Consider the following 230,686-nt stretch of genomic DNA (forward strand, 5'->3'; position numbering starts at 1 on the left):
ACGTACCATAAATACTCCAGATAGTAATGATAATTATCAATTACATTTAGCAATTAAAAATAATGATAAAGAACTTTTTAAAGAACTATTGCAAAAAGGGGCAGATATTAGCCTTAAAGACACAGATGATAATAATGCTTTACACTTGATTGTTAAACCTGAAACAAAACAAAAACTTAAACTTCTCCATATATTGCTAGAAGCAAGCCAAAAAGAACAATTTATAAAAGCTGTAAATGATAAAAAAGAAGGGCAAACACCGCTCCACCAGGTACTCCAGCGCATACAAGAGAAGAGTGAGAACCGATCACTTAAGAAATTTGAGAAAACTAAGAGATATAAAACCCTAGAGCTATTACTACAAAACGGTGCAGATATTACTGTGCAAGATAAAGATGAAAAAAATGCTCTGCACTATATTGCTTCATTCAAAGGAGAACAAAAAGTTGCATGTTTGAAGTTGATTTCAGATAAAGATAGATTTAGTAATGCTGTAAATACTACTAACAAGGAAGAACAAACACCTCTTCATCAGTTGCTTCAGCATATAAAAGAAAAGAATGAGGATCGATCATGTACAGATAGAAAATTTGAAAAAACAAATAGATATAAAGCCTTAGAGTTATTTTTACAAAATGGTGCAGATATTACTGTGCAAGATAAAGATGAAAAAAATGCTCTGCACTATATTGCTTCATTCAAAGGAGAACAAAAAGTTACATGTTTAGAGTTGATTTTAAATTCGGTGGAAAAAGAGAAATTTAGTAAAGCTGCAAACGCCACTAACGAAAAAGAACGCACACCACTACAAGTAGCGCTAATTACTAAGACGACAAAAGATAAACATAATTTGGTCAATCCTAAGAGCCGTGATAACACGATCAAGTTTTGTGTAAAATTAGTGCAAAATGGTGTTGACCCAAAGCAGTTAATACTACCCGAAAGATTATGGAGCAAAGAGTATTATAAAATTATAAAAGGAATAGAGAAATCAATGGGTAGAGCGCTTATTCCAGATTATATGAGAACTGAACTGAAGTGCAATTTTGGCAAGAAGTTAAAAGCACGCGATATTGTGAAGTATGTCAATAATGTTGTTTGTAAAGTAGTGACAACGCTTGTATTTACTGCTTTAGCCTGTGCGGTAATATTCAGCGCTTCTCAAGGAAGTATTACAATTGCAACTGCCTCATCTATTATAGCAGTTATTGGAGTTTGTTATCTTATTTACTTGAATTTAGAAAATATTTATGAAGGATTTGGAAAAATTAAAGGAAAGTTTACTGAAGAAAAGCAACTTACACTTCAAGATAACGCACCAAAAAATGATACACAATGCAATAACTCTGTTAAGGATATAGAAAATAAGTCCAACGATTTAGAAGAGCAAGAGGTACAAAAATCATCAAGTCAATCAGAATATACAGAAAACCCAGCTACTAAAATGAGCGATGTATCAATACTACGTCAATTCATGAATAAGCTAGTAGGGAACGTTCTATAGCTAGCTACAATTTGATATGCCGTCATTCCGCTACTCGTTAGCGCCGCGGTATAGCACATTTTGCACCTGTTCACTTTAGCTATATACCAATATTTATCCTTTCTTAAAACTAAACATTTAAAATAGTAGATAATCGTTGAAGTGAGGTTTAACTATGATACTAGCAGAAACGCTCTTCTGCCTGTATTTCAATTACATATACAACATTTTAAAATTTAAATCTAGCTTTTTAGTTGTTAGTTCTCAATCTCAAATTGTTGACACTTACAACTACAAAGATACACAAATAGTTAGTTTTTAGTGAGGCTTTGGTATGACAAAAGAAAATTCTACATCTAGTGAGTTAGTACACAACAATGAATTATTGAGCATTATAACGAAAAAAGTAACAAAAGGAAAGCACAAACACCTACACCCAGAAGTTGGGAAAGACAAGACTCTCAACAAATGCAAGGGATTGTTCAAGGAAGGGGCTAGTCCTAAGATATTAACCGAAGTATTAACCAAATTAGGAGAATCACCTGAAGAACAAGAAAAATATTATAAGTATTATACTCAACACTTCCTTCCAGCATTGAAAAAAGAAATCAAACAGTCAAAAAAACTAGACCCAACAAAAAAAGAGGAAATAGAACAAGTAATTTCAGAAGCTATTAACAAGAGCAGCAAAAAAGATCATCCTGATAACGTTGATCAAAATGAAATTGGTCGTAGAGGGAGTAGGGAGAGTGAAACCGAAAGCGGCAACAGTGGCGAAGCTGAAGATAATCATGACGCTAGTAAGAAGCATTCAATCAGTAGTGCTAACACAATAAGTGAAGATCAAGAAGTAGAGAACGGGATAACGGGTAAAAGTGAAGACAGTGGAATTGAAAGCGGCAACAGTAGCGAAGCTGAAGATGATCATGCTGACGAGAAAGACCACATTTCGGGTATACCAATTTTCCACACAGCAAATGAAAACCAAGAAGTGGAGAAAACCAACGGGATAACGAACAGCAATGTTCAATATACTGATGAGGAATAGCCAATATTCAAAGTAATCAAAAATGGAGATCAAGGGAAATTTAGAGAATATCTGAAAGGTTGCACGGATATTAGCAGTGTAAAAGATAAAAAGGAAAATAATATTTTACACCTAATAGTTACACAATTAGAGAAAAAACAAAAGTTTGATTTTTTAAATACAGTACTAGATGTGAGTAAGAAGGAAGGAAAAGAGCAACTTAAAGCACAACTTGAAAAAGCTGTAAACGATAAAAATGGCAACGGTCAAACACCACTGCAAGCATTGTTACTTAGTAAAGTAACAAAAGAAAAACATAGTTTTGAGACTACACCTAGAAAAACTTTAACACCTTTTAAAAAACTTATACCACACTACGACAATACAATAGTATCTGCTATACAATTGCTCAAATTAGGAGCAAATATTGATGATTTGCAGTTGTCTAAAGAAGAATTACAGGAGTTAAGCGAAAAACAAAAAATATATTATCTTAACTTCTTAGAAAAATTGGCAGAGTCAGTAAAGAAGTCTGAATTAGAACCAGAAATAAAAACCAATACAGAAACAAAAATTAAAGAAATTATAGGGTATACCATAAATACTCCAGATAGTAATCCATTACATTCAGCAATTGAAAATAATGATAAAAAACTTTTTGAGGAGTTACTACAGAAAGGGGCGGATATTAGCCTGAAAGACACAAATGGCAACAATGCTTTACATCATATTGCTTTACTTAAAGGAGAGCAAAAAGTTGCATATTTGGAGTTAATTTTGAATTTAGTAGAAAAAGAAGTGATATCTCAAGATAAATTGAGAGAAGCTGTAGATCCTACCAACCAGAAAGAAGACACGCCTCTACAAGCGGTGCTAAAAACAAAAGCAAGGAAAGAAAAAATTGAATATCTAAAGCAAGGAACAATTTTTGATTCAACAGTTAGTTGTAGCAATACAACAAAGTTTTGTGCAATGCTGCTAGAAATGGGCGCTGATCCCTGTTCTCTAGAGTTGGAAGGTCAAACATTTGATACTAAAAAGTATTATCTAACTTTACTTAATTTAAAAGAATATCCAAGAATTACACAAGAAGCACAAAAAAAGGTTAGAGAGCTAAAGGAGAAACTCGAGGAAAAATACCACTGTAAAACTGCTTCAAAAAAATGTCAGTCTGGCATTGAAAAAGCAGGTTCTTTTATAGAAAAAACAGCATCTACTACAGGAAAAGCAGTATCTGCTGCTGGAAAGTACATAGATCCAGCAAAGAGAACCCGTCAAACATTAATATCCATAACAACGGTTATTTTCATTTCAGCTGTAGCATATGGTGTCTCTCAGGGTTACATTGGTGCCCTTGCCGCTTTATTCCTCGCAGCTATTGCTATAGCTACATGTCTTGCTCTCACTTTAGGGTTTAGTGGTGTTAAGAAATGTTTTGAAAAACTAACTAATAAAACAAAGAACTCTACTGACAATGACCGACAGACAAAGCGTGCAAGAAATCCAAAAAGTGAAGTAAAAGATACATCTATTAAAGAGCAACGCACAAATGTGTTGAAGGTTTCCTAGTTATAAGCTAGTATACCCTCTTTTCCGGAGCGATGAAGTCAATTTCATCGCTCAGAGTTTTTTCAGCCACTTTTTTATAATCAATTTTTACGTTAATTTGACCTTTCTTTTCTTCAAGCCACGCTATGGTGTGTTTCATCCAGTTTTTATCATCACGCTCAGGAAAATCTTCACGAGCATGAGCACCTCTACTCTCCTCTCGATTGGCTGCGCATTCCATGGTAATAACCGCTTGTGGGATCATGTTAGCAAGCTCCAGTGCTTCAACTAAATCACTGTTCCATATCATACTGCGATCCTCAAGTGAAACATCAGGCATCATTTTTGCTACCTTTTTTATAGCTTTTTTACCTTCTTCTAAAACTTCAGCAACACGGAACACTGATGCGTACTTTTGCATAGTGTTCTGCATTTCGCTGCGTATTTTTGCTACTTTGAGCTTCCCAGAAGCAAATCGCATTTTATTAAACCTATCTATTATCCAATCTGTACAATCTGAGCTCAATTTTTTATGTGGTGTACCGGATTTTAGTTTCTCTTTTGCTCTGAGCGCTGCAGCTCTACCAAAAACCACAAGATCAAGAAGTGAGTTAGAACCAAGTCGATTTGCACCGTGCACAGAGACACATGCAGCTTCTCCAATTGCAAATAGTCCATCTACCACTTCTTCCTTACCTTGCTTCAGCGTGATCACTTCTCCATGATAATTGGTTGGAATGCCGCCCATGTTGTAGTGAACAGTTGGAATAACAGGTATTGGATCTTTAGTGACATCAACTCCAGCAAAAGTTCTTGCGGTTTCGCTGATGCCCGGCAATCTGAGTTTTATTACTTCCGGATCAAGATGCGCTATAGTTAAATACATGTGATCTTTTTTCGGTCCAACTCCCCTTCCCTCTCTAATTTCAATTGTTATTGCACGACTTACCACATCACGGGAAGCTAAATCTTTTGCTTTTGGTGCGTAACGTTCCATAAACTTTTCGCCCTGAGAATTAACGAGGTACCCCCCTTCTCCACGGCACCCTTCTGTCATCAAGCACCCTGAGCCATATATTCCTGTTGGATGAAATTGTACAAATTCCATATCTTCAAGTGGTAATCCAGCCCTTACTACCATGCCATTACCATCACCTGTGCAGGTATGCGCACTTGTTGCAGAGAAATAAACACGTCCATATCCACCTGTTGCTAGCACCACCGAATGTGCGCGAAATCTATGTAATGTACCGTCGCATAGCGACCAAGCAAGAACTCCACAGCATGCTCCGGTTTCGCTATCCATAATTAAATCAATCACAAAGTATTCAACAAAAAATTCAGCGTTGAATTTAAGACACTGCTGATATAGAGTGTGAAGGATTGCGTGCCCAGTTTTGTCTGCTGCCGCACAAGTGCGCTGCGCTGATTTTCCTTTACCAAAGTGAGTTGTCATTCCACCAAAGGAACGCTGGTATATTTTGCCATTTTCTGTACGAGAAAAAGGTACGCCAAAATTTTCAAGTTCAATAACAGCTTTAGCAGCGTTTTTACACATATATTCTATTGCATCTTGATCACCAAGCCAGTCTGAACCTTTTATTGTGTCATATGCATGCCAGCGCCAATCGTCTTCACCAATATTACCTAAAGCTGCACTAATTCCGCCTTGTGCTGCAACTGTATGACTTCGTGTAGGGAAAATTTTAGAAATGCAGGCAACTGAAAAATTAGTTGCAGCCATCCCAAGCGTTGCTCTGAGCCCTGCTCCACCTGCACCCACTACTACCACATCATACTCATGTTCTATGATCTCATACGCTGACTTATCCATATTTGCTTATTTTATCATTACAGGCTTATGATATCACAGAAGTAGAAAAAATCTATACAAGTTTTCTATAGCTAATACCAATTCTCATTATTAGTGAACCACTTTTTCATCCAATAATTTTGATCTTAATGCCATTTAAACCTCGCTATTTTACTTACTTCAGGTGGAACATACAATAAAATGGTTGAGTCTTTATCTGGCTTGCATCCATCGGTAGTTATTACACTAAATAAACAGGAAGTTGGTGGAATGATAAAAGAAACGATTACTCAAAAATTTTCTGAAATGGCCAGGGAAAACCTTGCCAATTTCTCTGAGGAAGAGCAGGAAAAGATTCGTAATGAGTTGCCGGAATTATTGTCTGAAACAGTAAGATAGCTACACGCTTAGCTCTTGAGAAAAAGTGTCAGGGGTTTAGCAGTGGACTAGATAATGATAAAAAGGAGGAAATATTAGGAGAATGTATGAGTAATTTATCCTATGTTGAACTGGAGAATCAAAACGAAGTGGTAAGGTAAATTATATTTCATTAAAGTCATTTATCTTGAAACATAAGCAGGATTTTGTATAGTTGTTTCAATTTGGGTCTGTATATTGAAACAATGCGTGAAAATGACAGGTCATTGTACAAGAGGTACCTAATTTGCCGACAAGAATGCTAGATAAAGAAACTTACATTTCAATTATTTCATAATTTCTGTATAATCTTACAAGCTCAATTGGTATATTATGAAGATAATAATAGGTAATGCTAGTAAAGAATTAGGGGAATCAGTAGTTAACCGGCTAGATGTTCAACCATCCTCTGCTTGGATATCAAAGTTTACCGATGGCGAGGTAAATGTAGAAGTAGCAAATGATCTATATAATCAAGAAGTATACATAGTACAATCTCTTTCTCCCCCTGTGAATGATAACCTTATGGAGCTTCTGCTTATAATTGATGCAGTAAATAGATTAGGAGCCAAAAGGATAGTAGTAATTATTCCTTATTATGGATATAGCAGACAAGATAGAATTATCAAGAACAATAATATGCAATCTGCTTTAAATGCCAAATTAGTTGCAAATCTTATTCAAACTGCAGGTGCAAGTAGTGTTGCAGTGATTGATTTGCACTCAAGTCAAATTGAAGGATTCTTTGATGTACCGATAACTAATTTGAACTGCTTTGAAGCATTTGTTGACTGTATACACAAGGAAAATTTGGCAATTGTTGCACCTGATGTTGGAGCAATTGGCAGAGCACGTGCTTTTGCAAAGACTTTAGAGGAAAAGTACAAGATAGGGTTAAGTGATAAGATTATTGTAGTAGATAAATATAGGGAGAAAGCAGGCACATCTCAAGTAATGAACATAATAGGAGAAGTTGCGAATAAAAATTGTGTCATTGTTGATGATATAGTTGACTCTGGTGGAACATTGTGTAATGCAGCCCTTGCTTTAAAAAATTGCGGAGCAAAGTCCGTAATTTCATGCATCACACATGGCGTGCTTTCAGGAAGTGCAGTTGAAAAAATTTCTTCCTCTTCTTTAGATAAATTAGTGATTACGGATACTATACTTCACAAACTTGAAAAAACTGGTAAAATAGAAGTTGTTTCGGTCGTAGATATTTTAACTCACTTCATCCAAGGAGGTAAAGATGCCAGCTAAGTCAACAGAAGACGTTATTACTTCACTAATAGAATTTGCAAATAAGAGAAAAATAACAATTACCAAGGAAGAAATGCTTAAAATTGCACAGCTTGTAAGGATTAAGTTATCAAATGACGAGATTGATCACTACTCCAAAGAACTGACAATGCTGGATTGGATACATGATACTTTATTACAAGTTAATACTGAAGGTGTTTCTCCTATGCGTTATGGCAGTATAGACAAGGACATTCATGTATGCGATGATGTTATAAATTCTCAAAACATTAAAGAAGAGATATTGTCCAATACAAAACCTGAGCATGGGTATTTCGTAGTGCCAAAGGTTATAAACGATTAGGGTAAAATAAGGCTCATATCAATTCTATAATAGATCTACTTTCAAAGTATCCGTTCAGCAGAGTGGCAAAACAGATATAGCTAACCCAAGAAGGTTTCCCTACGTCATACCGCCGCGGCGCTAACAAGTAGCGGAATAACGAATTTGTTGTTTTTCAAATTGTAGGTAAACCTAAGCCACTTTAGCTATAGGTTACTTGCCCCATGATTTTCTTTATTATCAGATATTGCTTTAAATAATATGAAGGGGTAAGTTGTCAGCAATTGCCATCATTGATTTTGGTTCACGTACGATATCGGTAGTTAACATTAGCTACCTGAGGGTCAGAGTCGCCTTTCTTAAAGATATTTTAAGTATACTAGATGTATTATTGATACGTGATAATAAAACTGGGGGTTTTTATGGAAACATCTGAATTAACTTTACTCGACTTACAGGATTTGCTTGAAAGTTTGAAAAGGCATGTGCGTAGTGAAGTAGAAAAATATGTAGATAAAAGGGTAGAAGAAGTCAAAGATGAGGCAGTAACATATATAATAAATAAAGTATTAAACAATATGGTGGGTAATGAGCCACTAAATGAGCTCAAAATAGATAAACCTAAAGAAATTGTGCAAGTTGATGATGGCTTGACGCAAAATCAAAAAGTTATTAAAGCTCTTTTTATAGGTAGAACACTTGTTGGAGAATATAAAAAGAAAATGTATGAAGTTACAGTCAGTAATGAGGGAAAGTTTATTTACAATGGGGAAGAATATAGTGCTCCTTCTACGGCTGGCACAAGAATTACCGGTAAAATTTGCAACGGTTGGGATTTTTTTAAAGTATGACTTGACCCCAAAGAAAAACTGAGGACTCTGAGTCACCACCGTGCAAAGTTTCTGTCAACTCAAAATAAATCATAGCTAACGTTTAAGTCATACATCAAAGCTTTTAAGAGGTCTTAGTTTACTTACTTCTTTATTTTCTTTATTATCAGATATCACTTTTAAATAATATGGAGGAGCAAATTGTCAGCAATTGCCATTATTGATTTTGGTTCACAATTTACACAGCTTATCGCAAGACAAGTCAGGGAAATGGGTGTGTATTGCGAAATATTTCCAAGCAACATCAGTTTTGAAACAATATCAAAATTCAATGGGTTTATTCTCTCTGGAGGACCACAATCTGTAAATGATGATTGTTCTGAAAAAAGTAGAGTAGTACATGAAATTATAAAACTTAATAAGGCAACAAACGTTCCTATACTTGGAATATGCTATGGACAGCAACTCATTTGTCATTATTTTGGAGCAAAAGTAAAAGAGAGTTTCAAACAGGAGTTTGGCAGAACTAAAATCAAGATACTAAAAGAATCCCCCATTATAAAGGATACCTGGGATGTTAATTCTGAAGTGGATGTATTAATGAACCATGCGGACAGTGTTGATACTATACCACAGGGATTTACTGTTATCGCATCAAGTGTGATAAATCAAACAATTGCAATAATTGTCAACGAACAGCGGAAGATTTACTGTACTCAGTTCCATCCTGAAGTGAGGCCCACAACAAATGGCAGTAAATTGCTCTCTAACTTCTTGGATATTGCAAATTGCGAGAGAGACTGGACAATGAAATCGTTTATTGAAAAGCAGAAGGAAAAAATCAAAAATGTAGTAGGAGAGAAAAAAGTAATCGCTGCAGTAAGTGGTGGGGTTGATTCAAGTGTTGCAGCGGCTCTCACACATAAAGCTATAGGAAAACAATTGAACTGTATTTTTATCGATACTGGGTTGTTACGCAAGAACCAGACCATTGCTATGTTGAAAGAAATTCCGATAAACTACGTTGATAAATCAAATTTATTTTTGAGTAGGTTAAAGGGAATAACTGATCCAGAAAAAAAGCGAAAAATTATCGGTAACGCTTTCATTGAAGTGTTTGAAGAAGAAGCAAAAAAAATAGGTGATGTGGATTTTTTGATGCAAGGTACCATCTACTCTGATGTAGTTGAGTCAGGGCATGCCTCAGACAACACTAGTATAATTAAGTCTCACCATAATGTTGGTGGGTTGCCAGAAAAGATGAACCTGAAGCTAGTAGAGCCTTTACGCTACCTATTTAAAGATGAGGTAAGGCTACTTGGAAAAGAAATTGGGCTTTCAGACGAGATAATATTTCAACATCCATTTCCTGGACCCGGACTTGCAGTGAGGATTATAAGTGAAGTCGATGAAGAAAAGGTGCGAATATTGCAAGAAGTAGATGAAATATATATTAATACGATGAAAAATTACGATCTATACGATAAGATATGGCAAGCTTTTGCTGTATTATTACCAATAAAAACTGTAGGCGTCATGGGAGATGGTCGTACATACGGATATGTTTGTGCTTTAAGGGCTGTAACATCGTCCGATGGTATGACGGCTGATGCATTTCCATTTGAAGATAAGGATCAGCATTCGCTAGTGTTTTGGGACTTTTTACAGAATGTTGGCAGTATAATTGTTAATAACGTTTCCGGAGTAAATAGAGTTGTCTATGACTTAACTTCTAAACCACCAGCAACCATTGAGTGGGAGTAAATCAAAAAGTCTAGTCATTCCGCTTTGTTAGCGGTTGAGATACCGTGAATAAATCACGGTATGACGTTAAGTAACTCGTCATCCCGCTACGTGTTAGCGGGATCTAGAGATACTGCGGCGGAATGACGAATTTGTTGTTTTTCAAATTGTAGGTAAACCTAAAGCTATAGAAAAAAAGAAGAACCAGTTTCTTAGTTCTTCATTAACATAATCCACTTCATATGCCATAATAAAATTTTATATCTTGGAGAAGGAAATGACATTAAGGTTAATACTACAAGAAGTCAACAGTAGTCCAGATCTGAGTAAGGAAAATTTAATTGATAGAATTAAAGATAAGCTGCAGCAGGAAAATCAACTTATATATGATGAGTGGAAAAAAAGCGAATTTGATATAAATTACACGTTTATAATACTCAAGTGCAATTTATTACTTATAGCAGCTGAAAATGGCTATGAAAAAGTAGTAAGATACTTAACAAAAAACGGAGCTAATGTTAATGTACAAGATGAATGGGAAAAAACCTCCTTACATTATTCTGCTTAGCATGGGCATACACAAGTAGTAGAAGTTTTGCTAGAAGAAGGAGCAGGCGTTAATGCACAAGATGAAGATAAAGGGACTCCTTTGCATTATGCTGCTGAGCACGGGCATATAAAGACAGTGAAACTTCTACTAAAAAATGGAGCTAATATCAATCTACAAGATGAAGGTGGAAGAACTCCTTTGCATTATGCTGCTGAGCACGGGCATATAAAGACAGTGAAACTTCTACTAAAAAATGGAGCTAATATCAATCTACAAAATAAAAATAGATATACCCCTTTGAGTTGTGCTTGGCATAGTAAATATCCAGAAATGGCAAAACTTCTGCTAAATTATGGTGCAGACCCATCATGTATACATAGGCCTAAAGCTACAAAAGCAGGAGCCGTTGGGGTTGTTATATCTGCTGTTGTAGTTCCATTAGGACTCGTTTACGCTACTGCATTACCTGCACTAGCAATAGTTGGAATTACTGTGGCATCTGCACTGATCGTTGGTGGAATTTCCTATGGGGTTGCATATAAGTCATCAGAGCATTCATTAAACAGTAAGCTAAGTGAGGTTAGCTGCAGTAATGTTGATGGAAATAAACAAACTGTACAACCATAGTTACTAATTTACCACAGTAACTGCGCCGTGGCAGTGTTTGTACTTCTTCCCAGAATTACAAGGGCACTTGTCGTTTCTTGAGACTTTGGGAAGTCTGCTATTTCTCGCAGAATGTAACCTATTGCCTATCTCTTGGTTGTCTGCCAACTTAAAGTGTGCTAAGCGATGAATGGTGAGTTCCTTCCATTTTTCAAGCATTGACTCAAACATCAAGAAAGCTTCGCGTTTAAATTCATTCAGTGGATCTTTCTGCCCCATGGCACGTAAGCTTATGCTTTGTCTTAAGCTTTCTAAAGTTGAAAGGTGCTCCCTCCATAAATGATCAAGTGTCATTATCATTACTTGCTTCACGATCGTATTCCACAAATCTGTAGTGTGCTGACTGTTGAAATATTTTTCTTTCTCAGTAAAAAATTCTTGTATCTTATCATTTATATAATTCAAAGCTTCTTGTTTGTTTAAAAACTTTGCTAAATCTTCTTTATCAAGCGTTATTCCATACCTTGTATGGAATTCTTTGACTATATCTTCAATATAATCCTCATAATAGCCACTTTGGATTATACCTTCTACTATGCTCTCATTTACTTCGCTATATACTTCAAGTAAATCATTAATTTCGTTGCCTAAGATATTGTTTCTCTGCTTAAAAATAACTTTACGTTGGTTGTTGATTACGTCATCAAACTTAAGCAAAGACTTCCGCACATCATAGTTTCTAGCTTCAACTTTCTTCTGCGCCTTCTCAAGTGCCTTATTGATCCATGGATGATGAATAGCTTCGTTATTCTTTAACCCTACTTTTTGTAAAAAGCTTCTCATTCTATCAGAACCAAATATTCTCATTAGATCATCTTCAAGCGATAAAAAGAACTTAGAAAGTCCAGGATCCCCCTGACGACCAGAACGGCCGCGTAATTGATCATCTATTCTCCTGCTTTCATGTCTTTCGGTTCCAACCACGCATAAACCACCAGCTTTTATAGCAATTTCCTTATCTTTTTTTACTCTTTCGACTATTTCTTGGTATTTTTTTTCTCTTTCATCAGCATTTTTTATCTTCTTTAGCTCTACCTTTGCAATCATTTCAGCGTTTCCACCGAGTTGAATATCAGTTCCACGTCCTGCCATGTTAGTTGCTATAGTGATACTACCTGGCACTCCAGCTTGTGCTATTATGTACGCCTCTTGTTCATGATAACGAGCATTCAATACTGAATGCTTAAGAGAATGGCTTTGCAAAAGCGCAGAAAGCTTCTCAGAGTTTTCGATGCTTACCGTGCCAACAAGGACCGGTTGAAGGCGTTTGTGGCATTCTTCTATAAACTTCAACACAGCATTAAATTTTTCTTTTCCTGTGCCATAAATTTCATCATCAATATCAACTCTTTTTACAGGTACATTGGTTGGAATTTTTACTACATTTAGTCTGTATATATCACGAAACTCTTCTGCCTCTGTTGCTGCTGTTCCAGTCATTCCGGAAAGTTTATTGTACATACGAAAGTAATTCTGAAATGTGACCGATGCTAAAGTTTGGTTTTCATGCTGAATTTCAAGATTCTCCTTCGCTTCAAGTGCCTGATGAAGACCATCGGAATATCTCCTGCCCTCCATCATACGTCCAGTAAATTCATCAATAATCACTACCTTGCCATCCTTTACTATATAATCTTTATCAGCAGTAAACAGCTTATGTGCACGTAATGCTTGGTCTATATAATGAGTCATTATCATGCTGTCAGTATCATAGAGCGAGGAATTTTCAGGAATGAGATTGTATGACCTGAGTAGTTCTTCCACTCGTGAAATACCATCTTCAGTAAGGAACACTGCCCTACCCTTTTCATCCACCTCATAATCAGAGTCAACTAATTTGGTTACTATTTTATTGATATGCTTATATATCTGATTGTTTTCCTCAATCTGGCCAGAAATAATAAGCGGAGTGCGAGCTTCATCAATGAGTATTGAGTCTACTTCATCAACTATTCCGTAGTGAAAGCCTCTCTGAACCATGTCTTCTTGAGAAAATTTCATATTGTCTCGCAGGTAATCAAAGGCAAGCTCGTTATTTGTGGAATACACGATATCTGCACTGTAAGCCTCTTTTCTCTCTTCGTCTGTCAAGTTATTCGTGATAAACGCAACAGAAACCCCAAGAGAATTATATAATTTGCTCATCCACTCTGTGTCTCGTTTCGCAAGGTAGTCGTTAACAGTTACGACGTGCACGCCTTTCCCTTCTAAGGAATTTAGATATGCTGCTAAAGTTGCAACGAGTGTCTTTCCCTCTCCTGTTTTCATTTCTGATATCATGCCGTTATGGAGCACCATTCCACCGATCAGTTGAACATCGAAGTGTCTCATGTTAAGAAACCTTCGAGAGGCTTCACGCACAACTGCAAATGCAGGTACGAGAAGATCATTTAACGTTTTCCCATTTTTCAATTCCTGTTTGAATTCTTGAGTTTTACCAGCAAGCTCCTCATCAGATAAGCTCTGCATTTCTGTTTCTAATGCATTTATTTGCTGAACAATTTTCCTAAAGGATTTTATTATCTTCTTGTTTGTTGACCCAAATATCTTTCTTATAAAAAAGAATGACAACGTAAAAATGAAAAATATAAGAATGGCTGTCAAAATTAGCGGAGAATCTAGCATAAACTTAAGTAAAGTCTTATTTAATATGAGATTATATTACTAAATGCAGCCTACAGCAATGACATATTAGATTCGGGGAGTCTTTATACTTAAGATAGAAAACAAAATCAACCCTGTTCGGCACTGTTATCGAAATATTAAAGAATCTGTTGCATTATCTTAGGCACTTGGTGACTTTAATTTTTTATAGAAAGAAGTTATTCGTAGGTTTAGTAGGGTATGAATGTAGAAAATAAGCAGTCTGAAGAACTTGGTAATCCTAAATTTAAGAAGAGAGATGGCACATCAACAGGTGATCAAGGTCGTAAGTATGAAGTAAAATTATTAATGCTGTATCTACTTCATGGGTTAAGTAGTAAAATTGACTTTTGGTTAGCATCAAACATAGAAGGCTTTGGAGCCTTTGATGATATTTTTTTTAAATGTAAAGATCAGGAAAACAAATCGAGAGTTGTCTTGGCTCAAGCTAAGCACTGCAATACATATCGCCCTTCGAAGAATATTACTTTTGAAGATTTGTTTATTGATGGAAATGATAGAAAGCAACAGAAAGAAGATTTCGGGTTAAACAAATATTTTGAATCTCATCCTGAGATTAAGCAAAACCCTGAGTGTAAGGACAGTGATATCACACTTGTCATTCATACTAATGTTAATGTGAACTTAAAAAAAGGTGCAGAAAAACAAGGTAGCATAGAGACATTAGAGAAGTATTTGGAAGAGTCAAAGTTAACAAATGATAACATTTTAAGTATTTATGAAGGTCAAAAAGGAACGTGCTATAAAATAAAAAATCATATTGAACTGAAAAAATACTTCAGTTGCGGCAGTGAAGATGAAATAGAAGATTTTTTACTTAGAATAAGGTTTGTAGTTAATCAACCTAATCATTCAAAATCAGATGATATTATTAAGAAAGAAATAGGAAATGTATACAAAATATCAGGGGAAGAAGATATTGATACAGTTTTTGTCCGTGTATATGACAAGGTAGAGAAATGGTGGGCACAACAGGGTAGCAAAGTTTCTTATCTAACAAGAAAAGACGATTATTTTAGGGAAGTTATAGAACATCTTTATAGTCTCAAACCTAGAGAAGATTTATTTGAACGGTGGAACATTCCACCTAAAATAGCTAGTGGAAATTTCATTGAACGAGAATATCTCAATGAAGAAATAGTAAATCATCTAAAGACAAAAAATGAGCCAATTATATTAACTGCTTTGTACGGGTTAGGTGGAGTAGGTAAAACACAGTCAGTGCTAGATTTTATTCAAAAACATGGGAAAGAATACAAGGCAATATGTTGGTTTAATGCAAAAGATGAAGATCAACTACTCAGTGAATATGTTAATTTAGGAAGAAAATTAAATATTATTCACGATGAAGACAACATTTCTATTGCACAGCGAGCTTATTATGTGAAAAACTGGCTAGAAGATTCTAAACGTGAAGGCTGGTTGTTGATTTATGATAATGTATCAAATTATGAAGTCATTTCTAAGCTCAGACCTACAAAAGGCGGCAAAATAATAGTTACGTCTCGTAATACTGAATGGCCACAAGGGAGTATAGGTGTAGACGTTTTTACTCCCCCAGAATCAGAATTATATGTTAAGAAAATTCTAGGCCAGGTTTCAGAAAGCGATAGGCCAAATATAGATATATTGGCAGAAAAGTTAGGTAGATTACCTTTGGCCTTAGCTCAGGCTTGCGCTTACATCAAAGAAAACAAAATGACTATCTCACGTTACTTAGAAATTTATGCAGAAAGGAAGCTTTATTTATTATCTCATAAAACACTACCTAAGGATTCTAACCATGAGCCTGTGTTTATTACTTGGGATATTACAATGGACGCAATTCGTAATGAGTCTAAACTAGCAAGCAAGTTGTTAGTAGCTTGTGCATATTTAGACAATGATATTCCTAAAGATTTGTTAAGAATATTTCCTGAGATTGTAGAGAACAATTCTGAAGAAAAACCTTTTGAAGAAGTATTAGGTATATTATTGAGATATTCGATGCTAGTGTCCAATGAGCAGAGTAGTAGTGTTTCTATTCACTGTTTAGTACAAGATGTAATTAGGCTAAAGTCAGAGGAAAGTGGAAAAATTAAAAAAGATATAAAAACCGTTTTTCAATTATTAAAAGAAAGTTCCCCTGATGACAGTAACAAATTAAAAAATTATGCTAAGGAACAACAATTATTACCACATTTAGAGGCGTTCTCATCATATATAGATGATTGGCTAGAAAACAATCCTTTGGAAAAACAAATACTAGAGGAGAATTATCTTGCAGATTTGTTAATATGGATAGGTAATAGACACATTAGCTTAGGTAATGTTCAGAAAGGCAAAGAGTTGCTTGAATGGTCTTCACCTGTTTTTGAGAAACACTATGGCTCTAATCATTTCATAGTTGCTAAATTACTGAAAAGCTTAGGTGCCGCTTATAGGTTTTTAGGTCATCCTAAGAAAGCAAAAGAGTTGCTTGAACGGGCTTTACCTATCTTTAAAAGACATTATGGACCTGATCATCCTGAAGTTGCTAAACTACTGATAAACCTAAGCGATGCCCATGGTGCTCTAGGTAACCACAAGAAACAAAAGGAGTTGTTTGAACGGGCTTCATCCATCTTTAAGAAACATTACGGCCCTGATCACCCGGAAGTTGTGAAACTACTGGCAGAGCTAGATGATATTTAGGTTTTTAGCAATACTAGATTAACAATCACTTATTTTATAATCACACTTCCAAAACTAATCTATTTGGATCTTCTATATAATTTTTTATTTTAACGAGGAAAGTCACTGCTCCTTTGCCATCCACTATTCTGTGGTCGTAAGAGAGGGCAATGTACATCATAGGTCTGATTTCTACTGCATTGCCCACGGCAACTGGCCTATTTTGTATTGAGTGCATTCCAAGTATTCCAGATTGCGGAGGATTTATTATCGGAGTAGAAAGGAGTGAACCGTATACTCCGCCGTTTGAGATAGTGAATGTTGCGCCTTCCATTTCTGATACTTGTAATTTACCCTCGCGAGCTTTTTTGCCAAGAGCAACTAAAGTCAACTCAATTTCTGCAAATGACATCTGATCAGCATTTCGAATAACTGGTACAACAAGACCTTTATCGGTGCCAACAGCAACACCTATGTCATAGTAATGTTTATATATGATCTCATCGCCTGAGATCTCAGCGTTAATTTCAGGGATCTCTTTCAGTGCTTGCACCGCTGCCTTTATAAAAAACGACATAAAACCAAGTTTTATTCCATATTTTTTTTCAAAAGTGTCCTTATATTTTGCTCTTAGATCCATGACATTTTTCATGTCAATTTCATTGAACGTGGTCAGTATTGCAGCAGTATTTTGCGATGCCTTCAAACGAGCAGCAATTACTTGTCTTATTTTGCTCATTTTTACTCGTTCCTCTCTTTGCTCTCCACTCACTACACTTTTTGGCAATTCATATTGTTTTATTGCAGGCTGTTCAGCTTTGTTCATGTGGCCTATCACATCTGCCTTTGTTACTCTGCCTCCCATGCCAGTTCCTTTGACACTTTCTGCATTAATTGCATTTTCTTCCATAATTTTGCGAGCTGATGGAGCATCTTTTTTAGCAGAACTTTCGCTTTTATCTTCTTTTCTCGCTTCCTCTTTTACTTCTCCCACAGAAAGCTTCGCTAACAATTGATCAGGACTTATCACATCATCTTCCTTTACGAGAAATTCAGTTATTTGCCCTGAAGCTTCTGCAGTTAATTCGAGTGCTGTTTTGTCAGTCTCAATTTCAAAGATCAAGTCATCTACTTTTACTGCTTCTCCAATATTTTTCTTTATTTTTACTATACCTTCCGTAACTGACTCACCACCAAGAGTTTTTGGCGCTCTGATTTCTATAATTTTGCTCATAAAACAACTTCCGTATAAAACTTTCTATAGATTTATACATGAAAAGAGACATGTAATAAACTAATAAATTCATTGAGGCTTTTATCATTTAGAAGTGACAAACGGATAATATACTCCCAAATGTCATTCCAGCGCGTGATGCTAGGCCATCTTGACACATTTCGCCAACCCCGTCTCTCGGCTATGGTATTGCTAATCAAACAATGACTATGCAAAAGACCTAATAACATGTATAATCCATAAATAATTTTTGAGGTAGATTGTGAAACTAGGTGTTAATATTGATCACGTTGCAACCCTCCGCAACGCACGCGGAACTTCCTACCCAGATCTATTGAAAGCAGCAGAAATAGCCATTGACGCTGGAGCAGACTTTATTACTGTACACTTACGAGAAGATAGAAGGCATATTAGAGATGAAGACGTATTTAACCTAAAAAAAAGCATTAGCACTGAGCTAAATCTTGAAATTGCAGCCACGGAAGAAATGCTTAAAATAGCAAAAAAGGTAAAACCCTATTCGATTAGTATAGTACCAGAAAAAAGAGAAGAATTAACAACCGAAGGTGGCCTGGATATCATTAATATGCACAGCAAACTTTCTAGTATAATAGAGGAAATGCATAGCTCTAGCATAAAAGTCTCACTGTTTATCGATCCAAATATTAATCAACTAAAATATCTTGAGAAGCTAGAGATAAAACCTGACATAATAGAAATTCACACAGGGGATTACTGTGATAATCCATCAGAGAAAAAGTTACAGTTAATTACTAATGCTGCAGAGTACGTCAATAAATTAGGAATAGAATGCCACGCAGGACATGGCATAACTTATAAACACGCTAAGAAGATGACAAGAATACCTCACATCTCAGCTCTTAACATAGGCCACTATTTAATTAGCGAAGCTGTATTTTATGGCTTACACAGCGTAGTAAAAACAATGAAAATGATAATGTCTAACTAACTGCTGCTTTTTCCTTCTCATTTAAAATACTTAAAAGAGTTTGGCTTGCTTTAAATTTTACCCTTGTCTTTTCAGGAACAGTCATGATCTCACCATTTTGGGGGTTACGACATTGTTTCTCCTGACTTATAGCAGTAGAAAATGTTCCTATTCCATGCAAACGTATTTCACCTTTCCCATGCAGCTCATCCTTTATTATTTTAATAAACGCATCATGAATCTTGCTCAAATCAGATTTTGTTATATCTATATTCTGACCAGAACAATCTTCCTTTAATTGTTTTATTATATCTTCTTTACTCATAAATTACCTTAATATTGAAAAATCACACAAATAGCATATTATGTTGACACCGATAGTCAACTAAATTCATCACAAAAATAGAGGATATTATACACTTTTGCAAATATTTGTATAATACTTACAAAAAAACACCACTATGAAATAACTATCTCTTAGAAAATTGACACTTTTTCCGAGCTTTATGTTGACCATATTTCTTACGTTCAACAACACGCGAATCTCTAGTTAAGAACTCACCATTACGTAATATAGAATGCAAATCTTGGCTTACACTACTTAAAGCTCTGCTTATTCCATGAGCTAGAGCACCTGCTTGACCAGATAGCCCTCCACCTTTTACAGTTGCGAATACATCATATTTGTCTAACGTAGAAGTTGCTACAAATGGCATTTTCACTATTTGGCACACTGACTCTCTTTTAAAATAAGAAATTAGATCGCCTTTTTTGTTAACACTAAATTTTCCACTTCCCGGCTTTATCCATACTCTTGCTGCAGATTCTTTTCTTCGGCCTGTAGCATATAAACGACCAAGCGAATCAACTGCTGATTTAATTGTCTTTTCTGACCAATCATTATTATTTATTGTAGAACTCTTCATTTTTACTCCATTACTTTTTATTTTTACGATTCAAAGAGGCAAAATCTATCTTTTCAGGTTGCTGCCCTTGATGCTTATGCTCTGAACCAGAATAAACATACAAATTTTCAAAGCGTCTACGCGCCATAGGGCCATCATCAAGCATCCTTTTCACTGCCATTTTTATTACACGCTCAGGAAATTTGCCATTTAAAATATTATCTGGAGTAGTTTTCTTCAAACCACCAGAATAACCTGTATGCTTATAGTAAATTTTATCTTTAAGCTTCTTCCCGGTAAAATGCACCTTTTCTGCGTTGATAATAATTACATTATCGCCACAATCCATATGAGGTGTATACTCAGGTTTATGCTTTCCACGCAATAGTGTCGCTACAAATGCTGCAAGCCTTCCTACCACTAATCCTTCTGCATCTATGACAAACCATTTTTTGTCGATTTGTTTCTCTTTTAAGAAAAAAGTTTTCATTGTAATTTAACTAAACAATAGTAAGCTACTATATACTTAATTTCTCAATAGTGTCAACAATATTAGTTATTGATTATTAAAGTAATTTATGTTAGTAATTGAGCTGCGCAACCAATATGCACAGGAAGTAGAATGTTTCGATTGATTATTACACTTGCGATCATTTTTAGTACTATAAGTTGCTATGCAACCGATGTGGGAGAAGTTATAAGCAAAGCGATCAAAAATAGCTCAAAAATAAAGTCTCAATTTTACCAATATAAAAGCGCAGAAAAACAGCTTAAGTCTTCTGGGTTAGCTGGATTTTTACCTGACATTAGTTTGCAGTACAATTTTGATAGTAATTTTAATCTTTATAATCAACCTAATTTACCTGGAAAACGTCTGATATTAAGCCAAAGGATAATAGATGGAGGTGGCACCTTTGCCACATTCAGTCGATCAAGTCATCTTCTCAAAGCAGAAAAAATGCGATTTCAGCAATTAAAACAAGAGGTTGCACTTAATGCTGTGAAAGCATATGTTGGTGTTTTACAAAAGACAGAAATATTAAAGCTCAGAGAACATAAAGAACGCGTTTCTTTGGAACATTTGTCAGCTATGAAAAAACGCTTTTCCCTTGGAGAAGTTACTAACGCTGAAGTTTTGCTAGCAAAAGCAAAATTTTCGTCTTCTATATCCGAAAGAGTTGATGCTGAAGGTAAATTAAAATTGGCAAATATTGCTTATTATCATTTGATTGGCGAAGATGCTGATGACCTTTCTGAAGCTAATGATAAACTACCTTCTGTCCCAGAGCTAAATGAATGTTTACAATTAGCAAAAACCAATAATTTATCTCTAAAAGCAGCAGTTTATCAAAAAAGAGCAGCCGGAATGGAAGTGATCGCTGAAAGCTCCAAGTGGCTTCCTTCTTTAAATCTAAGCGCAAGCAAAAATTTTGGGAATGATGGTGTAAAATTAGACAAGCTATTAGAAAATGTTCATATAGTTTTTACTCTTGATGTTCCAATCTTTAAAAAAGGAGCGAATGCTTTTGGTGTCAGTAAAGCTAAAATGGATGCAAAAAAATCTACCTACGATTATTATGAAACGGTAAAAAATATAGAACAAGCAGTTGTAAATGCTTGGAATAATGTGCTAACAGCAAAAGCCATTATTAAAGCAAGTCAAGAAGCGGAAAAAGCAGCAGCTTTAGCATTGGAAGGAGTTGAGCAAGAGGTAAACTTAAGTTTAAAGAGTACATCTGACCTTTTGGACACTGAAGATGCATTATTTAAAGCACGTTCAGACTTAGTTGAAGCAAAAAGCAATTATGTAACTAGTGTTTATAATTTGCTTTTTATAATAAATAGTATAAATCTCTAAATTTAATGGTATTAGCACTATGCATGATGAACAAGGCAATCAATCTGTAAAGGATATTCTAGAAGATATAAAAAAAGCTATATCGGGTAAAAACGCAAGTAACGATAAAGCAGAAATAAAGGATGAAAATGATGATGTGCTATGCCTTGAAGAAGAGTATCCAGAAGACATGGAAGAAGATGGCAAAAAAGAAAATGGTAAAGAAGAGAACATTGATAATGATGACCAAAGTGAGGAAATGGCTTGCAACAACAACCAATTTAATGGCCATAGCTACAATTCAGAAGAAAAAAAAGACATTGATTTGTACGATAATATCCAAATGAGTAATAACAAAGCGAGTAATAGCGGCTTACAAGCGCAAAATAATGATCATCTAGTTTTAAAAGAGAATATGGAAGAGATCAAAGCGCTGCTTGGAAAAATGCAAAACGAATTGCAGCATAAACAACAAAAAAGAGCGAATCTTACTGTTGAAGAATTAGTTACATCTCTTTTAAAACCTCAGCTCTCAGAATGGCTGAATAAATATCTACATGCACTGGTAAAAGAAGTAGTTGAAAAAGAGCTCAAAGATATAATCAATAATAAGTAGGGTATTAGCAATAAAAACTAGAGTAAAGACGGCTAGAGGCAGAAAACTATCTTCAACAAGGTGGCTACATCGTCATTTGAATGATCAGTATGTGCGAAAAACTAGCAAGGATGGTTATAGGTCACGCTCAGCATATAAGCTGGTAGAAATGGATAATAAATTTAAATTATTCCAAGAAGGGCAAAAAATTATTGATCTTGGTGCTTCTCCTGGTGGATGGTCACAAGTCGCGTCTCAGAAAGGTGCAAATGTAGTTGCTCTTGACATGAAACCAATGAACGCAATTAATGGAGTGGAGTTTATACAATGTGATATTATCAATGGGCTTGAAATTTTAAGAGAAAAATTCAAGGATCAAAAATTTGATGTAATTTTATCTGACATGGCGCCCGAATCTTGTGGTTTAAAATCGTTGGATCATATCAGAATTATGCTTTTATGTGAGGCAGCGCTCAATTTTGCAAAGCATTTCTTGAGCCATGGTGGCACGTTTGTAGTAAAAATTTTCCAAGGAGAATCTGATAAAGATTTTTTTAACGAGCTAAAAAAAATGTTTAAAACAGTAAAATATTTTAAACCAAAGTCAAGTAGATCTGAATCTACAGAAATGTATTTGGTAAGTTTAGGCTTTATTGGCAGCAGACCTCCTATATAATATTAACCCAGGTAGCCCGCAGAAGTGAAAAAACTTCCTTGACAAACTCCGCCAGCCCCCTTATCATGAAACTGAAGCTATTTATTTATCTTCTCTGTACAGATTAAATGACAAAAAAACTCACGTATCTGGCGTCTCATGTTTAATTTTTTGCACTATGTGCACTCTATGTCTTTATCAAATTTCTAGGTTTTTACCTACACAAGCTGAAATACGCTATTTAAAACATTAAAAAACGCCAACTTAAAAAATGGATAGTGAATAATTAGCTACCCTAGGGTTTCTTTTGACTTTTTTTCTGTTTAGTAAATTTCTTAATGTTTATAATTTAGATTAGTTGCGGCTTAAAAGCAACTGAATCGCGGTTATTAAACGTTTAGAATAAAAAAACGCCATACTTGAAAGTATAATGTAAGTAATTAGCCAACCATGGGGCTTCTTTTGCCTTTTTTTCTACTTGGTAAATTTCTTAATGTTTGTAGCTAAACGACAATCGTCATCCCGCTGCTTGTTAGCGGGATCTATGCTAAGGAGATACCGCGGCGGTATGACGGGTTAAGTAGGGTGTCATTCCAGTGCTCCTTTTTTTGTCATCCCAGTGCGTGATACTGGGATCTAGCCTTTATTATTTGGTTGTCTTCTGGATTCCAGTGTCAGCTACTTTCATGACATCATCATAAAGTAAAATGAGATCCCAGTGTCACGCACTGGGATGACACCCCACTGGTGGCCCAAACTACAACGTTCGTACAGTTGTGTGCTTGACACTGGGATGGCTTTGTTGCATCGCTCAAGTGAAAAGAACTGGCAGTTACTGACAAAATTCATTATAAATAGCCATTTAACTGTTGAAGAAAAAATATGCCACAAAAAATGAGAGTCAGTAACTGCCATGAATATAACAAATTTCTCCAAGAAAGAGGAAGCATTTTTTGTTATATCAATGACGCCATAGAAAATTGGTACGAGAATTGTCCAAAAATGCAGGGCGGCAACTATATTTATAGTGATAAAGTTGTGATTTTGGTGCATATAATCGTCAGTTTCTTTAGAATTGGTTTAAGACAAACAGTCGGGTTTATAAAAGGGTATTTGCAACAAATAGGAAGAGATTTGGCAGTTATCAGCTATTCACAAGCATCAAAAGAAACTTAATATTAAGATAAATGATTGCAGAATTGATAAAAATAATATGGAAGATATCGAAATTGCTATAGACAGTACAGGAATTAGTATATACAACAACACACAGCAAGGAAAATAGCACTGACAGAAAATATCGTGGCTATGAGCAAACGAGAAAATTGCACGTAATGTTGAATATAAACAACAAAAAAGCCATAGCTGTAAAATACAGTAACGGTGTCTACTCTGATCACTATGGAGCTTGTGATTTGCTAAAAGAAGTTGATTTTCAGCATGCCATAAAAGTACTATATGCAGATAGGGCATGTGATAGGCACAAGTTTTATAAGTTGTGTAACGAATATGATATAAAGACAAAAATTCCACCAATAAACAATGCGGCAGAACATCCAGAAATAGATTATATGTCTGACAGGAATGCTGCTATTAGGTTAATAAAATTATACGGTGAAGATGGCATGAAAGAATGGAAAAAAGAAGTAAATTATGGGAAAAGATCTTATATTGAAGGGTTTTTCTCAAGATTAAAGCAAATATTCGGATTTAGTTTTAGGAATAAATCTGAGATAAATCGAGAAAAAGAACTGCTAATCAAATGCTATTTGCTTAATAAATTCACTGATATTGGTATGGCTAAATTTGAGATAGTTACATGAATTTACCATAAATCACCATCTCATAAAGTGTGATGCAACAAAGCCCACTGGGATCCAGGAAAATTGATTGTAAACGAGCAAACATTTTCGGTAAAATTACCAAAAAGCTGGATCCCAGACTGGGATGACAAGAAGAGGGTACTTGGATAAAAGGCATTGCCCTCCTGGTAGGCCGAAATTGCAATGTTCGTACAGTTATGAGTTACACAGTAGTGTGAATTTTTTACTTCGGTAGTTTTTCATTATCATTATAATCATAATAGTAGTTGAGTTTAATTGATATGAAAACTTTTACGAAAAATTTTAAAAATAACGAAAAAAAGCTAGAGAAGTTTAATAAGGAAATTGAAGATATAACAACTATAGCTCAAGATAAATTTGCACATGAACTTGAAAATATCGCATATGACAGTGTGCAAAAATTTCGCGGTCTGCTTGCTAAAGAGTTAAACTCCATCTTCAATAATATTCATTCTCAAAATGTTAATCTACTAAAATCCAGCCTAGTTGAATATGCTATAAGTTCAAATTTTATCAATAAAAAAGGAGAAACAGCTTTAATACGTTCTCTTCTTAATATATTCATACGATAAAGAATTTATAGCATAATCGTGGTGTCATGAAAGTAGCTCTGTACGAACATTTGTTTGCGAAGAAATATTATAGCCGGTTTTGCCTCAAACACAAAGATGTCATCCCAGTGCCCTGACTACTTGGATCCAGAAATTTTGATTAGAGATTAAGTTGGTGAGCACGAAAGTGACTAACCTTATATTAAAAATAACATCTTTGACAGTGAAAGGCTGGATTCCAGTGTCAAGCACTGCCATCATAAAGAAACCAGTGTCAGCCACTTGGATGACACCGTCATAAAGGAACCAGTGCTCCTTTTTTTGTCATCCCAGTGCGTGACACTGGGATGACAGAAGAAGGTGCTGGGATGACAAAATAAGGAGCGTTAGAATGACAAAAATATATTTATAAGGAGGGTTATCATGTCAACAAGATCTACTTCACCAAGAATACATGTGCAACGTAAATCTAAGCCTGAATCTTTTCCAGTTACTTTAGAAGAGGTTAAATCTTTTTTACGCATTGAGAACGACCAGGATGATAAATTGATTTCAAGTTTAATTTTTATGGCAACTGATTACGCTGAATGGCATATGGAAAAGTCACTAGTAAAGCAAACATGGCAAGTTTCATATGAAGATTATGTACCTCGTAGGATCTATTTAAGCTATGGCCCTGTGAGTAAGATAGTATTGGCTACTGCAATGATGTCTAAAGGTCAAGAGAAGAGAACACTTAAGTATTATTTTAGTGATGCAGGGGGCTACGTTGAGTTTTTCAATTATTTGAATGCAATAAGAGTTGATGTTGTATACGAGGCTGGCTATGACAATGTTCCTGAGCAGATAAAACTAGGTATTATGCGGCATGTTTCTGCTATTTACTAAGATCGTGAATCGGGGGTAAGTAGCCATTTGTCTGAAGTGAAGAAGGTGTATTCTCCATTTCGCGAACCAAAGGTTGTTTTGTAGCTCTTTCTTGTCATCCAAACTGGGCTACCTACGTCATACCGTCACGGTATCTCACATAGATCCCGCTAACAAGTAGCGGAATGACAGCAGTCCTACGTCATACCGTCACGGTATCTCACATAGATCCCGCTAACAAGCAGCGGGATGACGAGATAAATACCGTCATACCGCCGCGGTATCTCAGCCGCTAACAAGTAGCGGAATGACAGCAGTCCTACGTCATACCGTCACGGTATCTCGGCTGCTAACAAGCAGCGGGATGACGAGTTTGTATCGGGAAACGCTGCTTATGTTTTAGCTATATATCTTTCGAGGATTAATCATGGAAAAAATTCAAGCTATAAACGAGTTGTACAATAGTATTTATGCAGCACTAAAAGCAAACTCTGATTTAAGGAAATATGTTACTAACATTTATGACTACTTACCTAAACAGGTCACCATTCCTTACCTGAGATTGCATGTAGTGAATTATAATAATCTGCACATGCTGTCCAATTTTGCTACAAAGGCAAGATTTTCATGCGACATATATACCCATCATATAGGCAGTATGTTTGCCATTATAAGGCATATTAACTTGATACTTAAGAGTATTAAATATTCTGATAATGAAACTATTTTGGAAAGTAATTGTGCTATGAGTCAGCACGATGAAATTTTACATTCAACAATTAATTTTGATATTTTAATGAAAGGAGGCGATAATGAGCAAATTACAGCTAAAAATTAAAGATCATGACAATAATTTTATTGTGTTAAATAATATACGAAACCTAAGGTTTACTTTGCGTAATAACAGAGAAGAGGTGAAAGATATTTCTTCTTTTGGCTGGAGAAAAGTGCTCGATTGTGCTGGAAGCAGACACATTACGATAAAAATTAATGGAATTTTAGACTCTGTATTAGCTGATGAATTATTACGTAATTCTGCTATATTAAACTCTAATAATGATTATGAAATTAATTTTAACACTAAGGAAAAGATCAGATTAAGGTGTTCAGTTGAACTGTATGAGAGATATTATGACCCCGCTGCTTTTGACAGTTTTACTGTAATTTTAGCGAGTGCTGAAGTTGTAAACGCTTTTCATTAATGTTAATTTAATTTTTTCATATACAATAGTAACTGGTGAGAATTTTAACTAAATTAAAAAAAATCATGAACGACGAAAACCTTTTCGAGGAAGACGGTGGTAATATTGAAGAAAATAACAATGACAGAAGAGAGAGAAGTTTAGAAAATGAAAATCAAGAAGAACAATACAAAGAGGAAGATAAGCAATACATCATACAGTATATTCAAGACTATTTAAAAGTTTTTGAGGATATTCTAAATCAGATCGACGAAGGAATTGATAATTTGGATAGTTACGAAAGGACTATGCAAATAAAGCGAAGCATAGACAGGCTCATAGAGACTTTATATAGTCAGGCTGCGTCTGAAGATATTGATGCAGAATTTGAAACCACAAAGCATACTCGCGATAAATCAGAATCTATGAAAAGGGTTAGAGAGAAAAGAAGGAAGCAAGCAATAGAAGAAGTATTAAGTAGCATGTTTGCCCAGCAAAAAAAGGAGCTAATGAACGCTAAACACTTAAGTCATGGACATGAAACAGCACATGATGATGAAGCAAAAAAACGAGTGAAGTCTTCAATCAGGGGAGTGTTGTTTTCGGTGATTGCTCATAGGATGGATCCAAGAAGGAGAGCAGGGGAAACTGCTGACGATAACGAAAAGCAAGCTCATATATATGGCAGGGAAGCAGTTGGTGGAGCTTTAGGTGCATTGTTAAAAACATTTTTAACAGCAGTTACTGCCGTTGTGCGCGAAATTGCTAAGCCACTTCAGCATATCAGCAAACAGGAAACATCTTTTGCAAAACAAGTTGAAGAAAGCAGAAACGCAGATTCACAAAAAGGTCGATCTGTGTAGACTTTTCCTTGTAATAATCTTTCGATTCTACTGTCTGTTAATTCATAAGATAAGGTAGAATGATGCCAAAGTGAGGATCTGAGGGAACGTGTTTTGAAAGTAGTAGACGAGAAAAAAATGACTATGGAGAAGATAAGCAAGAGAAAAGATAATTGAAAAATTTGGCAATATGTGCAAAGACAAAGATACTCGCCGGATTTAAATCCAATTGAAAAGTTATGGTTTGCCATCAAGCATGCCATAAGAAAAGCTCTGCAGAACTTTTGGCCCGATATCAATTCAGCTATTGATTTTAGCACTCGGGGAAACCTTACTTGGGTTAGCTATAGTTTGCTTGCTCACAAGCAAACTTTCCTGGATCCAAGTAGTCAAGCTACTCGGATGACATCATCCCTAGTGAATATTGCTCTTAATTTGTAACTAACCTAAGCTATAAATGTTAAGAAATTTACCAGGCAGAAAAAAAAGGCAAAAGAAGCCCCGGTTACTATCTATTTTCAGTATTAACGAAAAATAAAAAGGGTAAGTTAGTAAATCAAGAAGGAAGGGAAAGTAGAATAAAAGAGCTAGGAAAAGTTTTGCTTTGCAGAGAACGTGGAGCAAAGAGATCTAACGTATTATATTTTCAATAACAGGGCAGATTTTCAACAGTATAATGACATTCTGGGTGCTAACAGCGATGGGTCAGAGGGGGTGATCGTAAACAATCGTAATATTGTAACATTCAGATCACGTGCTATGGATAATATCTTAGCTCATGAGATAACTCATTTATTGCAAGCTAAATTTGCACCACAAGCAATTCGAAGTTTCGCTAGTCAAACACCTGAGGTAATACCTTTTTTTATTGGAGAAAAGGTAGAGAAATTGAACAACGAAAAAATGCAAGCAGCAAAATCTTCAAGTGAAGCAGAGAATGGGCGACGCAGCCGTCGTTCTATAGATCAATCCCACATAGAACCACCTTTCTCAACTAATTCTGACAATCAGGCTTTAGCTCCTAATACAACAAGAGCGTTACCTTCACTAAATCTTGAATCAAAGATAAAGAACAATCAGGCTACAAGTGGAGCAAGTAAGCCATCTTCATGGGTAAATGTTTTTGCTAATACTATAGTAGATGCTGTTAAAGGTATTTCTCAGTTTATCTCTTCTCCTTTTAAGCCAGCTATAGATATGAAGCATTCCCAACCTTCTAAAGCTATTACAGCTCAAGGTATTGATACAAATGGTACACTTCTTTTATTAGATGTATTTATAAGAAAAGTTACAGGCCAAAAGTATATTTCTAACAATATAAGAAGTATTTCTGAACAGGAAGCGCAAATTCATGCATTACCTATTGCAAAAGAATTTGAACAAGCATTAGAGGGTGCTGCTATTGAGTCAGGAATACCAGTTACAAATCTAAAATTTAATCCTGTAGAAGTATTCTTAAAGGTGGCTGGGCAAATAAGAAGTGGTAAATTCTCTGAAATATCAAAAACCTTATACTCATCTGCAAAAGAAGCTTGTCCAGAGTTTGAACAAACTGGTGAGTTTCTAGTTCATGTGAAAAGCCATCTAGAAGAGTTTTTGGCTAAAAAGGAAACTGTATTTCTACAACAAAAGCAGACTGCAGATCAGCCAACATCTAGTGTTTCAAGGAAAGTAGTTGCAATGGAGCCATCTAAAAAGCCTGATACCTTCTTAAGCGATACATCAGTAGTTAAAGGCATAAAGCATGTTTTAGGGCTATGAAATCCCTCTTTTGTGAAGAGCTTAACAAAAATGGTTAAAAAGTATTTTCTTCCTGAAGTTGTTTTATTTCAGCTTTAGGAAGACCGGTTGTTTGGGAAATGACGTCAATCGAGATACCAGCCTTAAGTAGGTTTTTTGCGACTTCAATATCCCTATCTTTTCGACCTTCCGCTCTGCCTTTTTCATGTCCGATTAGGATGCCTTCATTAAGTTTTTCTTCAAGGGTAGATAAATAATCATCGGTACGTTTCTTAGCTTGATCATATGCAAGACGTTCTTCTTTACTCCAATTATATTGGTTTAACTCATCATAAGCCCTACCAATAATTACATCACTACCTATTATTTTTTTTAGATCCTCTTCGCTCGTTTCATCTGCGTGCTTAAAAAAATAGATCCATTTTTCAACAATATTTTCTAATTGATCTTCTTTTGTTTTGTTAAACTTTGGTAGCTCTATGAAAGTGAAACTAAAGTCTTTGAGATCATGTTCAAAGGTCATCTTATCAAAAGTCACGTGATCAGACTTATAAGCCAGCTTATTAGGAAATAGGATAAAATCAGCAATAGCAATAAAGATAACCCCTTTAAGGTCATGATACTGGTCACCTACATCAGCTTGACTTGAATAAGCTTTGGCAGCGTAATATTGGGCACGTTTTTCAAAACCTCTTGTTTTAGCGACTTGCATCTCAATTATGGTTTTGACCCCTGTAGAATCAACACAGAGAACATCAACAATACTTTGCTTTTGAGAGGCAATAACAGGGTCTTGAATGGGACTGAGAAAGGAGACATCTTTAATCTGGTTGTCATCAGTAAGATCTAATATATCATTAAGAAAGTGAATAAGAATGTCTTTGTTCTTTTCAGTACCAAATATTCTCTTAAATGCATAATCATTTCGCACATTGAGAAATTTCGAAAAAGCCATGAGAAAGTAAGTTAAAAAGCATTAATAATTATACACAATTCTGAAGAAATATTCAACGTTTTTATGCTGAGGTCTATTAAAGTGGTAAATTTAGCTAAATTTCAAGAGTTGGCAAAAAAACTACCTTCATAGATGACCCTAGAATGCTACTACGCACCTTAGATCTCCTTTTGTACATCTTTTTATAACCCCCTCATAAAGTGCCTAAAACCCCCAGCAAATGAATCTCATGAGTTTAGTGGTCTTAAACATACCTATTTAAAGTGTGAACTTCTCATTTTAGCTTGTCACAGCATAGGCATTTAATATACTAGTTTTCAGCAAAGGTGCCAATATGCTAGCAAAATTTCTATCTAAAACTTCTAAAGGAGATTTATGGCAGGCTACGAAAAAGAATGACTGCTAGCATACTAGACCACAAAGTAGGACAGAAAGTAAGAAGTTGTAGGCTAGCAAAGAGGTATACTCAAAAGGATTTAGCGGAGAAAATCGGGGTAAAATACTGGGTAATACTTCATTACGAAAAAGGAAAGCGTAAAATTTCAATCAGAAGGTTATATAGCATCGCAGAAGCACTATCAGTTAGCATTATAGATCTTATTCCTGAACACACAATATCAAATGAAGAAAGTTATCTCGAGAATGAGATATTAGATCTAGTAGAAAAGTATGAGAAAATTGAGAATCAAGAATTACGTAATGTAGTTTATTCATTAATTACATCTGCACAAGCTAGCAAGGAAAATAGTAGAAAAGTGGCAAGAATAGAGGTGGCAAAGAATCTAGTTAAAGCAGGAGTTTCTGTTGAAATAATTTTCCAAGCAACGGGCTTATCAACTGAAGAATATAGTAATACAGAAGAAAAAACTGATTCTGCAGACTATAGCTACTATCGTTGTAATGCGCGTGTTATGATTAATAGTCACGATAAATGTAGCAATAAATATATCCGTGCAGATATGTTAGAAATGGTTATATGGGAAGAAGTAAAAAGTTTGTTAAAGAACCCAGAGAGGATTAAAAAGGAGTACCAAAGTAGAGCTTCAGAAAAGAAAAATGATGAATCATCAGATGAAGAATTTGCAAGAAGGGAAAATCAAATAAAAGAAGGTATCGAAAAACTTATGGAAGATTATTATAGTCAAGAAAATGCAGGAGAAAAAAAATATATAAGTGAGGGAGAATTTAAGCGGACAAAAGAAAAACTTAATGAACGTTTGAAAGTGGTAGAAAAAGAGAAGAAAAAAGTTATTGATCAAAAGACACTACAGGAGAGAATGAGCATTATTATCAATAGCATAAAGGGTTTTTATTCTAGTGTTAAATCGAACCTAGACTACCTAGATTGGCAAACTAAACGTGGTATTGTTAGGACATTGATAAAGCAAATTAACATTGGTCTTGATAAGGTGGAAGTAGCATTTCGGATCAAAGAACTAGCGCAGGAGGAGAATTTGCAACATTGTATTAAACGCGTTGGCGTTTTTTAAGTCTTAAATACTACAATTTAGCTGCTTTTAAATGCAACTAACCTTAGCTTTAATATTTAAGAAATTTACCAGGCAGAAAAAAAAGGCAAAGAACTCCCGTGGTGCGAGTTTTGACCCTATAATAATTTAAACTGGCGCTGTAATAATGTGCTAACGCTTAAAATAAGCGCGATTTGGCTGAATGTAGAAAAAATTTAAAAGACATGCAGCCGCTATAATTTTATTTAATCCGCCAAAAAATACCCTAAGTTTTTTACTGAATTTTGTCATTGAGCCTGCAGGTCAAAAACAAGTTTTGAGTCATAAATACCCTTATTGTCATAATAAGGGGGCTGGCGGAGTTTGTCAAGGAAGTTTTTTGTTTCCACTGAATGACAGTTGTGGCTTGGGAGGTAGTACAAGAAATCTGTTATTTTAATTGTGTGAAATTTAGTTTTGTGTTTCATAATATTATACAATCAAATTGATAAAAGCTGTATTATCTCCTTGCAGCATTAAGTGTATATTTTTTGCTATTTTTTCCACTAAGGGAGTAACGTTATCAAAATTTGAAAATTTTGATAATACATAATCTGCTAAGCTTTTTTCATCTTCAGGTCTACCCACTCCAAATCTCAAGCGCCAATAATCATTACCAATAAAACTATCTATGGATTTAAGTCCATTATGTCCAGCAGAGCTACCACCTTTCTTTATTTTTATTCTTCCAATTTCCAAATCAGCGTCATCGTGTATGACAACGATATTATCTAGCGATAATTTGTAAAAGTTTCGTATTTTTGCAACAGGGATGCCTGAATTATTCATAAATGAATAAGGCTTTATTAACATGATTTTATTATCATTAATTATGCCAGAGGTTATTAGATAATCGGCTTTTTTAGAAAACGACTGGAAATTCCAATATTTGTAAATTTTATCAACTACGATGAAGCCGATATTATGATGAGTTAACTCATATTGACCACCAGGGTTACCAAGTCCAACTATCAGATGCACTATTACTCTGTTTCTGCTTGAGGTTCTTCAACGTCACTATCGGCAGCAGAAATTGTAACAATAGTAAAATTTTCTTCTTCATGAGCTACAAACTTAACACCTTCTGGTAATTTTACATCATTAATATGTATAGACTGGCCAATCATTTTACCGGATAAATCAACTTCAATAACCTGAGGTATTTTATCAGGAGAGCATTTAACAGCAATAGAACGACACAAAACATTAAGCACTCCACCTAACTTGATCCCTGGAGCTTTACTTTCATTCACAAATGATAGAGGTATGTCTATTTTAATTTCGCTGCCTTTATCAACAAATTGAAAATCAACATGTTGCACAGTATCCTTTACTACATGCAATTGGATATCGCGAACAAGAGCATATTCCTTTTTGCCCGAAATATTCAGCTCTATCAAATGTGCAGAAAGAGAGCCTGATTTATATTGCTTCGTGAATTCCTTTGCAGACAATGTTAAATTTACATTATCATGACCCTTTCCATATATGATTCCAGGGATGTTTCCTTTCTTCCTTAGAGAATGCATCGCTTTTGTTTTTGTTATATCACGTAGCTCTGCATTAATTGTTACTATTTCTTGTTGCGTCATCGATTACTCCTATTCAGCTAATCCTTTTAATATAATTTAATAATAATATAACATAAAAATATTTATTTCAAACTTCATTCTTTCATACTAATTGTTTGTGAAAGGATTTATTTAGATGTATATTTAAGCTTATTTAACAAGAACTATGGGCATTGATGATAAAGTAGTTTTTAGGATTTATAAACCAACAAAAACTGCAACACAATCTGGTTTAGGTAATACAAATCTCTGGCACCTAAAAATTGAATCTGGTTCTTACTACATTGAACCTTTAATGGGGTGGGTTGGCTCAAAAGATCCAAAAAAACAGATTGTATTAAAGTTTGATTCTCTTGAAAAAGCAGTATTCTACGCAAAAAAACGCAACGTTAAATACGTAATTGAAATGCCAAAAAATGTTAAGAGGCTGCCAAAATCTTACGCAAGCAATTTCATACTAAAGTAAGGTTTATTGTGGTGTGCTTATCTGTAAAAGATAAAGCTTAGTATAACCAATTTAACTCTGGGTTTTAAGTTGTGCTAACACACTGCGGCCATTTAAAGAGTCAAGATTTTTAACCTGGCTAGCCAGTATTAAAGAGTTATTTTTTAGGTATTTCTTTACAAGGCTTGCAAGTCTTTTTGGATTATTCAAATAGCTCCACTCTGCTTGTAAAACTTTTATATCACTTTGTACTAAACTAATTTCACTTTTTATTTTTATTAGCTCTCTATTTAATGACTGAACATGTAGTTTTATCTTAAATAGTCCTACAATGCTAAGAAAAAACATAACTATTGAGATGATGCAGAAAGTTCTCATGACAACTTCTGTATAGCTCTTAGTTTTGCTGAGCGTGAACGCGGATTTGCACTTACTTCTTCTATACTTGCTTTGATCATTTTTTTATTTAGAAGAGAGAATGTCTTACAATCAGTAGATCTTGGCTCACATAGATCTTTAAAAAAAGTTTTGACTATACGATCTTCCAAAGAATGAAAGGTGACAACAATTAATTTGCCATTCTCATTTAAAATTTCAGATGCAGCTTTAATGCCCCTCTCAAGTTCTCCCAGCTCATCGTTTACCCATATTCTGATTGCCTGAAATGTTCTGGTTGCAGGATCAATTTTGCTTTTTCCACGGAACACCACAGAACGTACAATGTTCGCAAGCTCAAATGTAGTTTTGATAGTTTTCTTCTTCCGTGCACTTACTATTGCTCTTGCGATTTTGCGAGAATGATGCTCTCCTCCGTAGTTATATATAGTATTTGCAATTTCTTCTTCGCGTAAAGCGTTAACAAACGTTGAAGCGTTTATATAAGAAGAGTTATCCATGCTCATATCGAGTGGACCATCATGTAAAAATGAGAACCCTCTATCTCCGTTATCAAGCTGCATAGATGAAACTCCGATGTCAAAAACCACCCCATCCACTCCGTTTGATTTCATTCCAGCGCGTGACCAGTGATTTTTTCCAGTATCAAGTACTGGGATGACAGGAGATGGCTCAACGCTGCTTAGTATACTTTTAATATTACTAAACTTCTCAATGAATAGTTTTATTCTATCGGGATATCTAACGCTTAAATCATCATAAAACTTAGTTACCGTTTCATCTCTATCAATTGCATATACCTTGCAATCAGCTGACTCCAATATTGCTTTGCTATACCCTCCAGCTCCAAATGTGGCGTCCACGTATATACCACCATCCTGCGGTGATAGTAGTGATAGCATCTCTTTTAACAAAACTGGAGTGTGTGTCATAGTGCTCCATCAAAAGACTCTGTGCATACAAATAAAAATAGCTTCCCACTAAAACATATGGAAATATATAGGCAATAATATAAAAATACTTGAATATAGTCAATGATATAAAAATATTAAGATTTAATAAGATACTATTATTGATATAATGTTCAAATTTTTCTATTATATAAAAAAAAGTAATGTATATTACTAAATACTAAACAAACTATAGAAAATTATGCAGCAAATAACAAAAGTAATATTTTCAAGTTTGATTTGTAACACTTTATTGTGGTATGACCACATGCTTTTTGGCCACTTAATAAACATAATAGGTGGTGTGTTTTTTCCATCGGATGATCAACTAACCAGCGTATTGAAGGCTTTTGGAGTGTTTGCAGTGGGTTTCTTAATGAGACCAGTCGGCGCTGCTATATTTGGTCACATTGGTGATAAGCATGGCAGAAGAGTTGCCTTATTGCTCTCGATTATATTAATGACTTTATCAACTGTATTAATTGCTTTTGTTCCAGGTTATCAAAGCATTGGAATACTAGCGTCAATGCTGGTAGTTTGTTTAAGATTATTGCAGGGTATATCCCTTGGAGGAGAAGCAGGAAATGCACCATTTTTAATAGAACACGCTCCTAAAAACAAAAAAGGATTTTTTGGCAGCATTGAAGTATTAAGCGCAATTTTTGGTTCAGTATTAAGCCTGATAGCAGTACTCATATGCAAAAAAGTATCTGATTTTGAATCTTGGGGGTGGAGATTACCTTTCATTTTCAGTTTAGCAATGGGATTAATCAGCATATATATGAGATATATACTTGATGAAAGCCCAGAGTATAAAAGACAGAAAAATCCATCTAAACTGCCATTAAAAGAGTTATTGAATAGCTATAAAAAACCTTTTCTGATATCAGTTGGGGTTGATATAGTTGAAAACTCATCTCTTTACATATATCTGGTATTTTTCAATGTGCTTACATCAACAATAAATACTCATTTTAACCATATGGTAGAAATACTGAGTCAAATTGCGCTTGGAGGATTGACAATATTGTTTGCAATACTTTCTGATAAGGTAGGAAGAGAAAAAGTTATGAAATTTTCATTTATAGCTTTTGTAATAGTGAGTTATCCAGTTTTCTCAATGTTATGTAGTGGCAATTACTTACTCACTTTTACGGCACATATTCTTTTTATAATTCCAATAGCTGCATCGCTTGGTCCTGTCAGTGCATTTATGTGTGAATTATTTCCAACAAAGGTTCGGTACAGCGGATTTGGCTTGTCAAGAAATATAGCTGCTGGATTTTTTGGTGGCCTTGCACCATTTATATGCACAACAATTATCAAAGTTACAGGACAAGAGACTTCAGCTAGTTTTTACATGATTTTCTGTGCATTAATTGGGCTAGTTGCTATATCGCAAATTAAGGATTAGCTTTCTTCAAGATCCAAGTATAGTTGCAGTATAGCAGAGTTTAAAAAAATCTAATTATATGGTGGGAAGTGCCAATTTTTAGGTGATAATGTGAATATTTCAGCACCATCTTTAGTTACTCCGAGCGTATGTTCAAATTGAGCAGAAAGTGAAAGATCGCGTGTTGTCACTGTCCAGTCATCGAGTTTACTGAGCAGAGTCTCATGTTTTCCAGCATTAATCATTGGCTCTATTGTAAAAAACATACCTTCCTTCAAGATGAGATTTTCATCTTGATCATAGAAATGCACTACATTTGGTGGAGCATGAAAGACTTTTCCTATACCATGTCCGCAGTAGCTGCGTACGATAGAATATCCAAAATCTCTAATATATTTCTCTATAGCAAGCCCTATTTCATTTAACTTATTGCCGGGTTTAACTTGTTTAATTGCTTCCATCAATGCATGATAAGTAGCGTCACACAAACGTTTTGCTTTTATTGATGGCTTGCCAACCCAAAACATGCGACTTGTATCACCATGCCAACCATTTAAAATCACCGTGACATCAATATTTAAAATATCTCCATCTTTAAGCGTTTTATCATCGGGAACACCATGGCACACAACTGCATTTTTTGAAGTGCAAATCGATTTTGGATACCCCCTATAGTTTAGTGGTGCTGGAATTGCACCTGCATTAATTATAAAATCATGACATAGATCATTTAACTCATTAGTTGTCACCCCTACCTTTACGTACGGTGCAATGAAATCAAGAGTTTCAGCAGCAAGCCTGCCAGCCTTGCGCATAAATTCAAAATCTTCTTGTGAGTGTATAGTTATGTTCATATTTTCCATGTCTTATTGTAATTGATACGCTTACTTGCAAGTATATAAATGTAATAACTTTACGTATTATGAAAATAAGCCCTATGGATCCTAGTGTCAAGTCATTTGTATGAAAGGTGGTCAAGCAAGAAGTCTATTTAATAATCTGAACTATACAACTACTATCTCAGGATAATCTGAAGGTTTTTTGTGATAGTAATCGATGCTATTAGAATTCACCTCAATGTAAGTATTGTAGATACGATTCTCAAAACCACCTCTCTCTTGTTTTTTAGAGATACGCTTTTCTTCAATTTGTTCTATAGATAGTCCACTTTCTTTGCCTAATGCATGTATGACCTCAAGTAAATCAGCTAACTCTTCAAGGTTTTCATCTGAGGTTTTAGAGGCAATAACTTCCTTTGCTTCTTCTAAAAGTTTATCTTTGAGACGTTCAATGTATTCATCTTTTTCCATCACCCTCTCATAAACAATAATTCCATGGGAACGTATAATTTCAGTTGTATGATCACGAACAAGTTTATTAATTTTGAAACAATGTTTTTTATTCATAATGTTTCCTTTGACAGATATAAGAATTTCATTCAGTAAAATTAAACTGTAACTTTTGATTTAACCCAATGGTACAACTTACTTATTTTACCATCTTGACCGAGCATTCCAGAGTTATTCTTATAAAAAGTGTCAACTATTAGCTTTATAGAACCTATAGCAGCAGAAAATACAGGATTTTTATCATATTCGCCATCAAGACCGCTACAAGACTCAGGGCACCCAATTCGAACTTGCTTATTGAATATATAGCCTGCAATTTCCTTCATGCTTGTGAGTTGACTAGTTCCACCTGTGATCACTACTTTATTAATTGGATCTTTCTGCTCTTGAAATTGCTCTCTTACCATTTCAAGTATTTCTTCAACTCTTGGTCTTATGATGTTAATAAGCTCAGATTTGAATACTTGAGTAGGTTCATCATTTTCACTATTTTGGACTGTAATATATTCGTTCTCATCTATTGAAGTTACGATAGTGCTACCATACAGTATTTTTATATACTCTGCACGTTCTATGCTTGTGCATAGCCCGTAAGCAATATCTCGAGTGATATGAACGCCACCAATTGGAACGCTGCTTGCATACACAAGTTTCCCTCTTTTGAAAATTCCAATTGCAGTGCACCCACCGCCTATATCAACAATAGCAGTCCCGAGCTCTTTTTCATCTTCACTCAGACAGGCAAGACCTGCAGAATATGCAGAAGCAATACAACCTGCCATATTTAATCCACCATTATTGGTAATACAGTTTTCAATATTGGTAAGCGCTGGACGCGAAGCAGTGACAACATTAACATCAGCAGATAGTCTTTTTCCGTACAATCCACCAACTTCTTTTATGTCAGTCATGTCATCTAAGTGATATTTCAGTGGTATATTGTGAATGATAACATTTTCTTCAATATATTTCTCAAACGTCTGAAAAACTACACGTTTTATATCCCGGTCAGAAATTTCATGATTAGCTGCAATAATTTCATTATGTACATTAAAAGATGAGATGCCACATCCAGCAATGTTCACATATATCTGGTCTATAGTTTCCTCTGACACTTGCTCAGCTAAACCTATAGTTGATGAGATGGAGTAATTTGCGTGTTTTACATTAGTTATCGACCCACCGTTTACACCTTCTGCAATCTTATAGCCCGTTCCTGTCACTTTATAGCTGAAGTTGCCATTTATTTTAACGATTAGACAAATAATCTTTGTTGTACCTATGTCTAAAACAGCAAAAACGTTTCTCTTTGGTTTTGCTATTACTGCAGAGTACATTAGTTAACCTTATTACGCAATTTCATTTAAATTGTAGCTTTCTTTAATAATTTATATTTCTATTATAGATATAGCAACATTTTAATATACACTAAATTCTGGACAAAAGGAAAAGCAAAACATAGAATTATAATTTTTATGTCCATATTACCAATTGTAATTGCCCCTGATGAAAGACTAATCACACGTGCCAGTGAAGTAACAGATATAAACGATAAAATTAAAGAATTAGTAAACGACATGTTCGAAACTGTGTACGATGCAGAAGGTCTTGGCCTTGCTGCAGTGCAAGTTGGAGTGCTGAGGAGAGTTTTTGTTATGGACATTCAGCTCTCTCGAGCTGAAGACGAGCCAGTAGGGTATGAATCGACTGGCAAATTTTACATGATTAACCCTGAAATTACGGAATTATCCGATGAACAAGTAATTCTCAAAGAAGGGTGCCTTTCAATTCCAGAGCAAAGCTATGAAATTAAGCGTCCAAAATATTTGACTGTGAAATATAAGGATTTAAATAATGAGGAACAGACGCTAAAAGCTTGCGGCTGGCTCGCAAGGTGTATTCAGCATGAGCTAGATCACTTAAATGGCATATTATATATTAGACATTTATCTAAATTAAAGTATGATATGGCCATGAAAAAAGCACAAAAGGTTAAAAAGCATTATGAGCAATGAAGACCTAGAATTATTAAAATTTTACCATGAAGTGGGCGTTGATTGCACACTAACAGAGGGTGAAGAGGAAAAAAAGTTGGAGAGCAAAGAGGGTGTGCAACCCTCTGTTATCCAAACTGGGAACCAGAAGAAAGATGTAGATACGCGCTGGGGTGACACTAAAGATGGAAAAGACATGTTTCCAAGTGATTGGATAATTGAAGCAAGGAAACTTGCAAGTAAATGTAGTAGTGTGGATGAACTAAGAAGTGCAGTTGAATCATTTGAAGGTTGTGAGATAAAAAAAACTGCAACTAATACTGTTTTTTCCGATGGTAATCCAAACGCAAAAATTATGCTCGTTGGTGAAGCTCCAGGAGCAAATGAAGACCTTCAAGGCATACCATTTTGTGGTGCAAGTGGAATGTTGCTCGATAAAATGTTAAATGCAATCAATCTTGATCGCACTAAGGTATACATAAGCAATACCGTATTTTGGCGCCCACCTGGCAATAGAAAGCCAACCGACCTAGAGCTTGATATGTGCAGACCATTTGTTGAGAAGCATGTTGCACTGGTTTCACCGCAAATTCTAATTTTGGTCGGGGGAATTGCGTGTTATAGCCTTCTTGACAGCACAAAAACTATATCGAATTTGCGTGGTAGATTTCATACGTACACTAACCAATATTTATCTCACTCAATCACTACAGCTGCTATATTTCACCCAGCTTACCTACTGCGTCAGCCAATGCAAAAACGTTTAGCCTGGGAGGATTTAAAGAAGATTAGGGAGTATCTTAATAATACCAATAACTGTACGAATACTTAACACCACTGGTGTCAAGAAGTAGCCCGCAGAAACGAAAAAACTTACTTGACAAGTTTCGCCAGCCCCCTTATCATGAAACTGAAGCTATTTCATTTAACTTCACAATCTGTGCAGATTAAAACGACAAGAAAACTTGTATTTGTCGTACTATGCTTAATTTTTTGCACGATGACACTCTCGCATATAAACTCACTACTTTCATTTGTTTCTTTCTCTCTATTTTCTTTTTTTCTCTTTATCAATCTCTCTATCAGTTGCCCGTATACATCCGATAAGCGTTTATCTGCTAACTCATCAGGCTCATATCGACAGGTAACAGTTAATGTTCTTTTTCTCATAGTTTCTCCTGTAAATGTTTTCATAGTTCAGGCACTCCTTTTTTCCATAAATCCATTTATCAGCTATTCTTGCGAAAAAGACGCAACTGTTAACCTTCGTTTTGTTTTACTTTTATGCACAATTTTGGAAACACATAGCGCTATCTTTCATCAATTAAGCTCTCTTCCAAATCATCAAGCTCCTCTTTTCCCTCTAATGATCTTCTTTAGCTGAAGGTAATCTTAAAAATCTTGAAAGGCTTCACTTAAATGGTAACAATATTGGTAATGAAGGTGCAAAAGGGTTAGCTGAAGGTAATTTTACAAATCTTACTACACTTGATTTGGCACATAACAATATTGGTGATGAAGGTGCGAAAGCTTTAGCTAATGGTAAGCTTACAAGTTTTACTTCACTTAACTTGGGAAAAAATAATATTAGTGATGAAGGTGTAAAAGAATTATCTAAGCTTACAAATCTTACTTCACTTGATTTGACATATAACAATATTGGTGATGAAGGTGCAAAAGAATTATCTAAGCTTACAAATCTTACTTCACTTAATTTATCGTTTTCATGTATTTTCCCATGAAATCGTACGTCTCTTGCGCCTTATCTTTATCAAAACAACTGTCTTCTCTTGGTGGAGAAAGTAGATTACTAATAGGAACTGACAATGCCTTTGCTATACGTTTTAACTTTTCAGTTGGAATGCCACATTTTCCTTTTACATACCTTGGCAGCGTATAGTATTTTATACCTGTTTCATTTGCCAAATCTTTTGCGGTATATTTCCGCTTTAATATCCAGCTTCTTACATTCTGCGCTATTTCGTATCTTATGGAGATAGTAGTACGTTTTGTCATGCCGCTAACAGAAATAAACTACACATTATTACACAGGTGAGCATAAATTTACCATGAAAATGTTGACTTCAAGCTCTTTATTATGAAAGGTGTGAGAGCTCGATGACGCTCGCGCTTTTGTTAGGCTCTTGCACCAAAAATAAGTGTTTTTAAAGCTCTTTATAGCTCATGAATTCATTTGCTGGGGTTTTTAGGCACTTTATGAGGGGGTTATAAAAAGATCTACCTTAAAAACCTCTAAGGTGCGTAGTAGCATTCTAAAGCCATCTATGGGAGACATTTTTTTTTCATCAACGCATTCAAAACTTAAAAAAATAAACTAAAAATAAAGAAGTTGAATATTTTTTCAGAATTATGTATAATTATTAACGCTTTTTAGGTTAGTTCGTTATGGCTCTTTCTAAGTTTCTCGATCCCAAAAATGATGTCGCCTTTCGCCGTATCTTTGGTACTGAAAAGAATAAAGATATCCTCATTCACTTCCTCAATGATATTCTTGGCTTCACTGGTAAAAATGAAATAAAGGATATAGAGTTTTTAAGTACTATTCAAGACCCTGATATCGCCGCTAAAAAGCAAAGTATTGTTGATGTTCTCTGTAGAGATTCTACAGGTGCTCAATACATTTGCGAGATGCAGGTCGCTAAAACTAAAGGCTTTGAAAAACGCGCCCAATACTATGCAGCTAAAGCTTATTCAAGACAAGCTGATAAGGGCGATCAATACCATAACCTTAAGGAAATTATCTTCATTGCTATAGCAGATTGTGTACTGTTTCCTAATAAATCTGAGTACAAATCAAAGCATACTATTCGAGATGAAGACACTAATGAACACGATCTAAAAGATTTTTATTTTATATTTATTGAATTGCCAAAATTTCCGAAAACAAAAGAAGATCAGTTAGAAAATATAGTTGAAAAATGGATATACTTCTTTAAATATGCAGATGAGACTAGTGAAGAAGAGCTGGAAAAAATAATAGGTAGTGATGTAATAATTAAAAAGGCCTATGAAGAGCTAAATAGATTCAATTGGTCAGAGAAAGAATTTATTGCCTACGAACAGGAAATAAAACGTATTCTTGATGAACAGGCTGTACTCGCTCAAAAACTCGATGATGCTAAACAAGAAGGTAGACAAGAAGGTAGACAAGAAGGCATCCAAATCGGTCATGAAAAAGGCAGAAAAGAGGGTGAAAAGCAAGCTAAAATAGCAGTTGCAAAGAATCTACTTAAAGCAGGGGTTTCTATTGATATTATAGCTCAAACTACTGGTCTTACAGTTAACGAAGTCAAAGACTTAAGCTAATTCTATCTTTGGGTGTATAGATGAACATCTTTATACTAGATGAAAACCCAGCAATTGCAGCTCAAATGTTATGTGATAAGCATATAGTAAAAATGCCATTAGAAACTGCTCAATTATTGAGTAATGTTTTTTCAACAGCATTGAAAGTGCCAAATCCTTTTGTCAGTATCATAAATCAGAATATAGAAGTCCCATATAAACTGACTCACAACAATCATCCTTGTTCTTTGTGGGCTAGGCAATCGAAAGGGAATTTTTGTTGGTTGATAGAGTACGGAAGAGAATTATGTAAAGAGTACACTTGGCGATACAAAAGAAAGCATAAATCAGAGGAAGTAATAAATTGGTGTGATAGTAATAAGGATTTACTCATTTTTCGATCAACTGATATGCAAGCTTTTATACAAGCACTGCCGGATCAGTATAAATGCAGCAGTTCTGTGGAAGCTTATAGGAGATATTATCTCAAGGAAAAGATGAGATTTGCTAAGTGGGAAAATGGCAGAGGAGCACCAGATTGGATAATAGGAAATCCTGCTACGTAATACCACAGCTAATACAGCTCATAAATAGAGAAGCCATCCAAATCGGACATGAAAAAGGCATCCTAATCGGCGAAGAAAAAGGTGAAATGAAAGCTAAAATAGCAGTGGCAAAAAATTCACTTAAGGCCGTTGTCTCTATAGATGTTATAGCTGAAATCACCGGACTTTCCCTTGACGAAATCAAACAGACTTTCTGATCAATCAACATTAGTTAGAGAAACAGTAGGAGCAAGTAGCCACAAAAAATGCAAACACCTGCTCCTTCCTTCACTCAGGCTCTATCTGATCAATTCAGTAGAATTAGTTGTAATTGATACGTTATTTAAATTGGTTCTAGGACCAGATAGAGCTACAGCTTTATTAGTACTTACTGATGAAGGATCAACATTTGCTTTGTCCAGTAAAGGCATCATTTCTTTCTGCAACATTTGCTCGATTTTACCTTTAAAAGACATTGAGAATTTCTCCTTTTGCTCTAATGCTGGACAAGCTTTTTCTGCATATGAGTACAGCATACCTGAGATTTCATGATAGTTTCCCGCTATGACTTTCTTAAGTACACTTAATTGTACTTCTTGAAAATTAATTTTTAATTGTTGTACCGATATACCACAACGAAAAGCTGCTTGTTTTAGTTCTGCTTCAAACTTATCTACGATATTTAATGAATAGCCTTGTGCCTCTTGCAAAGAAATCTGTTTATCTGCTGAAGAAGTATACATTTGTCTTTTACCTCTCTTGGCCAGCAACATATCAGCTAATAGTATTCTTCCATTTATATCAGATTGTGCTGAAATGCTTCTAATGTCTGGCACCACTTTAGTTTTATCGTCAATTCCTTTTACAAATTCTTTATTTACTAAAGGCGCTGATAATAGAGTCTGCTTGTTGGAAACGCTTTGAAAAGATAATCGACTCATTATGTTTACAAATCAACCTCGGATCTGGAACAAAAGTGGTTTTAAATAAGGTTGATCGATAGAACGACGGCTACGGTTCCCATTCTCTACTTCCATCGAAGAGTTTGCTACTTGAATTGTTTTGTAGTTTCTTTCCTTTACCAAACAACCTGTGCGAACTTTTATTTATAGTAACTTTGCTATACGCTAAAACTACCTATATTAGCCTACTTTAACTAAATTTATATATGAACTAGTTTGCTTAGCTTCGTTGCAACAATTTTACGTTTTTATTTTCACAACGCTGCTTTTATTTAAATTGTTCTCACAAAGGTAGGTACTTTTTTGTGATTTTTGGAAAAGTAAATGAACAAACTTTTTGTGACGCTAAAGGGACTTGTGTTTTTATAAAAGTAATACTTTTTATGATAAAAAGAGCATACAAAATAATAGCCACAAATCCAAGTTTTTCACAAACTTTAAAACTCTTATCTCCTACAAGAAGGTCCTGCAATTGGTTCATTAGTTACATTGTTAAATACAGAGCTTGGCGCCTGCATATCTTGCAAAACAGTACTGTTATCAACTTCTATTACTACCTTCTCTACCATTTCTTCAACTATTTCATTAATAGTCAAAAAGTTTCTTATAACTACTTCTATCAATTCATCACTAACAGCGCCTTCTCTTACAACTCGTTCTTCATTAAACTTTATTCCTTCCATTATTGCACCTAGCACCTGCTCTAGAGAAAAGTTGTACTCCATAATACACTTCACAATCTTCCGTTTAATCTTTCTTTGATCTTTCAATATTGCTTTCCCTAATTTACTATCCATGTTGAAGTCAGATAACCTTTCCGCAAAAAGATCCTCCACTTCCTCAATAAGTTCTGCTTTGTGTTTTGTTTGTCTTAATCCTTCTTCTGCTTCCTCTCGTATTTCTTTAAATTGCTCAGATTCTTCTCTTTGCCTTTGGAAAGCTGTTTTCTTGCTTTGAAATCTATTACTCAATAATTCCTCTAAGCGTTTTAACATGAATACTATTACATTTCCTATTTCTTCTTTAGTCGGTACTTTACCTACCTTCGATTCCTTATATGATCTCTTTACCTCTTCATTTAATTCATTATCATCATTCTTAACATAGGAATTTACCATAGCTCTTGTATGAAATAGTAATTCTCTGTAGGATAACTTATCCTCCTTTATGTTATCTTTATAAGATAATTGATTTTTCTTCTCTATTCTCTCTTCATGCGATGATTCACCCTCTACCTCTTCTTTGCTTTTTTCTTTCAAAACTTCCTTGCTATCTTTACTTTCTTTCAGTATGGAACTTATCTTATCAAGAGCATCTGAGTCGGAACGATAACCCTGAAGACTATAGCAATTCTTTTTGTCCTTAAGTAGTTTAGTAGCAAACTTATAGTATGCTTCCATCAAAGTAAAATAGTCTAACATAGGTAGTACAAAATTCTCATCTGGATTCACGCCATAAGATTGCCCTACTAGCATTTCATATTGTTCCTTGCTCTCTTTAACAACTTTTCTACTGCTTCCTTTATTACCTCAAGCAACTCAGATTTTTCACAACGAGCATTCAAAGACTCTAAGTAACTTACCCAATGTTTATAATATTCCTCCACATACCCATTATAAGCACTATCAAACTCCTTCCATCTTACTTCTATAACGTTGCTTAAAGACTCAATTTCTTTATATGTTATGTTCTTTATTGCCAACAACTTTTCACAAAGGAATTCAACAGATGCCTTTGCATCTTTTAAGTACCTATTTCTTGCCCTCATCAAAAATTCTTCTTCCTGATCAGCCAAGCTACTCAACTCAGACAAAGCAGACTTTCCATCTATGGACGACACCTTTATGGTCCTGACTAATTTATCAATCCTACTTGCCTCTTCTAACCTATTTTCTTCCCTATATGCTTCCTGTGCAGTTTCAGGTACTTTTTCATCACTAGAAATAAGATTGTTGCTTTGTAGTAATTTTTTACATGAACCTATTATATCAAACCCTAATACCATTTTCCCTCCAAGTTTATGATAACTATAAAGATAACTTAGCCTTGCAACGTAAAGTTGATGCAACGCAACGTTAGTAAATAAGGAATAGATTAAGCGTGAAGCAATCGAGTAATCATTGTAGTTCACTGCTCTATTTATTTGTTCTTCAGTGATCGTAATATCCTCTATCTGTTTACTCCATGGCCACCACCAATACTGCGGCATTCTCTCTAGTGCTTTCAGCAATTTAACACAAATCCTCTTGGCTTACCACCCCAGCCTTTCTTTTTGTCATTTGATAGTCAACGGCAAGTGTAGTTATAATCCCTAGTACTATTAGGCTAGAAGTTACTACTGCAGCAAGATATACCCTGCGTGTTGATACAAATGAAACAAGCCCAGCAGAAAAAGCAACTATAGGAGTGAAAAAAGCTCCAACTCTTATATAGTCTGTGCGATAATCCCTTATCCCATATAACTCATCAAGTAAAATTGGACCAAACTCCCATCCAAATAACCGATACTTTCTATGACTAGATAAGAACTCAACAACATTTTTTTGCCACTCAGGCAAACTGGATGCATGTTTCATCAATTTCTCCCCATTCCTATATTTGCACCATCCGAAACAATGAAGCTCTATCAAACCCACGTCCATATTTAATCTGAAGTTCTTTTGCAAGTTGGGAGATGATTCGTTTGCCATAGTCTGCACGTTTGTGCTTTAAGATATCTTGACCAATTCTGAAGCCAATTTCCCAATTTAACAATACTAGAGTAGAATTGAAATGTGTAGCAAGATGATTCTTTGCTCTATCTATTAAATTACTAATATCCCCTAATAAGCTAGTAGTGATATCCATCAACGCTATTTTCAATAAAGAACCATTATAGCACAAAAACTAACTTTCCTAGATTTTAATATGTATGCAAGAGGTTACTTTCACCCCGAAAAAACATTACTACTTCCTCTTATTACCTTAAATCCACAGGAAAATCTCGCTTGAGTGAGGCTATATCTACACACTACGTTTTCTTTATTTTGCTTATAACTTCCACAAGCAGTGCAAACATAAATGAAGAATACAAATATCCTTTTGGTAATTCTATATGAAATCCATGAAGTATGAGGTACACACCGACAAGTAAAATAAATAAGATAGCAATTACTTTTAAGCCTGGGTTAGATTTGATTAACTGGGCGGTATAACTTGATAAAAACAGCATTGCTAGCATGGAAAATGTAAACGCTGTGGCAATTATTATCATGTTATAAGTTAGTGCTATAGAAGTTAATATCGAATCAACTGAAAAAACTAAATCTATTAATATAATTTGTAGCACAACTAAAAAAAATTTTGATTTAACGTTTGCTTTCTTTTTATTTTTCTTACACACAAAGATGTCATCCCATAACTCCATAGAGCTTTTAACAATAAGGAATAATCCCCCTGCGATCATAAGTAAATCCCTTGCTGAAATATTTAGCGATGCAGTGTGAAATATAGGTTTTTGCATTGACAATATAGATGATGTAAAAAATAGTATTACAAAACGCATTAATAGCGCTAATCCAAGGCCCATAAGGCGCACTCTTTCTCTCAGCGCATTTGGTACCTTATCTATTGCTAGAGAAATAAAGATTAAATTGTCTACACTAAGTATAGTTTCAAGTAGTGTAAGTGTCAGTAAAGTCCAAGCATCAGCTAGCATTTTTGTCCCAAATTCGGCTCTTCTTACTCTACAATAAATGTGTAAAAATTAAGTGACTTCACTCAGAAGTTAGCTCTCCAGAAAAACAGGATAACTGAAGCAAACGTAATATAAAGTTCAGCAGCTTCTTCTATTTTTGTTTTTGAGCAAAATCGACAATAAGAGAGTTTCTTATTTTCATGCACGCAAATAAGATAAAGCCTTATTTTCATTTTTGACTTTATTTGAAAATAATATATACTATAAAAATAGTGTGCTAGGTTGAATGAATGTATATTAAAGGATCACCATCAGGCAAAGTATTCGCTGGTTATCAGGCATTTATACCTAACCCCTTGCCACCAAAATTTGAATGGGACAATTATTTAGTTAATAGTCTTTCCAGAGCAGATCATATTTTGGGTATGTTATCCAGGGAAGGAGCTAAATTGCCTAACCCTCATCTTCTCATACGACCCTTTATAGCACGTGAAGCAGTTCTTTCAAGTAGAATCGAGGGAACTCAAGCAACTCTTGGTGAAATTTTGGCTCAAGAAGCAGGTGCTAATGTAGATCGCAATCCCGATGATTTACAAGAAGTACGCAATTATATATCAGCGCTCGATTATGGACTAAAACGTTTACAATCTTTTCCACTGTCGCTTCAGTTAGTTAAAGAAATTCACGGAAAACTTATGCAAGGTGTAAGAGGTTCTCACGCAACTCCAGGAGAATTTCGCCGAGTGCAAAATTGGATTGGAAGCCCAGGATGTACAATAGACACAGCAAAATATGTGCCACCAATGCCAGGTGAATTGATGGGTTGCTTGGACTCTTTTGAAAAGTTTCTACATGATAGAACATTACCCCCACTTATACATATAGCTCTATGTCATTATCAATTTGAAGCGATTCACCCATTCTTGGACGGCAATGGACGTATTGGACGTTTATTAATAACATTACTTCTGATCGAAAGAAAATTATTACCATTACCTCTGTTATACTTAAGTGCATTTTTTGAAGCTACAAAAAGTGAGTATTATGACCAACTTTACAATATAAGCAACAGAGGCACGTGGCATGATTGGTTCTCTTATTTCTTAAATGGTGTAGTACTGCAATCATTGGATGCATTGTCAAGAGCAGAACGAATTAACATTTTGATTGCAAATTGGCAAACTGAAGTTAGTTCTAAAACTGAAGGAGTTGCGAGTGGTATTGTAAGGTATCTCGCTGTAAACCCTTACTTTACTATAAGGAAAGTGGTTGAAAACTTAGGTGTCGTATTTACAACAGCCCAAAGAGCAATCGTAAAGCTTGAAGATTTAGGCATCGTTTCACAAACTTCTCAAGGAAAGAGAGATCGGGTTTATTGTGCAACTGATATTTTGAATATTCTAGAAGAACCAACTAAGATTACAGAGAACTTCGATAGCACATTGTAGCTATTGTGATGAATAAATTCAGCAAACAGCAAGCTTAAAGAGTCTGATCCAATGGACATGCTGAACAAAAAGTAAGGAGCTCCTTTTGGAGAATTATATTAACTTATTAATTAATTGCTTGACTTTTAGCAGGATTTATTATATTATTTATTAATGAGTAATGCAATCAAATCAAGGAGGATAGCATGACTGGTGACGATAACAGAAAAACTTTACAATCGATAATTGCTAGCGAAAATCACAGTATAAATAGAGTTGGAAAGTTAAAAGATTTCCTTAAACAAAACAAAGAAATAACTATTAATAAAGACACATTTGCATGTGCTTTACGATACCAAAAAACTACAAAGGAAGCAATAGTACACGAAATTCTGCTTCATTTTATACAAAATCCTGGCGAGCAATCACTAGAACAAGTGATACAATGCTTAGATAGAGCAATAAAACCTAGGATATATGCAAAAAACAACCCAATAAGAAATCTAGATGAGGAACTTCGTACTCATATAAACTTTAAAGATGAAAAGGGAAATACATTACTACATCATGCAGTTATAGGTAAGAAAACTGAAGAAATAATCACCCTTCTTGTTACATATAGTGCAAATCCTTTGATACAAAACGCGGATAATAAAATTCCTTTAGATTTAGCTCAAGGAGAAACAAAAAAAGTGCTTATTAAAAGTATGAAAGAACAAGCTAATACGAAAAAAGAAAGCGCTATGATAGGCAGTTTGGTGCCTGGCGTAATAATTGGTGGTTTTCTTGGTGTTGTACTTGGAGCTGGTGTGTGTGTTGCAGTAAGTCTTTCTGGTGGTATGATACTAGGTGTAATGATAGCACCTGTTCTTGTTGCTAGTATAGCTGTTGGGCTGGCCATGTATTTTTTGAGTCAAGACTATGAACAGGCTAAAGCGATAGAAAAAACTATTAGCACTGTTAGCTCTGAAATATCTGTTGATGGTGCAAAAAGAAGGGCCACAACCTACGTATAGCTGACCCAAGCAACACGTCATACCGCGATTCATTCGCGGTATAGATTCCGCTAACTAGTAGCGGAATGACGAATGTGTCGTTTTTCAAATTGTCGTAAGTCACTTTAGCTATAATACACACAAGGAGGGTGTCATCCCAGCGCCCCTATGATGTCATCCCAGTGCTTGACACTGGGATCCAGAAAAGTTTGCTTGTTCACAAGCAAACTAGCATGGAAAGTAGCTGATCTTACACTAAATGAATGTTTTTGATGAGGTTGCATAGAAGCTGGATTCCAGTGTCAAGCACTGGAATGACACCATTTGCTGTGCAATTTACCTTCAAAAATGAATGTTCGTACAGCTATGGATTCATTCGCGGTATAGATTCCGCTAACTAGTAGCGGAATGACGAATTTTTGTTTTTCAAATTGTCGTAAGTCACTTTAGCTATAATACATACAAGGAGGGTGTCATCCAAGTGTCCTGACTACTTGGATCCAAGAAATTTAATTGTTTTAAATTTTCCCCTCTATACACCTATCTAAAATTTATGTTATTCACATGTGCAATATAATCTATAATAACATTGAATTTATTACCAATACAATATATTAAAAAATATTATGAGCTTTGTGAAAGAAAGAAACACTCCTGTGATGGAGCAATATTTGAACCTGAAAGCTCAATACAAGGATCATCTGCTATTTTATAGGCTAGGAGATTTTTATGAGTTGTTTTTCGATGATGCTATTAAAGCTGCGAAATTGCTGAATATAGTGCTAACCAAGAGGGGCAATTCAAATGGGCAAGAAATACCAATGTGTGGAGTGCCAGCACACAGTAGCGAATCTTACCTACACAAGCTAATAGATTTAGGATTCAAAGTAGCAATCTGTGACCAATTAGAAACTGCTGATGAAGCAAAAAAGAGGGGCTATAAATCCATAGTAAAACGTGATGTAGTACGAGTTGTAACTCCAGGTACAATTATAGAAGATTCGCTACTGGAGGATAAAAGCAATAATTATCTCGCATCCATAGTTGAACAAAATGACGAATATGCTATTAGTTGGCTTGAATTATCAACGGGAAAATTTTTTCACACTTTAACGAATTTGAAAGCTCTAGATAGTGATTTATTGCGTATATCACCAAGAGAATTATTAATTTCTGAAAAATTCACTGAGGACGAAAAAATTAGATCGATTTTAAAAAATTATAAAATATCAATTACACAACACGCACAGAGTTTTTTTGAGTATAGTAAATCTCACAGAACGTTATGCGAGTTTTATAAAATCAGGGAACTTGGGAGTATAGGAAATTTCAGCAAAGTAGAAATCATGGCGTGCGGTGCACTGCTTGAATATGTCAGAGTAACACAAAGGGGCTCCATTCCAAGGCTTGAATTCCCAAAAACCTATAAGCAACAAAATTTCATGCTTATTGATGCTTCAGCAAGGAGAAATCTTGAGTTGTTTTCAACTCAATTTGGTGAAAAGAAAGGTTCACTAATTTCAGTTATTGATCACACAGTTACAGCCTCTGGTGGACGCCTGCTCAAACAAATGCTCGCTTCACCACTTGCTTGCTCCAAGGCAATCAATTTGAGGCTCAGCACCGCTCAATTTTTTGTAAATAATCATGAGCCACGCAGAAAAATACGAGAGATATTATCTAACATTCCGGATATTGAGAGGTCTTTATCGCGCTTAATACTAGGACGTGGTTCACCAAAGGATATGAACCTATTAAAAATAGGCCTAGGAAAAACTTTAGAGTTATCTGAGTTCTTATGTAAAATTGAATCAGGTGAAAATGGATCTCTCCCACAACAATATGTCATCCAAGTAGCTGACACTGGAATCCAGATGCAGATTCCAGCGTCACGCGCTGGAATGACAGTAAAATCAGACGAGAGTGAACTAAGCACAATACATAAAAGTCTTGGTAATCATAAAGATCTATTCGAGCTTCTAAACAGCGCTATACTTGATAATAACCTCAGTTCCGTGAAAGAAGGAGGATTTATCAATCCAAAATACAACTCAGAATTATCTGAGTTATCTTATATATTGAACAACAGTAACAAGTTGGTAACTAAGCTCCGTGAGTCTTATCGCGACCTAACTGGCATTGCCGCACTCAAAATATTACACAACAATATACTTGGTTATTACGTTGAAGTGTCAGCAAATCACAAAATAACTTCGGACATATTTATTCATAGGCAAAGCTTAGCAAATAGCATGCGCTACACTACTAATGAATTGAAAGAACTAGAAAATAAAATTCTTACGGCACGTGATGCTGCAATCGGCTTAGAAGTGAAAATTTTTAGTGAACTGTGTAGTGAAGTCGCTAAAGAATCTGAAAAAATTGCTCTTGCTGCAAATGCTTTGGCAAAACTTGATATTAGAGCCACTTTTGCGGAGCTTGCAGTGCAAAATAATTACGTAAAACCCATTATCGATGACAGTAAAGAGTTCAATATTCGCAATGGAAGACATCCAGTGGTTGAAGTTAACGATAAATTCATTGCAAATAGCATCAATTTAGCTGGTATACATCTAATTACTGGTCCTAATATGGCTGGAAAAAGCACTTTCTTGAGGCAAAACGCTCTCATTGCAGTTTTAGCTCACATGGGGTCATTTGTGCCAGCAGAGAGTGCGCATATTGGAGTGATTGACAAGATATTTAGCAGGGTTGGTGCAACAGATAATATAGCAGCTGGTTATTCTACCTTCATGGTAGAGATGATCGAAACAGCAACGATAGTAAATCAGGCAACAGATCGTTCCTTGGTGATACTTGATGAAATTGGTAGGGGCACAGGAGTGTATGATGGATTATCTATTGCACAGGCAGTGATTGAACATATTCACAATGTAAATAAGTGCCGCGCCATTTTTGCAACTCATTATCATGAATTAACTAAAGTAAGCAAATACTTGAAGAACGTGAAATGTTTTTGTGTAAAAATAAGAGAGTGGAACGGAGAGGTTATCTTTCTACATGAAGTAATTGAAGGCATTGCAGATGAGTCATATGGAATACATGTAGCAAAACTTGCTGGTTTTCCTGATTCTGTTTTAAATAGAGCAAGTGAAGTATTTGAGGAGCTAAAGGCTTAAGAGGAAATTCTGATCTTACCCAGAAAAAGTAGAGAGAACCCTATGATATTATTTTTTGTAACATTGTTATACACGTCATGATAAGGGGGCTGGCAAAATGTGTCAAGTAAGTTTTTCGTTTCTATGTTATCCGCTACTTGGATGACAGAAAAGAGTGCTGGGATGACAGGAGGCAATGTAACCTCATTAAAAACTTAATTTCAGTCCAGTCAAGAGCACATAACCAGAGTTGCTATTTTCTACTTCAGGCTCTTTGGTACTAAATTTTACAATATCGAAATAGTATGAAGTGCCCATAAAAAATGGATATTCAAGGCTTAAAGCATATGATGTTAACTCGTTTGCTGCAATATCCCTACCACTATTGAAATATGTTAAGCTCAATTTACGAGAATCAGAATGGTAAGCAATACCTGCATTCATATAATACGTATTATTTATTTCAGGATTACGCTTCTCACCAGATTTACCGCCATTACCATACGAAAAAATGCAATCAAGATCGAACAATTTTAGCTTCAAACCAAAATTCCAGTGCAGTAATTGATTACGACATTCATAATTTTTAGAAGTTCCATCTGAGCAATCAGTTAAATTTTCTCTTGCAAATTCACCAGTTAAGGCAGTAGTAAAATTTATATCATCTGATAGGCCATTTTTATAGGAAAGGCCAGCAGCAATTAAATTGCTGTACTGTAAGTTATTTTTTCCTGGGACATAACTGAACCCGAGTTGAAAGTTATAGATTTCAGGGGAGATGTAGTTAATTGATGATTGTTTTAACCCTAGTTCGAGTCCATTATAATTACTGTAAATGTTGGGTTTTACCCAAAATACCTTGTCTTTATCATATCCAGGGCCATTATCTCTGTTTTCGTTACCACGCAAATTTGCATAGTTTGTCCAATGACCATTTACTCCTCCAGCAGCTGTATAAATTTTTGAAGTGTTAATTAACATGCCCTGACTAACTAAACTTCTTTTACCATATTCAATTGATCCAAGCACCTGATTTTTAATGATGAAATACCATTCCTCCATGTCTAACTTTTCTATGTCTAACGCTTTTAGGTTTGCAATACCAGAAACTCCTGCCTTAACATTAAACCCCATTTGAGTATTTGGATAAACTTGCTGTAAATAAAGAAAGCGCAAGTATGAATAACTTGAAGTTTTATCCTTAGCCTTAGCATTGAAAGAACCTCTGTTGAAGGCGTAGCCGAATCTCAAATCTACTTTTCCATCTAGTTCTGCATAAAATATTTCCTTATCCAGAATTGTTCTAGAGCTAGCACTATTCTGCAAAAATAATGATGAAAGCAATGCTACCAGGTAGTACCTTAACTTCATAAATAAACTTAAATTTTTATAAAAATTTAAGTTTAAACTCAATATAAATAAAAAACAACTTTTCAGAAGGCGCCGCTGGTAGATTTTGCTGCCCGTTTTTGAGCTATATTCCCATAAATTATTGATACACTTGGTAATTTTCGCTTTAATAACTGCTTATTAATGGCAGAATGTATACGATTAATTATTTTAGACGTACTTTTTACATCGCAGTTAATCAAAACAAAAAGCACTTTATTCTCATCAATATACCCTAGAAAATCATCACTACGGCAATTTTTACAAAAATGTTCTATGATAACTTTCAGTGCATCATTTGTCTCACTACAGCTACTATTTAAGCCAATCACTCCTATAGCTGCATTAATTTGATGTTGAAAGGCAAAATTTAATATAACGTATAACTCTAGAATAGTAGACTCATTGTTTGGTATATCGAATAAGTCATGGTTTTTATATTTTTTACCCATTAGATATTCATCTCTAAAGATTCCTAATTTATGAGACAAGCTGATATCACGTATCAATAGCTCATAATTTATTTTATTACTAGCAAATTGTGCAGTGCGGAAAACTTTTACTTTTGTCTTTATATCTTCTCCTTTAGCATCAGTTAAGGAAAAACCTATCACTTTAGGTAATACATCAAGTAAATCGTGCCATTTTCGGTATACTCTAAATAATTCTTCATGTCGTCAGCTGCTCTTGCACGTAAAATATTGATTAACGGCTTATTAAGTAAATTCCCTTCCTCGTATTTTAACAAATTCCTTGCGGCTTGATTGAGCCCTAAAATTAATACGTTTTTTTTCTTATTATCCTGACAAACAGATACCACAGCATCATCTTTCCTTCTTGCAGTTATGAAATCATCCATACTTTCATTCTATACAGCATATTTATAAGTATAATAAGATTATATTAAAATTTACTTACTTATTAATATGCTTGATTAGATATAGATAAAATGTCATACGGAATGGCTTTGTTAGCTATTTTAGGTGGTAATAAATGGATAGTCAAGCAAAGTTACAAATGTAACTTTGCTTGACTTATCCGTTTTTTTTATATCTTTATTACAATCATAACCTCTAGCTCTGAGTTATACCCCTTTGTTACATTGTATTAGATGGAAGTAGAACAAGTCACGTTTAGTTGTTCTGAAAGATCTACTATAGCTAACTGAAAAAAGGTTACCCCAGAAGGGATAAAAAGGTATAAAATGGCTTTAGATAAGGTAGAATGATGCCAAAGTGAGAATCTGAGGGAACGTGTTTTGAAAGTAGGTAGCTTGTGCTGTTTACCCAGTCTTACCAGTGTGGGGTTTAGCTATCCTTGGCGTTAATTCTCTCGTATGTTTTGCTGGTGGTTTAGCTTTTCATATGAAGCATGAGAAAGAATCAGACAATGTTGAGGAGGCTGAAGAAGCAGTTAGGAATTATGGACCACCTCCTCCTTACTCTCCTCCTTATAGTGAATTTAATAATTCTAATGCGGAACAGCAGTTTGGGAATTGTGAGGGGTTCTAAACCCACAACTATACGAACATTGCAATTTCAGATCCAGTGCCTTGACTACAAATGTTCGTATAGTTGTGAGCTTGACCATAAAATGATTCTTAAGAAAACAAATGCAATTTTTTGCAGGTTTCACGTATGATAAAAATTAACAGTTTTATTTTTAGCCAAATTAATTGAATCAAGCTACAAAACCTGCTAAAGTTAACTTTATGAAAGCACCCTTAGCTCAGTTGGATTAGAGCATTTGACTACGGATCAAAAGGTCGGGCGTTCAAGTCGCTCAGGGTGCACCACATTTTATAGGAAACAGAAGTCACACTTGAAATTAATATATGCAATACCTATCTTTAAAGGTTAAACACTAAACTATTATATATGAGCAAAAAAGACTACTATGATCTGCTGGAAGTAGGAAGAAATGCCAGTATTGATGAGATAAAAAAAGCGTATAAAAAATTAGCGTTAAAATATCATCCTGATAGAAATCCTGGCAATCAAGAAGCAGAGGAAAAATTTAAAGAAGTAACAGCTGCATATGAAGTTCTATCTGACTCTGAGAAAAGGGCAAGCTATGACCGTTATGGCCACGAAGGTGCTTCTGGTGGGTTTCAAGGCTTTAGCTCTGCAGGAGATTTTAGCGACATATTCAATGACTTCTTTGGTGGAGGATTCGGTGGTGGTGCAAGTAGATCAAGAGCAAAGAGGAGCACAACAGGAGTGTCTGGAGCAGACCTACGTTATGATCTTGAAATTACCTTAGAAGATGCATTTAAAGGAATACAAGCGCCTATACATTATGTGACAAATGTAAAATGTGACACATGCCAAGGCACAGGTAGCGAAGGAGCAATTAAACCAGTTCAGTGCCCCACATGCCAGGGAAGCGGTAGGATTAGAACTCAACAAGGCTTTTTTACCATCGAAAGAACATGTACTACATGCTATGGGGAAGGAGAAATAATACAAAATAAATGTAAGAAATGTGGTGGAAGTGGACGTAGAAGAGATGAAGTAAATATATCCGTTTCAATTCCAAAGGGCATAGAAGAAGGAGCTAAGGTAAGGATAAGTGGTAAAGGAGAAGCTGGAGCAAGAGGTGGAAAAAGTGGAGATTTATACGTATACGTGAAAATAGCTCCCCATAAAATCTTTACTCGAAATAAGGCAGATTTACACTGTAAAGTACCTATAAGAATGACACTAGCTGTGCTTGGTGGTGAAATTGATGTTCAGTCAATTGATGGAGCTAAAACAAAAGTAAAAGTTCCAGAGAGCACTCAAACTGGTACCAAGTTACGTTGTAAGGAGAAGGGTATGCCGCATATGAGTTCACATGTTCGCGGTGATTTGTATGTACAGGTAATAGTTGAAACCTTAAATCTAAAAAGTTTAACCAAAAAGCAAATTGAGCTATTAAAAGCGTTTGAAGAAGAGGAAAATGCAAATGTACAACAACGATCTGAAGGGTTTTTTAGTAAAGTAAAAAAAAAATAAGAAATCTGCTAAATGACATGAAGGAGTAACTGTTTACGGGTTTTCATTTAATCCTGCAATTCTTTGACCTTATTAATGGAAAACTTAACAATAGTGTTGATATCAACATTATTAGCCAACAGAAACTTCTTAGTTCCTTAAAATTATGTAAAAGCAATAAATTTCTTTATTTAAGGTCGAAGTTTTGCTATTCTCAGGTTTTAATAATTTAAATTTAATGAATATAAACAAAAATGAGTTTTTATTTCTTCCGCTTGGGGGAGTAGGAAGAATCGGGATGAATGTTAGCCTATATCATTATCAAGGTAAGTGGATTATGATCGACCTTGGTGTTGGTTTTGCAGATGAAACTATGCCAGGTGTTGAGCTGCTCATTGCTGATGTAGATTTTATTGCTCAAAGAAAAAAAGATTTGCTTGGAATAATAATTACACATGCACATGAGGACCACTGCGGTGCAGTGCCCCACTTGTGGGAAGAGTTGCAGTGCCCCATATATACAACAAAGTTTACGGTTAATTTTCTTAGGGAGAAACTAAAGGAGTTTCGATTAGAAGATACAGTACCTGTGAAAGAGGTGGACATAAATGGCAGCACAAATTTGGGTCCTTTTACCGTCGAGTTTATAAATATAACTCATTCAATTCCTGAGGCAAATTCAATATTAATTAGCACTGAAATGGGTAGTGCACTCCATACCGGAGACTGGAAATTTGATCCAAAACCTGTTGTTGGATTAACTTCTAATATAGAGCGTCTAAAAGAAATTGGCGATAAAGGTGACCTGCTTGCAGCAATTTGCGATTCAACCAATATATTAAGCAAGCATCACCCTGAGTCAGAAGGTGAAATTTATAATAACATTTATAACATAATAAAGCGGTCTAAAAAATTAGTTGCTGTTTCGCTATTTGCTTCAAATGTGGCACGAATTGAAACGATAAGCCAAGCTGCAAAAGCACTAAATAGAAAAGTAGTTTTACTTGGTAGATCTTTATGGAGAATAGTGAAGGTTGCGCAAGATAGTGGTTATTTAACTGATTCTCCTCAGTTTCTTGAAGCAAAGGAAGCAGTAAATTTTCCAAGGGAAAAACTGGTGCTACTTTGCACAGGTTGTCAAGGTGAGCCACTGGCAGCAACTTCAAGGCTTGCTAATAAGAGTCATCAAGCATTTAAAATGCAGCAAGGTGATACCATGATCTTTTCGTCAAAAATCATTCCTGGAAATGAAACTCGTGCGCACAACATGCTCAATGCCTTTATTGAGATGGGGGTAGAAGTTGTTACTGAAAAAACAGAGCATGTTCATGCTTCTGGGCATCCAACAAGAGAAGAGTTAAAGGAAATGTATTCTTTAATAAAACCGAAGATGTCTATTCCAGTTCACGGCGAATATATTCACACGCATGCACATGTAAAATTTGCTAAAGAGTGCGGTGTGGCAAAAGCAATAATGATTGCACCAGGTGATATTGTTAATTTGGAGAGCGGAGAAAAAGTTGATTCAATCGATGTTGACTACTTTGGTATTGATGGTATGCTGCTACGTCATCCGGAGAGCAGTGTTATAAAAATGCGTAAAAGAATGAGAGATGCCGGAGTTATTGTGGTAATAGCAGTTGTAAACAAGAAAAATAAATTGCTTACTAAACCGAAAGTATTTGTACCTGGTGTTTTTGAAGTGCTAGAAGATGCAGCTATTATACAGAAAATTGTCAAGAAAGTTGAGTCGTTGTTTAGTTTGCAGCCAACAAAAAAAATTAAAAATAAGATTGAAAGTTCAATATTGAGTATCTTAAAGGAATATTTACTAAAAAGACCTATAATTGAAGTCCAGATAGAACAGGTATGAAATGAAAGAATGAAGTTATTCGTTCAATTAATATTGCTTGTTTCGTTATTTATTCCTTATTTTACAAAAGCTGCTTTATATGTTGATATAAAAAAAAGCAGTGTTGGTAACATTGGTCTTGTTGTATCTAAATGTACATGTAAAACAGCGCTGGAAAGCGAATTAAGCGAAAATATTGCAAAGGTAATAGGAACAAATTTATCTAATTGTGGCTTATTTAATGTAAAACGTGGCGCGGAAGCTGAATTTAAATCTTGGAAAAGCGATACTGTAGTCACAGTAAGTTTAAGCGAAGTATCTGGTAGTGCATTAGAGCTATCATTTCGTTTATTTGACACTTTTACAAAAAGAGAATTACTTACTCAGTCAGTTGTTTTTCCAGCAAAAGACTGGAGAAAAATTGGTCACCTCGTTTCGGATGTGATACATGATAGATTGATTGGTGAGAAAGGGCACTTCAACACAAAAATCACGTATATTGCTGAAGAAAAAGATAGCAATTATAAATCCGTACGTAAAATTGCTGTGATGAATCAAGATGGAAGTAATATAAAATACTTAACAAATGGCGATAGATTTGTGTCAACACCGAGATTCTCACCAAATGGAAAGGGTATTGTTTATATCTCATACGCAAATGGTAAAAGTTATATAGTATTAAAAAATTTAAAAGACCACACTGAATCAATAATCAGCGCATTTGAAGGAGTTATTTCTGCACCAAGATTTTCTCCTGATGGTAAATCTCTTTTAATTTCCCACTCATTGGGTGGTGAAACGAATATATTATCTTTGGATTTAAGTAGTAAACGGACAAAAAAAATTACTAAAGGTTCAGCTATAAGCACTTCTCCCTCTTTTTCTCCAGATCAAAAGTATATGGTTTTTAGTTCCGATATGAGTGGGAGTCAGCAGCTGTATGTTATCGATTTTACTAACAAAAGTAAAAAACCTAAAAGAATTAGTTTTGGAAGTGGAAGATATGCTACGCCTGTTTGGTCGCCAAAAGGAGATCTGATAGCTTTCACAAAGATTCAGTCAGGAAAATTTTACATAGGAGTTATGAAGCCAGATGGCAAAGAAGAACGTCTACTTTCAGAAGGGCATAAAATTGAATCTCCGGCATGGCTACCAAATGGTAGAGAAATCATTTTCACAAGAACAGAATCACCAAGCAACTCTAAACTATATTTAGTAGACTTAGTAAAGAAAAATCAAAAAATGGTTTCCACTCCCACAAATGCTTCTTTACCGGATTGGTCTTATTCTTGAACTACTGAGCTGCTTGCTCCACAGCATTGATTTATTGCCACATTAACAAGATATCCCGCTACACCACCTACTATAGTACCAGCGATTCCTGACAACACAACAGTTGCAATTACTCCAATAGCAGCAATTTCAGGTATAATTCCCATTGTAGCCAGTGTGGCTCCTATAGCGCCAAACAATAATGCTGAGCTTATAATTATCCAGCTCCTCCCTGAAGATTGTTTTTGTGGAGAATTATGTATTAAGATGTATATGAACAAGTAGAGAGAGCAAGCAAAGTTTTGCATATTGATGAAACTAGCCATTATTCTAAAGGTAAACTTGGCTGGTGCTGGGTGTTTGCTAATAATGAAGCAAGCCTTATTAAATTAGCAGACACAAGAGGAGTTAAGTTTCTAGAGAGTAGTACATTTTCTAGTTATAAGAATTTGGTTGTTACCGATAGGTATGCGGTTTACAACTACTTCAGTGACGAAAAAAGACAGATTTGTTGGGCACACTTGTTAAGGGATTTCGAAAGGCTATCTACCCACTTTAAATGGTGCTATATTGGGCCTTAACTTGACGCGTATGGTTTATTTAACACTCCCGGTTAAAATAATTACTTAGCAAACAATAGGTTTCATGTAATGGTAACCCTATAACGGAAGAGTAGGAGCCGCGTAAGAACAATACGAACATCCCAGCTAGGCCTTGTATATTGCATCCCCCTGCCCTATTTTTCCACTCTTCTGATGCTAAATAATACTTAATTTCTTGTTCACTGAGACGTTTAAATTTCACTATTGTAACCACAGTTCTAATATGTTGTTTAGATTGATCGGGAGTTAATAGACACACACTGGTATATACTCTATGCCTTCTTCCTGATAACAAGCGGATGCATTTTTCTGCTTGCTCAACGTTTTCAGCTTTAAGCAATATCCTTCTACCACAAGCAACAACTGTATCAACACCAAGCACAAAGTAATTTGGATTTGAACTTTGTATTTTCTCAGCTTTACTTTTTGCCATACGGATTGAGTAATCCTTCGGAAGTTCCTTTTTTAAAGGGGCTTCATCTATGTCTGCTGGCAAAATTAAACCTGGCTCAATATTTATTTGTTTTAGTAAAGCTATACGCCTTTTCGATGATGAAGCAAGAATAAGATTATTTAGAGATCGTTCTGTCACTTGTACCTTTAAGCCTTCTAATGATCCGACCTTTTTTCGCATTCCTATCGTAAATGCTCATCTCAACTAACACCCTATCCCCGATAATGATGCGTATTTTACTTCTTCTCACTTTCCCTGATACATGACAGATAATCTCATGTTCATTGTCCAGTTTCACTCTAAATTCTGCTGCAGGTAGTAAAGCAGTTACTGCCCCTTCCACTTCAAAAATTGTTTTCGATTTCTCGTCTTTTATCATATGTTATATTATAATTTAATAATCTTTTTCAGTCTACTATAGATTTTAAATTATTATCAACACAAAAGACTTTTTGCACCCCACTTAAGTATTTCTCTTGCAACTTAATCCCAACCATCTTCACAATAATGCTTTCGAAGTGCAGCCCTGCATTTTTCACTTTCTCCAACCTAACCGAGCTTTATGGCAACCAATTCCTAACAGAGAGAAGGCGAGCTACCTACGTTTCTACTCTCTGCCACCTTCTCAATAGAACTTATAGGACTTATGTTGGAAGATAAATCATTATCACAATTCTCCTTATTGCTATCATATCCTTCATCAAAGCTTGAAGATCTGGATAATTTTCTCTCCTCTTCTGGTGGAACGCTTGAAGGTCTGGATAACTCTATCTTCTTTCGTGGAGCATTGTCAGGCTCACTAGAAATGTCTCCTGTTAGAGTATAAAATTGATCGTTGAGGCTCCTTTGTCCATCAGCACGAATTTTTTCTTCCAGTCCATTAAGCATTTCTACAACTTTATCATCCCATTCATTCTCACGCTCTAGCTCGTTTCTTAACTCTTCAACTCTCCATGCTAGGTTGCATATCTCTTGTTTAGAAGATTCCTGTTGTGCTTTATACTCATCTTCCAACTCTTGCATTTGACGTTTTAAATTGCTTATAAACCACTCCTTTTCCTCCATTATGTGTGCTGCTTGGTCTATCTCTTTTTCAAATTCTTTTAATTTGTCTTCTAATTCCTTCTTTTCTGTATTAACACCTTTCAGCTTGTCCTCTAGCTTTCTTTTTTCTTCATGCACACTTTTAAATTCTTCCTCATTCCTCTTCAGGTTTTCTTTAAGCTGCGTTAACTCCTTGCGCATTGCATCTATTTCTGCCTTTGATCCTCGCTCCTTTTTTTCAAGTTTATCTTGTAAATCGCTAGTCCATTTTTTTAATGTTTCAATTCTTTGCCCAGCTTCTGCAAGTTTCTGATTCACTTCTTTTTTTTCTGCTTCAGCACTTTTTAACTTATTGATTAATTCTTGGGTTACCTCTTCCGAGCATGATAATTCTTTTTGCAGATCTAATACTTGTTTTGAAAACCGTTCTTTATCTTCCTCTATATCCTTATTAGAGCGTTCTAACTGATCAAACTTGTCCTCTAAATCAGACTTTCCTTTCTGCACATGACATAGTTCTTCTTGCGATTTCTTTAATTTACTTTTTAACTCCTCCTTTTTTGCATTAGCAACTTCCAGCTCTTGCCTTAGCTTTCCTTTTTCTTCACATACACTTTCAAGTTCTTGTGCTTTCCCTTGTAGCTCTGCTAACGCACTTGCTAACTTTTTATCTTTTTGTGCCAGTTCAGTTTGCAATTCTGTGTTTTTTTGCTCTTGCTCAATTTCTACAGGTCTCTGATCCGATACATAATGCTCATCACCAAGTCCACTATCAACGCTTGAAAATCTGCGTAATTTTTTCTTCTCTGGTGTAACATTAACGTTATCTTCATCTTCAGTGAGTTTAAGTATAAGCATTGTATCTCCTGGAAATTCCTCGTACTCGTTTTCTGGAATGTCGAATTCTGGTCTCTCTTCTCCAAGTTTATCTTGTAAATCGCTATTCTGCCTCTCTTTTACAATTGTTTGATTATCTTCTGCTTGGGTTGTTTCTAGTTTCTCCTGTAGTTGCTGATTTTCTTGTGTTAATTCATGGTGCTTTTTATTTATCACTTGCAACTCTGCTTCTTCTTGCTTCAATTCAACGTTTTCTTCGGACAGCATCTGATTATTTAAAATCAATTCATCCATTTGTTGTGAAGCAACTTCTGGTTGAGTTTCAGTGTGCTGTAAATTGACTTCTGTTTGAATTAATGCATTACTATTAATAGAAGGAGAAGAAGGAAGGCTATTGTCATCATCAACTTTAGGGTCTGGACCTTTCGATTCCCCCCCTGGTTCCTTATCTTGATAGGCCACTATAGATTCATTTTGAAAATTATTATTAGCAGTAGGTACAACATCAGCAGCCTTACCCTTTTCTAGTGATTTCATTACAGCATCATGTAAGACGAGGCCTTGAATATATAATTCATCATTTTGCTTTATTAATTCTAGGATCTCCTCCGATGACACAAAATCTTCACCATCAAATTTTAGTACTTCAGTTATGCCGCTACTACTCACATTCATAATCATGGTACACATTCTGGATCCATTCTCTACAGGCCAAGTGCTTGTCATTTCATAATATGCGCCTTCTTTAAATTCATAATATCTTTTCTTATCTTCTTGATGAGCGTGTATTTCATGTTTTTTATTGCAATAGATATTCAATTCTTTAATATCTTTCTCTTGCTGTAAAATGTCACTAATTCTTGTTGGCTCACTTCTATTGTAATTAATAAGGTTAACATTCAAAACTCTATCAGCGTTATCAGTTTCTGTGTAATAAGCTCGAAGCTCTACGTCTTTCCTCTCAAAATATTTACTTGCAGCTTTTTTTCCCTGCTCTGCCAACTCTATGCATTTATTTATATCTTCCTTAAAGCTCTTATTAGCAGACTCTGTTACTGCTTTATCTATGTACGTTTGTTTAAAATCTCTATCGTTTATTAGGTCATAAAAACTCTACTCATCCCTATAAGCCTTTTGTATAGCAGTGAAGTCACTTTCTTCTTTCAAAAGTACTAAGAAGCCTACCTTGTCTTCTTTTAGTTTAAAACCTGTTATTATCTTCTCTAATTGAGAATCAAATTCTTTATTGGCAAAATTTTCAGCAAGATTATTTAAATTTCTTAATTCTTTGCATAATTTATCATTTTCTGCAATTGAGCGGCAGAACTTTATTGTAGCAGAGTCCTTAGTGGAAGGATTTTCTTTTTCCACTTCATTGATACGGTTCTTGAGAGATATAAAAGGTAGTGTAAACCGTGATGAATAACATAATTTTTCTTTTTCTTCTCCATACAACACCAGTAGGCGATGTATTGCATACCAGGTACATGATGCTGCCCTTATAACTGATTCAACATCATAATTCTCTGACTGATCACTTGTTTTTCCCGCCTCTGCTGCTTTGTCTCCCTTAGTCAAACCTCCAATCATAACACACCTCCTTTGACTATATTTATATTATACTAATTAACATATATTCAAAAAAATCAAACCACGTTCTACACTAACTTTTATTATTAACTTAATTGTGTTGAAAATAACTGCAAGTGTTAAACTTAAGCTTTTGTCTTTCATTGTACACTACTCACTATAAGTTTATAATATATCTTATATAATAGACTTAATATTTTGAGTTATGCAAGTATTTTTTTTATTGGATAAAAGTTAAAAGACGTTTTCAGAAATCTTTAAGCTCAATAACATCCTCTCTTTTTGGACTAGTTGAAATTAGATGAATTGGTACACCTATTAATTTTTCTAACTTGTCTATATATTTTATTAAATTGATAGGCAATGCTTCAATCGACCTTTTACCTTGAGTATTTTCTTTCCAGCCAGGAAACTCTTCATATATTGGCTCTAATTCCTCCTGTATTGAATGCGATGCGGGTAAATAATCATACATTTTCCCGCTATACTTGTAACCAGTGCATATTTTAATTGTATCAAAAGAATCAAGCACATCTAATTTGGTTAATACAATGCTTGAAACTCCAGAAAGTTGCACAGCCTGGCGCACTAAAACTGCGTCAAACCATCCGCAGCGCCTTCTTCTATTGCTCACTGTTCCAAGCTCCTTGCCTATAGTAAATAAGCTATCTCCAATCTCGTTCTTTTGCTCAGTAGGGAATGGACCATTGCCCACTCTTGTTGTATAAGCTTTTACCACACCAATAATGTAAGCATTGGAGGCTAATCCTGAGCCTGTTATTGCTTGCGACGCTACAGTATTACTTGAAGTAACAAAAGGGTAAGTTCCGTGGTCGATATCTAAAAATGTGCCTTGGGCGCCTTCAAATATTATTTTCTTACCTTCTTTCACAAAGTCATTTAATATCCTCCACACAGGTTTTTTATATGAAAGAATTTTTTTTGAAATCCCTTGAATTTCTTTTAATATTTCTTCTTTTTTAACCACCTGGTAGTTAAGGCCTTTTCTGATAGCATTGTGGTAATTCAGAAGAGTATCCACTCTTTTATTGAGCTCATCTGCGTTTTCTAAATCACAAAGGCGTATAGCTCTCCTTCCAACTTTATCTTCATAACATGGCCCTATCCCTTTGTTTGTTGTACCAATTTTGTGATTTCCGTTTAAATCTTCAAATAGCTTTTCCTTGTCCTTATGTACGCTAAGTATTAATGGACAGCTCTCGGATACCATCAAGTTGTTATAGTTTACGTCCACTCCTTTAACTTTCAATGACTCTATTTCTGAGATTAGAGCATGTGAATCAAGAGCAACACCGTTTCCTATGATGGATATTTTGCCCGTTCTCAAAACAGCAGAGGGCAGTAAATTTAATTTATAAACCTCATCATCTATTACTATAGTGTGCCCTGCATTATTTCCTCCCTGAAATCTCACAACTACATCTGCATTCCCAGAAAGATAATCTACTATTTTACCCTTGCCTTCGTCACCCCATTGCAGACCAACAATTACAATGTTATTCATCATTATTTTCTAAATTAATACATAAATATTAATGCAGTACGCTACAAATGGAAAGAGAAATCTGCGCCTTTCCTGCACCTCTTAAATAAAGAAATATACTGTCGATTTTCTTAATATATTACCAAATTATTCATCATTATATGATATAACTTACAGCATATTTACAGTAAGGTGTTATTTATGAAAGAGGCAAAAGGAAAAAATAATAAGAGTCCAGTAGTTAGATTAAAGGCCACAGCTAAAGAGTTCAATTTTAGTAAATTAAGAGCAGGTCAAGATAATGAATTAGCAAATTCTGGTGAAACAATGTTCTTAGATTTTCAAAGGATGAATTTTATTATTAACGGAAAAGAAATAGATAAAAATCTTATTATTGCATTTAAGGAAGGAGCTAAGCACCACAAAAGCGAACTTTTTAATAGTGATGATATATATAATGACGAAATATTTAACAAAAAAGGAACAAGAGAAATAGATACGGATCATGGCAAAGCTTTTGTTGCTTCAGTACTCGAAGATATTGAGAAAGAGCTTGTAAGTAATGCATTGGGTGAGCTATGGAAAAATCACTGTGAAAATCCCAAAACTGCCAATCATCAAAAAACCGATTCATATAAGAAAGAATTTGAAGAATTTTACAATGCTGGCCAACATCTATTACCAACAGAGAAAGATGAAAACAAAGACTACCGTTCCTTTGCAAAAGAAGTTTTCAAGAAAATGTTCAGATACGCTGGGGCAGAAGTTCCAAGTAATGCTATTTTAGAAGAGCTAGTCACCAATTGTAATCAAGCAGGGTATGAGGCTGCTCCATTTATACAAACCCAACTTGCACTTGGACAGTCGTTCATAGTAGAAAATCCTAAAAAAGTAATAAATATTGATTGTGCTAACCAAAATAATGTAAGAATTAGATCTGACATGAGGCTACCAATACTCTCTGTTAAAAATCAAGTTATGCATGGTGATAAGATATGTGATCTGTCTAACTCATTAGAATTTACACTTGAGTCTCAAGATGGTAAAGACTTTGTAACATACAGAGATGGTAAATTGTCACTTACTATTCCTAAAGAGTTAAAAAATTATAAAGATAATGGCAAGAGCTTGTTTGACATTATTAAAGAATATTTTCAGAAATTCTGTGCAAAATTAGGATTTAAACCTGAGACAAAAATACAAATAGAGCATAGCTTAGGTACTCAAAGTAACTATTTAGATGGTACAATATCTGCTACAGGATCGGATGCAAATAAAGAGTTTATCAATCTTTTAAGCAAAAATCTCAGAGGGAGGTTATTGGAATCAGGAGTTGCTTTAGGAAATGAAGATGTTGATGGTATTGTTGAAGTCAGAGTATCTACAGTTATGGATCTGTTGAGTAATTATGCTAAATTGGAAGATAATAAAGAAAACAGAAAGTTATTAACAAGTGAAGTAGCAGATAATTTAGGGCTTTCCACTCAAGATAAAACAGCATCAGAAGTATTGAAAGAATTTGATGATGAAATAATAAAGTTAATGCATACAGAAGGTATAAAGAATAACATAGGTCAACATATAATGGAATTAGGATCTTTACCTTCTTTGATAAAAGGTCAGGTTAATCATAATCAAGTGCAGTCTGTTGTAAATACTTTTATTAAGTTAATTATTGAAGGGAAAAGCGAAGTATACAAAGAAAAAAATGCAATTAATGCAATTGATGCAATTTATCAGAAGGTAGATAAGGCAATTGTTGAGCAAGAAAAAAGAGCAACCAACAAACAAGATATAGAAAATGATAAATGGACAGATAGAATCAAAAAACAGAAATTATCTGTGGAATCACATGAACATTTACTTTAAAGATACTGGTAGGCTCCTTGAATATTTTAGAGTTCATGGTTGCAACGGTTGCTATTTTACAATGCACCTAATCGTAAAAACTACGTGCCGTTGCATCATATGTTTCAAGAACGTTGGTAAAATGTTCAAGTTGATCTCGATTCAATACCTGATCTATTCTAGTTAGTTGGTCATTGCTGCTTTTAAAATTAGTTAGATCACATAACATAGCACGTTCTTCAGTTTCAGCAGGCAAGTATTTAAAGTGACCAAAGATATTTTACCTAATTTTCTCTAGCATATTTACCTGTATACTTACAAAGCTACCTAATACCGCATACTGATTTCTCTCTTTATTTTGTACAAATTAATTAAGTGAAGTGAGTATAGTATCCACACTACTAAAAAAAATGTGGCACAAAACATAAACATTACAATGAGTGGCAACAGCAAAGAACTTTCTATTGCTACTCCACCTCTTCTCAAAATGCTTGCTGGCTGATGGAGAGTAGACCATAAATTCACAGAAAATTTTACTACGGGAATATTTATAGCACTAAAAATGGCAAATACTGCTGCTGATTTTTCTGCCCTCGCTTCATTATCAAAAGCGCTCCACAATGAAAGGTAGCCAACATATAGGAAAAATAAAATTAGCATTGAAGTAAGCCTTGCATCCCATACCCACCAAGTGCCCCAGGTTCCTTTTCCCCAGATGCTACCTGTGATTAAGCATATTGCAGAAAAGACTGTCCCTGCAGGAGCAGCAGCATGTGCCAAGACACTAGCAATGCTATTGTTCCACACCAATGAAATGAAACTAAGTGATGCAATGAGTCCATATATTCCAAGAGCAAGCCATGCAGAAGGCACATGAATGTACATAATTCGTACAATTTCTCCTTGTTTATAATCCTCTGGGGAGAAGAGTAACGCCAAAAACATTCCAATTAAAAAACATGCGAAACAAATAACCCCAAGCCAAGGTAGTGCTTTTTTAGAAAAAGAAGTGAAATTTGTAGGCTTTAATAAAAACATTCGTTTTGAGAATAATTGCGTTAAGAATTTACCAATTAGTTTGAGTTTTATCAACAGGATAGTTTTTCTGCATTGACATAGATTAACAAATTAGCACAATTTCAGTAGCCGATTGCTTGCTATTATTTTAGTATAACACTATATAAAACATGACCCTTAAAAAGCTTAATTTACACTTAGTATCAGATTCAAGTGGTGAAACTGTTATATCAGTTGCAAAATCAGCTCTGAAACACTTTCGTTCTGTAGAAACAATCGAATATGTTTGGTCTTTTGTAAAAGGAGAAGAGCAGATTGACAAAATTCTGGAGGAAATTAATAGGAAAAGTGATGAGCATAATTTTGTTATATGCACTATTACTGATGATGAGCTAAGAAAATATCTAAAAGATAACTGTATAAAGTTGAAAATTCCCTATAGAGCAATATTATCACATATTATTAGAGAAATTTCGTCCTATCTTGAAATTGAAAAAGACGAAAAGCTTGACTTGCATACTGAGATAAATAACGAATATTTTCAGCGCATTGAGGCAATAAACTACACTATTAATCATGATGATGGGCAAAATATTCAAGATATTGATAAAGCAGATATAATTTTGGTTGGAGTTTCACGTACATCAAAATCTCCCACCAGTACGTATTTAGCTTACCGAGGCTATAAGGTTGCAAATATTCCTTTTGTTAGTGGAGTAACCTTTTATGTCGACTTGGCAAAATTAAAAAATAAACTAACAATAGGGGTAACAATAGACGTAAGTAGGCTAATAGAAATACGCAAAAATAGACTTACTTCAATTAACAACGAAGATAATAATATATATGCTAATCCTAGAAAAGTAGAAAAGGAAATTAAAGAAGCAGAGGAACTATTTAAGCAGAATAACTGGCCAATTATTGATGTCACGCAAAAGTCAATCGAAGAAGTATCAGCAACAATTATACAGTATTTTAATAAAATGTGAAAAATTTATCAATTGACTAACTCTCTGTAAGTGATCATAATGTAAGGTAATTTAATTCTTACTATAGATATGAAAGTCAAAGGGTCGCTAAAATCTCATCGTAACAGAGATAAAAATTGTAAAGTTGTGAAAAGGGGTGGTAAGATTTACATTATAAACAAGGTAAAGCCAAGGTGTAAAGCGCGTCAAGGTTCTTAGCTTTTTGTTCACCTTTTCATGTTATACATTTCTTGTATGTGAAAGTACGGTGTTTATACCTAAAAAGAAGCAAAAGTTACTGTGTTTAAGCGCAGCCTTATTCATTTCTTCTCTTACATTATATTTTAGCATTAGCACAATTACAGGTAAACGTGGCTTATTGACGTTAATCGACTTAAAAAAAGAGATTGAGTACAATAAGCTTTTGCTAAAGGATGTCTCTTCTGAAAAGGAAAAGTTGGACAATAAAGTATTTGGCTTATATGAAAAAAGCTTAGATTTAGATCTGCTTGATGAGCAAGCAAAAAATGCTTTAGGTTATGTGAACCCTAATGAACTTATGGTTGTTCTTGACATGGAATAGCAGTAGACTTCTTGCGTTACCTCCTGTCATTCAAGCCCCTTTCTTGTCATCCCAGTGCCCCTATGATGTCATTCCAGTGCTTGACACTGGAATGACATCATTATAGAGTGAACCAGTGTCAGCTACTTTCATGACACCATTCTTTTTTCTGGATTCCAGTGGGCTTTGTTGCATCGCTCAAGTGAAAAGAACTGGCAGTTACTGACAAAATTCATTATAAATAGCCATTTAACTGTTGAAGAAAAAATATGCCACAAAAAATGAGAGTCAGTAACTGCCATGAATATAACAAATTTCTCCAAGAAAGAGGAAGCATTTTTTGTTATATCAATGACGCCATAGAAAATTGGTACGAGAATTGTCCAAAAATGCAGGGCGGCAACTATATTTATAGTGATAAAGTTGTGATTTTGGTGCATATAATCGTCAGTTTCTTTAGAATTGGTTTAAGACAAACAGTCGGGTTTATAAAAGGGTATTTGCAACAAATAGGAAGAGATTTGGCAGTTATCAGCTATTCACAAGCATCAAAAGAAACTTAATATTAAGATAAATGATTGCAGAATTGATAAAAATAATATGGAAGATATCGAAATTGCTATAGACAGTACAGGAATTAGTATATACAACAACACACAGCAAGGAAAATAGCACTGACAGAAAATATCGTGGCTATGAGCAAACGAGAAAATTGCACGTAATGTTGAATATAAACAACAAAAAAGCCATAGCTGTAAAATACAGTAACGGTGTCTACTCTGATCACTATGGAGCTTGTGATTTGCTAAAAGAAGTTGATTTTCAGCATGCCATAAAAGTACTATATGCAGATAGGGCATGTGATAGGCACAAGTTTTATAAGTTGTGTAACGAATATGATATAAAGACAAAAATTCCACCAATAAACAATGCGGCAGAACATCCAGAAATAGATTATATGTCTGACAGGAATGCTGCTATTAGGTTAATAAAATTATACGGTGAAGATGGCATGAAAGAATGGAAAAAAGAAGTAAATTATGGGAAAAGATCTTATATTGAAGGGTTTTTCTCAAGATTAAAGCAAATATTCGGATTTAGTTTTAGGAATAAATCTGAGATAAATCGAGAAAAAGAACTGCTAATCAAATGCTATTTGCTTAATAAATTCACTGATATTGGTATGGCTAAATTTGAGATAGTTACATGAATTTACCATAAATCACCATCTCATAAAGTGTGATGCAACAAAGCCATTCCAGTGCCAGTTACTTTCATGACACCATCATAAAGTGAAACTAGATTCCAGCGTCACGCGCTGGAATGACAAAAAAGAGTAGGTTTTTTATGTGATTATGCAAGAAGCTAGTGTAAATTTAAGTTTTATCTACCGCTTGATCAAAAAAGAATAAGTTTAGTAAAAAATAATGATATTATTAGTGGAACATAAAATAGTCCCACTGCAGTACTAATTAGAAGCAACAGAGTAGCTTTATCTGGTTGATAATTCAAAATATTAGCAAGTATTATACTGGACCCAGAAACTGGAATAATAGCCAGCAACATCAGTGCTTTATATATACTCTCGTCGTATACACCTATAACATGTTTGTCTAGAAGGACAATTCCTAAAACAAACAGTGGCCAGAATACGTACTTTGCTGTAATAGTGATCAAAGCAAGCTTCCAATCTACTTTAAAGCTTGTAATATTTGCAATGCTCACTCCAAGTAGCATCATCCCTAATGTGACAAATGTACTTCTAATATTCATCATAACATCTGTTAAAAAAGTAGGTATTTGTATATCATATATACTTAAAAAGAAGCCCAGAACCATCGCATAAAGCGAAGGAAGTTTGAACAACTTTAATATGCATTCTTTTGCGGTATAAATACCATTTGCAGCTATGTAAAATCCTAAGCTATTTTCAAACAACGCCATTCCTATATAACAAACAACATATACAGATACTGAATCTTCATCAAACAAAGCCATGGCAATCGGCAGGCCAAAATACCCCATACTTGTGCTGCCCGAGCTAAACGCTAATATGTTTCTCGTGTTATCCTTAAATAAAAAAGAAGAAAGATAATACACTGATAAGGACATAGTGCTACCTATAAACCATATCAAAATCGGCAGAGAAATTACTTTTAAATTAACTTCTGTATGAGAGACTCCATATAAAATCACTATTGGATTAGCTATATAAAAGAGTATTTGAGATATAGTGTTTCTGTCAATTTTAAGACATTTTCCTGATAAATAACCAATAAATATTGTAATATAAATAGGTAATATTTTTAGGAAAAGAGTAAGGAACATACTAGCCTATTGTGATACTTTTGACTGATAAAGTGATATTAGATCTTAAGGTATTATAAAAGTAAACAAAATTTATTTTCCAATTTATCCAGCTCATAGTTAATTAAAAAAGATTCACTTAGTGTCAAAATTTGTTTTTACATAAGACTTAAGAATGACATTTTTATGATAAAATTATGTTAAGTTTCTATAAAGCTCCTTGCATATTTTTGAATAATGATGAAAAATTAAACTGCTTGTGGTAATTTAGACGGACTGTTGAAAAAGTAAGAGGAAATAAGTAAAGTTAGGACAGAGAGTAAGGGCTTTAACATAGTTGTCATATTTTTCTTTAATTAACCCTAGTGTCCAATTTACCCACCATAGCTTCACATGAGGTGTTTCTAACCATTTTAATAACAGTAAAAAATGTTCTTCTTTCAACGCTTTAAATGTGATATTTTTATTCATTAATTAAAAATTTCAAATGTTACTACCCTTTCTATTAATCCTGTCTCTAATTGCTAAGTTCATTGAAATTGACATTTCCGTACCTAGTTTTCCTGATATGGTGCACTATTTTAACGTATCAGAAAGCACAATTCAATTAACTATTGCTTATAATTTCCTAGGCTTTTGCATAGGAGGGTTGTTTTTTGGTCCATTGTCTGAATGCTATGGCAGAAGAAGGATTATGATCATAGGTAACACTTTGTTATTAATCGGCGCTGTTGGTTGTGTTTTTGCACCGTCGATTTTTTGGCTTTTAATTTCTCGCTTTGTTCAGGGCATTGGTGTTAGCACATCTGTAGTTGTGTTTGCAATCGTTGCAGACAGCTACAAAGGCGACGAAGCGGTGAAATTTATTGGAATCATGAATTCTGTTCTTACAGTTGTCATGGCAATTGCGCCAGTGTTAGGCAGTTTCATTAATGAAATTGTAGGATGGCGTGGTAATTATGCAACTGTTGCAATACTTTGTTTGATCTCTTGGGTTTTGCTGCTTTTTCTGTTACCAGAAACAAAAAAGGATCGCGATGCTTTCAGTTTGAAAAAAATAATGAAAGATTACAGAAAACTACTATCTAGTCCGAGGTTTGTTACGTTGTCTTTAATGTCAAGCCTCTTTTCTGCCGCTTATATGTCATTCATCACTTGTGGACCTTTTCTGTATATGAAGACTTTTGGTTTATCTAGCACTATTTATGCACTACATCAAGGTGCAATAGTTGGGTGCTTCTCACTCATTAGTCTATTTGCTGGCAAAATCTTACAGAAACTTGGAGCAATATGGTGTGTAATTTCTGGTACGAGCGTGGGTGCTATTGGGTCTCTATTGCTTGTAATATTCAGTATAATTGTACCCCACTCTTTCTACTTAGTAACACTGTCTATGATTATTTTTTCTATCGGTTGTGCAATTTGCCAGCCAGTGATTTTTAATGCATCAATAAATGTTTTCCCTGAAATTAAAGGCACAGCTTCTTCTTCAGTCTCGTTCATTAGAGCTTTTATCATGGCTATTTTTATCGGCTTAACAAGCTACGTTTACAACGGTCAAGCAATTAGTGTAGCTGTTCTTGTTCTATCCGCGATAGTACTAGAACTTGTTTTTACTGCCTGTTTATTGTTTTTAAAAGATCCGGTATAATTAATGATCTTTTTACAGATGTGAGCGATTAACTTTCCCCGGCCAATCTTTCTGCTTCATTACGTGAAATTAATGCCTCAATAAATTCATCTAGTTCACCTTCTTTTATAATCTGCTCTAGCCGATGTGAAGTTAGATTAATTCTGTGGTCTGTTATTCTTGATTGTGGAAAATTATATGTTCTTATGCGCTCGGAACGATCACCAGAGCCAATCTGACTTTTTCTCATTGTTGACCTTTCCATTTCTTTTTTTTGTCTTTCAATTTCGTATAGCCTTGCCCTCAATACTTTAAGCGCTTTAGCTTTATTTTTGTGCTGCGATTTTTCATCTTGCTGTATTACAATTATCCCTGTTGGCAAGTGGGTGACCCTTACTGCGCTGTCAGTTGTATTCACTGATTGCCCTCCAGGACCACTGGATCTATAAACATCTATTCGTAAGTCTTTTTCTTCTATTTTAAAGTCAACTTCTTCTACTTCAGGTAATATCGCAACAGTAGCGGCAGAGGTATGTAACCTTCCTGAGGATTCAGTTTCTGGCACTCTCTGTACTCTGTGTGCTCCTGATTCAAATTTCAACCTTGCAAAAACTTCTGTTCCATTAATGAGTGCAGAAGCTTCCTTATAGCCACCTATACCTGTATTAGAAATGCTTATTGGCTCGAACTTCCAATTTCTTCTTTCTGCATATTTTTGATACATACGAAATAACATTGCTGCAAATAATGCTGCTTCTTCTCCTCCTGTACCTGCTCTGATTTCCAATATTGCATTTCTTAAGTCATCTTCATCTTTAGGCAATAATGCTAACTTTAGTTTTGCTTTTACTTTTGGTAATAATACCTTGTGCTTTTCGAAAAATTCTTCTTTTGCTAACTCTTTTATATCACCTTCGCTGTTTTCATCTTTCATTATTTCCTCTAAGTCTGAAATTTCCTCTTTCAGCGTGTTATATTCATCAATTATCTTGATTATTGGCCTGAGCTCAGAGTATTCCTTTGAAAGGGTAATGAATTCTTTTTGACTTAAATTGGTAAGGTTTTCCAAGTTCCTTTCTATATCATTAAATTTTTTCTTTAAGTCTTGTAAATTATTCTCTATATTCATATAGCACAGATCTAGTATTTTAACTAAGTAATATATACTGAAATAAAAAATTTCTTATATCAAGCAATAACACTATAATATATCTACTACCTTCTACTTGAATATAATGGCAAGACAGATAACATCAAGCTGCAATTTCATATTTGGAGCTTCGGACATGAAATCATTACCAGATGAGTCGGCTCCAGAGATTGCGTTTGCTGGTAGATCAAATGTAGGAAAATCCAGTCTGATCAACTTACTGATAAACAGCAAAAAAGCTGCCAGAGTTTCCTCTAAACCTGGATGTACTAGACAAATAAATTTTTACTCTATGTACAATGATAAATTCAGACTTGTTGACCTACCAGGGTATGGTTATTCTCATGCAGGTAAGGAGGAAATTATACAATATTTAAACTTAATTGAGTATTATCTAATTCAAAGAAAAAATCTAAGAAGAGTGTTTGTGTTGATAGATAGCAAGGTAGGATTAAAAGAAATAGACAAAGACTTCATTTATTGGTTAATATATAATAATATTAACTTTAACGTTGTGCTAACAAAAATAGATAAAGTGAGTCAAAAAAGCCTAGATGCCATTCTAGAAGATACTCAAAAATGGATTAATAATGAGAATGTGTCAATTCATCAAATAAGCATCCGTGTTAAGCATAAAATAACCAAGGTAAGAGATGAGTTTTTCAAGTTTACAAGATAAAAAAATGAAAAGTAGTGAATTTTTAAAGGGTGAAGTATCATTTGAACAAAAAGCAGAAATATTACTTGAAGTGCTGTCTAGCATACCTAGCTTTGTGGGTGAAACTTTTGTCATTAAATGTGGCAGCGTAACGATCTCAGATGAAATACTATTCTATACTTTTGTGCATAATGTTGTCTTATTAAAGCAGCTTGGTATAAATCCGGTGATAGTTCATGACGGAGAATATGAAATTAACTCAGTGTTAAAAATGCTGGGTATGGACAGTAAGTTTGTGAATGGTATCAGACTTACAGACAAAGACACTATAAAAATCATTGAAATGGCACTGTGTGGTTCAGTTAATAAAAAAATTGTTCAGCATATAAATTCTGCTGGTGGTTCAGCTATTGGATTATGTGGAAAAGACGGCAACTTAATAAAAGCTGAAAAGATAAGCGCTACGCTTAAGGAAGACAGATCAAATAACATCGAAAAAATACTAGACATGGGATTCATCGGTAGGCCCACTGAAATCAATCCTGATATATTATTTTTTATTGAAGAATCAGATTTTATACCAGTTATTGCACCAATTGGTCATGGAAAAAATGGGGAAACATATCATATTGATGCCGATAGCACTGCAAGCACAATTGCAATTGCAGTTTCTGCATCTAAAATGATAACCTTTAGCGATACAGGTGAAGAAATAGATAAAATTGGTGGCAGGAAGATATCTGTTAAAAATTTAAATGCATCGATTGATTGTGGCAAAATTCAAGGAGAAAAATTTATTGGAAGGCTTATGGCATATACTAAAATGGTAGAGGAATGTGCTGGAGTTGTTCACATAGTTGATGGTAGAATACCTAACATTATGCTTGATTTATTTACTGAGAATAATTCAAGCATATCAATTGTGAGTGATTTATAACTAGACAACTACACGAATAGACTTCTTGCATAACCATATGACGAACTTTTCTTGGGAATAGAAACGAAAAAACTTACTTGACAAACTCTGCCAGCCCCCTTATTATGACAGTAAGGGTATTTATGACTCAAAACTTGTTTTTGACCTGCAGGCTCAATGACAAAATTCAGTAAAAAACTTAGGGTATTTTTTGGCGGATTACATAAAATTATAGCGGCTGCATGTCTTTTAAATTTTTTCTACATTCAGCTAAAACGCGCTTAAACTAAGCTTCAGCACATTATTACAGCGCCACTTACAGTAATATAGAGTCAAAACTCGCACCACGGGAGTTCTTTGCCTTTTTTTTTATTTGGTAAATTTCTTAATGTTTGTAGCTAAAAGAGCCCAAGAGAGGTGTCATCCCGCTGCTTGTTAGCGGGATCTATGTTAAGAGATACCGCGAATGAATCGCGGTATGACGTAGGACTGCTGTCATCCCAGTGCCCAGACACTGGGATCCAGTTTTCCATATAATCTCATCGAAAATGTTGTAACCACTTTCTATGCTAGTTTGCTTGCTTACAAGCAAACTTTTCTGGATCCCAGTGTCTGGGCACTGGGATGACAAAAAAGGGGCTACTCGGATGACAAAGAAATAGGCACTGGGATGACGAGAAAGGAGTACTGGGATGACACCTACGCACGCTCACTTTGTCATTCCAGCGTGTGACCAGAAAAAACATAGACCCCAAGTGTCAGCTACTTGAACAACATCACTTTGCTTAAAAATTGCAACGTTTGTACACGGTATGACGTTAGCTATTGTGCTACACCTTTCCCCTTTCCCCTGAAACTAAAATCTATATACTTAACTTTAGAAACTTCAAAATACGATGCGATCTAATATTAGAGAGTTATTTTGCTATATAAAGCCTAATCTATCTTATTTCATCATAGCTTTTATTGCAGTTTTATTTTCAGCCTTAACGATCCTCCTCTTTGGCAGAGGCTTAAGCAACATAATTGATTCTGGCACAGAGCACGATTTTACTACCAAACTATTAGTTGCAATACTTATAGTTTTAGCCATTTCTCTCACTGCATTTACTCGGTTATATTTCATTGGCATTGGCAGCGAGAAAGTTATCGCAAGAATCAGATATGACTTATATAGCAGTATCACTGACTTGCAACCAAGTTTCTTTGAGAACACAGGCGTACAAGATGTTATCTCAGCACTCATTACTGATACCTCTGCGCTGCAATCAATAATAAATAGCAGCCTACTCACCATATTGCGAAATTTTGTAATATTAATTGGCAGTGTTGCCATGTTATTATATACAAATCTGCACCTAACTGCGTATGCAGCCGCAATAGTACCTATACTACTCATTATTATGACCTCATTTGGAAAAAAAGTGCGTAGCTATGCACGCTTTGCCCAGGATAAATTAAGTGAGCTTGCATCACTTAGTGAGGAAAATTTTCGATCTATAGTGACTATCAAATCGTTTGTACTCGAAGAAAATGAAAAAACCCGTTTTAAGGAGCATTTAAACTCAGTATCAAAATCATACGTAAAATTAGTACTCTTGCGTGCTATTTTAGTAACTCTAGTTATCACGTGTGTGATAGGTTCACTAGTTGTTTTGCTCTTTTTTGGTATTAAAGAAGTCTTAAGCAATAATATAACTATTGGAGAACTCTCCTCATTTGTGTTTTATTCAGCGCTTGCGGCAGGAGCTATAAATAATTTGAGCGATAATATCAGTGATTTACAACGAGGTCTTGGAATAGTAGAGCGTTTATTTGAATTTAAAAATATGAAAAGCTCTATAGCAGATGCCAATGATCCTATAAAAATTTGTAGTGTTCAAAAAGGAATTTCGTTTAATGGCGTAACATTTTTTTATGAATCTCAGTCTGATAAGCCAGCGTTAAATAACATATCATTTTCTATAAAGGCAGGTCAAGTAGTATCAATTGTTGGACCATCTGGCAGTGGTAAAAGCACCATTTTAAAACTTCTGCTCCGTTTTCATGATCCAAGCAGAGGCAGCATTACTATCGATGGGCACAATATTAAGTCAATTGCGTTAAATGACCTCAGATTGTTGTTTGGCTTAGTGCCACAAGATAACATAATATTCTCTTGCTCAATAATGGAAAATATACTATATGGCAAACCTGGTGCTGAATATGAAGAAGTGAAGCAATCAGCTATCAGCGCTTATGCGATGGAATTTATTGATAAGCTGCCTGATAAATTTGATACATTTGTAGGAAAAAGAGGATTAAAACTTTCTGAAGGACAAAAACAACGTATTATAATAGCAAGAGCCATACTCAAAAACCCTCAGGTTTTAATACTGGATGAAGCAACCTCTGCCCTTGATTATAAAAGTGAGAACCTCGTGCAAAAAGCATTAAGCAAGTTAATGCAAAACAGAACAACGATCGTAATTACACACAGACTATCAACTGCACTTAAAACTGACAAGATTATAGTAATTAATCACGGAAAAGTAGAAGAAGTAGGGACTCATGACTCCCTAATAAGTAAAGACGGGTTGTATGCAAAACTGGCGAAGATACAGTGGAATTGAAAGAAAATTTACATCATATCGTTAGTTGATATGCTAGATTTATAATTAAAGTTATTAAATTTTTAATCATTTTAATTTATAATAATCTTATAGTATTTTTTTTAGGATTTTTATGACTCATAATTTTTTTTCATCTTCATGCGCTTCTGCAGACACAGCTTGCGTAATTGACCCACGGTGCTGTATTGGACTCAATATAAAAATACTGCCTTGTCTAAAACCTGATCCAGAACCTAAACAACCAGTTGACCTTTCAAAACTTGCAATAATGATCAATCCGGTAACTGGTGATATTCTTGATTCTGCTACTAGGCAGTCGACGGGCAAAAACTTTAAAGAATGCGCAGAGATTATTCAAAACACTAAAAATGACCTTGAGATTAATTCAAAAGGTAAACTTGTGGGCAGCTGTGAAAACAGTTCTTCATGTGATGCATGTGTAGAAGCAATAAACTCTTCTGTGTTAGATTTTAAAAAGGTTGAAACCTATTTTTCTGTCCATGATATGTCAGTACCAGAGGGCGCTGTTGATATTATATAAAAGTAATGCAGCGTGTACATTGTTGGTACATGCTTCCACTTTGTGGTTAATTTTTTAACAATTTTATTTACCAATGGAGGTACTTTATGCTAGTGAAAAATCTTTCTTGCCCGAATCAAGAAAATACAAATTATACATATCGGTTGCCATTTAATATGTGCTGTCCCAGTGATACATTAGGAGTCAATCTTTTTATAGGACCATGTGATGATACTGCCAATAAAGGTAAGGTGATCTATGATAAATGTAGTAAAGATCTTAAGTGCGAAATTGATGATAAGACTAAGAATGAAATGAAGGAAAATATTAAGAATGAACTGAAGAAAGACCTTAAGTGTGAAATTGATGATAAGACTAAGGGTGAAATAAAGGAAAATATTAAGAATGAACTGAAGAAAGACCTTAAGTGTGAAATTGATGATAAGACTAAGGGTGAAATGGAGGAAAATATTAAGAATGAACTAAAGAAAGATCTTAAGTGCGAAATTGATGATGAGACTAAGAATGAATTGAAGAAAAATATTAAGGGTGAACTAGAAAAAGATCTTAAGTGTAAATGTATTGAAGAAGAAATTACTAAAGAAATTGACGAGAGTGGGTGTAATCGAAGGGGATGTGAGAATGCTAGAGAAGATGGTGAATATGTTAATGTAGGTAGTGATGCTAAGCTTTACATAAGAAAAGCATTGGATAAATTTTATCCTGACTTAAGCGCAGAAATTATTGACAAAATTAAAGCTGGGGATTATTATGTAGAACAATTTGGTATAGAAGTAACTAACTGTGATAAGAATGGCACAGACTACAGTTATATCACTTCTAGGGGAGATATGAATGAATGGTGCGTTAGTATTCCTCCAAGTGATCTTTGCAAAGAATCTTATGATATACTGCAAACTATTAAAGATGATTGGTATGAGAATTGTAAAAATCATATTTTTGATGATGAGGCTCATGTAGTAAGCGCAAAAGTATATTACAAAGGTGGAAGCATCGACAAAAATAAGCCAGTGGTAGTGCTTTCTCAAAATAAACCACTGATTATTGCTGACAAGAAAACGCATAAACTTGTAAAAAAAGATGGGACAATAAGTGATAAAACACTTGATGAATGCAAAGAATTTTTTGATAGTGATAAAAGAATAACTAGTTGTGCAGAAGAAAAAGGAGATTGTGAAGTTTGCAAAGAAACAATTTGGGATTTTCAGGATGTAGTACAAGCGTTTTTTATATAAATGATATTTTGAACAGGGAATGGTATAAGCTTATACGATTTTGATACATGTGCCATTAAAGAAAAGACTGCAAGATTAGGCTTTTGCATAACCATATGAAAAACCAATAGCCCATTCTTCTTTGTTATTCCAGCGTTACGCGTTGGAATGACAGGGCTATAGGTGTCATCCAAGTAGCTGACACGGAGCAACACGTCATACCACCGCGGCCGCTAACGAGTAGCGGAATGACAGTTCTTCAAATTGTCGTTAAACCTAAGTCACTTTAGCTATAGATTACATCAGATAACTCTTCAACTAGCCCCACTTATTCGCTATACTGCTACAAGTCTTATAGCTTTTTAGTTAATGAACATTTTCAAACAGGTTTCCTCTCTAATTTCCAGAAAATTAAATGAGTTGAAGCAAAGGGGTGTCATAAATACAAGTGCGGCAAATTTTATTGTAGAGCCTCCAAGCAATAGAGCACATGGTGATATCTATACAAATGTTGCTATGGTGCTTGCAAAGCATGAAAAGAAGAATTCAGTCGAGATTGCAGGGATGTTAGCAAGAGAATTTAAACCTTTTGATGAAATTGCAAAAGTGGAAATAGCAGGCCCTGGTTTCATCAACATGCACTTAAAAATAGAAGTATGGCATGGAATTTTAAAACAAATAAATGAGCTGAAAACAGAGTTTGGCACCCTAGATATAGGGAACAATCAGGCCATCAATGTTGAATTTGTATCGGCAAATCCAACTGGTCCACTGCATATTGGTCATGCAAGAGGAGCAGTATTTGGTGACGTTTTGGCAAATTTATTGAAAAAAGTTGGTTATAAAGTTACTAAGGAATACTATATTAATGATGCTGGAGCGCAGATAGATACACTAATAAAGTCAGTATATTTGCGGTATAAGGAAGCTCTGGGAGAAAAAATCAGCATTGAAAAAGGTTTATACCCAGGTGAATATTTAAAACCGATAGGGAATGGGCTGGCCAAAAAATATGGCAAGGAGCTTCTAGAAAAGCAAGATAATCAGGTGATTAGGGAATATACTTTAAGTTCTATATTAAAACTCATAAAGGAAGACATGAACTTACTTGGGGTAAGTCATGATGTTTTTACTTCAGAGTATGAGCTACAAAAAAGTGGCAAAATTGAAGAGAGTATAAAGATATTGTCTGACAAGGGTTTGGTGTATGAAGGGTACCTGGAGAAACCAAAAGGCAAAGAAAGTGAAAACTGGACTTCCAGAAAAGAGATGTTATTTCGCTCTACAAAATTTGGTGATGACGTTGACCGCGCATTGAAGAAAGAGGACGGCAGTTGGACTTATTTTGCCTCAGATATCGCTTACCATTTTGATAAGATATCACGTGGTTTTAATAATATGATAGTAGCAGTCGGTAGTGATCATAGTGGTTATATCAAAAGGCTAAAAGCAGTTGTCTCTGCACTGAGTGATAATCAAGCAAAAATAGAGGTAAAACTGCATAATATTGTGAATTTTTTCGAGAATGGCAAACCTGTTAAGATGTCCAAAAGATCAGGAAACTTCCTCACAGCAAGAGATGTAGTGGAAGAAGTTGGCAGGGACATAACTCGTTTTATAATGTTAACACGCAAGAATGATATGGTCTTGGACTTTGATTTTGCTAAAGTTAAAGAACAGTCAAAAGACAACCCTATTTTTTACGTGCAATATGCGCATGCTCGTGCTCATTCGTTAATGCGTAATGCTCCAAAAGAGCTCCCAACAGCAGACCCTTCACTTTTAAAGACCGATGGGGAGCTCTTCCTCATAAAAACCTTAGCAAAGTGGCCAAATGTGATAGAAACAGCGGCAAGGCTTTGTGAGCCACACAGAATTACTTTCTACTTACTTGAAGTTGCAGAAGCGTTTCACGTTTTATGGGGGTATGGCAAGAGTGATTTAAACATGCGGTTCATACTGGAAGACAACTTAAACCTCACCGCTGCAAGAATGTTCCTTGTACAAGCCTTAGCGCACGTCATCGCTTCTGGACTTTCCATCTTTAATATAGAACCTTTGGAAGAGATGAGTTGACTTTTTTTGTGCAAGATTGTTTTTTCAACGAATAGAGAAGTTGACAAAATTAAGTAAAAATGTTATAGTTTATAGTAGTATTTTTTGGTTAATATATGGCTCACAGTCAAAAAAAGCTCAATGTTAATGTAAGTTTTGACAGTAAATTGGCTCAGTATCTTACAGAAATGGCAGAGATTCAAAATAAAACTATCCCTGAAGTTTTAGTAGATTTAGTGGAAGAAGAGTTCGAAGAAGATGTAGAGCTATCCCAAATAGCTGACGATCGCCTCTCTGAAGGTGAAGAAGAAGTAGAGGATGATGAAAACATCTGGAAATAAAACTTACACTATAAAATTCTTAAAAAATGTTATTGAAAAAGAAATTCCAGCTCTTCCGGCAAAGATTAAATTAATGGTTCAGGAGGCCATAAAGAAACGCCTTACAGTTGATCCTTTTAATCTAGGAAAGCCTTTATGCCATAGCTTTAGAGGGCAATATAGGATAAGGGTTAGCAACTACCGTATAATTTACATCATAAATCATTCAGAACGTAAAGTACTTATTACTGCAGTGGGGCATAGAAAAAACATTTACAAACACAGAAGATTACACAATTAAAAATATAAGAAAGACCTCACCTCGTACAAGCCTTAGATCGCTTCTGGACTTTCCATCTTTAATATAGAACCTTTGGAAGAGATGAGTTGATTTTTTTGCCATAATACATGATAATTAAAATATTATTGAAGTAGGGGTAAAATTATGACAATGAACTATGAGCAGTGGAAAAGAATGTTAAGCGCAGTTGATAAGGAGGAAGGCTTAAGTAAAGACAACGTAATTGACAAAATAAAAGAGGAATTAAAGAAATATCCAGAAGAATATAAGAAATGGGAAGAAGCTGGTTTTGATGTAGATTACCTATTTGAAATTAAAGATGATACATTAGATGATACATTAATAGCATATGATCGATTTATGTTATTGCATTCAGCTGCTAAAAATGGTCATGCAGATGTAGTAAATGCTCTAATACAAAACGGAGCAAATGTTAATGCAGAAGATAATTTTAAAAGTACTCCTCTACATGATGCTGCTGAAAAAGGTTGTAAAGAAATAGTAAGTGCTCTAATAGAAAAAGAGGCAAATGTTAATGCAAAAGATCAAGATGGATCGACTCCTTTACATTGGACTACTAGAAATGATCATATAGATACAGTAAAAGTTCTAATAGCAAAAAGAGCAGATGTTAATGCAAAAGATATAGATGGATACACTCCTTTACATTTTGCTCATCACATAGAGGTAGTGAATGCTTTAATAAACGCAGGGTCTAAGGTTAATATAGTAAACGAATGTGGAAAGACTCCTTTACATAGTGCTGTAGGTCATACAGAGATAGTAAACGCTCTAATAGATAGAGGGGCAAATGTTAATGCAGAAGATAATTTTAAAAGTACTCCTCTACATGATGCTGCTGAATATGGTCGTATAGGCACAGTAAATGCTCTAATACAAAACGGAGCAGATGTTAATGTAAAAAATAAATGTAAAGGGATTCCTTTACATTGGGCTGCTAGAAATGGTCATATAGACACAGTGAAAGTTCTAATAGCAAAAGGAGCAGATGTTAATGCAAAAGATCAAGATGGATGGACTCCTTTACATTTTGCTGCTTACAAGTGTCATATAGATATAGTAAAAGTTCTAATAAAAAAAGGAGTAGATCTTTTATTAAAGAATAATTCTGGAAAAACTCCAAAAGATTTAGCTAGAACTGGTGATATAAAGAAGCTTCTGAAAGAAGCAGAAGAAAAACAACTGAAGCAGCAAGCACTTAATAAAAGTATTTCTGCCGGTGGTGCAACCGTATTATTAGGCACTGCAGCAGCAGTGGCACTTTTTGTAACCGGAACGGTTGCAGTTGAGTTAATACCTATAGTAATAGCAGTGGTTGCAATTGCAGCAGCAGCACTAGCAGTTGGTGGTATCACATATATGATGTTAAAACCTAGTACTAAAGTAGAAGAAGTGAAAAAAGAACAAGGCCTACCAAATGAGCAGAAAGCTTGATCTGCTGGATCCCAGTGTCTGGGCACTGGGATGACAAGAAAGAGGCTACTTGGATGACACCCTGACAACCTTCATCCCGCTACGTGTTAGCGGGATCTAGAGATACCGTGACGGTATGACGTAGGACTGCTGTCATCCCGCTACGTGTTAGCGCCACGCACAACTGTACGAACGTTGTAGTTTGGGCCACCAGTGGGCAGTGCCCAGACACTGGTTCTATGCAACTTAATTAAAAACGTTTGTTTTAGCGTAAGACAACTACCTTTAGCTCATCAGCTCAGTTATAAGCAAAATTTCTGGATTCCAGACTGGAATGACACCATTTGCTGTGCAATTTACCTTCAAAAATGAATGTTCGTACAGCTATGCATAACTCTTTCAGATTTCATAATATCTCTTGCCACTCATCTGAACAGATACCCATTTTGGAGGGATACCAATAATAGTTGTGAGCGGGTGACCACTAGTCCACAAGCATAACACGCTCACGAAACTTTAATGCGATAGCTTGATTTCTACTGAAAGACAGCATTATGCCAAGTGCGATGCTCGAAGATAAAAGAGAAGAACCACCGTAGCTAAGTAGTGGCAGGGTTATGCCGGTGGTGGGAAAAACACTCAATGTTACCCCTGTGTTTATTATGAATTGTGTGATGAATTGAATTGAGATACCAAGAATCACCAATAGATTGAATAATTCATTTTCTCTATATGCAACGTAAAGCAAGCGGGCGGAAATGATGCCAAATAACATCAATGTGGCTAAGCACGTAATCAAACCAAATTCTTCTGCTAAAACAGAAAACACAAAATCTGTATGACAATCAGGAAGAGAGGTTTTTACGCTACCTTCACCAGGTCCAACTCCAGTTAATTGACCTCTTTTGAATGCTTCTAATGATTTTGTGACTTGAAAGTTATCGCGTTGCGTAAAAAAGACAAAATTGTAAATCCTTTGCTTTATATGTGGGAGGCATAAGTAAGCTATTGTAGTTCCAGTTGTGGCCATTCCTATTATGCATAGAAAGTATAAAAGTGGTATACATGCAATAAACATTTGACCAATAAAAGAATATGTTAAAAGCATGGACATACTGAAATCAGGTTGCAAAAGTAACAACACAAAAACTAACAGAAATATTATGATTGATATGTGCATTTTAAACTTCATTCCGCTGGCTAAGATACTAGCTATAACAACAGAAAAAAATGGCCTTACGAACTCAGATGGTTGAACTGAAATTTTGACAATATGTAACCATCGTTTCGCACCTTTTACCTCTATACCAAGTATTATCGCAGCTGCCACTAAAATAGTAAATAAAATGAAACCTGCAAATGAGAGGTTAAGTATAGTTCTTGTGTTGAGAAAAGAAAATGTCACCAGGGTAATTAGTGACAGGACTATATAAATTGTATGGCGCCGTATAAAATAATCTTGTGGTAAAGAAAGACGCTGCGCAATTACAGGGCTTGCTGAATAAACAAGAATGAAGCTTATAGTGAGCAAAAAAAACACTGGAAGGATGAGATAATAATCCAGCGTTCTATACCAGAATTTAATATTCATTTTGTTCCAATGTGTAATGCCACTATTCCATAGCTCATATTATGAAACTCAACATTCTTAAAGCCTACCTCTTCAATTTCCATTTTAAAATCAGCCTGAGTTGGAAACTCTCTAATGCTCTTCACTAAATATTCATAAGAACTCCTGTCTTTAGCAACTATGCTGCCAATTTTAGGAATTACTTTAAATGAATATAAGTCATAAAGTTTGGTAAATATCTCATTTTGATAGTGCATAGGGGCAAATTCTAAGCAGATAAATTTCCCATGTGGTTTTAATACCCTGTGCGCCTCACTTAAAGCCTTCTTGCGGTCAGAAACGTTTCGAATGCCAAAAGCTATTGTGCAATAATCAAATTCGGAGTCTTCAAATGGTAAACTTTCTGCATTCGCACATACCCAATCAAAATTAATTTGGTTTGAATTTATAGCTTTATCACGTCCTCTGCTTAGCATATTTTGATTTATGTCACATACTGTAACCTTAGCACTTGGCTCTTTTCTTACTATTCTTATTGCTATATCTCCAGTTCCTCCAGCAATATCTAAAATCTTAGAGTTTTTTGTAAAATGCACACTATTTACCATCTTATTTTTCCATAATCTGTGCATTCCGAGGCTCATTATATCATTCATGGTGTCGTAGCGACTTGCCACGGAATCGAATACCTCTTTAACTAATTGTGATTTCTTCTCGATTTTTATAGTAGACATTACGTAAAGTCGCTCAACTCCTTTATAATTAGTAAAAATTAATTTGAATTAACACAAATGTCAACGACAGGCCTTGAGCCTGTTGAAATCTTCTTCAGCGTGGTATGATGACCGAGTTAGTGGGCTTGATGCAACCACTAAGAAACCTTTGGAGTAAGCAACGTATTTATAATGCTCAAATTCCTCTGGGGTAACATACCTATCAAGTTTTGCATGTTTTGGAGTTGGTTGTAGATATTGACCAATTGTAATAAAATCAACCTCAGCACTGCGCAAATCGTCCATAACCTGAAGTATTTCCTCTTTTGTTTCTCCAAGACCAACCATAAGCCCTGACTTTGTGAAAACTTTAGGATTAATCTGCTTTACCATCTTCAACAAATATAGTGAATGAAAATAGCGAGCTCGTGGTCTTATTTTTGCATACAATCTCGGCACTGTTTCAATATTGTGGTTATAGACATCAGGTGATGCAACAGCAATTGCTTCAAATGCTCCTTTCTTATTTAAAAAATCAGGAGTTAAAATCTCTATTGTTGTTTCTGAAGTTATCTTTCTAATTTCTTCTATGCACTGTATAAACTGATTTGCGCCACCATCTGGTAAATCATCACGATCAACAGAGGTAATGACAACATGTTTTAAGTTTAACTTTTTTATCGCTTTTGCTAAATTTTCTGGCTCATGAGGGTCTAGTTTATCAGGAATGCCAGTTGCAACGTTGCAAAATGCACAAGCACGAGTACAAACAGAACCAAGAATCATCACAGTAGCATGACGTTTATTCCAACATTCACCAATATTTGGACATGCAGCTTCTTCACATACCGTATGTAAGTTATGCAGTTTAACGATGTTTAAAGTTTCATTGAATACTTCACCGGTCGGAGCTTTTGCTCTGAGCCATTGAGGTTTGCTATGCATCTGAAACGGCTAACTCTACCTCTTGCTTTACTAAAACTTTTTTCAACCTTCTTTTTATCTTCTGCGCTTTTTCACTTAGTTTAATCGTTCTTGTGTTGAGCAAAAAAGCATCTAAATCACCTTTGTAATCTATAGTTCTCAAAGTTCTTGTTGCCACACGAAATCTAAACTTTTTATTCAATATATCACTTGTCAACGTAACCTTATGTAAATTTAAAAGAAAGGTACGCTTTGTTTTACGATTCGAATGTGATACCTTATTACCAAAAGATTTTTTTCTATTTGTTAATTCACAAACTCTACTCACTTCAATATACCAAATTATTCTATGTACTTAGATTACCTTATATAGTCAAATAGTCAATACTCTCTTGCTTAATTTTTATACCATATACTGCTTTATAGCCAAAAAATATCGTAATTTTTTCTATTATAAGAGAAATCATATGCTGAATTTCTAATGCTTTACTGCCATTTGTTACTACTAGATGCAATACACCAGAATTTACATTCTGTGCATATGAGATCTTTTTCGGTTTTGTACACTCTGCTATTTCTTTCCCTACTATATTTCGCCAGTTTAAAATCAGACGTATTTCATTTTTGCTAATCTTATTTTTCATGCATTTTAATGCGTAATTTTCAATTATAGACTTTAATTTTTTTGGACCGCTACGTTTGAGCATTTTTCTGTTTTGTTTCTAGTATAACTAAATAAGTAAGGTTTACTACTACATTGGATTTCCTCAGTGCCAAATCCAAGTAGCTAACACTGGGATGACAACCTTCTAACTACTTTACAAACCTCTAGCCTCACAACGTAAAAAGCAGTATTTTTATGTAAAATTTATCTCAACGTAGCACTTGTCAGGCAAGTCGTAATCACGTTCCATCCAAAAATTTTTGTGCTGCCATCTTTGCCTCATAATTAACCTTCTAGCTATTTTAATTGTAATTAGTTAAATTATTATTAACCTGAGTGAATTTTAAATTAGATTTAAAAAGTACAGTATTGTCTAAAATGAATGATATACGGTGTCCGAATTTTAGACTCCTTCTTTTTTGTTGTCATCCCAGTACTTGATACTGGGATCCATTTTTCTTTTTTTTCTGGATTCCAGCGTCACGCGCTAACTTTTAATAGCGATAGTTATTTCTTATTTGTTAAGATCTTTCCTCAATCCAAGCTGCTTGAATGGCTTCGAGTATTTTCTCGTTACAGCGTTTTTCATCATCATCAAATTCCTCTAAACTCAAGACCTTTTTTTTAAGCTCAGTGAATCTGATATTAATTATATTCTCATCTGGAAATTTTTCCTCTAGAGCTTCTACAATATCTTCTATATCAAGCCATTTCATACTTTTTTGTATTTATCTGCTAAGTTAAATTGGTGCCCATGGGGAGACTTGAACTCCCAAGGTCGCAAAACCCACGGATTTTAAGTCCGCTGCGTCTACCGATTCCGCCACACGGGCTTTTTTTTATCTATCTAGAGTAAAACTCTACTACTAAATTGACTTCCATGTCTGCTGAATAAGGAACCTCAGAATATTGAGGTGACCTCAAATACTTCACTGAATGCTCTTTACTATCTGTCTCTAAATAATCCGGAGCCTTGCGCTCTTGTTTTTGTTCAGCCTCTACTACTACAGGGATTTTTGCTGCCCTTTCTCTTATTTTTACTATATCACCTGGTTTCACTCGATAACTCGATATGTTGACCACCTTATCATTAACTGTAACGTGCTTATGAGATATGAGCTGCTTCGCTGCATAAATTGTTGGCACAAGACTAGAGTGGTATAAAACAGAACTGAGCCTTGATTCTAAAATACCGATAAAATTATCAGCCGTATAACCCCTTCTGTTATAAGCATCTAAAAATGTACGTCTGAGCTGCTTACTTGAAATCGCATAGTAAAACTTAAATTTCTTATGCGCAGCAAACTGCTTACCAAAGTCGGATAACTTCTTGAATCCAAGAATACCATGTTGACCTGGAGGGTATTTCCTTTTGTTTACTGGGTCTTTAGCTCTACCCCATAAATTTACACCAAGTCTACGGCTAATCCTATACTTTCTAGTGATAACAGTTGTCATATAAAAACTCTCACGATTTAACTTTAGATTATTAAGGATTTTAGCACTCAGTGTCAACTTGTTTTTGCTGATATAATCTTTTATACTTCATTTTTAAGTTTTTCTATTAACACATGAATCATTCACATTTGGAATCTATGGCAAACGCCATCCGTTTTTTATCAATTGATGCAGTACAAAAAGCAAACTCTGGACACCCAGGTATGCCACTTGGCATGGCAGATGTTGCAACTGTTTTGTTTGCTAAATATCTGAATCATAATCCTGATGATTCTAAATGGTTCAATAGAGATCGCTTTGTTTTATCAAACGGTCATGGGTCAATGTTACTATACTCAATATTATATTTGACAGGTTATACTAGCATAGATGAGCTAAAAAACTTTAGGCAAATGGGATCCAAGACCCCAGGTCATCCAGAGTTTGGCTTGACTTCCGGGGTAGAGGCAACAACAGGCCCGCTCGGTCAGGGGTTTGCCGCTGCTGTTGGCATGGCACTTGCTGAATCAATCCTTAAAAAGCAATTCAGAATCAATCACTACACTTACGTAATGCTAGGGGATGGCTGTCTTATGGAAGGAATAAGCCATGAAGCAGCATCACTTGCTGGGCATCTTAAATTGAATAAATTAATAGCCCTTTTTGATGATAATGATATCTCTATAGATGGCGCTACTTGCCTTTCCTGCTCTGATGATGTAGAGAAACGCTTCTTAGCGTATGGATGGAATGTTGACAAAATTGATGGCCATGATTTTGATGCCATATCCCTTGCAATAGAGCAAGCAAAAAAGTCTGATAAACCTACAATGATCTGCTGCAAAACTATTATCGGAAAATTTTCAAGCCGTGCTGGCACATCCTCTGCTCACAGTGGTGCTTTTTCGGAGGAAGACATCAAACAGATGAGAGAGAAATTAAACTGGAATTACGAGCCATTCCATGTGCCAGAAGATGTGAAAAACGCCTGGAAGAAAACTGTTGAGAGAGCAAAACAAAATTACAATTCATTGTCATTCCAGCATGTGACCAGTGAAGAAGAAAAAGAATGGATCCCAGTGTCAAGCACTGGGATGACAGAAGAGAATGCTGGGATGAAAGAAGAGAATGCTGGGATGACAGGATATCATGCAGAACTTCAAAGGCGACTAGATGAGCGTCTGCCAGATAACAGCAATTCGGTGTCATTCCAGTGCTTGACACTGGAATCCAGTGAAAATAAAGAACTTCAAAGACGGTTAGATAAACGTCTACCAGACAATATCGATAATGTTTTGGCTAACTTGAAGAAACAAATACACGAGACAATGCCAAACGAAGCTACACGTTCTTCTTTCGGCATGGTAATGGAACTTTTAACACAACATATGCCGGAATTAATCGGCGGTTCTGCTGATCTTACTGGGTCAAATTGCACTAAATATAAGCACATGCAGGTAATAGATAGTAATAATTATAGTGGTTCTTATGTCCACTATGGAGTGAGAGAACACGCTATGGCAGCATGTATGAATGGTATGGCACTTCACGGCGCGATTCTTCCTTATGGTGGCACTTTTTTGGTATTTTCCGACTACTGTCGTCCTGCTATACGTCTTTCAGCTTTGATGAAACAGCAGGTTATCTATGTGATGACTCATGACTCAATTGGAGTGGGAGAAGATGGCCCAACTCACCAACCAATAGAGCATTTAGCCTCTCTTCGTGCTATACCAAATCTATATGTTTTTAGGCCAGCCGATGCAGTTGAAACTCTAGAGTGTGTTAGCATTGCACTCGAAAAAAAAGAGTCACCTGCACTGTTTGCGCTCTCAAGGCAAAACGTAAGTTACATGCGCAAATTCTATTTTGATATCGATCAATCTGCTAATCTATCGAAGTTTGGTGCATATGTTTTGTGTGAATGTTCAAAAGAATTAAAAGTGACAATATTTGCTACGGGGTCCGAGGTTGAAATTGCAGTTGAAGCAAGGGAGAAATTGCAGGAAAAGGGTATAGGTACAAGGGTTGTTTCTATGCCATGCTGGAGACTTTTTGATGAGCAAAGTGACAAATATAAAGCGGCGATATTAAATAATGACAGCATCAAAGTTGCAATTGAAGCTGGAAGTGAAATGGGTTGGCATAAATATATAGGTTCAAACGGTATATTTATTGGCATGAAAAGCTTTGGAGAATCAGCACCTTATAAAACACTTTATGAGCATTTTAATATCAGCGCCGATCACGTAGTAAAATGTGTGTGTGAATTTTATCATTCCACTGTATATATTCAATAGAAACCACTTGACAAACTCTGCCAGCCCCTTTATCATGAAACTGAAGGTATTCAATTATCTTCATCTGTGCAGATTAAACAGCAAGAAAACAACGTAGTTGGCGTCTTATTTTTAATTTTTTGCACTATGTGCACCTTATGTCTTCACAATACTTCTAGGTTTTTACCTATATAAGCTGAAACGCGCTTATAAGTCGTTTAAGACAGTATAGTACGCCAATTTGCAGGATTAGAGAGTGACAACTAGCTAACACGGGATTTCTTTGCCTTTTTTTCTGCTTAGTAAATTTCTTAAACATTTAAACAAAGGTGAGTTGCATTTAAAAGCAGCTAAATTGCAGTGTTTAAGACTTAAAAAACGCCAATACTGAAAGTAGACAATGACTAGGGCTTCTTTTGCCTTTTTTTTCGTTTGGTAAATTTCTTAACGTTTGTAGCTAAAGTAACTTAGGTTCACCGACAACCGTCATCCCGCTACTTGTTAGCGGGATCTATGCTAAGAGATACCGCAACGGTATGAAGTAGGACTGCTGTCATTCCAGTGCTCCTTTTTTTGTCATCCAAGTAGCTGACACTGGGATCTAGCCTTTATTATTTGGTTGAAATTAAGTCTTCTGGATCCCAATTTCAGCTACTTTCATGACATCATCATAAAGTAAAATGAGATCCCAGTGTCACGCACTGGGATGACAGGAGAAGGTACTGGGATGACAGGAGAAGGTACTGGGATGACAGGAGAAGGCACTGGGATGACAGGAGAAGGTACTGGGATGACAGGAGAAGGCACTGGGATGACAGGAGAAGGTACTGGGATGACAGGAGATACCGTCTTGTTAGTCAACAAAAAAATTATAAAAATTTCCCAAGTTGCATCATAAAATCAAAAAATACTTCCAATTGTGTAACAGTACACAGATTATAGTTAGTGGATATGTTGATAAGTAAATTAGTTTTATACGCACAAAACAGATGAAGTTTACTTATCAACATATCCACTAACCAACAACATTCAATAAATTTGTGTAAGATACCACTTTACATAAGATAGATAGGAAGCATTTTTGATTTTAAAGTACTAAACCTTCAGTCAACCTCCTAGCCCTGTAGTTTTTGATATGGTTAGGATCAAAAGCACTTTTGGATGTCAGAATACCGAAAATGATATGGAGTAGCTTACGCATTGCAGCACCAACGATGGCCATATTATGCTTACCCTTTTCCTTTAATCTTTGGCAAAAGCTCATAATGATAGGATTGTGATTCTTAGCTACTATGGCAGGAAAGAAAAGTGCCTTACGTAATGTTTGTGAACCGGATTTACTTAATCTGGGTTTGGCATATACAGAGGAACCTGACGTCATATTTCGTGGTATAACTCCTGTATATGCTGCCAATTGCCTGGCATCTCTAAAAACCTCTATATCAGAAACTTCAGCTAAAATAGCTATTGCTGATTCTTCTCCTATGCCTGGAATAGTCAATAGAAGTTGAAAATTTTCCAACAATTCTTTGTGTTGATTTAATAGTTCACGTACGGAGTTTTTTATTGTTTCTATTTTTTGAGCTATATTCATTGCAAGGTCTTCCCAAGCATTTGCAACTTCTTTAGGCAGTCTCTCTTTTTTTTCTAAGTGGTTATTTACTAATGTTAACTCATCTTTTAACGCAACTGAGCAACGATAAAGATGTTTTAATTTTTTCATTTCAGGAGAAGGTGGTGTCCAACTAGAAGGTTCCTGTCTTTGGCAATAATCAGCAATAACTTCTGCATCGGTCTGATCATTCTTTTGTCGTATCAGCTTACTCCTTGCATAAGATTTTATGCAATAAGGATTTACAACACTTACAAAATGTCCAGCATTGTGTAGAAATTCAGCCAGTGCTTCGCTATAACAACCAGTAGATTCCATGCAGGTTTTTACTTTTTCTACATTATGTTTGTGTAGAAAATTCAGTAGACTTTGAAACCCATGATCATCGTTCTTAAAGCTTCTTTTTCTAATTTCACGCTTTCCTTTTTTGCTTATAAATGAGAGAAAAACATCAAAGCGATCTTTTGATATATCTATGCCCAAAAAGTTGTTGATCATATATAACCCCATACGTTACCATTAAAAATGAAAAGTAAGGCTAGTCTTGTGAATACAGAATTAGAACCATTCAGGTCTTTCTACGATACCGTCCAGCCTATACTTTTGAGAAGGGAATTCTTATCTCCTCTACAGATTTTATATCTAAGAAGAAGCACAGAGTTCCTCCCTTCTCCACCTAATGCTTAAGCTTAAAACATTAGATGCTTTTGACAAGATACAAGAAGGAGGCTACTTAGAGAGGATGTCATTCCAGCGCGTGACGCTGGAATCTAGTAAACCTTTAGCTATATTATGTCATGGTCTCCTGAACTATTCGGTGGTTCTAACACAACTGGTTGGTCAGATTCAGATGATGATTGTATTGGCTCATCAGACCCAAACAATCATGAAAAAACCCCACCAAAAAATGATACAATTAATGAAAAAGGCTTCATAAGTATACTAAACAAACTACCAAAAAAAGAGCTCGGCTGTTCTTCTGTTTGTGCAGGTTCTATGGGAGCAATAGGCTGTGCACTTCCGGTTGCTACATCAGTTCCTTTTTCTGCACTGGTGGCGGGTTGTCCTCCATTATTTTGTGTAGGTCCTGTAGGTTGACTACCGTTGCTTACACCAGTTCCTTGTCCTGCACTGGTGGTGGGTTGTCCTCCATTATTTTGTGTAGGTCCTGTAGGTTGACTACCGTTGCTTACACCAGTTCCTTTTTCTGCAATGTCTGATTCTGATTTAGCATCACCTTCTTGCTTTTCTTTCTTTTCTGTACCAGCATCTTCTTCTTGAACCCCTTTACTATCCGTCGATGGCTCATCAATTAAACCAGCATCAGGGCTTTCTGCGGCTTTTTGAAATAGAGTTTTTATTTATTCGTTAGTAGTTAAATCGAAAGGAGTTTTTTCATCTTTATCTTTTACATTAATATTTGCTCCTGCTTTTATTAGAGCGTCTAATACCTCTTTGTTGTTATTTCGAGCAGCAGAATGTAAAGGAGTCTCTTCTTTATCATTTTGTGCATTAACATTTGCCCCTTTATCCAATAGGGCTTTTACTACATCTTTTTCGCCATTTCCAGCAGCCAAATGTAAAGGAGTCCATCCACCCTTATTTTGTGCATTAACATTGATCCCATTTACTTTCAGTAGGGCTTCTACTACCTCTTTATAGCCATTGAAAACGGCAAAATGTAAAGGAGTCCATCCATACTTATTTTGTGCATCAACATTTGCCCCTTCATCCAATAGGGCTTTTACTACATCTTTATAGCCATTTAGAGCAGCAAAATGTAAAGGAGTCCGTCCACCCTTATTTTGTGCATTAACATTGATCCCATTTACTTTCAGTAGGGCTGCTACTACCTCTTGATGGCCATTGAAAACGGCAAAATGTAAAGGAGTCCATCCACCCTTATTTTGTGCATTAACATTGATCCCATTTACTTTCAGTAGGGCTGCTACTACCTCTTTGTCATTCTTTTCAACAGCCAAATGTAAAGGAGTATTTTCAGAATCATCTGTTGCATTAACCTGTGCTTTTCCTTCTTCAACCAACAGATTTTTTACATCATCAATATTACCGTTTTCAGCAGCCTTAAGCAGTTTATCATTGGCCTTTTTTACGCTTTGCAATAGATCTTGTATTCCTTTATCAGTGGCTGAATTGAAAGGAGTCTCTCCTTTATCATTTTTTGCATTAACATCTGCTCCTTTTCCTAACAGAGTGTTTACTATATCCGTATAGCCCTTTTCAGCAGCCCAATGTAAAGGAGTCTCTCCTTTATCATTTTGTACATCAACATTTGCCCCTTTATCCAATAGGGCTTTTACTACATCTTTTTTGCCATTTAGAGCAGCCAAATGTAAAGGAGTACATCCACTATTATCTTTTGCATTAACATTTGCTCCTCCTTTTAATAGAATTTTTACTACATCTTTATGGCCCTTTTCAGCAGCCAAATGTAAAGGAGTCTCTCCTTTATCATTTTGTACATCAACATTTGCCCCTTCACCCAATAGGGCTTTACTACATCTTTTTCGCCATTTAGAGCAGACCAATGTAAAGGAGCATTTCCAAAATTATCTGTTACTATATCTTTATTTACATTACTCATCCCACACCTCCATGTAAAATTATATTATCACGGCAAAGCCGTTAATAATCTATGACCTTTATGTTCCTGGATCACGCAAATAATGCCCATGTTTTTCAGTATATTTGAGCAGGCCGTACATAAGAATCGCAATTGTAGAGCATATTATTGTTAATAGTAAATTTGGTAAAATGCCATAGCGAAAAAATTTTCCTACTATATATATTCCAATAGCCCCAAACATCATATTGCAGAATGAGAGGACTGCACTACCAAGCCCTATACCTTTGATCGTTTCTAAAGCAGAAGTTACGTTATTGCTGATTACTAATGCAAGCCCAATATTGGCTGGAATCCAGGCAACTTGAAGAATTAATATATTTAACTTGTCCGCGAAATAAAAATATACCAATAAACTATCGGATATTATCGGTAACACCAAACCTATTATTAGCATTTTGCTCACCCCTACTTTTGGTACATACCTTCTATTAATTAAAGTTCCAATTATGTAAAATATGACTATGATCGATATGAGGTAGCCAAAATACTGTACTTCAATGCCCATTGATTCAAATATGAACGGGTAGTTAGCAACATATGCCCAAAGCCACATGAAAGTTAATCCATGAATGGCTGAAAACCCAAGGAAACGATAATTTCTAAATATTGATATATATTGCTTGAAGATATTAGTAGTTATGTTAGTTATACTGGTTTCATTTTTATTCACAATGAGTGTTTCTTGTAACTTAAAGTAAATAAAAATAAGCATAGCAATTGCCGCAAGTGATATAATAAAAAACAAAAATTTCCAACTATACCCATGTGAAATTATATAACCGCCCACCACTGGAGCTATTCCAGGTGAGAGTGCCACTACCATATTTAACTTTGAAATTACTCTCGAGTATTCACTACCCGAGTACATATCCCTTATTGCTGCATACCCAACAACACCTGCAACACCAGCTCCTGCTCCTTGTATGAAGCGAATTAGTATCAAGAGCGCAATACTGTCGGCTATATAACACATGATACTTGCTAAAGTAAAAATTGTCATACCAATCAGCATCATTGGACGCCTACCATAATGGTCCGATAATGGACCATAAATTAATCCAGATACTGCAAATCCAACTAGATTCAAGCTAATTGTAAGCTGCACTACACTGCCTTCTACTTTAAAATAATTGGCAATGCTTGGTAGTGCAACTGAGTATAGGTCAGTTGCCATATCGACAATTGCTACAGACAATATCATAATAAGAGAGATGATATTTTGCGAAAGAGCTGTTTTCACTTAATGATTTACTGGATTAAATATACTTGATTATAATATATTTTTTTCATTAGTATAAGTACAATGTTACATAGTAAACGATGTCATTCGAGTAGCGGACACTGTCCTCCTTTGTCATCCCAGTGCCTTGACTACTTGGATCCAGGAATTTTATTAAGTATAAAAGTAGCCGTTTTATACAACGTTTTGATGATTATGAAAAAGCTGGATTCCAGTGTCAAGCACTGGAATGACACCCTCCTAGTGGATTCAAATCACAATGTTCGTACAGTTATGTGCTTTGACACTGGAATCTTAAGCTAAAATCATAAAAAGCCTGAATTTCAATACCTTATCTTTGATTATTCAGGTTTAAGTTTAAATACTGAGCATCAATTGTTCAGGACCTTTGCTTCCGTGTTATCCAACGAATCACCATAAGTCACTGCTTTGAGGTAAAATTTTCTCCCTGATTGCACTTCAAAAGAAATTATTGAATCATCAAGTAAGGTAAATTTCTCACCTCCTGTATGCTCATACTCTTTAGTACCTTCTTGCCCTCTAATTAGGTTGCTAAGCTTATATTTATTTTTATCTATGAGTTTAGTACTCTGGAATTTCACTATCTCTTTTCCGATTAATGCTGAATTTGAATCGATAATTCCTAGCAGCTTACCAAAACGTAATACTATTACAAGCCCCTCATCGGTAGATTCCATTACATATCCGTAAGTAGACTGTTTATTTGTGCTTGCGATAGGCTTATAATCCTTATCGTTGTACGAAATAAAGAGTGTTGCTCCTTTCCAATTCTTTTCCTCATTAATTAAAGTAAAGCTTGCGCTATTACCTTTAACATGCGGTAAATCTATTATTTCTATGATGGTTTTGCTGATGTGAGAAGGAGGGTATTCCTTCAGCATAAGTGACCTTGTTGAAGGAAAAGAGAGCTTATATATAGAGTGATCATAACCAACGCCAATTACTTGAATGGACATGCTTTCAAATTTTGTTTTTATAATTCTCACCGTATGCTTTTTCTCACCGTCTAAAATCGTTATGACATCACTTGGCGCAAGCCATGCATATTTTATCGTTAGCTTGAAATTGTATATATTTCTCTCTTGCCACGAAGAATAAAGTAAAACTTCAGCGATATTTTGTGCCTCTCCCTCCTCCATAATGAGCGGTATTTCAACTGTTGCAGCAGTGCCTTGCTTTGGCAACTCAGCATATTTAACATCAATTGGATAGCCAAAATTGCGATTAAAATAAACGACGTTAACTTTATTGTTTAAATCCAGTTGACTAATATTAACAAGTTTTGAATTGTTACTGAAAACCGTTTCACCAATTGGCATTACAGTTGTAACTCCCCTGCCCTTTTGGACAAATTTCAATTTAGAGCCCTGTTCAACCACATCAAAAAAATAGCAACTTTGCAGCATTTTAATAATTGAACGTACGGGTTGCTGGTCATTTATTACATATCCAGACAATAACCCTTTGACGTTGCTTGTATCGAACTGATTGCTTTTTAAACCTGTTTTTTGTAACAGATCCAATAAAACATCGGAAATATTAAGCTGTAAAAGCTTTCCCTGAATCCAATGTCCTGACTGCCAGTTATGGCAGTCAGCCCACACATCACACAAATTGGGAAAGTAAGGAAATGGCCTTGCATCCCATGCCCAGAGAAACATTTTTTCTACCATTTCTGAGCTTTGCCACTTCTTTAGCGTTCCTTCAATTGCAATTTTTTGTGAAAGAAAGCTCACCTCTCCGTTTGAATATCGTGGATATTTGCTCTCTATGCTGCCTTTGTCAACAAACACATTTGGCTCATTAGTGCAGCCGTTCATACTGGGAAATCCATATTCAGTAAACCATATTTTTTTCATTTTTGGTTGCCATTTTGTTTTACTACCACCGGGGTTTATGTGATTTTCACTCCACCATTTCTCTATATTTTTCCACGCATACCTGCTGTCGTTATACTTTACTTTTTCAGGCTCACTTTTTGAGTAATCATAGAAATAATCATACCCCACTCCACTGCTCCAACCACCCATTACATCTTCCGCAGAATAGCCAAAAGGAGGCTCTGGACCATCAGTCAGTGGAAAATAAGCATCTACGCCAACAACGTCGATGTACTGTGAAGACCACAGTTCATCCATATTATACCAACCATCATATGAGTGGTATTCGCTCCAATCCGCAGCGTAAGTTACTGTTACTTCTTTTCCAAGATCAAGTTTTATCTGCTTTGCAAGCTTAACTAGCTCTGCCACTGCAGGGTAATTACCTTTTTCATCTCTGATTTTGGTAAGTTCAACAAATTCAGAACCAATGATAAACCCTTCCACTTTAGTTTGTTTGGCAATGCTTGCATAATGCTCTATAAATTTGTTGTACTGATTCTTAAAAAAATCACTTATATCTTGAGGAGCCCCGCTCAATCTTCCTCGCCACTCTTTGTTCTTTGTATCAAGTAAGGGCATCGGATAGAGCATCACCTTGTAGCCTCTGCTGTGTAGCTCTTCTATATATCTTATTAGCGCTGAATCACTAACTGTGCCACCATATCTTGGGTTTCCATTATCATCTTTTGAAATTAGCTGAGCATCATCTCTGGTACTACTTCCTACTTGCCAATCATCAGGTAATATTGCGGAATCATCTTGAAATTCAACTGCAGGGTATATTTTACAATCTTTAATATTCAGATCATTCACAAACCAATTGACTACTACCGATACCCACTCAACATTTGGTAAATCTCCCTTTAATTGATCCAAAGAAAGCACTGCATCGCTCTTTTTAGTGTGGTTGTTATGATTTACCCTTTGTGCTAGCCCATATGGGATATATTGGTTGCTGCTTATTTTCTCTTGCGCGATTTTCTTCTGTATTTTTGTATCATATACAAACTCTCCTGAGCCTGGTATTATATTGATATTCTGAATATTTTCTACTACTGAAAATCCGCTAGGCTTTAATATAGTCTGCACTTCAAATGTGAATACCGGAACGCGGTTATTATAGTCTGCTAAAGGAAAATTCTTGATGACTATGTAAGATATTCCCCTATAAGCCGGCACACCTTCGATTGACGACATAAATGGATCAGGATTTTGGTCTTCTGTACCGCGGTAAAAAGTATAATCTATTTCATCAAAGCTAAGTGATGTTGTATCTGCCCAGATTCTGTTTAATTTTTCTACTTTCCCCTTGCAGATCGCAATTGCAAGCGTTGCATAGTAATTATACTCAACATTCATACCTCTTCCAATTTTGCTTTTGGTGGTTATCACCTCTTCTTTTATTGGCTGTGACCAAATAATGTTCCCTGCAATGCGAGCAGTGCCATAGATAATTGGTATCGTCCTTCCATAGGTTGAGGTTTGAACTTGCAGATTTTTTAGTCTCGCACCATGCGTTACTTTCTGCTCAGCATCAAGGCTAAACATCGCACCATCAAGCTGCGCACCAAGAAGAGCACCGAGTTCTGAGCCGATAATCTGGCCAATTGGACCAAAAATGCTGCCTGCTTGACCAAAAATTGATGATAAAATTATTGTGGACATGATAATCCTCCTTTTTGTTTCTATAGTTAATGTAGGCTCTACGTCATGCCGCCACGAACCGTCATACCGCGATTCATTCGCGGTATCTCTTAGCATAGATTCCGCTAACTAGTAGCGGGATGACGAGCTTATCGTTATGCCGCCGCGAACCGTCATACCGCGATTCATTCGCGGTATAGATTCCACTAACTAGTAGCGGAATGACGAATTTGTCGTTTTACAGCCACTTGGATGACAATTTGCCACTAAATAGTAGTAAATTCAATAGCTTACAATGAATAGTTGAAGTTTTTAATTAAGAAAAGCACATGGCGAACCATATGGTTACAAATTTATTATAATCAGTGAAAAAAAGTGCGGAAGTAAAAAATTTATGTTGATTTTACAATATTAATTATTAGCATAATTAGCATGATTATAAGTATGGTAAAACCAATAAAAGTTAACTTATCTAAAGAAAATAGTGAGAGAGTCTTATCCGGTGCAAAATGGATTGCTAACCTTGTTCAAGGTTATTTTGCATCACTGAATAATAATAGCATAAAACCAACTAGCTCTGGAAAAAAGCTAATAGATGCTTTTTTACTTGTCCCAATCATTGTACCCACTGCCATTACAGTAGCATGGGGAGTGTGTACCTATTTTCTTTTGGATGCAGTTAGTATTCAAAAAAACAACTCCTTATTATCTAAAATAGCAAAATTTACAGCTAAAATCTTCATCTATATTGCTGCCGCTATGATTTTAATTCCGTGCATCATATCAAATGTAGTAATTTCACTGATACCTGCACTTATTTTTTATTGCATTAATAGAGATTTCCTTCATCAAAAAAATACAAGTATAGAAAATCAAGCGGCAGATACAATGAATGATGAAGAGTACAAAAAGCGTATTGAAGAAGAAGTTGGTGAATTGGAACAGCAAAACATTGCAGAACCAACTACAGAAGTAATATCTCGAACAGTGGAAGGTATAGATCGGACCATTATAGTAGGGATTGTAAATGATGATATTAAAGACGGTAAAGGAGTGATAAGAACAGTTGAAGATGACCTCAATGTAGCTATAAAGGGGATAATTGCTGCTGGTGAAACAGAAGGTTATGCTGTCGGTTTTGGTTTACAATGTAGCCTTACTGAAGAGGGTGGCGTAGACCTTCAATGTGGTCTTAGCACACGCATTGGAAGTAACAAAAAGCAGGCAATTGAACGTTTGGGAGAAAGTGAATCAGCGCGAACTTTGCTATCTGGTGATAGTGGGATATTGTCTATAGAGCAGCTTAGTAGCTCACAACAAAAGTAGTAATCACTTTACCAGCGGCAAAGTGATACCGTGCTGATTCATATATTTTCCTTTCATATCATCATATGATTTTTCACACTCACTTTCGCCGCTTAAAAATACGAATTGGCATGCGCCTTCATTAGCGTAAATTTTTGCAGGAAGTGGGGTGGTGTTTGAGAATTCGAGTGTGACATGACCTTCCCATCCAGGTTCTAAGGGAGTAACGTTTACTATAATTCCACACCTTGCGTAAGTTGATTTACCAACACAAATGACCAGTACATTTCTTGGTATACGAAAATATTCCACTGTGCTTGCAAGCACAAAGCTATTTGGTGGAATTATGCATACGTCTGTTTCTTTATCTATAAAACTATTCTCAGAGAAATTTTTAGGGTCCACGATGGCTGAATTAACGTTAGTAAAAATTTTAAATTTATTATCCACTCTTGCATCATACCCATAAGACGATAGTCCGAAAGATATAACACCTTTGCTGCTTTTGTGATCCACAAAAGGCTCTATCATTCCAAAATTTTCAGCTTTTTCTCTGATCCATTTATCTGGCATAACTGCCATAATTGCCCCTTAAAGTTGTGTAATACTTACAATAATATAAAATAAAATTTAAATGTAAACTGTAGCTTTTGTCATGCAAGTAGCTTGTATCAAATCACAATGTTCATACAATTATGCGCATGACGCTGGGATGACAATGGATTATTAACTAACAAATTGTACATGGTAAATGATGTCATTCCAGTCTGGAATCCAGAAAACTTAACTTTACACCAGGTAATAAGAACTGGATCCCAGTGTCTGGGCACTGGGATGACATCCTCCTAGTGAAAATTGCTCTCAAATCACAATGTTCGTACAGTAAGCTGCTTGCAGACACCATTGTTACAATGTTCATGCAATTGAAATAGCGGTCAATTGGATTAGCTATAGGTCAATCACAAGAGAAAATTAAAGCTTTTCAGTTTGATTTTTTGTTACAATAATTAGATTTATGTTCTTAACTAAAAATAATGCTTAGAAACTTTCTCCTGATTTTTGTATTCGTATTATTCACGCCGCTGTCAAATGCTGATGCCAGGAAATACATCAGAATTGTTGGATCTTCAACCGTTTTTCCTTTTATCTCATTTATAGCCGAGGAGTTCAATCGTTTATTCTCTTTTAAGACTCCAGTTGTGGAATCGATAGGAAGTGGATCAGGGTTCAAAATGTTTTGCTCAGGAATAGGGGAAGACACGCCAGACATCACCACTTCATCTCGCCCTATGAAGGAAGTAGAAAGAGAACTATGTAAAAGAAATAAAATTAATGAAGTGATAGAGATCATCATTGGCTATGATGGAATTGTCATTGCAAATTCAAATCAAAGCCATAGATTTGATTTCACAAAAAAGGACTTATTTGAAACTTTATCTGCATATTCTCAAGAAAATGATAAATTAGTAAAAAATAATAAGAAGTTTTGGTCTGATGTAAATCAAGCCTTACCAAAAACAGAAATTGAAATTTATGGTCCACATCAAAATACAGGCACATACGAAACTTTGGTTAATTCCATTATGTTAAATCAATATTCATGCATGAACTCGAGAATTTTCAAAGAGAATTATAAAGATCAGGAAGAAAGAAAGAAAGCATGTGGTAATATAAGGGATGACGGAAGGTATATAGAAGTTGGAATTAATGAAAACATAATAATACAAAAATTGAAAAGTAACAAGAACGCTTTAGGGATATTTAGTTTTAGCTTTTTAATGAGGAATCAAGATAAAATACAAGGGAGCACAATTGCAGGAATTGAGCCAACTTACGAAAATATATCATCGGGAAAATATATATTAGCAAGACCTCTATACCTTTATATAAAGAAAGAACACCTGGATACTGTTGATGGATTAAGAGAATTCATAAAAGAAATTATAGATTCGATCGGCATTGAAGATGGGTACCTATCTAGGCTTGGTCTAATCCCACTTTCAAGTGAATATATAAAGAAAGCTTCAGCAAAGGTTTATGATATAACGTGACGGCAACACTTCCTTCTCCTGTCATCCAAGCAGCCTCCTTTTTTTGTCATCCCAGTGCGTGACACTGGGATCCAGACTTTAATTATTATACTCGTAAATAAGTGTAATAGATAATGGTCCTGGTGAGGAAAAAGTTCACCTCAAATGCAGTATTTTTGTTGAAATAGCTCAACTGGATGCCAGTGTCACGCACTGGCATGACACCATTTGTTGTAAACTCACTTTTATGGTTATCTTTTTATACTACCTTGTCTACCTTATTTTGTCGCTTTCCTGAACGGATACATATTCTTTGTCTAGCGTAGTCAGATCCCAGCGCGGCGCGCTGGGATGACATTATTAATGTTGTACTCCTTGTTCTGTTGTAAACTGTTTTTCTACACTTGGATTTTCCACTTTCTCACGAACCTTAGCAATACCAGCACCTATTAATATAACGGCTGCCAAAGCTGCTAAAGCCAGTGCAACTACAGGATACGCTAGCACATAGGCTGCAACAGCACCAGCTACGCATAGTCCAGTAACGCCTAGAGCAATCTTCCCTTTGTGTTCACTCCAGAAGTTTGTATCGTTCTTTTCTGGGGCCGCAGCTACATCAGTACTATTTATTGAAGACATGAACGTGTTCTGTTCTTCATTTTGCAATCTCTCTGCAATCTCTCTATCATTTTGGGCAATACGCTCTTTTTCCTCAACTTCTTTCAATACAGGTTCATTAAGCTCTATTTCTCTGTCCTTTCTATAATCCTTAACTTCTTGAATAAAGTCTTCAAGCCATCCCTCACCAGCTATATCCCTAAAGCGTTCTTGTTGCTCTTCAAGAGAATCTATTATATAGTTACGTCCTGTATTTTGACCTTCTCTATTAACCATGTAGTCTTTAAGCCAGGAGTTACGAACATCATGGGAAGCTTTATCCCAAAGAAGTTTAGTGATCTCTTTTATCTTTTTTAATTCTTCTTTGTCAGGATTTCTTTCATAGTCAACTATCAGAGGATAAACTAAAAGGAGATCTACGCTATTCGTCCAATATAACTCTCGCTCTAAAACCCTTGCTGCATCTGTACCACAATTCTCTAATGCTGCTTTAACTTGATTAACATCAAGACTTTCTATTGCATCCATTAGTTCAATATTAAGATCCTTTACTCTCTTGTGTTCTTCCATTTCTTGAATAACTTGTGCAAGAACAGGATATATATCTGTGTTATTAGGGTCAATTTTTCTTTGATAGCGTTTAAGATCATCTATTATACCCGTAGTGTATGGTTCATTACCAAAATGTTCTATTACCTAGTAACCACACAAAAAATCACGAGTGTTTTGATCAGCTCTCTTCCAAATTAGTTCAATGATCCCTACATTTTCTTTTTTAGTGTTAACGCTAGCTTCAAGACGGCCAATAACAAAATCTAAAATGGTACCTTTGTCACTAGTCAAAATCCCCTTGTGTCTCAAAGCTGCTTGTATATCATCATTTCCATTACTGTTGAATGTTTCCTGGACCGTTTTAAGGTTGTTACTGATGATTGCTGTTATTAATGAAGTTTTAATTTGTTGTTGTATGTCAGTTAATTCAGTCATATTTTACCTCTATTTTTTATAACAAGTTTAATTATCACACATATTTACGGGTAAGTCAAGTATATTGTTAATAACTGTTAATAAAGGCCAACAAAATGCTTGACGTTAGAGTAGCTTTTATGGCTTTGTATAGCGAGGAAGTAACTCTATGAAAAATCATCAACGTTTACAAACTTTACGTTCAATTGTATTTATTGTGGGAATATTCCTATTGTTATTTAGCTTAGCAATGCTTATTCCTGCTATTACTAATAAATGTCTCAGCTACGAATGGAAAAATTTTCTCGCTGGATTCATAATTACCTGCACATCTGGCGTAATTTTTATTTTACTCGGTAAATTAAATGGCATGCCGGCAATTTTTGCAATTACTAGTTGCACCTGGATTGCCTTGTCTTTGTTTGCAGCTATTCCTTTCTATTTTGACAATCTGAGCTATGTTGATGCATTATTTGAAACGATATCTGGCATCACAACCACAGGGGCAACTATATTTAATGATATTGAAAAACGATCTCCAGGAATACTGCTATGGAGAGCAATGCTACATGGCATGGGGGGTTTTGGTGTAATCACTTTAGGAATTGCAGTTTTTCCTATGTTTAAGATTCTCAGCCTAAATAATTTACTTTATTCTGAATATTCAGATGCTACAAAAAGGAAGTTGCCGAACACGCGAAGCGTAGTAATTCATATTACAGCAATATATTATGGCCTAATTTTGTTATGTATATTTTCCTATTATCTGGCTGGTATGCCACTATTTGACGCAATATGTCACGGAATGTCCGCTGTATCAACTGGTGGATTTGCTAACTATAATGATTCTATAGGGCACTACAATAACCCTATGTTAGAAGTCATAACGATCATTTTTATGATTTTGGGTTCTCTGCCTTTTTTTAGCTATTTAAAAATCATAAGACGGTTAGACATTTGCTATGATGAACAGGTCTCTTACTTTGTTAAGATAGCTATTGTTTCATCTTTATTTGCTTGTTTTTGGTTGTATCAAAATGTTGATTTAGGAGTGTCATTATCATTTAGATACAGCACGTTTACCATCACCTCTTTAATTACGTCAACTGGTTATGCAATCTTTAATCATATAGATTGGAGCTTCATTTCAGTCTTAGCTTTTTTTCTAACCTTTGTTGGTGGATGTAGTGGTTCTTCAAGTGGTGGCATCAAAATCTTTCGTTTGATCATTTTTCTAAAGTCTATAGGAAATCACTTTCGCCTTTTATTAAACCCAGGTGCAGGTAATAGGGTAAAATTCAACGGAAAAACCCTGGAGAATGATGAAGTTCACTCTGTCTTTATATTTTTTGCAATTTTCATGTTAACGTTTACCATTTCATCAATAGTGATGTCTTACTTAAGCAATGCAGACTTTATAACTAGCATCAGCTCAGTCTCTGCAACGCTTACAAATTCTGGCCCGGGATTTAGTAATTTAATAGGCCCTTCAGGTAACTATTCTTCTTTCAGTAATGAAGTAAAATTATTTTTGTCGTTTTTGATGCTGCTTGGTAGACTTGAAATATTGCCAATCTATTTTTGTATAGGTAATTTATTCTTATTTAATAGAAAGAAATAGTTGGTAAAGTTGTGAAACTTGATATTATAGCTAAAATGACTTACGACAATTTGAAAAACCGTCATTCCGCTACTTGTTAGCAGAATCTATACCGCGAATAAATCTACAGATGTACAAACATTGTCTATCAGGAGGGTGTCATCCCAGTGCCCAGACACTGGGATCCAGGAATTTTATTAAGTTGGTAAGCATAAAAGTAGCCATTTTATGTAAAAATACAACATTTTGATGATTATGAAAAGGCTAGATTCCAGTGTCAAGCACTGGAATGACACCATTCGCTGTACAGTTTACCTTTAAAAATGAATGTTCGTACAGCTATGGAATAAATCGCGGTATGACGTGTTAGCTATAGATAGTATCAGCTGTTTAATAAAAAGATCGTAGCTAAACCAAGAAACATAAGAGCTGAGAGAATATCAGTTGTTGCCGATGTTAGGATTGAAGAAGAAACTGCAGGGTCAGACTTTAAACGGTGAAGCATTATAGGAATGAAAGTTCCGATGAACGTTGCAATAATTGACATCATAATCATGGAGACCACAAAAATCATCTCCACTTTGAAATTGTGAAATCTTATTGCTAATACTACGAGTGAAATGGTAGATAAAATTACCCCGTTTATAAGACCTATTAAAAATTCTTTCATCAGTACTCTTTTTGCATTTTGCTCAGTTAGATATTTTGTTGCGATTGCCCGGATGGTTAGCGTTACTGTTTGGGATCCTGCATTTCCGCTCATTGATGCAATTATCGGCATGATTATTGGCAGTACTATAAAACTTTTTATTACATCATCGAAAAAGCCAACTACTATGGAACACATTGTTGCAGCTAAGAGGTTAAACAGTAACCAAGGTAGCCTTTTAATTATAGTTTTATGTATAGGGGCATTTATATCGGCTTTAGAAGATACACCGCTTATTTTGAGTACATCCTCTTCTGTTTCTTGTTGAACAACTTTTATCACATCTTCAATTAAGATCACACCAATAATTTTACCATTCTTATTTACTACCGGAGCCGATAATAGAGAGTAATCTTTAAATATTCTTGCTACTTCCTCTTGGTCTACTCCAGTTTTAATGATTTTTATGTCATGATCCATTATCTCTTTTATTATTGTGTCTCCTGAGTGAGATATTACCTTATTTAAATTAACACTGCCTATAGGCTCTAATTTTGAGTTGATAATGAATATCTGGTGAAATCTTTCTGGTATTTTTTTATAGTTGCGCAAGAATTCCATTAGCTGATTTATCGTCCAATAATATGGAGCTATAACCATATTTTTATGTATCAACCTTCCTGCACTTTCTTCTGGGTATGATAACAATTCCTCTACTAATTTTTGAGTTGCATTGGGTAAGTAGTTAAGTATGTTTTCTATAGACTTTCTATCCAAATCTTTCACTATGGTTACTATATCTTCTACATCAAGGAGCATTAGTAACTTTGCTGTATTTTCTATTCCCAATGTTTCTATGATCTCTCTTTGTAAATCTGGCACTACATGCACTAGGGCATCACTTAACAAATGTTGATCGAGGATATTAACTAATTTCTCCCTGTGATCACTGATTGAAGTAGATAAAAAATAAGCTAACTGAACGCTATCTATCGTTTTTACAATATTACAAACATTTTCTAGCTCCTCGTTATCAAGTGACTCTATTAAGTCATCAATAGCCTTTTTGTCTAAACCATAATGAGAACTTATTTTAATATTCATTACTTTACCTTGTTTTTTAATAAATATACACACTTGATTTCCTTAAACATTAAAGTATAATGAAATTATTTTGAATTAACTATCATATGGTTAAATTTCTATTTTGTTTGCTGTTATTGTTAGTAATAGTAAATATATTAAAATCTAAAGTATAATGAAAACTTATTCAGAAATTTTCGAATACTTTCAAGGCTTAAATAAAAGTATTTCTCTTATCAGGAGGTGTTTTTGACATAGAAAAATTAAAGTTGCGTCTTGAAGAGCTGGATTCCCAAGCGTCGAATGATAATCTGTGGCAAGACAATCAAAAGGCACAAGAAATTTTAAAAGAACGTTCTAAAATTAATAATGACGTAGAGTTGTTTTTAAAGTTGGAAAGCGATTACAACGATGCCATTAGCTTAATGAAGTCTGCTATTGATGAGAATGATGAAGAATTTTTCTCTGAAGTTGAAAGTGAATTAGCTAAGCTAGAGAAATTAATCAAACTTAAAGAGACAGAATCCTTATTTACTGGTGAAGCAGATAACAATAACTGCTTTTTAGAAATCCACTCAGGAGCTGGTGGAACAGAGAGCAATGATTGGGCTGAAATGCTGATGCGCATGTATGTAAGATGGGCAGAAATTTATCACAACTTTAAAGTTGAAGTTGTAGAAAAATTAGAAGGAGAGTCGGTTGGTATAAAGTCTGCAATGATAAAAATCGTTGGAGAAAAAGCTTATGGGTGGGCAAAAAGTGAAAGTGGAATTCACAGGCTGGTTAGAATATCGCCGTTTGATGCAAATGGTAAACGTCATACCAGTTTTGCAAGTGTAGGAGTAACTCCAGTGATAGAAGATTCAATTGATATTGCTGTGGATGAAAAGGATCTAAAGATCGACACCTACCGTGCTTCCGGAGCAGGCGGTCAGCACGTGAACAAGACTGAAAGTGCGGTACGCATTACGCATATTCCAACTGGTGTTGTAGTTCAATGCCAAAATGGTCGTTCTCAACACAGAAATAAGGATGAGGCATTAAAATTACTTAAAGGACGTTTGTACCAAATTGAACTGGAAAAAAAAGAACAAAAGATGGCTGAAGAATATGGTAAAAAATGCGATATAGGCTGGGGCAATCAGATCAGATCGTACGTTATGCATCCATATCAAATTGTGAAGGATTTAAGAACCGGACATGAAGTGGGTAATATAAATTCTGTTTTTGATGGTAATATAGATTGTTTCATAGTTAGTGTGCTTACTAAGCAAAATTAGGTAGGGTTGACTTTCTTGTCATAATATATGATAATTAAAATATTGTTAAAGTAGTAGTAAAGTTATGACAATGAGCAATGATAAGTGGAAAAGAATATTAAGTACAGTTAATGAAGAAGGGAATTTAAGTAAGGACAATGTAATTGAGAAAATTAGAGAGAAATTGTCACGAGATTCAGATGAATATACTCAGTTGAGCGAAACTGGTTTTGATGCGAGTCTCACCTGCTTAAATATAGAGTATACTAGTAGTTGCATAGAACCTGGATTTTTTGGCTTACCATCCATACGTAACCAAGTGGAAATCCATCATAGAACATTATTTATTTTAGCTGCTATTACTGGTCATGTGAAGATAGTAGAAGCTCTAATAGAAAGAGGGATAGACATTAATACAGTAGATAAAGATGGTTTGACTCCTTTACACGAGGCTGCTGGTAGTGGTCATGTGGAAGTGGTTAATGCTCTAATAAAAAAAGGAGCAAATGTTAAAGCGGTAGATAAGTATGGGAATACTCCTCTACATTTGGCCGCTTCAAATTATAGCGATGAAGGAATTGTAAAAGCTCTAATAGAAAACGGGGCAGATGTTAATGCAAAAAATCAAGATAGATGTACTCCTTTACATTATGCTGCTTTGAGTAGCAATAATAAGGAGATAGTAGAAATTCTAGTAAAGGAAGGAGCAGATGTTAACGCATCATTAGATGAATCTATGATCACTCCTCTACATATGGCTGCTAGAGGACATAATGCTAATCAAGAAGTTGTACAGGCTCTAATAGAAAAAGGAGCAAATGTTAAAGCGGTAAGTAAAGATGGTTTGACTCCTTTACACATAGCTGCTTCATGTGGCTTGAGTGGAGAGATTGTGAAAACCCTGATAAAGGGGAAGGCGAATATTGATGCGGTAGATAAATGTGGAAGGACTCCCTTACACTTTGCTACAGATTGCTTCAGCAGCACAAATATTGAGATTCTAATAGAAAACGGAGCAGACTACTCATTAAAGAATAAAAATGGTAAAGCCCAATGGATCTTGACAAAAGCGGATATATAAAACAGTTTTTGGAAAAGAAGGCAATTAAAAACGGTATTATTGCCGGCTGTGCAACTGCGGCACTCAGTACTGCAATAGCAGTGACACTTTTTGCAACCGGGACAGTTGCAGTTGAATTGATGTCCGTAATGATAGCAGCAGCTATCATTACAGCAGCGGCACTAGCAGTTGGTGGTATTACATATAGCATATTAAAACCTAGTACTAGAATGGACGAAACGAAAGAAGCGCAAAACGTAAATGGGAATGTGCAGGAAGTATTTCCTTAATATAATTCCAATTGTGGGATCTCTTATTCCATTTTATCAACAGTTTGTTTTGCAGTATCAAACAATTTTAATCCTATAATCCCGAATGTAACTAAAATAAAGCATATTACTTCGAATAAATTAACTGGTTCATTAAATAGGTAAACTCCAAGTATCGAAGCTCCTATAGCACCTACTCCAGTCCAAATTGCATAGCATACTCCGATAGGTATAGAACGTATAGCGAGCGAAAGTAAATACGTACTAAGAGCCATGGAGAGTATGCTAATTATTGATGGTACGAGATGAGTAAATCCACAACTATGCTTAAGTGTTATGACCCAGAACACTTCAATTAGTGACGATAAGAGTAAATATATCCAATTCATGCATAAATTTTTAGGTTTAAATAGAGAGCTTTAGCCCTATGGTTCCTATTACAATTAAAATGATACATAAAACTTGAGATAAATTAATATTCTCTGTGAAAGCGGTTGCACCAATTATAGTTATTCCAATTGTGCATATTCCAGAGGAAACTGCATAGCATACTCTAATAGGTAGAAAGCATGCTGCAAGAGATAAAAAGTAAATGCTAATGATCATAATTACCAATGTTGCAATCGAAAGCACAACTTTAGTAAAACTGTTACTAAACTTTAACGTTACAGCCCACAGTATCTCTAGGATACTAGACAGCAACAAATATAACCAGCACATTTTCGTAACATTTCAATCTTGTATTGTAACAGAAATTGTTAGTTAAAACTACACTAAAGTGCAATAGATCTCTCTTTCGAAATTGCTTTGAAAGCCAATATATTAAACTTAAAATAACATTCTAAAAAACTTTTCTACGAAATTCAATTCCTGTACGTCATTTGCTGCATAAAGAGGTGTAGTTTGTTGCTCAACACCTGGTATTTCTACAAAAACTTTGCCCACTTCTTGACCTTTTTTAATGGGTGCAGGTATCATATCTTTATATTCAATACGCACCTTAATTTGGTCATGCAATTTGCGGTTGTAAGTTATGGTAACATCGTTTGCAACTGTAATAGGCACTTTTTTATCTTTTCCATAGAGAACATTTACTTCCTCAACTACACTGTCTTTAGCAAATATTTTCTTAGTATTAAAATGTTTTAAGGAGTATTGTATCAGTCTTTTTGCTTCTTCTATTCGCTCTTTCTCAGTGTTTAAACCATTTACGACAGCAAAAATTCTCCTATCATTTCGTTTTGCAGATGCTACAATGCCATAACCACCAGCATTTGTATAACCGGTTTTTAAACCGTCAACCCCAATGTCGTGAAAAAGTAGAAGATTTTTATTCTTTTGTGCAATTTCGTTATATGTCAAATATTGTTCAGAAAATAAATCGTAATATTCAGGAAAATCAGTGAAAATCCTTTTTGCCAGCATTACCAAGTCTTTTGCGCTCATAAAATGATCTCCATCTGGCCACCCGCTTGAGTTGACAAAATGACTGTCATTCAGGTTCAAATTTTGTGCAACCTCATTCATTTCAGCCACAAAATTCTCTTCTGATCCTGCAATACCCTCGGCTAGTGTTATGCAGGCATCATTACCTGAGACTATTGTAATTCCTTCGAGTAATTCCCTCACCGTAACGGATTGACCTTCTTTCAAAAACATAGAAGAGCCTTTTCTTTCCCACGCTTTTCTGCTTACTCGAAATTTATCCTCCATATTTATTATTCCAGCTTTTAGATAATCGAAGGCTATATATAAAGTCATTAACTTGCTCATTGAAGATGGGGCCATTTTTTCATCGGAATTATGGTCAAAAATGAACGAGTCTGAAGCTAAATCTAAGACTACTGCTTGCTTTGCTTTGGTTCTAAACTGGTATGAGTATGAAGAAAAAGGAAGTATAAAAACTAATAGCAAAATTACCAATCTGCTTAACATATCTATAATTTTAAATTTACAGTGCACTAATTAATAGTATAATTTTACAGGGGCATTTCAATAGATCTCTTGCATAAAACTTGCTTGACAAACTCCGCCAGCCCCCTTATTATGATAGTGAAGGTATTCAGTTATCTTCATCTGTGCAGATTAAACAGCAAGAAAACAACGTAGTTGGCGTCTTATTTTTAATTTTTTGCACTATGTGCACCTTATGTCTTCACAACATTTCTGGGTTTTTACCTATATAAGCTGAAACGCGCTTATAAGTCGTTTAAGACAGTATAGTACGCCAATTTGCAGGATTAGAGAGTGACAACTAGCTAACACGGGGTTTCTTTTGCCTTTTTTTCTGCTTAGTAAATTTCTTAAACATTTAAACAAAGGTGAGTTGCATTTAAAAGCAGCTAAATTGCAGTGTTTAAGACTTAAAAAACGCCAATACTGAAAGTAGACAATGACTAGGGCTTCTTTTGCCTTTTTTTTCGTTTGGTAAATTTCTTAAATATTTATGGCTAAACGACAACCGTCATCCCGCTACGTGTTAGCGGGATCTCTTGTTAGCGGCTGAGATACCGCGAATGAATCGCGGTATGACGGTTCGCGGTGGCATGACGATAAGCCTCGTCATCCCGCTACTTGTTAGCGGCTAAGAGATACCGCGGCGGTATGACGGTGTAGATAGTAATTCGTCATCCCGCTACTTGTTAGCGGGATCTCTTGTTAGCGGCTGAGATACCGCGAATGAATCGCGGTATGACGGTTAAGTAGGGTGTCATTCCAGTCTGGGATCCAGTCTTTATTATGCAGCCACTTGGTTAAAATTAAGTTTTCTGGATCCCAGTGTCTGGGCACTGGGATGACATCATAGAGGCGCTGGGATGACACCCTGACAACCGTCATCCCGCTGCTTGTTAGCGGGATCTAGAGATACTGCGGCGATATGACGGTTCGCGGTGGCATGACGATAACTTCGTCATCCCGCTGCTTGTTAGCGGGATCTGCTGAGATACCGCGAATGAATTGCGGTATGACGTAGAGCTCGCGTCAGCTACTTTGATGACACCATTTACTGTCTTTAAAAATGAATGTTCTTACAATTGTGCGTCATGCGCTTTATTAAATATCTTACTTAAAAATCTAACTTCTTATTATACAAGAGATAAGCAATTCACTAATGATGAAAAATTACGAAAAGGGGCATAGAAAGCGCCTAAGAGAGAAAATTATTTTAGATAATGGACAATCATTACTTGATTATGAAGTTTTAGAGCACATTTTATATTCAGCATACAGTAGAATTGATGTAAAGCCGATAGCAAAGAGTTTGATAGAAAATTTTGGCAGTTTGAATAAAGTTTTTAATGCTGACCTGGAAGCACTGCAAAATGTTGATGGTGTCAGCAATGCAGCAATATCTGCCATCTTTTGTGTGAAACAAGCCTTTGTTCGTTCTGCAAGAGAAGAAATAAAAGACCTGCCTATAATCGATAACTGGGAAAAATTGCTTGATTATTTAAGAATAAGCATAGGAAGCCTCAATAAGGAAAATTTTCGCGTCATCTATATGAATAAAAAGTATCGTCTAATAGCGGAAGAACTGCAAAACGTTGGTACAGTAGATCAAACTCCTCTTTATGTCAGAGAGATCATCAAGCGCGCACTTTTGATTGGTTCAACATCCATTGTAATATCTCACAATCATCCAAGCGGAGATACACAACCTTCAAATAGCGATATATCTCTCACTAGGCAACTAGCAGAAGCTTGCCAAAGTATAGGAATAGAATTAATAGACCACATTATTATTACATTCAGTAGCTATTTTAGTTTCAAGGAAAATAGGTTGTTGTGAAAGCTTTTATAGCTACAGTAACTTAGATTTACCGACAATCGTCATTCCGCTACGTGTTAGCGGCTAAGAGATACCGTGACGGGATGACGGTTCGCGGCGGCATGACGATAAGCTCGTCATCCCGCTACTTGTTAGCGGCGCGGCGGGATGACGGTAAGTTTTATTGTGGCACGATGGTGTAGTATAATGTTGGTAAACCTCAGTTACTTTAGCTATAAACGATTAAGATGAAGTTATCATATATCTATATACTTACAAATAAAGCTAATAGCACATTATATATTGGTGTAACTGCAAATTTGATCAAGAGGATTTGGGAACACAAAAACAAAATTGTTTCAGGTTTTACATCAAGATATAATGTAAATAAACTTGTATATTTTGAAGAGTTTGAAGATATAAGTTTAGCTATTGCAAGAGAAAGGCGCCTGAAAGAATGGCCAAGGCAGTGGAAAATTAATTTGATCAATCAAAAGAATCCTAGCTGGGTTGACTTATATTACTTAGCTTTAAGATAGCTATGCTGAGATCCCGCTAACACGTAGCGGGATGACGAGAAAGGAGTAGCGGTATGACGGTTCGCGGCGGCATGACGAGAAAGGAGTGGCGGTATGACGGTTCGCGGCGGCATGACAGTTAATTAATTCGTCATCCCGCTACTTGTTAGCGGGATCTATCCGCAGCGGTATGACGTAGGACTGCTGTCATCCCGCTGCTTGTTAGCTGATGAGATACCGCGAATGAATCGCGGTATGACGGTTCGTGGTGGCATGACGGTTCGCGGCGGCATGACAGTTAATTAATTCGTCATCCCGCTACTTGTTAGCGGGATCTATCCGCAGCAGTATGACGTAGGACTGCTGTCATCCCGCTGCTTGTTAGCTGATGAGATACCGCGAATGAATCGCGGTATGACGGTTAAGTAAGGGATCTATGCTAAGAGATACCGAGGGGTATGACGTAGTAGCTATTTCTTGTAATCAAGTTTCATCAAAAGTCAGATTGCAGAGTTAAATCTTCCACCCAAATAACCACACACTCTACTTGCTTGTTTGGATATATTTCTTGTACTAAGGTTTTATAGGTCAGCATTTGCTTTTTTACTTCATTTAATAAGGAAACAGAAACGTTACGGTGTGATTTATAGTCAATTATGATCGCTTTATCTTGCGTTATGCATAGCCTATCTAGTCGTACTAATACTGGTTCGCCATCGATTATTCCACTCAGTGTAATCTCTGATTTGCCTTCTAAGTCAAACAAATAGCCATATCTTTCATTAAAGGCCAATATTTTACTGTAAATTTCATCCTTATCTTCACTGGTGTTTATATTGTCAAGATATTTTCTGACCCAGTTTTTTCTCCTTTCTTTTTCTATCTTGGGCATATATTGTAATATGCTGTGAATTATCAGACCTCTTGTATAACCATCTATCATCCCAGTGCTCCTTTTTTTGTCATCCCAGTGCTCTGACACTGGGATCCAGAAATTAGATTCCAGCGTCACGCGCTGGAATGACGAAAGAGAGTGCTGGAATGACACCGGAGAGTGAGTAGCTGATGCTGGTTCTCCTTCTTTTTTACTGGATTCCAGTGTCAAGCACTGGAATGACATTGATAGGTTTGGCGGAAGCGAAATGACTGGAACGTCAAAATAATCACGTTTTTTATAAATGTAAGGGTAGTTTGCGTTCACACATAGCACTTCAACTTTTTCTTTAAATATTGGCTGTAAGTATGCTTGTTTCTTTTCATATGGTTCTCCATACTGAGTGATTAGATCATACCAAGAGCCCTTTTGCACTGGCTCTTTACTTAAGATGTATAACTCATCTTCAGCACGTGTGAGTGCTACGTATAATAAACGCAAATATTCGTTATAATCCTCTAGTTTTTTCTCTCTTTTTACTTGATCACAATAAGCGTTATTGTTTTTTCCACACCAAAATGGCACTTCCGTTCCATCAAAGATAATGCTTTCACTGTTTCTTGGCACTGTGTTTGTATCAACCAAAAATACTATGGGAGCTTGCAGACCTTTTGATTTGTGAATTGTCATTATTCGCACAGCATTGCGTTCTGATTGCATATCATTCTTAATCTCCGGGTTATTCTCCTTGATCCACTGAACAAACGCTTGAAGAGATGGGTTTTCAAATTGCAACACAAGGTTCATAAATTCGTCTAGAACCTCGAAGCACTCAAGACCTAGCCTTGCAGCAAATTTCTTCTTACCTGTACGCAATATATGTGTAAATAGTGCAAGAGGAGACTCTATGCGAGATAAGTTAATGAGATAGTTTAATTCACTATAGATAACCACAGAATAATCCTGAATTCTTTCCCATAGTGAATGCTCTTTACGGTCATATGCAATGTTAAATAAATCATCCTCGGTAAAATTGAATAACGGTGATTTTAAAGCATTTGCAAGAGCTAGATCATTTGCCTGGAGGAGTAAAAATTCGGCCAAAGCTATTAAGTCCTGCACGGCTATATAGTCCATAATTCTAAAATAATCTCGGCCTACAACTGGCACGTTTGCTTTTTTAAGTTCGCTTATTATGTAATCAACTAACACGTTTCGTTGCCGTACCAGAATCACAATATCCCTTGGCTCTATATGGCGATCTTTAGCGACTAAAATCCGCCCTTCGTTTAACCAATTGTGAATTCTGTTGGCTATTGTTTGAGCAAGTAATCGATCTGTTATTATATAATTTTCCCTGCATGTCAGAGGAATTTGTAAAGCTCGCTGTTCTTTCTCTTTACACTTTGGTAACGCTGGCCAAATTTCAATATATCCTTGATCATTTTCTCTATGTGGAACATGTTTTATTTCATTATCAACAAAAGATATTTCTGCGCGGAAGTTGTTAAATATTCTATCTACAAGCATTAAAACTTCTGGAGTTGAACGAAATGACTTTTCAAGTTGGCATGATATCCAATCTCTGCCACCAGTTTTCGTATGAAAGTATTGTTGCATGTAGTTGAATAGATGGGGATTTGCTCCTTGAAATCTGTATATGGATTGTTTTACGTCACCAACTACAAATAAGGTTCGCTTTTCATCATTACCGGCAAAAAATTCATCGCAGAGATTTGTTATAATTTTCCACTGACTGATGCTATTGTCTTGTGCCTCGTCAACAAGGATGTGATCTATTTTTTGATCCAAGTTAAACAATATCCAATCTTTGTAGTTTGGATTGCTGAGAAGATTTGTTGCTAAGCCAATTATATCATTGTAGTCAAGCAGTGCGTTTTTTGATTTTTCGCTACTGTATAGATCAACATATACTTTAAATATACTAAGTAAGCTACTGGTTCTCTTGAATATTTGATAAGAGTTCATGTCTTTTATATGAGTAAACACTACATTCTGAACGCTCTCTATTATTTGCTCTGCATCTCTAAATTTTTCTAAAGTACTTTTTGTTGCAATGGATGATATGCTCTTTTTTTCGTGCGATTCTGATTTGAGAAATACCTTGGCTAGGTTTTCTATTTTGGTGTCATTCCAGCGCGTGACGCTGGAATCTACACTTCTTTTCTTCTGGATCCCAGTGTCAAGCACTGGGATGACAGTAGAATAAAGTATTTCACTATAACTCTGATCTCTTTTACTGCCTTCACTTAATATCTCGGCTAATCTTTTTATGTGCTCAGTCGTTTCACTCTGTAAGTCATGAATTTCATCTGGAGCACTGAGTTTATCTTTGATATATTCTGAATCATTTTCTGATATCGATCTTTTTATACATAAAGTATAAAGCAAATCGCGTAGCTTATTTTCATCAAATTCAGCCGCAATAAGATTGATATCATCCTGCACAGTTTCGTTATGAAGCACTTTATTGAATATGATGGAATGTAATTCTTTACATTCACTCAGCGTACAATTTGGGGCGATGCCAGCTTCTATGGGAAAGTTGGAAATTAGTTTGTAACAGAAAGCGTGTATGGTTTGTATAGTTAGACCAAGATTTTCCAATTCAGAGAAAAGCCTTCTTGCTCTTGTTAAGTGACGATCAAGTATTTCACCTTCTTTTGTCATCCCAGTGATCGACACTGGGATCCAGGTTTCTTTTTTTCTGATTTGCAATAGGTCTAGTTGTTCCAGATCCATTATTAATTCACTTTCTGAGCATATTGCCCACTTACTGAGTATGCTGTGAATGCGATTCTCCATCTCGTTTGCTGCAGCATTGGTGAACGTTAAGCAGAGAATATTTCTTTTGTTTTCTAATAAAAGTCTCAATACTCTGTCTATTAAGATTTTTGTTTTGCCTGTACCAGCGGACGCATTTACCCATACAGAGAAATTGGGATTTATGGCATTTGATCTCATCAGAAGTGCGAAAACCTTATAGAAGTTGACTAAAATAGCATTATACATATAATGTAAAAATAATCTTAGTGAAGATATATAATGAAAAGTTTTTGTGTAAAGGCGCCTGCAAAAATCAATCTTTTTTTGCATGTTATAAATAAGAAGGAAACAGGATATCACTTGATTGAAGGTTTATTTGTCTTTGCTAATCTCTCTAATTTTTTGGAAATAAAAGTAGGTGAGAAGGATTCTAGATACGATAACTCTACAGTTGAATTTGTAAATTCCGAACTTAGAATTAATAACAGGTACAACACCGTAATGAGAGCAGTTAATCTATTGCTTAGATATGCTCCTGCGCGAACTAAAGTCATTGTAAAGGTTGTGAAAAATATACCAATTGCTGCGGGTTTAGGCAGTGGCTCCTCAGATGCTGGAGCTGTGGTACGCATACTAGGGAAGCTGTGGAAGATTGATAGGACGATTTTAAATGAAATAGCTTTAAGCGTTGGTGCTGATGTTCCTGCGAGTATAGATAGCAAGCCAGTTTTTGTTAGAGGTATTGGTGAAGAGTTGTGTCCCATAAAAAAATTCTCTCTACCCACAAATATAGTACTGGTGAAGCCGAAAAAAAAGTTTTTGAGCACACTAGAGGTATTTTCCAAACATGAAGGAGAATTTTCTGAGCCAATTAAATGGAGCGATGACGCTGAAAAGGATTTGTTGAAGCTTCTTAAAGAGACGAGAAACGATCTTCAAGAGATAGCAGTAAGTCTTGTACCTGAAATTCAGGATGTGATATCAACACTTGAGTCACAAGAAGGCTCTATACTTTCTCGCATGTCAGGCAGTGGTGTATCATGCTTTGGAATATTCGATAGTGAGGAAAATGCAAAAGCTGCTGCAGTTAATATCAGAGAAAAGCAACCAGAATGGTGGGTATGTGACACTCAATTAATAGTTTGACTTTATGCCCTTAATTTCCGAGAATAAAAATCTTATAAATGGTTACAGGGAAGGAAAATTTTTGGTGAATAATAGAGAATATTGCGGCTCAATTATAGTTTTTCCTGAAAAGGTGATTAAATTGAAAGAAAGTGATATAAATAGCAAGGAACATTTTAAATCTTTTTTAACAGAGGAAATAGAAATTTTGATAATAGGTACTGGTAAAACACGCAATATACCAAGTTCTTCAGTGAAGTCCTATCTTATGGAACAAAAAGGTTTAAATTTTGAATTTATGACAACCGGTGCAGCATGCAGAACCCATAACGTTTTAATATCCGAAGATAGATTTGTTGTCAGTTATCTAATAGCCATATAGCATGCTTGAAATGTTTACCCAGGACTTTTTCATTAATAGTCTAGTTGCAGTAGTCGTAATTAGCCTAGTAACAGGCGCTTTAGGATCGTTTATGATATGGCAAAGGTTATCTTATCTTGGTGATAGTTTGTCCCATTCTTCGTTGCTTGGTGTTGCACTTGCTTTAATCTTTAAGATTAGCCCATCGCTTAGCATAATGCTCATTGCAATTACATTTGCTATACTACTTTCTCTTAATTTTAACAGATTATATTCTGCTGATACGATATTGAACATTGTTACCAATGTAGTTTTATCATCGAGTTTAATACTTATGTCTTTTCTTCCATCGGGCAATAATAGTATTATTAGCTCACTGTTTGGTGATATATTAACGCTCGATCAAAGTGATATAATATTGATTTTTTTAATCTCTGTAATAGTTACTTTGATATTAATATTTAGATGGCGTTATTGGTTAATGATTTCAATTAATCAAGATTTAGCAGTAGTTGAAAAGATTAATGTTAATTTTGTTAGACTAGAATTTTTAATCACTCTTGCTATATTTATAGCAATTGCTGCCCAATTAATAGGAATATTACTCATTGCTGCATTTTTGCTAATACCAGCAGCATCTGCAAGGCTCATTTCGAAAACTCCAATGCAGATGATTATTGTTGCAACAGTTTTTTCTGTGATTTCTGGGATATCAGGTCTGATGTTATCTGCAAGTTTTGATTTGTTAACTGGACCTGCAATTATACTTGTTGCAGCCGTATATTTAATTATCGCTTATTTTATAAGGTTAGTATTAAGCAGGTTGGCTTGATTTTAGTCTCGAATGTTAATAATTTTGTAATATACTCATTATAAAACATCACTATCTTAGCACAAAATAGTCTTTGCTATATTATTGTTTATGTGCTAATGATAAGCTGTTAATTTTATGGAGTAAGCAATATGAGCGAAGAAGGATTTTTTTCCAAATATATATCTCAACCTGTGAAAAAATTTTATAATTATATTACAGGAAAAACAGAAGAGTCGGATAATGTGCAGAGTACGGCAGATGATGTGCACAATATTGCGCAAGAAAACTCAGAGTCTTTGGATACTCATGTACAATCAAATGAGAATGATATCATATAGATGGCATGAGGGTCATACCATCCAAAGTTAAAAAATTCCTAGAGAAACCTGATGCTTTAAGTGGTGTGTTAATTCATGGAAGTGATAACAGTAGGGTTGGTTTTTATGTACAAGAAATAATTGCCAATTTGGATGAGTATTCAGTTCAGGTGATGGATTTTGCAATAGTGAACAAGTCACCCGGTTTACTGTTTTCTGAATTGGCAAACATTTCGATGTTTACCAGCAAAAAATTAATTAAGCTGATAAATGTGAGTGGAGGTATATCCAAAGAGTTAAAAAACGTATTGGATTATAACGCAAGTGGTCACTATGTAATGATGGTAGCAAGTGATCTTCCATATAATTCTGCGACTAAAAGTTATATGGAGAGTTCAAAAATTTTTGGTGTGATTGCTTGCTATAAGGACAGCAACAGCAATCTTTATGACATTATATCAAGTTACTTAAAACAAAATGATATAAAATGCACAAATGAGATAATCTACCATTTGCAATCTTACTTTAATCATAGCAAGCTGCCTATATGTTCAGAACTTGAGAAGTTAGTTTTGTACTTAGGGGAGAGAAAAGACCTAAAACTTACTGATATAGAATTATGCTTTTCAACTTCCGGCAACGACTATGCTACACTTGATGATCTATGCTCTGCCATAGCAAGTAAAGATATGTCGCGCTTCATTAGAATTTCTGATGCGTTGATATCGCAAGAAAATTTTTCACCGATAGCGCTAATTCGCATTATATCAAATTATTTCCTACGCCTTGAAAACGTTTTGCTGTCAGTGCAAGGTGGAATGAGTGAGCAGGATGCGATTGATCAGCTAAGCCCTCCATTGTTTTTTAAACAATTGCAGAGCTTTAAATCTCATTTGAAAAGTTTGCAACTTTCAGAACTTAAAAAGATTTTGGAAGAATTGATAAGCTTAGAAGTTACCTGTAAAAAAACTGATTTAGATCATAAAATGATTTTTCAGCAGGTGATTTGTCATATTACAAATACAATTACTTGCTATAGCTAACAAAGATAAGGTGTAACCAGACTGCATTCTGTGATTTTTAGCAAAACATGATCTTTCATTTGAGCTTTCTTCAATTTAAAATAAATACAGAAAATTGCTGCCTATAGCTAAACTGACTTAGATTTACCGACAATTTGAAAAACCGTCATTCCGCTACTAGTTAGCGCCGCGGCGGTATGACGGTTCGAGGCGGCATGACGATAACCTCGTCATCCCGCTACTTGTTAGCGGGATCTATGCTAAGAGATACCGCGGCAGCATAGCTATAGCTATCTTCAAAAATATGGTTGAATAATTGTTAATAATAGTGTATAATTATTAATATTTTCAAGCATTTTTGCCATGGCTCTTTCAAAATTTCTCGATCCTCGCAATGATTTGTGTTTCAAAAAAATCTTTGGAACGGAAAAAAATAAGAATATCCTGATCCACTTTTTGAACGATATTTTAGGGTTTACTGAGATAAATGCAATACAAGAAGTTGAGTTTCTTAGCACTATTATGGATCCCGAAGTTGCCTCTGATAAACAAAGTATTGTTGATGTTCTCTGCAAGGATTCTCACGGAAATAGATATATAGCAGAAATGCAGCTCGCTAGAGACAAGGGCTTCGAAAAACGCGCTCAATTATATGCCGCTAAAGCCTACTCAAGACAATTAGATAAATCTGGCAACTACATTGATTTAAAGAAAGTCTTCTTTATTGCTATATCAAATTGTAACTTACTTCCTGAAGAAGTTGATTATATTTCTACTCACAATATACGTGATATAAAAACTAACGGCCATTACTTAAAAGATTTTCAATTTATCTTTATAGAATTGCCCAAATTTTCAAAAAGTAAAGTAGAGCAGTTAGAAAGTATAGTAGAAAGGTGGTGTTTCTTTTTTAAATACGCAGAAGAAACAACAGAAGAGGACTTAAAAGAGATAGCAGAAAAAGCGCCAATAATAAAGCTAGCATATGATGAATTAGACAAGTTTCGTTGGAACGAAAAAGATTTAGTAGCTTACGAAGAGAGAATAATGGATCTACGGAAAGAAGAAGCCATTCTTGAATACAGACTTGATCTTGCTGAAGAGAAAGGTAAAAAAATTGGTAAAGAGGAAGGAAAAATTGAAGGGAAAATTGAAGGGAAAATTGAAGGGAAAATTGAAGTCGCAAAAGCAATGCTGGCTAATAATGTTGATGTCAACACTATTGTCAAGTTTACTGGCCTTTCTATTAGTGAGATTGAAGAATTAAGTGGAAATCTGTGAACGGTTACACTTGGAAAACCTTTGTGGCATAATTTAAGTGGGCAGCGTAGTCTACGATTACCGCATAATTTACTATATAGATATTCCAGAACATATAGACTTCAATTGAACACAGAAAAGATTCTTATCAAAGTTAATTACCCTTATTGTCAATAACTATTAGCTACACACCAGTTCTTGTTAAGTTACAGTAAAGAAATGAGTCATATATAGCTAAACTGACTTAGATTTACCGACAATTTGAAAAACCGTCATTCCGCTACTAGTTAGCGCCGCGGCGGTATGACGTGTTGCTTGGGTCAGCTATAGCTAAAGTAACTTAGGTTCACCGACAATCGTCATTCCGCTACTAGTTAGCGGAATCTATCCGCAACGGCATGACGTGTTGCTTGGGTCAGCTATAGAATATAGATCAGAAGTGACAGAGCTTAAAAAAAGGCATAACATTCTTAATAAACGTAAAAAGCTTTATGAAAATCAGAGTTGGAGTAATAGGCTGCTTAGGCAGAATGGGCAAGAAAATACTCAATGAATTAATTACAAATGCCGAAGTGGAAATAGCAGGTGCTGTTGCCCGTTCAGGCAGTAAGTACATAGATTCAGATATTGGACCAATTATAGCCAATCTAGGAATCAAGGTTACAAGTTCTATTAGTGGCATATTTGAGTTATCCGACGTTGTAATAGATTTTACAACTAAAGAATGTATGTTAGACTGCCTTAAAGCAGCTGTAAAATTTAAAACACCGCTGGTTAGTGGCACAACTGGAATAGAAGGTGTCGATTTGAAAGAATATGCTGCTGAAGTTCCAATATTATGGTCAGCAAATATGAGTGTTGGGGTTAATGTGTTGCTGAAATTGGTAAAAAAAGCTGCTGAGCTTTTAGGTAATGAATATGACGTTGAGATTTGGGAAATGCATCATAACTTAAAAAAGGATTCACCATCTGGAACAGCTATAGAACTTGGCAAAACAATTGCTAACGCTTCAAAAGTGGATTTTCAGTCCAATCAATATTTACATAGTGGTTCAAACATAAGAAAAAAGGGGGGAATAGGTTTTGCAGTATCTCGTGGAGGTGGAGTAATAGGAGATCACAGCGTGATGTTTGTTAATTCTGATGAACGGATAGAACTAAACCACAAAGCAATTGATCGCACAACATTTGCTAGAGGAGCTGTTCAAGCAGCAGTATGGCTATATGAAAATAAAAGAGAAATTCCGGGGCTCTATTCAATGCAGGATGTGATATGAGCAATACACGTGCCTCTGTTAAAGATTTAAATCTCTGGTATGGCTCTAAGCAAGTTTTATTCGATATAAATTTGAATATTTATAAAAGAAAAGTTACTACTTTTATCGGACCATCCGGGTGCGGTAAATCAACATTTTTGCGTTGTTTTAATCGTATGAATGACTATGTACCTGGATGCAAAACTGTTGGTGAATTAGATATCGATGGGCTGGGTGATATATATTCACGCGATATGGATGTTGTGCTACTCAGAGCAAAAGTTGGCATGGTATTTCAAAAGCCAAATCCTTTTCCAAAATCAATATATGACAATGTTGCTTATGGGCCAAAACTGCATGGTATGGTGAAGGATAAGCAAAAATTGAATGAGATGGTGGAAAATAGTTTAACTAAAGTTGGCTTATGGGAAGAATTAAAAGACAGATTGCAAGATAGTGCACTCGATTTATCCGGTGGCCAACAACAGAGGCTATGCATCGCTCGCGCAATTGCAGTGAAGCCAACTATTTTATTAATGGATGAACCGTGCTCCGCTCTTGATCCAATGGCAACCAATGCAATCGAAAATCTTATACAAGAGCTGAAATTAAGGTTTACTATAATTATGGTAACTCATTCAATGAAGCAAGCTAAAAAGTTATCTGATAGTGTAATTTTCTTTCATAATGGCAGAATTGTTGAGTCTGGAAGCACTCAAGAAATATTCGAAAATGCTCAATCTCCCTTAACAAAGGAGTATATCCTGGATCATTAGGTTTCTGTCATCAAAGTAGCTTGGCTACTTTAAAAAATGTATCCGTATGCCGTATTTGTCATTCAGCATGGTAGCGGTTGGATCATTCAAAAAATACCACTTCATTCTTTTTGCTTCTAACTTTTCTATTTTTTACTGTAAATTTTTGCAGAGTTCTCTCACATTTACTCTCTGATTACCTTTTTGTCTTGCTTTGTTTATCTGTTTTAACGCTCCACTAAACGGATACCCAATTGTTCAACACTGTCTATTTCAATTTGTAAAGTGTCCTTTATAAACTTATCAGCCTGGTCTGTACTCATAAAAACTGTATGTTTATTGGGCATTAATTTTTCTATAGTGGCTCTATCTTTTTCGTCATATGTATATTTAAGAAGCTCATCAATTTCTTTGTCCTTCAGATGAGATGTGCAATTATAGCTATGCTTTTTGAGATCCAGAAATTTAGCAAAGCTATTACAATCGTTCTCATGGTGAAAGGTTACATTTATACCTACTATTTCGTCCGTTTCTTGCAACTTTCCATCTTTAGCTATCTGTGCCTTAGCAAGCGCAACTGTAGGTTTATGGCCATAATTTGCTCCAATAATCCTTCTTATTGAGTGCTCTATTGCCATTTTTGCACTTTGGGATTTTCATCGAACTCTTTCAAAAAATTAAGGTGTAAGTTAATATATTCAGAGTATTTCAACCTGTGTTTTTTATGTATAGTTGGTTTGCAGGGCAGTTCATTTGTAGGTGACTTATAGCTTGCAAGAAGCAACTTTTGTTCATACTGTTCATTATATTCTTTTACCCCTTTAAAATGTCTTTCATATTGAGTCAATCCATCTTTTCCTTTTTTCTCCATCCTTTTCAAGAATTCCTCTGCTGGCTCTTGTTTAGCTGGAATAATTTTGCGTATAAACGGAATTTGTTTTTGCAAGCCAACCCAATATGGTAAGCAGACAACTTTTGCATCTTTCGAAAATAGACCTTCTAATTTTTTCACTGCATTGTATAAGTTTGCTGATTCTGGTTTATAATGCCCACTATTATTGTCTATATAAGTTATTTTACCATTTACCACTTTTATTAAACCAGAACATAAAACTGGCCTACCACCTGCAAGAGTTGAATGACGATAAGCCCACTCGTTTTTATTAACATTAATATGTTCATGAGTTACCAATCTGCCATCAAGCGTGATCACATAAGCTACACAACCTTTTTTACCCTTACTAATTTTATCAGTTGTATCATATAGCTTGCCTTCTAAGTCGTATAACCTTAGTTCCCCATCTTCCTCACCAATAAATTTGCTTTGATCAAACTGTTCATCAGAGTTAAAATACTTAACCTTTGTATTAGTTCTAGGAATTTTTCTTCCTTTAACTCCAACTTCTGAAAATAAATTATAGCGTGGAAAAAAATATGTAAATTTACTTTCTATCCAGTGTAAAATTCTGTTTATAATACCAAAAACTTTTTTGTTACCTAAATCAATAGAGAGTTGCTGTTCTTTTGGTACTGTTTTATGATTGGACTTTGTACCAGATTTGCCAAATTCTTTGGCAGCATATTTAAACTTTTCTAGTAAATATTCCTTACGCTCTTTTGATACTGACATTTTTACCTCACCAACTATTATTTTATTTTATATTATTTTAGACAAAAAGTCAATTTTTCTTAATATGTTAATAAAATGAAACTTGAGTGAGAAATATTTAAGTAATAATTTTCCGCCACAAACAATACTTTCTTTGTTTGCTAGTGCAATAGAAGTCTAATCTACTTTCAATTCCCCAGTATGTAAACTGCGCGGTAAGGACTCTAATTCCTTTGCAGTACTTAAGTTTTTATTTTTTGCATGTATACCAAGCTTATTGAATTCTCGGGCAGCAGGAAACACCCTTGCTTCAAGCGAACCAGCAGTTTTATTATAATGATCGACAGCACTTTTTAAGCTCCTGCGCAAATTATCAAAGTTTTCGCCCATTGTGCAAATGCGCTCATATAAAATATGACCTAGTTCACTGATTTTCTTTGCATTTTCAGCTATCATTTCTTGCTTCCATCCATATGCTATTGCTCTCAGCAACGCAATTAGAGTGATCGGTGTTGCAATGATCACTTTTTTTTCCACTCCAATCTCTATCAAAGCAGGCTCATATTCCAGTGCTGCGCTAAAAACCCCCTCCCCTGTTAAGAAAAGCACCACAAGTTCTGGCGTATTTTCAAATTGATTCCAATACTCTTTTTTACCCAAGTCATTTATGTGTTTTTTTATTGCCAGGGAATGATTCTTTAATTTCTCCTTTTGTATTTGCAAATCATTTTGTGATATAGCATCCATGTAAGAATCAAGCGGCACTTTAGCATCTATTATTATTTGCTTTCCAGATGGCATTTTGATTATTAAATCAGGACGCAATAAATTATCCTCGTTTTTATCAACCACTGACTGCTGAGTAAAAAAATCGCAATATTCAATCATTCCTGCCATTTCTACCACTCTCTTTAACTGCATTTCACCCCATTTTCCTCTAATGTGGGGCTTTCTCAAGGCATTAGCAAGGCTAGAAGTTTGGTTCATCAGCGCTCCAATTTGCTCCTTTAAACCTTCATAGGCCCCTACCCTCTCCTTTTCTAGCTCACGTATTTCATTATCGAATTTTTCTAATTTTTCTTTTATTGGCGTTACAACTTCGTTGATCGTTGCTTGTCTTTTTTTGAAATCGCTTTCTGTTTCTTTTAATTTACTATCAATTACTTCCTTTGCTAAGTTCAGAAAATTATTGTTATTTGTCTGCAAAGCATCAAGAGAGAGCGCTTTAAAAGTGTTTGTTAATCTCTCCTCTGCTTTTGTTAGTAATTCTATTTCCTTTTTCTTTTCCTCACGTTCTTTTTGCAGAGTTACTTCAAGCTCTGCTCTTTTGACCCTTAAATCAACTATTTCTTCATTCTTTGTAAGTAAAGTTTGCTTTGTTTCTTGAAGTTCTTGCTCTAATTTACATAAATTACCCTCAAGGTTTGCTTTCTTTTCGCTCAGTTTTTTTACAATAATGTAGAAAAATAGTAATAGAGAGACAACCAGAGCTATAGAATTGAAAAGCATCAGAATAAAAAAACTGCGTTTACAATTCTATATGATTTTTGTGTGTATAGCTATAAGTAACGACGTCATACCGCACACAACTGTACGAATGTCTAGTTTAGTTATAAAATGTATATAAAATATTAACCGCTGATGTCATCCCAGTGCGTGACACTGGGATCCAAATTTTTTAGACTGGATCTTATGGTCAAGCCCACAGATGTATGAACATTGTCTACCAGGAGGGTGTCATCCCAGTGCTTGACACTGGGATGGCTTTGTTGCATCACACTTTATGAGATGGTGATTTATGGTAAATTCATGTAACTATCTCAAATTTAGCCATACCAATATCAGTGAATTTATTAAGCAAATAGCATTTGATTAGCAGTTCTTTTTCTCGATTTATCTCAGATTTATTCCTAAAACTAAATCCGAATATTTGCTTTAATCTTGAGAAAAACCCTTCAATATAAGATCTTTTCCCATAATTTACTTCTTTTTTCCATTCTTTCATGCCATCTTCACCGTATAATTTTATTAACCTAATAGCAGCATTCCTGTCAGACATATAATCTATTTCTGGATGTTCTGCCGCATTGTTTATTGGTGGAATTTTTGTCTTTATATCATATTCGTTACACAACTTATAAAACTTGTGCCTATCACATGCCCTATCTGCATATAGTACTTTTATGGCATGCTGAAAATCAACTTCTTTTAGCAAATCACAAGCTCCATAGTGATCAGAGTAGACACCGTTACTGTATTTTACAGCTATGGCTTTTTTGTTGTTTATATTCAACATTACGTGCAATTTTCTCGTTTGCTCATAGCCACGATATTTTCTGTCAGTGCTATTTTCCTTGCTGTGTGTTGTTGTATATACTAATTCCTGTACTGTCTATAGCAATTTCGATATCTTCCATATTATTTTTATCAATTCTGCAATCATTTATCTTAATATTAAGTTTCTTTTGATGCTTGTGAATAGCTGATAACTGCCAAATCTCTTCCTATTTGTTGCAAATACCCTTTTATAAACCCGACTGTTTGTCTTAAACCAATTCTAAAGAAACTGACGATTATATGCACCAAAATCACAACTTTATCACTATAAATATAGTTGCCGCCCTGCATTTTTGGACAATTCTCGTACCAATTTTCTATGGCGTCATTGATATAACAAAAAATGCTTCCTCTTTCTTGGAGAAATTTGTTATATTCATGGCAGTTACTGACTCTCATTTTTTGTGGCATATTTTTTCTTCAACAGTTAAATGGCTATTTATAATGAATTTTGTCAGTAACTGCCAGTTCTTTTCACTTGAGCGATGCAACAAAGCCCACTGGGATCCAGCTTCTATGCAACTTAATTAAAAACGTTTGTTTTAGCGTAAGACAACTACCTTTAGCTCATCAGCTCAGTTATAAGCAAAATTTCTGGATTCCAGACTGGAATGACATCATCTGTTGTGCAATTTATCTTCAAAAATGAATATTCGTACAGTTATGTTCCCAGACACTGGCATGACATCATTTGTTTATCTGTTGAAAATGTAAATCGGAAAATAGCGTGGCACTTTGTACCACGCTTAGTGATGTAAGCTTAATCCAGTAATTAAATTAAGCGAGGTAAAACAAAAGATAACAACAATATATAATGTTCGTTTTTTTATGTCAAGCACTTTTTTTATCTGCTTCAAACTTTTTTTTATCTGCTTCGATTAGATAAGGGATTTCAATATTAATTCTGCACTACTTGCAGTTTTTGTAATGGGTCTGCCAATGACGATATAATCAGCTCCTAAATTTATTGCTTCTCTTGGTGTTGCTGTTCTTTTTTGGTCGTCATGACCTGGATCTATACGAATTCCTGGAGTAATAATTTTAAAGTCTTCACCGCATTCTCGGCGCACTTCTTGAGCTTCTAGTGCAGAGCAGACTATTCCATAGAGTCCAATCTTTTTTGCAAGTTTTGCAAGCAAAATTACCTGTGATTTTGCCTCTCTTGCTACTCCAAGCTCGTTTAAATCCTCATTGCTCATACTAGTTAGCACTGTCACTCCAATCAGCTTTATTTTTGTGCCTTGCAATACACTTAGCGCTTCTTCAAGCATTTTTGTTCCGCCACTGATGTGCAGAGTTAACATTTCAACACTTAGAACTTTTATTACTTCAACTGTTTTAGCTACAGTGCTCGGAATATCATACAATTTCAGATCTAAAAAAATTGGTACATTGCATTTTGCAACTTCTTGCACTCCAGAGAGACCATGAGCAGCAAAAAATTCTAATCCCAGCTTTACCATGCCAACTTTATTACGTAAGGCATTAGCTAGAGAAATAGCCTTATTTAAGTCTTGTGTATCCAGTGCGCATATTATTGGGTTCATTATCTTGCATAATTTTTTTTATAATAAAGCTAATTATTATGTTTTGCAAATACCTTCACTCTGACTACGTTCATAAGATTCTGTCAATAGTGAATTTGGCAATTTGATCGGGGTGGATGAGCGACTGTTATATCCAGAATCTTCCAGTAAAAAATCAAACGTTTCCTCTGATGGTGATTCACATCTAGAATCTTCACCTGGCATAAATTGCATAATTTCCTTCAATATAAACTTTATTTTTTGAGTCTCCTGTAATATTATTTTTCTACTATGATCTCCGATCGCTTCATTAGCGTTTACCAATTTTTCTACCTTGTCTATCACAGATTCTAACATTTCCAGTAAATAACCCTTTTTTTCTTCTGCATTTCTCAACAAACCTTCTTCAAGTTGTTCTATTTGAGCGTCTTGCTTCAAAAGTAAATTTTTTAAACTTTTCACTTCGTTATTACAATCTTTTCTTATCCCATCTAACTCAAAAGATTGATTTTTAATTAAATCATCTGCTTTATATAGCTCTTCAAATTTCCTTTTTAATTCTTGAGATAAGTTTTTATTTTTCTGATTAATTTCTTTAAATCTATATTGTAATTCATCTAATTCTACACAAAGTTCTTCTTGTCTTTTATGTAATTCTTCTTTTTTTTACATAATATATGTTTTTCCTTACATAACTTGTTTATTTCCTTATCTAATTTCTCTTTTTCTTTAGATAATTTTTCTATTTCCTTATGCAATTCTTCATTTTTTAATTCTGCATGTTTATTATTGTCTATTTTCCTTTTCAATTCCGTTATGCGTTTTTCTTTTTCAGCTAGATTACCTTCTTTTTCTTGTAAATGTTCACATAAACGCGTGATTTCATAAAGTAATTCTTCTTCTTGCTTACCAAGCTCATCTTTTTCCTTCGTTATCTTTTTCAATTCGTCTGTTATTTCAAATATGTGATTCGCTTTGGCTTCTAATCTTTTCTCTAAAGATTTTTTTTCTTCAAGAAGAGATTCTCTCTCAACTTCTGACTCATTTACTTTCTGATCCAATTTTTTTGCTCTCTTGTCTAAATTTTGCTTTTCTCGAGTTAATTCACGTGATTGATTCTTTAATTTTTCCACTTCTTTGTTTGCAGCTTCTTCAGCTTCCTTTCCTAGAGTTATTTTATTTTCTAACTCTTGCTCTTTCTGAGCGAATTTATTTCTCTCAACTTCCAGTTTCTTATTATTACTAATTATTTTATACGAAAGTGCAAGCACCAAAACAGATAATGTAGCTAAAGCAAGAATTAGAGGAAGAGGCACATTAGAAGTTACAGTAAGCGCTAAAGATGTAAGTAACGTAAGAGTAGCTAAGGAACTAGCTACAAAATAAAATGTGTTAGCTTTGTTAAACAAATTGCTCATTACTCCCCTCCCCTCATGAACAAAACTTCAGCAGTCTTGTATATATTTGTTAAGATTCTCTTATCTGTGGAGGTCCCTGCACTTACATCGTTAAGGTGTGATAGGAATTATTTGTTGCATCTCTAAAAAGCGATAAATTAGGGCTGCCGGTACTTGTATTAGGATTTTCGTGATTTAGTTGCTCTGAATTTTCTTTATTCTCATCCTCATCTTCCTTTTTAGGAGATAGAGATTTTCTAGAATATCTTCTTGGTGTGGATGTGCGAGGAGAAAGTGGTTTCGGGAAAGTTAGTCCATTAGCAAGCTTATTTTCACCTGTTCCTTCAAATTCTGATGAATGTTTACTACTCAGATCCTTTATCATTTCCAGTGAATTAGTTGCTTCTTGTACTGCATTTTCTTGTAATGAAATTCGTTCCAGCATGCTTAGCGTTTCCTCGTACTTGTTAATATTTTCGTTGAACTTCTTTTCCGCTTTTAGAGCTTTATTAAAAAGAGTTTTATCAATATTAGAATTTTCAGATGAGTGCTTTTTGTTTTGTTTATGTAAACCAATATTTCTACTTGTCATATTGAGGGATGCCTTTAGATCCTCTATTTCTTTTGTTATCTTTTTTTCTAACTCCTCATTTTTATTTTCATCTCCCCCTTTTCCTTCTGATTCATCATACAGTTCTTCTCCTGATTCATCATATAGTTCTTCTTGTGATTCTAACTGTTTCTTTAACCACTCTATTTCCTCATTTAGCCTTTCAATTTCGCTTTCTAAACCCTGCTTTTCTCGAGTTAATTCATTTAGTTGATTATTCAATTCCTCCACTTCTTTGCTTGCAGCTTCTTTAGCTTCTTTTTCTAGAGTTATTTTATTTTCTAACTCTTGTACCTTACTCTCAAATTGTTGTTTTACGCTTTCTAACTCTTGCTCTTTTTCAGCAAATTTATTTTTCTCAACCTCTATTTTCTTATTATTACTAATCATCTTTCATGAAAGTGCGAGTATCAAAGTAGATAGTATAGATAAACTCAAGGCAACAGGAAGAGCTACATTAAAGGCTGCAATTGGAGATAAGAATGCAACATAAGGAGCAACAGCAAGTGTCCCAGATGCAAGCAATACCAAAGTAGCAAAAGCACCAGCTATAAGATATGGTGCATTGGTTTTACTATACAAATCCCTCATCCTCACAACTAATAATGATTATAATAGTATGGATATCAAAGGAAGTAAAGCTATAAAAATCAGTATAAGTCTATATTCACTATGTATTTCCCGTCTTCAGTTTCAAGCTCAGACTGCATCCACTCTATCATTTCCGCATTGCAAACTGCTTGTAGGTCATTCTGCGCGGATTGATTCAATTTGTCCTCTCTTAGATCTGCTTTTATCACTAATTTCTTTATCAAATGCTTAACTGATACATTATTATCTGCTTTTATCTTTCTGATAATGTTTAATATCTGCACGCAATTGTCTCCCATTTCCTCTGAATATTTATCGTAGATAAGCTCTTCTTTGCTCGGCCAATTACTTTGATTGTGTACAGAATTATAACTATACAACTGGTGGTATATCTCTTCTGTAATGTAAGGCAAAAAAGGTGCAAATAACCGCAAAATAACATTTAACACATACGCCAAGCTTTGTTTTGCACTTAAGGTTGCTTCACTGCTTCCGTACGCGCGTTTTTTTACTAATTCCAAGTAGTTATCACAAAAATCCTTCCAAAAAAATTCCTCTATTACGTCCAAAGCTTCGCAGTATTCAAACTGTAATAGGTTATTCGTTGCTCTTTCTATAACTTTGTATAACTTAGACAATATCCACTTATCTATTGTCTCGTGAGCAGAATTTATGCTCATTACTTGATGCTTTTCCATGAACATGGAAACAAACTTGCTAGCGTTCCAAAGTTTTGTAACTAGGCGCTTGCCAATTTTAAATATATTTTCAGAGTAGACTGTATCAACTCCAAGCCTTGAGTTCGCTGCCCAATAGCGTACTACATCAGCTCCATAAGTTTCAAGTATTACATGAGGAGTGATGATGTTACCTTTTGATTTACTCATCTTTTTCTTATCATCGGCTAAACACCAACCGCTGATCATAATGTTTTTCCAAGGTAAAGAATCTGCATGATAATGTGCTTTCAAAATCGTATAAAAAGCCCAAGTTCTTATTATCTCATGGCTCTGGCTGCGCAGATCTGCAGGAAATATTGTATTATAGCGATGATTTGGTAAGCTAAACTCACTGTTTACTGCCAGTGCACTTAGTTGAGGAGTAATTGAACTTGTGGCCCAGGTATCCATTACATCTTGATCTGGGATAACCTCTTCTTTGCTATACCCTTTTGGCAAATCTTTGAGTGGATCTATAGGTAGGTCCTTTATCTCAGCTAGAATAATTTTACCTTCTTCTCCCTTACGTTTGGAATACCACGCTGGAAATGGCACACCAAAATAGCGCTGCCTTGAGATGCACCAGTCCCAATTTAGCCCTTCTATCCACACTTCCATACGTTTACGCATAGTAGCTGGATGCCAATTGCATTCTTTTGCTTTATCTAATACTTGAGCTTTTTGCTCTAAGGTCTTGATAAACCATTGATAAGTAGGCAATATCTCAAGTGGTGCACCAGACCTTTCTGCGCACTTAACAGAATGAGAAATGTTAGTGCTTTCTATTAGTAACTCCTTCTCAGTTAGGATTTCGATCATCCTCTTTCTTGCTGCTGTAACTTTCAATCCATTGATTTCATTGTAGATTCCAGCGTCACGCGCTGGAATGACGCCGGGGTGTGGTGGAATGACGTCTTCTTTTGTCATCTGAGTAGCCCTTTCTCCTGTCATCCGAGTAGCCCCTATGGTGTCATCCCAGTGCCCAGACACTGGGATCCATTCTTCTATTTCCTGGATTCCAGTGCCACCTATGGTGTCATCCCAGTGCCCAGACACTGGGATCCATGCTCTTTCCTTCTGACCATGTGGTGGATGCAGGTTCATCCTCCCATCCTGATCGATGATAATTTTCATCGGCAGATTATGCTTTTGCTGCCAATATATGTCGAGCTCATCACCGAATGTACAACACATAACAAGCCCAGTGCCTTTATCTACTTTAACCTTATCATCAGCTATTATTGGAATTTTTTCCTTTGTTATTGGCGCTACGGCTGTTCTGCCAATCAGATGGGTGTAGCGTGCATCCTCTGGGTGGCAAAAAACTGCAACACATGCGGGAAGTAACTCAGGTCGCGTAGTTGCAATATTGATCTGCTCATTTTCGTGAGTAGAGAAAACTATCGTATTTAAGGATGACTCAAAAACTTTATCTTCTATTTCTGCTTGCGCAATTGCGGTTTTATCAACCGGATCCCAAAGAATAGGTTGCATTTTTCTATATGCATACCCTTTATTATATAGATCGATAAACGACATTTGAGAAAGTGTCACAGTTTCCTTGCTGATCGTGTGATATTCCAAACTCCAGTCATAACTAATGCCGACCGATTTAAATAGTTCCTTAAATTCTTGCTTTGATTTTTCAATAACTTCATGGCACATCTCTATAAATTTTTCTCTGCCAACTTCTTTTGCACGTGTTTTATAGGTTTGTTCAACCAATCTTTCAGTGGGAAGCCCGTTATCATCAAACCCAATTGGATAAAACACATCTTTTCCCAGCATGCGCTGAAACCTTGCAATAAAGTCTGTATGGCAATAGCTGAATATATGGCCAATATGGAGTTTTCCCGATATTGTTGGTGGAGGTGTGTCTATAGTGAAAGTGTTATCCTTTTCACCATTCCATTTATAAACTTTACTACCTTCCCATAATATGTTGTATTTGTCTTCAATTTCTTTAAAGCCGTATTTTTCTTTTAACATAAATATTTCTCAATTTTAAACCTTAAGCTAGCAACGTCATACCGCGATTCATTCGCGTTATCTCAGCCGCTAACACGTAGCGGAATACTCAACCGTCATACCGCCACGAACCGTCATACCGCGATTCATTCGCGGTATCTCAGCCGCTAACACGTAGCAGGATACTTAACCGTCATACGCCGCGGTATCTCTAGATCCCGCTAACAAGCAGCGGGATGACGAGGTTATCGTCATACCACCACGAACCGTCATACCGCGATTCATTCGCGGTATCTCAGCCGCTAACACGTAGCAGGATACTTAACCGTCATACCGCCGCGGTATCTCTTAGCATAGATCCCGCTAACAAGCAGAGGGATGACGATTGTCGATAAACCTAAATTACTTTAGCTATAGCACAATTAAGCAAATACGGCTACGCCAAAATTTTACGAGCATAACACACTATGGAAAATATTACTTGACGTTAAGTTTTAAAGGCATCATACTACCTTAAATATTATTTATATTGAGATTTAATATGTTGAATTATGATAATTTAAGAAGTATCAGTAGTGGCTTAGATAATGGTTCTAATATAAACAAAGAAACAAAACAAAAACTAAAGACTCTTTTAAAAGATATATTAGAAGTAAAAGATGCACAAAAAATAGGAGACAAAGTAGTTGAAATAAGAAACAAAATAATAAATGAACTAAAAACTGAGTTAACAGAGGGAGTGAAAGATGCTCTAAAAACTGAGTTAACAGAGGGAGTGAAAACTCAACTCAAAGCTGAACTATTAAATGAAATACAAGAAAAAGCAAATAAATTTGAGCAGATAGAGAAGGAAAAAACAGACTTACAAACTCAATTGGCTAAAGCTGAGGAGGAAAAAAATAAAGCATTAGAAGCTGAAAAGCAGAAAGCTGAGGAAGCATTGAAAACTAAAACACAAGAATTAGAAACTAAAAACACTGAAGCTGCAAATTTACAGACAGATTTGAAAGCTAAAGAGAAAGAAATAGCACAACTAAAACAACAACAGCCAAATGCTGAAATTGAGAAGTTAAAGACTGAAGTTAAGAAGTTAGAGGAGGAAAAACAAACACTAGATGCTGCAAATCAGAAAGCTGAGAAGGAAAAAACAGAATTAGAAACTAAATTCAATGCAGCTGAGCAGCAACAGCAAGAATTAAAAGATAAAATAGAAACATTAGAAGGTGAAAAGCAGAAAGCTGAGGAGAAAGTTAAGCAGTTACAGCAGGAAAAAACAGGCTTACAACAGCAACTAGATAATTTAATAAAAGATAATACTGCAATTGAGGATTTATTTGCAGAAGGTTCAATAAAGACAGAGATAGAAGGTCTAATTGAATTAACAGGTCAAGATTTAGGAGACAAACTTAAGAGCTTATATGATGGAAAATTAAAGAGCACAATAGAAGATATAATAGGCAGTAATTTATCAAAAATGAAAGATGAAGAGAAGGAGAAATTGCATGAAGAGTTACAAATCAAAATAGAATCTATAATAGGGACTGATCAAAGTAAAAATGCAGATGAAATTGTGGATTCGATTAAGAAAGAGTTAAAGAACAGTATAATAAATGCAAGTAAGTTCAGTAAGGAAGTTGCGGACTTAAAGGTAGAATTAGAAGATGCAAAAAAAGAAGCCGAGAAGGAGAAAAATAAAGCACTAGAAGATGCAAAGAATAAAGCTAAAGATCAAATAACCAAATTAAATGATGAAGTTAAAAGCCTAAAGAAAGACTTAGAAGATAAAAATGATCGAGTTCAGCAATTAGAGAAGAAAAATAAAGAATTAGAAGCTAAAAACAAAACAATTGAGCAACCAAAACAAAGCAATGCAGCACGGTACACTGCTGGTGTTGGTATGGGTCTTGCTGCTGGACTGATAGCATTTACTGCACTTGAACGTACAGTTAGGTTAGAGATGTTAGTAATGATTGGTATAGCAGTAGCATCTGCACTCGTAGCTGGTAGTATTACATATGTAGCATTACCTAGTATTCAAGTAGATGGAGCGAAAGCACAAGAAGTAAATGAGAATGGGAAAAAGAAGTAACAAAGGCACTGGGCTGAAACCGTCATAAAGGAACCAGCGTCAGCTACTTGGATGACAAGAAGAGGGCGCTGGGATGAAATCATTATAGAGTGAACCAGTGTCACACTACTAGGATGACATCCTGACAATCGTCATCCCGCTACTTGTTAGCGGGATGACAAGAAAGGAGCAGCAGGATGACGCCTCACCATGTCATTTGAGTAGCGGACACTGGAATGGCTTTGTTGCATCGCTAGCTATGATGGATTAAAGATAAAAAAGATGGAGAATATCAGTAGCTTATTATTCTGGTGTTTATAACAAGAACGGTCAGTGAATACCTAAATTTTAACAATCTCAATTATCACATACCATAACAAAAAAGTCAACCCACACCTTAGGTTGCAAAATCCCAAAAAGCAGCCAGAATAGAATAAGCAAACATTTACGAATTAAATTTAGTGGATAATCACCAAATAAGGGTATTGATATCAACCATACTCTGCAGAATCGCAATATGGTATGACTACATGCTCTTCACTGATTTGATTAACATAATTAGCAGAGAGTTTTGTTTTGCAAAAGATGTCTACAGTAACATACTGCAATTATTTGGAATTGTAGGGCTAGGTGCAATTGTAAGGCCACTTGGTGCATTCATATTTGGTCACGTTGGTGACAGATATGGAAGAAGGATAGCATTAATAATTACTATCTTGCTAATATCGATACCATCAAGTCTCATTGCATTTATTCCAAGTCACAATCAAGTAGGTATAATTTCTACTATATTGCTTCTTGCAATACATGTGACACAAGGAATTGCACTTGGTGGTGAACAAGGAAGTTCTGTTTATCTTATAGAACATTTATCCAGTAGGAAAGAGAACTTAGGGATGTATTTTGGAATAATGGGCTTTGGCCGCTCCATTGGTGTCTTGCTTTCTGCGGTGATAGTAATTATCTGCAAAAAAACTACTGATTTTTGTACCTGGGGTTGGAGATTGCCATTTGTTTTCTCAGCTATTTTAGGATTAATTAGCGCGTATAGCATATACACATTGGGAGAAACTCCAGCATATGAAAAAAATCGAAAACAAAGAAATTTACCTGATTTGCCAATAATAGAGCTTATAAAGCGCCACAAGAGAGCTCTTATACTTGCTATTTTAATATCTGTACCTGTTAATGTTGCTGTCGGATTTACCATATTTCTTCGAACACTCGCAAAGGAAATAGCATCAGTGGATGTGTATGTAACGACATATATCAACGAAATTGTGCTCATTATAACCAGTGTATTAATGCCGATATCTTCAATAGCGTTTGGAATGTTGGCTGATAAAGTTGGAAAAGAGCGCACTGCAATCTTATTTATAGCAATTACAATGGCACTATGTTGTCCTGCGTTATCTATTGCATATTACTACAAAAATTACCTTATAATTATGCTTAGTGTAATGGCTCTTTCTATAATAGAAAGAGGTATAGTTCCCATAGGAATAGTTGCATCTGAACTCTTTCCCACCAATGTTAGATTTAGTGGTGTGAGCTTATCACGCAACATCTCTTATGCGTTACATGGAGGATTTACTCCTATGGTTTGTATTTGGTTGACTGTAACATTTCCTCAAACAAACCTTGCTGCTGGGCTTTATATAGTCTTCTGCTTGTTGATCAGTGTGGTAGCAATATTGCAAATAAAACCGCAAGATAAAAAATGTGATTGGTCTTAGTTTTCTCTTATGTGATTTGATAGTGATCTCCACCGGAAAAGGGTTTCATCTAAGTAGCTAACACCCTGACAACCGTCATCCCGCTGCTTGTTAGCGGGATGACGGTTGTCAGGGTGTCATCCGAGTAGCCTCTTCTTGTTATCCGAGTAGCCCCTTCTCCTGTCATCCCAGTGCTCTTTTTTTGTCATCCGAGTAGCCCCTTTTTTGTCATCCCAGTGCCCAGACACTGGGATCCAGCCTTTATCATGTAATTTCATCATATAAATCTTTCCATTTCTGATGTGTCTGTATATAAACATAATAACTTTTCATATATAGGAAATAAATTTACTGGATCCCAGTGTCTGGGCACTGGGATGACACCATTTGCTGTGCAATTTACCTTCAAAAATGAATGTTCGTACAGCTATGTGTCAGCTACTTGCATGACACCCTGCTGGTGGGACAATGTTTGTATAGTTGTGCGTCACGCGCTGGAATGACGAATTACTTAACCGTCATACCGTCACGGTATCTCCTAGCATAGATCCCGCTAACACGTAGCGGGATGACGAATTTGTATCGGAAAACAAGTAGCATGACGGTTTGTCAAATGTCTCTCAGTCTTTCAAAAAAATCCTTTAACAAAAAAGAGCATTCTGTTTCTAATATCCCACCATAAACTTCAGGTATATGGCTGCAAAATTGAAATATCTTAGCACCATTTTCAATTCCTCCACCTTTTGGATTATAAGCTCCAAAGTACAATCGTTTAATTCTAGCAAAGGAAATAGCTTGAGCACACATCGGACATGGTTCTAATGTTACGTATATGTCAGAATCATAAAGCGTTGAAGTTGAGAGCAACTCACATGCCTGCTTGATCGCTAACATCTCTGCATGTGCAGTTGGATCATTGGATATGTTGTGTGCAGAAGAAACGACATTGCTTCCACTAACTATTACGGCACCTATGGGAACCTCATCATCTTTCTGAGCAAGTTTGGCTTGCTCTATGGCAAGCTCCATATATTGATACTTGAACACTTTCCTTTGCTAATCTTCTTTTTTTAAATTTTATTAACTGCTGCCTTAATAAACGATATAAAAAGAGGATGAGGAGAAAACGGCTTTGATTGAAACTCTGGATGAAACTGCACACCAATAAACCACGGATGACTCTCTAACTCCACTGCCTCTATGCACGTTCCATCTTCTGATATGCCACTGCATAGAAGCCCATTTTTTTCCAAATCATCTTTATAATCTGAATTGATTATGTATCTATGCCTGTGTCTCTCTGAAATAGTAGTGTTACTATATGCATCCATCATTTTAGAGCTTGCATTTATATTACATTTGTATGCCCCAAGTCTCATGGTTCCACCAAGATCGTCATCTTGATCGCCAGCTAACTTAACGATTGGATGTTTACAGTTATGAAATTCTTCAGAGTGTGCATCTTCAAGCTTAACAACATTACGAGCAAACTCAATAATTGCAAGCTGCATACCAAGGCAAATTCCGAAAAATGGGATATTATTTGTACGGGCATAATTTATTGCTAATACTTTACCCTCTACTCCGTCATCACCAAACCCCCCTGGGACAAGAATTGCATGAGAATTCTGTAACTTCTCCCCTATAAGCTTTTCATTTATAGGTTTTTCTTCCTTCTCTCTTGAGTTAACCCAATTTATCTTTACTTTGACTTTATTACTAATCGCACCATGATTTAATGCTTCAACTAGTGATTTATACGCATCAGGGAATTCGGTGTATTTTCCCACTATAGACACAGTAACTTCCTGTGTTGGGTGCCTTATAGAATGCACTATTTGATCCCATTCAATCAAGCTTGGTTTTGGCTCACTTAAATGAAAGTGCTCCAAAATTTGCGTATCAAGCCCACATTGGCTATACAACACCGGTAACTCATATATATGACTCACATCAGGAGCAGGTATCACATTGGACAAAGAAACATTGCAAAGCTTAGCTATTTTCTCTCTCTGATTATCGAAAATTTCTTTCTCACTGCGGCATAATATAATATCTGGTTGTAACCCCGCGGAATTTAACTCTCGAACTGAATGCTGCGTTGGTTTTGTCTTTAATTCTTGCGCTGCGGTAAGATATGGTATTAAAGTTAAGTGAATAAGGATAACTCTTTGTTTTCCTAATGTGTAGTTAACTTGGCGTATAGCCTCCAAAAATGGTTGGCTTTCAATGTCACCTACAGTTCCGCCTATTTCACATATTACAAAATCTAAACCTTCCGTACCATTAAAAATGAACGATTTGATTAAATCTGTCACATGAGGAATGACTTGCACAGTTTTGCCCAGATAATCACCACGCCTCTCTTTCTTCAACAACTCATGATATATCTTACCAGTTGTTATATTGTCATCTTTTGTTGCTTTAATTCCAGTAAAACGCTCATAATGCCCAAGATCCAAATCAGTTTCAGCACCATCCTCGGTAACAAACACCTCTCCGTGCTGAGTTGGGTTCATTGTCCCAGGATCAATGTTGAGATACGGGTCAAGTTTTCTGATACGGATCTTAAAACCGTAAGCTTGAAGAAGCGCACCAACGCTTGAAGCAACTAAGCCTTTACCAAGCGATGACACAACTCCACCTGTGACAAAGATAAATTTAGCTTCCTTCATTAATTTTCAAATGGAACAGAAGTAGGTTCACTTTCTTGCTTTTTTTCTAATATAATTTTCTCTGCAATCGATTTTTTATGTACGTCTTTTGAATATAATCCTGACAATAGCAATGTGTTTATAATAAACAATCCAGCAACAATAGCCGTTATTCTGCTGAGCGGGTTTTCAGAAGATTTTACCGGAATCATCGAATTGACTCCCTGTTGTGTATTACTAAAACCACTTAACGAACTACTCCCAGGCGGCTGCAAGAGCACTAAAATTACTAACACAACAACCAATATTACTTGAAATATACTTAATACCGCTACTGACATTATAGATAGAGCTGAAAATAAAAATTTTAGGAGCATAAAGTGCATAAGTCAAGAACATCTGTCACCCAAGTAGCTTGGAATCTAAGTATGTATTTACTGCCTACCTTATTTTGGTTAGCATATGCATAAAACTGTGGGCTTAATATGTATCACATTTTAAAATACAAAGATTATGAACCAAAAATAGACGAAAGTGCTTTCATCGCAGGTGGTTCGCATATCATAGGCAAGGTTGAAATAGGAAAAGATGCGAGCATCTGGTTTAATTGTGTGGTCAGAGGGGACGTTGGATCAATAAAAATAGGTGATGGAACAAATATTCAAGATGGAACGGTAATTCATGTGGATAGAAACCCAGGTGGTGATACAACTATTGGCAATATGGTAACAGTGGGACATTTTTGTATGTTGCATGCATGTATGGTGCATGATAAAGCGTTTATTGGTATGGGCTCTACCGTGATGGACCATGCAGTTGTGGAGCCTGAAGCTATGGTAGCTGTTGGCTCGCTAGTGACACATGGAAAAGTAATAAAAAGTGGGGAAATATGGGCTGGCAGGCCAGCAAAGTTCTTCAAAAAAATGTCGAATGAAGAAATTAAACATATTACACAATCAGCACAAAATTATATTATGCTAATGAAGGAATATAAAAATTAAAGTTCGCGTGAGGCTAATTTATACTACCAACCCTATTGAGGGACTGCATAGACAGATTAGAAAATTCACTAAAACTAAGGGCTCATTTACTAGCTTGTACAAACAGGTATATTGTGCTATAAAAAAGGCAGAGCAAAATTGGACTATCCTAATTGGGCTTTAACTATATCTCAACTTGATATTTTCTTTCCTGGTAGATTGAAAATTGAGTTGAGTTAAAAATGCGGTTTGACACACTTTTTTGAACATTTCCTTATTGCCTGTTTTTACAATTTTGAATTGATTCCTTAGGTTATGCAAGAGGTCTATTGAGCAAATCCAATAATATCCTTGATTTCTTTTATATTATGGGTTGCAATTTCTGCTGCTTTCTTTGTACCTTTTTTTAATATTTCATGTAAATGGAATTGGTCTTTTAAAAGATCATTCATTCTCTCACGTATGGGTGATATAACACTGATAATTAAATCAGCTAACTCTTTTTTGAAGTGCTTCATGTCATGTTTGTTCACTTCTTCACACACTTTTTCCACACTTAAATTACTAAGCACTGAATAAATGTTTATCAAATTGCTTATCTCTGGTCGGCACTCTAAAGTAGCAAAATCAAAGCCTAGAATTGAATCTGTTTTTGCTTTTTCTATTTTTTTAACAATTAAGTCATCTGTATCATCAAGGTTAATGCACGAATATTCTGAAGGGTCAGATTTACTCATCTTGCTTGTACCATCTCTTAAGCTCATTATTCTTGATGTGCAATCCAAAGTTAAGATTTCAGGTACTATGAAATAATCCAGTTTATAATGATTGTTAAAAGCTGATGCAATATCACGTGCAAGCTCCAAATGCTGTTTTTGATCATCACCAACAGGAACGTATTTAGTTTGATACAACAATATATCTGCAGCCATAAGTACTGGATAACTATATAATCCAAGAGAGGCTTTTTGTTTATCGCCGCCAGCTTTATCTTTAAATTGAGTCATGCGATTAAGCCAACCAATTGGTGTATAGCACCCAAGCAGCCAGCCCAGTTCTGCATGACCACTAACCGTGAACTGATTAAAAATAATGGACTTTTCTGGATCTATTCCACATGCAATATAAGCTGCTGCTGTTTTGAAAATATTACTTTTTAATTCACTTGCGAGAAGCTTATTTGCTGTGATTGCATGTAGGTCGACAATACAAAAAAGAGATTTGTATTTATCCTGTAAGTCTATCCACTGTTTGATTGCACCAAGATAATTACCTAAATGTAGTACGCCACTTGGCTGGATACCTGAAAAGACAATACTTGTCATTATACATTTACCTCATGCTAATCGCTTCCACAATCAGCAGATTTCTTAGAAAGAATAACCATTGCAGGACGGAGCAACCTATTTTTGATAGTATAACCAGTCTGTAGTACTTCTATAATAGTGCCAGGCTCTTTTTCATTGTCTTCTCTTTCCACAACAGCTTGGTGTAAATTACTATCAAAAAGCTCACCAAGTGGATCTACTTCCTCTATTCCATGTTTTTTTAGATCATTTATAATTTTTTGATAAGCTACTTTAATCCCCTCATGAACAGGATCACCGTCTTTCAAAATTTCCATTACTTTTTTTAAATTGTCGCACGAGTCGATCATATCACGTGCAAATTTTGTGACTGCATAGTCACTTGCATCGCTAATTTGCTTTTGCATTATACGTTTGACGTTTTCATTATCTGCAACAGCACGGCGTAAATGATCTTCAAGCTGAGCTGCACGTTCTTTTAATGTATTGAGATCTTCATTTAAATCATCAGTTTGCTTATGGTTATCACTTTGTTGGTCGTCACCTTTTTGCCTATTTACCATATCGGCAAATTTCCTCTTTTTTTCTTTACTGCTGTCTGACATATCACTATCCTTAAGAATCTAATAAATATATAGCAATTAATTCGAAAATATCAAGCACCAGCTACATTTGTCTTTCTATGCTCGCATTTAAAAAGTCAATTAAAGTAATTTTATAAAAAGAATCAGAAAAAGTACTAATATCATTTTGTGCCATATTAATGTAGTGTCTAGCTTTTTCCATAGAAAGCTGAATGGCATTATGGTGATTAATATAGTGTAATGCTTGGTCAAAATTGTGTCTAGCTGAAGAAAAGCATTTTTCCCAGAATTTTTGCTCTGCTGGACTGCCCTTTTCGTATGCTATAATAGCAGGTAAGGTGACTTTACCTTCGAAAAAGTCTTTTCCGACTTGTTTTCCAGAAGTGCCTTGATTAGCAGTATAATCGAGCATATCATCAACTATTTGAAATGCCATACCAAAATTAAAACCAAAATTCTTTAGCCTCTCTGTTTCGTCATTTGTTGCACCAGATACTGTAGATGCAGCTTCACAGCATGCAGAAAATAAAGATGCTGTCTTTTCTCCAATGATATCAAAATAATTTTCCCTGACTGTGTGGGGGTCAAAACATGTTGTCATCTGCTTTATTTCACCCTTCACAAGTAAATGCGATGCTTTAGATAAAATAGAGAGAATATTTAAATTTCCACACTCTATAAGCCATCTAAATGCTAGAGTCAACAATAGATCACCAACTAAAATGCTTGATTTATTTCCCCAAATCTTATTCGCTGTTTTAACTCCATGGCGTGCCTCACTTTCATCGAGCACATCATCATGAAGTAAAGTAGCATTGTGTATAAACTCTACCGATGCAGCAACGTTGATCCTATCCTCCCCAGAATAGTTTAGCATTTTACATATAATAAAAACTAGTTTAGGCCTTATTTTTTTTCCACCTGAACTAACAAGATGAGATATAATATCAGTAGCAAGCTTAGCACCTTCATCATTGACATTTTTGAAGATAAAGTCCTTCATAGCTGATAAATCAGAAGATACGACATCGTCTAATTTACCATTATTTGTTAAATCAGTATTTAGCATTTTAAAGAGACTTATGCTTCTTGTCCCTGTGCTTTCTCGTTCTCTACTTTCTTCTTTTCTGTTTTCTTTGGTTCTGTTTCTAAAGTTACTATGCCTTTTTTAATGAACCATAGTACTCTTTCAGTTGCTTGCGCGCCTACACTTAGCCAATGTTTTAATCTATCAGCCTTCACCACAACACGATTTTTATTGTCTTTTGGTAACATTGGATCATATTGTCCTATTTTCTCAATAAAACGCCCATCTCTTGGTGCTCGTGAATCAGCTACAACTATCCTATAAAAAGGGCGTTTCTTTGCGCCAAACCTTGCCAACCTTATTTTAACTACCATGTTAACCTTTATTCATATATTAGTCACAATTTTATACAATGAGCCGTTTTAAGTCAAATGAATTATACAACTTTTGCACCTTATAATATAATTACCAATAATGTAGGGCAGCGCCGGGCGCACAACTATACGAACATTCATTTTTGAAGGTAAATTGCACAGCAAATGGTGTCATTCCAGTCTGGAATCCAGCCTTTTCATAATCATTAAAATGTTGTATTTTAACATAAAACGGCTACTTTTATACTTAATAAAATTCCTGGATCCCAGTGTCTGGGCACTGGGATGACATCCTTCCTAGTGAAGATTGCTCTCAAATCGCAATGTTCGTACAGTTGTGTGTCTGGGCACTGGATGCGTTTGAAGCAACTTATAAGATTTTTGACTATATATCATCAAGTATAGCGTGATTAACTTCGACTTTATACTTTGATTCCAGATAGCTAATTAATTGCTCTTTTAGCGATATCATCACACGTTTTCCGGTGTCAAGCGTGTTTAATTTACCATTTGATGAATGCATTTCTTTTAGAACACCTATTATAATTTCATTATTGTATTGAATAGGGTCTGTCACTGAACCAGTTGTTTTCATATTGAAAATCTCTTCTACAAAAGAAAAGGGGTAGTTTTGTTGATCCACTTCATTGCGTTGCATCTGCTGACCTTTAACTAATTCCACACCTTGAATTTCTTCCAAATCTGTTTTTTCTCTTAGTTGAATTGCAACCTCTTGCCCAATTTTAAACATTCTTTCTTTTATAAACTCACTACACCAAAGCTCTACCGCTAATGCCCTGCCTTCTTCAAAACTTTGCAATTTGGGTGGAACGATATCAATGATTTTTACACTAACAACAGCGTCCCCAACGCCCTTGAAATAACCTTTCTGATCCTTTTCTCGCGAAAAAATGAAAGAAATTAAATCACTAGAATCTCCTACGTTATTACCGCTTTGATCTTTTCCACTCACATCTACTGGACCAATAGTTTGTATAGGTAAATTATATTCACTCAATATTTCTTCAATTTCTGAACCATTGTATATCTTATAGTTCACTTGGTTTATGAAATCATTGACTCTTTCAAAAGACTTTTGGTTAGTTAGAATTGACTTTATGTCTTTTTTTAAATCAACTAAGTCTTCATCAGAGATTTGATGCGCACTTTCCACTTTTATTATATGCCAACCAAAACTGCTTGCTAAAACTTCACTTACTTCACCTACTTTGAGAGCAAATACCTTTTCCCTCACGTCTTCTGGTAAAAAATCCTTAGTTATATTATTTACTCTAGTTTCCTCAAGTTTTGCTTTGCCAAACTCTCCTACTATCTGTTCAAAGCTTGTTTTACCCTCCTCAAATGCTCTTCTTGCTGTCTCAGCTTCTTCTTTGGTAGAAAATATTACATTGAATACATCTCTTTGATCTTTTAGTTCCTGTTGTTCTATTATACCATCAACTTCTTCATCTGAGATCTTGATTTGATCTTCAAAATACTTTTGGCCTAGGGAAATATATTGCGCAGTTCGATACTCAGGATAATAAAAATGGGATTTATTTCTTTCGTACAAATCAAGTAAGGCTTGATCATCTGGTTCAGGAATGTTTGTAACTGCATCTTCAGTTATTTTAACAATATCAACCACTCTAGTTTGGTAGCGACTTTTGTATATCTGCTCATCAACTCTCTCGCCAAAAGTTACCGGATAATTATCTTTAAATAACGAAGTCATGAACATCATTGCAGGCAGAACTTTCTCTAGCTTTGCTATATACTCTTTCTCTGTCATATGCAGGTCATTTAGCGTTTCATGGAATTTATTTTTGTCAAATTCGCCTTTATCATTTTGAAAGTATTTGGTATTTTTAATATGGTTTTTTATAGACTCTTCTCCAACTGTCAACCCCAGCTCACTAATTAGGTTAAACAATAGTTTTTGCTCTATAAGTGCGTTAAGCAAATCATATTTCAGCTTTTTTACTTGTTCTCTACTCGCATCAGATCCAGAAATTTGCTTTTCATAATTTTGATATAGTGATTTATACTCATCTGACGTTATAACTTCTTTTCCAACCCTAGCTACCTCTTCTTTTTCATCATCACCTGATAAAAGGTTGCCAATTCCCATGAAGACTAATAAGCAAGCTAAAAGGACAACGGTTACTTTAGTGAAAAAATTTTTAACATTCATTTTAAACTCAGTTAATTAATGGTTAATTATAGAATAGTGATAATTTAATTCTTGTAAACCTGTTGCTTTATTAGCCAATATATATAATATTACAATATATTAACTTAAAATTTAACTCTTTTCTTAAATAGAAACATATGTTTGACTAAGTTATACTATACCTTAAGAAGGGAAAATATTTTTTTGAATCGTTTGAAATATGCTTAAACGTAAGCGCATTTAATTAACTTAAGAGGTGGGAAGTGACAAACAAAAAGTCATTGAATGACAAAATTAATGCTTTTTTAGTTTTAATAGCTTATATTTTAGCTCTGTATAACAGTAAGGGATACTTTAAATGGGAGATGCTTTTTTGATGTCAATGGAATCTTCTAAGGGCAATAACGATAGAAATAAAAAGTTTCTAATACAAATAGCTGCTTGGTTAGTAGACAACACTGGTTTAACTTTTAATCAAATAGCACAATGCTGTAGGTTGGCCCTTGAAGAAGTACAAGACATAGCTGATGAGGAAATAGAAGTTGAAAGATATAACCCTATTATTTCTGGGGTAATTACTGAAAAAGAAATCGATGATTGCAAAAAAAATTCAAACCGTGTACCAAATTTGATTATAAAAAATATAAAAAAAAGGAGTAAAGCGATTGGTAGCATTCTTGGCTCTGCCTATACGGCAAGGCGTAGAGATAAACCTGATGCGATTTATTATTTAGTAAAAAAATTTCCTATCTTGGATAATAACGTTATAGCTAAATTAATTAGTACAACAAATTACACAGTTGAGCAAGTAAGAGATGGATCTCATCATAACATGCAAAATATAAAACCCCAAGATCCTGTACTACTTGGCTTATGTAGTCAAGAAAATTTAGAAGCAGAAGTGGAAAAAGCAAAAGTAGAAGAAGAGAAGCAAGAAAGGTTAAAAAATATAAAGAATAGCTATTGAAAATCCTCAAATTTTTGTGCTTTGTTAACATTAAATTAACTTGACTTGCTAGTGTTTATTAGTATAATGTAAGTAAAGTACGGGGTTTAATAATAATTAAGCTTAATACGCACTAAAACTAGCTCAGCCTAATTTATTATCTTATAGTCACATTTTAGGTTAGTAAGCATCAATTAAAATTTTTGGAGGATTATGACAATAATCAATGAAGATGTTTTGGCAAAAGGAAAGGTTACAGCTCAACCTGAAAAAAGTGAGCAAATTCACAATAACGATACAGTAAAACAGATGGTCAATGAAGGTACTGAGAAAAACAGAAAAACATTAGATCTGAGCGAATTAAAAGAGAAAACAGCAGAAGAATTGTTAGAGTTAGCTGAAGAAAGAAAAATTTCAACTAACGGTAAAAGCAATGGTAGAATGCTAAAGCAGGAAATGATATTCAGCTTAATGAAGAAAATGAGCGAAGAAGGAGGCATAACCACAGGGAGTGGAATAGTGGAAATATTGCCTGATGGTTTCGGTTTCTTACGTTCAGCAAGTGCAAATTATGCTCCAAGTACCGATGATGTTTATATTTCTAACGGGCAAATAAAGAAGTTTAATTTACGTACAGGAGATATGGCATGTGGAGAAATAAGGCCACCTGGTGATAAAGAAAGATATTTTACTTTAACTAAGGTTCAAAGTATAAACTCTACTGAAGTCAGTGAATTAAGAAAGTACGTCCATTTTGATAATTTGCTTCCTCTTTATCCTGAGGAAAGCATAGTACTTGAGTGTAATAGTGGTGATGATAAAAAAGGCTTAAGCATGCGTGCTATAGATATAGTAGCTCCTCTTGGGAAAGGGCAAAGAGCGTTAGTAGTTGCTCCACCTCGCACAGGAAAAACTGTATTGCTTCAGCAAATGGCTAACTCTATAGCTATAAATCACCCTGAAATAGAATTAATAGTGTTACTTATAGATGAAAGACCTGAAGAAGTAACAGATATGATACGTTCTGTAAAAGGTGAGGTAGTGAGTTCTACGTTTGATGAGCCTGCTTACCGTCACGTACAGCTTGCTGAAATAGTAATAGAAAAAGCTAAAAGAATGGTTGAGCATAAAAAAGATGTGGTAATCCTACTTGACAATATTACTAGACTTGCACGTGCTTATAACGCTGTTATTCCTTCGTCTGGGAAAGTTCTAACTGGTGGTGTGGATTCAAATGCACTGCAGAGACCCAAGCGTTTTTTTGGAGCGGCTCGTAATATTGAAAATGGTGGTTCTTTGACAATCATCGCTACAGCTCTTATAGACACTGGTTCAAAAATGGATGAGGTTATTTTTGAAGAGTTTAAAGGTACAGGAAACGCTGAGATTATACTTGATAGAAAACTTTCTGATAAACGTATATTTCCAGCTATTGACATTACAAAATCCGGAACAAGGAAGGAAGAGCTATTAGTTGATAAGGCTATACTAAATAAAATATGGGTGTTGCGTAGAATACTCAATCCTATGGGATCTGTTGAAGCAATGGAATTTTTACGTGACAAACTACTTTTAACAAAGAGCAATGCTGACTTTTTTAACTCCATGAATCACTAAAAGTAAGCCAGTTATGATGGATATGCTGAGCAAAAAGTAAAACGCTTTTATAGTTAAAATAATTGTATCCGTTCAGGCAATGGCGAACTTAGGGAGCGTTAAATAAACTATACGCGTCAAGTTAAGAAGCAAAGGTAAGAAAATTCAATGAACTTAAGGTGGATACTCTAGTCTTTCTATATCTGTCTTTCACAGAAAATTGTGACCAGTTTGTGGTAAGTTTTTTCAGGAAAATTCTCAAATTATTAATTTTGCTGCTTAACGCTAAAAACAAGTAACCGTTCACGGATTGTGAGAATGAATAAAGAACTAAGCAGTCGTAACTTTTGGAAGGGATTTTGGCCATTGAGACGTGATGTCAAAAATATCGACAACATTCTTCCACGAACCTTTCCCCACGTTCCAACCAGGTGAAAAAGCTGTTTTTACGATAGCCGTCTAATTTGCCGTTCTGCAAGGTTGTTGATTGACTTCAGGCTTTCGTAAAAACTTCCACACCATATCCTCGGCCTTAACATCTTAATGGCCATTCTCAAACCATTTACAAGCCTCGTCATTTCATGAAAAAACCCTTCTTTCGCATTAGTTGTGTAGCATCTTTTAATATTAACAAGGCCTATAATAGTGCAGCACTGCCTTACGTATTGCCAATCCAAATTCTACTTGCTGTAAAATAACACAATCTGCTACATCGCTGCTAATCTCAATCCCTCTATTTATTGGCCCTGGGTGCATAACAATCGCATCTGGTTTTGCGTATGATAGCTTTTGTGAATCAAGTCCATACAAATGAAAATATTCTTTCTCTGAAGAACTATTATTCATGCGCTCTTTCTGCAGCCTCAAAAGCATAATTACGTCAGCATCCTTTATACCTTCAATTAATGAATAATGGACTGAATCTACTTCAGGAAAATGCTTACAAATCAAAGTTGGTGGTGCGACCAAGCATATTTTTGCTCCAAACATTTTTAGCAATCTTATATTTGATCTTGCAACTCTACTGTGCAGAATATCTCCACATATCACAACTTTGAGGTCCTTTATTTGCTTTTTATGATTGATGATTACAAGATAATCTGCAAGAGCTTGAGTTGGGTGTTCACTGCTTCCATCGCCTGCGTTGATTAGCGAGCAGCTAACATTCTTAGCCAGCATATTAACAGTACCGCTATTTTTTTGCCTGATTATCATGTAATCAGGATTCATTGCATTTAATGTTTTGATCATGTCTTTTAGATCTTCTCCCTTGTTAATAGAAGAAGATCTTATTGGCAAAGTTACAACATTTGCTCCAAGGCTTTTTGCTGCTATTTCAAAAGACGCAAGTGTACGCGTTGAATCTTCAAAAAATAAATTTATTACTGTCTTATTTTCCAAGATATGACTATTTGCAGCTTCTTTTTTAAGGTACTGGTTAGCCAACTTAGTTATATTTTCTACATCATCGACTGTAAGGTCTGAGATGTTTAACAAATTCCTTCTCTTGTTCATAATTTCCTTTTCAACTACTTGAACCTATTCTACTTTCTTATTATTGTTTTTCAATAGACCTCTTGTGCAGCAATTGTTTTGGTGAAAGAACAGAAAAAGATAGTAAAGTCAAAATTAAGTTAGAAGGAAGAAAAAGTTCAGCGAGTCAAGAGTAAGGTACATTAGCATAAATCTTTCATCCCAGTGTTCAGTGGCACTGGGGATTACTTCCACTTACACTCATCCGCTATCATAACAGCCTCAAGAAGATGCTTCTCAAGTTCACTTAGAGGTAAATCACTTTGTGGATAATTTCCCCAAGACTTTAGTATATCGGAAGTTTCAATGCCTTCAATAACAGGGTATTCTTGGTTTTTTTTAGCGTATAGCTCTTGAGCCTGCTTGCTTACTAAAAATTCCAATAAGACTATAGCATTTTCCCTGTTTTTTGCGTTTTTTGTTACTGCTGCACCACTGATGTTTACCATTACGCCGTGATCATTGCGATTAGGAAAAAAAGCCCCTAGCTTGTCTATAACATTCTTTTTATTTTCTGATGAAAGAATTCTTGCAAAGTAATAACTATTTACTATTGCAACATCTCCTTCACCAGCAGCTACAGCATAAATTTGGTCAGTATCACCACCACTTGGTTTTCTTGCCATATTACTCACAATTCCACTTACCCATTCTTTCGTCTTTTCAAAACCATTATTTGCAATCATAAAAGCAATCAATGACCGGTTATATGGACTTGTAGAAGAACGCACTAATATTTTTCCTTTCCATTTTTCATTTGCTAAATCTTCATAAGTACTTAAGTTTTTAGGATTTACTGACTCTTTATTATAAACTAATATTCTGGTTCTTTTTGTAAGGCCAAACCAATAATCTTCACTATCTCTAAATTTTGCAGGTATAACACTTTTTAAAATCTCTGAATCCACTTGAGATAAAAGCCCTCTTTTTTTTGCCAAAATCAGGTTCACTGCATCTGCAGTTAAAAGCAAGTCAGCTTCACCGCCATTTTCCATGCGTGAAAGTAGCTGAGAATAATCATCAATGATGTAACGTACTTTAATGCCTGTATTTTTTGTAAATTCATCAAATAAAGTACGTACTAATTCTTCTTTGCGCGATGAATAGACATTCACTACTTGTGAATTGTCAGTTCCGCTGTTTTTATACAAAAAAGTAATGACTATTAATACAACTGCTATTAAGGATGTGAATATAAAGGCTTTTTTCATATTGGATAAAAAATAACTTCTTTCAGTTAAAGATACTCAAATAGCGCAATCTTAGCAAGTGTAAAATTCGTTAGATGTAGCTAATATAATTTGGATTTACCGAAGTCAATGTATGAAATAATCGAAATTGTCATTCCAGCGCGTGACGCTAAGCCATAAAACCTACTTGACAAACTCCGCCAGCCCCCTTATCATGAAACTGAAGGTATTCAGTTATCTTTATCTGTGCAGATTAAACAGCAAGAAAACAACGTGGTTGGCGTCTTATTTTTAATTTTTTGCACTATGTGCACCTTATGTCTTCACAATATTTCTAGGTTTTTACCTACACAAGCTGAAACGCGCTTATAAGTCGTTTAAGACAGTATAGTACGCCAATTTGCAGGATTAGAGAGTGACAACTAGCTAACACGGGATTTCTTTTGCCTTTTTTTCTGCTTAGTAAATTTCTTAAACATTTGAACTAAGGTGAGCTGCACTTAAAAGCAGCTAAATTGAAGTGTTTAAGACTTAAAAAAACGCCAATACAGAAAATAGACAATGACCAGGGCCTCTTTTGCCTTTTTTTTCGTTTGGTAAATTTCTTAATGTTTATAGCTAAAAGAGCCCAAGAGAGGTGTCATCCCGCTGCTTGTTAGCGGGATCTATGTTAAGAGATACCGCGAATGAATCGCGGTATGACGTAGGAATGAATCGCGGTATGACGTAGGACTGCTGTCATCCCAGTGCCCAGACACTGGAATCCAGAAAACTTAACTTTAAATAAGTGGCTGCATGATAAAGACTAGATCCCAGTGTCACGGACTGGGATGACATTATTAGGAGCACTGGGATGACAGCTACCCTGACAACCGTCATCCCGCTACTTGTTAGCGGGATCTCTTGTTAGCGGCTGAGATACCACGAATGAATCGCGGTATGACGGTCTGCGTCGGAATGAAGATAATCTCGTCATCCCGCTACTTGTTAGCGGGATCTATGCTAAGGAGATACCGCGGCGGTATGACGGTTCGTGGCGGTATATTCGTCATCCCGCTACGTGTTAGCGGCTAAGAGATACCGCGGCGGTATGACGTATTACTTATTATAGCTATAGTTCTACATGAATCACAAAAGTAATATTTACTAGATCTTAATATTTTAGATCTATATTTTAATAAATAATGAGCTGTAATTAGTATGAATGATCCATTTAAAAGTGAGAACTATAAAAAAAATCTCGACTCCTTGATAGAAGCTATAAAGCTGAAAAATATTGGTGAACAATATAATAAAACAGTGAGAGATTTATCCCAGACATTAGAGAGTTTTACAGATAAGGCAGAAGATGTAGCTAAGTTTGTTATATGTAGTGACTTGAATAATTATATAGAACCGGTGAACAAAAAGCCATCAGGTTTTTTTGGAATATTCAAGGAAACATTTAATAAAATCTTGGGAAAAGATGCTTCAATTCAGGATAACGATATAAGAAATTTTGCTAATGATAAATTGCCCAGTCTTGCTGAAAAAATAACATTCGAATACCTAAATGTTTTAAAGAAAATTTCAGATTTAGAGCAAAGTAAAAAAAATCAGGAGGAACATAGATTGTATGGAGTGAACTTAGAGGATAGAACAGCGTCAAAGCAAGAAGAAAATCCTTTATATGAGCTACAAGCAGGAGATTCAGGCTATGGAAGTTCATTAAATGAAGAGCATGAATATGAAGACATATCACATTATCAAGAGAAAAAGCAAAAGGAAAATCCTTTATATGAGCAGAGAGAAGATTTAGGCTATGGAAGTTCATTAAATGAAGAGCATGAATATGAAGACATATCACATTATCAAGAGAAGAAGAGTAAAATTTTAATAGAAAATTCGCAGAGTTCAAAATCGCCCAAAGAAGAGCCAATTTATGCAACAGTTTCTAAAGAACATATAGAAGCAAAAAGAGAACGTAAGCAGAAACAACAACCTCAATCCCTCGTACTAACAAAACCACTAAAAGCATCGCAAGTGCCAAAAAAAATGTTTACTACTGTTCAAGAAGTTAGACAAGAATCGAAAGTGGTAGTCAAAGATAAACCTGCAGTACCGCCAAAGCCTAAAAATCTAAGCCGTGCTGATCAAAAAGTAAGCACAGAGCCAAAAGTAGTAGAAGTAATTCTTAAAAAATCAGCTGAAAGTAAACCTACAGTACCACTAAAATCTGAAAATCAAGACAATAGGAAATCAGCACAAAAAGCTGCTGGTAAGGCGATACCAAAAGTAGCAGCAGCTACTATGAAAGGAGGAGCTAATCGCGAGATGGGCAGTAAAGTAAAGGCATTAAAAGAAAAATTTGAGCAAAATCAAGCAAAAGGAAATGCTAATGTACGGCTTGCTGAAAGCAAAACTACCCCAGCAGCACAAGCGGATATCGGTGTGAAGAAAAAACAATCTCATTCATTTCTAACAGAGAATAAAAGATCTGCAACGAAACACATAACAGCAAAATCTGATCCAAAATCTCATGTCAGCAAAAATCCTCCTTCCACACAAGTAAGTGTTAAGGAAATGGTTGCACAAATTGAGAAAGGAAAAGGAGGAAGATAGTAACATTTGGGAAAAAACCATATGGTCAAGTCAAGAGATTGTGAGCAAACTTAGGAAGTTATAGCTAAACTGACTGTATCTGTTCAGAGGAGTGGCTAATGTGCAAATATTGAAGCAAAGTGCGTGACTCACAGCTGTACGAACATTGCAATATGGCACATAGTAAACGATGTCATCCCAGTGCCCAGACACTGGGATCCAGTTTTCCATATAATCTCATCGAAAATGTTGTAATCACTTTCTGTGCTAGTTTGCTTGTGAACAAGCAAACTTTTCTGGTTCCCAGTGTCAAGCACTGGGATGACATCATAGGGACACTGGGATCTAGGGAATGTTCAAAAAACTGTGTCAAATCAACTCATACACTTCATTACCAACTTCATGATGAAGTTCTGCAGTTGGATGGAAATAATCAAAAAAGAAATAATCCTTTAGTGTTTCTTCGCTACACCCAGGGTTATAGTGAACGTCAAGTTCCCCTTTAAATATCAACTTTAAGAGTATTTTTATATTTTCTTTAAATCTCCCAATTTGGTTTGCAATGTTCGATGTGCATGCATCTTGACAATTTAAACCTTTGCTCTTGTATTCGCTAAGCATACTTTTCATTTTAGAGTTAAGATCAAATGCTTTTATTTCAAGATTTGCACTTTTCTTCATATAATCTAAGCCATTAGCCAATTTTGCATTGAAACTCTCTGTGAGCTTCGTAGCTAGTTCCCTTGCTTCTTCATCTCTATTAAAAGCTGGTATTGAGCCAACTTCAGGTGCGTTTGCAACAACTACATGCTTAACACCATGTTCATTTAGAACCTTAAGTGCATTACATATTTCACTCACTGCTTGTTCCAACACTTCTTCCGCTTTAGTATCGTCATAAACAGTGGCAACCATAACATCATTTCCGCCGATTATGATGCAAAATAAATCTTCTTCACCTATATCTGGATGATGTTTAATTACCGCATCTAGCTGGTTAGCTAAACGAAATTTATTGAAGAAATAAGAAAAAATAGGGTCAAAAATTTCAGATGCTGTTGCACATGAAACTGCATAGTTTTGACCTTGCTGTTCGTGGCATTTCCCAAAAAATGAATAACTCCACCCAGGTTTAAATTCGTCTAAATCTAAATATTTTGCTACATATTCAACAGCAGTAGGGCCATTGCTAAAAGATCCTCCTTGATAAAAAGGGTCATCAAACTTTACGCTTTTTGCAAAGGATAAGTTATTTAAAATTCCAATGATTGCGCCATTATCGGATAAACTATCACCCAGAACATAAAAATTTCTATACTTTGAATTAGAATTGTCATTTTTGTTTGTCATAATATTTACCGTAGATTAGCATGTTGTTTCATTAGATTCATAAAAAAAAATAGCGGTGCAACTTTTTTACAACCCCCATTTTAAACTTTATTTTGCATTTCCTTCATATCATACCTTTTTGAAAAAACGTTTTATTTTAAAAACGCTCTGACTTTTTCTCCACTTTTTCCGGGCAAAATCAGCTTCTTCTTAACTTGACACGTATACTTAAAAGAACCCTCTAAGTTTTCTAGCGCGGCTTGGATGTTTCAACTTGCGCAGTGCTTTTGCCTCTATTTGCCTAATTCTCTCACGTGTTACATTAAAAATTTTTCCTACTTCTTCTAAGGTATGCTCCTTCCCATCTTTACCAAGGCCAAAACGCATTCTTAGAATTCTTTCTTCCTTTGGTGTTAAAGTTGCAAGAACATTGGTTGTAATGCCACGCAAGTCAGCAAGTATTGCAGCATCCTCTGGTCTGGAGACTCGCTTATCTTCTATACAATCACCGAAGGTACTACTATCATCCTTTCCTGTTGGAGCTTCAAGACTTACTGGATCCCTTGCTATTTTCATAACTTTGCGTATTCTTTCCAGTGGCATTGTCAGTTCTACACTTAATTCCTCTAACGTCGGCTCTCTTCCCATCTCATGAGTCATTTTTCTTAATGCTCTGTTGATTTTACTGATAACTTCTACCATATGAACTGGTATTCTAACTACTTTAGACTGCTCAGGTATTGCCCTAGTGATTGATTGTCTTACCCACCAAGTGCCATAAGTTGAAAATTTATATCCACGTTTGTAATCAAACTTATCCACGGCCTTCATAAGACCAATATTGCCTTCTTGTATCAAATCAAGCAGATCAAGGCCTCTTTTTGAATACTTCTTAGCAATGGAAACTACTAGCCTTAAGTTAGCCTTAATCATCTCTTGCTTTGCTTCAGAGACTTCTCGTTCGTGTTTTTGTATTCTCCTGATTAGCTCCTTAAATTCTTGCACGTTATCTTCCTGTATATGCTGCTTAATACCGTTCAAAGTACTAGCTATATGTTCAGAGTTATCGTCTATAAACCTTAAAAATTTGTTTTTTAATTCACCTGTAAAAGAGGACTGATTTTCATTGATCTTTAAAAGACTTATCTTTTTCAATTCGTGCTTTAAAAGCACGTCATCATAAACTTTATAGAAACTTTCTCTATCGATATCGTATTTTCTAGCCTCAGCAATAAGATTAGCCTCTTCAAGCGTAATGGATCTATTTATCTTATAAAGTTCTTGTGTAATTCTGGCAACAGCAGCATCACTTAACTTAATTTGTAATGCTATAGACCATATTTGACTATATAAATTCTCGAGTTCATCAGAGGAATCTTTAGAATTTTTTCTTAATACCAATGCTTCATTTGTTAAAGTAATTATCTCATCCAATGCAACTATGACCTTTGGCAATAAGTCACTTTCCATTTCAAGAATAGAAACATTTAAATTCGCTGAATTTATATCTTCATTATCACCGTCTTTCTCATCATCACTTTTTTTACTATCTTTCTCATCATCACTACAGTACTCAGCATCTTCAGAAACATCCTCAGAATCCTCAACATCTTCAGCACTTTCTTCACTCTCTTCTTTGGGTACCACATTAAAGTCAGAGTTATAAATTGCATCCAGATCTATAATTTCTCTCAGTAAGAGAGCTCCACTACTTAAATCATCACGCCATACTTTTATCATCTTTAATGTTACTGATGTTTCAATTATTGCACGTAACATGTTATGCTTTTCAGATTCAATTTTTTTTGCTATCTCGATTTCATCTGCCCTTGACAAAAGCTTTACAGAGCTCATGTCTTGTAAATAAATCCTCACTGGATCATCATTTTGTACTAAAGTTGCAGTAACATTTGGCGATGTGTCATCATCATCAAGTTTACTATCATCACTGTTGGAAGGAATATCTTCTTCATCTTCGCTACTTTCAAGCACATTAATTCCGGAATCCTGCAATAAAGATATAGCATCATCTATAAAATCAGACGAAAAATTTTCATCTGATAATTTATCATTTATATCATCAAAGGTGACAAAACCACCTTTTTTTATACTTTTAGTTACAAGATCTCTGATAATTTTTTTCTTATCTTCTGCATCATTAATAGTTGACATCATTACCTTTATAGTTTATAATTTTATTTCTTATTAACAAATAAACTTACAACGAGCAAGTCTATAATTTTACTTTTAACTTGTGGCTATTCGTTACTTCATATAGTTTAAGATACTGTTAATTTATGTACACTTGTCTTGATCAATTGTTCCATACTTTTCTTCCATTTTTACTGCTATGGACAATCCAACTGAAAATGTTGCAATTCCAACCACTATAGCAGTAAGCATTAAAACATGAGGTATAGGATTGCTATATGAATAAAAATTTGAAACCAATATAGGAGGCAAAGAATTTTTTATATATCCTAGAGATATGTAAAACAACAAAACAGATGCTTGGAAGACGCTTACCCCTATCATTTTCTTGATTAAATTTTTATCGTTTATAATAATATATAAACCTAGCACCATTAATACAATAATAATCGTATAATTATATAAAGTCATTGTTTTTTCCTACGAGCAAAATTCATATATATAATTAACATAGAGGAGCAGACAGTAAATGCTACACCTAATTCCACCAAAAAAATACCCAATTTTTGACCGGTTCTATTATTGGCTGACAAGATATCATAAGATAAAAAATTTTGGCCAAGTAAAGTTGTTGCAACGCCCGTTCCTCCATAAATTAAAATACCTAACACGTTAGTCAATCTAATCACAGAATAAGGTATTGCTTTTAGAGTTGTAGATACACCAAATAGCATTGAATATAATATTATCCCGGAGGCAATAATTATTCCTGCTTGAAAACCTCCACCCGGAGTGTAATCACCGTGAAATTGTATGTATAAACCAAATAAAATGATAAAAGGTATCATCAAAAATGTTACTGCATTTAATATCGGATCTTTAATCATTGTCTTTTTCTTCTTTTAATATCAACGTTATACAAAGCGCAGCAGTAAAAACTACTATAGTTTCTCCAAACGTGTCATAACCACGAAAGCTTGCCAAAACAGTTGTCACTATATTAGGAATACCGGTAGCTTTTTCGGTATTTTCCACATAATAAGGAGCAACATGCAAGTGGATCGGAGCATTGTGGCTGCCAAAATCTGGCAATTGAATCATAAAATATGACAAACATACAGCCAGAAATAACATAAAAAAAAGCGTTATAGGGTTATGAGATAGATTTACTTTATGATTCTTTATCAAGGAGAGTGCTGCAAACGTAAAAATCGTACTGAGCCCCGCACCAACAGAAGCTTCAGTAATTGCAACATCAGGTGCATTCATAATTAAGTATATAAGCGCAATAAGTGAACTAAATACACACATTAGAACAGCACTTACGACTAAATGTCGCGAGAAGACTATAAAAACCGTAACTGTTAGTAACAACAAAAGTAGCACTACATTTAATATTTCTAACACCTTAACCTTCTTTAACAGTTTTTTTCTTAACTTTATAATAAGTGCGCGCTAAAATATAGCCATTAGTTGAGCTAGCTACCCATATTATAAGAATTAATAATATTATTTTAACAGTATTGATTGAAAATCCATTCTGCAAAGCAAAACCAATTAACAATAGCGTTGCACCGCTAGAATCTGTAATACCTGCTGCATGTAACCTAGTATAGAAATCAGGAAATCTAATTACTCCCACACTTGAAATGATTACTGAACAAATGCCTAAAAATATAATAACGGATCCTATCATAAATTATTAAAACAACATTAATCTCATTAGTGCTATAGTTGATATAAAGCTAACGCTAGCATACAACAATGCTATATCAATTAAAAAAAAATTATTCAGAATGATTGATATTGCTGTTATGAGTACAACTACTTGCGTTGAGAAATTATTGAACGCTAAAACCTTATTGTACACATCACTTGACTTAGACACTATGCGGCACAACATTACACTCATACAGAACAACAGTGTATAGATAGCAATGTGAAGCATTTAAAGACTATGTAACTTCAGTAGATTTCTAAACGGATACTTCTTCATCGCCATCTTGATCATTTATTTCATCATCTATTTCACCATCCACTTCATAATCTTGGCTTTCTTGACTTGCATCAAGATCTGTGTTAAATTGACCATCAGAAAAATTTAATAAATTCGCTAGCTTACTTGTATTACTGCTGTAAACATTATTCATATTTCCTTTCATGTACTCCTTGCATCTACCTACCAAAAGGTTAAATAGCTCATGAGTATCCACCTGTTTTTCTGCTATTTCATATAAGGAAACTATGGTGTTTTTATGGTCTTTAAACTGAACTGTTTGAACTGGATTACTTGCTCCTGTATTTAAATCATGTGTTCTTTGACTTGCCAATAGAACCAATTTGAAAAGGTTACTTACCTGTTCTGTACACTTTTCTACAATAGACTCAGCCATAAGATACTACCTTAATAAGTTTTATACTATATCACAAAAAACAAGTTGTCAACTTTGTATCTATTGCGATTCAACTTCATGTTTTACTTTTTCTGCCTAAGATTTTATTTCTTGGCTTTCTGTCATCGTGATTGTTATTTCATGATCAAGTTTTTTTAGAAATCCTAACAATCGCTCTAAAGAAAAACCATCTATTTTACCATTTTTAATTTGTGATACCTTTGGCTGATCAATACCAACTTTCTCAGCTGCAAAAGCCTGAGTCCAAGCATTTTTTTCTATAATTTTATTTATTATATAAAGCAACTTTGTTTTTATTGCTGCACTGTCTAAGTTATTTAACGATATTATTTCCATAATTCTTACACTCACATATCAATTAACTTTATTAAATATTATAGCATAATATTTAATATAACAAGATATTAATATCATATAACTTGTCAATAATTATATGATATCAAATTTAAAACTTTAAGTTGATTGTATATTAATATTTCAATCAAATTTCTAGTAATTTTAAATTACCATTTTACCATCAGCCTCTCTGAAAAAATCATTTACAGAAAGAACAAGCTAAAATTACAAAGCTTGAAATACAAAAATAATTATTTTATAAATTTATCTTACATAAGAAGTTTATATCTCTATATCTTAACATAGATATTTATTTAAATTTTTAAAATTTCTATTTTAACGAGAATTCTATATACTATATTTATAATATAACTTAAATATTTGTTGCTTTTTAGCTGGAACACTATTTAGTTAGTAAGTAAAATTGTGTTGAATATGACAACAATAAAAAAAGATGTTGCTGTTATTATGGGAAGTGAGTCAGATTACACCACTATGGTCCATACCGTCGATATGCTAAAAGCATTAGAAGTTTCACATGACATATTCATAATATCTGCACATAGAACACCAGAAAGGCTCTTCAATTTTGCTAAATCTGCACAAGAAGAAGGTTTTAAGGTTATTATAGCTGGTGCAGGAGGTGCAGCTCATTTACCTGGTATGGTTGCGTCATTAACTTGTTTACCAGTTATCGGCGTTCCTGTGCATAGTAAACAATTAAATGGGCTGGACAGTCTACTCTCTATAGTTCAAATGCCAAAGGGTGTTCCAGTTGCAACCATGTCTATAGGAGAAAATGGAGCATATAATGCTGCCATTACCGCCGTATCTATATTGTCAATTTCCAACAGTGAAATTGCAGGTAGGTTAAAAAAGTGGAGAGAGAGACAGACCAAAGAAGTAAAAGAAAAACCAGTTTCATAATAAATCTATGGCAATAATCCTTCTAGACACAAAAACCATAAACCGTATAGCAGCGGGGGAGGTGATAGAAAGGCCAGCAAGTGTAGTAAAGGAATTAGTGGAAAATGCAATAGATGCTGGAAGTTTAGAAATAGAGATCAAAATAGAAAGTGGTGGGCGTAACCTTATTATTGTGACAGATGATGGTAACGGAGTAGAAAAAAACGATTTAGAACTTGCGTTTATGCGCCATGCTACTTCAAAATTGAGCGATAGTGAGTTGATAGAAATCAAGCATCTTGGCTTTAGAGGAGAAGCTCTGCCTTCAATAGCAGCAGTAAGTAGGATAAAATTATCGTCTAAAGCAAGCGGAGCAAGTGAAGCATGGTCTATAAGTTATGAGGGTGGAGAAAAGATGGGGGAGCTAACTCCTTACTCTTTATCACAAGGGACACATATTGAAGTACGAGATTTGTTTTTCGCTACCCCAAATAGACTAAAATTTCTAAAAACCGAAAGAGCAGAAACTCAAAGCATTGTTGATATTGTAAACAACCTAGCAATGGTTAACTATCATATAGGGTTTACTCTCACTTCAGGTAATAAAAAGCTCTTAAAATACGCTAAGCAGACTTCGTTATTTCATAGATTGTGTGAAGTAGAAGAAGAATTTCAGGGCAATTCTTTGGAAGTCAATGAAGAAGAAGACGGCATCAAACTTACGGGACACATCTGTAAGCCAACCGTCAATCGTGGTAAGTCAACTCAGATCTATACATTTGTTAATGGAAGGCCAATTAAAGATAATTTACTTATTGGTGCGGTTAGGTATGCATATCATGATTTTATTCCAAGCGATAGGTATCCTTTTGCAGCGTTACATTTAGAGATACCTTATGATCAAGTAGATGTAAATGTGCATCCAAATAAGTCAGAAGTAAGGTTTCAGAATAAGAAGCTCATATATGAGATAGTGACAAGAGGATTAATCAAAGCGTTGTCAAGAAGGATAGGCACCTTTGATGTCATTTCAGCTAGTGACCAGAAAACTACTAATGCAATAGAGGGTTTTTTGAAAGGTTCATTATCAGATCCTTTTGATAAACCTGATGTTCAAAAAGAATTTTACGAAAGGAAACCAAGTCCTTTTGAAAATCAACTAATAAAAGAATTTGCTTCTCCAAATGAAAAAGCAAAAGGCTTATCAGAACAGTCAAAATCGTTTGATTATACCGGCATACAGAAATCCCCATCACAAGCGGAAATTATGGTTCTAGAAAAAAAGGTGTTAGAGCAAGTTGATTTGATAGAGAGCCACCCGCTCGGGTTTGCACGCTGTCAGGTCTATAATACTTACATTATTGCCGAGGTAAGAGACAAATTGATTATAGTTGATCAGCATGCAGCCCACGAGAGGTTAGTATATGAATGCCTAAAACAAAAATCAAGTATAAAAAGACAAAAACTACTTCTTCCTGAAACGGTTGAAATCAAAAATCAAGCTGGAATGGAGATGATTGAAATCTATAAAGATAAGTTATTTGAAATGGGTTTTGATATTGAAATCAAATCAGAGAATAAAGTGATAGTAAAAGAAATCCCTGCAATTTTGGGAGCAATAGATGTGAAAGAGATGCTAATTAATATAGTGGGTAGATTAACGGAAATAGAAGATACATTGCCAGTAGAAGACAAAGTGAACAAGATATTGGCTACTATCGCTTGTCATGGATCAATTAGAGCAGGCAGGAAAATGAGGTTAGAGGAGATGAATGAGCTGCTGAGACAAATGGAAAAAACTCCATATTCCGGGCAATGCAACCACGGAAGACCAACTTATATAGAAATGAAACTCAGTGATATTGAAAAACTTTTTGAGCGCAGGTAATGAGGTTGCCATAAATATGTAAGTGCTCTTTCCTCGTCATCCAAGTAGCTCATAGAAACGGATTAAACGAAAAACGACTTGACAAACTCCGCCAGCTCCCTTATCATGACAATAAGGGTATTTATGACTCAAAACTTGTTTTTGACCTGCAGGCTCAATGACAAAATTCAGTAAAAAACTCAGGTATTTATTGGCGGATTACATAAAATTATAGCGGCTGCATGTCTTTTAAATTTTTTCTACATTCAGCCAAACCGCGCTTAAACTAAGCGTCAGCACATTATTACAGCGCCACTTACAGTAATATAGAGTCAAAACTCGCTACTCGGGGCTTCTTTTGCCTTTTTTTTCATTTGGTAAATTTCTTAATGTTTATAGCTCAAAGAGAGGTGTCATTCCAGCACTTGATGCTGGAATCCAGGAATTTTATCAAGTATAAAAGTTATGTTAAAATGCACCATTTATGGAAAACTAGATCCCAGTGTCTGGGCACTGGGATGACGAGAAAGGAGCACTGGAATGACATCATAGGGGCACTGCCATTATAGAGTGAACCAGTGTCAGCTACTCGGATGAAAAAGAAATAGGCACTGGAATGACATCATAGGGGCGCTGGGATGACATCATAGGGGCGCTGGAATGACACCCTTTCCTAGATGGAGATAAATTACAATGTTTGTACAGTTATGGGATTGCGCAGTGGATGCAGTTTAACATAAAAAGCTTTGCTTTTTGAAATTTTGGGTTATACTCAACTTCAACACTATTAGCAGGGGTAATGATCATGAATAAAGAAGAAGCTTTAAAAATATTAGGCTTAAATGCAAATCCCAGTGAGCAAGAAATCAAAAAGGCATATAGAAAATTAGCTCTTGAATATCATCCTGATAAACATTCAGGTGAGAGTAAGGATGTGCAAAAACAAAACGAGGAGAAATTTAAAGAATTAGGTGCTGCATATAATTTTCTTACCGGAAATGATGTAAAAGAAGCTACAACATTTAGTGGTGAAGATTTAGATAGAGTTAGTTCTACCGATGATTTATTAATTCTTTTGTGCTTTGCTATTCTCAAGAAGCAAAAGGATTTTTTAGAAAAGTTACTTTCTAGGTTTAAAAGTGGTGAAGGCGAAGAGTTTGGTGATTATATTAACGAAAAGAACTTTACAACATTTGATAATTCACCGTTATATATTGCTTGCCTTCCGGGTTACACTGATATTGTAACACTGCTTTTAAAACACAAAGCAAACCCTGACTTATCAAAGGATTATACACCATTACTTACTGCATGTTCGATGGGTCGTGCTGATGTTGTAGAAATACTTTTAAAATACAAGGCGAACCCTGACTTATCAAAGGATGTTACGCCATTACAAATCGCTTGTTTGAAGGGTCGTGCTGATATTGTCGAAGTACTCTTAAAATACAAGGCGAACCCTGACTTATCAAAGGATGTTACGCCATTATTCACCGCTTGTTCGATGGGTTATACTGATATTGTCGAAGTACTCTTAAAATACAAGGCGAACCCTGACTTATCAAAGGATGTTACGCCATTATGCACCGCTTGTTCGATGGGTTATACTGATATTGTCGAAGTACTCTTAAAATACAAGGCGAACCCTGACTTATCAAAGGATGATACGCCATTATTCACCGCTTGTTCGATGGGTTATACTGATATTGTCGAAGTACTCTTAAAATACAAGGCGAACCCTGACTTATCAAAGGATGTTACGCCATTATTCACCGCTTGTTCGATGGGTTATACTGATATTGTCGAAGTACTCTTAAAATACAAGGCGAACCCTGACTTATCAAAGGATGTTACGCCATTATTCACCGCTTGTTCGATGGGTTATACTGATATTGTCGAAGTACTCTTAAAATACAAGGCGAACCCTGATTTATCAAGCGGAACAAACAATTCTAGACCGTTATTTACTATTACTTGCTTGTATATGAGTGATAGTGATAAAGAAAATTACATTAAGATTACAGAGCTATTGCTAAAATATGGTGCGGATCCCAATACACTAAAAGGTAATACTAGAATCATAGAGTTTGCCGAAATCAACATCTTGAAGAGTACATTTATGCTGCATGGCAATAATAAGATTAGAAAATTAATGGTGCAATATGGTGGTGTTGAACGTTATTACCTCTTTACTTGCGGGTTATTTGCCACTTTTTTTACTTCATGCATGATAATCCACGTTTCGTCTATTTATAAATTAAGTAACTATGAAATACCTATTTGCGTATTTGCTATACTATTCTTTACATATAGGGCTTTAGAGGCAGCGTTTTTCGCAAAAACAAAAGAGCCTTCTCCTGAATTTGCTGAAGTTATTACTGAAAAAGTAGTAAATAATGTTGGGCTAAATGCCGAGGACAATTCTAAAAGAATTGACAATGCATTAGCTTAATCACAACTGTACGAGAATTGTGATTTAAGAGCAATCTCCACCAAGAAGGGTGTCATTCAAGTAGCTGACACTGGAATCACGTCCTCCTTTGTCATCCAAGTACCCTCTTCTTGTCATTCCAGTGCTTGGCACTGGGATGACACCCTGACAATCGTCATCCCGCTACTTGTTAGCGGGATCTATGTGAGATACCGTGAATAAATCACGGTATGACGTTTCGCGGTGGTATAGTAATTCGTCATCCCGCTACTTGTTAGCGGGATCTATGCTAAGAGATACCGCGAATGAATCACGGTATGACGTAGATTGCTGATAAATCGTCATTCCGCTACTTGTTAGCGGATGAGATACCGTGAATAAATCACGGTATGAAGGTTCGCGGCGGTATAGTAATTCGTCATCCCGCTACTTGTTAGCGGGATCTATGCTAAGAGATACCGTGAATAAATCACGGTATGACGTTTCGCGGTGGTATAGTAATTCGTCATCCCGCTACTTGTTAGCGGGATCTATGCTAAGAGATACCGCGAATGAATCACGGTATGACGTAGATTGCTGATAAATCGTCATTCCGCTACTTGTTAGCGGATGAGATACCGTGAATAAATCACGGTATGAAGGTTCGCGGCGGTATAGTAATTCGTCATCCCGCTACTTGTTAGCGGGATCTATGCTAAGAGATACCGCGAATAAATCACGGTATGACGTAGATTGCTGATAAATCGTCATTCCGCTACTTGTTAGCGGATGAGATACCGTGAATAAATCACGGTATGACGTGTTTAGCCATAGAAACTAAAAAAGTTCTTTTTTAAAAAACTTAAGTTATACTTATAAGTGTTTGATATCTTATATAGTAATTATGTCGAGTTTAAGCTGCCTTTATGGCGATAATGCAGAATTTGTAGAAGAAATGTATAGCCGTTATCTTCAGGGCGATAAATCAATCAGGGAAGATTGGTATAGAATTTTTTCAAGCAATTTAGAAGTTAATAAAGCAGAGCCCTGCAATGCAACTAAGGTAGATGATTCAGTTTCTAGTTTAGCAAATTTCTTCAGGTCCTATGGTCACTTTTTTGCAGACTTAAACCCATTGTCACCAAGTGAAAATCAAGAAATAGATTACCAAAAATATTCAAATCTATCTCCGGCAAGTGACGCTGAAATCTATAGAGATATTTACTGCAAGAATATCGGTTTTGAATTTATGCATATCTCCTCTTATGAGGAGAGAATATGGCTGCAGGACAAGATCGAAAATCAAACCTATACGCTGAGTTCACAAGATAAAAAGGAAATCCTGAGGCACTTGATCGAATCTGAGATGTTTGAGCAATTTCTCCATATGAAATTTCCTGGATATAAGCGTTTTTCTATCGAAGGTGGAGAGTTAGCTATTGTTGCGATTGAGAGAATTATTAGTGATTCTGCGGCTTTTGGCATTGAAGAAGTAGTTCTTGGCATGGCTCACCGCGGACGACTTAATGTTCTGACCAAAGTTATGGGCAAAGAATATGCGGCAATGCTATCTGAATTTCAAGGCAACCTTGCATACCCAAGTGGTCTTGAGGTGTCTGGTGATGTTAAATATCACCTTGGCTATTCTTCTGATCGAGCACTTACAGGTGGCAAAAAAATACATTTAAGTTTATGCCCTAACCCATCTCACCTTGAAGCGGTGAATCCGGTTTTGGCTGGAAGAATAAGAGCAAAACAGAATATAAGGTCTGTGCTTGGCATATCAATTCATGGTGATGCGGCTTTCATCGGTCAAGGTGTCGTTGCCGAGACCTTGAGCCTAAGCAACATTGAAGGTTATAAAGTGGGTGGTATTGTGCACATTGTTATAAACAATCAAGTTGGTTTTACTGCTAACCCATGCTGCGCACGATCCTCTTTTTATTGCACTGACATAGCAAAATCAATAGAAGCTCCGGTTTTCCATGTGAATGGAGATAACCCGGAAGCTGTGAGTTTTGCTGCAAGTCTGGCGATGGAATATAGGCAGAAATTTAAAAAGGACGTAGTGATTGATATAATATGCTACCGCAAATACGGCCATAATGAAGGCGATGAACCGAATTTCACTCAGCCACTTATGTATAAGCTGATATCAAAACATAAAACTCCTGGAACATTGTATGAAGAAAAATTGACTGCAGAGAAAGTATTAGATGGCGATGAAGTAAATAAATTGCGCAGTGAGTTCAGGGCAAAATTAGATAAAAGTCTTGCTGAATCAGTGACTTACACTCCAAAAAAAGCTGAATGGTTCGGTGGAGTGTGGTCAAAATTAAGAAGAGCAAAGCTGAACGATTTGAGCGAATACTACACGGATTCTGGTGTTCCGCCAGATGAGTTGAAAAAATTGGGTGTGCATATAAATAGCAATATTCCAAGTAGCTTTAACATTAACAATAAGGTTAGAAAAATACTCGATGGAAGAATAGACAGCATAAATTCTGGTAGCAATATAGACTGGGCAACTGCCGAAAGTCTTGCATTTGCGTCACTGCTTACAGAAGGAATAGGAGTGCGTTTATCAGGACAAGATTCTGGTCGTGGGACTTTCTCGCACCGTCATTCAAGGCTTGTTGATCAGGCAACAGAAGAAGCGTTTATTCCGCTAAACAATATAAATGAAAAGCAAGCTCACTTTGAGGTCATAGATAGCGCTTTATCAGAGTATGCTGTAATGGGCTTTGAATATGGATATAGTCTTGATTCTCCGTATTCACTGGTGCTCTGGGAAGGACAATTTGGTGATTTTGCAAATGGTGCACAAATTATGATCGACCAGTTTATCGCATCTGCAGAAACAAAGTGGTTGCGATCAAGCGGTCTAGTTCTATTGTTGCCCCACGGTTATGAAGGGCAAGGACCTGAGCATAGCTCCGCACGTATAGAGAGATTTTTGCAACTCTGCGCAGAGGATAATATGCAGGTAGTTAATTGTTCCACTCCGGCGAATTACTTCCATGTCTTACGCAGACAAATGCATAGAGACTTTCGTAAGCCTTTAGTAGTGTTTACACCTAAATCACTATTGCGTCATAAAAGAGCAGTTTCTAACCTATCTGACTTTGAAGGAAAATTCCTCACGGTAATTCCAGAATGTAGAACAGGTTTAGTTTCAAATAATGAAATACGTAAAGTTGTAATATGCAGTGGTAAAGTTTATTACGATATAATTGAAATGCTTGAAACACAAAAAATAAACGATATAGCAGTGATACGTTTAGAACAATTCTATCCGTTTCCGGCCGATAAATTAAGCAGCGAACTTGAAAAGTACAAGAACGCTGAAATTATATGGTGTCAAGAAGAACCAAAAAATATGGGGGGATGGTTTTTTGTCAACCCATTGATAGACGAGGTGTTATCTGACCTCAATATTCAAGCAAAAAGACCTAAGTGTATCGCAAGACCTGCTGCTGCATCTCCTGCATGTGGTTATGCTAGTGTTCACACTCAGCAACAGGAGGAAATTTTAAAGCAGCTTAATTAAACTTCACCTCTACTAGTGGAATGTTATTCCAGCTATTGCTTCCATAGTCATCAATAGAAGCGTTTAAGTAATCTGTATCAAAGCGCACGGGCACATCAAATTCGAAGCTCGCAGTGATTATCGCATCTTTTACTGGTGGCTTCATAAATGTTATTTCTCCCGTTGAATAATTTACTGAATATTCACTCTCTTCTTTACCATTTAAATAAATCTTTACTGTCCCATGTACTGGCTTTTTGATCATGCGTATATGCTTATCTTCCCCACTTACATAAGTTTTGATTAGCTGAAAAGTCGTTTTTTTGTTATCTCCTATACCAATCTTTTGATTAATGGCTATAAAATCTGACCAATCCTTAAAACGAAACCCTATTGCTTTACCTTTTCGTGCATGAAAAAATGTTATGAGTTCTGTTAGCTGCTCGTTTGATCTGACCCCGTAAGCTATGTTGTATCTAGTGCGTGCATGAGACCAATTGATGTTGCTCTGTTCACAACCGTTATGAGTTGTTACAACGTCAGTGGAAAATTCCGGTCCTCCAGTGGAACCATAAGATATATTTTCTGGAAATCTAATTTCTGTGAATGACATATGTCCTCCTATGAAAGTAAAATTGAGGTGGTGTAGTAAAACAGGAAAGATCTTAAATTTTTAAAGTTGCTTTATTAATAAGACCGTGCATTTTTAATCCTATTTCTTCTAGAAAAGTAAGGGTACTATTTTCTTCTAACTCACTTTTCAGTTCGTTAATGTTCTTATGACTCTACGTTAATTGATATACACAAACACATGCAGCGACTAAAGCAATTCCAGCAAGACATGCAAAAGGAATTGCTTGAGTAATGATAGCAGCTATAGCAGATGCTGTGAATACTATAGCAGCTATCACAGCAACTGTGCCATAAACAGCTTCTTTCTTGTAATTATTAATTAATTTTTTTTGTATTTCTTTTTGTTGTGTTTTTTGTTCTTGCTGATGAGAGGAAGGGATTTCTTTATCTATGTGAATTTGTAAAACCGGCGCACTAGTACTGGTATTAATTATTTCTTGTTGTACTTTTTGCTCTGATTGATTAGAAGGAGGAATTTCTCTATCCGTATAAACAGTCGCACTAGCGCTGGCATTAATTCCTTCTTGTCGTGTTTTTTGCTCTAGTTGATGAGAAAAAGGGATTTCTTTATCCGTATAAACAGTCGCATTAGTGCTGGTATTAATTCTTTCTTGTTGTACTTCTTGCTCTGGTTGATTAGAAGGAGGAACTCTTTTATCTGTACTAAAAATTTCTTCACTAGAAACTTGTTGATCTTCTTTTATATCTTCAGAAATTCCACTAAGGAGTGGTACAAAATGTTGCATGTAATTCACTACTCCTACAGTTTTTTTACTATTATCTATCTCTAATTGATCAAGATTCACATCTTGTATAAAAACTTCTAGATCATCATCATGTGCTGTAATTTTAGTTACTGTAACTTTTTGACTATCTTCCTCTATTGAATAAATATAAAGCTCCACTTCATACTTATCACATATCATTCTCCCTTCAACCCCTGGGCGACCCCATATAGGTGGGCTAGCTTCTGTAGCCATACTTCTAATATCTTTTAAATATCTATCAAAAGATGCAATATTGTCTGGTATAATATTGTTCTGGTTATCTTTCATTACATTTCCGTTTGAACCTATCATAGGTACAGCATATCCTTCAGCAATATTTTTTGTTATTTCATTAAAAACCCATCGTGAGTCCTTTTTGTTTTCAGCATAATCTGCACAATCTTTTCTTAATGATTTTGCGGTAAAACGATAACCAGGTTTTATATTTAACTCATTCAACCCTTGAGCCACGGAGTCAAAAAAGCAATCTCCTGTCTTTATAGCAATTCCTATGTTTAGATTTTTGGGACAAGCATTTTTTAAATTATGCAGTAAATCACTTGATTTTTTCTTTTCTTTGATTTGTCGAAAAAGAGCAATTGGTTCTCTTGTATAATTAGGCTCTTTCATATTGTAACCTCAGAATGGTAGCTATATGTTAAGTTTAACACTTTTTAATGGATTAGTCAACCTTTGCAGGCTAAGGTTATGCTCGACTGTAGGCATCACCTGCTTTTCTTGAGCTACTGCGTATCTTATACGTACTGCTATTTATCAAATTCATAATTAGATTCGTTTACGTTGTCAAGTAAAAAAATAAAATTTTATAGCAAATTAATCGCTGAAGCTAGTTTTTGCTTGCGACTTAATTCATCTACTTTTTTGCGTAATACATTCAAATCAGTTGCTCCTAAAAACAGACTATCCCCAATTATTAAAAAAGGTGTGCCCCCTAATCCCAAATCTCTTACTAGGAGCTTACTGCCATTTATCATTTGCTCAATTTTGTCTGCATTATTTTTCATGGAATTATTAAAGTCGTCTTCATTAATCCCTATGCTTTTCACTATATCCAATATGCTTTCGTCTGAAAATCCTCCTTTGTGACTTAAAGCAGAATAGTGAAAGTCGAAATATTTTTCTTTATCAATAAAGTAAACAGCTAAAGCGCTTTTTGCTGCCCTTAAAGAGTCATTACCAAGTATTGGAGCATCCCTAAAGATATACTTAATTTTACCGTCGTTAATTAACTGTTTTATATCGTCTTTTATAGTCTTGCAATATCCACAAGAATAGTCAAAGAAACCTACAGCTATAACACTACTATTTTCATTTCCGGAGTAAGGATAAGTAAGGTCAAATATTTGATCCTTGTATTGTGAAATTTTACTTTTGGTCACATTATCTCGAGCAGCGTAACTACTTTTAATCGACTCCTCTTTGAGAGTTTTTACGATCTTATCAAAATTTCTACTTATATAATTATCTAATTTCTCACCTATATAATCATCGCTTAGCATTTGGCTGCGATTTGAAAGCCAATTGTTTATTACTGGTAAACTTGCTACTGCCAGTATAAGGATCAATAAAAACGATATTCTAGACATACAATTTATTTAAAAACCTACAACATAAAACTTTAGTACACATTTATCTGTATATTAAAAGAAGCATCTAATATTAATATATGAAAACATTTATATCAAGTGTATTTTATAACCAGTTTTGCCTCAAATGCAAACTTTACGTACAATGGAACTCAAGCACATTACTGAAAAGCTCATCAGAAGACTTGGTGATGCAAATGACCAAACCATCGCCAGAATAGCCAATTATGAGATGCTCTATCTTTTACCGCCGCGTATAACAACTGTAAACATGGCGGTAAAAAAAGTTGATCATCTTATAACCGCCGTGTATAATGCTAACAAATGCGGCGGTAAATTATATGAGCGAACCAATAATTGGTAGAGAAAAGGAGATAGCCATTCTAGAAAGTAAGCTTCTCTTTTCCCCATTTGCTGAGTTTATTGCAGTGTATGGTCGGCGTCGTGTGGGTAAGACGTACCTAATAAAACAATTTTTCAGTAAACATGCCGATGTTTTATTTGAACAAACAGGTCTTAATAATGGTACTATGCAGGAACAACTTGCAATTTTTACACAGTCGTTATCAAATACTTTTTATAAAGGTGCAAAAATGGCTTTGCCTGAAGTGTGGCTGGATGCATTACAACAATTAACACTTGCTATTGATAACACACATGAGAATGAACACATTGTCTTATTTTTTGATGAACTTCCATGGTTAGCTACAAGAAAGTCTCGTTTTCTAGAAACGTTAGAATATTTTTGGAATATACATTGGACAAACCGAAAGAAGCTTATCTTGGTTGTATGTGGTTCAGCAGCTTCTTGGATGTTGGAAAATATAATTTATACCAAAGGGGGGTTGCATAACCGCATTACCGCAAGGATACCTTTGCAGCCTTTTAACTTACGTGAAACTAAAGAGTATCTAAGATATTTAGGAATCAACCTTAATCACCAGCAGATATTACAGATCTATATGGCTATTGGAGGAATACCACATTACCTTAAGGAAGTAAGTAAAGGATTATCAGCAGCACAAAACATTAATATGATCTGTTTTCAGAAGGGTGGTTTGTTATTTGATGAATTTGATATGTTGTTTCACTCCTTGTATGAAGAGCCAGAGACATATCTAAATATCATTCGTGCGATTGCAAAAAAGCCAAAAGGGATAAGCAGAAAAGAACTTATAAAAGCGACTAAAATCACTGAGGGTGGTCGCTTAACTGCTAAATTAAGGAGTTTAGAAGAAGCAGGATTTATTGGTGGTTTTTTACCATTGAACAAGGGAAAGAGAGGAGTATATTACAGGGTAATGGACGAATATGTATTATTTTATCTAACGTGGATTGAGCCGTTTAAGGAAGTAACAAAAAGGGCAATAATAAGTGATGCTCACTATTGGGAGTTAGCAATAAAGAAACCAGCTTGGCAAACATGGACAGGGCAAACATTTGAAGCAGTGTGTTTTAAACATGCCAATGTAATTAGAAAAAAATTAGATATAGAGCATATAGCAGTTATATGTGGAGATTGGCAATATCAACCAGAAAAATACAGTAAAGAGTCTGGTGCTCAAATAGATCTAGTTTTCGATCGAGAAGATGGATGTGTAATGCTCTGTGAGATAAAATATAGTGATAAACCTTATACATTAACAAAGGAATTTGTCGAACAATTAAAAAGAAAAGAAGCAATTTATAGAGAAAAAACGAAATCAAAGAAGCAAATATTCTGGGTGTTAATTGCTGCAAATGGAGTTTCTGAGAACCAATATCTAAAAGATACGATACATCATGTGATTACACTAGAAGACTTGTTTTAAGTTATTTTAAATTTTAATATGTACACCAACTTACGCGACTTCATTAAAGCCTTAGAAGAAAAAAAAGATCTGATTAGGATTAAGGAGGAAGTTTCAACAGTTCTTGAAATGACAGAAATTCACCGTAGGGTTTTGTCAAACAAAGGGCCAGCTATAATTTTTGAGAATGTTGTTAAAGAGAATGGTAAAAGCTCGATCCCTGTTTTGGTGAATTTATTTGGTACTATTAAGAGGATTGCATTGGGGTTGAACATAAACCCTGGTGAACTAAGAGATCTTGGTAAACTTTTAGCATTTTTGCGATCACCTGAGCCACCAAAAAACTTCAAAGATGCCGTGAAAATGTTTCCTTTACTAAAAGTTGTATTGTCGATGCGAAGTAAAGTTGTGAGCAAGGCTCCATGTCAAGAAGTGGTGCTAACTGGGGATGAGGTGGATCTTAGTTTGCTACCTATTCAAACATGCTGGCCAAATGAACCTGCACCACTTATCACCTGGCCAATTGTGGTGACAAAAGGCCCAACGGAAGACAAGCAAGATAATTTCAATCTTGGAATATATCGTATGCAGGTTATAGATAAAAAAACGACTCTAATGCGCTGGCTTGCACATCGTGGTGGTGCAGGTCACCACAAACGATGGAAAGAGAAGGAACAAAATATGAAATTTCCTGCTGCTGCTGTGATCGGTAGTGATCCTGCAACAATTATTGCTGCGGTAACTCCAGTGCCAGAAACATTGTCAGAATACCAATTTGCTGGGTTGCTGCGCAAAAAACCGCTTGAGCTTGTAAATTGTAAGACTATTCCGCTTCAAGTGCCAGCTCATGCAGAGATTGTTCTGGAAGGCTATGTAAGTTTGGATAGATATCAAGATGAAGGGCCATACGGAGATCACACCGGCTACTATAATTCTGTTGAGCAATTTCCAGAATTTAATATTACTGCAATTACTATGCGCAAAAATCCAATTTATCTCAGCACTTTCACTGGCAAGCCACCTGATGAACCATCAATTCTTGGTGAAGCGCTCAACGAAATCTTTGTGCCCATTCTTATCAATCAATTTCCAGAGATAGTGGATTTTTATCTACCACCAGAAGGTTGTTCATATAGAATAGCGGTGATATCGATAAAAAAGTCTTATCCAGGGCAGGCAAAAAGAATTGTTATGGGCATACTTTCCTTTCTAAAGCAATTTTTATACACGAAGTTTATTATCGTTGTTGATGATGATATAAATGTACGTGATTGGAAGGAAGTGATGTGGGCAATATCAACGAGAATGGACCCTGTGCGTGATACAATCATGATAGAAAATACACCTATTGATTATTTAGACTTTGCTTCCCCTGAAAGTGGCCTGGGAGGTAAGATGGGATTTGATGCAACAAATAAAATCCCGCCTGAAACCAAACGAGAATGGGGAGAGAAAATTAAAATGAGTGAGGAAATAGTAAGAAAAGTCACGGAGAAGTGGGAAGAATATGGATTGACAGGTGATTAAATTATGATGTAGCCTATCGCCGTATATCCGGGGGTGGGTTGTTGTGAGGCTTTTTCACTTTTTATTCTTGTTAATGTGTTTTTCTCTGTATTACTATGCGGGTTTTATATTTTCGCCCTGCCCAAAAGCTACGGTTTGCTTTTCACCTGGAGAAGATTGTGCTGTACCGATAATCAGCGTAATAGATCAGTCTAAAAAATCTATCTTAGTTCAAGAATATACATTTACTCTTGGAACAGTTGCAAAATCTTTGATTAATGCTAAAGAACGCGGTGTTGATGTTAAAGTCATCTTAGATAAATCGCAACTCTACTCAAAATATAGTGTTATAAATGAATTATTTTCAGGTGGAGTACCAATTTGGATCGATGATAAGCCAAAGATTGCTCATAATAAGATAATGATTGTTGACAATCAAAAAGTCATCACAGGGTCATTTAACCTTAGTAAGAAAGCTAAAAAAGGAAATGCTGAAAATTTATTAATTATTACAGATTATCCTGAATTGATTCAGCAGTATGTGAAAAACTGGGAGGCACGAATGTCACAATCTTATAAATACGCTCCCAACTAATCGAGAGCGCTTGCTTAAAATCAGTTCTAAAAACAGCAAGAGAGAGCTTTTTTGATTGATTGGCATAATGATTATGATATAATGAACTAAAAGTTTAAGGAATAAAGTAATGAATTATATAAATGATGCTGCCGGTAGCTACACTGCCATTCATGATTTTTTTCAAAACAACGGTGTTGGAGATTACAAAGTTCAATGCAGTTATGGTGGGGTGCCTTATGCTACTGATGAGTACGTGCATTCTGGCAATAAATTTTGGAGTAATAATTTCATAGACTCACATTTTGGCAGGGAAATAAAAATGTATCCTCAAAGTGAACTTTTAGCTAAAGAATATGCTGGAAATACGTTGCCAGTTTCAATATCACTAGATAAGGATTTAATAAAAATGAAGGAATGTCAGAAAAAAACGAAATTTGTGGAACTAGAAAGGGAGTCAGGTGATTTAGTGTATGATAAGCAAAAGCATGTAAAGTGTTACACAACAAAGCTATCATATGATGATGTACATATTTACAATAACGATAAAGTTTCAACATTTAGCATAAAATACGACGTGCCAAATGATCCGAAATACAGTTTAAATATAACATTTACAAAGGTTAATGATAATAAACCAGGATTTTGGCAAAAATTTAAAAACATGTTTTAACGTGACCATTCACTAGACTTCTTTCAAAATTGTTAGAGGGAGTGTAAGATCAAGTATTTGAAAGCATGAAATATAAGGAAATAAAAAAGTTAGAAGGAGAAAAGTTTTGACGTTTAACAGGGGTAAAAAAAGCAACATTTGAGCGAATGGTAGAAAACATGATTTTCGGATGTTTAGAAAATCAAAGGTAGCAGTATTGCCACAAACTAAAATCTTAGCTGATGCCGGCTACAGGGAAATGCAGAAGATACACAAAAATGTTGTATTACCGCACAGGAAAACGAAAAAGAATCCGTTAAGCAAAGAACAAAAAAAAGAGAACAGAACACTTATGATCCAAAGGGCAATAGTTGAAAACGTAATTGAAAAGGTTTAAAATCATTTCCGATAGACATAGAAACCGACGAAAACGTTTTGGTTTAAGATTTAATTTGATTGCTGCTATCCAAAATTTTGAGCTCCTTATATGAATTTTGAAAGAAGTCTATTAATGCCTATTTTGCCTAAACTGAAGCGTCTTTTCCAATTTTTTCTAGCATCAACTCAGCAGCTTTTTGTTCAGCAATCTTTTTACTAGAAGCACATGCAGAAACTTTACCATAATCTTCTATGCAAACTGATATAGTAAATTCAGGATTGTGTGCTGGTCCAGTTTGTTTTACAAGCTCATACTCTGGTAAAGGCAATTTGTTTTTCTGAGTCCACTCTTGCAGTGAGGTTTTAGGATCTTGAGGGGGGTCAAGCATGCTTTTAGCTAGCTTTTCCCAATATTGGGTAATAAATTTTTCAACATTTTCAAGTCCGCCATCAATATAAATTGCACCTATTAGTGCTTCAAGCGAGTTTTCTAAATTTTTTAGATTACATCTCCCTCCATTGCAGCGTTCACTATTATTCATGATGATAAAGCTGCCTAATTTTATTTCTTTAGCAACATTAGCAATGGTGTTGCCACAAACTAAATCCGTCTTTCTTTTTGCCAATGCTCCTTCTTTTTCTTCAGGAAATAGTTTAAACAGTATGGCAGATACGACCATATTCAAAACACTATCGCCCAAAAACTCTAGTCTTTCGTAGCTTACAATCTGGTTTTTGCTATTCCTTTTATTTACGCTTGGGTGAGTTAGTGCCTCTTCTAATATTGCATAATTTGTAAATTTATAATCAATGATCTTAGATATTGCATCATTCAAACTCTTCATACCCATTATTTAAAAGAAAAGCACTTTCTACCACCTTTATACCAGAGAATTAGTCTTATTTTATTAAAATAATACCACCAACTTCCAAAATTAATGTATACAACCCACCACCTCACTAATGTTACTAAATCCATCTCTCCTTATTAGTTCTGCAAGTTCTAGATTAATTTTGTTTACAACTTGAGGTCCGTGGTATATGAGAGCAGTGTACAACTGCACCAAAGAGGCTCCTGCCTTTATTTTTTTATATGCATCAGCACCACTTGAGATTCCTCCGCACCCTATCAATAATATTTTGCCCTTAGTAAATTTGTACATATCGCCCAATAACTCGGTTGAAAGTTTGAACAGTGGTTTGCCACTCAATCCGCCACTTTCGTTGTGGTGGGAATGCAGATTATCTCTACTCACCGTAGTGTTGCTTACTGTTAATCCGTCAATCTTATATTCCAACGCAAGCTCAGCGATATTTTCTTTCGTTTGCTGATCTATATCTGGTGAGATTTTTAATATTATTGCGGAATTATCAATTGATTTCCGGGTTAGAGTTATGGATTTCAACAATTTCGATAATTCTTGCTTATTGTGCAGATTGCGTAAATTAGGCGTGTTTGGAGACGAGATGTTCAGCACTATATAATTGCTTTTTCCATATACCATCTTTATTAAATCAACATAATCACTAATTTGGTCTTTCGATGCACTATTTTTTCCTATATTTATGCCAAAAATGCAGTCATCAAGCTTGGTTTCATCTATTTGTTTAAGAAAATAGTCTATTCCTTTATTGTTAAATCCCAATCTGTTAATTACCCCTTGATCTTTAATTAACCGAAAAATTCTTGGTTTTTTGTTTCCATATTGTGGATTACGAGTTACAGTACCAGTTTCAATAAACCCAAAACCAAATGAAAGCATAGGCCTTATAACTTCTGCATTCTTGTCAAAACCTGCAGCCAGGCCCACGGGGCTTCTGAGCTTATTACCAAAAAAATTCACACTCAAAGATTCTGGTAGCTCTATAGGATTCTTATAAGGTATTTTCTTTAATGCCATGATTGCCAAAGAGTGAGCAACTTCAGGCGGCAGTAAAAACAATAAATTACGTAATATCATTTTGTAAAACACTTTGCTTATTTTTAGTTTATTTTTTACCATGAAACGCTATAAGAGTATAACCATAACTTGAAAAGAAATTAGACTTCTTGCATAACCATATAACGAACTTTTATTGGAAATAGAAACAAAAAACTTACTTGACAAGCTTCGCCAGCCCCCTTATTATGACAATAAGGGTATTTATGACTCAAAACTTGTTTTTGACCTGCAGGCTCAATGACAAAATTCAGTAAAAAACTCAGGGTATTTTTTGGCGGATTACATAAAATTATAGCGGCTGCATGTCTTTTTTATTTTTTCTACATTCAGCCAAATCGCGCTTAAACTAAGCGTCAGCACATTATTACAGCGCCAATTACAGTAATATAGAGTCAAAACTCGCACTACGGGATTTCTTTGCCTTTTTTTTTATTTGGTAAATTTCTTAATGTTTGTAGCTAAAGCAATTTAAGAGACTGAAAATGGTCTCATTCCAGCGCGTGACGCTGGAATCTAGTCTTTATTATGCAGCCACTTATTTAAAGTTAAGTTTTCTGGATCCAAGTAGTCAGGGCACTGGGATGACACCTTTTTTCTACTTAGTTTGGGTTATGCAAGAAGTCTATTGATTTTACTTATGAATAAATAATGGATAAGCTTTCTCTATAGGTTACACACTTAAAGCTACTGTTGAATTGAGCAACTTTTACAAGATATAGAAAATGAAAGAGGCCGGGACCGGAATTGAACCGGTATAAAAGGATTTGCAGTCCTCCGCATAAGCCATTCTGCCACCCAGCCATTTTTTATGTGTAGATATCCATTATATCTTTTAGCATAGATAAAGCTTCCTCCCTTTTGCGTTGAAAAGTGTTACGTCCAATGATTGAACCATTACCACCACCCTGCTTAATTTCTTTCGCTTCATTGCATATGTCATTCACTGATTTCGATTCGCCACCAGAAAAAACTACTATTCTTTTCCCTGCAAAACAAGATCTTTTAACATATTCAATTCTTTTAGATAATGATTCAATATTTTCTGTTTCTATTTTCTCCCTTTCCAAATATTTAGTTGGAAGTTTTACTTTGATTATATTAGCGCCAAGTAAAGCTGCTATGTGCGCAGCATAGGCAATAACATCAACTGCTGTTTCACCTTCTTTGGAAATTCCTTCACCACGTGGATAAGACCATAGCACTACTGCAAGCCCATAAGATTTGGCTTCAGCTACGATTTCACGGGTTTCTTCCATCATATCAAAACACTTAGCAGAACCAGGATATATAGTAAATCCAACAGCCAAGCAGCCCAAACGCAGTGCATCTTTCACAGAAGAGGTTATTGCTTGATCAGAAGTCAGATTTTTTGAATGTAAGGAGTTGGAACTATTAAGTTTCAAAATAAGTGGGAGCATTCCAGCATAAGTTGAAGCACCAGCTTCAATCATACCAAGTGGAGCAGCATATGCACTTACTCCCGAATCAACTGCAAGCTGAAAATGATAATGTGGGTCATAAGCATCAGGGTTAACTTCAAAGCTTTTTATTGGCCCGTGCTCAAATCCTTGATCTACGGGCAGAATCACTAACTTGCCAGTACCGCCAAGCTTTCCATGCATGAGAATACGAGTAAGATTTGCTTTTACCCCGGGGTTTTCACTTTCGTAGTAGCTTAGGACTTGTTTTACTTTATCACTTATCACTATAATTCAAATTAAATTTAAGTTATAAATTGTAACAAAGATGAAGTTCAATACAAGGATTTTAAACTATATTAAAAGCAATTTTATTTTCTACTTTATTCATATAGATTCTTAATTTCTTTCCTTTTATTAATTTACGATTCAGTATTTCTTCCGCTAAGTAACTTTTTATCTCTTTTTCAATAAGTCTCTCTATCGGACGTGCTCCCATTTCCTTACTATAACCCATTTGTACAAGATAAGATTTCACTTCATCCTCTACCAAGCAGTTTATGCCTTTTTGCGTCAGTTGCTTTTTCAGTTCTAGGACAAATTTATCCACAATATGCAAAATCACATCCGTACTTAAGTCAGAAAAAGAAATAATCGCATCAAGACGATTACGAAATTCAGGGCTAAAAACCTGTTCTATTGCTTTTTCGCTATCACCAATGTTAAAATTTTTATGCCCAAAGCCAACAAAACTTTTGCTGCGTTCAACTGCTCCTGCATTAGTTGTCATAATTAAAATTATATTGGAAAAGTTAACTTTACGTCCGTAAGTGTCTGTAACACAACCATAATCCATAATTTGTAGCAATATATTATAGATATCGCTATGGGCCTTTTCAATTTCATCAAGCAGCACAACACTATATTGATTGTTAGATACAGACTCTGTGAGTAATCCACCCTGATCATAACCTACATATCCAGGAGGAGAACCAATCATCCTTGATATCGTATGAGATTCAATATATTCGGACATATCAAAGCGTATAAGATTCATGCCCATGCTTTCTGCTAATTGTTTTGCTAGCTCGGTTTTACCAACACCGGTTGGCCCTGCAAAAAGATAATTTGCTAAAGGCTTATTGTAATTTCTCAACCCAGATTTAGCAATTTTAATAGAATTAACAAGAGATTCTATTGCCTGCTCTTGGCCAAAAATCACCTTTTCTAGATTAGCTTTTAAAGACTTTACTTTCTGCAAATCATCAGATTCAGATCCGCAAGGCACATTTGTAATTCTAGTAATGGTATTCTTAATATCTCTACTATTTACAATTTTACCCCTGTTTCTTAGCAATTTACAATATGCCCCTGCCTCATCAATAACATCAACCGCTTTATCAGGTAATATTCGCCCAGTAATATACTTATGCGAAAGTTCAGCCGCAGACCTAATGGCATTCTTTGTATAATATACTCCATGATACCCTTCATAGTAGTGCTTTATGCCATCTAGTATCTTTATCGTTTCATTAACAGAAGATTCTTTAACATTAATTTTTTGAAACCTTCTTGCTAGTGCTTTATCTTTTTCAAAACTAGTGCTGTACTCTCTATATGTAGTTGCACCTATACAACGTAGTGTACCTCTTGCAAGCGCAGGTTTGAGTAGGTTACCTGCATCAAGAAAGCTACCACTTGTAGAACCTGCTCCAATGATAGTGTGTATTTCGTCAATAAAAAGGATAGCACCTGGTTTTACCTCAATCGCTTTTATTATAGATTTTATTCTCTCTTCAAAATCACCTCTGTAGCGTGTCCCTGCAAGGAGTGATCCTAAATCCAAAGCATAAATTATACTGGACCTGAGCGCACTCGGAACACTGCCTTCAATGATCTTGAGTACCAAACCCTCAACTATTGTTGTTTTGCCAACACCTGGGTCTCCAACATATAAAGGGTTGTTTTTTCTACGCCTCAATAATATTTCTATAGTGCGATTTAATTCATAATCACGACCAATAACATAATCTATTTTTTTGCTTCTCGCATAGTCATTTAAATTTTTACAATAACTTTGTAGAATTTCCTCATCTTTTAGTAGCTCACCTTTATTTACTGTAGTAGGAGCGTCATTATTTTTATCAAGTTTTACTTTATGATTGGTGGTGTATTCATCTATATCGCTCAAGTATTTCATATTAGATATATGGTAAATCAAATTGGAATCTTTCACACTTTGTTTCTGCAATAGATCTTCAACGTATAAATCTTGCCCAGACAAAATTTCTACTAGAACACTTGCTCCATTTATTTCTTTTTTTCCCAAGCTATGAGCCCGTATTATTGCTCTGTGTATTATGCATTGAAACATTGAGCTAGGTTTAACTCCACTGATAATCAATTCAGAACTGCTTTGTAAAAACCCTTTTATATTATTATTATAATCATTAGCCTTAATATTGCATCTTGATAGAATGTTATCCATATTGATGATTTCATCGGCTCTGATATTACATCTTGATAAAACGTAATTTACATCCACGTCTTTAGTTAACGCCAGCAATAAATGTTCTACTTTCGCATATTTTAGATTAAAATTAGAAGCAATGAGTAGCGCTCTATTCAAACTTGCCTCTAAGTTTTTGGAAATCATCTCCTATTCTCTTTAAAAGTGGGAACTCATATATAATGAATAGCACACAATTATTAAAAAAATTGAAATCCAGCAGTTCGCTGTAGCCAATTTGAATCCCCACTCTGGATCTACGTCATAGCACCGCGATATCTCAACATAGATTCCGCTAATGAGTAGCGGAATGACGAGTTTTACGCTTATCAAGTTGTAGGTAAATCCTATTTAATATGCTTTTTCTAGTACTCTGCTTTTCTTCTTAAATGCATTGATCTTTTTTCTACCGTATTTAGTCTTTAACGTACTTGGCCTTTTAAAGACCTTTTTGCTATTACGTTTTTTAAATTGCACACTACAATCAAAATTTGGCTCTCCTTCTTTGTCTGCCAATGCAGGCAGTCTTCTCTTATCTTGAGGTGTAACAAAAGATAGCGCATGCCCTTCAGCTCCAGCACGTGCAGTTCTGCCTATACGATGAATATAGTCAGCTTGCGATTGTGGTGCATCATAATTGATAACATGTTGAATGTGGGGAATATCAAGGCCGCGAGAAGCAACATCTGTTGCAACCATGATTTGATTGCGGCCACGACGAAAAGAATTAATGACCCTTTCGCGCTTGTGCTGCCTTAAATCACCATGAATTGCTAAAGCGCTATAGTCATCTTTGTGCAATCTGCTAGCTAGCTGATCCGCTCCTTGCTTTGTTTTGACAAAGATAATGATTGATCCTTCGCGCTGACATAGTTGTGTAACAAGCTTTTCATATTTTTCTGATTCTGATGCATAAACAATCTCTTGCTTAATTTTTACAGAAGTTGTAATCTCACAATCAACAGAAATACGTTCTGGTCGATTAAGGTACTTCTCAGTAAGTTTAACTATATCACTAGGAAGAGTTGCAGAAAACATAAGAGTCTGCCGTATTTTTGGCAGATATTTCATGATCCCTTCAATTTGAATTCCAAAGCCCATATCAAACATACGATCCGTTTCATCAAGCACAAGAACGCTAACATTGCGAGTAATCAAAGTTTTACGCTCAATATGGTCTATAATACGACCAGGAGTACCTATTACAATTTGTGGTTTTTTCTGAAGCTGATTTAGCTGCCTAAAAATAGGCTCACCACCAATCAATAAAGCGACCCTTAGTGCAGAATTTTGAAATAAGAGTTTTCTTATCTCATTTGTTACCTGATGCGCAAGCTCCCTGGTTGGCACGATGACTAAAGCTGAACCAGTGTTAGGCTCATTCAGCAACTTAGCAACCAACGGAATAGCAAATGCCAAAGTTTTTCCAGTTCCCGTTTGAGCAGACCCAAGAATATCTTTACCTTGTAGCGCTAAGGGAATCGCTTGTATTTGAATCGGAGTTGGGACGAAAAGATTATTTTTATCTAGAGCTTGTGTAAGCGAAGCTGGGAGACCCATCTCATAAAAATTATTCACAATACGTTAACCCTATTAAAAGACTTCATAATAGATTAATCTTCCAATCTTAAATTTATTGCAGATTTTTTATCTTCTCCGTTTCTACCACGCTCCTCTTTAACCTCATAACTCACCCTTTCTCCTTTTATCCCCTTCTCTTTATTCTCTCCTTTAAGTGTCTCAGGCCTTATTCCTGAACGTTCCAACGTGCTAATATGTACAAAAACGTCACCCCCTTTACCTTCTGGCTTGATGAAACCATAGCCTTTTTCGGCATTAAACCATTTTACATTACCAAATTCCATTTAAACAACTCCTAAATTATTAATTAACATTACTAATGTGATGAAAAACTTTGAAATTACGATTGAGAATGCTTTAAGCTTAGCTATTGAAACTAAACCTTTATACTCCATAGTCTATTCTTAACATTACATGACAATAATACACAATTGTTGTACTTAATGCAAATAAATTTTTTAATCGTTAAGCGAACCTGCAACCGTCATTTCGCTAACTTTAATCGTTGGTGAATTAAATTGCCCACAAAAAGTTAGATCATCTGCAACGACTAAATTGCTAAACATATCCTTTAAATTGCTAGCAATGGTAATCTCATGTATTGGATACGTTATTTTTCCATTTTCTATAAAAAATCCGGAAGCGCCTTGGCTGTAATCGCCATTGATTAAATTAACACCAAAACCAAATAAATCAGTTACATATATTCCCTCTTTCACTTCCTGAATTAATTCTTCAAACGATACATTACCATTCTCAATGTAGAGGTTACTAGCTGCAGGAATAACTGCAGCATTACTTGCACGAGTTGCACTTCCGGTTGTTTCTGAGTATAATTTTCTAGCCGAGTATAAGTCTAAAATCCAATTTTGTAATATTCCGTTTTTTACAAATATATTTTTCTTGCTAGTTATCCCTTCTCCATCAAATGGTCTCGATGCTATGCCTCTTGGCAACAATGGATCATCGATAATATTAATTCTATCGTTGAAAATCTGAGCGTTTAAACTACCCCTCAAGAAAGAACTGTTGCTTATAATACTGCTCCCATTTATAGCAGAAGCAAAACTTTTTACTAGCCCTTTTGCTGCTCTTTTTTCAAAAATAACTGGAAATTTACCAGTTTTAATTGTACGTGAATTCAATTGATCAACTGCTCTTTTTGCTGCTTCTTTTCCCATTAACTCTGGCAACTTTAAATCACTAAAATTACATGCTATATCATAATCGTAACCAACCTTCATTTCACTTTCTCTTCCAGCAACAACAGAGACCTGATTAGCAAAGGTTGATTTACTAAACGAGCCAATAAAACCAGAAACAGTCGATAATACTGTATTCACTAAAGCGTATGAAGAAGAGGCTCCTTCAGAATTAGTGATACTCTTATGTGCAAGGGCTGAATTTTCTGCAGCTTCAGCAATTTCTTTTAGGTTATCAACGGTTACAACATTATTATCTGAGATACTTAAATCTGCAGAAGAGATATAATTACTACCATTTACAGCAAAATTAATGCAAGGATCTTCTGGCGCATTCTTTGCCATTTCTACCACTTGGCTTACCGTATCACTAAGATTATTCAAATCGTTTGTAGAAATATACGCAGCTTTGTTTTTACCTGCTATAGCTCTGATTCCTACAGTGCAATTTTTAGATTGTGATATTTGCTCAATTTTTGATAGACGCTGAGAAACTGAAGTCTTATTAGTTTCATATATTGTAACTTCCGCATCTTGATTCTGCTTTTTTATTAATTTAGTGATATCTGCTGCAATATTTAATATATTCATTTTCTATTCCTTAGATTTTTATAAAGACTCTGCACCACCTATAACTTCAATTAAATCAGTTGTAATTGCTGCTTGACGAGAACGATTATAAAGCAATGCTAGTTTGTTCAGCATCTCTTTAGTGTTTCTGTTTGCTGATTCCATAGCAACCATCCTAGAACTATTCTCACTTGTTGCACTTTCAAGCAAAGCAGAGTAAAGAGCAATTACAACGTAATCTTGAACCAAAGATTTTAAAATAAATTCAATATTTTGTGGTTCATACTCATAGCCGTAATCTGTTGTTGGACCAGCCAGAGAGTTGTCAATCAAGGATGAGCCTTCACTCCATGGTTTTATTGTTTCCAACATTGGTTTTTGCGTGAAGGTATTATAGAATTTACTATAAAAAACTTTAACTTTATCGTATTTACTTAAATCTATACCATCAACCAAAGCTTCTACGTGCTTTAACGTGATCCCCTTACTATTTTCAATTTTTAAGATACTTTTAGAGTCAAACCTATTTTTACCTACATCAAAAGCTTTTTTACCAAGAAATACAATATCTACTTTTTTGCCATTTGCGATTGACTTATTTACACGCTCTTGACTAAATTTGACAATAGAAGAGTTAAAGTTGCCGCACAAGCCACGATCAGACGCAACAATGAATACTAGGTAAGAACCGTCATTACTGATATTTAGAATTTTTGCCAGTAGTTTTTGATCAACTGATAGCATTAATGAAGAAATAATGCTATGCAGCTTAGATATATATAATTTTGAATTTGATAATTTCTTTTGGCTTTGTAATAACTTTGCTGCAGAAACCATTTGCATTATTTTCGTGGTTTTCTGTACAGACCTAATATTCTTAATTCTTAAGGATAATTCCTTTAAGCTCTTCATTTTGTATACAACCCTGATTTATTAAAATATATAATTGTTAGTGTCTAAAAGCAAGTTTTTTTGACATTAGAACCAAGTCTAACTAAAAAACTTGCAGGTTTATTATTTTGAAATAAGGGTTATATTAAGAGATCTACTCCAAAAATTGTTCAATAGAGGTCTTTGATGGTAATTTCCCATATATTATTATCATCACACTTTGTGGAACCTTATAATATATAATAAACGCAATTAAAACTATTGCAATTTGAACATTTATGATCCCATTGCTTTAGTTCTCTGTTACAATTTTTACACTTCCAGCCCGGATCAGGCAAAGCTTCTGAGCCCATCTTGTTTAGCCAATAAATTACCTTGTCGTGTTCTTGCAATGTAACCTTAAGTTGTATTACAATAAAGTAGATTGACATGTAATTAGCCTTTTTCATAGCAGTGTCTAAATATTGACTTGCAAGATCATATTTACCTGAACTCATTGAGGACAAAGCAAGTAAACAGTAACTAAAATAATAATCAGGGCGTAAGTTGTATAGTCTTTCAGCACCTTTACTATTTAAATTGATGTACATTTTAGCTGACTGAGGAGTAGGATTTACTGCATATTCTGCCTCTAGCACTGCAGAAGCTTTTCTGATTTTTCCAAGTTTAATATATAATTCTGCCTTTAAATAATTAATGGGCCGAAAAGTTGCATAATAACTTTGTGCTCTGAGTAAAGACTTTATAGACCCTTTAAAATCCCCTTTACTTTCATATTGTTTTGCCAAAGCACAATAAAAAACTGCAAACATTTCTTTATGGTCAAAGGGAAGAAAAATATTGAACTTAACTGCTTCCCTCAACTTCAAAATTGCATTAATCCAATCTTCTTTCAATATGCAATGTTCTATTTGAAAGGGAATAGATAGCATTTTATCATTAATTGAACTAGAGCAATATTCTATAAATTTTTGAAAGACTACTTTTTCTTGTTTGAGGTGAACAATCAGCTTATTGGCCAGAAGTAGAGCTAAGTTACGATTTTTATTTGCAATATTTGTTAAACCGTTACTGAAAAAGCTGTAATTTCCCGTCTTACCTGAGTTAAAGAGCTTTATTAAAGACAACCTATCGCTCTTCTCATTTAGACTTTTAACTACCTTTTGGGCATTCTCTATATTGTTTAAGTCTATGCTAAAGAAAGCTTCAAAGAGAAGCAATTCTTCCCTATCCCTTCTTCTATTTCTTATGTTGGCAAATGTTGATAAAATGGAGGAAAAAAAGCGTACAAGTGTAATTAATAAAAATAATAAAACTACACAAGTAAAAATAATGAAATATAGATCAATACTTATAGTGTAATTGCCTAATTCCAATTTTATTACTTCACCACTTACCTTGACCCATATGCCAAATAAAAACGAAAGAGCGAAAATTATAAAATAAATCATGAGATATATTGTAATAAGTGATGATATATTGTTGAAATATTCTTAGAAGCTACAATAAAACCATTCAATTTATTCAGCCATGGCTTGAATTCTGAATGCGTTAAATTGCTTACTGTAACAGTTATATTTTGCCAATCATTATCGTTTATTGACTCCTCAATTTCTGCAAATTTTGCCCTTAATGGGTCATTTTTATCTTGTATTCTAATCCAGTTTGAAATGATTTTTTTAGACAATGTACTTTTATTGTAGTTAATAACAGCAATGGTCTTCTCAAAAGATAACTTCAACTCACGTAAAGTATCTACCTCTTTCAAACTTTCCAATTCATTTACTGCATTTTCTATCTCTGGATCATCAAGCTCTGATATCAAAGGCTTTATTGAATTTATATGATTATCAAATTTTGCTTCTCGCAATAACGAATTCTTCATTTTAACTACAAGTAGCAGCAATCTTGCGAGGTTCTTATACCTTGAGCTACCATCACCTTGCTTACATTGAGTGTGCAGACCTCTCTTTAAGTCAAATATCTTTTTTTCTACCCTGGATTGATTAACTTCAAGTGACATTCTGAATTCATCTATTTTTTCCGTTAAAACATTTATATTGTCTTCGCTTTCTTGCTGACTTATTTTAAAAAAGATTATGTTATTTATTGTGATGTAACCGGTAAATAACAATACAATTAAGAACCAACCTATGTACTTTTGCTGAGTATCATTCATAACGTAGTATCTCCGCAGGATCTTGTGCAGCTGCCTGCAATGCAGGAGCAATTGTCGCTAAAAATGATAAGAGTAACGCAAGTGCAGAAATACTTACTACATCTTGAGGGACTAATATCACCGGTAAACTTGAAAAAAAGTATATCATAGGATCAAACAGCTTGACGTTAGTAATGTTTTCTAAAAACACTCTAATACTTTCGATATTGAGAGAAAAAACGACACCTATAATACAGCCAAGACAAGTTCCCGTAAAACCGATTAATAGACCGCAAGCACAAAATATGCGCATAATGCTTCCACTTGTTGCACCAAATGTACGCATAATTGCAATCGCGGATTTCTTTTCTTGCACTATCATCATTAAATTTGAGATAATATTAAACGCTGCTACAACTATAATCAAAGTAAGAATTAAAAACATCACATTTCTTTCAGTTTTTAAAGCACTAAAATAATGGCTTTGCTGTGATTGCCAACTTTCAGCTTTCATTCCTATTTCTTTTTCTATAGCATCTGCCAGCTTATCAGCTCTAGTAACGTCGTCTACAAGTACTTCTATATTTTTTATGCTATTTTCATAATTAAAAAAGGCTTGTGCTGATTTTAGAGGCATATATATCAAGGTATTATCATACTCAAACATACCCATATCAAATATTGCTATAACTTTATATTTTTTCATTCGCGGCATTTCACCAAGTAATGCATCAAATTCTTCAGATGATATAAACGTAATTTTGTCGCCATAGTCAACGTTCAAAGCTTCTGCCAATCGTGCTCCTATTATTATCCCTTCATCAAATTTTTTTACATCACCTATAATTACATTATTTGTAATGGTAGTACTATCAAGCAAATCTTTAGTTGACACACCTCGCACTACGCTACCTGCAATTTTACCATTTGCTACAATAATAACTTGATCATTGGTCATAGGAGTAGCTTTTAATATACCAGGAATTTTCTCAATAGATTTCGAAACTGTGCAGTAATCTGAATTTATGTTCCTATCAAAATAAACATTAATATGGCCATCAATGCCAAGTATTGAGTCAAGCAACTTTGCTCTGAATCCGTTCATCACAGACATCACCACTATTAGTGTTGCAACTCCAAGGGCAATGCCGATAATAGAGAACAAAGTCATTATAGAGCAAAATCTGGCATTTTTCGCTCGCAAATAGCAAGCAGCCATAGTAATTTCAAAGGCAATGGACATTACAAAATATTTTGAGGTTAAACATTATATTCTTGAAACTTCGTATAATTGTAGACTTTTCTTTATTTGAAAACTAGATATTTTTACTCCTTTAAATTTAGCAGACTTATAGAGTATCTTTAACATTAGAATTTCAAAATCTTCCATATACATCATCCAATCTCACTATATCATTATCAGATAAATGCTCTCCTATCTGAAATTCAACTATTTCAAGTGGAGAGCTTGTGCTTCTATTTTCAATCCTATGGGAAACTTCCCTTGGGATTTCTATCATATGGTCTTTTACTATAGCATATTCTTTGTCGCCTAAACTAACATACCCAACTCCCGATAGTACTATATGGTGTTCATCTCTATAGTGATGGAATTGCTTAGAAGTGCAGCTTAATGGATTTATAAAAAGATATTTTATAAGAAAATTTTCGCCTATTAAAATTATACTACAAAATCCCCATGGCTTGATTTCTCTTCTTATCGCTTTTGCTTTCTTAACCTTATTAATAAACGATATTAGGCTTTTGTTTGGTTGCTTATAAGCTCCACCCAATAAATTTTTATTACTTTCTGTCGTTGAAACTGGCTCTCTTTTTTTTGTTACATGTCGGAATGACGACGTAAACTTCTCACTCAATTCTAAAACTGAATTCCAAGTTCCAACATCCAGCCAATCGAAATTAGCTTCTATCATTGCAACGTTTTTTGCTTTTTCCATTACCAAGTAATCAATAGAGACGCCTTCAATTCCTGCAAAATCTCGTTGTTTTAAATACAGAAATCTCTCTTGCGGTGTGAAATGTTTCACACTTGCAAAACATAAATTGTAAAGATTCGGGGCAGATTTTTTGATCTCATCTATGTAGCGTTTTGCTTTAAACACAAATATTCCAGAGTTCCAGTAATGATCGTTGCTTAACTTACGCTCGGGTTTTTCTGTAAAATCTTTCACTATATGACATTTTTCTTTCTGATCATAAACTGCATTTATATAGCCGTATTCAGAATTGAATTCATGAGGCTTAACTCCAAACGTAACTATAGAGTTAGTTTCAGAAGCTAGCTGAGATGCTTTGTGAGCAGAAGCATAAAAATTATTCAAATCACCTATAAAATGGTCTGAAGGCAGAATTAACATTGTCTCGTTTTCATTGCAGAGAAGTGCAGCAATTAATATCGCCGCTGCTGTTCCAATTTTCACTGGCTCGAAAACCACTTTATATTCCTGTAATGCATGTAATTCCTCCATCACTAACGACTCATACTGTATATTTGTGGTGATTATGGGCGGCATATAACCACTTTTTAGCCTCAATAAAGTGTTCTGAAACATAGTATTCTGACTAAATATTTTCTGAAATTGCTTTGGCTTAGATAAAGGCCAAAGTCTGCTACCGCTACCACCACACAATATTACAGGGCGCATTTAGTTAAGAAAACTAATTAAATAATTAATATCTTATACTGAGGGTAAAATGCACGCAAGTTTTTGTTGTGGAATAGTTAAGATAGAGAGTAGATATTCAGCAGAGTAATGGCTAACTAGCGAGAAGATGATTGAATTCTTTCATCTTGCAATGAATTTCGTTTGCTTAGTACTTTATCAACATGAGAAGTGGTACTCTGATCGATAGTTGCTTTTTTAGACCCAGGTATCCTTTCATTGTCTTCATTTTGCAACTTCTCCTCTAAGCTTTTTTCAACACCTGGTTCTCTAGATTTATCTATACTTTCACTACTTTTATTCAGCGCCTTTTTTAAGTCTTTTTCAATACCTGGCCTTCTAGCGTCAAGCTCATCCCATGTGCCCACTATACTAAGTGGCTTATGATCCTTTTGCTCCGGCTTTAGCCTTTCTCCACCTTTAATAACATTAAAGTCACTTTTTGCTTCTTCCCAACATCCTTTCAATTGGTGTTTCCACATAGTTAAGTAAGCATCACCATACTTTTTCTTATCTGCTACAAACAATAAAATTGGAGCCTTAAGTATGGTAGCTACCATATTTACTGAATTTTTTACTGCCGCTGCAGGGGTGAACAAAAGATAGCCAAAAGACTTTGCAATTGGGTTTTGTTTGCTTATTAAATGCTCCCCTAACTTTATAGGAAGAGAAGTCAACAATTTAGTACAAACTTTAGCCAAGCTTGTAGCAAAAACGATAGGAACAGATATAAGACTTTTATCTAGCTCTAGATTACTATTCTGATCTCTAATTTCTGAAAAATGGGTGCTTAGCTTCTTGTAATCACTAGTATATAATAATTCTCCATTTCTTCCTTTTTCATCAACAACTTCCTGAACTTTACCTTCTTTATTTTTTACCTTTTTAGTTAGCACAGAAGAGTTAGTTAATTCAAACGGATATTGAGGATCCTTAGTTTTTTCAGCTTCAAAAATTGGCACGTGTTTTTTCAAATCCATTCTCGAAAAGCCTAATGGCTCAAAGTATGACTTATCTAACCAATCTATAGGAATTTGCTTACCCTGATTGTCTATATAATTGATAGTAAAATAAGATCTATCATTAGCTTTGGTAACTAAAGATAATCTAAAACTTGGTTGTTCTCCATTCTCATCTTTTTGACCATACAAAAGTTTATAGGTTGGATTTTTATCTTTATCCAGTATAGCATTTCCACGCATATCCTTGTTTTCTATGATTTTAGCAGACTGTACAATTTGATCATAATTTTTTGGATACTGGCATTTCCTTCCATCATACGTCATTACCTTTCTAAGGTCTTTGACATAAACTTGAGACTCAGATGAACTAAATAGATCCTTCACCTTTAGCGTAAGGTCTATTCCCCACTTTTTCAATGTCTCTAACATATTGCTAAACCAAAATCGCTATAGTTCAATGATAAAACTAGTACACTAATAATATATTAACACAGAATTGGCAATTTTACAAGAAAATATGCCTGTAGAAGACAAAGATTGTAAAAGCGAGGGTTATATAAGTAATGCTTGATAAGTACTTTATGCATGTAATTGTGAAAATCCTTATAGGCACACTGTGTATATAATCTTCGCACACCACCTGCATTCCAAGAACTGCGTGCCAAAAAATGCAAAACAACAATACAACAAAAAATAAAAGCTCTAGAGGATGATTAATAAATTTTTCACTAAAAGACAAAGAGCTATCGGTATAAAATGCGCAAGAAAATGAATAGATAAACCAAGGAAACAGGAACAGTAAAATTACCGCAGAAACACGCTGGACCCACCAATGATGTACTGAATTTCCAGATCGACTCATATAAACATAAATAAAAAAGCCATAGTAGAAAGAAGTAACGTTACTGTCAGCAGTATAGCACTCCTTGAAACGCCAGTAATTTCTAAATTAAGCCCAACATCCCATAATAAATGACGAATACCATTAAGAAAATGATATACAAAACTTATAAAACATAAGACATAAGCTAATTTAGCAACAGGAGTGAATAATAATGCATTTAAGTACCTTACTATAAGTAACTCAGGAAAGTAAACATGTAATATGAAATACCAAGAAAGTATCATTAATAAAAGGAATAGCAAGATACCAGTCAATCTGTGCATAATAGAGAAAAAACTAGTAACTTGTACTTTATATATTTGTAAATGTGGAGAAAGAGGCCTATCACTCATAAAATTCCGTTATTGGGAAATTAAAATAAAGTAGAAGTAAAGACAGCAGTATAGCACATAACAACACCATCATTAAAAATGGTAAGTTATGCGCAAAGCCCAAGGAGGTAATCCAGCTGCAGATTCCCCTACTGCTACCTTGTTACGACTTCACCCCAGTCACCGATCCCACTTTAAATAACTCCCTCCTTGCGGTTAGGTCGTTAGCTTCGAGTGAAACCAATTCCCATGGCGTGACGGGCAGTGTGTACAAGACCCGAGAACGTATTCACCGTGGCATGCTGATCCACGATTACTAGCGATTCCAACTTCATGTACTCGAGTTGCAGAGTACAATCCGAACTGAGATGGCTTTTAAGGGATTAGCTTAGCCTCGCGACTTTGCAGCCCATTGTAGCCACCATTGTAGCACGTGTGTAGCCCACTCCATAAGGGCCATGATGACTTGACATCATCCCCACCTTCCTCCAGTTTATCACTGGCAGTTTCCTTAAAGTCCCCAGCATTACCTGATGGTAACTAAGGATGAGGGTTGCGCTCGTTGCGGGACTTAACCCAACATCTCACGACACGAGCTGACGACAGCCATGCAACACCTGTGTGAAATCCGGCCGAACCGACCCTATCCCTTCGAATAGGTATAATTTCCATGTCAAGGAGTGGTAAGGTTTTTCGCGTTGCATCGAATTAAACCACATGCTCCACCGCTTGTGCGGGTCCCCGTCAATTCCTTTGAGTTTTAATCTTGCGACCGTAGTCCCCAGGCGGAATGTTTAACGCGTTAGCTGTAATACAGAAAGTAAACTTCCCATATTTAACATTCATCGTTTACAGCGTGGACTACCAGGGTATCTAATCCTGTTTGCTCCCCACGCCTTCGCGCCTCAGCGTCAGATTTGAACCAGATAGACGCCTTCGCCACTGGTGTTCCTCCTAATATTTACGAATTTCACCTCTACACTAGGAATTCCTCTATCCTCTTTCAATCTCTAGGTTAGCAGTTTTAAAAGCAGTTCCAAGGTTAAGCCTCGGGATTTCACTTTTAACTTACTAACCAGCCTACGCGCCCTTTACGCCCAATAATTCTGAATAACGCTAGCCCTCTCCGTATTACCGCGGCTGCTGGCACGGAGTTAGCCAGGACTTCTTCTGTGAGTACCGTCATTATCTTCCTCACTAAAAGAGCTTTACAACCCAAAGGCCTTCTTCACTCATGCGGCATGGCTGGATCAGGCTTTCGCCCATTGTCCAATATTCCCCACTGCTGCCTCCCGTAGGAGTCTGGACCGTATCTCAGTTCCAGTGTGGCTGATCATCCTCTCAGATCAGCTATAGATCATTGCCTTGGTAGGCTATTACCCCACCAACTAGCTAATCTAATATAGGCTCATCTAATAGCAATAAATTTTTCCCCCGTAGGGCGTATACGGTATTAGTTGCCGTTTCCAACAATTATTCCGTACTACTAGGTAGATTCCTATATATTACTCACCCGTCTGCCACTAAGTTATACCATAGCAAGCTACAATATAACTCCGTTCGACTTGCATGTGTTAGGCCTGCCGCCAGCGTTCATTCTGAGCCAGGATCAAACTCTCAAATTTAGACTTCAACCTATAAAAGGTTGAGGGTACATCGGATAAATCCGACAAAAAATAATTTAGCTTAATACTGCTGTCTTTATTTCTACTTTAGAAATATTTTAATCTCCAACTATTCAAACAACTTTGAGAATATTATTATGTGATATAATCACTATGTCAATATGTTTTTGCAAATCAAAAGCATTAATGTATAAATATATAACTATTTGGAATATTACCATGAAAAAATACATCTTTCTGCTTGCACTCGCACCAATGTTAGTTGGCATCACATTATACTTATTGCGCAACATTGATAACACAAAACAATCTATAACTGGGGGTGACAAGTTTTACGAAGTATTATTCTTTAAAAAAGATAATAAGCCGCTGCTAGAAGAAATAGATTCAAATTGGGGGTATTTAGCAAATTTTGAACACGCATTCAATCATATCTCAGATTCAATGCCAACAAACACAGCATCTATTTATAATGATTTGGCAGATGATAAAGATGCTCCTGATGTTTTGCGTGAGTTAGCACAATACTTAGAAGTAATGAGCTTACTTCACTCCAACGGTGAAAAAATAAATAAAGATAAAATTGATAATTTAGAATCAAGTGCAGTGTATCCTTATTCAAGCCAAGAAGCTATCGCTGTAGTAAAGATACATAATAACGACATTAAAGGTGCAACTGAAATATTGCGTTCCCTATTAAATGACAGAAAATGCCCTATCCTAATCAAAGCTAATGCACAAGAACTACTCAGGATATATGGAAGTTAACTCATTAGACTTTTTGTATAGTTTTTGGCAACAACCGTTAGAAAAGAAAAAACCTACTTGACAAACTCCGCCAGCCCCCTTATCATGAAACTGAAGGTATTCAGTTATCTTCATCTGTGCAGATTAAACAGCAAGAAAACAACGTAGTTGGCGTCTTATTTTTAATTTTTTGCACTATGTGCACCTTATGTCTTCACAACATTTCTAGGTTTTTGCCTATATAAGCTGAAACGCGCTTATAAGTCGTTTAAGACAGTATAGTACGCCAATTTGCAGGATTAGAGAGTGACAACTAGCTAACATGGGGTTTCTTTTGCCTTTTTTTCTGCTTAGTAAATTTCTTAAACATCTTAGCTAAGGTAAGTTGTATTTAAAAGCAGCTAAATTGCAGTGTTTAAGACTTAAAAAACGCCAATACTGAAAATAGACAATGACTAGGGCTTCTTTTGCCTTTTTTTTCGTTTGGTAAATTTCTTAACGTTTGTAGCTAAAAGAGCCCAAGAGAGGTGTCATCCCGCTGCTTGTTAGCGGGATCTATGTTAAGAGATACCGCGAATGAATCGCGGTATGACGTAGGAATGAATCGCGGTATGACGTAGGACTGCTGTCATCCCAGTGTCGGGGCACTGGGATGACAAAAAAGGGACTACTCGGATGACAAAAAAAGAGCACTGGGATGACAGGAGATACCGTCTTGTTAGTCAACAAAAAAATTATAAAAATTTCCCAAGTTGCATCATAAAATCAAAAAATACTTCCAATTGTGTAACAGTACACAGATTATAGTTAGTGGATATGTTGATAAGTAAATTAGTTTTATACGCACAAAACAGATGAAGTTTACTTATCAACATATCCACTAACCAACAACATTCAATAAATTTGTGTAAGATACCACTTTACATAAGATAGATAGGAAGCATTTTTGATTTTAAAGTACTAAACCTTCAGTCAACCTCCTAGCCCTGTAGTTTTTGATATGGTTAGGATCAAAAGCACTTTTGGATGTCAGAATACCGAAAATGATATGGAGTAGCTTACGCATTGCAGCACCAACGATGGCCATATTATGCTTACCCTTTTCCTTTAATCTTTGGCAAAAGCTCATAATGATAGGATTGTGATTCTTAGCTACTATGGCAGGAAAGAAAAGTGCCTTACGTAATGTTTGTGAACCGGATTTACTTAATCTGGGTTTGGCATATACAGAGGAACCTGACGTCATATTTCGTGGTATAACTCCTGTATATGCTGCCAATTGCCTGGCATCTCTAAAAACCTCTATATCAGAAACTTCAGCTAAAATAGCTATTGCTGATTCTTCTCCTATGCCTGGAATAGTCAATAGAAGTTGAAAATTTTCCAACAATTCTTTGTGTTGATTTAATAGTTCACGTACGGAGTTTTTTATTGTTTCTATTTTTTGAGCTATATTCATTGCAAGGTCTTCCCAAGCATTTGCAACTTCTTTAGGCAGTCTCTCTTTTTTTTCTAAGTGGTTATTTACTAATGTTAACTCATCTTTTAACGCAACTGAGCAACGATAAAGATGTTTTAATTTTTTCATTTCAGGAGAAGGTGGTGTCCAACTAGAAGGTTCCTGTCTTTGGCAATAATCAGCAATAACTTCTGCATCGGTCTGATCATTCTTTTGTCGTATCAGCTTACTCCTTGCATAAGATTTTATGCAATAAGGATTTACAACACTTACAAAATGTCCAGCATTGTGTAGAAATTCAGCCAGTGCTTCGCTATAACAACCAGTAGATTCCATGCAGGTTTTTACTTTTTCTACATTATGTTTGTGTAGAAAATTCAGTAGACTTTGAAACCCATGATCATCGTTCTTAAAGCTTCTTTTTCTAATTTCACGCTTTCCTTTTTTGCTTATAAATGAGAGAAAAACATCAAAGCGATCTTTTGATATATCTATGCCCAAAAAGTTGTTGATCATATATAACCCCATACGTTACCATTAAAAATGAAAAGTAAGGCTAGTCTTGTGAATACAGAATTAGAACCATTCAGGTCTTTCTACGATACCGTCCAGCCTATACTTTTGAGAAGGGAATTCTTATCTCCTCTACAGATTTTATATCTAAGAAGAAGCACAGAGTTCCTCCCTTCTCCACCTAATGCTTAAGCTTAAAACATTAGATGCTTTTGACAAGATACAAGAAGGGGCTACTCGGATAACAAGAAAGAGGCTACTCGGATAACAAGAAAGAGGCTACTCGGATGACACCCTGACAACCGTCATCCCGCTGCTTGTTAGCGGGATCTATGTTAAGAGATACCGCGAATGAATCGCGGTATGACGTAGGACTGCTGTCATCCCAGTGCCCAGACACTGGGATCCAGTTTTCCATATAATCTCATCGAAAATGTTGTAACCACTTTCTATGCTAGTTTGCTTGCTTACAAGCAAACTTTTCTGGATCCCAGTGTCGGGGCACTGGGATGACACCATTCTTTTTTCTGGATCCAAGTATTCAGGGCACTGGGATGACAAGAAGAGGGCACTGGGCCGTCATAAAGGAATCAGTTTCAGCTACTCGGATGACAAGAAGAAGGCTACTTAGATGACGGGAGAAGGAGCTACTTGAATGACATCGTTTACTATACAATGTTCGTACAATTAGTTGCCACCTGGATAAAAAAAAAGAAGCCTACTTAGCTAACAAATTTATAAACATCAGTATACAACTCATCAACGCTTGGTTCTTTACTATTTTTGGCAAAATCTTCCGACTTTTTTACTAAATCACGTACTTCCTTATCAATTACTTTACATTCTTCTTCTGAAGCAATTTTATTATCTATCATGTATTTCTTTAAAGTGCCTATAGGGTCATGATTTTGCTTCATATCTTCAACTTCTTCTTTTAAGCGATAAGTAGCAGGATCTGACATCGAATGGCCGCGATATCGATATGTCTTCATTTCAAGCAGGATAGGCCCTTTTCCGCTGCGTGTGTGTTCCGCTGCTTCGCTTGTAGCCGCATAAACAGAGAAAAAATCCATTCCATCAACTTGTTTTCCAGGAATACCAAAACTTTCTCCTTTTTTATATAGCTCAGTTACCAAAGTGGATCTTTCTACAGAAGTACCCATTGCATATCCGTTATTCTCTATAATATAAACTACAGGTAACTTCCATAAAGCTGCCATATTAAATGATTCATATGTTTGCCCTTGATTTACAGCACCGTCACCAAAATACGTGAATACCACGTTGTCTCTTTTCTTATATTTATTAGCAAATGCTATTCCTGTGCCAATTGGAACTTGTGCCCCCACTATTCCATGTCCGCCGAAGAATTTTTTTGCAACGTCAAATACGTGCATCGAACCACCTTTACCTTTCGAGCATCCTGTTTCTTTGCCAGTGAGTTCTGCCATTACAACATTTGGATCAGAATTACATGCGAGCATTAAGCCATGGTCTCTATAACTTGTGATAAAAGCATCACCTAATTTTGATGCAGCTTGAGTTCCAACTGCAACTGCTTCTTGCCCTATTGATAGGTGACAGAACCCACCTATTAATCCCATTCCATATAATTGTCCTGCTTTTTCTTCAAATCTGCGTATGAGTAGCATTTTCCTGTAGAATCCAATTATCTGTTCTTTAGTGAAATTTTCTGCTTTCATATCGATTTCTTTTTCATTAAACTAAAATAATATCAGAAATTTTTAACATTTTGTAATAAATCTCAATGGATTACTACCACTGGCTTGAAGCTTTTCACGTTATCTCCGCCATTATGTGGATGGCAGGTATGCTTTATTTACCCAGGCTTTATGTCTACCACGCAACTGTAAAACCGGGATCGGAAAATGATAGCTTGCTTCAAACAATGGAAAAGAGGCTACTTAGATATATCATAAACCCTGCAATGCTTTTCTCACTTGGTCTTGGAATCACATTAATGGTTATTAGGGAAGCATATCGTGAAGGATGGTTTCATGTAAAAGCATTTGCAATACTTTTGATGTTAATTGTTCATATGCTACTTGCAAAATATAGGAAAAATTTTGCAATGGGTTCAAATGAAAAAAAACACGTTTATTTTCGTGTTTTAAATGAAGCAGTTACAGTATTGATAATAGTTATAGTTATTATGGTTGTTGTAAAACCTTTTTGACTGACCTTACCCAGAAAAAGCAGAAAGCTCAGCTACTCTTCTATTTTCATTTTTGACTTTTTTGAAAATAACATAAGCTAAAGTTACTGAGGTTTACCAATGATTTTTACAGGGATACTGGTGAAGTCGAGTTGCAATAGCTGTGTGCTTGACATTGGGATCCAATTTTATAAAAATCTATTGTGCTAGCAAGTTCACTAGCGTCACGCGCTGGTCTGTTAGACATTTAATGTGATTATATGTAGGGTTTTGAAAAAGACATACCAAATATGAAAGGCCTATATATTAAAACTTACGGCTGTCAGATGAACGTTTATGACTCCGTTTTAATGGAAAATATAATTAAACCTTTGGGGTTCAACGTTGTTAGTGATGCAGAAAAAGCTGATTTGGTGATACTGAACACTTGTCACATTAGAGAGAAGGCAGCAGAAAAGCTTTATTCTGAGCTCGGGAAGATTCATTCGTCACGAAAAGAAATTACTATAGTGGTGGCTGGATGTGTAGCGCAAGCAGAGGGAGAAGAAGTATTCAGAAGGGCTCCTTTTGTTGATATTGTTGTTGGTCCGCAGAGTATCGCTACCTTACCGGAGCTGATAGTCAAAGCAAGCAGAAGTAAAGGTCATGTAATAAACACTGATTTTCCTGAAGTTGCAAAGTTTGATAAATTGCCAGATGAATGCTATGGCAATAGCCAGGGGTCTTCTGCGTTTCTTGCCATACAAGAAGGTTGTGATAAATTTTGTACGTTTTGTGTAGTACCATATACTCGTGGAGCTGAGTATTCACGGCCAGTGAATGAAATATTTCGTGAAGCATTGAAATTAGTTGCAAATGGGGCGAAGGAAATCAATTTGCTTGGTCAGAACGTCAATGCTTACCATGGGAAATGCGAAGGGGAAGTGTGGGATTTAGGCAAATTAGTTAGTCATATTGCTAAAATTGAAAAGCTAGAGAGGATTCGTTATACAACTTCTCATCCAAGAGATATGCATGAATCTCTCTACTTGGCGCATGCGGAAGAGCCAAAACTCATGCCATTTATTCACCTGCCTGTGCAGTCAGGTTCGAATAAAATATTGCACGCGATGAACAGAAAGCACACTGCAGAGGAGTATTTGGAAATAATAGACAGATTTCGCAAATTGAAACCTGAAATCGAATTTTCTTCTGATTTTATTGTTGGTTTTCCTGGAGAAACCGAAAAAGATTTTGAAGAAACTGTAAAATTAGTAGAAAAAATTAGATATGCTCAGGCTTATAGCTTTAAATATAGCCCAAGACCAGGTACACCAGGAGCAGAAATAAAAGATCAAGTACCAGAAGAGGTTAAAACAGAACGCCTTCTTCGTTTACAGAAATTAATTAGTAAGCAACAACTTGAGTTTAACCAGAGTATGGTAGGCAAAACTATACCTGCTTTGTTCAGTGATAAAAAAGGCAAACACCAAAACCAAATTATTGGTAAAAGCCCATATATGCAATCAGTGTGCATTGATGATCCTGAAGGTAAATACAGGGACAAAATAGTAAACGTGAAAGTGTTGGAAGCTCGGCAGAACAGTTTGTTGGGGTGTGGTGCAGGATAGCTCTGTTGGACATCCGTCAGAGAATTATTTTGATTGAGAGAAAGTACCCCTATAGAACAAGATAGAAGTACTTCACGTAGTTTATTTCAAGTTTATCAACTATAGCTAAAGTAATTTAGGCTTACCGACAACCGTCATCCCGCTACTTGTTAGCGGGATCTAGAGATACCGTGACGATATGACGGTTAAGCTGAGATACCGCGAATGAATCGCGGTATGACGTGGGATTGTGTTAGCTATAGGGTGTGGGGTGCAGGAATAAGTTTGTTTCTTTTTGCATTTGTAATTTTCTAGAAAGCCCTATATTCTTTGGCTTTATCCGGTCAAAATGAACATGAAGTCAAAGCATTATCCTGATACAGTAAGTAGTCCTGATTTTTCGTCGTTAGAAAAAGAAATCATAAAATTTTGGCAGGAAAATAAAGTTTTTGAGCGGTCAGTTGGAGAACGTTCCAAGGATAATTGTTTTGTGTTTTATGATGGGCCTCCGTTTGCAAATGGACTTCCACATTATGGACATTTACTCACTGGTTTCATCAAAGACGCATTTGCAAGATATCAAACTATGCTTCAAAAAAGGGTTGAACGTAGATTTGGTTGGGATTGCCATGGATTACCGGCTGAGATGGGTGCAGAAAAAGAACTTGGAATATCTGGTAGAACTGAGATAGAAAAATTCGGCATTGAAAAATTCAATAACCATTGTCGTACTTCTGTAATGAGATTTTCATCAGAGTGGGAAAAATATGTCAATAGGCAGGCAAGGTGGGTGGATTTTCATAATGACTATAAAACCACGGATAAATCATTCATGGAGTCGGTCATGTGGGCATTTAAACAGCTTTATGATAAGGGTCTAGTGTATGAATCAGTACGCGTTGTTCCATATAGCTGGGCGTGCGAAACTCCATTATCCAATTTTGAAACAAGGCTTGATAACGCGTATAGAGAAAAGACTAGCAAAGCTGTAACTGTTGCATTTGAGCTTTTAGAAAACCCACAGCAGTTTAAAAGTGTTAAACAAAAATGTAAATTACTTGCTTGGACTACAACTCCTTGGACTCTTCCTAGCAATCTGGCATTGGCGATAGGAAAGGACATCAAGTATTGTGCAGTGTCAGTCCACTCTTTGGTGTCATTCCAGCGCGTGACGCTGGAATCTATTTCTGGATCCCAGTGTCGAAGCACTGGGATGACAGAAGTTAATGAAAGGAGTTCAGTGAACAGTGAAATTTATATTTTCGCTGAAAGCTACCTAGAAAAATTTATCAGCCACTCTGAACAAAACAATATTCCATATGAAAAATGCAATATAAAACTTAAAGCGAATGATCTTGCAGGCCTTTCCTATAAGCCGCTGTTTGATTACTTTAAAGATACAAAGAATGCATTCCGTGTTTTTGTTGCTGATTATGTTACAGGAGAAGATGGTACTGGCGTTGTACACACTGCTCCTGGATTTGGTGAGGAAGATTTTTACCTTTGCCAAAGCCATGATATTTCAGTTATTTGTCCAATTGATAACAGTGGAAAATTTACTGCTGAAGTTTCAGATTTGGCAGGGGTTCATGTTTTTGATACCAATGATACAGTAATAAAAAAATTGAAAGAACAAGGAAACTGGTTCAAAACTGAACAATATATTCACAATTATCCACACTGCTGGAGAACTGACACTCCTTTGATCTATCGCACTATGCCTTCTTGGTATGTTGCCGTTACAAAATTCAAAAGCAGAATGGTAGAGCTAAATAAGAGAGTTAATTGGATACCAAACCACATTAGAGATGGTCAATTTGGAAAATGGCTTGAAGGGGCACACGACTGGTCAATTTCACGCAATCGATTCTGGGGTACTCCGATTCCTGTGTGGCAATCAGATGATACAAGATATCCAAGAGTGGATGTATATGGTTCGATAGAAGAACTAGAGCGAGATTTTAATGTTAAAGTAGATGATTTGCACAGACCATTTATCGATACTTTAACGAGGCCAAATCCTGATGATCCAACAGGAAAATCAGTTATGCGTCGTGTGCCTGACGTATTTGACTGCTGGTTTGAATCTGGCTCGATGCCATTCGCACAAGTCCACTATCCGTTTGAAAATAAGGAGTGGTTTGAAACTGCAGATTTTATCACTGAATACATAGCGCAAACCAGGGGGTGGTTTTATACGCTCTTTGTATTGTCCACTGCTTTGTTTGATAGGGAACCATTTAAGAACTGCATATGCCACGGTGTTGTTTTGGATGTAAAAGGGCAAAAATTGTCCAAGCGTTTGAATAACTATGCAGATCCAATGGAGGTTTTTGATAGATACGGTTCTGATGCACTGCGTTTTCTTATGCTTTCTGGATCTATTGTTTGTGGTGGTAATTTGCTACTCGATAAAAAAGGAAACTCAATACGAGATGTTCTGAAAAACGTAATAAAACCTATTTGGAACAGTTATCACTTTTTTACCATGTATGCAAATGCAGATGGAATTAAAGCTGAAGTTTGTAAGGATTATCAAAGTACTATTGATCGCTACATGATTTCCAAATGTTTTGAAGCTGTAGAAAGTATCCAAACTTCTATGAACAGCTATAACTCCCAAGAGGCTTGCAAAATTTTGATGAACTTTTTTGAAGTGCTAAATAATTGGTATATTCGTCGCAGTCGCGAGCGTTTTTGGAAAAGTGATTTGGATCAGGATAAAACTGATGCTTATAATGTTCTATATACGGTTTTTTATTACATACTAAGAGCTGCAGCCCCTTTGTTGCCACTTATAACAGAGAATATATGGCAAGGGCTTAAGTATGAAGAAACATCTGTTCATTTGGCTGATTTCCCACAATTAGAGAAGTTTGATAGTCAGCTCATTGCCAAAATGGATCTAGTGAGAGAGATATGTAACTCTGCACTCTCTATTAGAAACACTTTTAATATACGTATCAGACAGCCACTTGGCAGTATGATCATTTATCATCAGTCTTCCTGTAGTTTTCTTGAAGGTGAGCCGTTTTCTTTCATCCCAGTGCGTGACACTGGGATCCAGTGTGCTGAAAACTCAAATGAGTACCAAGAGATGATAAAAGATGAGGTAAATGTAAAAAAACTGAAGTTAGTAAACAGACTTGAAGATATTGCATCACTAGAGTTAAAACTCAACTTCCCTGTGCTTGGAAAAAGAATTCCGGAGAAGATTAAGACACTGGTTCAATATGTTAAACAAGGAAAGTGGAAACAAGTTGAATCCGGTGTCATCCGAGTAGCTGACACTGGGATCAAGACGCAGATTCCAGCGTCACGCGCTGGAATGACAGAAAGAGGTCTCATATTTTTGGGGGACGAGTCAGAAAATTATATCATAGAAAAAGGCGAATATGAACTATTATTAAAAGCAAACAGTGAATTCTCCTCTGTATTTGATAACAACAAAGGGGTTGTTATCCTAAACACTACTTTAAATGATGAATTGATTCTAGAAGGGCTTGCAAGAGATGTAGTGAGGCTCATTCAGGAAACTAGGAAACAAGCTGATTTTCATATGTCCGATAGAATCAGAGTAATAATCAAAACAGAAGATGAGAAAATTAAGGAAGCAATAAATACGTGGATTGAATATATAAAAGAGCAGACCCTTGCCTTATCTTTGGACATTAATACAGAAATTGGAACTAACTTTTATTCTAAGGAATATCAGGATTTAAATGTTAGCATTGAGCGTTAGATTTTTAATAAAGTTGCAAGATTGTCAGTATTTATGCTATACTTAAGGTAATTGGATAAGGTTATGGTATGAATGCTGTTGTAGGTTGTGAGGAAGTTGTTGACTTAAATAACAATAGTGGTGATTTAGATGCATTAAATGGACAACCTAATTTACAAAGAGAATCTTTTGCTACTTCAGAAAAACAGGAAGGACCTGTTGCTACTTTGGAAGAGCAAGAATCTGTTAGTAATTTAAAAAAAATAGGTGCTGATTTTAGCATTCCACTAAGTATATTTCATTATAAAGGTTACGGCTCCGATTTTTTTACTTCCTGGTATAATATATCAAGCGAAATATTTAAGGAAATAAACAGAGCTTGCCTGGAGAAGAAAGTATTAAATTCAGCTCTATCAGTTTTAATGTTTCCTTATGTTGCTTCTGTTGCATTGGGGTTAGTTATATATAAAACAAACAGTAAAACACAAACCAGTTCAGAGGAAAGTAAAACAAAAAAGAGTGAGGTAAGTACAGCAAAAAGATTAGCATATGGCGTTCTTGCTGCAATTGCAATTCTTGTTGATATAGCTGTGCTTATAGCCTTAATTATTCCTGCAACACCCGCCTTAGCTACTTTTTATCTTACAAACAGAAAGTTATCTCATTCTTTGGTTGCTGCTCTAAAAATAAGTAATGGGTTATATCAGAATGAATACCAGAATATTGAAGTGTCTTTTCGTGAAATAGATGCTGGTAAGTCAGACATTAAGTGGGATATGGAAGTTAAGTTTCCACCGCAATTTGAACAATTACTTAGAGATTTATATGAAGATAAAGATGGTAGTTGGTTTAATGTTGCACGTGATTCAGAACATAATACCATACTGAAATTATCAGCTAATATCAATTTAAAAAACGGCCTTAGGCCTTTACGTAATGAGATCAAGAATGTGCTTGCAATTTCGATTCAGGAATTCGCAAAGACTATGGAAGAGCTAATGAAGCTAGAAGGAAAAGATATTACATATGATAAGCTGAAGGAATTGTTGGACGAATTCAGACTGAAAGTGGTGGATAGTGTAGATTCTAAACTGGTGAATTACTTAATACAAAATGCTTATCGAGTTGCTTTTATACAAGCAATTAAATTTCAGCGAGATAGACGGGGAGAAGATTTTTCACTGGAAGATGAGCTAAGAAATACTTTAGTGAAACAGAAACTAGAAAGCCAAGGTAAAGAATTACCAAATGAGAAAGAGATGATAATAGAAGATTTGAAAAACGTAGGAATAGAAGTACCAAGTGACTCAAAAGATGATGAATTTTCTGTACATGAGGCGGAATGGAAAGAGCTTAAAGAGAAAGGCAAAATAGTTGAAAGAAAAGCAATTGATATTTATAAAAATGATCATCCCCAAGCAACAGAGAAAGCCTTGGATAATGCGAAAGAAGAGATTGAACGTTTAAGAGGAATAGGTCAAATAAGGTATAACAATAGACATAAGGAATTAAAAGAAATACATGGAAACAGTAGCTTAACAGATGGCACCTTAAAAAGGAGGTTAGAAGACCTTTTTAAATTTGAATATGATGATCAAGAGGTTGAGCACAGGCTGATAAAATCAGTAATAAAAAAAGCTCAAAGTGAGTTAAGTCAATCAGGTATACCGGATAAGGAGAAGCAAAGCCTAAGGAAGCAGCTTGAAGATTTAGAAAAAAAAGTAAAGGTTCTATCGGATAAGGAAGCTTCAGCTAAAATAAATGACTTCATAGAAGAGGCGTATTTAGAAATAAAAAAATATAAAGTACAAAGGTTGCTTAAAGAACAAAAAGAGGGTGTTTTAAATTTATGCGGGACATTAAAAAGATATGATGAATCAGATCTAGCAGAAATAATTGAAGCTTTTCGTGTACAAGATGAAAAACATTTAGAAGAATCTAAATTAGAACAAACACTCAAAGATCAAAATGAGCGTTTACAAGCTAAACAAAGGGAAAAAGGTCATCCAATTACAAAGTCAATAAAAGTCCTTCTAGAAAGGAATAAAGCGATTCTAGAAGCATTAAAACAATTAGAGTTAAAAAAAGAAGGATTGTTGATAAATGAAGAAACAAAAAATAATTATAGAGAAGAGCTGGAATCTCGCGAAAAAATAAAGTTTGCAATAATAGAAGATAAGTTGTTGGAGGCGCTCAAGGAAGAAAATTTTGATGAAGCAAAAATCAAGGAGTTGCTGGAGAAAGCAGAACTTGAATACTGTTTAGCAGAGAAATGCATCAAATATCCTGTGATTAAAACGAAAGATAATATCAAGCATTTTTGTCAAAATTTGTTATCCCCTTTAATAAACCGGCTGGTAAACCTTGTAATAAGTAATGTACCCAAAGATAATCAGAATATTGCTCAGAAGGCCTGGAACTCTTTGCAGGTAGGTTTGGGTTATATTCGGTTGGGGTTATCAGCTACTGTTATAAACAAAAATGGCAACGTAGAAGGAAAAGCGTTGAGTGTGGCACATGATACTCATAAGGAAATAGAGACATTTCTTCAACATTTCGAATCAAGTTATGAAGAAGTAGGAGCCTTGATAGGTGATGTATTTTCTGATGATGGTGAAACATTTAAGGATGATGTATGGCCTAAAATAGAAGAGCATTTGCATGGAATGTGGAATAGATTTTTTAAGGATATTGAATTCAAGATAGGGAATAGATTGGATGAAGTAAGTGTGACACAGCAAAATCAGGAAACTGTGATTACGTTTTAATGACTAGTTCTCAAGGTTCCTCCGGTATTTTCACATACTAAATTAACTATAGCACTTGATTCTTTTTGGATCTCTTTTTCAGTTAAAGTGTGGATTGGAGAGCAGAAAGTAACTGACTCAGAATATTGCTCAGAAGGCCTGGAACTCTTTGCAGGTAGGTTTGGGTTATATTCGGTTGGGGTTATCAGCTACTGTTATAAACAAAAATGGCAACGTAGAAGGAAAAGCGTTGAGTGTGGCACATGATACTCATAAGGAAATAGAGACATTTCTTCAACATTTCGAATCAAGTTATGAAGAAGTAGGAGCCTTGATAGGTGATGTATTTTCTGATGATGGTGAAACATTTAAGGATGATGTATGGCCTAAAATAGAAGAGCATTTGCATGGAATGTGGAATAGATTTTTTAAGGATATTGAATTCAAGATAGGGAATAGATTGGATGAAGTAAGTGTGACACAGCAAAATCAGGAAACTGTGATTACGTTTTAATGACTAGTTCTCAAGGTTCCTCCGGTATTTTCACATACTAAATTAACTATAGCACTTGATTCTTTTTGGATCTCTTTTTCAGTTAAAGTGTGGATTGGAGAGCAGAAAGTAACTGACAATGCTATAGACATCTTATTCGGTTCTATATTGTTTCCATGGTATACGTCAAATACTAAAACTTCTGTGATGAGCTCTGAGCTTTTTTTTACCACATTGATTATGTTACCTACTTCCACATCCTTATTTACAATAAATGCAAAATCACGTTTTACACTTTGGTATTTATAATCGATAAATTTCTTTCTACTTACAGGTAAATTTTCAATATTTTCTAGTATTACCTCAAAACCTACAACTTTTTGCTTGATGTCAAAAAGATCTAATATATTAGGATGCAACTCTCCAAAATAAACAACTATTTTACTTCTAAAAGATAAGGTGCCTGACTTTCCTGGATGATAATATTCTTTTTCTGCTCTCTCTATCGTTAAATTATCGCAATTGACGTTAAAAAACTCCAAAGCTGCTATGCAATCAGCCTTTGCGTCAAAAACATCTACTTTCCTATCAATATTATAATGGTTTCGCGGTAAATTATTTCCTGTTCTTATTCCACTTAAGACATGTTTAGACTGAGCTTCACCATCGTAAATCGGCCCAATTTCGAAGATTGCAAGATCAGATACTCCATGGGCAATATTATCAGCAGTGACTTGCAATAAATTTGGCATAATACTTGGTCTCATCATATTAAAGTTATTGTTAAACGGATTATCGATGATAAATAACTTATTCGAGTAACCAAATTTTTCAGCTGTTGATTCACTCATAAACGACCAGGTTAGCACTTCATGAAACCCTCTGTTTGTCATCAAAATACGCAAATTGTCGTATGTACTATCTACTTCTTCAACATTATTTGGTAGTGGTTCTTCTTTTATTTTGTCATAGCCGTATATTCTTGTTACTTCTTCAATTAGGTCAGCAGGTATAGTCACGTCCGGTCTCCAGCTTGGTACTTGTACATTCCAATTGCCTTCGGTTTTTTTATCAATACTAAACCCTAGTTTCGTTAAGATATCGAACGTCTCATCAGGTGATACAGATACACTTCCAAACTTGTTTATATCTTGGTAATCAAGGCTTATCTTAGCATCATTCCGGCATGGTTTTTTCTGGATCCCAGTGTCAGCTACTTGGATGACAGAGGTGTATTCTTTATCTAGATTACCGGCAGACACTACGCTTGAGACTTCTCCACCACATAAATCCAAAATCATTTTGGCTGCAAGATTGAGTCCATCAAGGGTAAATCCAGGATCGATTGAACGTGCAAATCTGTAACTAGCGTCTGTGGAGATGCTGAGCTGTCTTGAAGATTTAGTGATAGAGATTGGATCGAGCAAAGCTAATTCCAAAAAAATATTGGTGGTTTCAAGAGTACATTCACTGCACTTTCCACCTATAATTCCAGCAACTCCATGAATATTTTTACTATCAGAATAAATGTTTATATTATTGTCCAGTAAATATTCCTTACCATTTAAAGCAAAGAAGCTTTCTCCATCATTTGCTTTTCTTATTGTAAGTTTGCCATCTACTTTGTTTGCATCAAACGCATGCATTGGACGATTAAAAGATATCATAATATAGTTAGTAATGTCAACTATTGTAGAAATGGAGCGCATTCCTATCGATTCCAATTTATCTTTTAGCCACTTTGGGCTTTCTTGATTTTTTACATTGGCGATGTATATTCCACTAATAAAACTTTCTCCGTCAGTCACTTCAACATCGATTGGTGAATTTATGGAGCTGGTAAGTTGTGGAATGCTTAAAGTCTTTAATGTCCCAATTCCAGTTGCAGCAAGGTCGCGAGCTATTCCATAAATGCCTAAGCAATCTCCACGGTTTGGAGTAACATTTATATCAATTACAGGGTCACAATTGAAAAATTTATCCCCTACTTTATAATCATCGGAAAGCTCGATTATTCCTTCACTTTCCTCTTGAACTAGCGCAAGTTCAGAAGCAGAGCAGAGCATCCCTTCACTTAGCACTCCTCGTATTTTTGTAGGCTTGATTGTGAAATCACTTTCTGGCAATGTGCTACCAAGAGATGCAAGCACAGTTTTCATACCTTCTCTAACATTGTTTGCTCCGCAAACTATTTGTAGAGTTTTACTTCTGTCATCTACTTTACATAATTTTAATTTATCGGCATTTGGATGAGGTGCAACTTCTAATACTTTTGCAACAATAAAACCAGCTAATTTGGTATTGTCGATCACATCTTCTACTTCTAACCCTATGTGAGTTAATTTATCGGTAATTTCTTCTAAACTAGCATTGGTTTCTAAGTGTTCTAATAACCAAGATAATGTGAATTTCATGAACCTTTAAAGAAATAAAAGAGTTATTGTAATATAAAATGTAGTGCTTTTAAAGCTTGTTGTAATGGAATAAAAGGTAACTTCTACATCACAAACAAGGATGCAGAAGTTTTTGTAATTTTATATATTATTGTAGAGAGAATTTATCTTCTCGATATCACCTTTTAAATCTATCTCCATAGAGAGCTTAAGATTCATATTGTGGTTATCTTCATGGAAGTTATGAATGTAACCATCAATAGTTAAGTTTCCTATCATATTATGGCTTTTATCTAGTATTTCGCTTCCCATTTGATAATGGCCAGTATATTCGTTAAAGGAGCCATCTGTTAGTTTAATGTATCCACTACCAAATTCCTGCTCTAAATTTAAAGGATGATTAGTGTTAATAAAATCTATTTCGTTCATAATAATACCTCACTAAAAATTAAATTATAATTAAAATAAGATGTTAAGTCAAGATATTGAATTATTTAATAAGATTAGTAAGTTTTAAAATACAGAGCTGACTGTAATTAATACTCTAATTACATATTTTGTTAATGTATCAATGTTATAATGATACAGGGCTTTATCTTAATTCTTGACTTTGTCCTATAAAATTCATACTTTATTTACTGTTTATAGTTCAGATTAAAATGGCATTAAATCCACTGGAACAGTTTAAAGTATATACAATAATAGAGTTACCTAGGTTATTTGGGTATGACGTAAGCTTTACCAATTCATCTCTTTTCATGATGATTTCGGTGATATTGGTGATACTCTTTTTGCTTTTTGGAATAAAGAAGGGGTCAGTAATACCAGGATATTTGCAAGCTGCAGTTGAATATGTATATGATTTTGTTGTTTCAATAATAGAAAGTAACACTGGAAGCAAAGGCTTGCAGCACATTCCATTGATATTTACAGTGTTTATTTTCATTTTATCATGTAATTTGGTTGGTGTTCTTCCTTATAGTTTCACGGTCACAAGTCATGTGATAGTCACCTTCGCTTTATCGATGGTGGTTTTTATTTATATAACGATTGTTGGATTTAAAGAAAGGGGAGTAGAATTTTTACGCATATTGCTACCAAAAGGAACTCCTTCGTGGCTTGCACCTATAATAATTATTATTAAGTTGTTTGCTTATTTAGTAAGGCCGATTAGCCTATCAATAAGGCTTGCAGCAAATATGATTGCGGGTCATACAATTATCAAAGTGATAGCAGGGTTTATTGTAAATATGAACATATTTCTCACTCCTGCGCCGTTTTTGTTCATAATTGCATTGATAGGGTTTGAAGTATTTGTTGCAGTTTTACAAGCTTATATATTTACTATATTAACATGTGTATATTTGTCAGATGCAGTAAAGTAATTGACTTCCTTGCAGAATATTTTACAATTATATTATAAAGAAATGTTTAAAGGTAATATATGGATTTAGTAGCTTTAAAATTTATAGCAATTGGTTTAGTTGCGTTTGGAATGCTCGGTGCTGGTTTAGGTATAGCTAATATCTTTTCTGCTATGCTGAATGGGATTGCGAGGAATCCTGAATCGGAAGGTAAAATGAAAACTTACGTTTATATTGGTGCTGCTATGGTTGAAATAATGGGATTGCTTGCGTTTTTACTTGCAGTATTATTAATATTTGTTGCTTAACACATGCCACAGCTTGATGTTTCAACCTTCTTTTCTCAAGTTTTTTGGTTTTTAATTTTTTTCTCTTCACTTTTTTTCGTAGTAAGTTGTTTATTTTTACCAAAGTTAGATGAAATAATAAGCACTAGAAGTAAAAAAGTATTGGATTCTTTTAATAGTTCTGTTCATCTTTTAAGACTCACGGAAGAGCAGATTGCCAAGTATAATGCCGCTTTAAACCAAGCTAGAATACAGGCAAAAAGGATCATAGATGATGCACTTGCTCAGGTAGAAGAAATGAGAGCTAATGTTAAGAATATATTAGAAGAGGAAGACAAAAAAAAGAGCAAGCTTATTGAAGAAAAAGTGGCAGAATTTAAATCTGAATATACTGATCAGTTAAAACAAATGGCTACTAGTATTGCTTTAATTTATTATACTAAATTGACCAATTCTGAAATTGAAGAGGAGTTTGTTGCTGACTTGGTGTCCAAAGAATTTTAGGGGTTTTTATGTCTACATCACTGATTATCGGTCTTGCCTTCTTGGTAAGTTTTGTCCTTTCGTATAAATTGCTAAAGAAAGTGATAAAAAATGCGCTTAACAATAAGCGTAACAAAAGCAAATTTTCAAGTGAAGAAACTGAAAAATTCAGGAAAGATATGTTGGAGTATTACAAAAAATCTTCTGAAAAATACAAAGAATTAGATGCAGAAGTTAATAAAATGATGAATGAAGCACTTGATAAAGCTAATAGTATCATTAAGCACAATAGACAGCAGCTAGATCAGACATTAGATGACAATGCCCATTCTAACTTGAAGAAAGTCACTGACCAAGTTGAAAAAGCTCTTGGAGACTTACAGGCTAACACAGCGAATATAGCTGCTGATGCTGTAAAAAAAATAATGCATGAACGTAAAGATGATAAGCGTAGTAGCGAGGTCATATCTTCATTTTCACGTGACTTAAATAAAAAATTGCATTAGGTTTAATGCAACAATTGCCTATACTTCAAGCTGATAATGTAGAAAAAATTAAGTTTGATTCTAGTTTATGCAAAGAGCAAGAGAAACTTTTTTACTATAAATTTAATATAATTCCTTGGCAAAAATTAAATGATACTACTTTTTTTATGGTTGAAGACACAAGCCGAGATATCAACCGTTGGGTCGAAGCTCATTACGGTATTGACTATGTATTAATAAAAGTGGATAGCGAACAGATTTTAAATCTTCTTAACTCGCACTTTGGTATTTCAGAATTTGCAAGCAACTACTTATATTACAAGAATGCTAATTTTTCAGCTAAAAGCATTAAACTAAGCTCAATATTTTTTGCTTCTTTCTTTATTGTAACTTCAATTTTAACACTAACAGAGAAATATACATATTTTGCTTTGATGTTGATATTTATAATCGGATGTTCTAGTTATTTATTCAAGTTTATAGCTACAATTTTTAACTTATGTGAAACCTCCAACCAAAAAGTGGATTATAGTAAGCTGAATGAAGAAGATTTTCCTATATATACTATTTTATTGCCTGCTTTTAAAGAAAGTGCAGTGATAGAGCAATTGATCGAAAGCATTGAAAGTTTGGATTATCCAAAATCGAAATTAGATGTGAAGCTTCAGGTAGAAAGTGATGACCAGGAAACGCTAGCAGCTATAGAAAAGTACACTTTACCACAGTATTTTGAAGTAATAAAAGTGCCTCATTCTTTGCCTAGAACAAAAGCCAAGTCATGCAATTATGCTATGAGCTTTGCTAGAGGAAAGTATGCAGTAATATATGATGCGGATGATAAACCAGACCCATTGCAGTTAAAAAAAGCACTGATTGAATTTAATAAGGGCGACGATAAGCTTGCCTGTGTACAGGCAAGGTTGAATTACTATAATTATGATCATAATTTTCTCACAAAATCCTTTTCTCTGGAGTATATGAACTGGTTTCAATACTTATTGCCTGGATTCCAAAAAATGAACATGCCAATGCCTTTGGGTGGTAGCAGTAATCATTTTTCAGTAAAAATTCTAAAAAAATTGTTTTTCTGGGATGCTTATAGTGTTACCGAAGATGCTGACCTTGGTTTGAGACTTGCGCAAATGGGATATAAAACCAGGATGATTGACTCAGAAACATTGGAAGAGTCACCAATTGCTGTATTTGCTTGGATTAAGCAAAGAGCGCGCTGGATCAAAGGCTATATGCAAACTTATATTGTTCATTTAAAAAATATAAAGTCACTTTATAAACACACTGGATTTAAGGGAATTTTGCTATTGAATCTTTTTGTTGGCTCTGCAGCTTTTATATTTTTTACTACTCCATTTTTACTGCTTTCATTGATATTAACTAAAGTTTTAAATGAATTATTTTTGTACTACTTTGTAGTGGTATACGTTACTAACCTGATTCTTTTGGTAATAGCTGTCAAACAGCAAAAGATGCCTTTTTATTTTTATATAGTATCGATATTTTTTCCGGTCTATAGCCTGCTACATAGTGTTGCATCTTTTCTTGCCTTATGGGAATTTATTCTTTACCCTGAGAGATGGAACAAAACTCAGCATGGTTTATGGAATCAAAACCTGTAGCTATTTGGCTTTTTCTCTGCTGTATTATGGTAATTCTCATGGTGGGGATTGGTGGATTTACCAGACTTTCAAAAGCAGGATTGTCAATCACGGAGTGGAAACCCATCACTGGAACATTGCCACCACTCAGTGGACAAGATTGGCTACAAGAAAAATTAAAATATGAAACTACACCTGAGTATAAAGCATTCAACTATGGTATGAGTATGGAGGAATTTCAGGCTATATACTTAATAGAATATGTACACAGATTGGTTGCAAGACTAACAGGTTTAGTTTTTGTCCTGCCATTTATATATTTTACATTAAGAAGAAAAATATCTAAAAAGGTAGTAATAAGGCTATTTGTGGCATTATTATTTGGAGCTTTACAAGCTTTTGCTGGTTGGTATATGGTTAAAAGTGGTTTAGTAACTGAACCTCATGTTAGCCACTATAGGCTTGCACTTCACTTATTATTAGCATTAATTGTCTTTGCATTATTGTCATATCAATTTTTTGATTACCAAATCAGGCCAAAGCAAACTAAACTTAAGATTAGTAGTGACACTATATACTACACAGGGATGATTTTGGCCCTAATTGTAATACAAATAATTTTCGGTGCGTTTGTTGCGGGATTAAATGCTGGTTTGATTTACAATACCTTTCCACTAATGGACGGACAAATCGTTCCAGAAGATTTATTTTTCTTACACCCTATATGGCTGAATATCTTTGAGAACAGAGCAACAGTGCAATTTATACATCGAGCACTGGCATTGCTAATAATAGCTTTGGTAGTAATACTCACAGTAAAAAATGCTAGCGTAAAACCGGTATATATTATGCTGCTCTCCGTTATCATTCAGATCATTTTGGGTGTAATTACTCTATTATTGCACATACCAATAGCCATTGCCATAGCTCATCAAGTGTTTTCATTTATCTTGTTTGGGTCAAGTTTATACTTCTTGTGTTATTTAAGAAAGCAGAGCTAATACTACATCACCAATCTGCACATTTTTTCCTTCTTGAACGAGAATATTTTTTATCACCATTGCTGCTTCAGCACATATGATATTTTCCATTTTCATTGCCTCCACCACAAATAAAGGTTGTCCTATTTCCACCTGATCTCCTATATTTACGTGCAACTTAACTAATAAGCCAGATATTGGGGATTTTACAGCATCTGCTGAAATCCCTTCTGTTTCATTATTTAGCATTAACCTACTTAATTCAGCTACATGAGGCTTAAATATACAACACTCAGCTTTCATGCCTGCATGTCTTATGAAGTATTTGCTGCCTTGTTTTTCTACTTTAAATGTTATATCAGCATCATCATTAATTGTAATATATAGTAACTTATGACTTGATTTCCACTTGCCTACTACAGAGTATTTATTGTGGTTATATACTGTTGTTAATATATTATCTTGATATCTTGCACTTACGGAGTACTCATTGTCATTTATATTCACTATGAATAAATCTCTTGCACGGTCACCTGCCATCCGAGTAGCTGATACTGGTGCCCCTTCTTTTTTACTAGATTCCAGTGTCACGCACTGGAATGACACCTGAGGTGTTTCATTCACTGCTTTATGATGGTACCTTTCTTCATTTTCCAAATGAACATATAACGCAGTGAAAATAAATATTTTAATATACTCCTCTGTAACAAAATCGCCGTGAAACCCACTAGGGTAATGGTCTGGAATGAATCTCGTATGGAGCTTTGCTGCAATAAAATTTGGGTGATGGAAGATGGATTCTAGAAATTCTATATTATTTGTTACTCCTTCTATATAGCATTCAGACAATGCTTTTTGCATTCTACTGATCGCTTCTACTCTATCTTTTCCATATGTTATAACTTTTGCAATCATTGAGTCATAGAACGTGCTAATTTCTGAACCTGCAGCAACTCCATCATCTATTCTTACATAATCATTTTCATCCGGTTTATCGTAATATTTTATTCTTCCGCTGGAAGGGAAAAATTTCTTCGATGGGTCTTCAGCGCAAATTCTACTTTCTATTGCAGAACCAGTAAGTTTAATATCATCCTGATTGAATCTCAATTTCTCTCCACAGGAAGTTCTAATCATTTCTTCTACTATGTCTATTCCAGTTATAAATTCTGTTACTGGATGCTCAACTTGCAATCTCGTATTTACCTCAAGAAAATAGAAGTTTTGGTCTTTATCTACAACAAACTCAACAGTGCCTGCTGAAAAATAGCCAACTTGCTTTGCCAGAGAAACACATTGGACATACATTTTTTGTCTTACTTCTTCACTAATGAATGGACTTGGCGTTTCTTCCATTATTTTCTGGTTATTCCTTTGTATCGAGCATTCTCTTTCTCCAAGACACACTATATTGCCATATTTATCTGCTATGATTTGTATTTCAATATGTCTTGGTAGTTCTATATATTTCTCTATAAAGATACTGCCATCCTTAAAACTTTTCTCCGCCTCATTTGTTGCTGATATGAACGCTAGTTCAATTTCTTTTTTGGAATTTACAATTCGCATTCCTTTGCCACCACCGCCTGATGCAGCTTTTAGCATAACTGGAAAACCAATCTCTTCAGCAACGATGGCTGCATGAGCGACATCTTTAATCTTGCCCATATATCCTGGTACTACATTTACTCCAGCCTTTCTTGCCTCTTCTTTTGCCGTTATTTTGTTGGCTGTAACTTCTATTGTTTCTGCACTGGGGCCGATGAAGTCTATATTATGTTTTTGAAGAGCACGTGGAAAATCTGGATTTTCCGCTAAAAACCCATAACCAGGATGAACTGCCTGTGCACCTGTTTCAACTGCTACCTCGCATATTTTTTCGATGTTTAAGTAACTGAGGCAAGATGGCGAAGGGCCAATATACCTCGACTCATCTGCTTGCCTTACATGCACAGAATTTATATCCGCATCCGAATATACGCATACACAAGATATATCCATCTTATGGGCAGTTCTGATAATCCTGCAAGCAATCTCTCCTCTGTTTGCTATTAAAATCTTACTGTACTTCTTTTCCGTCATCGTATCAGTATACTTTCTTAAGTTGAGAAAGTAAATTTCTATATCATTGCCTGCAATTTTTTGTTATATCCTTGCAAGATCCGCATTACTAAAAGTTTCTACTGGAGTGCTCACGTCATGCAAGTCATGTATCTCACTAAATACTTTGCCTGACAGATACGCAGCCCCACCAGAAATTATCCCAGCCATCGAAGCCAATGCAAGAGACTGAGAAACTAAAAATAAAAAGTATAAAGACAAACATAAAGCAGCAATACATGCTATCGCTCCTACTATATATAAGCATAGGCGAAACTTCTGGTTACATATAAAGCTGTCTTTTATGCCTGCGATTTCTTTTATTTCTTTTTTGACTGTCTTACTAACCCAGTCAAGAGGAGTCTTTTTAGATTTATCTAGCGCACATCTATTGCACAATGCCTCTTTAACATAATTCTTGACATTTTCTAATTTTTTCGGATCACAATTTGGGTTAGTTTTTTCAGACTCCAAATGCTTGAATATTCCTTTTACTACACTTGGTAATATCCCCACTTCTGCTGCTATATGAAATGGATTTTCATGATCTTTATTGTACTCTAACAAATGAACATTACTTTCAACACTTTTCTTGAAAATAGATAAAAACTTATCAACCTTTCCTGTTTTTGCAGCTAAATGCAGGAGATTATCTCCCCTAATTCTTTGTTTTGTTTTATCAAATGGGCCGGTGTAACGCCAATTGACATTATCTTCATTAGCTGAGAGCAATTCTTTTATCTCATCTGTAGATCCAGTCATAACGTACCTAACTATTAACCAATAATAAATTATACAATGTAGTTTATTAAAAATAAATAAAATTTAATCTCTCAGAATAAATAAATTCTACATTGTTACAAACGTGGATTTTGGGTATCATAGCCTATACTTTACTGTAACAATAACATGCCAGACGTAGTCACGAGATTCGCTCCATCGCCAACAGGGTTTTTGCACATTGGAGGGGCTCGTACTGCTTTATTTAATTGGCTCTATGCAAAGCATCATGGTGGCAGGTTTTTGCTAAGGATTGAGGACACCGACAGAAAACGTTTAAAACAAGAAGCAATTGATGCAATTATAGAAGGGCTAAAATGGCTCGGTGTGAGCTGTGATGGGGAAATAGTATATCAGTCAAAAAGAATAGAGCGGCATAAAGAAGTAGCAAACCTTTTAGTTGAGAAGGGTAGGGCGTATCACTGTTACTGCCCTGAAGATGAAGTTGCAGAAAAGAAAATAAAAGCAAGAGAAGAGGACAAGATATACAAGCATAAATGTACTACAAAACCTCCTTCTTGTCATCCCAGTGCTCGACACTGGGATCCAGAAAAAAATATGTGGTCACGCGCTGGAATGACATCGGGTGTGAGGTCAGTTATCCGTTTCAAAGTGCCAGACTCGCAAGAGATCGTCGTTGATGATAAAATATACGGCCAAATCAAAGTAAATAGCGACCAGCTTGATGATATAGTGATCTTACGCTCTGATAACACTCCAACATATATTTTTGCCGTGGTAGTTGACGATCATGATGCTGGAATAACTGATATAATACGCGGTTCTGACCATCTCACTAATACTTTTAAGCAATTGCTAATATACCAGGCTCTTGATTTTGATGTTCCACGTTTTGCGCATGTGCCGCTTATCCATGGGGAAGATGGGAATAAGCTATCCAAAAGGCATGGTGCCACAAGCGTTTGCGATTATGAAAAGATGGGAATATTGCCAAAAGCGATGCGTAATTACTTGCTGAGACTTGGCTGGAGTCACGGCAACGATGAGATTATTAGCGATGAGCAAGCAATAGAGTGGTTTAATTTAGAAAGTATTGGTCGTTCACCTGCACGGCTCGATTTCAAAAAACTGGAGCATTTGAATAACCACTATATTAGTAATATGAGCAATGAAGATATTCTGACTCTAATGCTTAGAGAAAATACTCTAACTGACAAAAAAAAGGGCTATTTACTGCAGGGACTGACAGAGCTGAAAAAAAGAGCAAACTACCTGACCGAATTATTGGATTTAGCAAAATTTTATATTCAAGATCCGCCACTTGATTTAAGTGAAGAAGCTTGTCAAATTGTCAAATCTAACCTCAATATAATTAAGTTACTCGCATCATTTCTGTCAAAGATCGGTGATGAAAATTGGAATAAGGGTTTTTTATCTTCTCAGATCAAGGAATGTGCAAAATCACATGATATGAAAATAAGCAGTGTATACCACTCATTACGTGCCCCTATAACTGGAGTAATGGATGCACCTGGAATCATCGATATCATGGTGATTCTTGGTAAAGACGAGTGTATAAGAAGGTTACAAGCAATTTAAATGAAATAAGAAAATTCCTTGACAAACTCCGCCAGCCCCCTTATTATGACAATAAGGGTATTTATGACTCAAAACTTGTTTTTGACCTGCAGGCTCAATGACAAAATTCAGTAAAAAACTCAGGGTATTTATTGGCGGATTACATAAAATTATAGCGGCTGCATGTCTTTTTTATTTTTTCTACATTCAGCCAAATCGCGCTTATTTTAAGCGTTAGCACATTATTACAGCGCCAGTTTAAATTATTATAGGGTCAAAACTCGCACCACGGGGCTTCTTTTGCCTTTTTTTCATTTGGTAAATTTCTTAAACATTTATAGCTAAACGACAACCGTCATCCCGCTACGTGTTAGCGGGATCTCTTGTTAGCGGATGAGATACCGCGAATGAATCGCGGTATGACGGTTCGCGGTGGAATGACGATAACTTCATCATTCCGCTATGTGTTAGCGGCTAAGAGATACCGCGGCAGTATGATGGTTAAGTAGGGTGTCATCCCAGTGTCAAGCACTGGGATGACAAAAAAGGGGCTACTCGGATGACAAAAAAAGGAGCACTGGGATGACAGCTAGCCTGACAACCGTCATCCCGCTGCTTGTTAGCGGGATCTAGAGATACCGTGGCGGGATGACGAGGATGCCGCCGCGAACTTTTCATTCCAGCGCGTGACGCTGGAATCTAGTCTTTATTATGCAGCCACTTATTTAAAGTTAAGTTTCCTGGATCCAAGTAGTCAAGCTACTCGGATGACACCTTGACAATCGTCATCCCGCTACTTGTTAGCGGGATCTATGTGAGATACCGTGAATAAATCACGGTATGACGTAGAAGCTATACTTTTATACTCACCAGCTCAGTGTCCAATCTGGATCCAAGTAGTCAGGGCACTGGGATGACAGGGGAAGGAGGCTACTTGAATGACATCCTACCTTGTGGACTCAAATCACAACGTTCATACAGTTATGGTGGTATGATATGGAAAAATCTCTAGCCATAAGACACAAAGCCTAATGGAAAAAACTGCGAACGCCAGTGAAAAACATAGCAATTTTATTTTCATTTGCAGCTTTTATCACATCTTGATCTTTCAGCGAGCCACCAGGCTGAATTATAGCTGTAATTCCATGTTTTGCACTTTCTACTATGCTATCTGGGAATGGAAAAAATGCATCTGAAGCAAGCACTGCACCTTTACATTTTTCACCTGCTTTTTTTACTGCAATGTTCACACTATCTATTCTGCTTGTTTGCCCTGCACCGATGCCAATAGCACAACCATCTTTTGCTATAACTATTGCGTTGGATTTCACATGTTTACATATTTTCCAGGCAAAAATAAGATCTTCCTTTTCTTTTTCTGTTGTAGTGCATTCTGTTACTTGTTCTGCTTTTATTGTGTGGTCATTATTTTCTTGCACCAAAAACCCACCAACAACATTTTTAGTTTGGTATTTCACATTTTGTTGGAAAGATTTATGAATAATCACTCTTAAATTTTTCTTTCTTTGCAAAATTTTTAGTGCTTCATTGCTGACTGAAGGTGCTATCACTACTTCCAAAAATATCTCGTTTAATTTTTCTGCTAGCTTTAAATCTATCTCCCGATTTAAAGCTACTATACCACCAAAACTGCTTACTTCATCACACGATAGGGCCTTTTCATATGCCTCCAAAGCATTATCACTAACAGCAGTGCCACATGGGTTATTGTGCTTTATTATCACTGCTGCAGGCTCTTTAAACTCAGAAATTATGTTAAGTGCGGACTCTATATCTACTATATTATTATAACTCAACTCTTTCCCATGTATTTTTTCTAGCGGATATTTGGTAAATTGATTACTATAAAATGCAGCTTTTTGATGGGGATTTTCACCATACCTGAGTTCTTGTACTTTATGTCCATATAGTGCAAAAAACTCTGGCAACTCATTATTTTTACTCTGGGATAAAAAC

220 protein-coding genes, 3 tRNA genes, 1 rRNA gene and 10 pseudogenes (2 of these 234 cut by a window edge) are annotated in these 230,686 nt (G+C 35.3%); 112 read left to right on the forward strand and 122 right to left on the reverse strand.

Translation table 11 applies throughout. The features are described from left to right. The 3 genes from OOK84_RS02280 to OOK84_RS02290 form a co-directional block, all read left to right on the forward strand. A protein-coding gene (locus OOK84_RS02280; protein ID WP_264732243.1) for an ankyrin repeat domain-containing protein crosses the window boundary here: on the forward strand, positions 1-1,504 show its 3' portion. Its footprint begins 1,010 nt before the window's first position; the window shows 1,504 of its 2,514 coding nt (coding positions 1,011-2,514); the start codon falls outside the window, past its left edge; its stop codon occupies positions 1,502-1,504. Positions 1,505-1,817: 313 nt separating this feature from the next. After that, positions 1,818-2,531 carry a hypothetical protein gene (locus tag OOK84_RS02285; protein WP_264732245.1) on the forward strand — a complete coding sequence of 238 codons (714 nt, stop codon included), beginning with the start codon at positions 1,818-1,820 and terminating at the stop codon, positions 2,529-2,531. 171 nt (positions 2,532-2,702) lie between these two features. Continuing rightward, positions 2,703-4,079 (forward strand): ankyrin repeat domain-containing protein, encoded by a 1,377-nt coding sequence (locus OOK84_RS02290; protein WP_264732246.1) that lies wholly within the window; start codon positions 2,703-2,705, stop codon positions 4,077-4,079. 7 nt (positions 4,080-4,086) lie between these two features. On the opposite strand, the gene sdhA is transcribed toward OOK84_RS02290, so the two are convergent. Next, a complete protein-coding gene (gene sdhA, locus OOK84_RS02295; protein ID WP_264732248.1) occupies positions 4,087-5,892 on the reverse strand; it encodes a succinate dehydrogenase flavoprotein subunit in 1,806 nt (601 codons plus the stop codon). 180 nt (positions 5,893-6,072) lie between these two features. On the opposite strand from sdhA, the gene OOK84_RS02300 reads away from it, so the two are divergent. The 7 genes from OOK84_RS02300 to OOK84_RS02330 all read left to right on the forward strand — a co-directional run bounded on the left by OOK84_RS02300 (position 6,073) and on the right by OOK84_RS02330 (position 11,620). Next, a complete protein-coding gene (locus OOK84_RS02300) occupies positions 6,073-6,270 on the forward strand; it encodes a hypothetical protein (RefSeq protein WP_264732250.1) in 198 nt (65 codons plus the stop codon). Positions 6,271-6,621: 351 nt separating this feature from the next. Continuing rightward, positions 6,622-7,548: a ribose-phosphate diphosphokinase gene (locus OOK84_RS02305; protein ID WP_264732252.1), complete on the forward strand. Its 927-nt coding sequence runs from the start codon at positions 6,622-6,624 to the stop codon at positions 7,546-7,548. Further along, positions 7,538-7,891 (forward strand): Asp-tRNA(Asn)/Glu-tRNA(Gln) amidotransferase subunit GatC, encoded by a 354-nt coding sequence (locus OOK84_RS02310; RefSeq protein ID WP_264732254.1) that lies wholly within the window; start codon positions 7,538-7,540, stop codon positions 7,889-7,891. Before OOK84_RS02305 ends, OOK84_RS02310 begins: the two co-directional genes overlap by 11 nt. A gap of 401 nt (positions 7,892-8,292) precedes the next feature. Then, positions 8,293-8,721 carry a DUF2924 domain-containing protein gene (locus tag OOK84_RS02315; protein WP_264732256.1) on the forward strand — a complete coding sequence of 143 codons (429 nt, stop codon included), beginning with the start codon at positions 8,293-8,295 and terminating at the stop codon, positions 8,719-8,721. Between the two features lie 180 nt (positions 8,722-8,901). Continuing rightward, the gene (gene guaA, locus OOK84_RS02320; protein WP_264732258.1) at positions 8,902-10,464 is read left to right on the forward strand and encodes a glutamine-hydrolyzing GMP synthase; all 1,563 of its coding nucleotides are present in this window, start codon (positions 8,902-8,904) and stop codon (positions 10,462-10,464) included. Between the two features lie 256 nt (positions 10,465-10,720). Further along, positions 10,721-11,011: an ankyrin repeat domain-containing protein gene (locus OOK84_RS02325; RefSeq protein ID WP_264732260.1), complete on the forward strand. Its 291-nt coding sequence runs from the start codon at positions 10,721-10,723 to the stop codon at positions 11,009-11,011. Between the two features lie 27 nt (positions 11,012-11,038). Next, positions 11,039-11,620, forward strand: a complete 582-nt coding sequence (locus OOK84_RS02330; RefSeq protein WP_264732262.1) for an ankyrin repeat domain-containing protein — start codon at positions 11,039-11,041, stop codon at positions 11,618-11,620. 3 nt (positions 11,621-11,623) lie between these two features. Here the strand turns inward: OOK84_RS02330 and secA are convergent, their stop codons facing one another. Beyond that, positions 11,624-14,284, reverse strand: a complete 2,661-nt coding sequence (gene secA / locus OOK84_RS02335) for a preprotein translocase subunit SecA (protein WP_264732264.1) — start codon at positions 14,282-14,284, stop codon at positions 11,624-11,626. Positions 14,285-14,503: 219 nt separating this feature from the next. Between secA and OOK84_RS02340 the strand changes: the two genes are divergently transcribed. Beyond that, positions 14,504-16,996 (forward strand): tetratricopeptide repeat protein, encoded by a 2,493-nt coding sequence (locus tag OOK84_RS02340; protein ID WP_264732266.1) that lies wholly within the window; start codon positions 14,504-14,506, stop codon positions 16,994-16,996. A gap of 40 nt (positions 16,997-17,036) precedes the next feature. Here the strand turns inward: OOK84_RS02340 and odhB are convergent, their stop codons facing one another. Further along, positions 17,037-18,209, reverse strand: coding sequence for a 2-oxoglutarate dehydrogenase complex dihydrolipoyllysine-residue succinyltransferase (gene odhB / locus OOK84_RS02345; RefSeq protein WP_264732269.1), 1,173 nt, complete (start codon positions 18,207-18,209; stop codon positions 17,037-17,039). 262 nt (positions 18,210-18,471) lie between these two features. Between odhB and OOK84_RS02350 the strand changes: the two genes are divergently transcribed. Continuing rightward, positions 18,472-19,179: a pyridoxine 5'-phosphate synthase gene (locus tag OOK84_RS02350; RefSeq protein WP_253309395.1), complete on the forward strand. Its 708-nt coding sequence runs from the start codon at positions 18,472-18,474 to the stop codon at positions 19,177-19,179. On the opposite strand, the gene OOK84_RS02355 is transcribed toward OOK84_RS02350, so the two are convergent. From OOK84_RS02355 to rplM, 3 genes are all read right to left on the reverse strand, one after another. Then, positions 19,172-19,483, reverse strand: coding sequence for an HU family DNA-binding protein (locus OOK84_RS02355; RefSeq protein ID WP_264688310.1), 312 nt, complete (start codon positions 19,481-19,483; stop codon positions 19,172-19,174). The two genes, OOK84_RS02350 and OOK84_RS02355, sit on opposite strands and share 8 nt — an antisense overlap. Positions 19,484-19,628: 145 nt before the next feature. Continuing rightward, entirely contained in the window at positions 19,629-20,084 is a 456-nt protein-coding gene (gene rpsI, locus OOK84_RS02360) for a 30S ribosomal protein S9 (RefSeq protein ID WP_264732271.1), read from the reverse strand. A gap of 10 nt (positions 20,085-20,094) precedes the next feature. Then, positions 20,095-20,553 carry a 50S ribosomal protein L13 gene (gene rplM, locus OOK84_RS02365; RefSeq protein ID WP_253309391.1) on the reverse strand — a complete coding sequence of 153 codons (459 nt, stop codon included), beginning with the start codon at positions 20,551-20,553 and terminating at the stop codon, positions 20,095-20,097. Between the two features lie 132 nt (positions 20,554-20,685). On the opposite strand from rplM, the gene OOK84_RS02370 reads away from it, so the two are divergent. The 3 genes from OOK84_RS02370 (at position 20,686) to OOK84_RS02380 (ending at position 23,171) form a co-directional block, all read left to right on the forward strand. Beyond that, positions 20,686-21,921 (forward strand): TolC family protein, encoded by a 1,236-nt coding sequence (locus OOK84_RS02370; protein WP_264732273.1) that lies wholly within the window; start codon positions 20,686-20,688, stop codon positions 21,919-21,921. A gap of 19 nt (positions 21,922-21,940) precedes the next feature. Beyond that, the gene (locus OOK84_RS02375; protein ID WP_264732275.1) at positions 21,941-22,516 is read left to right on the forward strand and encodes a PopZ family protein; all 576 of its coding nucleotides are present in this window, start codon (positions 21,941-21,943) and stop codon (positions 22,514-22,516) included. A gap of 76 nt (positions 22,517-22,592) precedes the next feature. Next, a complete protein-coding gene (locus OOK84_RS02380) occupies positions 22,593-23,171 on the forward strand; it encodes an RlmE family RNA methyltransferase (protein ID WP_264732277.1) in 579 nt (192 codons plus the stop codon). 674 nt (positions 23,172-23,845) lie between these two features. Here the strand turns inward: OOK84_RS02380 and OOK84_RS02385 are convergent. Then, the gene (locus OOK84_RS02385; RefSeq protein WP_264732279.1) at positions 23,846-23,992 is read right to left on the reverse strand and encodes a hypothetical protein; all 147 of its coding nucleotides are present in this window, start codon (positions 23,990-23,992) and stop codon (positions 23,846-23,848) included. A gap of 40 nt (positions 23,993-24,032) precedes the next feature. Here OOK84_RS02385 and OOK84_RS06835 point away from each other — a divergent pair. The 8 genes and pseudogenes from OOK84_RS06835 (at position 24,033) to OOK84_RS02430 (ending at position 30,196) form a co-directional block, all read left to right on the forward strand. Continuing rightward, a pseudogene (locus tag OOK84_RS06835) lies at positions 24,033-24,973 on the forward strand (IS5 family transposase). Between the two features lie 281 nt (positions 24,974-25,254). After that, positions 25,255-25,566, forward strand: a complete 312-nt coding sequence (locus tag OOK84_RS02400; RefSeq protein ID WP_264732282.1) for an ECH_0659 family protein — start codon at positions 25,255-25,257, stop codon at positions 25,564-25,566. Between the two features lie 402 nt (positions 25,567-25,968). After that, entirely contained in the window at positions 25,969-26,433 is a 465-nt protein-coding gene (locus tag OOK84_RS02405) for a head-tail connector protein (RefSeq protein WP_264732284.1), read from the forward strand. 406 nt (positions 26,434-26,839) lie between these two features. Further along, entirely contained in the window at positions 26,840-27,250 is a 411-nt protein-coding gene (gp17, locus tag OOK84_RS02410) for a tail completion protein gp17 (RefSeq protein WP_264732286.1), read from the forward strand. Next, positions 27,225-27,614: a phage tail tube protein gene (locus OOK84_RS02415; RefSeq protein ID WP_182159821.1), complete on the forward strand. Its 390-nt coding sequence runs from the start codon at positions 27,225-27,227 to the stop codon at positions 27,612-27,614. The genes gp17 and OOK84_RS02415 overlap by 26 nt, the downstream gene beginning before the upstream one ends. Before the next feature lie 65 nt (positions 27,615-27,679). Then, positions 27,680-28,456 (forward strand): hypothetical protein, encoded by a 777-nt coding sequence (locus OOK84_RS02420; protein WP_264732290.1) that lies wholly within the window; start codon positions 27,680-27,682, stop codon positions 28,454-28,456. Positions 28,457-28,627: 171 nt separating this feature from the next. Continuing rightward, positions 28,628-28,876 (forward strand): hypothetical protein, encoded by a 249-nt coding sequence (locus OOK84_RS02425; RefSeq protein ID WP_264732292.1) that lies wholly within the window; start codon positions 28,628-28,630, stop codon positions 28,874-28,876. A 318-nt stretch (positions 28,877-29,194) separates the two neighbouring features. Beyond that, positions 29,195-30,196, forward strand: coding sequence for a latrotoxin-related protein (locus OOK84_RS02430; RefSeq protein WP_264732293.1), 1,002 nt, complete (start codon positions 29,195-29,197; stop codon positions 30,194-30,196). A 34-nt stretch (positions 30,197-30,230) separates the two neighbouring features. Here the strand turns inward: OOK84_RS02430 and OOK84_RS02435 are convergent, their stop codons facing one another. Further along, positions 30,231-31,130, reverse strand: coding sequence for an Rpn family recombination-promoting nuclease/putative transposase (locus OOK84_RS02435; RefSeq protein ID WP_264732295.1), 900 nt, complete (start codon positions 31,128-31,130; stop codon positions 30,231-30,233). Between the two features lie 395 nt (positions 31,131-31,525). Between OOK84_RS02435 and OOK84_RS02440 the strand changes: the two genes are divergently transcribed. Then, positions 31,526-32,620, forward strand: a complete 1,095-nt coding sequence (locus tag OOK84_RS02440) for a helix-turn-helix domain-containing protein (protein WP_264732297.1) — start codon at positions 31,526-31,528, stop codon at positions 32,618-32,620. Positions 32,621-33,070: 450 nt separating this feature from the next. Here OOK84_RS02440 and pth read toward each other — a convergent pair whose 3' ends face one another. Continuing rightward, positions 33,071-33,619 (reverse strand): aminoacyl-tRNA hydrolase, encoded by a 549-nt coding sequence (gene pth, locus OOK84_RS02445; RefSeq protein ID WP_253309378.1) that lies wholly within the window; start codon positions 33,617-33,619, stop codon positions 33,071-33,073. Between the two features lie 2 nt (positions 33,620-33,621). Then, the gene (locus tag OOK84_RS02450) at positions 33,622-34,230 is read right to left on the reverse strand and encodes a 50S ribosomal protein L25/general stress protein Ctc (RefSeq protein WP_250295275.1); all 609 of its coding nucleotides are present in this window, start codon (positions 34,228-34,230) and stop codon (positions 33,622-33,624) included. Between the two features lie 145 nt (positions 34,231-34,375). Between OOK84_RS02450 and OOK84_RS02455 the strand changes: the two genes are divergently transcribed. Continuing rightward, on the forward strand, positions 34,376-34,675 hold the full coding sequence (locus OOK84_RS02455) for an ETC complex I subunit (RefSeq protein WP_253309377.1): 300 nt from the start codon (positions 34,376-34,378) through the stop codon (positions 34,673-34,675). A 51-nt stretch (positions 34,676-34,726) separates the two neighbouring features. On the opposite strand, the gene ftsL is transcribed toward OOK84_RS02455, so the two are convergent. Further along, complete coding sequence (gene ftsL / locus OOK84_RS02460) at positions 34,727-35,032, reverse strand: cell division protein FtsL (RefSeq protein ID WP_096617865.1); 306 nt, start codon at positions 35,030-35,032, stop codon at positions 34,727-34,729. Continuing rightward, positions 35,029-35,982 (reverse strand): 16S rRNA (cytosine(1402)-N(4))-methyltransferase RsmH, encoded by a 954-nt coding sequence (gene rsmH, locus OOK84_RS02465; protein WP_264732300.1) that lies wholly within the window; start codon positions 35,980-35,982, stop codon positions 35,029-35,031. The genes ftsL and rsmH overlap by 4 nt, the downstream gene beginning before the upstream one ends. 220 nt (positions 35,983-36,202) lie before the next feature. On the opposite strand from rsmH, the gene OOK84_RS02470 reads away from it, so the two are divergent. Continuing rightward, a complete protein-coding gene (locus tag OOK84_RS02470) occupies positions 36,203-37,414 on the forward strand; it encodes an MFS transporter (RefSeq protein ID WP_253309685.1) in 1,212 nt (403 codons plus the stop codon). 50 nt (positions 37,415-37,464) lie between these two features. Here OOK84_RS02470 and map read toward each other — a convergent pair whose 3' ends face one another. From map to ftsA, 3 genes are all read right to left on the reverse strand, one after another. Continuing rightward, positions 37,465-38,247 carry a type I methionyl aminopeptidase gene (gene map, locus OOK84_RS02475; protein WP_264732301.1) on the reverse strand — a complete coding sequence of 261 codons (783 nt, stop codon included), beginning with the start codon at positions 38,245-38,247 and terminating at the stop codon, positions 37,465-37,467. A 150-nt stretch (positions 38,248-38,397) separates the two neighbouring features. Then, complete coding sequence (locus OOK84_RS02480; RefSeq protein WP_264732302.1) at positions 38,398-38,799, reverse strand: nucleoside triphosphate pyrophosphohydrolase; 402 nt, start codon at positions 38,797-38,799, stop codon at positions 38,398-38,400. A 41-nt stretch (positions 38,800-38,840) separates the two neighbouring features. Further along, positions 38,841-40,079: a cell division protein FtsA gene (gene ftsA / locus OOK84_RS02485; protein WP_264732303.1), complete on the reverse strand. Its 1,239-nt coding sequence runs from the start codon at positions 40,077-40,079 to the stop codon at positions 38,841-38,843. A gap of 138 nt (positions 40,080-40,217) precedes the next feature. Between ftsA and def the strand changes: the two genes are divergently transcribed. Then, positions 40,218-40,757: a peptide deformylase gene (def, locus tag OOK84_RS02490; RefSeq protein WP_253309681.1), complete on the forward strand. Its 540-nt coding sequence runs from the start codon at positions 40,218-40,220 to the stop codon at positions 40,755-40,757. Continuing rightward, entirely contained in the window at positions 40,747-41,568 is an 822-nt protein-coding gene (locus OOK84_RS02495) for a uracil-DNA glycosylase (RefSeq protein WP_264732304.1), read from the forward strand. Before def ends, OOK84_RS02495 begins: the two co-directional genes overlap by 11 nt. Positions 41,569-41,657: 89 nt before the next feature. On the opposite strand, the gene OOK84_RS02500 is transcribed toward OOK84_RS02495, so the two are convergent. Further along, on the reverse strand, positions 41,658-41,930 hold the full coding sequence (locus OOK84_RS02500) for a hypothetical protein (RefSeq protein ID WP_264329155.1): 273 nt from the start codon (positions 41,928-41,930) through the stop codon (positions 41,658-41,660). A 299-nt stretch (positions 41,931-42,229) separates the two neighbouring features. Between OOK84_RS02500 and OOK84_RS02505 the strand changes: the two genes are divergently transcribed. After that, positions 42,230-42,478: a hypothetical protein gene (locus OOK84_RS02505; protein WP_264732305.1), complete on the forward strand. Its 249-nt coding sequence runs from the start codon at positions 42,230-42,232 to the stop codon at positions 42,476-42,478. Here OOK84_RS02505 and OOK84_RS02510 read toward each other — a convergent pair. Further along, a complete protein-coding gene (locus OOK84_RS02510; RefSeq protein WP_264732306.1) occupies positions 42,447-42,752 on the reverse strand; it encodes a helix-turn-helix domain-containing protein in 306 nt (101 codons plus the stop codon). The genes OOK84_RS02505 and OOK84_RS02510 overlap by 32 nt on opposite strands. 390 nt (positions 42,753-43,142) lie before the next feature. On the opposite strand from OOK84_RS02510, the gene OOK84_RS02515 reads away from it, so the two are divergent. From OOK84_RS02515 to OOK84_RS02525, 3 genes are read left to right on the forward strand one after another with little or no spacing between them, the layout of a single operon-like run. Next, a complete protein-coding gene (locus OOK84_RS02515; RefSeq protein ID WP_264732307.1) occupies positions 43,143-44,063 on the forward strand; it encodes an Rpn family recombination-promoting nuclease/putative transposase in 921 nt (306 codons plus the stop codon). Between the two features lie 20 nt (positions 44,064-44,083). Then, on the forward strand, positions 44,084-44,608 hold the full coding sequence (locus OOK84_RS02520) for a pyrimidine dimer DNA glycosylase/endonuclease V (protein ID WP_253309106.1): 525 nt from the start codon (positions 44,084-44,086) through the stop codon (positions 44,606-44,608). Continuing rightward, entirely contained in the window at positions 44,581-44,805 is a 225-nt protein-coding gene (locus OOK84_RS02525; RefSeq protein WP_253309107.1) for a hypothetical protein, read from the forward strand. Before OOK84_RS02520 ends, OOK84_RS02525 begins: the two co-directional genes overlap by 28 nt. Before the next feature lie 81 nt (positions 44,806-44,886). Here the strand turns inward: OOK84_RS02525 and OOK84_RS02530 are convergent, their stop codons facing one another. The 6 genes from OOK84_RS02530 to OOK84_RS02555 all read right to left on the reverse strand — a co-directional run bounded on the left by OOK84_RS02530 (position 44,887) and on the right by OOK84_RS02555 (position 49,246). After that, positions 44,887-45,528, reverse strand: coding sequence for a latrotoxin-related protein (locus OOK84_RS02530; RefSeq protein WP_264732308.1), 642 nt, complete (start codon positions 45,526-45,528; stop codon positions 44,887-44,889). 467 nt (positions 45,529-45,995) lie between these two features. Beyond that, positions 45,996-47,024, reverse strand: a complete 1,029-nt coding sequence (locus OOK84_RS02535) for a hypothetical protein (protein ID WP_264732310.1) — start codon at positions 47,022-47,024, stop codon at positions 45,996-45,998. Then, entirely contained in the window at positions 47,018-47,758 is a 741-nt protein-coding gene (locus tag OOK84_RS02540) for a hypothetical protein (protein ID WP_264732312.1), read from the reverse strand. Before OOK84_RS02540 ends, OOK84_RS02535 begins: the two co-directional genes overlap by 7 nt. A gap of 22 nt (positions 47,759-47,780) precedes the next feature. Continuing rightward, entirely contained in the window at positions 47,781-48,125 is a 345-nt protein-coding gene (locus OOK84_RS02545) for a hypothetical protein (protein WP_264732314.1), read from the reverse strand. 16 nt (positions 48,126-48,141) lie between these two features. After that, positions 48,142-48,396 (reverse strand): DUF1016 N-terminal domain-containing protein, encoded by a 255-nt coding sequence (locus tag OOK84_RS02550; protein ID WP_264688114.1) that lies wholly within the window; start codon positions 48,394-48,396, stop codon positions 48,142-48,144. 163 nt (positions 48,397-48,559) lie between these two features. Beyond that, positions 48,560-49,246: a TerC family protein gene (locus OOK84_RS02555; protein WP_264732315.1), complete on the reverse strand. Its 687-nt coding sequence runs from the start codon at positions 49,244-49,246 to the stop codon at positions 48,560-48,562. Between the two features lie 269 nt (positions 49,247-49,515). Here OOK84_RS02555 and OOK84_RS02560 point away from each other — a divergent pair, with 269 nt between their 5' ends. From OOK84_RS02560 to mutS, 4 genes are all read left to right on the forward strand, one after another. After that, positions 49,516-50,673 carry a Fic family protein gene (locus OOK84_RS02560; protein ID WP_264732317.1) on the forward strand — a complete coding sequence of 386 codons (1,158 nt, stop codon included), beginning with the start codon at positions 49,516-49,518 and terminating at the stop codon, positions 50,671-50,673. Positions 50,674-50,858: 185 nt separating this feature from the next. Next, positions 50,859-51,668 (forward strand): ankyrin repeat domain-containing protein, encoded by an 810-nt coding sequence (locus OOK84_RS02565; protein ID WP_264732319.1) that lies wholly within the window; start codon positions 50,859-50,861, stop codon positions 51,666-51,668. Positions 51,669-51,916: 248 nt separating this feature from the next. After that, on the forward strand, positions 51,917-52,048 hold the full coding sequence (locus OOK84_RS02570) for a hypothetical protein (protein ID WP_264732322.1): 132 nt from the start codon (positions 51,917-51,919) through the stop codon (positions 52,046-52,048). A gap of 225 nt (positions 52,049-52,273) precedes the next feature. Next, positions 52,274-54,787, forward strand: coding sequence for a DNA mismatch repair protein MutS (mutS, locus tag OOK84_RS02575; RefSeq protein WP_264732324.1), 2,514 nt, complete (start codon positions 52,274-52,276; stop codon positions 54,785-54,787). 186 nt (positions 54,788-54,973) lie between these two features. On the opposite strand, the gene OOK84_RS02580 is transcribed toward mutS, so the two are convergent. The 3 genes from OOK84_RS02580 to OOK84_RS02590 all read right to left on the reverse strand — a co-directional run bounded on the left by OOK84_RS02580 (position 54,974) and on the right by OOK84_RS02590 (position 57,014). After that, entirely contained in the window at positions 54,974-56,137 is a 1,164-nt protein-coding gene (locus OOK84_RS02580) for a porin (protein WP_264732547.1), read from the reverse strand. Positions 56,138-56,199: 62 nt separating this feature from the next. Then, positions 56,200-56,769, reverse strand: a complete 570-nt coding sequence (locus OOK84_RS02585; protein ID WP_264732326.1) for a hypothetical protein — start codon at positions 56,767-56,769, stop codon at positions 56,200-56,202. Next, complete coding sequence (locus OOK84_RS02590) at positions 56,766-57,014, reverse strand: hypothetical protein (protein WP_264732328.1); 249 nt, start codon at positions 57,012-57,014, stop codon at positions 56,766-56,768. The genes OOK84_RS02585 and OOK84_RS02590 overlap by 4 nt, the downstream gene beginning before the upstream one ends. A 505-nt stretch (positions 57,015-57,519) precedes the next feature. On the opposite strand from OOK84_RS02590, the gene OOK84_RS02595 reads away from it, so the two are divergent. The 5 genes from OOK84_RS02595 to OOK84_RS02615 all read left to right on the forward strand — a co-directional run bounded on the left by OOK84_RS02595 (position 57,520) and on the right by OOK84_RS02615 (position 62,275). Then, a complete protein-coding gene (locus tag OOK84_RS02595; RefSeq protein WP_264732330.1) occupies positions 57,520-57,666 on the forward strand; it encodes a hypothetical protein in 147 nt (48 codons plus the stop codon). A 206-nt stretch (positions 57,667-57,872) separates the two neighbouring features. Beyond that, a tRNA-Arg gene (locus tag OOK84_RS02600) sits at positions 57,873-57,950 on the forward strand. A gap of 82 nt (positions 57,951-58,032) precedes the next feature. Next, positions 58,033-59,151 carry a molecular chaperone DnaJ gene (gene dnaJ, locus OOK84_RS02605; protein ID WP_264732332.1) on the forward strand — a complete coding sequence of 373 codons (1,119 nt, stop codon included), beginning with the start codon at positions 58,033-58,035 and terminating at the stop codon, positions 59,149-59,151. A 217-nt stretch (positions 59,152-59,368) separates the two neighbouring features. After that, a complete protein-coding gene (locus OOK84_RS02610) occupies positions 59,369-61,003 on the forward strand; it encodes a ribonuclease J (protein WP_264732333.1) in 1,635 nt (544 codons plus the stop codon). A gap of 9 nt (positions 61,004-61,012) precedes the next feature. Next, complete coding sequence (locus OOK84_RS02615) at positions 61,013-62,275, forward strand: Tol-Pal system protein TolB (protein ID WP_253309121.1); 1,263 nt, start codon at positions 61,013-61,015, stop codon at positions 62,273-62,275. On the opposite strand, the gene OOK84_RS02620 is transcribed toward OOK84_RS02615, so the two are convergent. Then, positions 62,266-62,562 carry a hypothetical protein gene (locus OOK84_RS02620; RefSeq protein WP_264732636.1) on the reverse strand — a complete coding sequence of 99 codons (297 nt, stop codon included), beginning with the start codon at positions 62,560-62,562 and terminating at the stop codon, positions 62,266-62,268. The two genes, OOK84_RS02615 and OOK84_RS02620, sit on opposite strands and share 10 nt — an antisense overlap. Between OOK84_RS02620 and OOK84_RS02625 the strand changes: the two are divergent. Then, positions 62,524-62,802: pseudogene (locus tag OOK84_RS02625) on the forward strand (IS66 family transposase); the annotation flags it as partial. The gene OOK84_RS02620 and the pseudogene OOK84_RS02625 overlap by 39 nt on opposite strands. Positions 62,803-62,854: 52 nt before the next feature. Here the strand turns inward: OOK84_RS02625 and OOK84_RS02630 are convergent. The 6 genes from OOK84_RS02630 to OOK84_RS02655 form a co-directional block, all read right to left on the reverse strand. Continuing rightward, complete coding sequence (locus OOK84_RS02630) at positions 62,855-63,448, reverse strand: Maf family nucleotide pyrophosphatase (RefSeq protein WP_064125248.1); 594 nt, start codon at positions 63,446-63,448, stop codon at positions 62,855-62,857. Beyond that, the gene (gene infA / locus OOK84_RS02635; protein ID WP_164224845.1) at positions 63,426-63,689 is read right to left on the reverse strand and encodes a translation initiation factor IF-1; all 264 of its coding nucleotides are present in this window, start codon (positions 63,687-63,689) and stop codon (positions 63,426-63,428) included. The genes OOK84_RS02630 and infA overlap by 23 nt, the downstream gene beginning before the upstream one ends. A 28-nt stretch (positions 63,690-63,717) precedes the next feature. Beyond that, entirely contained in the window at positions 63,718-63,849 is a 132-nt protein-coding gene (locus OOK84_RS02640) for a hypothetical protein (protein ID WP_264732335.1), read from the reverse strand. A 37-nt stretch (positions 63,850-63,886) separates the two neighbouring features. After that, positions 63,887-66,193, reverse strand: a complete 2,307-nt coding sequence (locus OOK84_RS02645) for a hypothetical protein (protein ID WP_264732337.1) — start codon at positions 66,191-66,193, stop codon at positions 63,887-63,889. Between the two features lie 111 nt (positions 66,194-66,304). Further along, positions 66,305-66,781, reverse strand: a complete 477-nt coding sequence (locus tag OOK84_RS02650; protein WP_264732338.1) for a hypothetical protein — start codon at positions 66,779-66,781, stop codon at positions 66,305-66,307. A gap of 247 nt (positions 66,782-67,028) precedes the next feature. After that, entirely contained in the window at positions 67,029-68,306 is a 1,278-nt protein-coding gene (locus tag OOK84_RS02655; protein WP_264732549.1) for an adenylosuccinate synthase, read from the reverse strand. A gap of 180 nt (positions 68,307-68,486) precedes the next feature. On the opposite strand from OOK84_RS02655, the gene OOK84_RS02660 reads away from it, so the two are divergent. After that, positions 68,487-70,154 (forward strand): hypothetical protein, encoded by a 1,668-nt coding sequence (locus OOK84_RS02660; protein ID WP_264732340.1) that lies wholly within the window; start codon positions 68,487-68,489, stop codon positions 70,152-70,154. Between the two features lie 67 nt (positions 70,155-70,221). Here the strand turns inward: OOK84_RS02660 and OOK84_RS02665 are convergent, their stop codons facing one another. Together OOK84_RS02665 and ccmC are read right to left on the reverse strand one after the other, a co-directional pair. Continuing rightward, positions 70,222-70,362 carry a hypothetical protein gene (locus OOK84_RS02665; protein WP_253309257.1) on the reverse strand — a complete coding sequence of 47 codons (141 nt, stop codon included), beginning with the start codon at positions 70,360-70,362 and terminating at the stop codon, positions 70,222-70,224. Positions 70,363-70,460: 98 nt separating this feature from the next. Then, positions 70,461-71,171, reverse strand: a complete 711-nt coding sequence (gene ccmC, locus OOK84_RS02670) for a heme ABC transporter permease CcmC (protein WP_264732341.1) — start codon at positions 71,169-71,171, stop codon at positions 70,461-70,463. Positions 71,172-71,320: 149 nt separating this feature from the next. On the opposite strand from ccmC, the gene OOK84_RS02675 reads away from it, so the two are divergent. The 4 genes and pseudogenes from OOK84_RS02675 (at position 71,321) to OOK84_RS06840 (ending at position 73,890) form a co-directional block, all read left to right on the forward strand. After that, entirely contained in the window at positions 71,321-72,139 is an 819-nt protein-coding gene (locus tag OOK84_RS02675; RefSeq protein WP_264732343.1) for a pyruvate, water dikinase regulatory protein, read from the forward strand. A gap of 69 nt (positions 72,140-72,208) precedes the next feature. Next, positions 72,209-72,337, forward strand: a complete 129-nt coding sequence (ykgO, locus tag OOK84_RS02680) for a type B 50S ribosomal protein L36 (protein ID WP_006279631.1) — start codon at positions 72,209-72,211, stop codon at positions 72,335-72,337. A 49-nt stretch (positions 72,338-72,386) separates the two neighbouring features. Beyond that, the gene (locus OOK84_RS02685; RefSeq protein WP_264732344.1) at positions 72,387-72,701 is read left to right on the forward strand and encodes an FtsB family cell division protein; all 315 of its coding nucleotides are present in this window, start codon (positions 72,387-72,389) and stop codon (positions 72,699-72,701) included. A 248-nt stretch (positions 72,702-72,949) separates the two neighbouring features. Beyond that, positions 72,950-73,890 (forward strand): annotated as a pseudogene (locus tag OOK84_RS06840) (IS5 family transposase). A gap of 188 nt (positions 73,891-74,078) precedes the next feature. On the opposite strand, the gene OOK84_RS02700 reads toward OOK84_RS06840, so the two are convergent. Together OOK84_RS02700 and OOK84_RS06845 are read right to left on the reverse strand one after the other, a co-directional pair. Then, the gene (locus OOK84_RS02700) at positions 74,079-75,008 is read right to left on the reverse strand and encodes an AEC family transporter (protein ID WP_253309260.1); all 930 of its coding nucleotides are present in this window, start codon (positions 75,006-75,008) and stop codon (positions 74,079-74,081) included. A 306-nt stretch (positions 75,009-75,314) separates the two neighbouring features. Then, a pseudogene (locus OOK84_RS06845) lies at positions 75,315-75,458 on the reverse strand (N-acetyltransferase); the annotation flags it as partial. Between the two features lie 16 nt (positions 75,459-75,474). On the opposite strand from OOK84_RS06845, the gene OOK84_RS02705 reads away from it, so the two are divergent. Next, on the forward strand, positions 75,475-76,638 hold the full coding sequence (locus OOK84_RS02705; protein WP_264732347.1) for a multidrug effflux MFS transporter: 1,164 nt from the start codon (positions 75,475-75,477) through the stop codon (positions 76,636-76,638). Positions 76,639-76,666: 28 nt separating this feature from the next. On the opposite strand, the gene prfA is transcribed toward OOK84_RS02705, so the two are convergent. Beyond that, on the reverse strand, positions 76,667-77,746 hold the full coding sequence (gene prfA / locus OOK84_RS02710; protein ID WP_264732350.1) for a peptide chain release factor 1: 1,080 nt from the start codon (positions 77,744-77,746) through the stop codon (positions 76,667-76,669). A gap of 103 nt (positions 77,747-77,849) precedes the next feature. Between prfA and yihA the strand changes: the two genes are divergently transcribed. Further along, the gene (yihA, locus tag OOK84_RS02715) at positions 77,850-78,446 is read left to right on the forward strand and encodes a ribosome biogenesis GTP-binding protein YihA/YsxC (RefSeq protein WP_406719219.1); all 597 of its coding nucleotides are present in this window, start codon (positions 77,850-77,852) and stop codon (positions 78,444-78,446) included. 4 nt (positions 78,447-78,450) lie between these two features. Continuing rightward, positions 78,451-79,362, forward strand: coding sequence for an acetylglutamate kinase (gene argB, locus OOK84_RS02720; protein ID WP_319803088.1), 912 nt, complete (start codon positions 78,451-78,453; stop codon positions 79,360-79,362). Between the two features lie 424 nt (positions 79,363-79,786). Here argB and OOK84_RS02725 read toward each other — a convergent pair whose 3' ends face one another. After that, complete coding sequence (locus OOK84_RS02725) at positions 79,787-79,972, reverse strand: hypothetical protein (protein WP_264732356.1); 186 nt, start codon at positions 79,970-79,972, stop codon at positions 79,787-79,789. A 265-nt stretch (positions 79,973-80,237) separates the two neighbouring features. Here OOK84_RS02725 and OOK84_RS02730 point away from each other — a divergent pair, with 265 nt between their 5' ends. The 7 genes from OOK84_RS02730 (at position 80,238) to OOK84_RS02760 (ending at position 87,839) form a co-directional block, all read left to right on the forward strand. After that, positions 80,238-81,953: an ABC transporter ATP-binding protein gene (locus tag OOK84_RS02730; protein WP_264732358.1), complete on the forward strand. Its 1,716-nt coding sequence runs from the start codon at positions 80,238-80,240 to the stop codon at positions 81,951-81,953. A 112-nt stretch (positions 81,954-82,065) separates the two neighbouring features. After that, positions 82,066-82,494 carry a hypothetical protein gene (locus OOK84_RS02735; protein ID WP_264732360.1) on the forward strand — a complete coding sequence of 143 codons (429 nt, stop codon included), beginning with the start codon at positions 82,066-82,068 and terminating at the stop codon, positions 82,492-82,494. Between the two features lie 86 nt (positions 82,495-82,580). Further along, a complete protein-coding gene (locus OOK84_RS02740) occupies positions 82,581-83,729 on the forward strand; it encodes a hypothetical protein (RefSeq protein WP_264732362.1) in 1,149 nt (382 codons plus the stop codon). 348 nt (positions 83,730-84,077) lie between these two features. Next, positions 84,078-85,784 (forward strand): arginine--tRNA ligase, encoded by a 1,707-nt coding sequence (gene argS / locus OOK84_RS02745; protein ID WP_264732364.1) that lies wholly within the window; start codon positions 84,078-84,080, stop codon positions 85,782-85,784. Between the two features lie 95 nt (positions 85,785-85,879). Then, a complete protein-coding gene (locus tag OOK84_RS02750) occupies positions 85,880-86,104 on the forward strand; it encodes a hypothetical protein (RefSeq protein WP_264732366.1) in 225 nt (74 codons plus the stop codon). Beyond that, positions 86,085-86,384, forward strand: coding sequence for a type II toxin-antitoxin system RelE family toxin (locus OOK84_RS02755; protein WP_250295924.1), 300 nt, complete (start codon positions 86,085-86,087; stop codon positions 86,382-86,384). The genes OOK84_RS02750 and OOK84_RS02755 overlap by 20 nt, the downstream gene beginning before the upstream one ends. A 144-nt stretch (positions 86,385-86,528) precedes the next feature. Further along, a complete protein-coding gene (locus OOK84_RS02760) occupies positions 86,529-87,839 on the forward strand; it encodes an ankyrin repeat domain-containing protein (RefSeq protein WP_264732369.1) in 1,311 nt (436 codons plus the stop codon). A 463-nt stretch (positions 87,840-88,302) separates the two neighbouring features. Here the strand turns inward: OOK84_RS02760 and OOK84_RS02765 are convergent, their stop codons facing one another. The 8 genes from OOK84_RS02765 to rpsD form a co-directional block, all read right to left on the reverse strand. Then, positions 88,303-89,409: an FtsW/RodA/SpoVE family cell cycle protein gene (locus tag OOK84_RS02765; RefSeq protein WP_264732371.1), complete on the reverse strand. Its 1,107-nt coding sequence runs from the start codon at positions 89,407-89,409 to the stop codon at positions 88,303-88,305. Continuing rightward, the gene (ubiE, locus tag OOK84_RS02770; protein ID WP_264732373.1) at positions 89,406-90,122 is read right to left on the reverse strand and encodes a bifunctional demethylmenaquinone methyltransferase/2-methoxy-6-polyprenyl-1,4-benzoquinol methylase UbiE; all 717 of its coding nucleotides are present in this window, start codon (positions 90,120-90,122) and stop codon (positions 89,406-89,408) included. Before ubiE ends, OOK84_RS02765 begins: the two co-directional genes overlap by 4 nt. A 60-nt stretch (positions 90,123-90,182) precedes the next feature. After that, positions 90,183-91,046 (reverse strand): lipoyl synthase, encoded by an 864-nt coding sequence (lipA, locus tag OOK84_RS02775; RefSeq protein WP_264732375.1) that lies wholly within the window; start codon positions 91,044-91,046, stop codon positions 90,183-90,185. Continuing rightward, the gene (gene rpmB / locus OOK84_RS02780) at positions 91,039-91,353 is read right to left on the reverse strand and encodes a 50S ribosomal protein L28 (RefSeq protein ID WP_006279619.1); all 315 of its coding nucleotides are present in this window, start codon (positions 91,351-91,353) and stop codon (positions 91,039-91,041) included. The genes lipA and rpmB overlap by 8 nt, the downstream gene beginning before the upstream one ends. 37 nt (positions 91,354-91,390) lie before the next feature. Continuing rightward, positions 91,391-91,732 carry a DUF721 domain-containing protein gene (locus tag OOK84_RS02785; protein WP_182182927.1) on the reverse strand — a complete coding sequence of 114 codons (342 nt, stop codon included), beginning with the start codon at positions 91,730-91,732 and terminating at the stop codon, positions 91,391-91,393. Between the two features lie 478 nt (positions 91,733-92,210). Then, positions 92,211-92,405: a Fe-S cluster assembly protein IscX gene (gene iscX / locus OOK84_RS02790; protein WP_253308941.1), complete on the reverse strand. Its 195-nt coding sequence runs from the start codon at positions 92,403-92,405 to the stop codon at positions 92,211-92,213. Positions 92,406-92,435: 30 nt separating this feature from the next. Beyond that, positions 92,436-92,522, reverse strand: a tRNA-Leu gene (locus tag OOK84_RS02795). A gap of 10 nt (positions 92,523-92,532) precedes the next feature. Continuing rightward, on the reverse strand, positions 92,533-93,147 hold the full coding sequence (rpsD, locus tag OOK84_RS02800) for a 30S ribosomal protein S4 (protein ID WP_264732377.1): 615 nt from the start codon (positions 93,145-93,147) through the stop codon (positions 92,533-92,535). Positions 93,148-93,260: 113 nt separating this feature from the next. Here rpsD and OOK84_RS02805 point away from each other — a divergent pair, with 113 nt between their 5' ends. Both OOK84_RS02805 and OOK84_RS02810 read left to right on the forward strand, forming a co-directional pair. Then, positions 93,261-95,426, forward strand: a complete 2,166-nt coding sequence (locus OOK84_RS02805; protein WP_264732379.1) for a transketolase family protein — start codon at positions 93,261-93,263, stop codon at positions 95,424-95,426. A 670-nt stretch (positions 95,427-96,096) separates the two neighbouring features. Then, positions 96,097-96,303, forward strand: a complete 207-nt coding sequence (locus OOK84_RS02810) for a hypothetical protein (RefSeq protein ID WP_264731321.1) — start codon at positions 96,097-96,099, stop codon at positions 96,301-96,303. A 189-nt stretch (positions 96,304-96,492) separates the two neighbouring features. Here OOK84_RS02810 and OOK84_RS02815 read toward each other — a convergent pair whose 3' ends face one another. Beyond that, complete coding sequence (locus OOK84_RS02815) at positions 96,493-97,515, reverse strand: IS110 family RNA-guided transposase (protein ID WP_264731025.1); 1,023 nt, start codon at positions 97,513-97,515, stop codon at positions 96,493-96,495. A gap of 294 nt (positions 97,516-97,809) precedes the next feature. Between OOK84_RS02815 and OOK84_RS02820 the strand changes: the two genes are divergently transcribed. Further along, positions 97,810-98,115, forward strand: a complete 306-nt coding sequence (locus tag OOK84_RS02820; RefSeq protein WP_264732381.1) for a hypothetical protein — start codon at positions 97,810-97,812, stop codon at positions 98,113-98,115. Between the two features lie 263 nt (positions 98,116-98,378). On the opposite strand, the gene OOK84_RS02825 is transcribed toward OOK84_RS02820, so the two are convergent. From OOK84_RS02825 to OOK84_RS02835, 3 genes are read right to left on the reverse strand one after another with little or no spacing between them, the layout of a single operon-like run. Next, positions 98,379-99,524: an ankyrin repeat domain-containing protein gene (locus tag OOK84_RS02825; protein WP_264732383.1), complete on the reverse strand. Its 1,146-nt coding sequence runs from the start codon at positions 99,522-99,524 to the stop codon at positions 98,379-98,381. Next, positions 99,437-99,622 (reverse strand): hypothetical protein, encoded by a 186-nt coding sequence (locus tag OOK84_RS02830; protein ID WP_264732638.1) that lies wholly within the window; start codon positions 99,620-99,622, stop codon positions 99,437-99,439. Before OOK84_RS02830 ends, OOK84_RS02825 begins: the two co-directional genes overlap by 88 nt. Positions 99,623-99,680: 58 nt before the next feature. After that, positions 99,681-100,865 (reverse strand): multidrug effflux MFS transporter, encoded by a 1,185-nt coding sequence (locus tag OOK84_RS02835; RefSeq protein WP_264732385.1) that lies wholly within the window; start codon positions 100,863-100,865, stop codon positions 99,681-99,683. Between the two features lie 102 nt (positions 100,866-100,967). Between OOK84_RS02835 and OOK84_RS02840 the strand changes: the two genes are divergently transcribed. Further along, positions 100,968-101,207 carry a hypothetical protein gene (locus OOK84_RS02840; protein ID WP_264732387.1) on the forward strand — a complete coding sequence of 80 codons (240 nt, stop codon included), beginning with the start codon at positions 100,968-100,970 and terminating at the stop codon, positions 101,205-101,207. A gap of 68 nt (positions 101,208-101,275) precedes the next feature. Here the strand turns inward: OOK84_RS02840 and OOK84_RS02845 are convergent, their stop codons facing one another. Next, the gene (locus tag OOK84_RS02845) at positions 101,276-104,473 is read right to left on the reverse strand and encodes a glycoside hydrolase/phage tail family protein (RefSeq protein ID WP_264732551.1); all 3,198 of its coding nucleotides are present in this window, start codon (positions 104,471-104,473) and stop codon (positions 101,276-101,278) included. A 411-nt stretch (positions 104,474-104,884) separates the two neighbouring features. On the opposite strand from OOK84_RS02845, the gene OOK84_RS02850 reads away from it, so the two are divergent. After that, entirely contained in the window at positions 104,885-105,778 is an 894-nt protein-coding gene (locus OOK84_RS02850) for a hypothetical protein (RefSeq protein ID WP_264732388.1), read from the forward strand. 3 nt (positions 105,779-105,781) lie between these two features. Here the strand turns inward: OOK84_RS02850 and dcd are convergent, their stop codons facing one another. Further along, on the reverse strand, positions 105,782-106,339 hold the full coding sequence (gene dcd / locus OOK84_RS02855) for a dCTP deaminase (protein ID WP_064125494.1): 558 nt from the start codon (positions 106,337-106,339) through the stop codon (positions 105,782-105,784). Between the two features lie 175 nt (positions 106,340-106,514). Further along, positions 106,515-106,676 (reverse strand): hypothetical protein, encoded by a 162-nt coding sequence (locus OOK84_RS02860; protein ID WP_264732390.1) that lies wholly within the window; start codon positions 106,674-106,676, stop codon positions 106,515-106,517. A gap of 115 nt (positions 106,677-106,791) precedes the next feature. On the opposite strand from OOK84_RS02860, the gene OOK84_RS02865 reads away from it, so the two are divergent. Beyond that, entirely contained in the window at positions 106,792-107,808 is a 1,017-nt protein-coding gene (locus tag OOK84_RS02865; protein ID WP_264732391.1) for a substrate-binding domain-containing protein, read from the forward strand. 339 nt (positions 107,809-108,147) lie between these two features. Here OOK84_RS02865 and OOK84_RS02870 read toward each other — a convergent pair whose 3' ends face one another. Further along, entirely contained in the window at positions 108,148-108,975 is an 828-nt protein-coding gene (locus tag OOK84_RS02870) for a hypothetical protein (RefSeq protein ID WP_264732393.1), read from the reverse strand. A 126-nt stretch (positions 108,976-109,101) separates the two neighbouring features. Then, positions 109,102-109,392 carry a hypothetical protein gene (locus tag OOK84_RS02875; RefSeq protein WP_264732395.1) on the reverse strand — a complete coding sequence of 97 codons (291 nt, stop codon included), beginning with the start codon at positions 109,390-109,392 and terminating at the stop codon, positions 109,102-109,104. A 148-nt stretch (positions 109,393-109,540) separates the two neighbouring features. Between OOK84_RS02875 and OOK84_RS02880 the strand changes: the two genes are divergently transcribed. After that, positions 109,541-110,992 (forward strand): TrkH family potassium uptake protein, encoded by a 1,452-nt coding sequence (locus OOK84_RS02880; RefSeq protein ID WP_264732397.1) that lies wholly within the window; start codon positions 109,541-109,543, stop codon positions 110,990-110,992. Between the two features lie 361 nt (positions 110,993-111,353). Here OOK84_RS02880 and mgtE read toward each other — a convergent pair whose 3' ends face one another. After that, positions 111,354-112,724, reverse strand: a complete 1,371-nt coding sequence (mgtE, locus tag OOK84_RS02885; protein ID WP_253308930.1) for a magnesium transporter — start codon at positions 112,722-112,724, stop codon at positions 111,354-111,356. 154 nt (positions 112,725-112,878) lie between these two features. Between mgtE and prfB the strand changes: the two genes are divergently transcribed. The 3 genes from prfB to OOK84_RS02900 all read left to right on the forward strand — a co-directional run bounded on the left by prfB (position 112,879) and on the right by OOK84_RS02900 (position 115,312). Next, a protein-coding gene (prfB, locus tag OOK84_RS02890; protein WP_264732399.1) for a peptide chain release factor 2 occupies positions 112,879-113,983 on the forward strand; the annotation gives its coding sequence in 2 pieces (ribosomal slippage) (positions 112,879-112,950 and positions 112,952-113,983; 1,104 coding nt in all). 64 nt (positions 113,984-114,047) lie between these two features. Then, positions 114,048-115,043: an ankyrin repeat domain-containing protein gene (locus tag OOK84_RS02895; protein ID WP_264732400.1), complete on the forward strand. Its 996-nt coding sequence runs from the start codon at positions 114,048-114,050 to the stop codon at positions 115,041-115,043. Beyond that, on the forward strand, positions 115,016-115,312 hold the full coding sequence (locus OOK84_RS02900; RefSeq protein ID WP_264732402.1) for a hypothetical protein: 297 nt from the start codon (positions 115,016-115,018) through the stop codon (positions 115,310-115,312). The genes OOK84_RS02895 and OOK84_RS02900 overlap by 28 nt, the downstream gene beginning before the upstream one ends. Before the next feature lie 23 nt (positions 115,313-115,335). On the opposite strand, the gene OOK84_RS02905 is transcribed toward OOK84_RS02900, so the two are convergent. The 4 genes and pseudogenes from OOK84_RS02905 to OOK84_RS06850 form a co-directional block, all read right to left on the reverse strand. After that, complete coding sequence (locus OOK84_RS02905; RefSeq protein WP_264732404.1) at positions 115,336-115,680, reverse strand: DMT family transporter; 345 nt, start codon at positions 115,678-115,680, stop codon at positions 115,336-115,338. Positions 115,681-115,696: 16 nt separating this feature from the next. Further along, on the reverse strand, positions 115,697-116,011 hold the full coding sequence (locus OOK84_RS02910) for a DMT family transporter (RefSeq protein ID WP_264732406.1): 315 nt from the start codon (positions 116,009-116,011) through the stop codon (positions 115,697-115,699). Between the two features lie 108 nt (positions 116,012-116,119). Beyond that, positions 116,120-117,226 (reverse strand): D-alanyl-D-alanine carboxypeptidase family protein, encoded by a 1,107-nt coding sequence (locus tag OOK84_RS02915; protein ID WP_264732408.1) that lies wholly within the window; start codon positions 117,224-117,226, stop codon positions 116,120-116,122. Between the two features lie 786 nt (positions 117,227-118,012). Continuing rightward, a pseudogene (locus OOK84_RS06850) lies at positions 118,013-118,150 on the reverse strand (WPE palindromic element domain-containing protein); the annotation flags it as partial. Between the two features lie 256 nt (positions 118,151-118,406). Here OOK84_RS06850 and radC point away from each other — a divergent pair. Both radC and OOK84_RS02930 read left to right on the forward strand, forming a co-directional pair. After that, positions 118,407-119,081, forward strand: a complete 675-nt coding sequence (radC, locus tag OOK84_RS02925; protein WP_264732553.1) for a RadC family protein — start codon at positions 118,407-118,409, stop codon at positions 119,079-119,081. A 227-nt stretch (positions 119,082-119,308) separates the two neighbouring features. Further along, the gene (locus OOK84_RS02930) at positions 119,309-119,599 is read left to right on the forward strand and encodes a GIY-YIG nuclease family protein (RefSeq protein ID WP_007549156.1); all 291 of its coding nucleotides are present in this window, start codon (positions 119,309-119,311) and stop codon (positions 119,597-119,599) included. Between the two features lie 472 nt (positions 119,600-120,071). Here OOK84_RS02930 and OOK84_RS02935 read toward each other — a convergent pair whose 3' ends face one another. Next, entirely contained in the window at positions 120,072-123,437 is a 3,366-nt protein-coding gene (locus OOK84_RS02935; RefSeq protein WP_264732411.1) for a UvrD-helicase domain-containing protein, read from the reverse strand. Positions 123,438-123,518: 81 nt separating this feature from the next. Between OOK84_RS02935 and OOK84_RS02940 the strand changes: the two genes are divergently transcribed. The 8 genes from OOK84_RS02940 to pstB all read left to right on the forward strand — a co-directional run bounded on the left by OOK84_RS02940 (position 123,519) and on the right by pstB (position 130,170). Beyond that, a complete protein-coding gene (locus OOK84_RS02940; protein ID WP_264732413.1) occupies positions 123,519-124,385 on the forward strand; it encodes a 4-(cytidine 5'-diphospho)-2-C-methyl-D-erythritol kinase in 867 nt (288 codons plus the stop codon). 4 nt (positions 124,386-124,389) lie between these two features. Next, on the forward strand, positions 124,390-124,746 hold the full coding sequence (locus tag OOK84_RS02945; RefSeq protein WP_253307338.1) for an Mth938-like domain-containing protein: 357 nt from the start codon (positions 124,390-124,392) through the stop codon (positions 124,744-124,746). Between the two features lies 1 nt (position 124,747). Continuing rightward, entirely contained in the window at positions 124,748-125,557 is an 810-nt protein-coding gene (locus OOK84_RS02950; RefSeq protein ID WP_253307337.1) for a metal ABC transporter permease, read from the forward strand. A 131-nt stretch (positions 125,558-125,688) separates the two neighbouring features. Then, positions 125,689-125,877 (forward strand): hypothetical protein, encoded by a 189-nt coding sequence (locus tag OOK84_RS02955; RefSeq protein WP_096618007.1) that lies wholly within the window; start codon positions 125,689-125,691, stop codon positions 125,875-125,877. A 5-nt stretch (positions 125,878-125,882) separates the two neighbouring features. Beyond that, positions 125,883-126,899, forward strand: a complete 1,017-nt coding sequence (holA, locus tag OOK84_RS02960; RefSeq protein WP_264732416.1) for a DNA polymerase III subunit delta — start codon at positions 125,883-125,885, stop codon at positions 126,897-126,899. Between the two features lie 342 nt (positions 126,900-127,241). Further along, positions 127,242-128,159, forward strand: coding sequence for an Rpn family recombination-promoting nuclease/putative transposase (locus OOK84_RS02965; RefSeq protein WP_264732418.1), 918 nt, complete (start codon positions 127,242-127,244; stop codon positions 128,157-128,159). Positions 128,160-128,629: 470 nt separating this feature from the next. Next, positions 128,630-129,415: a 4-hydroxy-tetrahydrodipicolinate reductase gene (dapB, locus tag OOK84_RS02970; RefSeq protein ID WP_253307334.1), complete on the forward strand. Its 786-nt coding sequence runs from the start codon at positions 128,630-128,632 to the stop codon at positions 129,413-129,415. After that, entirely contained in the window at positions 129,412-130,170 is a 759-nt protein-coding gene (gene pstB / locus OOK84_RS02975; RefSeq protein WP_253307333.1) for a phosphate ABC transporter ATP-binding protein PstB, read from the forward strand. The genes dapB and pstB overlap by 4 nt, the downstream gene beginning before the upstream one ends. A gap of 206 nt (positions 130,171-130,376) precedes the next feature. On the opposite strand, the pseudogene OOK84_RS02985 reads toward pstB, so the two are convergent. The 3 genes and pseudogenes from OOK84_RS02985 to OOK84_RS06855 form a co-directional block, all read right to left on the reverse strand. Further along, a pseudogene (locus OOK84_RS02985) lies at positions 130,377-131,779 on the reverse strand (hypothetical protein). 156 nt (positions 131,780-131,935) lie between these two features. Then, on the reverse strand, positions 131,936-133,267 hold the full coding sequence (locus tag OOK84_RS02990) for a DNA recombination protein RmuC (protein WP_264732426.1): 1,332 nt from the start codon (positions 133,265-133,267) through the stop codon (positions 131,936-131,938). A gap of 298 nt (positions 133,268-133,565) precedes the next feature. Continuing rightward, a pseudogene (locus OOK84_RS06855) lies at positions 133,566-134,506 on the reverse strand (IS5 family transposase). Positions 134,507-134,546: 40 nt separating this feature from the next. On the opposite strand from OOK84_RS06855, the gene OOK84_RS03005 reads away from it, so the two are divergent. Further along, the gene (locus OOK84_RS03005; protein WP_264732427.1) at positions 134,547-134,744 is read left to right on the forward strand and encodes a hypothetical protein; all 198 of its coding nucleotides are present in this window, start codon (positions 134,547-134,549) and stop codon (positions 134,742-134,744) included. A gap of 229 nt (positions 134,745-134,973) precedes the next feature. Here OOK84_RS03005 and pyrF read toward each other — a convergent pair whose 3' ends face one another. The 6 genes from pyrF to OOK84_RS03035 form a co-directional block, all read right to left on the reverse strand. After that, positions 134,974-135,642: an orotidine-5'-phosphate decarboxylase gene (gene pyrF, locus OOK84_RS03010; protein ID WP_264732429.1), complete on the reverse strand. Its 669-nt coding sequence runs from the start codon at positions 135,640-135,642 to the stop codon at positions 134,974-134,976. A 36-nt stretch (positions 135,643-135,678) separates the two neighbouring features. Continuing rightward, entirely contained in the window at positions 135,679-136,083 is a 405-nt protein-coding gene (locus OOK84_RS03015) for a hypothetical protein (RefSeq protein WP_264732431.1), read from the reverse strand. Between the two features lie 161 nt (positions 136,084-136,244). Next, positions 136,245-137,039, reverse strand: a complete 795-nt coding sequence (locus tag OOK84_RS03020) for a hypothetical protein (RefSeq protein WP_264732433.1) — start codon at positions 137,037-137,039, stop codon at positions 136,245-136,247. 82 nt (positions 137,040-137,121) lie between these two features. Then, a complete protein-coding gene (locus OOK84_RS03025) occupies positions 137,122-138,018 on the reverse strand; it encodes a coiled-coil domain-containing protein (RefSeq protein ID WP_264732435.1) in 897 nt (298 codons plus the stop codon). Between the two features lie 3 nt (positions 138,019-138,021). Then, positions 138,022-138,210, reverse strand: coding sequence for a hypothetical protein (locus OOK84_RS03030; protein WP_264732436.1), 189 nt, complete (start codon positions 138,208-138,210; stop codon positions 138,022-138,024). 68 nt (positions 138,211-138,278) lie between these two features. Then, on the reverse strand, positions 138,279-140,927 hold the full coding sequence (locus OOK84_RS03035) for a valine--tRNA ligase (RefSeq protein ID WP_264732438.1): 2,649 nt from the start codon (positions 140,925-140,927) through the stop codon (positions 138,279-138,281). A 520-nt stretch (positions 140,928-141,447) separates the two neighbouring features. Between OOK84_RS03035 and OOK84_RS03040 the strand changes: the two genes are divergently transcribed. Further along, entirely contained in the window at positions 141,448-142,995 is a 1,548-nt protein-coding gene (locus tag OOK84_RS03040) for a coiled-coil domain-containing protein (RefSeq protein WP_264732439.1), read from the forward strand. 440 nt (positions 142,996-143,435) lie between these two features. Beyond that, entirely contained in the window at positions 143,436-144,710 is a 1,275-nt protein-coding gene (locus OOK84_RS03045; RefSeq protein ID WP_264732440.1) for an MFS transporter, read from the forward strand. A 116-nt stretch (positions 144,711-144,826) separates the two neighbouring features. On the opposite strand, the gene OOK84_RS03050 is transcribed toward OOK84_RS03045, so the two are convergent. Continuing rightward, entirely contained in the window at positions 144,827-144,970 is a 144-nt protein-coding gene (locus tag OOK84_RS03050) for a hypothetical protein (RefSeq protein ID WP_264732442.1), read from the reverse strand. A 21-nt stretch (positions 144,971-144,991) separates the two neighbouring features. On the opposite strand from OOK84_RS03050, the gene OOK84_RS03055 reads away from it, so the two are divergent. Continuing rightward, positions 144,992-145,192: a hypothetical protein gene (locus OOK84_RS03055; protein WP_264732445.1), complete on the forward strand. Its 201-nt coding sequence runs from the start codon at positions 144,992-144,994 to the stop codon at positions 145,190-145,192. A gap of 106 nt (positions 145,193-145,298) precedes the next feature. Here the strand turns inward: OOK84_RS03055 and OOK84_RS03060 are convergent, their stop codons facing one another. The 3 genes from OOK84_RS03060 to secG are packed head-to-tail and all read right to left on the reverse strand — an operon-like array spanning position 145,299 to position 147,684. Next, positions 145,299-145,718 carry a nucleoside deaminase gene (locus OOK84_RS03060; RefSeq protein WP_264732554.1) on the reverse strand — a complete coding sequence of 140 codons (420 nt, stop codon included), beginning with the start codon at positions 145,716-145,718 and terminating at the stop codon, positions 145,299-145,301. A 41-nt stretch (positions 145,719-145,759) separates the two neighbouring features. Further along, on the reverse strand, positions 145,760-147,364 hold the full coding sequence (locus OOK84_RS03065; protein ID WP_264732447.1) for a CTP synthase: 1,605 nt from the start codon (positions 147,362-147,364) through the stop codon (positions 145,760-145,762). Continuing rightward, the gene (secG, locus tag OOK84_RS03070) at positions 147,364-147,684 is read right to left on the reverse strand and encodes a preprotein translocase subunit SecG (protein ID WP_264732556.1); all 321 of its coding nucleotides are present in this window, start codon (positions 147,682-147,684) and stop codon (positions 147,364-147,366) included. The genes OOK84_RS03065 and secG overlap by 1 nt, the downstream gene beginning before the upstream one ends. Positions 147,685-147,828: 144 nt before the next feature. Here secG and OOK84_RS03075 point away from each other — a divergent pair, with 144 nt between their 5' ends. After that, positions 147,829-148,344: a gamma carbonic anhydrase family protein gene (locus OOK84_RS03075; RefSeq protein ID WP_264732449.1), complete on the forward strand. Its 516-nt coding sequence runs from the start codon at positions 147,829-147,831 to the stop codon at positions 148,342-148,344. A 10-nt stretch (positions 148,345-148,354) separates the two neighbouring features. Then, a pseudogene (locus OOK84_RS03080) lies at positions 148,355-148,563 on the forward strand (IS256 family transposase); the annotation flags it as partial. Between the two features lie 86 nt (positions 148,564-148,649). Here the strand turns inward: OOK84_RS03080 and trpS are convergent. From trpS to OOK84_RS03105, 5 genes are all read right to left on the reverse strand, one after another. Beyond that, positions 148,650-149,648, reverse strand: a complete 999-nt coding sequence (trpS, locus tag OOK84_RS03085) for a tryptophan--tRNA ligase (RefSeq protein WP_264732451.1) — start codon at positions 149,646-149,648, stop codon at positions 148,650-148,652. Between the two features lie 17 nt (positions 149,649-149,665). Next, on the reverse strand, positions 149,666-150,235 hold the full coding sequence (locus OOK84_RS03090) for a nucleotide exchange factor GrpE (RefSeq protein ID WP_253307254.1): 570 nt from the start codon (positions 150,233-150,235) through the stop codon (positions 149,666-149,668). A 61-nt stretch (positions 150,236-150,296) separates the two neighbouring features. Beyond that, complete coding sequence (locus OOK84_RS03095) at positions 150,297-151,283, reverse strand: polyprenyl synthetase family protein (RefSeq protein WP_264732453.1); 987 nt, start codon at positions 151,281-151,283, stop codon at positions 150,297-150,299. 11 nt (positions 151,284-151,294) lie between these two features. Further along, entirely contained in the window at positions 151,295-151,615 is a 321-nt protein-coding gene (gene rpsP, locus OOK84_RS03100; protein ID WP_253307256.1) for a 30S ribosomal protein S16, read from the reverse strand. Between the two features lie 385 nt (positions 151,616-152,000). Then, positions 152,001-153,809, reverse strand: a complete 1,809-nt coding sequence (locus tag OOK84_RS03105) for a peptidylprolyl isomerase (RefSeq protein ID WP_264732455.1) — start codon at positions 153,807-153,809, stop codon at positions 152,001-152,003. Positions 153,810-154,146: 337 nt separating this feature from the next. Here OOK84_RS03105 and OOK84_RS03110 point away from each other — a divergent pair, with 337 nt between their 5' ends. Next, positions 154,147-154,755 (forward strand): cell cycle transcriptional regulator TrcR, encoded by a 609-nt coding sequence (locus OOK84_RS03110; protein WP_264732457.1) that lies wholly within the window; start codon positions 154,147-154,149, stop codon positions 154,753-154,755. 192 nt (positions 154,756-154,947) lie between these two features. Next, positions 154,948-156,351, forward strand: coding sequence for a transcription termination factor Rho (gene rho, locus OOK84_RS03115; protein WP_264732459.1), 1,404 nt, complete (start codon positions 154,948-154,950; stop codon positions 156,349-156,351). A gap of 121 nt (positions 156,352-156,472) precedes the next feature. On the opposite strand, the pseudogene OOK84_RS03120 reads toward rho, so the two are convergent. From OOK84_RS03120 to OOK84_RS03130, 3 genes and pseudogenes are all read right to left on the reverse strand, one after another. Beyond that, positions 156,473-156,625 (reverse strand): annotated as a pseudogene (locus OOK84_RS03120) (IS4 family transposase); the annotation flags it as partial. Between the two features lie 332 nt (positions 156,626-156,957). Continuing rightward, entirely contained in the window at positions 156,958-157,845 is an 888-nt protein-coding gene (locus tag OOK84_RS03125) for an aspartate carbamoyltransferase catalytic subunit (protein ID WP_264732460.1), read from the reverse strand. 203 nt (positions 157,846-158,048) lie between these two features. Then, the gene (locus OOK84_RS03130; protein ID WP_264732462.1) at positions 158,049-159,074 is read right to left on the reverse strand and encodes an extracellular solute-binding protein; all 1,026 of its coding nucleotides are present in this window, start codon (positions 159,072-159,074) and stop codon (positions 158,049-158,051) included. Between the two features lie 1,179 nt (positions 159,075-160,253). Between OOK84_RS03130 and OOK84_RS03135 the strand changes: the two genes are divergently transcribed. After that, positions 160,254-161,654, forward strand: coding sequence for a hypothetical protein (locus tag OOK84_RS03135; RefSeq protein WP_264732464.1), 1,401 nt, complete (start codon positions 160,254-160,256; stop codon positions 161,652-161,654). A 128-nt stretch (positions 161,655-161,782) separates the two neighbouring features. Here the strand turns inward: OOK84_RS03135 and OOK84_RS03140 are convergent, their stop codons facing one another. The 10 genes from OOK84_RS03140 to OOK84_RS03185 all read right to left on the reverse strand — a co-directional run bounded on the left by OOK84_RS03140 (position 161,783) and on the right by OOK84_RS03185 (position 167,863). Further along, a complete protein-coding gene (locus OOK84_RS03140; protein ID WP_187297384.1) occupies positions 161,783-161,950 on the reverse strand; it encodes a hypothetical protein in 168 nt (55 codons plus the stop codon). A 52-nt stretch (positions 161,951-162,002) separates the two neighbouring features. After that, entirely contained in the window at positions 162,003-162,983 is a 981-nt protein-coding gene (locus tag OOK84_RS03145; RefSeq protein ID WP_264732466.1) for an SGNH/GDSL hydrolase family protein, read from the reverse strand. Positions 162,984-163,190: 207 nt separating this feature from the next. Beyond that, positions 163,191-165,134: an RNA polymerase sigma factor RpoD gene (gene rpoD / locus OOK84_RS03150; RefSeq protein ID WP_264732468.1), complete on the reverse strand. Its 1,944-nt coding sequence runs from the start codon at positions 165,132-165,134 to the stop codon at positions 163,191-163,193. 123 nt (positions 165,135-165,257) lie between these two features. Further along, entirely contained in the window at positions 165,258-165,584 is a 327-nt protein-coding gene (locus OOK84_RS03155) for a cation:proton antiporter subunit C (protein WP_253302472.1), read from the reverse strand. After that, positions 165,581-166,000 (reverse strand): Na(+)/H(+) antiporter subunit B, encoded by a 420-nt coding sequence (locus tag OOK84_RS03160; RefSeq protein WP_164224942.1) that lies wholly within the window; start codon positions 165,998-166,000, stop codon positions 165,581-165,583. The genes OOK84_RS03155 and OOK84_RS03160 overlap by 4 nt, the downstream gene beginning before the upstream one ends. Then, the gene (locus tag OOK84_RS03165) at positions 165,993-166,520 is read right to left on the reverse strand and encodes a DUF4040 domain-containing protein (RefSeq protein WP_264732472.1); all 528 of its coding nucleotides are present in this window, start codon (positions 166,518-166,520) and stop codon (positions 165,993-165,995) included. Before OOK84_RS03165 ends, OOK84_RS03160 begins: the two co-directional genes overlap by 8 nt. A 1-nt stretch (position 166,521) precedes the next feature. After that, positions 166,522-166,809 carry a monovalent cation/H(+) antiporter subunit G gene (gene mnhG / locus OOK84_RS03170; protein ID WP_264732474.1) on the reverse strand — a complete coding sequence of 96 codons (288 nt, stop codon included), beginning with the start codon at positions 166,807-166,809 and terminating at the stop codon, positions 166,522-166,524. Between the two features lie 6 nt (positions 166,810-166,815). Then, complete coding sequence (locus tag OOK84_RS03175) at positions 166,816-167,061, reverse strand: monovalent cation/H+ antiporter complex subunit F (protein WP_164224944.1); 246 nt, start codon at positions 167,059-167,061, stop codon at positions 166,816-166,818. A gap of 28 nt (positions 167,062-167,089) precedes the next feature. Continuing rightward, positions 167,090-167,506, reverse strand: coding sequence for a DNA-directed RNA polymerase subunit omega (gene rpoZ / locus OOK84_RS03180; RefSeq protein ID WP_264732476.1), 417 nt, complete (start codon positions 167,504-167,506; stop codon positions 167,090-167,092). A 96-nt stretch (positions 167,507-167,602) separates the two neighbouring features. After that, positions 167,603-167,863, reverse strand: a complete 261-nt coding sequence (locus OOK84_RS03185; protein WP_264732478.1) for a helix-turn-helix domain-containing protein — start codon at positions 167,861-167,863, stop codon at positions 167,603-167,605. Positions 167,864-168,298: 435 nt separating this feature from the next. Between OOK84_RS03185 and purE the strand changes: the two genes are divergently transcribed. The 5 genes from purE to OOK84_RS03210 all read left to right on the forward strand — a co-directional run bounded on the left by purE (position 168,299) and on the right by OOK84_RS03210 (position 176,596). After that, on the forward strand, positions 168,299-168,790 hold the full coding sequence (gene purE, locus OOK84_RS03190; RefSeq protein ID WP_264732480.1) for a 5-(carboxyamino)imidazole ribonucleotide mutase: 492 nt from the start codon (positions 168,299-168,301) through the stop codon (positions 168,788-168,790). Between the two features lie 7 nt (positions 168,791-168,797). After that, positions 168,798-170,657 (forward strand): DNA mismatch repair endonuclease MutL, encoded by a 1,860-nt coding sequence (gene mutL, locus OOK84_RS03195; RefSeq protein ID WP_264732482.1) that lies wholly within the window; start codon positions 168,798-168,800, stop codon positions 170,655-170,657. A 368-nt stretch (positions 170,658-171,025) separates the two neighbouring features. After that, positions 171,026-171,205 (forward strand): hypothetical protein, encoded by a 180-nt coding sequence (locus tag OOK84_RS03200; protein WP_264732483.1) that lies wholly within the window; start codon positions 171,026-171,028, stop codon positions 171,203-171,205. A gap of 230 nt (positions 171,206-171,435) precedes the next feature. Further along, on the forward strand, positions 171,436-173,088 hold the full coding sequence (locus OOK84_RS03205; RefSeq protein ID WP_264732485.1) for an ankyrin repeat domain-containing protein: 1,653 nt from the start codon (positions 171,436-171,438) through the stop codon (positions 173,086-173,088). An 862-nt stretch (positions 173,089-173,950) separates the two neighbouring features. After that, on the forward strand, positions 173,951-176,596 hold the full coding sequence (locus tag OOK84_RS03210; RefSeq protein ID WP_264732487.1) for a 2-oxoglutarate dehydrogenase E1 component: 2,646 nt from the start codon (positions 173,951-173,953) through the stop codon (positions 176,594-176,596). On the opposite strand, the gene OOK84_RS03215 is transcribed toward OOK84_RS03210, so the two are convergent. The 3 genes from OOK84_RS03215 to OOK84_RS03225 form a co-directional block, all read right to left on the reverse strand. Beyond that, positions 176,589-177,188 carry a TIGR02217 family protein gene (locus OOK84_RS03215; protein ID WP_264732489.1) on the reverse strand — a complete coding sequence of 200 codons (600 nt, stop codon included), beginning with the start codon at positions 177,186-177,188 and terminating at the stop codon, positions 176,589-176,591. The genes OOK84_RS03210 and OOK84_RS03215 overlap by 8 nt on opposite strands. Before the next feature lie 172 nt (positions 177,189-177,360). Continuing rightward, positions 177,361-178,605: an OTU domain-containing protein gene (locus OOK84_RS03220; RefSeq protein WP_264732491.1), complete on the reverse strand. Its 1,245-nt coding sequence runs from the start codon at positions 178,603-178,605 to the stop codon at positions 177,361-177,363. Between the two features lie 194 nt (positions 178,606-178,799). Next, complete coding sequence (locus OOK84_RS03225) at positions 178,800-179,582, reverse strand: DsbA family protein (protein ID WP_264732493.1); 783 nt, start codon at positions 179,580-179,582, stop codon at positions 178,800-178,802. Positions 179,583-179,709: 127 nt separating this feature from the next. Between OOK84_RS03225 and OOK84_RS03230 the strand changes: the two genes are divergently transcribed. From OOK84_RS03230 to OOK84_RS06690, 6 genes and pseudogenes are all read left to right on the forward strand, one after another. Further along, a complete protein-coding gene (locus tag OOK84_RS03230; protein ID WP_264732495.1) occupies positions 179,710-179,946 on the forward strand; it encodes a hypothetical protein in 237 nt (78 codons plus the stop codon). After that, positions 179,924-181,393 carry an AAA family ATPase gene (locus OOK84_RS03235; RefSeq protein WP_264732497.1) on the forward strand — a complete coding sequence of 490 codons (1,470 nt, stop codon included), beginning with the start codon at positions 179,924-179,926 and terminating at the stop codon, positions 181,391-181,393. Before OOK84_RS03230 ends, OOK84_RS03235 begins: the two co-directional genes overlap by 23 nt. Before the next feature lie 18 nt (positions 181,394-181,411). Further along, the gene (locus tag OOK84_RS03240; protein WP_264732499.1) at positions 181,412-182,899 is read left to right on the forward strand and encodes a UbiD family decarboxylase; all 1,488 of its coding nucleotides are present in this window, start codon (positions 181,412-181,414) and stop codon (positions 182,897-182,899) included. Positions 182,900-182,942: 43 nt separating this feature from the next. Next, complete coding sequence (locus tag OOK84_RS03245) at positions 182,943-183,473, forward strand: phospholipase D family nuclease (protein WP_264732501.1); 531 nt, start codon at positions 182,943-182,945, stop codon at positions 183,471-183,473. A 109-nt stretch (positions 183,474-183,582) separates the two neighbouring features. Beyond that, positions 183,583-184,125, forward strand: coding sequence for a hypothetical protein (locus OOK84_RS03250; protein WP_264732503.1), 543 nt, complete (start codon positions 183,583-183,585; stop codon positions 184,123-184,125). A gap of 142 nt (positions 184,126-184,267) precedes the next feature. Then, positions 184,268-184,595 (forward strand): annotated as a pseudogene (locus tag OOK84_RS06690) (transposase family protein); the annotation flags it as partial. Positions 184,596-184,628: 33 nt separating this feature from the next. Here OOK84_RS06690 and rnc read toward each other — a convergent pair. The 17 genes from rnc to OOK84_RS03340 all read right to left on the reverse strand — a co-directional run bounded on the left by rnc (position 184,629) and on the right by OOK84_RS03340 (position 203,240). Further along, on the reverse strand, positions 184,629-185,327 hold the full coding sequence (gene rnc / locus OOK84_RS03260; protein WP_253309845.1) for a ribonuclease III: 699 nt from the start codon (positions 185,325-185,327) through the stop codon (positions 184,629-184,631). 90 nt (positions 185,328-185,417) lie between these two features. Further along, the gene (locus tag OOK84_RS03265; protein ID WP_264732507.1) at positions 185,418-186,485 is read right to left on the reverse strand and encodes a quinone-dependent dihydroorotate dehydrogenase; all 1,068 of its coding nucleotides are present in this window, start codon (positions 186,483-186,485) and stop codon (positions 185,418-185,420) included. A gap of 669 nt (positions 186,486-187,154) precedes the next feature. After that, positions 187,155-187,226, reverse strand: a tRNA-Cys gene (locus OOK84_RS03270). A gap of 5 nt (positions 187,227-187,231) precedes the next feature. Beyond that, entirely contained in the window at positions 187,232-188,128 is an 897-nt protein-coding gene (locus tag OOK84_RS03275; RefSeq protein WP_264732559.1) for a class I fructose-bisphosphate aldolase, read from the reverse strand. Positions 188,129-188,192: 64 nt separating this feature from the next. Next, a complete protein-coding gene (locus OOK84_RS03280) occupies positions 188,193-190,499 on the reverse strand; it encodes an AAA family ATPase (protein WP_264732509.1) in 2,307 nt (768 codons plus the stop codon). A gap of 204 nt (positions 190,500-190,703) precedes the next feature. Next, complete coding sequence (locus OOK84_RS03285) at positions 190,704-191,930, reverse strand: DEAD/DEAH box helicase (protein WP_264732511.1); 1,227 nt, start codon at positions 191,928-191,930, stop codon at positions 190,704-190,706. Between the two features lie 35 nt (positions 191,931-191,965). Next, entirely contained in the window at positions 191,966-192,217 is a 252-nt protein-coding gene (locus tag OOK84_RS03290; protein WP_064124857.1) for a cold-shock protein, read from the reverse strand. 174 nt (positions 192,218-192,391) lie between these two features. Next, positions 192,392-193,726 (reverse strand): TldD/PmbA family protein, encoded by a 1,335-nt coding sequence (locus tag OOK84_RS03295; RefSeq protein ID WP_264732513.1) that lies wholly within the window; start codon positions 193,724-193,726, stop codon positions 192,392-192,394. A gap of 18 nt (positions 193,727-193,744) precedes the next feature. Further along, positions 193,745-194,617, reverse strand: coding sequence for an ATP synthase F1 subunit gamma (gene atpG / locus OOK84_RS03300; protein WP_264732515.1), 873 nt, complete (start codon positions 194,615-194,617; stop codon positions 193,745-193,747). A gap of 209 nt (positions 194,618-194,826) precedes the next feature. After that, positions 194,827-196,047, reverse strand: coding sequence for a heme biosynthesis protein HemY (locus tag OOK84_RS03305; RefSeq protein WP_264732517.1), 1,221 nt, complete (start codon positions 196,045-196,047; stop codon positions 194,827-194,829). After that, entirely contained in the window at positions 196,044-196,775 is a 732-nt protein-coding gene (locus tag OOK84_RS03310) for a hypothetical protein (protein WP_264732519.1), read from the reverse strand. The genes OOK84_RS03305 and OOK84_RS03310 overlap by 4 nt, the downstream gene beginning before the upstream one ends. Next, positions 196,768-197,997: a lipoprotein-releasing ABC transporter permease subunit gene (locus tag OOK84_RS03315; RefSeq protein ID WP_264732521.1), complete on the reverse strand. Its 1,230-nt coding sequence runs from the start codon at positions 197,995-197,997 to the stop codon at positions 196,768-196,770. Before OOK84_RS03315 ends, OOK84_RS03310 begins: the two co-directional genes overlap by 8 nt. A 133-nt stretch (positions 197,998-198,130) precedes the next feature. Further along, on the reverse strand, positions 198,131-199,420 hold the full coding sequence (locus OOK84_RS03320) for a sugar phosphate nucleotidyltransferase (protein WP_264732523.1): 1,290 nt from the start codon (positions 199,418-199,420) through the stop codon (positions 198,131-198,133). A 116-nt stretch (positions 199,421-199,536) separates the two neighbouring features. Next, on the reverse strand, positions 199,537-200,829 hold the full coding sequence (locus OOK84_RS03325; protein WP_264732525.1) for a hypothetical protein: 1,293 nt from the start codon (positions 200,827-200,829) through the stop codon (positions 199,537-199,539). Positions 200,830-200,905: 76 nt separating this feature from the next. Beyond that, positions 200,906-201,262, reverse strand: a complete 357-nt coding sequence (gene sdhD / locus OOK84_RS03330; RefSeq protein WP_264732527.1) for a succinate dehydrogenase, hydrophobic membrane anchor protein — start codon at positions 201,260-201,262, stop codon at positions 200,906-200,908. After that, complete coding sequence (gene sdhC / locus OOK84_RS03335) at positions 201,259-201,636, reverse strand: succinate dehydrogenase, cytochrome b556 subunit (protein WP_010963112.1); 378 nt, start codon at positions 201,634-201,636, stop codon at positions 201,259-201,261. Before sdhC ends, sdhD begins: the two co-directional genes overlap by 4 nt. A gap of 100 nt (positions 201,637-201,736) precedes the next feature. Continuing rightward, positions 201,737-203,240, reverse strand: a 16S ribosomal RNA gene (locus tag OOK84_RS03340). A 153-nt stretch (positions 203,241-203,393) separates the two neighbouring features. Between OOK84_RS03340 and OOK84_RS03345 the strand changes: the two genes are divergently transcribed. Further along, a complete protein-coding gene (locus OOK84_RS03345; RefSeq protein WP_264732529.1) occupies positions 203,394-204,008 on the forward strand; it encodes a hypothetical protein in 615 nt (204 codons plus the stop codon). 534 nt (positions 204,009-204,542) lie between these two features. On the opposite strand, the gene OOK84_RS03350 is transcribed toward OOK84_RS03345, so the two are convergent. The 3 genes from OOK84_RS03350 to OOK84_RS03360 form a co-directional block, all read right to left on the reverse strand. Continuing rightward, positions 204,543-204,716, reverse strand: a complete 174-nt coding sequence (locus tag OOK84_RS03350) for a hypothetical protein (RefSeq protein WP_264732530.1) — start codon at positions 204,714-204,716, stop codon at positions 204,543-204,545. A gap of 223 nt (positions 204,717-204,939) precedes the next feature. Beyond that, positions 204,940-205,962 (reverse strand): IS110 family RNA-guided transposase, encoded by a 1,023-nt coding sequence (locus OOK84_RS03355; RefSeq protein ID WP_264731025.1) that lies wholly within the window; start codon positions 205,960-205,962, stop codon positions 204,940-204,942. A gap of 327 nt (positions 205,963-206,289) precedes the next feature. Then, entirely contained in the window at positions 206,290-206,475 is a 186-nt protein-coding gene (locus OOK84_RS03360) for a hypothetical protein (protein ID WP_264732356.1), read from the reverse strand. Here OOK84_RS03360 and OOK84_RS03365 point away from each other — a divergent pair. Then, a complete protein-coding gene (locus tag OOK84_RS03365; protein WP_264732532.1) occupies positions 206,469-206,594 on the forward strand; it encodes a hypothetical protein in 126 nt (41 codons plus the stop codon). The genes OOK84_RS03360 and OOK84_RS03365 overlap by 7 nt on opposite strands. A gap of 87 nt (positions 206,595-206,681) precedes the next feature. On the opposite strand, the gene pdhA is transcribed toward OOK84_RS03365, so the two are convergent. After that, complete coding sequence (gene pdhA, locus OOK84_RS03370; RefSeq protein ID WP_253302779.1) at positions 206,682-207,662, reverse strand: pyruvate dehydrogenase (acetyl-transferring) E1 component subunit alpha; 981 nt, start codon at positions 207,660-207,662, stop codon at positions 206,682-206,684. 65 nt (positions 207,663-207,727) lie between these two features. Between pdhA and hemJ the strand changes: the two genes are divergently transcribed. From hemJ to OOK84_RS03395, 5 genes are all read left to right on the forward strand, one after another. Continuing rightward, entirely contained in the window at positions 207,728-208,156 is a 429-nt protein-coding gene (hemJ, locus tag OOK84_RS03375) for a protoporphyrinogen oxidase HemJ (protein WP_264732534.1), read from the forward strand. Positions 208,157-208,425: 269 nt separating this feature from the next. Beyond that, positions 208,426-209,745, forward strand: a complete 1,320-nt coding sequence (gene miaB, locus OOK84_RS03380) for a tRNA (N6-isopentenyl adenosine(37)-C2)-methylthiotransferase MiaB (protein WP_264732535.1) — start codon at positions 208,426-208,428, stop codon at positions 209,743-209,745. A 334-nt stretch (positions 209,746-210,079) separates the two neighbouring features. Then, on the forward strand, positions 210,080-213,466 hold the full coding sequence (gene ileS, locus OOK84_RS03385) for an isoleucine--tRNA ligase (protein ID WP_264732561.1): 3,387 nt from the start codon (positions 210,080-210,082) through the stop codon (positions 213,464-213,466). A gap of 68 nt (positions 213,467-213,534) precedes the next feature. Next, positions 213,535-216,213, forward strand: coding sequence for a coiled-coil domain-containing protein (locus OOK84_RS03390; RefSeq protein WP_264732536.1), 2,679 nt, complete (start codon positions 213,535-213,537; stop codon positions 216,211-216,213). A gap of 160 nt (positions 216,214-216,373) precedes the next feature. Then, positions 216,374-216,706, forward strand: coding sequence for a hypothetical protein (locus OOK84_RS03395; RefSeq protein WP_406718934.1), 333 nt, complete (start codon positions 216,374-216,376; stop codon positions 216,704-216,706). Here OOK84_RS03395 and pheT read toward each other — a convergent pair. Together pheT and OOK84_RS03405 are read right to left on the reverse strand one after the other, a co-directional pair. Continuing rightward, positions 216,703-219,099, reverse strand: coding sequence for a phenylalanine--tRNA ligase subunit beta (gene pheT / locus OOK84_RS03400; RefSeq protein WP_264730952.1), 2,397 nt, complete (start codon positions 219,097-219,099; stop codon positions 216,703-216,705). The genes OOK84_RS03395 and pheT overlap by 4 nt on opposite strands. Positions 219,100-219,219: 120 nt before the next feature. Next, positions 219,220-219,507 carry a hypothetical protein gene (locus tag OOK84_RS03405; protein WP_253309467.1) on the reverse strand — a complete coding sequence of 96 codons (288 nt, stop codon included), beginning with the start codon at positions 219,505-219,507 and terminating at the stop codon, positions 219,220-219,222. 230 nt (positions 219,508-219,737) lie between these two features. On the opposite strand from OOK84_RS03405, the gene OOK84_RS03410 reads away from it, so the two are divergent. From OOK84_RS03410 to OOK84_RS03435, 6 genes are read left to right on the forward strand one after another with little or no spacing between them, the layout of a single operon-like run. Then, positions 219,738-220,463 (forward strand): F0F1 ATP synthase subunit A, encoded by a 726-nt coding sequence (locus OOK84_RS03410; protein WP_253309466.1) that lies wholly within the window; start codon positions 219,738-219,740, stop codon positions 220,461-220,463. A 59-nt stretch (positions 220,464-220,522) separates the two neighbouring features. Next, positions 220,523-220,750 (forward strand): F0F1 ATP synthase subunit C, encoded by a 228-nt coding sequence (locus OOK84_RS03415; protein WP_250294934.1) that lies wholly within the window; start codon positions 220,523-220,525, stop codon positions 220,748-220,750. A 3-nt stretch (positions 220,751-220,753) separates the two neighbouring features. Further along, positions 220,754-221,233, forward strand: coding sequence for a F0F1 ATP synthase subunit B family protein (locus OOK84_RS03420; RefSeq protein WP_264730954.1), 480 nt, complete (start codon positions 220,754-220,756; stop codon positions 221,231-221,233). An 8-nt stretch (positions 221,234-221,241) separates the two neighbouring features. Then, on the forward strand, positions 221,242-221,718 hold the full coding sequence (locus tag OOK84_RS03425) for a F0F1 ATP synthase subunit B family protein (RefSeq protein WP_064125097.1): 477 nt from the start codon (positions 221,242-221,244) through the stop codon (positions 221,716-221,718). A 14-nt stretch (positions 221,719-221,732) separates the two neighbouring features. Next, positions 221,733-223,331, forward strand: coding sequence for a glycosyltransferase family 2 protein (locus OOK84_RS03430; RefSeq protein WP_319803089.1), 1,599 nt, complete (start codon positions 221,733-221,735; stop codon positions 223,329-223,331). After that, positions 223,313-224,311 carry a COX15/CtaA family protein gene (locus tag OOK84_RS03435; RefSeq protein ID WP_264730958.1) on the forward strand — a complete coding sequence of 333 codons (999 nt, stop codon included), beginning with the start codon at positions 223,313-223,315 and terminating at the stop codon, positions 224,309-224,311. Before OOK84_RS03430 ends, OOK84_RS03435 begins: the two co-directional genes overlap by 19 nt. Here OOK84_RS03435 and OOK84_RS03440 read toward each other — a convergent pair. Together OOK84_RS03440 and OOK84_RS03445 are read right to left on the reverse strand one after the other, a co-directional pair. Further along, a complete protein-coding gene (locus tag OOK84_RS03440) occupies positions 224,294-226,372 on the reverse strand; it encodes an acetyl-CoA carboxylase biotin carboxylase subunit (RefSeq protein ID WP_264730960.1) in 2,079 nt (692 codons plus the stop codon). The genes OOK84_RS03435 and OOK84_RS03440 overlap by 18 nt on opposite strands. Positions 226,373-226,435: 63 nt before the next feature. Beyond that, positions 226,436-227,152 (reverse strand): hypothetical protein, encoded by a 717-nt coding sequence (locus OOK84_RS03445; protein WP_264730962.1) that lies wholly within the window; start codon positions 227,150-227,152, stop codon positions 226,436-226,438. Between the two features lie 147 nt (positions 227,153-227,299). Here OOK84_RS03445 and gltX point away from each other — a divergent pair, with 147 nt between their 5' ends. Together gltX and OOK84_RS03455 are read left to right on the forward strand one after the other, a co-directional pair. Next, the gene (gene gltX / locus OOK84_RS03450) at positions 227,300-228,730 is read left to right on the forward strand and encodes a glutamate--tRNA ligase (RefSeq protein WP_264730964.1); all 1,431 of its coding nucleotides are present in this window, start codon (positions 227,300-227,302) and stop codon (positions 228,728-228,730) included. A gap of 856 nt (positions 228,731-229,586) precedes the next feature. After that, positions 229,587-229,721, forward strand: a complete 135-nt coding sequence (locus OOK84_RS03455) for a hypothetical protein (RefSeq protein ID WP_264730966.1) — start codon at positions 229,587-229,589, stop codon at positions 229,719-229,721. A gap of 16 nt (positions 229,722-229,737) precedes the next feature. Here the strand turns inward: OOK84_RS03455 and purH are convergent, their stop codons facing one another. Then, positions 229,738-230,686: the 3' portion of a bifunctional phosphoribosylaminoimidazolecarboxamide formyltransferase/IMP cyclohydrolase gene (gene purH, locus OOK84_RS03460; protein WP_264730968.1), read on the reverse strand. The gene runs 563 nt beyond the window's last position; only the last 949 of its 1,512 coding nucleotides appear in the window; its start codon lies beyond the right edge, outside the window — the gene reads right to left on this strand; it ends in the stop codon at positions 229,738-229,740.

This window comes from Wolbachia endosymbiont (group A) of Sphaerophoria taeniata, from assembly GCF_947250735.1.
Classification (GTDB): domain Bacteria; phylum Pseudomonadota; class Alphaproteobacteria; order Rickettsiales; family Anaplasmataceae; genus Wolbachia.

What these genes read in the sequence shown, in the direction of transcription:
- OOK84_RS03050 (WP_264732442.1), bottom strand. Translation starts at nt 144,970, where the DNA reads ATGATGAAATTACATGATAAAGGCTGGATCCCAGTGTCTGGGCACTGG.
- ccmC (WP_264732341.1), bottom strand. Translation starts at nt 71,171, where the DNA reads ATGTTTTTATTAAAGCCTACAAATTTCACTTCTTTTTCTAAAAAAGCA.
- OOK84_RS03315 (WP_264732521.1), bottom strand. Translation starts at nt 197,997, where the DNA reads ATGTCCATTGCCTTTGAAATTACTATGGCTGCTTGCTATTTGCGAGCG.
- OOK84_RS02595 (WP_264732330.1), top strand. Translation starts at nt 57,520, where the DNA reads ATGAAGCATGAGAAAGAATCAGACAATGTTGAGGAGGCTGAAGAAGCA.
- mutL (WP_264732482.1), top strand. Translation starts at nt 168,798, where the DNA reads ATGGCAATAATCCTTCTAGACACAAAAACCATAAACCGTATAGCAGCG.
- OOK84_RS03365 (WP_264732532.1), top strand. Translation starts at nt 206,469, where the DNA reads ATGACACCATTCTTTTTTCTGGATCCAAGTATTCAGGGCACTGGGATG.
- OOK84_RS03435 (WP_264730958.1), top strand. Translation starts at nt 223,313, where the DNA reads ATGGAATCAAAACCTGTAGCTATTTGGCTTTTTCTCTGCTGTATTATG.
- OOK84_RS03280 (WP_264732509.1), bottom strand. Translation starts at nt 190,499, where the DNA reads ATGATTTCCAAAAACTTAGAGGCAAGTTTGAATAGAGCGCTACTCATT.
- OOK84_RS03040 (WP_264732439.1), top strand. Translation starts at nt 141,448, where the DNA reads ATGTTGAATTATGATAATTTAAGAAGTATCAGTAGTGGCTTAGATAAT.
- dapB (WP_253307334.1), top strand. Translation starts at nt 128,630, where the DNA reads ATGAAAATCAGAGTTGGAGTAATAGGCTGCTTAGGCAGAATGGGCAAG.
- OOK84_RS02865 (WP_264732391.1), top strand. Translation starts at nt 106,792, where the DNA reads ATGCTTAGAAACTTTCTCCTGATTTTTGTATTCGTATTATTCACGCCG.
- OOK84_RS03235 (WP_264732497.1), top strand. Translation starts at nt 179,924, where the DNA reads ATGAGCGAACCAATAATTGGTAGAGAAAAGGAGATAGCCATTCTAGAA.
- OOK84_RS03060 (WP_264732554.1), bottom strand. Translation starts at nt 145,718, where the DNA reads ATGGAGCTTGCCATAGAGCAAGCCAAACTTGCTCAGAAAGATGATGAG.
- OOK84_RS03320 (WP_264732523.1), bottom strand. Translation starts at nt 199,420, where the DNA reads ATGCGCCCTGTAATATTGTGTGGTGGTAGCGGTAGCAGACTTTGGCCT.
- OOK84_RS02560 (WP_264732317.1), top strand. Translation starts at nt 49,516, where the DNA reads ATGTATATTAAAGGATCACCATCAGGCAAAGTATTCGCTGGTTATCAG.
- def (WP_253309681.1), top strand. Translation starts at nt 40,218, where the DNA reads ATGTCCATATTACCAATTGTAATTGCCCCTGATGAAAGACTAATCACA.
- atpG (WP_264732515.1), bottom strand. Translation starts at nt 194,617, where the DNA reads ATGAAGAGCTTAAAGGAATTATCCTTAAGAATTAAGAATATTAGGTCT.
- OOK84_RS03415 (WP_250294934.1), top strand. Translation starts at nt 220,523, where the DNA reads ATGGATTTAGTAGCTTTAAAATTTATAGCAATTGGTTTAGTTGCGTTT.
- OOK84_RS02860 (WP_264732390.1), bottom strand. Translation starts at nt 106,676, where the DNA reads ATGAACATTGTAACAATGGTGTCTGCAAGCAGCTTACTGTACGAACAT.
- pdhA (WP_253302779.1), bottom strand. Translation starts at nt 207,662, where the DNA reads ATGAAAGCAGAAAATTTCACTAAAGAACAGATAATTGGATTCTACAGG.
- OOK84_RS03205 (WP_264732485.1), top strand. Translation starts at nt 171,436, where the DNA reads ATGATCATGAATAAAGAAGAAGCTTTAAAAATATTAGGCTTAAATGCA.
- mgtE (WP_253308930.1), bottom strand. Translation starts at nt 112,724, where the DNA reads ATGAATATTAAAATAAGTTCTCATTATGGTTTAGACAAAAAGGCTATT.
- OOK84_RS03135 (WP_264732464.1), top strand. Translation starts at nt 160,254, where the DNA reads ATGAATGATCCATTTAAAAGTGAGAACTATAAAAAAAATCTCGACTCC.
- OOK84_RS03305 (WP_264732517.1), bottom strand. Translation starts at nt 196,047, where the DNA reads ATGATTTATTTTATAATTTTCGCTCTTTCGTTTTTATTTGGCATATGG.
- OOK84_RS02325 (WP_264732260.1), top strand. Translation starts at nt 10,721, where the DNA reads ATGACATTAAGGTTAATACTACAAGAAGTCAACAGTAGTCCAGATCTG.
- OOK84_RS02430 (WP_264732293.1), top strand. Translation starts at nt 29,195, where the DNA reads ATGGATAATATCTTAGCTCATGAGATAACTCATTTATTGCAAGCTAAA.
- OOK84_RS03345 (WP_264732529.1), top strand. Translation starts at nt 203,394, where the DNA reads ATGTCAATATGTTTTTGCAAATCAAAAGCATTAATGTATAAATATATA.
- OOK84_RS03405 (WP_253309467.1), bottom strand. Translation starts at nt 219,507, where the DNA reads ATGAACGAAATAGATTTTATTAACACTAATCATCCTTTAAATTTAGAG.
- OOK84_RS02730 (WP_264732358.1), top strand. Translation starts at nt 80,238, where the DNA reads ATGCGATCTAATATTAGAGAGTTATTTTGCTATATAAAGCCTAATCTA.
- sdhA (WP_264732248.1), bottom strand. Translation starts at nt 5,892, where the DNA reads ATGGATAAGTCAGCGTATGAGATCATAGAACATGAGTATGATGTGGTA.
- OOK84_RS02285 (WP_264732245.1), top strand. Translation starts at nt 1,818, where the DNA reads ATGACAAAAGAAAATTCTACATCTAGTGAGTTAGTACACAACAATGAA.
- OOK84_RS02610 (WP_264732333.1), top strand. Translation starts at nt 59,369, where the DNA reads ATGAATATAAACAAAAATGAGTTTTTATTTCTTCCGCTTGGGGGAGTA.
- OOK84_RS02500 (WP_264329155.1), bottom strand. Translation starts at nt 41,930, where the DNA reads ATGAAAACATTTACAGGAGAAACTATGAGAAAAAGAACATTAACTGTT.
- OOK84_RS02845 (WP_264732551.1), bottom strand. Translation starts at nt 104,473, where the DNA reads ATGTCCACAATAATTTTATCATCAATTTTTGGTCAAGCAGGCAGCATT.
- OOK84_RS03110 (WP_264732457.1), top strand. Translation starts at nt 154,147, where the DNA reads ATGGGAGATGCTTTTTTGATGTCAATGGAATCTTCTAAGGGCAATAAC.
- OOK84_RS03310 (WP_264732519.1), bottom strand. Translation starts at nt 196,775, where the DNA reads ATGAATGATACTCAGCAAAAGTACATAGGTTGGTTCTTAATTGTATTG.
- OOK84_RS02870 (WP_264732393.1), bottom strand. Translation starts at nt 108,975, where the DNA reads ATGGAAGAACACAAGAGAGTAAAGGATCTTAATATTGAACTAATGGAT.
- OOK84_RS02305 (WP_264732252.1), top strand. Translation starts at nt 6,622, where the DNA reads ATGAAGATAATAATAGGTAATGCTAGTAAAGAATTAGGGGAATCAGTA.
- OOK84_RS03440 (WP_264730960.1), bottom strand. Translation starts at nt 226,372, where the DNA reads ATGACGGAAAAGAAGTACAGTAAGATTTTAATAGCAAACAGAGGAGAG.
- OOK84_RS02355 (WP_264688310.1), bottom strand. Translation starts at nt 19,483, where the DNA reads ATGAGTAAAGAAGATATAATAAAACAATTAAAGGAAGATTGTTCTGGT.
- OOK84_RS02675 (WP_264732343.1), top strand. Translation starts at nt 71,321, where the DNA reads ATGACCCTTAAAAAGCTTAATTTACACTTAGTATCAGATTCAAGTGGT.
- radC (WP_264732553.1), top strand. Translation starts at nt 118,407, where the DNA reads ATGAAAAATTACGAAAAGGGGCATAGAAAGCGCCTAAGAGAGAAAATT.
- OOK84_RS02700 (WP_253309260.1), bottom strand. Translation starts at nt 75,008, where the DNA reads ATGTTCCTTACTCTTTTCCTAAAAATATTACCTATTTATATTACAATA.
- OOK84_RS03410 (WP_253309466.1), top strand. Translation starts at nt 219,738, where the DNA reads ATGGCATTAAATCCACTGGAACAGTTTAAAGTATATACAATAATAGAG.
- OOK84_RS03155 (WP_253302472.1), bottom strand. Translation starts at nt 165,584, where the DNA reads ATGACTTTATATAATTATACGATTATTATTGTATTAATGGTGCTAGGT.
- OOK84_RS02785 (WP_182182927.1), bottom strand. Translation starts at nt 91,732, where the DNA reads ATGCTCAAACGTAGCGGTCCAAAAAAATTAAAGTCTATAATTGAAAAT.
- dnaJ (WP_264732332.1), top strand. Translation starts at nt 58,033, where the DNA reads ATGAGCAAAAAAGACTACTATGATCTGCTGGAAGTAGGAAGAAATGCC.
- OOK84_RS03105 (WP_264732455.1), bottom strand. Translation starts at nt 153,809, where the DNA reads ATGAATGTTAAAAATTTTTTCACTAAAGTAACCGTTGTCCTTTTAGCT.
- OOK84_RS02945 (WP_253307338.1), top strand. Translation starts at nt 124,390, where the DNA reads ATGCCCTTAATTTCCGAGAATAAAAATCTTATAAATGGTTACAGGGAA.
- OOK84_RS02375 (WP_264732275.1), top strand. Translation starts at nt 21,941, where the DNA reads ATGCATGATGAACAAGGCAATCAATCTGTAAAGGATATTCTAGAAGAT.
- OOK84_RS03420 (WP_264730954.1), top strand. Translation starts at nt 220,754, where the DNA reads ATGCCACAGCTTGATGTTTCAACCTTCTTTTCTCAAGTTTTTTGGTTT.
- gltX (WP_264730964.1), top strand. Translation starts at nt 227,300, where the DNA reads ATGCCAGACGTAGTCACGAGATTCGCTCCATCGCCAACAGGGTTTTTG.
- OOK84_RS02340 (WP_264732266.1), top strand. Translation starts at nt 14,504, where the DNA reads ATGAATGTAGAAAATAAGCAGTCTGAAGAACTTGGTAATCCTAAATTT.
- OOK84_RS02840 (WP_264732387.1), top strand. Translation starts at nt 100,968, where the DNA reads ATGTTACATAGTAAACGATGTCATTCGAGTAGCGGACACTGTCCTCCT.
- OOK84_RS02910 (WP_264732406.1), bottom strand. Translation starts at nt 116,011, where the DNA reads ATGTGCTGGTTATATTTGTTGCTGTCTAGTATCCTAGAGATACTGTGG.
- OOK84_RS03175 (WP_164224944.1), bottom strand. Translation starts at nt 167,061, where the DNA reads ATGCTTCACATTGCTATCTATACACTGTTGTTCTGTATGAGTGTAATG.
- OOK84_RS03075 (WP_264732449.1), top strand. Translation starts at nt 147,829, where the DNA reads ATGTATCACATTTTAAAATACAAAGATTATGAACCAAAAATAGACGAA.
- OOK84_RS02555 (WP_264732315.1), bottom strand. Translation starts at nt 49,246, where the DNA reads ATGCTAGCTGATGCTTGGACTTTACTGACACTTACACTACTTGAAACT.
- OOK84_RS02620 (WP_264732636.1), bottom strand. Translation starts at nt 62,562, where the DNA reads ATGCAAAACTTTGCTTGCTCTCTCTACTTGTTCATATACATCTTAATA.
- OOK84_RS02310 (WP_264732254.1), top strand. Translation starts at nt 7,538, where the DNA reads ATGCCAGCTAAGTCAACAGAAGACGTTATTACTTCACTAATAGAATTT.
- OOK84_RS02815 (WP_264731025.1), bottom strand. Translation starts at nt 97,515, where the DNA reads ATGATCAACAACTTTTTGGGCATAGATATATCAAAAGATCGCTTTGAT.
- OOK84_RS02990 (WP_264732426.1), bottom strand. Translation starts at nt 133,267, where the DNA reads ATGCTTTTCAATTCTATAGCTCTGGTTGTCTCTCTATTACTATTTTTC.
- rpoZ (WP_264732476.1), bottom strand. Translation starts at nt 167,506, where the DNA reads ATGGCTGAGTCTATTGTAGAAAAGTGTACAGAACAGGTAAGTAACCTT.
- prfA (WP_264732350.1), bottom strand. Translation starts at nt 77,746, where the DNA reads ATGAATATAGAGAATAATTTACAAGACTTAAAGAAAAAATTTAATGAT.
- OOK84_RS02750 (WP_264732366.1), top strand. Translation starts at nt 85,880, where the DNA reads ATGGCTCACAGTCAAAAAAAGCTCAATGTTAATGTAAGTTTTGACAGT.
- OOK84_RS02835 (WP_264732385.1), bottom strand. Translation starts at nt 100,865, where the DNA reads ATGATATTGTCTGTAGCAATTGTCGATATGGCAACTGACCTATACTCA.
- gp17 (WP_264732286.1), top strand. Translation starts at nt 26,840, where the DNA reads ATGGAAAAAATTCAAGCTATAAACGAGTTGTACAATAGTATTTATGCA.
- OOK84_RS03025 (WP_264732435.1), bottom strand. Translation starts at nt 138,018, where the DNA reads ATGATTAGTAATAATAAGAAAATAGAGGTTGAGAAAAATAAATTTGCT.
- ykgO (WP_006279631.1), top strand. Translation starts at nt 72,209, where the DNA reads ATGAAAGTCAAAGGGTCGCTAAAATCTCATCGTAACAGAGATAAAAAT.
- OOK84_RS02930 (WP_007549156.1), top strand. Translation starts at nt 119,309, where the DNA reads ATGAAGTTATCATATATCTATATACTTACAAATAAAGCTAATAGCACA.
- purE (WP_264732480.1), top strand. Translation starts at nt 168,299, where the DNA reads ATGACAACAATAAAAAAAGATGTTGCTGTTATTATGGGAAGTGAGTCA.
- OOK84_RS02900 (WP_264732402.1), top strand. Translation starts at nt 115,016, where the DNA reads ATGGATCTTGACAAAAGCGGATATATAAAACAGTTTTTGGAAAAGAAG.
- OOK84_RS02580 (WP_264732547.1), bottom strand. Translation starts at nt 56,137, where the DNA reads ATGAAGTTAAGGTACTACCTGGTAGCATTGCTTTCATCATTATTTTTG.
- OOK84_RS02915 (WP_264732408.1), bottom strand. Translation starts at nt 117,226, where the DNA reads ATGTTAAGCAGATTGGTAATTTTGCTATTAGTTTTTATACTTCCTTTT.
- OOK84_RS02420 (WP_264732290.1), top strand. Translation starts at nt 27,680, where the DNA reads ATGAACGACGAAAACCTTTTCGAGGAAGACGGTGGTAATATTGAAGAA.
- OOK84_RS03185 (WP_264732478.1), bottom strand. Translation starts at nt 167,863, where the DNA reads ATGGAAATAATATCGTTAAATAACTTAGACAGTGCAGCAATAAAAACA.
- OOK84_RS03325 (WP_264732525.1), bottom strand. Translation starts at nt 200,829, where the DNA reads ATGTTAGAGACATTGAAAAAGTGGGGAATAGACCTTACGCTAAAGGTG.
- OOK84_RS02455 (WP_253309377.1), top strand. Translation starts at nt 34,376, where the DNA reads ATGGGCATTGATGATAAAGTAGTTTTTAGGATTTATAAACCAACAAAA.
- trpS (WP_264732451.1), bottom strand. Translation starts at nt 149,648, where the DNA reads ATGACAAGTATTGTCTTTTCAGGTATCCAGCCAAGTGGCGTACTACAT.
- OOK84_RS03240 (WP_264732499.1), top strand. Translation starts at nt 181,412, where the DNA reads ATGTACACCAACTTACGCGACTTCATTAAAGCCTTAGAAGAAAAAAAA.
- OOK84_RS02400 (WP_264732282.1), top strand. Translation starts at nt 25,255, where the DNA reads ATGAAAACTTTTACGAAAAATTTTAAAAATAACGAAAAAAAGCTAGAG.
- mnhG (WP_264732474.1), bottom strand. Translation starts at nt 166,809, where the DNA reads ATGATAGGATCCGTTATTATATTTTTAGGCATTTGTTCAGTAATCATT.
- OOK84_RS02660 (WP_264732340.1), top strand. Translation starts at nt 68,487, where the DNA reads ATGAAAGAGGCAAAAGGAAAAAATAATAAGAGTCCAGTAGTTAGATTA.
- OOK84_RS02615 (WP_253309121.1), top strand. Translation starts at nt 61,013, where the DNA reads ATGAAGTTATTCGTTCAATTAATATTGCTTGTTTCGTTATTTATTCCT.
- pstB (WP_253307333.1), top strand. Translation starts at nt 129,412, where the DNA reads ATGAGCAATACACGTGCCTCTGTTAAAGATTTAAATCTCTGGTATGGC.
- secA (WP_264732264.1), bottom strand. Translation starts at nt 14,284, where the DNA reads ATGCTAGATTCTCCGCTAATTTTGACAGCCATTCTTATATTTTTCATT.
- OOK84_RS02650 (WP_264732338.1), bottom strand. Translation starts at nt 66,781, where the DNA reads ATGATTGGAGGTTTGACTAAGGGAGACAAAGCAGCAGAGGCGGGAAAA.
- OOK84_RS03425 (WP_064125097.1), top strand. Translation starts at nt 221,242, where the DNA reads ATGTCTACATCACTGATTATCGGTCTTGCCTTCTTGGTAAGTTTTGTC.
- rpsI (WP_264732271.1), bottom strand. Translation starts at nt 20,084, where the DNA reads ATGAAGAGTTCTACAATAAATAATAATGATTGGTCAGAAAAGACAATT.
- OOK84_RS02495 (WP_264732304.1), top strand. Translation starts at nt 40,747, where the DNA reads ATGAGCAATGAAGACCTAGAATTATTAAAATTTTACCATGAAGTGGGC.
- OOK84_RS02705 (WP_264732347.1), top strand. Translation starts at nt 75,475, where the DNA reads ATGTTACTACCCTTTCTATTAATCCTGTCTCTAATTGCTAAGTTCATT.
- OOK84_RS03095 (WP_264732453.1), bottom strand. Translation starts at nt 151,283, where the DNA reads ATGCTAAATACTGATTTAACAAATAATGGTAAATTAGACGATGTCGTA.
- rho (WP_264732459.1), top strand. Translation starts at nt 154,948, where the DNA reads ATGACAATAATCAATGAAGATGTTTTGGCAAAAGGAAAGGTTACAGCT.
- sdhD (WP_264732527.1), bottom strand. Translation starts at nt 201,262, where the DNA reads ATGAGTCGATCTGGAAATTCAGTACATCATTGGTGGGTCCAGCGTGTT.
- OOK84_RS02880 (WP_264732397.1), top strand. Translation starts at nt 109,541, where the DNA reads ATGAAAAATCATCAACGTTTACAAACTTTACGTTCAATTGTATTTATT.
- OOK84_RS02665 (WP_253309257.1), bottom strand. Translation starts at nt 70,362, where the DNA reads ATGTTATGTGATCTAACTAATTTTAAAAGCAGCAATGACCAACTAACT.
- OOK84_RS02755 (WP_250295924.1), top strand. Translation starts at nt 86,085, where the DNA reads ATGAAAACATCTGGAAATAAAACTTACACTATAAAATTCTTAAAAAAT.
- OOK84_RS02760 (WP_264732369.1), top strand. Translation starts at nt 86,529, where the DNA reads ATGACAATGAACTATGAGCAGTGGAAAAGAATGTTAAGCGCAGTTGAT.
- ileS (WP_264732561.1), top strand. Translation starts at nt 210,080, where the DNA reads ATGAAGTCAAAGCATTATCCTGATACAGTAAGTAGTCCTGATTTTTCG.
- OOK84_RS02830 (WP_264732638.1), bottom strand. Translation starts at nt 99,622, where the DNA reads ATGAGTAATGTAAATAAAGATATAGTAACAGATAATTTTGGAAATGCT.
- OOK84_RS03290 (WP_064124857.1), bottom strand. Translation starts at nt 192,217, where the DNA reads ATGGAATTTGGTAATGTAAAATGGTTTAATGCCGAAAAAGGCTATGGT.
- OOK84_RS03090 (WP_253307254.1), bottom strand. Translation starts at nt 150,235, where the DNA reads ATGTCAGACAGCAGTAAAGAAAAAAAGAGGAAATTTGCCGATATGGTA.
- dcd (WP_064125494.1), bottom strand. Translation starts at nt 106,339, where the DNA reads ATGGCAGTTATGCCAGATAAATGGATCAGAGAAAAAGCTGAAAATTTT.
- ftsL (WP_096617865.1), bottom strand. Translation starts at nt 35,032, where the DNA reads ATGAGAACTTTCTGCATCATCTCAATAGTTATGTTTTTTCTTAGCATT.
- OOK84_RS03445 (WP_264730962.1), bottom strand. Translation starts at nt 227,152, where the DNA reads ATGACTGGATCTACAGATGAGATAAAAGAATTGCTCTCAGCTAATGAA.
- OOK84_RS02435 (WP_264732295.1), bottom strand. Translation starts at nt 31,130, where the DNA reads ATGGCTTTTTCGAAATTTCTCAATGTGCGAAATGATTATGCATTTAAG.
- OOK84_RS02535 (WP_264732310.1), bottom strand. Translation starts at nt 47,024, where the DNA reads ATGCTAGTAGGGCAATCTTATGGCGTGAATCCAGATGAGAATTTTGTA.
- OOK84_RS02850 (WP_264732388.1), top strand. Translation starts at nt 104,885, where the DNA reads ATGATTATAAGTATGGTAAAACCAATAAAAGTTAACTTATCTAAAGAA.
- OOK84_RS02545 (WP_264732314.1), bottom strand. Translation starts at nt 48,125, where the DNA reads ATGAAACATGCATCCAGTTTGCCTGAGTGGCAAAAAAATGTTGTTGAG.
- sdhC (WP_010963112.1), bottom strand. Translation starts at nt 201,636, where the DNA reads ATGAGTGATAGGCCTCTTTCTCCACATTTACAAATATATAAAGTACAA.
- OOK84_RS02540 (WP_264732312.1), bottom strand. Translation starts at nt 47,758, where the DNA reads ATGCCGCAGTATTGGTGGTGGCCATGGAGTAAACAGATAGAGGATATT.
- OOK84_RS02515 (WP_264732307.1), top strand. Translation starts at nt 43,143, where the DNA reads ATGGCTCTTTCTAAGTTTCTCGATCCCAAAAATGATGTCGCCTTTCGC.
- OOK84_RS02520 (WP_253309106.1), top strand. Translation starts at nt 44,084, where the DNA reads ATGAACATCTTTATACTAGATGAAAACCCAGCAATTGCAGCTCAAATG.
- OOK84_RS03145 (WP_264732466.1), bottom strand. Translation starts at nt 162,983, where the DNA reads ATGACAAACAAAAATGACAATTCTAATTCAAAGTATAGAAATTTTTAT.
- miaB (WP_264732535.1), top strand. Translation starts at nt 208,426, where the DNA reads ATGAAAGGCCTATATATTAAAACTTACGGCTGTCAGATGAACGTTTAT.
- OOK84_RS02950 (WP_253307337.1), top strand. Translation starts at nt 124,748, where the DNA reads ATGCTTGAAATGTTTACCCAGGACTTTTTCATTAATAGTCTAGTTGCA.
- OOK84_RS02655 (WP_264732549.1), bottom strand. Translation starts at nt 68,306, where the DNA reads ATGAATAACATTGTAATTGTTGGTCTGCAATGGGGTGACGAAGGCAAG.
- OOK84_RS02735 (WP_264732360.1), top strand. Translation starts at nt 82,066, where the DNA reads ATGACTCATAATTTTTTTTCATCTTCATGCGCTTCTGCAGACACAGCT.
- OOK84_RS03295 (WP_264732513.1), bottom strand. Translation starts at nt 193,726, where the DNA reads ATGAATATATTAAATATTGCAGCAGATATCACTAAATTAATAAAAAAG.
- OOK84_RS03065 (WP_264732447.1), bottom strand. Translation starts at nt 147,364, where the DNA reads ATGAAGGAAGCTAAATTTATCTTTGTCACAGGTGGAGTTGTGTCATCG.
- OOK84_RS02805 (WP_264732379.1), top strand. Translation starts at nt 93,261, where the DNA reads ATGAATCATTCACATTTGGAATCTATGGCAAACGCCATCCGTTTTTTA.
- OOK84_RS03020 (WP_264732433.1), bottom strand. Translation starts at nt 137,039, where the DNA reads ATGAGCAATTTGTTTAACAAAGCTAACACATTTTATTTTGTAGCTAGT.
- rpoD (WP_264732468.1), bottom strand. Translation starts at nt 165,134, where the DNA reads ATGTCAACTATTAATGATGCAGAAGATAAGAAAAAAATTATCAGAGAT.
- OOK84_RS02530 (WP_264732308.1), bottom strand. Translation starts at nt 45,528, where the DNA reads ATGAGTCGATTATCTTTTCAAAGCGTTTCCAACAAGCAGACTCTATTA.
- odhB (WP_264732269.1), bottom strand. Translation starts at nt 18,209, where the DNA reads ATGAGCAAAATTATAGAAATCAGAGCGCCAAAAACTCTTGGTGGTGAG.
- OOK84_RS02480 (WP_264732302.1), bottom strand. Translation starts at nt 38,799, where the DNA reads ATGAATAAAAAACATTGTTTCAAAATTAATAAACTTGTTCGTGATCAT.
- OOK84_RS02405 (WP_264732284.1), top strand. Translation starts at nt 25,969, where the DNA reads ATGTCAACAAGATCTACTTCACCAAGAATACATGTGCAACGTAAATCT.
- OOK84_RS02565 (WP_264732319.1), top strand. Translation starts at nt 50,859, where the DNA reads ATGACTGGTGACGATAACAGAAAAACTTTACAATCGATAATTGCTAGC.
- map (WP_264732301.1), bottom strand. Translation starts at nt 38,247, where the DNA reads ATGAACATAACTATACACTCACAAGAAGATTTTGAATTTATGCGCAAG.
- OOK84_RS02765 (WP_264732371.1), bottom strand. Translation starts at nt 89,409, where the DNA reads ATGAATATTAAATTCTGGTATAGAACGCTGGATTATTATCTCATCCTT.
- mutS (WP_264732324.1), top strand. Translation starts at nt 52,274, where the DNA reads ATGAGCTTTGTGAAAGAAAGAAACACTCCTGTGATGGAGCAATATTTG.
- OOK84_RS02965 (WP_264732418.1), top strand. Translation starts at nt 127,242, where the DNA reads ATGGCTCTTTCAAAATTTCTCGATCCTCGCAATGATTTGTGTTTCAAA.
- ftsA (WP_264732303.1), bottom strand. Translation starts at nt 40,079, where the DNA reads ATGTACTCTGCAGTAATAGCAAAACCAAAGAGAAACGTTTTTGCTGTT.
- OOK84_RS02935 (WP_264732411.1), bottom strand. Translation starts at nt 123,437, where the DNA reads ATGAGATCAAATGCCATAAATCCCAATTTCTCTGTATGGGTAAATGCG.
- OOK84_RS02440 (WP_264732297.1), top strand. Translation starts at nt 31,526, where the DNA reads ATGACTGCTAGCATACTAGACCACAAAGTAGGACAGAAAGTAAGAAGT.
- OOK84_RS03125 (WP_264732460.1), bottom strand. Translation starts at nt 157,845, where the DNA reads ATGAACAAGAGAAGGAATTTGTTAAACATCTCAGACCTTACAGTCGAT.
- rpsP (WP_253307256.1), bottom strand. Translation starts at nt 151,615, where the DNA reads ATGGTAGTTAAAATAAGGTTGGCAAGGTTTGGCGCAAAGAAACGCCCT.
- OOK84_RS02590 (WP_264732328.1), bottom strand. Translation starts at nt 57,014, where the DNA reads ATGGATGATTTCATAACTGCAAGAAGGAAAGATGATGCTGTGGTATCT.
- OOK84_RS03265 (WP_264732507.1), bottom strand. Translation starts at nt 186,485, where the DNA reads ATGGTAAAAAATAAACTAAAAATAAGCAAAGTGTTTTACAAAATGATA.
- lipA (WP_264732375.1), bottom strand. Translation starts at nt 91,046, where the DNA reads ATGCATAGCAAACCTCAATGGCTCAGAGCAAAAGCTCCGACCGGTGAA.
- OOK84_RS03160 (WP_164224942.1), bottom strand. Translation starts at nt 166,000, where the DNA reads ATGATTAAAGATCCGATATTAAATGCAGTAACATTTTTGATGATACCT.
- hemJ (WP_264732534.1), top strand. Translation starts at nt 207,728, where the DNA reads ATGGATTACTACCACTGGCTTGAAGCTTTTCACGTTATCTCCGCCATT.
- OOK84_RS02875 (WP_264732395.1), bottom strand. Translation starts at nt 109,392, where the DNA reads ATGACTGAATTAACTGACATACAACAACAAATTAAAACTTCATTAATA.
- OOK84_RS02955 (WP_096618007.1), top strand. Translation starts at nt 125,689, where the DNA reads ATGAGCGAAGAAGGATTTTTTTCCAAATATATATCTCAACCTGTGAAA.
- OOK84_RS03250 (WP_264732503.1), top strand. Translation starts at nt 183,583, where the DNA reads ATGAATTATATAAATGATGCTGCCGGTAGCTACACTGCCATTCATGAT.
- holA (WP_264732416.1), top strand. Translation starts at nt 125,883, where the DNA reads ATGAGGGTCATACCATCCAAAGTTAAAAAATTCCTAGAGAAACCTGAT.
- OOK84_RS03220 (WP_264732491.1), bottom strand. Translation starts at nt 178,605, where the DNA reads ATGAAAGAGCCTAATTATACAAGAGAACCAATTGCTCTTTTTCGACAA.
- OOK84_RS02820 (WP_264732381.1), top strand. Translation starts at nt 97,810, where the DNA reads ATGTCATGGTCTCCTGAACTATTCGGTGGTTCTAACACAACTGGTTGG.
- OOK84_RS03130 (WP_264732462.1), bottom strand. Translation starts at nt 159,074, where the DNA reads ATGAAAAAAGCCTTTATATTCACATCCTTAATAGCAGTTGTATTAATA.
- argB (WP_319803088.1), top strand. Translation starts at nt 78,451, where the DNA reads ATGAAAAGTAGTGAATTTTTAAAGGGTGAAGTATCATTTGAACAAAAA.
- argS (WP_264732364.1), top strand. Translation starts at nt 84,078, where the DNA reads ATGAACATTTTCAAACAGGTTTCCTCTCTAATTTCCAGAAAATTAAAT.
- OOK84_RS02895 (WP_264732400.1), top strand. Translation starts at nt 114,048, where the DNA reads ATGACAATGAGCAATGATAAGTGGAAAAGAATATTAAGTACAGTTAAT.
- OOK84_RS03355 (WP_264731025.1), bottom strand. Translation starts at nt 205,962, where the DNA reads ATGATCAACAACTTTTTGGGCATAGATATATCAAAAGATCGCTTTGAT.
- ubiE (WP_264732373.1), bottom strand. Translation starts at nt 90,122, where the DNA reads ATGTCTACTATAAAAATCGAGAAGAAATCACAATTAGTTAAAGAGGTA.
- rnc (WP_253309845.1), bottom strand. Translation starts at nt 185,327, where the DNA reads ATGAAGAGTTTGAATGATGCAATATCTAAGATCATTGATTATAAATTT.
- OOK84_RS03035 (WP_264732438.1), bottom strand. Translation starts at nt 140,927, where the DNA reads ATGTTAAAAGAAAAATACGGCTTTAAAGAAATTGAAGACAAATACAAC.
- OOK84_RS02470 (WP_253309685.1), top strand. Translation starts at nt 36,203, where the DNA reads ATGCAGCAAATAACAAAAGTAATATTTTCAAGTTTGATTTGTAACACT.
- OOK84_RS02450 (WP_250295275.1), bottom strand. Translation starts at nt 34,230, where the DNA reads ATGACGCAACAAGAAATAGTAACAATTAATGCAGAGCTACGTGATATA.
- OOK84_RS02415 (WP_182159821.1), top strand. Translation starts at nt 27,225, where the DNA reads ATGAGCAAATTACAGCTAAAAATTAAAGATCATGACAATAATTTTATT.
- OOK84_RS02550 (WP_264688114.1), bottom strand. Translation starts at nt 48,396, where the DNA reads ATGGATATCACTACTAGCTTATTAGGGGATATTAGTAATTTAATAGAT.
- rplM (WP_253309391.1), bottom strand. Translation starts at nt 20,553, where the DNA reads ATGAAAACTTTTTTCTTAAAAGAGAAACAAATCGACAAAAAATGGTTT.
- OOK84_RS02315 (WP_264732256.1), top strand. Translation starts at nt 8,293, where the DNA reads ATGGAAACATCTGAATTAACTTTACTCGACTTACAGGATTTGCTTGAA.
- OOK84_RS03210 (WP_264732487.1), top strand. Translation starts at nt 173,951, where the DNA reads ATGTCGAGTTTAAGCTGCCTTTATGGCGATAATGCAGAATTTGTAGAA.
- rsmH (WP_264732300.1), bottom strand. Translation starts at nt 35,982, where the DNA reads ATGACACACACTCCAGTTTTGTTAAAAGAGATGCTATCACTACTATCA.
- OOK84_RS02940 (WP_264732413.1), top strand. Translation starts at nt 123,519, where the DNA reads ATGAAAAGTTTTTGTGTAAAGGCGCCTGCAAAAATCAATCTTTTTTTG.
- iscX (WP_253308941.1), bottom strand. Translation starts at nt 92,405, where the DNA reads ATGAAATGGCTTGATATAGAAGATATTGTAGAAGCTCTAGAGGAAAAA.
- OOK84_RS02370 (WP_264732273.1), top strand. Translation starts at nt 20,686, where the DNA reads ATGTTTCGATTGATTATTACACTTGCGATCATTTTTAGTACTATAAGT.
- OOK84_RS02300 (WP_264732250.1), top strand. Translation starts at nt 6,073, where the DNA reads ATGGTTGAGTCTTTATCTGGCTTGCATCCATCGGTAGTTATTACACTA.
- infA (WP_164224845.1), bottom strand. Translation starts at nt 63,689, where the DNA reads ATGATAAAAGACGAGAAATCGAAAACAATTTTTGAAGTGGAAGGGGCA.
- rpsD (WP_264732377.1), bottom strand. Translation starts at nt 93,147, where the DNA reads ATGACAACTGTTATCACTAGAAAGTATAGGATTAGCCGTAGACTTGGT.
- OOK84_RS03215 (WP_264732489.1), bottom strand. Translation starts at nt 177,188, where the DNA reads ATGTCATTCACAGAAATTAGATTTCCAGAAAATATATCTTATGGTTCC.
- secG (WP_264732556.1), bottom strand. Translation starts at nt 147,684, where the DNA reads ATGTCAGTAGCGGTATTAAGTATATTTCAAGTAATATTGGTTGTTGTG.
- pheT (WP_264730952.1), bottom strand. Translation starts at nt 219,099, where the DNA reads ATGAAATTCACATTATCTTGGTTATTAGAACACTTAGAAACCAATGCT.
- pyrF (WP_264732429.1), bottom strand. Translation starts at nt 135,642, where the DNA reads ATGAACCCAATAATATGCGCACTGGATACACAAGACTTAAATAAGGCT.
- OOK84_RS03390 (WP_264732536.1), top strand. Translation starts at nt 213,535, where the DNA reads ATGAATGCTGTTGTAGGTTGTGAGGAAGTTGTTGACTTAAATAACAAT.
- OOK84_RS03200 (WP_264732483.1), top strand. Translation starts at nt 171,026, where the DNA reads ATGTTTATAGCTCAAAGAGAGGTGTCATTCCAGCACTTGATGCTGGAA.
- OOK84_RS02510 (WP_264732306.1), bottom strand. Translation starts at nt 42,752, where the DNA reads ATGACAAAACGTACTACTATCTCCATAAGATACGAAATAGCGCAGAAT.
- OOK84_RS02905 (WP_264732404.1), bottom strand. Translation starts at nt 115,680, where the DNA reads ATGAATTGGATATATTTACTCTTATCGTCACTAATTGAAGTGTTCTGG.
- OOK84_RS03230 (WP_264732495.1), top strand. Translation starts at nt 179,710, where the DNA reads ATGCAAACTTTACGTACAATGGAACTCAAGCACATTACTGAAAAGCTC.
- OOK84_RS03225 (WP_264732493.1), bottom strand. Translation starts at nt 179,582, where the DNA reads ATGTCTAGAATATCGTTTTTATTGATCCTTATACTGGCAGTAGCAAGT.
- OOK84_RS02740 (WP_264732362.1), top strand. Translation starts at nt 82,581, where the DNA reads ATGCTAGTGAAAAATCTTTCTTGCCCGAATCAAGAAAATACAAATTAT.